Source organism: Sphingomonas sp. 179-I 2A4 NHS (assembly GCF_045369135.1).
Taxonomy (GTDB): Bacteria; Pseudomonadota; Alphaproteobacteria; order Sphingomonadales; family Sphingomonadaceae; genus Sphingomonas.
This window is the reverse complement of record NZ_JBIQFL010000005.1, coordinates 1-224,196: the sequence shown is the minus strand read 5'-3', so window position 1 is coordinate 224,196 and position 224,196 is coordinate 1. Positions and strand designations below refer to the sequence as shown.

Genomic DNA, 224,196 nt, shown 5'->3' with positions numbered 1-224,196 from the left:
ACCAGGCACCGTGGGGATCGATCCAGTATCGCCGCGCCATGCCCGTCCTCGCGGCGGCCGGCTATCGCGTGATCGTACCCGATCTGCCCGGCCATGGCATGTCGGATCCCCCGCGCGAGGCGGCCAGCATCGAAGGCTATGCGGAAACAGTCGCCGCCGTCATCCGCGCGCTCGGTCTGGCGCCGGTCGCCGTCGCCGGCCACCACGGCGGCTCGCTCGTCGCTGCCCGGCTCGCTGCGGTGCATCCGGATCTCGTCGCCGCGCTCGTGACGGACAACATGCCCTATTACACCGCCGAGCAGCGCGCCGAGCGTGCCGCCGGCCTCACGGACCTGCAGGAAATCAAGCCGGACGGCAGCCACTTCACCGATCGCTGGGCCACCGTGCGCCGCATCGCCGATCCGGCCTGGACCGACGAGACGATCCACGTAGGCATCGTCGCCTATTTCGCCAACGGCCCCTGGAAGGAAGACGGCCACCGCGCCGCGCCTGCCTATGATCTGGAAGCCGATCTCGATGCGATCGCCTGCCCGACGCTGATCATCGCCAGCCGCACCGATCGGCTGTTCCCGATGGGGCGCCAGCTCGTCGAGCGCCGCCCGGGCTGGGATTATGCGGAGCTTCCCGGCGGCGCCGGCATGGTTTTCGAACGCGCGCCGGAATGGGCCGCACCGATCCTTTCGTTCCTGGCCGCCCACCATCCGGCGGCCGCTTCAGTCCAGGAGAATGTGGTACAGTGAGCGTCACCATCTACGGCCGCCCCGGTTCGCGCGCGCGTCGCCCCCTCTGGGTGGCGCGTGAACTCGGCGTCGAGGTCACCTCGATCGAGCCCGCGCCGGGCGAGATCAAGCAGGAGGCCTATCTCGCGCTCAATCCGAACGGCAAGGTGCCGACCCTCGTCGAGGGCGATTTCGTCCTGTTCGAATCCTTCGCGCAAAGCCTGTACCTCGCGAAGAAGCACGGCACCGGCACGCTCTATCCCGCCGATGCACAGCGCGAAGCCCTCGCCTGGCAGTGGACGTTCTGGGCCGTCAGCGAGCTTGAGCGTCCGCTCACCACATGCCTGTTCGATCGCGTGATCAAGCCGGAGGATCAGCGTGATGCCGCGGCGGCCGACGCCGCCGAACAGTCGCTCCAGGCGCCGCTCGGCGTTCTTGAAAAGGCGCTTTCCGGCCATGACTGGCTGCTTGGCGACACCTTCACGGTGGCGGACATCAATGTCGCGGCGATCGCCGCGCTCGCGCGTCCCTCGCGTGTCACATTGGAAGCCTATCCTAAGGTCTCGGCGTGGCTGGATCGGGCAACCGGCCGGCCGGCCTACAACGGGTAAAAAGGCCACATCGGCACTGAAATCGCATCCTAACAAGAAAAGCGCGTGACAGCCGCCGATGGTTATGTTCTATCCGTATAACAAATAAATCTAACGAAGTTCGCAGGAATTTGGGCGGGCGTCGAACCAGGCGCCCGCTCAAGAGGACCCGTTTTAGCTGTGGGGGGAGATGGCGCGCGAGCGGCGTGCCGGATCCGGGAATCTGAAGGGGATTGTTGATGACGAGCAAGATCAAGCGCCATCATTTCGCAGGGCTCAGCCTTCTGGCGCTGGCGATCGCAGGGCAGGCACAGGCACAGACGGTTGCACCGGCAGAACCGGCACCGGCTGCAGAAGTCGAGAACCAGGGCGAAGCGCTCGAGGATCTGGTGGTAACCGCGCAGCGCCGTGAAGAACGCCTGCAGGACGTGCCGCTCGCGATTTCGGCCTTCTCGCCGCAGGAACTGCAGTCGCGCCAGATCGCGCGCACGATCGATCTGTTCGCCTATGTGCCGAACCTGATCGCGCACAACAACACGTCGGTCGGCACCGCGAACAGCTATTCGATGCGCGGTCTCAACAACAACGAGACCATCTCGACCTTCGATCTTCCGGTCGGCACCTATGTCGACGACGTCTATATGTCGCGTCAGAGCGCCAACAACTTCTCCTTCTTCGATGTGGAGCGGATCGAGGTTCTGCGCGGTCCGCAAGGCACGCTCTTCGGCCGCAACACGACGGGCGGCGCAATCAACGTCGTCCTGAAGAAGCCGTCGCGTGATCTCGGCGGCTTCGTCGAGGCAGGCTATGGCCGCTTCGATCGCGCCACCGTCCGCGGCTCGATCGATCTTCCGCTCGTCGCCGACAAGATCCTGACGAAGTTCCAGGGCTATTACGTCGACGACAAGGGCTATGTCGAAAACCGCGTCACCGGCCAGCGCCTGAACTCCGAGAACAGCTACGGCTTCCGCGGCGCCGTCCGCGTGCTCGGCGATGGCGTGATCTGGGACATCACCGGCGACTATAATCGCCAGAGCTACGCGAACTTCCCCAACTTCTACGATCGTGAAACCAAGAAGCGCGTCAGCTACACCAAGCTGCGCGAAGGCCAGACCGTCTCCGACGTGTTCGGCGGCCGCAGCTACCTGTCGCCGGAGCTGGCTGACAACACGCTCGGCAACGTCGCGAAGAGCTGGTCGGCGGTGTCGAACCTCGAACTCGAGGCGACCGACAATCTGACGGTGAACATCATCACCGGCTATCGCCACATCTATAACGAATATCTCACCGACAGCGCGATGAGCCTGCTCAGCACCTCGACGGTGTATGAGTATCCGAACGATCTCATCACCCCTGTGCCGGGGCCGACGTCGGTCCTCGCGAACGACAGCTGGCACAAGCAGTTCAGTCAGGAAATCAAGTTCACCGGCAGCGCGCTTGACGACAAGCTGACCTATGTCGGCGGCGTCTTCTACATCCGCGAAGACAACCGCACGAGCTTCGCGAACCTGTCGATCGCGCTCAACGGCACCGGCACGTTGTTTGCTGACCGTACGATGCAGAACAACACCGATGCGATCGCGGGTTACCTGCAGGGCGATTACAAGATCACCCCGAACCTCACCTTCACCGCCGGCATCCGCTACACCGAGGAATATAAGGACATTAAGTTCGGTCCGAATGCCTCGCCGCTGCCGCCGGTGGGCATCAACCAGCCGTTCACCACGATTGACGTGATCAACGCCGGCAACCCGGTGACGCAGGAAGCCAAGGTCTGGACGCCGCGCTTCGCCATCAACTGGAAGATGGCGCCGGACGTCTCGGTCTTCGCGTCGGCGACGAAGGGCTTCAAGTCGGGCGGCTGGGTGTCGCGCGCTTACAACGCCGCCAGCATGTTCGCCTTCGATCGTGAGACGATCTGGTCGTTCGAGGGCGGTCTGCGTTCGGAATTCTTCGATCGTCGCGTCCGCTTCAACCTGACGGGCTTCTACTTCAACGATGCCGACAACCAGCTGCCGGCTGGCCGTGAAAACCCGCTGCTGCCGGGCCAGATCATCTACAACACCGGCAACTTCGCCGATCTACGCAACTACGGCATCGAATCCGAGCTGACCGTCATTCCGTTCCGCGGCGCGACGCTCTCCTGGACGTCGGGCTGGCAGCACGCCCGCTACAAGAACATCGACCAGAGCGTGCTGGATCAGGCGGAGCGCTGCCGCGCCGGCATCGCACCGGGCACGAACTGCAACCAGGGCATCGTCACCCAGAATGGCAGCATCGCGCTCCCGTCGCGTGTCGCGCCGTTCAACTCGACGCTCTACGCCAGCTACACGGCGGATCTCGGCGATTTCCAGCTGATCCCGTCGGGCACCTGGGTGTACAGCGACGGCAGCTACCCGTCGGCGCAGAACGACGTGCGCGGCTATCAGGAGGCGGGCAGCACGTTCAACGCCGGCATCACGCTGCGCAACGTGTCGCAGGGCTGGAGCATCGCGGCGGAGTGCAACAACTGCTTCGATCGCCGCTATGTCGCTTCGTTCCTGATCTTCCCGTATCTGAACGAGCCGGGCCGCTGGTCCATCCGCGTTCGCAAGGACTTCTGATCATCGGATCGGGGCGGGCGGCAACGTCCGCCCCGATCTCATAGGACGATTGCCATGGCTGATCCCCGCCCCCCCGAAAGCGTCACCCTGCCCCGCGTGAGCAAGGGGCCGCGTCCGCATTTCTTTGACGATCCCTCGATCGATCAGATCATGACCTTCTTCTTCGAGCTGATGACCGAAGTGGCGGTGCTGCGCGAACGCACCGACACGATCGAGCGCCTGCTCGATGCCAACGGCACGGTCAGCCGCGCCGATATCGAGGCCTATCGCGCCGATCCGGCGGTGGAGGCAGAGCGCAACGAGTGGCGCAACGCCTATTTTCAGCGCGTCATGCGGATGCACGGCGCATCCTGATCCATCGATGACGGCCTATCCCAATCTCTTCTCCCCGGTCGTCATCGGCGGCCGGACGCTCAAGAACCGTATCGTCCATGCGTCCATGTCGACGCATTTCGCGCAAGGTGGGCGGGTCACGGATCGCCTGATCGACTATTACGCCAATCGCGCGCGCGGCGGCGCGGCGATGCTCGTGAGCGAGCCGATGGGCATGCTGCAATGGCAGCAACTGCCCACCCGCCCCGCGATCCTGTCCGGCATCAACACCGATGCGCTCGCCCGTTGGGCCGATGCGGTCGGCGCACATGACAGCCTGATGCTTGGCCAGGTGCAGGACAATGGCCGCGGCTTCCGCTCCGGCTTCCGCAACCCCAACGCCTATGGCGCCTCCGCGCTTCCTGACGACCTCAGCGGCACCGTGCCGCACGCGCTGTCGATCGACGGCATCGCGACGATGATCGAGGAATTTGCGATCAGCGCCCGCGCGCTCCAGCGCGCCGGGTTCGCGGGCGTCGAGATCTCGGCCGGCCACGGCCACCTCTTCCACCAGTTCCTCGCCGCCCGATCGAACCGGCGCGAGGACCGCTACGGCGGTGATCTCGCCGGCCGCGCCACCTTGCTGATCGAACTGATCGAGACGCTCCGTCAGGCGTGCGGCACCGGCTTCATCATCGGCGCCAAGCTGCCGGCCGAGGACGGCATGGAGAACGGCATCGATCTCGCCCAGGCGGCCGAGATCACCCGCCTCGTCCACGCCACCGGCGCGGTGGATTACATCACCTATTGCTGGGGCGCTCACGGCCACACGCTCTACGAGCATCTGCCCGATCTCCACGGCCCCCGCGCGCCGTATGTCGATACGATCGCGGCGCTCGGCAAGTCGGCCCCCGGCGTGCCGATCGGCGCACTTGGCCTGATCGCCGATCCGAACGAGGGCGAGCGCATCGTGCGCGATGGCCTCGGCGATCTCGTCATGATCGGCCGCCCGCTCGTCACCGATCCCGCCTGGGGCCTGAAGGCGCAGGAGGGGCGCGAGGCGCAGATCCGCTATTGCGTCGCCTGCAACACCTGCTGGCACATGATCAACGTCGGCCGCGGCCTGCATTGCGACAACAACCCGCGCGTCGGCGCGCCCGACGAGGCGGACTGGACGCCCGAGCCCGCCGCGGCCCCCTGCCGCGTCGTCGTGGTCGGTGGCGGCGTCGCCGGCATGGAGGCCGCCTGGGTCGCCGCCGCCCACGGCCACCACGTCACCCTCTTCTCCCGCGGCGACGAGGCCGGCGGCAAGACGCGGCTCCACGCGCTCCTGCCGGGCGGCGAGAATTTGAGCAGTATCTACGATTACCAGCGCCTCGCCGCGGAGCGCGCCGGCGCGGACCTGCGCTGGGGCCAGGAAGCGACTGCCGAGGACATCCTCGCGCTCAACCCCGACAAGGTGATCCTGGCGACCGGCGCCACGCCCGCCACCCCCGATTACCTGCCGGAGGAATATCGCGAATTCTTCCCCGATCTTCGCGCCGTGATGGAGGATCTGACGCGCCGCACCGGCCGCCAGCCCGGCACCGCCGTCATCCATGACGCGGACGGCACGGCCTTCACTTATGCCGCGGCGGAACTGCTCCACGCCCGCTTCGACCGGGTGGTGGTCGTCACCGATCGCGAACGGATCGCCGGCGAGGAAGCGATGGTCACCCGCCAGGGCATCTACGCCCGCTTCCTCAAGAAGGGGATCGAGATCGTCACGCTCGTGGCTCCTGCCGCGGACTCGCGCTTCGAGGAAGGCGAGGTCGCCCTGCGCAACGTCTTCACCGGCGCGCGCACCATCATCCCGGACGTTGCGCTTTTCACCTTCGCCACGCCGCGCGTCCCCGAGGTTTCGCTCGAGGCGCCGCTCCGCGCGGCCGGCATCGTGCCCCAGCTGATCGGCGATTGCTGGGCCCCGCGCACCGTCCTGGCGGCGACATCCGAAGGCTACCGCGCCGCCCTCTCCCTTTGATCTGTCCCCCGTAAACAGGAACTCCCGCATGTACCCCGATCTCAACGGCAAGGTCGCCATCGTCACTGGCGCCGGCCGCCCCGGCGGCCTCGGCGCAGCGATCGCGCGCAAGCTCGCCGAGGACGGCGTCAAGGTGATGCTCCATGATCTGGGCACCACCAAGGGCGCGATGGCGCCGGGCCACGGCATCGGCACCAACGACGATCTCGAAGCCGTCGCGACGGAGCTTCGCGCGCTTCACCCCGATATCGCCACCTACGCCGCCGACATGCGCGTCGAGGCGGAAGTCGAGGCGATGGTCGCCGCCACGGTGGAGCGTTTCGGCCGGCTCGACATCCTCGTGAACAACGCCGGCGTCGGCTATCTCTTCGGCCCCTTCGTCGAACAGACGCAGGAGAAGTGGGACACGGTTCTGGACGTGAACCTGCGCGGCGCCTTCTTTGCGATGAAGCACGCCATCCGCCAGATGCTGACGCAGGACGAGCAGCCCGGCTGGGGCCGTGGCCGCGTGGTCTCGATCGGCAGCCGCGGGTCGAAGTCGGGTTCCGCCCTCACCTCCTCCTACATCGCGTCGAAGCACGGCCTCGTCGGCCTCACCCGCTCGGTCGCGATCGAGATGGGGCCGCAGCAGATCAACGTGAACATGGTCTGCCCGAACCACGTCACCACCGGCCTCGGCGCCTGGCAGAACGAGTACATGGCCTCGATGCGCGGCCAGACGATCGAGGAATATCTCGAGGCGATGCGCGGCCGCATCCCGCTCGGCCGGGTCGGCACGCCGGAGGATACCGCCAACGCCTGCGCGTTCCTCTGCTCGGGCCAGGCCCGCTACATCACCGGCGAGGCGATGAACGTCTCGGGCGGCGAGGAAATGCACTGATCCTGTGCCGGGCCGCCGGGTAGACACCCGGCGGCCCAACAGTTGCTTCAGATGATCGCGTCCAGCGCCGCCTGCGCGATCGTCACGTCCTGCTCCGCATTCCCGCCGGACACGCCCACGCCTCCCAGGCAGTCCTTCTCGTGCCGCACCGGCAGGCCGCCCGGCATCGGCAGGTAATCGGTCAGCCGCAGCAATTCCGGCTCGTCTTTCAGCCGCGCGGTCAGCGCCCCGCTCGGCGCACGCATCAGCGCCGCGGTCCGCGCCTTCGCCAGCGCCACCGCCGCCGTCATTTTTCCGGCTGCCTCTGAGCGGGCCAGTCGAAGCGGGTATCCGCCATCGTCGACGATCGCCACGGATGCCGCAATTCCTAGGGATTTGGCCTTGTCGCGGGCCGCGGCCAGCATCGCATCGAGCGCCAAATCATCGAGTGCAGCTTTGATCAGCATCTATTTTCCTCTTTTCGGCCGGCACGTTGCGCGGCAAGCGGGTGGTTGAAGGGGAGCGCGAATGACAAAGAACAACGACGAGGTCGCACACGTCGATCGCCTGCAAGCGGTGCCGCTCTATCACCAGCTCTTCCTCCAGTTGCGGGAAGAGATCATCAACGGCTCGCGCGCGTTCGGCTCGCGCTTGCCGCCGGAACAGGAACTGGCCGAAACGTTCGGCGTGTCGCGCATCACCGCGCGCCGCGCCCTCGCCGAACTGGCGGATGCCAATCTCGTCGGCCGCAAGCGACGCGTGGGCACGCACGTCACCTATCAGTCGCCGGTCCGCCCGATCGAGGGCAGCATCGAACAGGCGATGGAATCGCTCATCACGTACGGGCGGAAGACGCAGGTCCGGATCCTGGACCTCGACACGGTGCCGGCGAAGATGCCGGTGACGGAGGCGCTGGGCATTGCGGCCGGCACGCCGGTGCTTCGCGTGGCCCGTGTCCGCTTGCTCGAAAACCAGCCGATCAGCCATCTGGTCAGCTATGTGCCGGCGGAGCTGGCGGGCGGGATGGACCGCTCCTCGTTGCGCTCCACGCCGATGCTCACCTTGCTCGAACAGGCCGGGGTTCAGATCGGCGCCGCGACGCAGATCATCACCGCCTCGCTCGCCGACGCATCGCTCGCCAATCTGCTGGAGGTGGAGATCGGGTCGCCGATCCTGCGGGTCAGCCGAACGGTGTCCGATACGAACCGCCGTCCGGTGCAGCACGTGGTCGCGCAATTCCGGCCCGATCTGTACCAGATCAAGCTCGATCTCCACTCCGCCGTGGCCTGAACCATCGCGATTCCGCGTCATGTGGCGCACCCTGCCACATGACACTCATTTGATATAGAATTAAGATCATTCCGTGCTAGGGTCGCGGTATGGGGGTGATCGAATGAGCGACTGGACGTCACACGGGGATCCGCTGCTCACCCGGTTCCGCTTCGCGACCGTGGGCAGCGCGAACGTCGCCACCACGGCGCAGCTCTATCGCGACGTGCTCGACTATCGCACGCGCGAGGCCGGCAACGTCTCGACCGAACTCGCCGAAAGCTGGGGCACCCCTGCCGCCGCCGGCCGCCCCTATTGCCTGCTCAGCACCGAAGGGGCCGAGCGCGATTACATCCGCATCGTCGAGACGCCGGCCGTCCCCGGCTACCGCGCGCTCACCACGTTTGGCTGGGCCGCGATCGAGATCATCGTCGATGACGTGCACGCGGTCCACGATCGGCTGAAAGCGAGCGAATTCCGCATCCTCGCGGCGCCCAAGCCGCTGCAGTTCATGCCCTCGATCGTCGCGATGCAGGTCGAAGGGCCCTCGGGCGAATGCCTGTATTTCACCATGGAAAGCGGCGACCGCGCCGCCTCGATCCTGCCGCAGCCGCGCTCCCTGATCGACCGCCCGTTCATCCTCGTCCTGGCCGGGCGGGATTTTGACGCGATGCGCAACTGGTATTGCGATCTCTTCGATCTGAAGCGCCGTCCGCTGCGCAACAGCCTGATCTCCCTCGTTCAGACGGCACAGGGCCTCCCCGCCGATCACGCCATCCGCATGACGACGGCCGGCCTGCGCGAACACGGCTACCTGTTCGAATTCGACGAATACCCCAGCGGCCCCGGCTTCATCGCAACCGATCGCCCGCAGGCACCCGGCGCGCTTCCGCCCGGCTGCGCGATGGCATCGATCGAGACGCTGGCGTTCGATCGCGTGGTGCCGCTGGCGATCGCCCCGCCCCGGGTCCACTCCGGCCTTGGCTATGACGGGCGCCGCAGCTGCACGGTGCGCGGGCCGGCGGGCGAACTGGTCGAATTCATCGAGGAGAAGGCATCATGAGGGTTCGCGACGTCCAGCATCCCGTCCTGCCGCAGGCCACCGCCGACGAACTGAGCCGCCAGCGCGCGGTCGTCTCGCTGCGCAAGCTGCTCAACATGCGCGTCCGCTCGCAGAACGTGCGCCGCTTCGCCGAGGAAGGCGCGCCCGCCTTTGCCGAGCGTCATGGTCGCCAGCCGCAATCGCCCGAGGACATCGAGGAGGCACTGTTCGCCTCGACTGACTATCGCCTGTGGAGCGCCGCCAACCGCGCCTCGCAGGAGATGATCTGGGTTGCCGTGGGCGAACCGATCTTCCGCGATCGCGCCCGCATGGAGGCCGCCGCCGACGCGCTCGCCACGTCGCCGAACCGCAAGGGCAGCCTGACGCTCGCGCCCGATTACGATCCCTCGCCCGAGATCGCGGGTACGGACGTTCACTTGCAGCCGGGCGGCTATGCGCGTGACGATCATCCCGGCGACGTCGTGGCCGGCGCCTTCTACGAAACCGGTGGCAACGTCTTCTCCTTCGGCCAGGGTGCCGGCAAGGGCGACAGCAAGGCCGGCGTCGTCTTCCGCCTGCTCGATCAGGACTTCCCCGATCTCGCGCCCGGCAAGATCCTCGATCTCGGCTGCTCCGCCGGCGCCGCCTCGGCCGCCTACGCCGATCGCTTCCCCGATGCCGAGGTGCACGCGATCGACATCGGCGCCGGCATGCTGCGCTATGCCCATGCGCGGGCGGAGGCGCTGGGCGTCGCGGTCCACTTCCACCAGATGGACGCCGCCGATCTGCGCTTCGCCGACGACAGCTTCGATCTCGTCGTCTCGCACAACATGCTGCACGAGATCGGGGCCGACAAACGCCGCGCCGCGATGCGCGAGGCGCTTCGCGTCGTCCGCCCCGGCGGCGTCGTGATCTTCCAGGATGTCGACACCCGCTTCGCGCCCAGCGAGGTCCACCGCGTGGAGAAGAACTGGGATACGCGCTTCAACGGCGAACTGTTCTGGAAGATCTATAACGACGCCGATCTTCAGGCCGACATGATCGTCGCCGGCTTCGATGCGGCCGTGGTGCGCGAACATCACGTCGAGGCGGTGAACAACATCAATCGCTGGTACGTGATCAGCGGCCGCAAGCCGGCGGGAGCCGAAGCATGACCAGCGCCGTCGACGCGATTTCCGCCGTCATCGCGGGCGGCAGGGGCCCCCGCCCCGCCAGCCTCGACAATGAAGAGACCGAAAAGGTGCTGGCGATCGCGCTGGCGCTCCTCGTCGAGCTCAGCAACGCGAATGACCGGATCGACCGGCTCGAACGCGAAGTGGCCGATCTGCGCGGCGAGCCCTATGCCAGCTGGAAGGAAGCGCCCCAGCCGGCTGACGCGGAAGAAGCGCGTCGCGCCGCGATCGAGGCCATGCAGCTGCGCGTCATGCGGATCATGGTCGATCCGCGCACATAGACCTGCCACGACGCACCAACGGTGCGCATAACGCACCATCGCTCTCCGCTTGCGCGCCATCGCGCACCGCCGCGGCGCCATGTTGGAGCGGCCCAAACGACAAGGGGGCGACCCGCAGGCCGCCCCCTTTTTACCGCTAATGCTGGCTCAGCGCCCCTTGGCCGCCGCGCCCTTCGCCGCCCGGTCGATCACGTCCGCCACCGCCTTGGGCTGCGTCATGAACACCGCGTGGCTGGCATTCACCTCCACCGTGTCGGCGCCGATCCGCTTGGCCATCGCCTGCAGCATCCGCTGGTCAAACGCCTTGTCCTGCTTGCCGTACACCGCCCAGCTCGGCCGCGTCTTCCACGCCGCATTCTGCAGCTTCACACCGAATGCGGACATGTTGATCGGCACCTGCGTATCGCGCAGGAACGCCGCATCCGCGTCGCTCGCATCCGCCGCAAAACCGACCTTGAACTTCGCCGGATCGACGAAGCCATAGCCGTCCTTGGTCGTCTGGATCACAAATTCCGGCGGCGTGGTGAAGCCTTCATATTGCTGCGCCGTGGTCTCGCCGGCATCGGGCGACAGGGCAGCGACATACACCAGGCCGGAAACCTTTGGGTGGACGCCTGCCTCGGTGATCACCGTGCCGCCCCAGCTGTGCCCGACGAGGATGGCCGGCCCGTCCTGCCGGTCCAGCACCCGCCGGGTGGCCGCGACGTCATCCTCGAGCGACGTCAGCGGGTTCTGCACGACCGACACGCGATACCCGCGCTTTGTCAGATCATTGTACACGTTCCGCCAGCCGGAGCCGTCGGCGAAGGCGCCGTGCACCAGCACGACATTCTTGATGGCGGCCGGGGCGGTCGCCTGGGCCTGCGCGGCACCCGCGACGGCGATGGTGGAAAGGCTCGCGGCGGCGGCTGCTGCGGCGAGTTTCAGGATCATGTGACGCATCTTGGTCTTCCTTTCTCGACTGTCGTGGGTGGTCAGGCAGCAAGCGCGAGGCGGACGTCAGCATTGCCGCGCGCAAGGTGGGAATAGGGGCAGACGTCGTCCGCTTCCTCGACGAGCTCCGCTGCGAGCGTCGGGGCGAGTCCGGGCAGGTCGACCGCCAGCGCAACGTCCAGGCCGAAGCCCGATCCATCGTTGCGCATGCCGATACCGACGGTCGCATGAACCCGCGCATCGGGTGCCAGGGTCACCTTGCGGCGCTTGGCGACGAGGCGGATCGCACCAAGGAAACACGCGGCATAGCCGCAGGCGAACAATTGCTCGGGGTTCGCCCCCTCACCGCCAGCGCCGCCCAGTTCCGGCGGCATCGCCAGCGTCACGTCAAGTGCGCCGTCGTCGGTTGCCGTGCGGCCCGTGCGCCCGCCAATCGCCGAAGCACGCGCTTGGTACAGGATCGTCATATCGCTGCTCCTATGCAATAACCGTTATCGCGATAACAGATATGAGTGATTCGGTGGCTCTTGTAAAGGAAAAAGTTATCGCGATATCTTTACGCGAGAGGATTGCCCCGACAAGGGACCATGATGACCAACCGATCTTCCCCGCCCGTCCCGCTCCAGGATCAGCTGTGCTTCGCCGTTTACTCCGCGGGGATCGCGATCCAGCGGCTCTACAAGCCGATGCTGGATCGGCTGGGCCTCACCTACCCGCAGTATCTCGTGCTGAACGTCCTGTGGCACGCCGACAATCAGACGGTCGGTGGCATTGCCGGCGAGCTCGCCCTTGAATCGAGCACGCTCACCCCGCTGTTGAAGCGGCTGGAAGTGGCCGGTCTCGTCCGGCGCGCGCGTAATCCCGCCAACGAGCGCCAGGTGGTGATCTCCCTCACCGAACGTGGCCGTGCGATCCGAAACGAGGCCGGCTGCCTCGGCGAAAAGCTCCTCACCGCCTCGGGCGAGACGGCGGCGGAACTCGGCGAGCTCAACCGCCGCGTCGCGCAGCTTCGCGATGCCGTCTATCGCCACGTCGAAGACCGCGGCGCGGAGACGGAGACTGCTGAATAGCCGTCACGGCGCCGGCGGCGGCGCTGCCTTTCCCGGCAACGCCGCCGGTCGGCGCTTCGGCAGGCTGCCGGCGCTCTTCTGACGACCCGTCTGACGCTCCAGCCCCCGGAGCCGTATCTCGTCGGACGCGATTGCAGCGAGCGTCCGGATCATCTGCGCGCCCCGCTCGTCAAGCTTGCGCGGCTTGCGATCGATCACGCACAGCGATCCGACGACGAAGCCGTCGGGATCCAGCACCGGCGCGCCGGCATAGAAGCGAAAGCCCGGCTCCCCCGCCACCGCCGGATTGTCCGCAAAGCGTGCGTCGCTCGCCAGATCCTCCACGCTGAACACGTCGCGCTGCAGGATCGTGTGGTTGCAAAATGCCCAGCTGCGCGGCGTCTCCGTCATGTCGAGCCCGACGCGCGATTTGAACCACTGGCGCGACGGGGTCAGCAGCGTCATCAGCGCGATCGGCGCATCGAGCCCTTGTGCCGCCAGCCACGTCAGCCGATCGAAAGCTTCCTCCGGCGCCGTATCGAGCAGACCGGTGCGTTCCAGCGCGATGAGCCGCTGGCCCTCGTTGCGCGCGATCGGGAATGGCGCATCGCCCGGCTGGAATGTCACCGGCTCGTCACCCGCAATCGCCTGCTCGATCACTTCCAAAGCCGCTTCCGGCGTGTCCAGCCGCGTCACCCGCGGCTGGAGCGAGGCGGGCACGCTCGCCGCTGGTCCCACCGCCAGCAGCCGGCTGCCGCCAAGCGCGCGATTGGCCGAAAGACCCCGCAGCAGCTGGGTGCGATCGGGGCCGCCGTCGGGCGCATCGACGATGATCGTGTGGGGCTTCAGCGATCCAACCGCCACCAGGGCGGCAAGCACGTCATCAAACATCTCGACCGTGCACTCGCCGACCGGAGCGAACAACGTGCGATAGAGCGGCAGCCGGTCCGTCGCGCCGATCACCACGACCATGGCGGAGGGGTTGGCCGTCGCCGCCTCTTCCTCGCGGCCGTTGATGATCGCCATCACGTCCGATCGATAGACGCGGCGGTGCCCCCCCGGCGTCTTCCACGACGGGATCGAGCCGCCCTCCACCAGCAGCTGCGCAGTACGCACCGACACGCCGAGCAGCTTTGCCGTCTCCGCGGTGGTGAGGATATCCTTGTCCGTTTTCGCCATCATCGACCCCTAACAGCCCGCGGGCAAAGCGGCCAACGTGCCGTACCGCTTCTTCGTGCCACCCACCCTCGATGAACCCTGAGCGAATGTGATTACTTTCGCGCCCATCCACAGCACAGGCTGCGTTGCCGGCGTAACACGGATCATTGCTCCTGCAGCGCGGATGAAACAGGATGCCGTGATCACTCCGGTGATGCTTCCTGGATGGGCCCGCCGCTGATGGTCACCCGCATCCTCTGCCGCATCTTGCCGGCCCGTCGCCGCGGATGGTCCGCGCTCCGGATTGCGCTCGCCATGTCGCCGTTCGAAGGCGTTGCCATATCCGGGCAGCCCGGGCCGACACACGCCAGCAATGCCGGCACGGCGACACTCGCCCTCCTGATGCCGCTCGCTATCGCCACCTTCGGCCTCAGCCTCGCCGCGGCGCGCCAGCCGCAATCGCCGGACGGATCCTTCGTAACGCCGATCGTCGCTCCACCACTGGGCGCGCAGGAGAAGATCGCTCTCGGGCAGCTGCTGTTCGAAGACAGCCGTCTGTCCCGCTCCCGCGATTACAGCTGCGCCTCCTGCCACGATCTCGCGACCAATGGCGCGTCCGCATCCGCGCGCGACCGCGGCGACAGCGGTCACCCGATGCGCTTCAATACCCCAACCGTCTTCAACGCAGGCGAAAGCTTCCGCCTCGGCTGGGAAGGTCGCAGCCGTAACCTTCGCGCCTTCACGCAGCGAACCCTGGCCGACGTTCACCTGATGGGCGCCGGAGACCTCGCCGCGCGCCGCCTGTCACAGGATCGGGCCGTCGCGGCCCGCTTCCGTGCGATCTACGCCGGGCCACCCAGCGGTGATCATATCGCCGACGCGCTTGCCGCTTACATGGAAACGCTCGTCACGCCTGATGCGCCGTTCGATCGCTGGCGGCGCGGAGACCGCAGTGCGCTCAGCGCCCAGCAGCAACGCGGCCTTGCCCGCTTTCGGGAGCTCGGCTGCGCCAGCTGCCATCAGGGCCGCAATGTCGGTGCAAACCTCATGCAGCGGCGCGGCATCTTCCATCCGCTGGGGCGCAGCGGCCCCGCCCTCCTCCGCGTGCCCAGCCTGCGGAACGTCGCCGTCACCGCGCCTTATTTCCACGATGGCGCCGTCTCCTCGCTTCCCGAGGCGATCCGGCAGATGGGCCGCGCGCAGCTCGATCTCACCATTGCAGAGCAGGACGTCGAGAATATCGCCGCCTTCCTCGGGGCACTCACGGGCACCTATCAGGGACGGTCGCTTACCTCCGCCAAGCCTGCCAAGCCCGCCAAGCCGGTCGCGGCGCGATGAAGCCGCCCCACCTGCTGAAGATTGCGATCCCGTATCTGCTCCTGCTCAGCATCCTGCTCACCGCGGCGGCGGTGCGGGCGATGGACGCGCGCCGGCGCTGGTCAAGCGCTGCCGCAGAAGGCGTCACGCAATTCTCGATGGCACAGCGCGCGCTCCACATCGATCTGCTTAATGCACGCGCGGGCCTCATCCGCACCTATGATCCGGTGAATGCCGACCTCACCGCGACAGACGACGCTCTGTCGCGTCTGCGTGAGCTACCCTCCGACGACGAAGTCCGCCGCGCCGTCGCCGATCTCACCGCCGCGACAGCGCGACAGGAGGCGCTGGTCGAACGGTTCAAGACCAACAACGCGCTGCTGCAGAACTCCCTCGCCCGCTTTGCCGCCAATGGGGCTACTGAAACGCCGGGGCGCGATGTCTTGTCCGCCTGGGTGCTGAAGCTCACGCTCGACACCAGCCCGCCGACCGTCGCCAGTGCCCGCGCCGCGCTCGCCGCGCTGCCACGCGCGGCGAATGGATCACCGCGCGCGCAGCTATCCTCCCACGCGCGTCTGCTGGTGGATGTTCTGCCGGAGGGCGATCGCCTGCTGCGGGCGATCTGGGCGACGGACATCGAGCAGCGCCTCGCTCGGCTCGAAACCGCCCTTGAGGCGAATCTGATCAGCCGCACCTACCGGATGCGCGCGCTGCAATTCTCCGCCGCCTTCGCGCTTGCTCTGCTGGCCGCCGCGGTCGTGATGCTGCTCCTGCTCCAGCGGCTGCAGACCCGCGAACTGGCGGCACAGGCCGCCAATGCCCGGCTCAGCGCCGCGATCGCCATGCCGCTGATCGACACCGGCGGTTCGACGTTCGTGTCACGCGTGCAGGAGGCGGTTGATCACCTGGCGTGTCACATCAACGCGCGACGGCTCCAGCTGCGCATCCCCGAACTGGCCGACCAGTCGATATTCTCCTGGCCGCCCGGCGCTCTTCCTGACGACTGGCTCGCTCCCTTTGCAGAGGCCGCCGAGCAAGACGGGGCGTGGTTCGACAATCGTGTGCTCGCCTACCACCATCGGCTCACCCGTTACCCGGCCATCGCGCACGCAATGCAACAGGCAGGAGTGAGCGATCTCGTTCTTCTTCGCACCACGCACCCTGCGCCGGTGCTGATCGGGTTCGAGCCGGCTGGCCCCGCCTCGGCGCAGCGGCACGATCATCTCGCCGGCACCGCTTCCGCACTCGCTGCGATCGCCCACGGCGCCAATCGCGAATTGCTCAGCATCGAACGACGCAACCTTGATCGCACCCTTGCCTGGGCCCGCCGGATGGAGGCGATCGGCGTGCTCGCCAGCGGCCTCGCGCACAATTTCAACAACATCATCGGCGCCATCGCCGGGTACGGCGAAATGGGTCGCGGGCGAACGCGAAAGGGATCGGCCACGCGCGGCTATTTCGACGAGATCCTGATCGCTGCCCGCCGCGCCAGCGATCTGGTCGACGAAATGCTGGGCTTCGCCAAACACAGCCGCTCGGGAAAGCGCCCGATCGATCTGCGCGACATCCTGGAGGAAACACATCGCCTCCTTGCCGCCGCCAATCAGGACGAGGCGATGTTCCGCCTCGATGTGCCAGATGGGCCCTGCCCCGTCAGCGGCGCGACCGTCGACCTGCAACAGGCCTTTCTCAACATCTGCAACAACGCGGCGCAGGCCGGCCGCGGCGGTCCGGTCGCAATGGTGTGCGATCTCGTCAACCCCACCGAACGGCGACGGCTCAGCCACGGCAGCCTTGCAGCAGGGCGATATTTCACCGTGGCCATCGTGGATTCCGGCCCAGGCGTGCCACCGGGGGTTGCCGCGCGCCTTTTTGAACCGTTCTTCACCACCAAGGCGGCAGGTACGGGCCTAGGCCTCTCCACCGCATGGGAAATCGTGCGGGACCATGGCGGCACGATCGACGTGACGAACCTGGACCACGCGGGTGCCTGCTTCACCGTGTGGCTTCCTGCCGCCGCCGAAGCCGCTACATCGGCGGTCCTGCGCGAAGGCGACCGGATCCTGCTGCTCACCGCATCCGACGCATTGTCGCACGACAGCCGCACGCTCGCCGGGCTCGGCCTCGACACCATCGAACTGCCGCTGTCGACGGGCGCCGAGGCGATGATCGATGCGGTGCGATCGTCTGACGCAGTGCTCGTCTCCGCGCGTGAAGTCCGGACGGTGGGCCGCCTGGTTCACGAAATGCTGCCGACGCTTGGCGCGCGCCCGCTCCTCCTGGCAACGCCCGCCAATCTCACCTTTCCCTGCTCCCGCGTGGTCAATCTCTCTCACCCGATCGACGGCTCGGAGGTGGCGGCGCTGATCCGCGAGCGTGCCGGCACGCTCGCCTGATCGCGCCGCTTCCCCTCACTGCACCTCCACCTCCGCCAGGAAGCGGTATCCCATGCCGCGCTCGGTGCGGATGAAGCGCGGCGACTGGGCATCGTCCTCCAGCTTGCGCCGCAACCGCAGGATCTGCACGTCGATGCTGCGATCATAGACATCCTCGTGGATCCGCGTCGCGCGCAGCAGGTGCTCGCGTGAGAGCGTCCGATTGGGTGCCTGGACGAAGGCGCTCAACAGCGCGAACTCGCTCTTGGTAAGCGTCACCTGCTCGCCCGCAGGTGACGTCAGCTCGCGCTGCCGCTGGTCGAAGCGCCAGCCAGCGAAGGTGAACAGCAGTTCCCGCTGCTTCGGCGGGCGCAGGCGATCCATCGTCCGCCGCCGCAGCGCCGCGCGCACCCGCGCCAGCAACTCGCGCAGCCCGAACGGCTTGGTCACGTAATCGTCCGCGCCAAGCTCAAGCCCGACGACCCGGTCCACCTCCTCGCGGCGGTTGCCGGTGATCAGGATGACGGGCACGACGCTTTTCGCGCGCAGTTCGCGCAGCACGTCCAGCCCGTCATCCTCGCCAAGATGAAGATCCAGGATCACCAGATCCGGCTCACGCACTGCCAGCGTGTGCATCAGGCTCTTGCGCCCCGATACGGCGGTCGCGTTCATGTTGTGATCGTTGAGGTAGCTGACGATCATTCGCTGCATCGCGGGATCATCATCCACCAGCAGGATGCGTGCAGCCTTCGCGTGCGACGATACTTCCGCCGCTTCAATCATCATCATCCAAAGCCTCCTCCTAAAACACCAGCAGCGACAGCGCGGTGCCTTACGGACGGGGCCAAAGGATAAGAACAGTCGCAGTCACGACTGTAACCGTTTACGGCGAGTTTGCGACCAAACCGCCGGATCACGCGGTCAATGAAGCGCGCGCATCGGCAAAGTCTTGTGCACAATCATATCAGAACAACGGCTCCACTTGTGCGTCCAGGCGGTAACCGTAGCCGCGCTCCGTCTTGATCAGCTCCTCGCCGCCCGGCTCGCGAGACAGCTTGCGCCGTACGCGCAGCACCTGCACATCGATGCTGCGGTCGTAGATATCCTCGTGCACGCGCGTGCTGCGCATCAGATGAAGCCGTGACAGCGGCCGGCCCGGCGCCTCGAGCAAGGCGTTGAGCAGCGCATATTCGTTCTTGGTCAGGCTCACCTCGTCACCGCACGGCGAGGTCAGCGTCCGCCCTGCGTGGCGCAGCTCCCAACCGGCAAAGCGATAGCCGCCCCGCAGGGGCTGCGGCGCCAGCCGGCCAAGCTCCTGCCGGCGCAAGATCGCCCGCGCCCGCGCCATCAGCTCCTCGAGGTTCAGCGGGCCGGACAGGAAATCGTCCGCGCCCAATTCCAGCCCCACGATCCGCTCGACCCCTGCGGGCTCGCCATCGGTGCGGAACAGGATGATCGGCACATAGGATCGGCTGCGCACTTCACGCACCAGGTCCAGCGCGTCGCGCGCCCGGAGCCGCGCGCTCATGATCACGAGGCTCAGCTGCTGGTTATGCAGATGCCGCCCGATCTCCTGCGGCGTGCACGCCACCGCCGACCATTCATGATCTTCCAGATAGGTGAGGATCGCGGACCGCGTGCCGGCATCTTCCTCGATGACGAGCACGCGGCCGATATGGCGCGGCCGCGCTGCGATCGGCGGTTGCTGGGCGGCGGGCTGAAGCGAGGCAAAGTGATACATGATCGGCTCCGTGAACTTGCCCTGCCGCGGACGAGCGCGCCGTCTTCGGCTACGCTCGCCCGCGGATCGGGCCCGGGGTGGTCAGGCTGGGGGTCGGTTCAAACCCGATGCGCCTCGCGCAGCATGTCGGCTGCGCGCTCGCCGATGACGGCACAGGGCGCCTGGGTGTTGCCGGTCGAGACGCGCGGCATGATCGAACCGTCGGCGATCCGCAGGCCCTCGATGCCATAGACCTTCAGCGATGCATCCACGACGGAAAGCGCATCGCGCCCCATCTTCGCCGTGCAGGTCTGGTGCCAGTACGTGACGGCCGCGTCGCGGATGTAATCCTCCATCGCGCCGCCGCTGAGGTTACCCGGCATCACCTCGCGCTTCACTAGCGGCCGGAAAGCCTGCGCATTGCCAAGCTCGCGGCACAGTTCGACGCACTTGATCGCTGCCTGGAGGTCGATCGGGTCGGACAGCATGTTCGCGTCGATCTCGAGCGGCGCGTGCGGATCGGCACTGCGCAAGCGCAGCCGCCCCCGGCTCGCCGGGCGCGCCAGCCCGGCGAACATCGTCCAGCCATGCTCCGGCACGCCGAGCGCCGCGGTGCGCTCGCTCGGCACCGGGAACTCGACCTGGCAGAACAGCAGATCCGGTGATTCCAGCTCAGGTCGGCTCTTCCAGTACAGCGTCGCCTCGCTCCCGCTGTTTCGCGGCGCGATCGGCTCGACAAATTCCCAGGTGCAGCCGAACGAGACATGGTCCTGCAGATTGCGGCCGACGCCCGGCAGATGCTGCACCACCGGCAGGCCCACGCGCTTCAGTTCGGCCTCGTCGCCGATGCCGGAATGCATCAGCACCTTGGGGGTCTGGATCGCGCCCAGCGACAGCACGGTTTCGTGCCGCGCGGTGATCGTGTGCCGCCGCCCATCGCGCTCGATCTCGACGCCAGTGGCGCGCTTGCCCGCAATGATGACGCGCAGCACCGTCGCGCCGGTCAGCACCGTCAGGTTCGGGCGGTCCAGCACTGGCTGCACATAAGCGCGGAACAGCGAATGACGCTTCCCGTCGCGCACCAGCATGTCGGAGATCGCGGCGCCGCCGTCGCCATCCATCATGCGCCCGTTGGGGCTGTCGAAGGTGGGGATGCCGAGCTCCCCGGCCGCATCCAGCATGGCGTGCGCCAGCGGACTGGGCTCCTTTGCCGGCTGCACCCACACCGGGCCGCCCGTGCCGCGATAATCGGGATCGGGCGTCCCCTGCCAATTCTCGATCCGGCGATAGGTGTCGAGTGCGGCCTGATAGCCCCAGCGCTCGTCGCCCGCCTCCTTCGCGAAATAATCCCAGTCGCTGCGGTGGCCGCGCGCCCAGACCATCACGTTGATGCTCGATCCGCCGCCAAGCCCCTTGCCCATCGACATGGGAAGCGAGCGGCCGTTGAGATGCAGATTGGGCTCCGCGACGAAGTTCCAGTCACGCTCGCTGCCCAGGTTGGTCGGCCACAGGCCGGGCTCCAGCACGGCGGCCACCTCATCGCTGCCGCCAGCCTCGATCAACAGTACCGATGCAGCGCCATTCTCCGCCAGCCGACGCGCCACCACCGAACCGGACGAACCCGCCCCGCAGACGATGAAGTCGTAGCTGTCGGAAAGATTGCTGGTCAGGCGAGCCTGGTTCTCCGCGGCGCGGCGCGCGAAATCATGATCTTGCTGGGTCGTTCCGGTCGGCATTCCCTTGCTCCCGTCGATGTGCGTTGATCCGAATGACGATCCGCTGACTGCGTTCGTCGCAGGACGGTAAGTATCAATTCTATCAGATTATACAATCCTGCCGATTTGCTGTTGGTAGCCGCTGGACACCGTCACTCCCTCGGAAAGACCCGCGCCACAAACATCATCACATTGAGTTCAGGTCGATTTCCTGAGCCTCGGGACGTTCAGGGACGCCGCGTTACAGATGAAATAAAGCCCGCTCACGCTGTGCGCGGCACAGGGCGCCCATCGCGCTCCTGCACCGCCGCCAGCGCCGCGACTCCGATCAGCCCCCCGATGATGCCGACATGCTCCATCGACACGTGCAGCGCGATCGTCCGGAAAGGCTCGTCGGTAATCGCCCAGAAGCGGTGCACGAGGACGATCGTCAGCGCGGTGAAAACCGTGAGGATCGCTGCTCCCAGCCAGGCGAAGCGGCCAAGCACGATCAGCGCGGATGCGCCCAGCTGCACGATCACCGTCGCGGCGTTGAACACGGCGGCCGGCTCCAGCCCATACGCCGCCATCTCGGCCGCACCCGCATCAAAGGCGAGCAGCTTGGAAAAGCCGCTGCTCCAGAATGGAAAGGTTACGGCAATCCGCGCGACCATGGTCGCGGACGGGCGGCACAGCAGGCGTTTGATCGAAGCGTTCATGGAAAATCTCCAACAGTGGGCCAGCCTCGCGGGCGCGCGGCGCGCTGCAACAGGGCCAGGCGAGTGACCGCGGCGCCGTTCCGTACGCCGCGCGTGAACACGCATCATGAAGCCGACGGACTCTGCGGTCGGGTGCGTTGCGCAGGCACAAAGGGCAAAACTGTCGAGCAGCGCCGACCAGAGTGAGGTCCGGCTAGTGCCGCAATGCTGGTCTTCCTGATGCGTCATGCCGCCTTCACTGCGACGCGCTGGAGACGGGTCGATTACCGCCGCACCGCGCCGCGCTACTGCTGCAATCCACTGCCCGTCGTCGCGCGCAGCCGGTCGGCTGCGCGCCCCTCGGTTACAGGCCTAACGCAGCACCGCGCTTGCGCCACTGACTTGTGACCTTCGCTTCCTAGATGGCCGCCGTCCAATAAGGAGGGACACCCCATGAAGCTCGTCCACAACAGTCCGGCACTGCCGCAGAAGAAGATCGCGTCGGTTTACCCGCGCGTCCAATCCCGCATCATCAGTTCGATCGCGGCCCTGACCATGACCTTCGCCATTCTCTTCGTCGTGACACCGCCAACGGAAGCGCAGACTTCCATGTTTCCGGAGATCGCCGGCGGCTGCACGGACGACTGCCTCTTGGCGATGACGCACCGGCACTTGCTGTACAACCCGGGCAGCCACTTCAGCCGCACCTCATATTACATGGTCAGCTGAGTTGGCGCGGCCCGGACCCAACCCGGTCGCCGCGACGCGGTGGAACAGGCGCTGATCGGCCCTGTCCACCACCGCGTCCGGCGGCCAGGGCTGCGACTAACGCTGCCGGGCGCCTATTGCGCCGCATCGCGCATGAAGACCTCCACCTGTCGTTCACCCTCTTCGCCAGCGCGCCCGAATGTCGCGCGCGCCGTATATCCGGCCACCAGTCGCCGGTAATTGGCCACCTCCCGCGGAAACCGCGCCGCTTCCGCCCGATACCGCGCATAATTGCTCAGGATCAGCACGTCGGCACGGCACCTCGTCAGCGCCGCCTCATCCAGATGGCCGAGGTCCACGATCGCGCGCCCCTCCCGCATCTTGTTGATCCGCCGATGGCTCGGCGCCCCGGCCAACGCTGTCCGCACATCGACACAGCCGGCGCTCCCCAGCGGAAACAGCATCACGCCGGGTCGTCTGAGCAGATCGAAGGCGGCATGCTCCACCAGGATCGATTGCGTCGCCGGCACATGGCGGTTCACCCAGGCGGATCCGGCCTGCCGCGGATCATCGCCTCGCGCATGCTGCCGGGCGAAGGTCGTGCTTGTCATTCCTGCCGACACCGTCGCCAGGATCACACCGCCAACCGCCAACTGGCCCGATCCCTTCGGCACCAGATCCACGATCCGGCACAGTCCAGCGGCCGCCATGATCGCCGCGAGCGGCAGCAACGGCACGATCCACCGCGCCCACACCAGCGGCTGCGCCGCAAGGGCCAAGAGGATGACGGCAAAGGTCGGCAATATCACCAGCCGCCCCGCCCGCCCGCGCGCCAGCGCGGCTGCTCCGATCGCGATGAGCCCCAGCCCGGCCCCACCGAACGTCTGGTACAGCGGATGGCTGACGTACCACCACAGATTACCGATCAGGCCGTGCCCGGTCGCGCCAAGGTGCAGCGGCCGCGCCTCACCGCGCAGGTCATGGACCACCGTCTGCCAGTCGAGCAGCAGATAGGGGGAGACGATGATCAGCGTCACAACCGCAACTGCCGGCGCGAGCAGCGCCAGCCGTCGGTCACGCCCGCCCCCACGATAGCCGAACGAAGCCAGCACTGGCGCGGCAAGGACCAGGAATGCCGGCCATTTCGTCGCACAGGCCAGCCCCGCCGCGATACCGGCGATCACATGGTAGCGCACCCTGCCATGCTTGAGGATGGCCAGTGCCGCCAGCAGGCACCATCCCATCAACAGCGTCACCAGCATGTCGGTACGGATCACCTGCGACAGTTCGACGTGGAGCGCGTTGATCGAGAGAAGCAGCGCGGCGACCAGCCCGGCCGCCGGCCCCGCGATCCGCCGCCCGATCCGCCACGTCATCGCAACGCTGGCCACGCCGAAGCCCGCGATCATCACCCGCATCGGCAGCACGATCGTCGCCGGATCCGCGAACACCGCCGCCACGAAGGCGTCGGTGCTTGCCCATCGGCCAAGCATCAGCCCCGTGCCCGCCACGCCGACGATCACCAGCGCCAGCAGGTAGAACAGCAATGTCGCCGGATGCCCGAACCAGCCGGGGTTCAGCCGCCCCTCACGCAGCATGTCCAGCGCCGTCATGATGAACACCGGCTCGTCCGGATCGTTCAGCGCAGGCAACCCGAAGTCGATGTGCCACAGCCGCACACCCGCCGCGATCAGCAGAATCAGCGCGATCGCTGCGTGCTCGGCGCGGCTCGTCGGCATGCGGGCCGGCCCCGCCGTTTCCGTCTTCCCTGCGACTATCATCTGCGGGAGGACCCATGCGTACCGTGATACTGGCCGGCGGTCTCGGCAGCGATCGGGGCGCAATCAATCGTTCCCGTCACCCAATGCCCCGCATGTAAGGCTCGATCAGATCGCCCATTACGCCGCGCTTTCCGCCGGCACCCGGAACGCAGCCGCCGCCTGATCCGCGTGCGCTAGCGTCAGCATGTTGCCGAGGCGCAGCTTTACCGCGCGCTTCGGCAACGGCAGCCGACCCAGCCGCACGCCCGCCGCCTGCGCCGCCTGCCGCGCCAGGAAATCAACCGGGAAGTGGTTCGCGCTGCGCATCACCGTCACCGTCTCCAGTCCGGCGCGCGCCAGCAGGTTGCGGATCGTTCCCGGATTGTAGAGCTCGGGATGCTGCAGGCAGAACGCAGGCCAGCGCGGCCCAAGCAGCCGCCGCAGCAGCGAGCTTTCGTCATGCGTCACGATCATCAGCGTCCCTGCCGGATGCAGCGTGCGCCTGATCTCCGCCAGCAGCGCGATAGGGTCGAGCAGGTGATCCAGCACATGAACCATCACCGCAAGGCCCACACTCCCGCTCGGCACCGGGGACAGATCGTCCATCCCGAGCAGGATCGTCGCGCTTGGCGCGGCGGCGCGCAGCCGGCCGTGGACTGCCCGGTTCGGCTCGAACAGCCAGAACCGCCCGAACCGCCTCGTCTCGCGCGCCGCCTGCACGATATGGCCGACGTCCGGCCCGATCTCGAGGTAATCGCCGCCCAGCTCCACCCGTGCCACCGCTTCCGCGAAATAGCCGCGCTGCGTGGCGACGATCGCCTCGTCCGGCACCAGATCCATGTTCGGCGGCATCGCGCCATAAAGCTCGGACAGTTGCGCTTCGTCGAAGAAGATGCGGTTGTACAGCAGTCCGCACTCAAGGCAGCGATGATAGGGGAAGAAGCGCCGCTCCTTGTCGATCCCGAACCAATAGGGCCGCAGCGCGTCGAGCGTCTGCCGCTCCACCTCGCCCCCGCTCGTCACCTCAGGCGCAGCATCCCGGCTTCCGCACGACGGGCAGGCGCGCTCGCGCAGCGCCGGCAGCGTCAACGAAGGTTTCATCGCTCGCCCCGAAACGTCACGCGGCTGTGCCAGAACCAGCTGGTCGCGATCAGCACGATCGCAAAGCCAAGCTGCGCAATCACCGGCGGGATGCCGGCAAGCTCCACCAGCAGCGGCAGCGCCGCCCAGTTCGCGGCATAGTTGAACAGGTAAAAGCCCGAGAACGCGCCGAACTCGCGCGCGATATTGCCGCGCGTGCGGAACACGCCCAGCTTGTACGTGGCGAAGGCGAAGCACAGGCTCACCACCTGCGCCGCGCCAAGCGCGATCATGTAATGCATCGCGAACGCCGGCACGCTCCACAGCAGCGCTGGATAGATGGCGAGGCCGAACGCCGTGTTCGCCGCCCCTGCCACCAGGAAGCGCAGCGGCCGGCCGCCGGGCAAGGCCGCCACGGTCATGCCTCTTCCTCGAGCGGGATTGCCATATTCGCCGCCAGTACCTCGCGCGGCAGGAAGGGCGACAGATCCTCCAGCGGCGGCGAGGTGATACGCCCATCGGGATGCACCTTCGCGCTCAGCTTGGGCGCGAAGGCGACATGCTCGTCGACGATGATCTCGCACAGGGCCGGCTCGGGCGCGTCCAGCGTCGCCGCGATCGCGGCGGGCAGATCATTGTGCCCCTCGGCGCGCGCATAAGCGAAGCCGAAGGCATCCGCGATCCGCTTGAAGCTCGGGAAGGTGACGTTGCTCTTCGGCCCGCCGCCAACCTCCACGCCGTTGAAGAAGTTGCGGTGCGTCTGGAAGATCGAGACATAGCCCGAATTGTTGATCAGGAAGACCTTCACCGGCATGCCGTAGCCGGCGATGGTCTGCATCTCCTGCAGGTTCATCATGATGCTGCCGTCGCCCGCGATGCAGATCACGCGCTGCTTGCCGCCGGTCGCCGCCCACACGCCGATCGCCGCCGGCAAGTCATAGCCCATCGTCGCGCAGCCCGAATTGGTCCACAGCCGCTGCCCGCGCTGGATCCGCCCCGCCTGGAAGCTGACGACACACGCCGATCCATTGCCGGTGACGACCACGTCATCGGGCGCCAGCGCCTCGAACAGCGCCTCCATCGCTACATAGGGATGGTTCGCCGGGCCGTGATCGCGATATTCGGGCAGCACCGCCGGGAAAGCGCGCACCCGCTCCTTGGCCCAGCTCAGCCATTCGCGATGCGCCGCGCTCGGCCCGGCATAGTCCGCCGCGCACAGGGCGGGCAGCAGCTCCGCCAGATCCGCCACCACCGGCATGTCCGGCTTCACGGTCGGCTTGCGAAGCTCCACCGGGTCCACGTCGACCCAGATCTTGTACGCCGCCCGCGCGAAGCTCTGCCAGTTGTAGCTCACCTGACGGATGTTCAGTCGGCTGCCCAGCACCAGCAGCAGGTCCGCGCTCTGCGTCACCATGTTGCCGCCGCGATCGCCGACCGTCCCCGGCCGCCCGGCGTGAAGCGGGTGATCGTCCCACAGGGCGTCGTGCGCGTTCCACGCAGTGACGACCGGCACGCCCAGCTTCTCGATCAGGCGAATGAACTCGTCATGCGCTCCGCTCAGTCGCACCCCGCTGCCGACCAGCACAACCGGCCGCTCCGCCACTGCAACCCGGTCAAGGATTGCGCGCGCGGCGGCCGTGCAATCCGTTTCCCGCCACGGCTCATCCAGTTCGCCTGCATCGAAGCCAGCCAGCGCGTCGGGATCGATCATCGCCGCCTGCACATCGAGCGGAATGTCGACCCACACCGGTCCCGGCCGGCCGGTCGTCGCCAGATGCAGCGCCTTCTCCAGATGGTAGCGGATCGTCGCCGGATCCTCGACCATCACCGCATATTTGGTGATCGGCCGCACCAGCTCCTCGATATCGAGCTCCTGGTCGCCCAGCTGGCGCAGCGGCAGCCCGGTTGAGCGCACCGTCGTCTCGCGCTTCACCTGTCCGGACAGCACCAGCATCGGGATCGAGTCGACATAGGCGCCGTACACGCCAGTGATCGCATTCGTGCCGCCGGGGCCGGAGGTGACGTTCACCACCGCCGGCCGGTTGGTCAGCCGGGCATAGGCCTCGCCGGCGATCGCCAGCGCCTGCTCGTGGTGGGTGAAGGTCGTCCTCAGCCGCGGATGCGTGCCGAGCGAATGGTTGAGATGCATCGCACCGCCACCCGTCAGCATGAAGACATGGGCGATGCCGTGATCGGCCAGCCAATCGGCAAGCCAGGCGGAAAGCTTCACTTGGGGCATGATATCCATCCATTGGCGGCGGCAGTGCGCCGGATCGCGTCGTCGAGAGTGACGGTGGTGGTAAGGCCGAGATCGCGGCGGATCGCGGCAGTCGAGGGAACGTAGCGGCCGGGGTTCCAGCCTGGGTCCGGCCGACCGAGCACGTCGACGCCGGGCGCGCCCAGCACCGCCGCCGTCCGCCGAGCGAGTTGCGCGATCGACACCGCTTCTTCCGATCCGACATTGTACGTGCTGCCGGGCGCCGCGCTGATCACCAGCTGCCACATCCACACCGCAAGGTCCGCGGCGTAGAGGTAGGATCGCACCGCCTGCCCGCTGCCCTGCACGATGACCCGCCGCCCGGCGATCGCGTCCCGGATGAAGTTGCCCGCCGCAAAATGCGTGTCGAGCGACAGGCCGGGGCCAAGCAGCGCGAAAATCCGCGCGCTAACCGTCTCGATCCCCAGCTGGCGGTGATAGATCGTCGTCAGCGTCTCAGCCGCCCGCTTCCCCTCGCCATAGGAGGATCGCGGGTCGCGCACGTCCGGCCCGCCGGTCCAGCTCTCGTCGACATGCGACAGCACGGGCGGCTGCACGCCATAGACCGCGCCGGAACTCATCAGCAGAAAGCGTGCGCCATCGCGCCGCGCCACCTCCGCCGCGGCGCTGGTCCCCGCCAGGATCGTGTCGAACATACGCCGCGGATCGTTCGCGGTCAGCGCCGCGCTTGCGTCGGTCGCACCATGTATCACATGGGTGAAGGGCCCCGGCGGCGGCTCGAACTGCAATATGTCGCCCTTCACGCCGGGAAAGCGCGTCGCCAGATGCGGCGCCCGCACCGCATAGCCCGCAGGTTCGCGCGTCAGTACCGTGGCGGAGACGGTGATTGGCGCCCGTGCCAGCGCCTCCAGCATCCACCGGCCGATAAAGCCGGTGCCGCCCGTCACGAACAGGCGCGCGCCGTCCAGCGCCGGCCAGTAGGGCGCCAGCGCGGCATCGATCGCCGCAAGATCAGCTTCCGGTATCATCATGCAAAGCCAAGCACCGGCCGCGCGCTGCGATGCGCCCGCGCGACACGAAGAAGGGAATCGATCGACAGCGCCCAGACGATCAGCACCACCAGCCCGGGCCGTGCGAAATGGCCCAGCGTCAGCCCGAAACTGGGGTTTACCGGCCGGCCGGTCAGCCAGCTCGTCGTGTTGAGTTCCAGCACCGTTGCCAGCGGCCAGTCGCCGACGAGGCACAGCAGATATGCCGCGACGATCGCCGGGATCGCCCCGCCCCGCCCTGGCTCCAGCAGGACGAGGAACAGCAGGAACACCTGCGTGTACCCACCCGGCGACTGGGTCACGAGATACGCGCCAAGCATGATCGCCGCGATCCGCGCTTCGCTCAACGCGCGCGGCTGCAACCAGGCCGCCGCCAGCGTCACCAGAGCCAGCCCCTGCGTCGCCCGGATCACGATCGGCACGACGCCTTCGATCCCCTCCACCAGCCGCGAGGAGACGAAGGTCAGGAGCGGCAGCTGGCTCTCGCGCATCAGCAGGAACGGCGCGTAGCTGGTCGAGTAATTCACCTCGTTCCAGACCTGCCCGGCTACGAAGTTCACCCAGTTCGCGGTGTTCGAAACCAGCTCGCCGGGCGTCCCGGCCCCTACCCAGGCGAGCGTCGCGCAATACAGCAGCACCGTCGCGATGCCGGCCAGTTCCAGCGGCCGCCAGTCACGCCGCACCGCCTGCGCCAGCGCGGGCAGCAGCAGGTAGGGCTTGAAGTTGATCGTAGCCGCTACCGACAGCGCACGCACCGCCCCGTTGCGCGTGACACCACCATAAGCCAGCACGAAGGCGGCGAAGGCGACGAGGATCAGATTGCCCCGCTCCAGCGTGAACAGCAAAGGCAGGCCGATCGCAAAGGCGATCGTGCGCGGCAGCGCGGTGCGCGCGTCCGCCCGGCGAAAAGCGATCGCGACCAGCACGATATCGACGAGGTAGAACGCCAGGATCGTCGCCCGCGCCAGCCAGTCGCAATCGCGCGCGTGGAACGGTGAGCTCAGGTAACAGCCCGGCAGCGTGGTCAGGTCCAGGAACACGAACGACAGCGGCGGATAGATGCTTCGCCACACGTCATAGGCGCCGGGCCGGTTCGCCCAGAAAGCGGTGTTGAACCAGTCCATGAACGTGTCGTTCGTGTCGAACACGAACGGCTGCGGCAGGTAGCCGGTGCGCGCCAGCCACAGCGCAGCCGCGCCAGCGCTCGCCGCCACCGCCAGCATCAGCGCATACTCGGCCCAGGGAAAGGCGCGCCCGGCGCTCATGCCGCGTCGGGGAAGTTGAGCCGCGCCTCCTCGATCACCAGCGGCACGCCGCGCGTCCGCTCGCCGATCAGGCGCACCTGATCCCCGATCAGGCCAAGGAACAGCAGCACCGTCGCGAACATCGCCAGGATCAGCGCCAGCCACAGCAACGCGCCCGCGCCCCCCAGCACGCCGGCGATCGCGGCAAGCAACGCGGCGCCATAGCCCCATAGTGCCAGGATGATCGGCAGGCGAAGCAGCGACTTGGCTGACCCGGCGAGGCCCGACAGCGCGAAGCTGGCAAGGCTCGCGATCCCGTTCTTGGTCTCGCCAGCCGCCCGCGGTGGCCGGTCGAACGGCACCAGCGCGACCGGAAACCCGCTCTCGATCACCATCCCGCGGAAAAACGGCTCGGGCTCCCGCCACGTGCGCAGCGTATCCACCACCGCCCGGTCATAGAGCCCAAAGCCGGTCGCCCCCGGTACCACCGGATAATCGCCGACGCGCGCCAGCACCGCATAACCAAGCCGCCGCACCGCCGTCAGCGCGATCCCGGCGCGTTCACTCCGCCGCTGCGCCAGCACCACCTTTGCGCCCGCGCGCCACAGCGCGACGAACTCGCCGATCATTGCCGGCGGATCCTGGAAATCGGCGCACATGCCGATCACCGACTGACCTCGCGCCTGGTAGATGCCGTGGGTCGGCGAGCGCATCTGGCCGTAATTGCGATTGTTGAAGATCGCCCGCACCCGGTTGTCGCCACGACAGATTTCCGCGATCGCCTCGCGCGTCCCGTCGGTCGAACAATTGTCGATCAGGATGATCTCATGGCTCGCGACGTGCGACACCGCCTCGCGCGAAACCGCCGCCACAATAGCGCGCACGTTCTCGATCTCGTTGAAACACGGGATGACGATCGAAAGCTCGGGCCGGGTCACCGCCGCGACTCCCCGATCAGCGGCAGGCGAATGCCCGTCGCCGGCGCATAGACTTCGGTGAACAGCGCTAGCGCGATCACCATCACCAGCAGCGCGACCGCGGGCACGTTATACTTTCGATCCGCATCCAGCCGCGGCGCCTCGATCACCTGCGCGTCGGACGCGGTCTCCGCCGCCAGCGCCTCGACCGCGATCTCCTCGGATGATCGCGCGTAGACCTCGTACAGCGCCTGCGCGAAGCGATAGTCACGATACAGGTCGAGGTACGCGCCCGACACTTCGGACAGGCCCGCCACGTTCGGTCCCGCCGCGCCAGAGGCCGGATCGGCGGTCCGCGCGATCTGCGCCCGCAGCGCCGCCACTTCCGATTGCACCGCGCGCAGCTGCGGGTTCTCGTCGCCCTGGAACTGGCGCAGCGTCTGCAGTTCCACCTGCTTCGCCTGCAATTGTGCCTGCAACCCCGCGCGCAACGACAGCTCGGCGCCAAGCTGCGCCTCGGGCTCGGCCAGCCGGTTGCGGCGACGGAACGCCTGCAGCGCCGCCTCCGCCTTCACCACCCGCTCGCCCGCCTGACGAAAGCGCGCCCGCACCACCTGCTGCTTGCGTAGTACCCGGTCACGGCTCAGCGCGTTCAGCCGATCGGTGACGGCGGCGACATAAGCGCGAGTGAGCGCCTCCGCCTCCTCCGCGTCGCGGCTGCGCGTCTCGATCTCGATCACGCCGCCGGTCAGCGAATGGACGTCCACCTTCTTCGCCAGCGCCAGTTGCGCCTTGCGCGCTGAGCCATAACGATCCGTCAGCTTCAGCCGCCCGATCACGGCATCCGCCACCTCGCGCCCGCGCGCGATGGTGAGGTAGAGGTCGATCGGCTGCTTCGCCCCGCCGAGCAGCGCGGCAAAGCCGCCCAGCTGCCCGCCAAGCGCGTTCATCGTCGAACCCAGCCCAAGGCTCCCCGGCTCCTGCGGCACCAGCTTCGCCCGCGCCTCATACGGCTGCGGCACCAGGCACAGCACCGCGAGCACGACCGCCAGCGCGGCGTACATGCGCAGCCGCCAGCGCGGACCGCGCACCCATGCGATCACCCGCGCCATCAGTTCACCGCATTCGCGATAGTGGCCGCACCGATCACGCTGCCGAACAGGCTGCCGGTAATATCGCGCAGCCGCGCCCAGAACTCGCCGCGATTGGCGTCGACCGGGACGAAGACGAGATCGCCCGGCAGCGCCGGCTCGCGCAGCGTCCGCTTGCCGCGCGCCAGCACCATGCCGTTGGCGCGCACGACGAAGATTTCCTTCCTGTCGCCGAGCGACTGGATCCCGCCCGAACTGCGCACCGCGTCGCCGATCGTCTGCCCCGGCCGGTAAGCGAAGGACGCCGGGCTCGCGACCGCGCCGAACACGCCGATCGTCGCCGGCCGCGTCGGCACGTGCACGCTGTCGTTATTCTCGACGATGAGGTCGGCCGGCAGCGTCGTCGCCGTCACCGGTACGTCGAACACCAGCCGCCCGGTCGGCTCGCGCTCGCGCATCTTCGCCACCACCTGGTCGATCAGCTGCAGGTTCGCCGCGGAGGCGAGCTGCGCACGATTGGCCGACACCAGCGGCTGCGTGCCGAGCAGAAGCTCCACATCGTCCACCGCCCGCGCGAAGCTCTCGCGCTGCTGCGCCTTCACGGACTCGCGCGTGATGACGCTGGCGAACGGAAAGGCCTGCGGCGTCAGCCCGCCGGCCTTGGTCACGACCTCGGACAGCGGCGTGCCCGGCGGCACATAATAGCGCCCCGGCCGCGCGACCTCGCCGCTCAGCGTCACCAGCACCGGCTGCTGCGCGATCGGCCGCGCCAGACCGGCATCACTCAGCACGCGCACCACGTCGCCGCGCCGTACCGCCCGCGCCGCCGCTTCCGCTGCGGAAAGCTGCCGCCACCCGCCATCGGCCTTGCCGAGCGTATCGAGCACCATCAGCCGCGTGTCGTCCGCCACGGTACTGACGCCGCCGGCATAGGCCACCGCCTGCGCGATCGTCTCGCCGGGCGCGACCTCGAAGATCGCCTCGCGGTTGACGCTGCCCATCACCGCCACCTGCTCGCCGGCTGGTGCGATATGGATCACGTCACCGTTACGCAGCACCGCGTCGCCGGACGTGTCGCCGCGCAGCAGCAGGTCATAAAGATCGAAGTCGGAGACGAGCGTCCCGCCGCGCTTCAGGCTGATCGAGCGGAAGCTGCCGCCTTCCGAAGGCCCGCCCGCCGCCAGCACCGCGTTCACCAGCGTCGCGACGCTGTTGACGGTGTAGGCGCCCGGCGCCCGCGCGAAGCCGGTGACATAGACGGTGATGCCGTGCAGCCGGCCCATGCCGACCTCGAGCGTGAAGCCGCGATACTGCCGCGACACCGCGCGCGAGATCACGCCGTGCAAGTCGCCATAGCGCGCGCCGCCCACCACCACCGCGCCAACCGCGGGCACGAAGATCCGCCCCTCGCGATCCACGGTCAGCGACAGGTTCGACGCCTGCACCGATCCCGAAAGGTCGAGGCGCAGCTGGTCACCCGGATTGAGGCGATAGTCGCTCGGCACCGCCGCCGTGCCCGGCAACGCGAAGTCGCGCGCCCCCGGCGTCACCAGTTCGCTGCCGAAGCGGCGTAGCGGCTTGCCCGCGATGCTCGAGACATAGGCCTCGAACTCGCTTGGCGCGGCAGGCAACTGGGGTGCCGCCGGCGCCGCCGGATGCGGCTCGGGCTCAGCCGGCTCGGGGCGCGCCTCGATCCGCATCGGGGAAAAGGTGGCGGGGGTCGCCGGGGGCACGGCGACACCGGGCGCGGCGCGGGGGGCAGCGCCCACGCCCATACCCGCCGGGCTCGCCCCGCCGATCGGCGAGGCAAGTTGCGCCGCCAACGGGGCAGCACACAGGACGAGCGACATGCCCGCCAGACGACCAGCAGTGATGATCATCATGCGGCAAGCGGCTCGTATCGATCGATCGCGGAAAGCGGGGCGGACAGGACATGCATCGCGCGCCGCCACGCATCCTCGCTGGCAGCCGCGATCAGGCCGGCACGTCCGGATCCGACGCGATAGGGCTCACCATCCCAATGCGTTGCGCGCCCGCCGGCCTCAGCCAGGAACAGGAAGCCAGCGGCATGGTCCCACGGCAGGATGCGCTGGAACACCGCCAGCTGGTTCCGCCCGGTGACGAGCCGCGGATAGCTTTCCGCCGCGCAGCGCGGGATCGGCTCCAGCGCGAACACCCGCGCTGCCGATCGCTCGACACGCAGCCGGTCGCTGCCGGCCATGAACTGGGTCGCCAGCGCCGCCACCGGCCGCCGCCGCTCGTCACGCGGCGCGATCCTAGCAGGCCGATCATCGATCCACGCACCAAGCCCGCGCTCGGCATGGCACATCCGGCCAGATAAAGGATCCAGCATCCAGGATGCGACCGGCTCGCCATCGGCAACCAGCGCGATCATCATGCCGAACGCACCTTCGCCGCGCGCGAAATTCGCCGTCCCGTCCAGCGGATCGATCAGCCAGACGAGGCCGCGGCCGATGCCGTCCAGCAGGCGCGGATCATCGGCGCAGGCTTCCTCGCCGACGATGCGCGCATCGCCTTCCAGCCGCACCAGCCCCTCGCGCAGCCGAAGCTCCGCCTCGCGATCAACCGCCGTGACGATCTCGCCCGGGCTCTTCTCGGCGATGTCGGCGGCCCCCAGCAGGCGATAGCGTGACAGAACTACCTCCTGGGCGACGCCCCGCATCAGCGCGGCAACCTCTCGCGACAGGCCCATGGCTCAGGCCGCCACCAGCTGCGGCTTGGCGCCACGCGCGCGGCGCTCCACCATCATCGCGATCCGCGCGGCATCCTCTTCGGCAATCGCGCGATAATGGTCGCGCTTGTTCTCCAGCCAGGCGAGTTCGAAGGCGACAGCATGGGCGATGCCCGCCTCGAACTCGGCCGTTTCCGCCGCCGCGCCGTCGAACACCACCTTGCGCGTCTCGAACCGGTCGAGGCGGATCGCCCGCATCTCGCGCAGCGGCGCCGCCGCTTCCCCAGACACCGATCCGCCGACGACGAGGTCGATGTCGTGCTGCCGGCATGCCTCGGCCGTGCGCAGCACCGCATCGGTGATCGCCCGCTCGTTCACCGCGCCGCGCGGCAGACCCTGGGAAAGCGTGAAATCGACGCGGCCGAACACCACACCGTCCAGCCGCTCGGCGGCCAGCGGCAGCAGCGCGTCCAGCGCCTCGAGCGCAGTCACCGTCTCCAGGTTGAAGAGAAAGTCGGTATGGTGCGCGCCCGCGCCATACACCTTGTCGCGCGCATCGGCGAACTTGGAGAGCGCGTACGGGGTCTCGATCATCGGCGCGATGATGTAGTCGGTGCCATAGAGGCGCGAGGCGTGGAGGTCGGAGATCGCCTCGCAACCGCCGATCTTCAGCGCCACCTTCAGGTCGGCCCGGCGCGCCAGGTCCAGCAGCCGCAGCAGCTCGTCCGGCCGCGTTCCTTCCGCCTCGAACTCGGCCTTCACGGCCACCACGCCATAATGGTCGCGGCCCTTTTTCAGCATGTCGAGCATGGCGGCTTCGGTTCGGTTCATGTCCTCCCTCCCGGTGGCGATTGCTGGGGTTTCGAAGGGGAAGACGCGGTCGGCGGCGTCGACCCGCAACGAAATTTGCGCTGCGGGTCGGGGCCCACGGTTCCGTCCCGCCGGCATGAAGCTGATCGCCCTGATCGCCCCGGCGCTCCTCGCCCTTGCCTTGCCCAGCGCGCTGCTCGCCAATCCGGCGCGGCTGTCGTCCGGCTTCGGCATCCGGATCGATCCGCTGCACGGTGCACGCGCGGTGCATCGCGGGATCGATCTTGCCGCCCATGCCGGGACGCCGGTGCTCGCCGCCGCCACCGGCGTCGTGCGCGTCGCCGCCCGGCGCGGCAGCTATGGGTTGCTCGTCGAGCTCGAACATCCCGATCGCAGCACGACGCGCTATGCGCATCTGTCGCGAATCCTCGTGCGCCCCGATCAGGAGGTGCGCCAGGGGCAGCCGATCGGCGCGATCGGCAGCACCGGCCGCGCCACCGGCAGCCACCTCCATTTCGAATATCGCGTCGCCGGCACGCCGATTGATCCGCTGCCGCATTTCGGCGCCGCCGCCCCGACCGCTACGACTCCCGTCACAGACGCCCCCGAACAGCGGCATCGCTCCCGCTTCGCCGAGGCGAGCGATGGCGCAACTATGCCACCAACGCGCCTCCCCGGCGGGCGCGAAGCACGGGCGATCCTGGGTCGATGAGCGCGCTCGCCCACCACTCTCGGCGGCCCGACGGGCCACCAGCGAAACCTCTGGGGGTCTTGGCAAGGGCGCCGATGGGTGCTTTCCCACGCGCGATGAGTCCGGATCCCGATCTTGGCGGCCTTGCCCGCGTCCTGGTGGACGAGCGCCCCCGACTGCTCCGGTTCCTCGCCGCGCGTGGTGCCGGTGACGAGGCGGAGGACGTGCTGCAGGATCTCTGGCAGCGGCTGGTCGGCGTGCCGCAGCAGCCGATCGCCGATCCGGTATCGTATCTCTTCCGCGCCGCCGAGAACGTGATGCGCGATCGCCGGCGCAGCGCGGTCAGCCGCGCCCGGCGGCAGCAGGATTGGCACGAAGTCAGCGTCTCGCCAGAAGAGCCGGCGGTCGGCGAACGGGCGCTGATCGCGCGCGAGCGGCTTGCCGCCGCCGATGCCGCGCTCGCCGAGCAGGGCCCGCGCGTCAGCCAGGTGTTCCGCCGCTTCCGGCTCGACGGCGTCAGCCAGAACGAGATCGCGCGCGAGATGGGCGTCAGCCTCAGCTCGATCGAAAAGGATTTGCAGAAGGCCTATCGCGCGCTGGCCCGGCTGAAGGCGAAGTTCGATGCGGAATAGGCGGCACGGCTCCGTCTCGATGGGGAGATGGGCATGAACGGCAAGTCCGAAGACGCGCTGCGCGAGGAAGGTCGCCTTTGGGCGATCCGCCTGCGTGCGCCCGACTTCGCCGATTGGGACGGGTTCACCACCTGGCTGGAGGCCGATCCCGCCCACAACGCAGCTTATGAGGCCGCGCTGGACGAGATGGACGCCGCGGACGAGCTGTTCGACGCGCCGCCGGAGCCGGCCGCCAAGCCCAGGCCCGCTTGGTCGCCCGCACCGGCAGCGTCCCCCGCCCAGCCCGCGCAGCCGCACCGTCGCTCCGGCGCGTGGCGCATGCCGGCGGTGGCAGCCGCAGCGGTGGTGGTCGCGGTCGGCGGCAGCTGGATCGCCTTCCAGCGCAGCGACACGATGGTCTATGCGACGCAGCCCGGCGAGCGGCGCGAGCTCGACCTGGCCGACGGCTCGCACATCATCTTGAACGGCGGCACCCGCCTCACCATCGATCGGGACAATCCCCGGCAGGTGGAGCTTGCCAGCGGCGAGGCGCTGTTCACCGTGCACCACAGCGATACGCGCCCGTTCATCGTCATCACGCCTGACGGCACCCGGCTGACCGACATCGGCACCGTGTTCAACGTCGTCGCGGACAGCGGCGCGCTCGACGTCGCGGTAGCCGAAGGCGCAGTGGTCTATCGCGGCCCCGGCGGCGAGATGCGGCTCGATGCCGGCGAGATGCTGGTCCGCCCCTCGGCCAGCGCCGCCCCTGAGAAGCGCGCCGTGGATACCGCGTCGATCGGCGCCTGGCGCACCGGGTACCTCCAGTTCAACGACGCCACGCTTGGCGATGTCGCGCGCCAGCTCGGCCGCAACATCGGTGCGCCGGTCGCCGTCGCCCCCGATCTCGCGGACCAGCGCTTCACCGGCACGATCATGCTCGATGGCGGCCCGGCTGCCGTGATGGCGCGGGTCGGTCCGCTGGCGGAAGTGACGGTCACCCGCGACGGCCAGGGGTGGCGGATGGCGCCGCGCGATGGTGCGCGCCGCTAGCATCGCCCTTGCGATCGCCGGCACCGCTGCGGCCCTTCCCGCCGCGGCGCAGGAACGTGCGGCCGAGATCGATACCCCCGCCGCCCCCGCGCAGGAGGCGACCCGCCTGCTCGCGCGCCAGGGCCGGATCAGCATCGGCATCCGCGAACCCGCCCTCGCGCGGCTGCCCGTCAAGGCGGTCCGCGGGCGCTACACCCCGGCGCAGGCGCTCGAGCGGATGTTCGCCGGCACCGGCGCCATCGCCCGCCGCGTCGCCACCGCCAGCTTCATCGTCGAACGCGCCCCGCCCCCGCCTCCGCCGCGCTCCACCCCCCGGCCCCAGCCTTCTCTCCCGCCCGCCGCCGAGCCAGCCCCCGCGGACATCATCGTCACTGCCACCAAGCGCGACGTGCCGCTCGCCGATTATCCCGGCGGTGCGCAGGTGATCGCTGGTGAAACTCTGTCGCTGGCGCAGGCCGCGCGCGGCACCGATCTCATCGAAAGCCGCGCCGCCAGTGTCACCTCAACTCACCTCGGCCCCGGCCGCAACAAGCTGTTCATCCGCGGCATCGCGGATTCGAGCTTCGTCGGCCCGACGCAGGCCACCGTCGGCCAGTATTGGGGCAACAGCCGCATCACCTACAGCGCGCCGGACCCGAGCCTTCGCCTCTACGACGTGAAGAGCATCGAGGTGCTGGAAGGCCCGCAAGGCACGCTCTACGGGGCCGGCTCGCTCGGCGGGGTAGTCCGCGTCGTGCCCAATGCGCCCGACGCCGGCGATCGCAGCGCGCAACTATGGGGCGGCGTCCTCGCCACACAGCACGGCAAGCCCGGCGCGGACGGCGGCGCGATCGTCAACCTTCCCCTCGTCGCCGACACGCTCGCCCTGCGCGTGCTCGGCTTCGGCAACATTGAGGGCGGCTATATCGATGATCGCGCGCGTGGCCTGCGCGACGTGAATCGCGTCGGCACGCTCGGGGGCCGCGCCACCTTGCGCTACACGCCGACCAACGACTGGACGATCGATCTCACCGCGCTCGGCCAGCGGATCATCGGCGACGACAGCCAATATGCCGATCGCGTCACCGACGGTCTCAGCCGCGCCAGCACCGTCGCCCAGCCGTTCCGCAACGAATATTGGCTCACCGATCTCGTCGTGCGCAAATCATTGGGCGCGGTCGAATGGACCAATTCGATCGGCTACACCGGCCAGCACGTCTTCGAACAATATGAAGGCCCCACGCTCCCCGATCCGCTGCGCCCGATGCAGGGTCCGCTCGAAGGCGCGGAGCCGACCACCTACACGCAGACCAATCGCATCGGCCTGCTCACCGCCGAGACTCGCCTCGCTCGCCGCGGCGCGAACGGCGCGGGATGGCTGATCGGCGCCAGCCTGCTCCACAATCGCGCCCGCGTCTCGCGCCGCATGGGCGGCCCCTGGTTAGGCTCGGCACTGACGGGCGTGCGCAACAACGTCGATGAGGCGACGCTCTACGGCGACTATGCCGTCTCGCCGCTGGCGCAAGTGACGGTGACGGTGGGCGGCCGGCTCACCCATTCGCGGCTCGGCGGCCAGTCGCGCGACGTACTCGAGGCGATTGCGCTGCGGGTCGATCCCGGCGCGGGTGACAGTCGCTCCGAAACCCGCCTCCTTCCCTCCGCGGCGATCGTCTGGCGCCCCGATCCGCGCGCCAGCCTCTTCGCCCGTTACCAGGAGGGGTTCCGGCCCGGCGGCATCGCCGTGCGGCAGGATTTCATCCAGCGCTTCGCCGGCGATCGTGTCTCGACCACCGAGGTCGGCGGCCGCTGGGACGGCCGCGCGCTAGACGCCAGCGTCACCATCTCGCACACCAGTTGGCGCAACATCCAGGCCGATATCGTCGACGGATTCGGCTTCCCGACGACGGCAAACATCGGCGATGGCCGCATCTGGTCGGTCGGCCTGTCCGCGCGATGGCGCCCGCTCGCCGGGCTGGAGCTCGACGGCGCGATCTACCTCAATGACAGCCGGATCACCGAACCCGCCTTCTCGATCCTGCCGGTCAGCATCGGCGCGATCGACGAAAGCCGCCTGCCGAATGTAGCGCACCGCAGCGGCCGCCTCGGCTTCACCTATACCAGCACGCTCGCCGGCGGCAGCCGCCTCGATCTCAGTGGCTATGCCCGGTACATCGGCCAGTCGACGCTCGGCATTGGTACGATCCTCGGCCGGCTACAGGGCGATTACTTCGACACCGGGCTGGAGGCGCGGATCGGCAACGATCGCCGCGGGCTGACGCTAACCGCCACGAACCTGCTCTCCTCGCGCGGCAACCGCTTCGCGCTCGGCTCGCCGTTCCTGATCCGCGACCAGGATCACATCACCCCGCTGCGCCCGCGCAGCATCCGCATCGGCGTCGATCTCGCTTTCTGATCGCTCCGCGCGCCTCCAGACAGAGGCCGCACCTCACTTGCCGAAGCCGAACACATCCTGGTGGAAGCGCCCGGCGGCGATCATCTCCTCCAGCCACGCCGAGCCTTGCGCATGTTCACCGCCCGCCTGCTGCATCTGGATGCGGATCAGCGTGTCGCGCACCGCCGGCGCCATGAACTTGCCGTCACCGCACAGATAGATGGAGGCACCCGCCTGCAGCGCCGCCCACACTCGCTCCTGTTCGGCCCACAGCGCGTCCTGCACGAACCGCCACGGATGCGTCGGCACCGCGGAGAAGGCGGTGAACAGCTCGGCCACGCCCGCCGCATCCCAGCGCTCCATGTCCTCGCGGCAGAACCAGTCATGCTCGGGATGGCGGCAGCCGAAGAACAACAGGCTCGTCGCCACCTCCGCGCCCGCCGCCTGCTTTGCCTCGCGCTCCTGCAGGAAGCCGCGCAGCGGCGCGAAGCCAGTGCCCGGCCCGATCAGGATCATCGGCACCATCGGGTCGGCCGGCGGCGCGAACGGCGGATTGGGCCGGCGGACATAACCGAACACATGATCGCCCGGCGCCACCGATCCCATGTAGCTGGAGGCAAAGCCGCGATGCTCGCCCAGCCCTGACCATGCCGGCGCCGCCATCGTTCCGACGATCAGGTCCGCCACCTGCGGGTCGACCAGCGGCGAGGACGCGATCGAATAGAAGCGCGGCGCGATCGGCGCGGAAAGCTCGATCAGGCTCTCGAACGACAGCTCCGCCGCGGGATGCGCTTCGAGGAGGTCGATCAGCGTCAGGCGCTTCTCCGCCACCGCCGCATCATAGTCCGCCTCGATCGCCGCCAGCTTGCGCTTGGTATCCGGGCAGCGCGTCTGCGCCGCCACCTGCGCCAGCGCGCGCCTGGGCAAGGGATCGGAAAGCTCGACGAAATCGGTCAGCAGCTGCGCCACCGTCACCGTCTCGCCAAGCGGCAGATGCTTGAAGCGCCCGCCGTTGCCGTCCAGCCGCACCTGCCGCGCGCCGTCCAGCCCCAGCCGGTCGATCGCGCGCATCACCAGTTCGGGGCGGTTGCGGGCATAGACCGCGATATGATCGCCGGTGTGATACACCTGCCCCTCCGGCAGGCGCACCCGGATCAGCCGGGTCGACGGGCGCGGCGGCTCGTGCGAAAAATCCCACAGCCCGTCGGCCGGGCGCACCAGCTCCTCGTTGCTGACGATCGCCAGCCGCTGGGCATGTTCGGGAAGCGCCTGCGCCCGCGTGTCCGCCGCATCAACCAGCGTCAACGAGAGGGAGGCGGCGCTGTCGCTCGGCCCGCTTTGGCTGCCCAGCGCCTTCCACAGGTCACGCACGAAGCCGCTCACCGCGCCGTCGAAGTCGCCCTGCCCGTCTGCCTCCGCGCGCGGCACCAGGATCGTCGCCCCGGCTTTCTCGACCGCCTCCGCGATCCGCTTCGGGAAGAACTGGTAGTTCGGCCATTGGCTGTTGCCGATGCCAAGCACCGCGACACGCGCACCGCTCCAGTCGGCATCATCGAACAGGCCGGCGTCCAGCGCCCGCTCCACCTCCACCGCACTGTCGGGTGCGCGGCCGTTATAGGTCGCGGTGACAATCACGATCACCTTGTCCTGCGGCGCTGCCCCGCCCTTGAAGCTTTCATCCATCGATCGGACGGTCACGTCGAACCCATCCAGCCGCGCGCGCTCGGCGATCTCCTCCGCGATGTCTCGCGCGGTGCCCAGCGACGAACCGTAGAGCACCGCAAACTGCTGTCCCGTCCCCGCGACGGAACCGATCGCGTCGTCGTTCGCCGGTGACGGGGCCGCGCTCGCCAGTTTCAGCCGCTCGTGCGGCTGGCGCAGCCGGATGCGCATCCAGAAATCGTCCGGCTTGATCGACAGCGTTTCCTTGATCGCCAGCTTGTACGAATGCGGATCGCCGATCGCGAAGCGCCGCAGCAGCATCGCCATGGCGATCTTCGCCTCCACCATCGCGAATTGCCGCCCGATACATGCGCGCTCGCCATTGCCGAACGGCTTGTACGCATGCGGATGCCGCGCCGCCTCGTTCTCCGGCAGCCAGCGGTCGATGTCGAAGCTCTCAGGGTCCGGCCAGGCGCCGGGGAAACGATGCAGCCCCGGCACGAACACGTTCACCGGCCGGTCCTTGCGCATCAGCCACTTGCCGCCGATCATCTCGTCCTCGAACGGCGCGACGCTGAAGGCCGGTGCCGTCGGCCACAGCCGCAGCGCCTCCTTCAGGATCCGCTCGATCACCTCCAGCTTGGCGACATGGCTGTAATCCGGCCGCACGTCGCCCGGCATCACCCGGTCCACCTCGGCATAGGCCTGCGCGAGCACCGCCGGATTTCGCAGCAGATAGGCGAAGGCGAACGTCAGCATGCCGCTGGTCGTCTCGTGCCCGGCGATCAGGAAGGTCAGCACCTGGTATCGGATGTTGACGTCGTCCAGCCGCTCGCCCGTCTCCGGGTCGACCGCGGTCAGCATCAGGTTCAGCAGGTCGCGGCCGTCGGTGGGGTTTACCCTCCTGTCGGCGATGATGCCGTCGACCAGCGCGTTCATCTCCTCGATGTCCGCTTCATATTGCGCCTTCGCCTTCTTGGCGAAGCGGTTCTGGATCGGCAGCCGCGTGATCGTCGATAGCGCCTCGGTCAGCGCGCGGCCAAGCGCCAGCAGGAAACTGTCGAGTTCCTCCCGCTCGAACGAGTTGAAGCGGTGGCCGAAGCCGGCGATCGCGATCGAATCCAGCGTCAGCCGGGTCATGTCGTCGGCCACCAACACGTCGGTACCGGCGGCGCGCTCCCACTTGGCGACCAGCTGGTCACACACCTCGACGATCATGTCGAAATAGCCGCGCATCGCACGCTGGCTGAACGCGGGCAGCAGGATGCGGTGCGCCTTGCCCCAATTGGGCTCCTCGCTGAACGCGGTGAACAGCCCGTCGCCGGCGAACTTGCGCACCACGCGCAGGGCCGGCCCCGGCATCTTGCGGAAACGCGTCTCGTCCGAAAGCTCGGCGGCGAGGTCCGGGTTCGTCACGAACAGCGACACGCGGCTGCCGAAGCGCAGCTTGAAGATGCCCTCGGGGAAGTCACGGCCGACTTGCAGCAGGTGGCCGATCAGCCCTGCCCGCGCGATCTGGTGCAGATGCCCCACCACCGGCAGGCCGGGTGGCGCGGGGATCGGGGTCCGCGCCTCTCTGGGCTCGGTCGCGTTCGTCGCCATCGCATTGCTCCTGTGCTGCGGGGCGGCCTCCAATCATAGCTACAACGGCCACGCAAGTTGCCGTGGCGGAAGGCTGGACGCTTCATTTGTCGGCCGCTTTGGCCTAGGGTCGGGCGAAAGGATCACTCCTCTATGCGTGTCGCGCTTGCCTTCGCCTCGCTGCTCCTCGCCGCCCCGCTGGCGGCCCAGACCGACGCCGAGAGCCAGTCTCCGGCCCACACCAACGATCCCGCCACCGACCCCGCCTGCGCCAACGTGCGTGTCGCCTTTCCGCCCGAACTCGCCGGCTGGTCGCAGCAGGTACCGGTCAGCGCCGGGGTGAAGCCCGGCGAGGGCGCGACGATCGCGGTCGGCCAGGGTGCGCTCGTGTCGCTCCACCCGGGCCGCCACCTCGCGCTCTCACCCGCGCCGAAGAACCCCGCTGGCGCCGGCGGCACGCTCGCCTTCGCAGTGGCGACCCCCGGCACCTATCGCATCGCGCTAAGCGGCAAGGCATGGATCGACGTGCTGCACGCCGGCAAGTCGCTAGCGTCCGTCGCGCACGCCCATGGTCCGAAGTGCAGCGGCGTGCGCAAGATGGTCGATTTCAAACTCGCGCCAGGCAATTACACCCTTCAGCTGTCCGGCGCTGAAGCCGACAGCATCACCCTCCTCGTGGCAAGACTCGCATGATCCAGACGCTCACTCTCCTCGGCCTGCTTCTGACCGCTCCCATCGCTGTACAAAGCGATACCAGTGCCGCCCAAACCCCCACCAACGTCGCCCAGTCCGCACCGAAAGCGGACCAGGCAGCCACCACGAATGTACTGATTTCCACGGCTCAGGGGCCGATCGTCCTGGCGATCGAGACCGAAAAGGCGCCCATCACCGCCGCCAATTTCCTGAAATATGTCGATGGCAAACGCCTCGACGGAACGGTCTTTTACCGCACCGTGAAAGTCGCACCGGGCTATGGCTTCATCCAGTTCGGCACCCAGAACGATCCCAAGCGAACGCTCCCACCCATTGCTCATGAGCCGACCTCAAAGACCGGCCTAAGCCACGTAGATGGCGCGATTTCCATGGCAATGGCGGAACCCGGAACGGCGCGCGGCGATTTCTTCATCATCGTCGGCAACACCCCCGCGATGGACGCTGATGGCAGCAACCCGGGCTATGCCGTGTTCGGCCGCGTGATCGAGGGCATGGATGTGGTCCGTCGCATCATGGATTTGCCGACCTCGCCCACCAAGGGAGAAGGAATTATGAAGGGCCAGATGCTCGAACCCACGGTACCGGTAAAAACCGCCCGCCGCGCCCCCGCTCTCGCTTCGGAGACCGCAAAGTGAGAGCAGTCACGCTCACCGCGCCCGGCGGCCTCGACAAGCTCGCGCTCTCGGATCGCCCTGATCCCGGCCAGCCCGGCGCTGGAGAAATCCGTGTAGCCTTGCACGGCAGCTCGCTGAATTTCCACGATTATCTGGTTTGCTCCGGCATGTCGCCGACCGCCGACGGCCGCATCCCGTTGGCCGATGGCGCTGGCGTGGTGGAGGCGATCGGCGACGGCGTCTCCGACTTCGCCGTCGGCGATCATGTCGTGTCCTGCTTCTTCCCGGACTGGCAAGCCGGCCCGCCGCGCGTCGGTGATTTCCGCCGCGTGCCGGGTGACGGCATCGATGGGTTCGCCCGCGAAGTCGCGATCCTTCCCGCCACTGCCTTCACCCGCGCCCCCGCCGGCTGGAGCCACGCCGAAGCCGCGACGATCACCACTGCCGGCCTGACGGCTTGGCGAGCCCTCGTCGTTGACGGCGGGCTGAAGGCCGGCGACACGGTCCTCGTTCTCGGCACGGGCGGCGTGTCGATCTACGCGCTGCAGATCGCGCGTGCGATGGGTTGTGAAGTGATCATCACCTCCTCCTCGGACGAGAAACTGGCCCGCGCCAAGGACTTGGGCGCCACTCATTGCATCAATTATAGCGAGCAGCCGAAATGGGGCCGCGCGGTACGCGACCTCACTGGCGGCCGCGGTGTCGATATCGTCATCGAGGTCGGCGGCCCGGGCACGCTCGCGCAGTCGATCGAGGCGGTGCGGATCGGCGGCCATATCGCGCTGATCGGCGTCCTCACCGGAATCGCGGGCGAAGTCCCTACCGCAGCATTGATGGCAAAGCAGGCCCGGCTCCAGGGCCTCATCGTCGGCAGCCGGCAAGAGCAGGAGGAGTTCGTCCGCGCACTGGAAGCTGCCGCGATCCGCCCCGTCATCGACCGTACCTTCGCACTGGAGGAACTCGCCGACGCCTTCCGCTATGAGGAAAGCGCCGCACATTTCGGCAAGATTGCGGTCTCCTGGTAAGCGAAGGATCGAGCATGAACGCCCCCCTCACACGCACCGACTGGACCGCCGCGGGCGCGGCCGAGCTCGCCGACACGATCGCGCTCCGCCGCGCGATCCATGCCGAGCCGGAAATCGGAAACGACTGCCCGAAGACGACCGCCAAGCTGAAGGCCGCGCTCGCCGGGCTGCCGCTGGAGATCCACGACAGCACGTCGACGACCGGCTTCGTCGCGATCCTGCGCGGCGGGCGCACGGGTGCTGCGGGCAGCAACATGCGCACCGTGCTCCTGCGGGGCGATATGGACGCGCTGCCGATGACGGAGGAAACGGGCCTCGACTTCGCCTCAACGATCCCCGGCGCGATGCACGCCTGCGGTCATGACGCGCACGCCGCCATGCTCGCCGGCGCGGCGCGGGCGCTGTGCGCGCGCAAGGACCAGATCCCCGGCACGATCGTCTTCATGTTCCAGCCCGGCGAAGAGGGGCACCACGGCGCCCGCCACATGATCGAGGACGGCCTGCTCGACATCGCTCGTCCAGAAGCCGCGTTCGCGCTTCACATCTCGCCCAACGCGCCCGCTGGCGTGTTCGTCGGCCGCGAAGGCCCACTGCTCGCCTCGACCGACACGGTTCTGGCGACGATCCGCGGCAAGGGCGGCCACGCCGCCATGCCGCACGATGCCATCGACCCGATCCCGGTAGCCTGCGAGATCGTCACGGCCCTCCAGACCTTCATCGCCCGCCGCGTCCCGGTCGCCGATCCCGCAGTTCTCACGATGACGCAGTTCCACGCCGGCAGCAGTCACAATATCATCCCGGATGAGGTGCAGCTGATGGGGACGCTGCGTACGCTGTCCGAACACACGCGCGAAAAGGCCCGCGCCGCCTTCCGTCAGATCGTCACCGACATCGCGTCGGCCCATGGCTGCACTGCCGATGTCGAGATTGACGAAGGCTATCCCGTCACCTTCTGCGATTCGCGCGCCACCGCGATGATGCGCGACGTCGCCGGTACGATCTCGGGTGAGAATGGCTGGTCGCACATGCCGGCGCCCATGATGGGCGGCGAGGATTTCTCTTACGTCCTGCGAGAAGTCCCCGGCGCGATGGCGTTCGTCGGCGTAGCAGCTGAGGGGAGCGATCCGCGCACCAACCCGCCGCTGCACAACACGCGCATGACAATCGAGGAAGCAGTGATGGCAAAGGGCATTGCCATGCACTGCACCTTGGCCGAACGCTTCCTGGAGCGTGGCTTCGACTAAGCCTGCGAGGCCTCTCCTCTCTCGAGGAGAGTGGCGGCAGGATCAGTAGGTCGGGCGGAGACCGAACCCTCCGCCCGCCATTCAACGACGTCCTTTAAATCACTCAACTGTCACGGATTTTGCCAAATTGCGCGGCTGATCGACGTCCGTTCCCTTGGCAACCGCCACGTGATAGGCGAGCAGCTGCACCGGCACCGCATAGACCAGCGGGGCGATGAGTGGATGCACATTTGGCATCTCGATCGTTGCGATCGTGTTCTCGCCGGCCTGCGCAATACCCTCAGCGTCGGAGATCAGCACGACCTGCGCACCGCGCGCCTGCGCCTCCTGCATGTTGCTGACGGTCTTGTCGAACAGCGGTCCCGAGGGCGCGATCACGATCAGCGGCACCTGATCATCAATCAGCGCGATCGGCCCGTGCTTCATCTCGCCCGACGCGTAACCTTCAGCGTGGATGTAGCTGATTTCCTTCAGCTTCAATGCGCCTTCCAGCGCCAGCGGAAACTCAGGGCCACGGCCAAGATACAGCACGTCGCGCGCCGCCGCGATCTTCGGCGCCATCGCCTCGATCTCCTCGTCGTGCGCGAGTGCGAGGCTCATGGCCTCAGGCACCTGCTGCAGATGCTCGACGACCTCAGCCTCATTGCCGAGCCGCCCCTTCGCCCGCGCGAGGTTCGTCGCCAGCGCCGCCATTACGGCGAGCTGACACGTGAAAGCCTTGGTTGAGGCAACGCCGATCTCCGGTCCGGCATGAGTCGAAAGCAGCAGGTCCACCTCACGCGCCATCGAGCTTGTTGGCACGTTGATGATGCCGGCGGTGGTCACCCCGCCCGCTTTCATGTGGCGAAGCGCTGCCAGCGTGTCGGCCGTCTCGCCCGACTGTGAGATGACGATGCCCAGCGTGTTCGGGAGCAGAACCGGATCGCGATAGCGATACTCGCTCGCCACATCGACCTCGACCGGCAGGCGAGCCATGCTTTCGACCCAATACTTACCGATCATGCCGACATAGCTGGCGGTGCCGCACGCAACGATCACCACGCGCTCAACGGTCGAAAGGTCGAATTCCATGTCAGGCAGCGCGACCTGCGCCTCGAGCGGACGGAGATACGAACGCAGCGTCTGCGCCACCACCACCGGCTGCTCGTAAATCTCCTTCTGCATGAAGTGACGGTGATTGCCCTTGTCGATCAGCTGGCCGGACGCGCCGGAATTCACGATCGGCCGCTCGACCCGCTGGTTGTCACGATCATAGATCTCGACCTCCTCGCGCGTGATCGCGACCCAATCGCCCTCTTCCAGATAGGCGATGCGTTGCGTCAGCGGAGCAAGCGCGAGGGCATCGGATCCAAGAAAATTCTCTCCGTCGCCGTAGCCAACCGTCAGCGGCGCACCGAGGCGCGCGCCCAACAGGAGATCGGGATGGGTGCGCACCATCACGCCCAGCGCAAAGGCGCCATGCAGGCGCGGCAGCACCGCCGCCAGCGCCGCGCGCGGCTCCGCCCCTCGCTCGATCTCGCGCGCGACCAGATGCGCCACGACTTCGGTATCGGTCTGGCTTTTGAACTCGCGCCCTTCGGCGATCAGTTCGTCGCGCAACGGCTTAAAGTTCTCGATGATCCCGTTGTGAACGATCACCACATCGCCCACAATGTGCGGGTGTGCATTGTCTTCGGTGGGCGCGCCATGCGTGGCCCAGCGCGTGTGCGCGATTCCGCTGTCGCCCGGCAGTGGCTCTTCCGCCAGTCGCTGCGCCAGGTTCTTCAGCTTGCCCGGCGCGCGGCGGCGATCGAAGTCACCGTCGTGAACGGTGCAGATGCCGGCAGAATCATAGCCGCGATATTCAAGCCTCTTCAGGCCGTCGAGCAACCGATCCGCAACCGGCTCGCTGCCCATGATCCCGACAATTCCGCACATTAACGTGCATCCTTCCGTGCGCGCATGATTTCCCTGAACTTCTTTGCCCAGCCTGGTTTCGCCGTTTGCGAGGGACGGACGAGCGCCAGCGCATCGGCCTCCACGTCAGACGTCACCGTCGACCCTGCTGCCACGATCGCCCCATCGCCGATCGATACGGGCGCCACCAGCGCGGAGTTCGACCCGATGAAGGCGCCAGCGCCGATCCTCGTCTGATATTTGAAGAAGCCATCATAGTTGCACGTGATCGTGCCAGCACCGATGTTCGCGCCCGCCCCGATCTCCGCGTCACCTAGATAGGTGAGGTGGTTCGCCTTCGCACCCGGGCCGAGCACCGCCTTTTTCATCTCGACGAAATTGCCTACCCGAGAACCGGCTCCCATCACAGCGCCGGGGCGCAGCCTAGCGTACGGACCGACGGATGCTCCCTCGCCAACCTCTGCTCCTTCGAGGTGACTGAAGGCGTGGATCGTGACCTTGTCAGCGACTGTTACACCGGAACCGAACACGACATTGGGCTCGATCGTGACGTCGCGGCCGAGGGTAGTATCATGGCTGAACCAAACGGTGTCCGGCGCGACGAGGGTAACCCCGTCCGCCATCGCCTGGCGGCGGCGGCGTTCCTGCCAGGCCAGTTCCACCTCGGCGAGTTCGCCCCGGCTGTTGATGCCGGCAACTTCATCCGCCCCCGTTTCGATAACCGCGGAAGCACGTCCGTCAGCCGCTGCCAGCATGACGATATCCGGCAAATAATATTCCCCCGCTGCATTGTCGTTGCCGACCCGTTCGAGCAGCGCGAATAGCTCCTCGCCTCGCACGGCCATCAGCCCCGAGTTGCAGAGCGTCACCAAGCGCACTTCTGCGGATGCGTCCTTGAACTCGACCATACGATCGATCCGCCCTGAGGCATCGGCAATCACGCGGCCATAGGCACCTGGATCAGAGGGCCGAAAGCCGAGCACCACGGCTGCCGGAGAATCCGCCGCATGCAGCCGCTCGATCATGCGCCGCATCGTCGCCGCCGTTACCAGCGGTACGTCACCATAGAGGATCAGCACGTCGCCACCGAACCCAGCCAGCGCATGCTTCGCCTGCAGCACGGCATGCCCGGTGCCGAGTTGCTCTGCCTGATGCGCCACTACCACGCCAAGAGGCTTGACCGCAGCTTCCACCTGGTCCCGGCCGGCACCGACCACCACCACATTGTGCGTCGGCTTGAGCGACGCGACGCTGTCGAGCAAATGCAACAGCATGGGACGCCCGGCGAGCGGGTGGAGCACCTTGTGCAAATCGGATTTCATCCGCGTGCCCTTGCCGGCAGCAAGGACGATGGCGGCTAATGGTCGACCCGTCATCACGCGCCTCTGCCACCGGACGCTTGCCAATTCCATAGCAACTCGTCACCGCTCGCCGCGATGCAGCAGTTTCCTTTCGACGTCGTCGGCTTTGACCTCGACGGAACCCTTCTCGACACCAGCGGGGACCTAGCCGCGGCCGTCAATTACGCTCTGGCACAAGACGGCCGGCCCCCGCTCGAGGTGGCAGCAATCAAGCCGATGATCGGTGGCGGTGCCCGAATGATGCTGTCGCACGGACTCGCGGCGACCGGCGGCAGCGATGAGGTGCTACTTGAGCGCCTCCATCGTGTTCTGCTCGACTATTATGCCGAACATCTATCCATCCACACCGTTCCGTTTCCGGGCGCAATAGCGGCCCTTGATGCGATCGAAGCACGCGGCGCGAAGGTTGCGGTGGTTACCAACAAGATTGAAGCGTTCGCCATCGAAGTCCTGCGCGGCGCCGGCCTGCTGGATCGGCTTGCGTGCGTGATTGGCGGCGACACAATGGGACCGGGAAACTCCAAGCCCTCTCCGGTGCCGATCCAGGCGATGGTCGAGCGATCGGGGGGCGGCAGCGCGGCGTTTGTCGGCGACTCGATCTTTGATATCGCCGCCGCTCACGCCGCTGATGTTCCGGCGATCGCCTGCCGCTTCGGCTTCCTTATGCAGCCGGTGGAGGAACTGGGCGCCGAAGCGATCATCGACCACTTCGATGAACTGGTGCCCACGCTGGAGCGGCTCGGAAGCGTATCGAGGGCGCCGAGCCAGTGACGGGCAAAAGGCGCTTGCCATGGCGCATCCTCTTGATCGTGGCTCTCCTCGGAGCGGTGACCATGGCGGTCCTGCCAAACCCACCGTCCGTTCCGATCGATAGCGACAAGTTCCGCCACATGCTGGCGTTCGGCGTGCTCACGATCCTCTCGGTCATGGCCTATCCGGAGGCCGAGCTGCTGCGCATTGGCGAGCGGCTCTCCTTCCTTGGCGCCATGATCGAAGTGGTTCAGTCGATCCCGGCGCTTCACCGTGATTGTGACATCATGGACTGGGTGGCTGACACCGTCGTGATTGTCGGGATGCTGCTCGTCGTCAGGCTGGTCCGGGGCCGCCGCGCCGCCATTTGATCCAAAGGTGACGCGCGAGCAGCGCAGGGGGCATCCGCATCCAGTGCGACCGGACGTAGAAGGCCAGACGCGTCGCTCGACGCGTACTGCGCCCCCAGCCATCCCGCGCCAGCAGCCGGCGAACGAAGATCCGGTCCAGGGCGGTTTGCCTGCGCCACGGGTCCGGCACTGGCGTCGCGAATAGGGCATGGCTCAACCGCGCGGCGCGCGCCACGGGTTGATCCGCTCCATGTTCGGCAGCACGCGCGGCAAGTTTCAGCCAGAAGCTATCCTCAGCTTCGCCAAACTCGCGCAGCAGCCGGTCGATGTCCCACAGGTTGCGCAAGCCCCCGCTCAGGTCGCCGTCGGCCAGCAGGTGAAGCGCAGCGTGCACCACCATATCCTCTGGCGAGAGCATGGCGAAACCGCCGCCGAGCGGCACTGCGTCCTCGATCAGCTTGCCAGCATCGGGTGAGATTCGAGCGGTCAGCGGCAGGATCGTGTGATGCACGTCGATCATCCGGTCCCGTTCCGGATGGATGAGTGGCGGCAGCTCGTGCATCCAGCGCCGGTAATATTCGTCGTCATAGGGGTCCGGCTTCACCCACATCCAGCCATGCGCCAGCAGCGCATCCTCGACTCGTTCCAGCGTCTGTCGCGGCACCAGGATGTCCAGGTCACCGATCGAGCGGCCCTGCCCCGCGTCCAGCCCCGCGGCGACGAAAGCAGTGCCTTTGAGGAGGACAAGTGGCTCAGCGATGCCCGCCAGCGCGCGGCGCGCGACTTCCGCTTCCCACAGCGCCTGGCGGCGCCCCTCCAGCGCGGTCGCGCGCGCCTCTGCCAGGATGCTTGCTACCCGGCCCGGCAGTGAAAGGCCCGACAGACGACAGGCTAGCGAGCCCATCAACTGCTCCGCCCGCGCGACTGCAAGAACACCGGTCCATTCGCGATCGCTGAGCCGCTCCGCTTCGGCTGGCGCAACCAGTAACCTGACGAGTTGGCGGGCCGGGCTCACCACATCGCCTCGATCAATGCAGCCGCAGTGTCCGCATCGGGATAGTCGATCGCCATCCGCGTAACGCCGTTCACCAGCCGCGTGAGTGCCGTGAACCCCGCCTCCCCCAGCCCGACATAGTTGGTCGATGCTTGCGTCAACCGCACGAATGCTTCGCCCGCGCCGACCGGTCGCTGCTCCGCCGGCAGGCCGAAGCGCGGGAAGAGGAGCAGCGCAGGCTCGGCGGCCTCATCCATCGCGGCCAGAGCTGCGTGGTTGGGTACCAGGTGTCGGATGTCCCCCTTTGGCGTGCCGGAAAGCAGCGGGCCGAACCGGGCACCCGGCAGCGCAGCTGCCGCTACCGCGATCGCTGCATTCTTCATGCTGATGGGACGCGGAAAAGGAACGACAAGCCCAGTCGATGGGTCGACCAGCACGAACTCGTCCGCCATCAGCCGCCAGCCGCGCCGCTGCAGCAAGGCGACGAGCGTAGACTTCCCCGCCCCCGACTCTCCCGTCATGATGATCGCGTGGCCGTCGCGCTCTGCCGCCGCGGCGTGCAGCAGCAGGAATTTCCGCTGCCCCAGCGCCATCTGCAGGTTCATCGCCATCTCCGCTGCGAGCAGCCCCTGCGCCAGCGGCAAGGGGGCAGCATCCGGAATGGCATAGTCCCCCGCGATGCTGACGGCAGGCCGCACCCAGCGTCGCCACGGCCGAACAGGCTCAAGTCGCGCGGTAAAATCCGGAACCCCCTCCAACGGAGGGTAGTCGCTATACAACGCGTTCAGCTGTTCGATCGGTGCGCGCCACTCGGATCCGACACGAAAACCGATCGGCCCGACCCGCACGGTGAAGACGTGCCTCATCGCCTTTCGACCAGCCCGGCCGCCGCCAGTTCGTCCAACGCCGCGATCAGACTGCTTCGATCGCCGCCCACAAGCTCGAACTCGGTTTCGAGATCATCAAGCGTGCGCCAGCGATCCGCCAGCGCATCCAGCAATTCTGGCGCGGGAGATGTGACGAGATGAGTGATGCCCGACGCGCGATGGAAGACCGCTACCAGATCATCGAGCGGCACGATCGCAAGGCCGTCGGCCGGCGGCGCGCGATAGCGCGTCGCGTCCACCCACTTACCTCCGCGGCATCTGCAGCGACGCGAAGCAGGTGAAGCCGGTCGATCCGCTGCGCAGGTTCTGAACGTATTTGAGATAGGCCCGGCTGCGCTCATAGTCGACGCCGGGCAAGTTGCCCCCGGTCGCCAATGCGCGTCGCACGTCCTCGCCCTTCAGCGGGCGTGCAGGCGGCGCGTAGGCGCCGGCAGTTCCAGCGGGCACAACCTTGCCGTCGCGATTGATGAAGCCGCCGGTCTGGCGCGGATCGGGCACGGGAATCTCACACGTCAGCACCGAGCCGTAGGCCTGGGCCATCGCCGGCCGGATCGACACCACTGCCACCGCGCCCGCGGCACCAAGGCGCAAGGCGCGGCGCCGCTGCGGCTGGGCCGGCTGATCCGGGTCGATCGGTTCGCTCATCGGACGCTTTTCCACCAAGACGCCCTTCCATAATCCTAACGGGGGAACAAGCGCCGCTCGGAGCGTCGTTTCATCGCGGGACGATGATCTTGCGTGAGGCATAGGGGCAAGTCCCAACTGCCGCTGCTCATGCAACCATGTATCAGCCGAGTAGGAATGCGCTACACCCGCAGGCCGCCTACCGGCGGCAGGGAGGTAACTGACAGGCGACCATGGCTGAGATCATTTCTCCTCGCGGCTGGCTAGCGCTCGGCATCGTGATCCTCACGGCCGGGATCATCGCCGCTATCGGAGCTGGCTTTGATGCTGCCGGACTGACGCTGGTAGGTGGCACCGCAGCTGTACTCGCCACCACAGCGCGCGAAGCCACGGAAGAAAAAGCAGCCCGTGCGCCCGTTGATACGGCATCCGTCGGCGAGCCCGATCTGGTGCTGGATGCACTCGCGGAGCCGGTGCTCGTGCTCGGAGGCCCCCGCATCCTCGCCGCCAACCGCGCTGCGCGCGAACTTCTCGGCGACCATATCATCGGCGAGGATGCGCGTACGGCCATCCGGCATCCCGCAGCCGCCGCGGTACTCGCCGGCACGAGCGACGGTGAGCCCGTTGCGCTCGCGGGGCTCGGGTCGCCCGATCAGCGGTGGGACATGCGCGTCGCCGCGATCGGCGACGGGCGCCGGCTCGTCCATCTTGCCGATCGCAGCGGCAGTCATGCCGCGGAGCGCATGCGGGTCGACTTCGTGGCCAATGCCAGCCATGAACTGCGCACCCCGCTCGCCTCGATCCTCGGCTATGTGGAAACCCTGTCGGACGAGGCCGGGGAGGATCCTGCGCTGCGGGCCCGTTTCCTCAAAATCGTCCTCGACGAAGCCCGCCGCATGGATCGGCTGGTCGATGACCTCATGAGCCTTTCCCGTATCGAGGCGGAGAAGTTCCGAACGCCCGCAGAGGTGATCAATCTCGCGGACCTCGTCGACAAGACCCAGGCGGAACTGGCGGATGCGCACAACGGCCGCGGTCGTGACATCATCCTCGAATATGAGCCGGGGGCCTACGTGCCGGTGCTCGGTGATGCGTCGCAATTATCGCAATTGCTCCACAACCTCATCGGCAACGCGATGAAATATGGCCGCGCGGGCACACCGATCCGTGTCTCGCTCACTCGCGAAGAGGGTACCGTGCGCCTCGTCGTCGCCGACCAAGGGGAAGGGATCCCTCCGGAGCACCTGCCGCGGCTCACGGAGCGCTTCTACCGCGTCGATCCGGGCCGCAGCCGCTCCATCGGCGGAACCGGGCTCGGTCTCGCCATCGTCAAGCACATCGCGGAGCGGCATCGCGGCCGGCTGGAGATATCCAGCCGTCTTGGCGAAGGCACGCGCGTCGCAGTTACCCTACGCGCCCCGGCTGCAGCAGAGACGTTGTCATGAAGCCGTAACGCACGTGTCACACAGGCCGCCCGGTCGCGGCTGGAGCGACGGATTTCGGGATGCCAATGATTCGCGCCGTCATGCCGATCGTGCTGCTCGCACTGGTCGCCGCCTGTCATGATCAGGCGAGCGGCGGGGCGGGCGCACGCGATCAGATCCGGGCGGTTGGCTCCTCCACGGTCTATCCCTTCACCACGATCGTTGCCGAGCAGTTCCTTGCCAATAACCCCGACGCTCGTCCCCCTGTGATCGAATCGACCGGTACAGGCGCCGGGATGAAGCTGTTCTGCGGAGGGATCGGTGCGGCTTATCCGGACATAGAAAATGCCTCGCGCCGGATGAAGCGCAGTGAATTCGATACCTGCGCGCGCAACGGTGCGGGAGACATTCTGGAAATCCAGGTCGGCATCGACGGCGTCGCCTTTGCGGAGGCCAAGAACGGCCCAAAGATGCCGCTCACACCCGCTGATCTCTACCGGGCGCTTGCTGCCAATCCCAACGGCCGCCCCAACACCGCGCGCACTTGGCGCGACGTGAACCCGGCGCTGCCGGCAACGCCGATCCAGGTCTACGGACCGCCTTCAACCAGCGGAACGCGCGATGCCCTGGCGGAACTGATCCTCGCAAAGGGCTGCGAGGAAGTGGATCCCGCAGCAAAGGCGATGAAGGCGCACGACGAGGACGCGTTCAAGAAGCGCTGCCAGCGCGTGCGCGAGGACGGCGCCTATATCGACGCCGGGGAGAACGATAATCTCATCGTTCAGAAGCTGACGGCCAACCCCAACGCGATCGGCATCTTCGGCTATTCGTATCTCGAGGAAAATGCGGGCTCGGTGGTCGGCGTGCCGATCTCGGGCGTCACGCCGAGTGATGCGACCATTGCTGACGGCAGCTACCCCGGCGCCCGCCCGCTCTACCTTTATGTGAAGAAGGCGCATCTCGATGCGGTCCCCGGCTTGCGTCAGTACCTGAAGCAATATGCGAAGCTCTGGGGCGAAGGCGGCCCCCTCGCCCGGCGCGGTCTGATCGCCGCGCCGGCGGCCGTGCAGGCTCATGCGGCCGAGGTCGTTCACAAGGAAATGCCGTTCGACGGACGTGAACTGTCATGAGCGTCGGCGCTCTGTTCTTTGTGGTCGCTGCGTTCGGGTTGATTGCCTGGTTCATGGCGCGTGCCCGCGCGGCCGCCTTCCGAGGCTCGACGTCGGGACGCTTCACGGCCCTGCCCGGCCATTATGGCTGGTACGTCGCGTTGTGGACGATCATCCCCCCGGTGGCGTTCCTCTCCATCTGGTCATTCACCTCGCCGGCGCTGGTGACCGATGCGGTCATCGCAACGCCTGCGGCGGCGGCGCTGCCGGCCCAAGGCTTCGAACGCGCCGCCATCCTGTCGGAAGCGCGGAACCTCGCGCGTGGCCAGGCTTTCGGAGCCTTCCACGATCTCTCTGAAGTGCTGGCCCCCGCCTATGCCGCCGCGCAGGCGCGCTTCAACTGGATCGCGACTGCGCTGGCCGCGACGCTTGCGTTCGCCGGCTTCGCCTTCGCCTATCTTCGCGTACGCCCGCAATTCGCCGCCCGCACCCACGTCGAACGGATCGTGATGATCGCGCTGCTGGCGGCGTCGCTGATCGCGATCCTCACGACTGTCGGTATCGTCGCCAGCCTGGTCTTTGAAAGTGCGCGCTTCTTCTCGATCGTGCCGATTACCGATTTCCTGTTCGGCACCCATTGGTCGCCGCAGGTCATCGACGCGCGCGATCCGGGTGCGAGCCTCGGCGCGCTGCCCCTCTTCTGGGGCACCTTCTTCATCGGCGCGATCATCGCGATGATCGTGGCGATCCCGTTCGGGCTGATGAGCGCCATCTACCTGACGCAATATGCCAAGCCGCGCACCCGCCGCTGGATGAAGCCGCTGCTGGAAATCCTCGCCGGCGTTCCTACGGTGGTCTACGGCTATTTCGCAGCGCTGACGGTGGCGCCGGCAGTTCGCGACTTCGCCGTGGCGATCGGCATCACGTGGGCCAGCAGCGAAAGCGCACTTGCAGCCGGGCTCGTCATGGGCGTGATGATCATTCCCTTCGTCTCCTCCATGGCAGACGATTCGCTCGCCGCCGTGCCCAATGCGATGCGGGATGGCAGTCTGGCGATGGGTGCCACGCCCTCGGAAACGATCCGCAAGGTTCTCGTTCCTGCCGCCCTCCCAGGGATCGTCGGCGGCGTGCTTCTCGCCGTCAGTCGCGCGATCGGCGAGACGATGATCGTCGTGATGGCGGCATCCGGCGTCGCTGCGCTGACGCTCAATCCCTTCGCCAGCACCACGACGGTGACCAAGCAGATCGTCGATCTCCTCACCGGCGAAGCAGAATTCGACAGCGCGAAGACGCTCGCGGCCTTTGCGCTCGGCCTCACGCTGTTCGTCGTCACGCTCCTCCTTAACATCGTCGCGCTGATGGTCGTGAAAAGATATCGGGAAGCTTATGACTGAGCGCGCGCCCACCGATTGGCGCACGGAAGCGATGCGGCGTCGCATCGCGCGCCGATACGCTGCCGAACGACGCTTTCGCCTCCTGGGTCTTGGCGCAATCTTGCTGTCGGCCGGGTTCCTCGCCTTCCTGATCATCACCATGGTGGCGCAGGGCGCGGCAGGCTTCACCGAAACCCGTCTCGCGCTACCGATCGATTTCGCGAGGGCGAACCTCGCCGTCACGCCCGAGCAGTTGCGTGGCGATCGCGCCGATCTGGCTCTGGCCGGTGCGGGCCTTGAATCAGTGGTCGATAGCGCCGCCGGCGCCGCTTACGGGCCGGAAGGCGGTGCGGCGCTCCTGTCTGAGGGTGCATGGCTGAGGGTGCGCGACGCCGTAAAGGCCGATCCCTCGCTGCTCCGCCGCTCCGCCCTGATCGAGGTGCCGGTTTCGACTGAAATCGACATGGCATACAAGGGTGATGGCCCGCCCGCTGCCGAGCGGATTGTCGCCGCGCTGGGCAACCGTCTGTCGCTCGGCCTCAACCGCGGCTTCTTCACCGGCGCGGATTCGACGGATCCGACCCGCGTCGGCATCTGGGGCGCGCTGAAGGGCTCGCTGCTGACGATGTTCGTCACGCTGGCGCTCGCCTTCCCGATCGGCGTCCTATCCGCCCTCTATCTTGAGGAATATGCACCAAAGAACCGCTGGACTGACCTCATCGAGGTCTCGATCAACAATCTTGCAGCAGTGCCCTCGATCATCTTCGGCCTGCTTGGCTTAGCGGTATTTCTTGGCACGCTCGGACTGCCACGCTCGGCGCCGATCGTCGGTGGCCTGACGCTGGCGTTGATGACCATGCCAGTCATCGTCATCGCCGGGCGCAACGCGATCAAGGCAGTGCCGCCGTCGATCCGTGACGCAGCGCTGGGCATCGGCGCGAGCCCAGTCCAGGTCGTCTTCCACCACGTCCTGCCGCTCGCCCTTCCGGGGATCCTCACCGGCACGATCATCGGCATGGCGCGCGCACTCGGCGAGACGGCACCATTGCTGATGATCGGCATGCGCGCGTTCATCGCCGCGCCGCCGAGCGGCCTCACCGATCCAGCCACCGTTCTTCCGGTCCAGATTTTCCTCTGGTCGGACGAAGTCGCCCGCGGCTTCGTAGAAAAGACCTCTGCCGCCATCATCGTGCTGCTCGTCGTGCTGCTCGCGATGAACGGCCTTGCCATCTACCTCCGCAACCGCTTCGAGACCCGCTGGTGACGCAAAAGATCACGGCCCATCACGTCAACGTCTTCTATGGCGAGAAACAAGCCATCAGGGACGTGTCGATCGATATCGATCAGGAGGACGTAACCGCCTTCATTGGCCCGTCCGGCTGCGGCAAGTCGACCTTCCTGCGCACCCTCAATCGCATGAACGACACCGTCGCCAATGCACGCGTGGAGGGCGAGATCCGACTCGATGGCGAGGACATCTACTCAAAGGACATGGACGTCGTTCAGCTGCGCGCGCGCGTGGGCATGGTGTTCCAGAAGCCGAACCCGTTTCCCAAGTCGATCTATGAGAATGTCGCCTACGGGCCGCGCATTCATGGCCTCGCCCGCAACAAGGCGGATCTCGATCAGATCGTGGAGCAGTCGCTCACCCGCGCCGGCCTCTGGGCCGAAGTGAAGGACCGCCTGTCCGACAGTGGCACCGCTTTGTCGGGCGGCCAGCAACAACGGCTCTGCATTGCACGGGCCATCGCGGTTGATCCCGAAGTGATCCTGATGGACGAGCCATGCAGCGCGCTCGATCCGATCGCCACCGCGCGCATCGAGGAGCTGATCCACGATCTGCGCGGCCGCTATGCCATCGTGATCGTCACGCACAACATGCAGCAGGCCGCGCGCGTCAGCCAGAAGACGGCCTTCTTCCACCTGGGCGAACTGGTGGAGTACGGTGACACCAACGACATCTTCACCAACCCGCGCGAGCAGCGCACCACCGACTATATCACGGGCCGCTACGGCTGAGGGGAGAGGATATGCCGACGGGACAGGAACATACCGTCAAGGCGTTCGACGATGACATCCGCCGCCTGCGCGGGATGATCAGCCAGATGGGCGGCCTCGCGGAGGAAGCGATCGAAAGCGCGATGCTCGCGCTCGCGCGCAGCGACCTCGACCTTGCCAAGAAGGTGCGCAAGGCGGATGCCCAGATCGATGCAATCGAGGCGGAGGTGGAGCGGCTTGCGGTTCGCGTCATCGCCTTGCGCGCACCGATGGCGAATGATCTTCGCGAAGTCGTCGCAGCCTTCAAGATCGCGGCCGTGCTCGAGCGTATCGGCGATTATGCCAAGAACATCGCCAAGCGCGTGCCGATGATCGAAAGCGAGCATCGCATCGAGCCGATCTCCGTGATCCAGGCAATGGCCCGGATGGCGGCGGAAATGGTCCACGACGTTCTCAACGCCTTTGCCGCGCGCGATGCACAGGCAGCGGTGGAGATCTGCGAGCGCGACCGGGCGCTTGATGATTTCTACGACGCGATCTTCCGCACGCTCGTCACCCACATGGTTGAGAATCCCAAGACCATCAGCGAAGTCGCCCATCTGCTGTTCGTGGCCAAGAACCTCGAACGCATCGGCGATCACGCCACGAACGTTGCTGAAATGGTCTATTTCGCCGCGACGGGGACGCAACTCGGCGATCGCGAAAAGGGGGAATGATGGCACGCGCCCGCATGCTTCTGGTCGAGGACGATGCGTCCCTCGCGGAACTGCTCGTCTGGCATTTCAAGCGCGAGGATTTTGACGTCGCGCACACCATCGACGGCGAGGAGGCACTGCTGCTCGCCAAGGAGAAGGTGCCGGACATCGTCCTGCTCGACTGGATGGTGGAAGGGCTCTCGGGCATTGAGGTCTGCCGCCGCCTGCGGCGCTCGCCTGAAACGGCGAATGTGCCGATCATCATGCTCACCGCGCGCGGCGAGGAAGAGGATCGCATCCGCGGCCTGGAAACCGGCGCGGACGATTACGTTACCAAGCCGTTCAGCCCGCGCGAACTCGTCGCTCGCGTATCCGCGGTGCTGCGCCGCGTTCGCCCTGGCCTTGCTGGTGAAGCACTGAGCTACGCCGACCTCGAGATGGACACTGTCGGCCACAAGGTCCGCCGCGGTGGCGAAGTGATACCGCTCGGCCCGACCGAGTTCCGCCTGCTCAAGCATTTCCTGGAGCATCCCGGCCACGTCTTCTCCCGCGAGCGCCTGCTCGACAGCGTCTGGGGGCACGACAGCGATATCGAAAGCCGCACCGTCGATGTGCACATTCGGCGCCTTCGCAAGGCGATCAATGAAGGTGGACGGCCAGACATCATTCGAACCGTGCGGTCTGCGGGATATGCGCTGGATGCCGGCCACTAGTCATACTGAAGGATAGGCCCGACTACGTAGATGTCGAATCGCACTCGAAACGAAGGATACTTCAGCCTGTAAGTGCGTTCCTTGTGCTGCGTTTGCACGCAAGTCAGCTTTTTCAGGAGATTTCCTCATGAAGTCGTTCCTTCTCGCCGCGGCGGCGCTCATTGCCGCTCCCGCACTCGCGCAAACCCAACCGGCCCCGGCGTCTGAACAGGCCACGATCGCATCCGAGGAAACGCCGCGTCCGACCGCCCCCGGCTTCGAGGAAGAAGGCGGCCCGGCGATGGGCGGCTATGAGCCTGCCGAGCCGGCTCTGAAGGGTACCCCGCAGCCTGGGGCGCGCGTCGTGTTCCAGCCCGCGCCGCCGCCCTCGGTTGCATTCCCGCCACCCCCGCCCATGAAGAGCTACCCGATCTGCAAAAAGGGTCAGTACAACAACTGCATGCAGCGCGGCGGCAAGTAACACCGCCACTGCGGTGGACCTGACACACCGGGCGGTTGCGCCCGTTTGAATGTCGAGTATGGGAAGGCGCTTCTAATCACGCGAGGGAGCGCCTTTTCCATGTCCATCCGTTTCGATGACAAGGTTGCGATCGTCACTGGTGCCGGCGGCGGGCTCGGCCGGGAATATGCACTGGAACTGGCACGCCGCGGCGCGAAGGTCGTCGTCAACGACCTCGGCGGCGATCGCACCGGCACCGGCGCATCTGATGCCGCCCACAAGGTGGTCGAGGAGATCAAGGCTGCTGGCGGCGAGGCAATGGCCAATGGCGCCAGCGTCACCGAATACGAGCAGATGGTCGAGATGGTTGCCAAGGCCAAGGAAGCCTGGGGCGGCGTCCATGTCCTGATCAACAACGCTGGCGTGCTTCGCGACAAATCGTTTGCGAAGATGGATCCGGCGGACTTCGCCTTCGTCGTGCAGGTTCACCTGCTCGGCTCGGCCTATGCCACCAAGGCGGTGTGGGACACGATGCGCGAGCAGAACTACGGCCGCATCCTGATGACCGCGTCGTCGACCGGTCTGTACGGCAACTTCGGCCAGACGAACTATGGCGCGGCTAAGCTCGGCCTCGCCGGCTTCACCAAATCGCTGTACCTCGAGGGCGCGAAGAACAACATCAAGGTCAACACGCTCGCGCCGGTCGCCGGCACGCGCATGACCGAAGATCTGTTCCCTGAGCAACTGTTCCAGGCATTCTCGCCCGAGAAGGTGGTGCCGGCCGCACTCTATCTCGTCAGCGAGGATGCGCCGACCAACCAGATCGTCGGTGCTGGCGCCGGCGTGTTCCAGGCAGCCTATGTCACGCTGACGCCGGGCGTCGCGCTCAGCGGCGAAGAACTGTCGCCGGAGGGCATCGCGAAGCATTGGTCCGAGATCACCGACCGGACCGGCGAGATCGTGCCGGATTCGGGCGCCGGCCAGTCGATGATGATCGGCAAGAAGCTTCAGGGCGGCTGATCGGCCACGGGGGCTGCTCCAAGCGGCCCCCGCACCTGCTGCGCAAGCGCGGCACCGCGCTCAGACGAACGACTCTACCCCAGGCGTGCGATCGCCCGCGCCAGGTTATCCCGCGCCCGGGCTTCCCAGCGCGCCCGCGCCCAATCAGTGACGTACAGTCGCCCGCGGTTTAGAAAGCGTCGCAGGACCCCTGCCCTTCCCGCGCGATAGGCCGCGGGCTCGACATGGGCGTACTCCGCCGCGATCTGCGCATCATACCGGTCGAAATCGTCAGCTTCGGCACCAAGGATCGCCAGATCGACATCCAGCAGCAACGCGCCGTCCGGACACTTCCCAGCGTCAGGCACCTTGTGGTCTGCGGTCGCGAGGATTGCGGCCACCGCTCGCTCGACGCTAATTGCCGGCGCGGATAGGTCATTGCGGCACAAAGCCGCGCTCAACTCCTCGTTCCTTCCGGCGGCCGCTTGAGGATCGTAGATCGCATCGTGCCACAGAACGAAGGCGGCAGCAGCCGTGGAGTCGTGAATTTGGATACCGTCTCGCTCCGCCGCGACGAGATGGACGATCATCGCTAGAGGGTGACTCCAGTCATGATAATGACGCCACGGTTCGTGGTATCGACAACGAACTGCCGTGCCGGTCGACGTCTCCACTAGGGCAGTGAAGGCGTCGGTGACTGACATCATTCCTCGACGAGCTTCATCAGGCGCCGCTCGACCGGGGCGAGCACCGGCCCAAGCTCGTGGCCGCGCTTCACCACCTGCCCGCCTTCGCCCACAAGCGCCCACATGCCCTGCTTGTTGCGCAGTGCCGGCCGCTTCTCGATGCGGAACTCAGGCCGCTCGGCTGACCGGCGGAAGGCAGTGAAAATCGCCGCGTCTCGGCCAAGATCGATGGCATAATCCTTCCAATGACCTGCTGCGACCATGCGGCCGTACAGATCGAGGATCCGGTTCAGCTCCAGCCGCTCGAACCCGATCTGGCTGGGGCGCCACGGAAGCGGAAATGGCGTAACGACGCCCATCAGGCGCGGTCACGCTCCCGCGGCTGCTCGCCATGTTCCTCCAGCAGGGCGTCGAGCCGCTTCTTCATCGCTTCCAGTTCGCAGCGCAGCAGTTCCACCTTCTGCGTCGCCGGATCGAAGCCGTCGCAGCAAGGCGTGCCATAGGCCATGAACTTGCGTTCCGGCGCCTTTCCACCTTCAACCACCGTTGGACGCGCCGGGATGCCGACCATCACCGCGCCCTCGGGTACGTCGCGCGTCACCACGGCGTTCGCGCCCACGCGCGCGCGCCGGCCGACCGTGATCGGCCCGAGCACCTGCGCGCCCGATCCGATGATCGCGCCGTCAGAGATCGTTGGGTGGCGCTTACCCGCCACGCCGTTGTCCGGGCTCGTGCCCCCCAACGTTACGCATTGGTAGATGGTGACGTCGTCGCCGATCTCGGCCGTTTCCCCGATCACGACGAAGCCGTGATCGATGAAGAAATTGCGCCCGATCGTCGCCCCGGGATGGATGTCGATCGCCGTCATGAAGCGCGAAAAATGATTCACCAGACGGGCAAGGAAGAACAGTCGCGCGCGGTACAGGCGGTTCGCCACGCGGTGCCATCCGAGGGCCCACACGCCCGGATAGGTCAGGATTTCGAGCCGGGAATGCGGCGCGGGATCGCGCGCGCGGATCGAATCGAGATAATCGGCCAATCGCGCCATCACGCTTTCCCCTAGTCGTGACGCGCATCTAGGCCTTCCGAACGCCGTTTTCCAGCACCGCGAAAGCTGAACGCTATTGCTGCAAAGCATAGCGATCTTGTAGGATTTGGCTCGGTGCGCCATCCGGCGGCGACCAATGAACATGCCCCAGGGGACCGGTGTGGATTTTTCGCTGACGACGATCGAGGCCTTGTTGCCGTTCATCCTGGTCGGCTTCGGCGCTCAGATTGTCGACGGTGCGCTCGGCATGGCGTTCGGTGTGATCTGCAATACACTGCTGGTCGCGGTCATCGGCCTGGCCCCCGCGCGGGCGTCGGCGAACGTCCATATCGTCGAAACATTCACCACTGCCGTGTCGGGCATCAGCCATGTGCTCCACGGCAACGTCGATCGCCGCCTGTTCCTGCGGCTATTGATCCCCGGGATGATCGGCGGGATCACCGGCGCGTACCTGCTCACCAATCTGGACGGCGAGACGGTGAAGCCGTACGTTCTTGGCTATCTCGTCGCAGTCGGGATCTACCTTCTCGTGCGCGGCCTGCTGTTCCCGCCCAAGTCAAAGAAGCCCAAGGTCGTCGAGCCGCTCGGTCTCGTCGGCGGCTTTCTCGACGCGGCTGGCGGTGGCGGCTGGGGACCGATCGTTACCTCGAACCTGCTTGTTCAGGGCGTCGAGCCGCGCAAGGTGGTGGGCACCGTGAACTCCGTGGAGTTCTTCCTCACCCTCACCGTCTCGGCCACCTTCATCTTCCATCTGGGGCTGAAGGATTTCGCGACGGCTACGCTCGGCCTGCTCATCGGCGGCGTCATCGCGGCGCCGTTCGGGGCGATCATGGCAAAGAGAATCCCGACCAAGACGATGCTCATCCTGGTCGGGACCGTGCTGGTCATCACCAGCACCTACGGGTTCATCCGCGCCGTTCTGTAAGAGCGACGCGGGTTGAAACAATCAGGAGGTGGCGGCGTGGACCGTGCCGACCGCCTGCATCACCGCAGCGATACGAACGGCGCCCTGAATTACCTCGGCGGTGACGCCTGCCTTCTTCAGCACCGCCTCGTGCGAATCGATGCACATGCCGCAGCCGTTCATCGCGCTGACCGCCAGGCTGAACAGCTCGAAATCGACCTTGTCGATGCCGGGCGCGCCGATCACGTTCATGCGCAGCTTCGCCGGCATGTTGCGATATTCCTGATTCCCCGCGAGGTGCGTGAAGCGGTAATAGACGTTGTTCATCGCCATCACCGCCGCCGCAGCGCGCGCCGCATTGGCAGCTTCGGGCGAAAGCTTGTCGGCGCACTCAGCCTCGGCTGCCTCGACCAGCGGCTTGTGCCCGCTGCCATGCGCACAGGCGAGGAAAGTGCCGTACTTGCGCTGATCGTTGAGGATCGTCTCGTTCAGCAGCGAGCCGACGTTGAGGCGGATATCCTTGGCGAAATCCGGCAGCGTGCCGGCGAAGTCCTTGAGCGACATGGTATCTCTTTCGTCACGCCTCCGCTCCTGCGGAGGATTGGGGAAGCACCCGCGCCGATCGGCGCCAGGCAAAAAGAGAGGGCGCGCCAGCCGACACGCCCTCCTTTTTTCCCCTCCCTCACGCGGGAGGGGACGTGTGGCTTCAGGCCGCGATCTGGAGGACGTCGTCGCCCTTGTTCCAGTTGCACGGGCACAGCTCGTCCGTCTGCAGCGCGTCGAGCACGCGCAGCGTCTCCTGCGGGTTGCGGCCGACGTTAAGGCCGTTGACCTGCACCGCCTGGATCACGTTGTCCGGATCGATGGTGAAGGTCGCGCGGAACGCGACATGCTCGTTCGCATCGAGGATGCCCAGCGCCTCGGCGAGCTTCGCACCGTTATCGGCAAGCCACGGGAAGTCCGCTGCCGCCAGATCCGGGTCCGACTTGCGCCAGGCGAGGTGGACGTGGGCGGTATCGGTCGATGCGCCGATCAACACGGCGTCACGATCCTCGAAGTCGCCCTTCAGCTGGCTGTAACCGACGATCTCGGTCGGGCACACGAAGGTGAAGTCCTTCGGCCAGTAGAACAGAACCTTCCACTTACCCGGGAAGGCGGTCGTCAGGTCGAGCGTCTCGCCCGCGGGAAGCGCATTGGTGCCCTGCTGAACAGGAACGGTGATGGCGGGGAACTTGTCGCCGACGGTGAGCATGAATGGGCCTCCAGGAATAAATTAAGGCCTCGGGCAACCTCTCTTGCCGGGCGGCGATCCGCCTCTCTGGAAGGCGATATAAGGGGTTCTTATAATCGATCAATCACGCTATTCCGCGTGAGTTGATCGATTGAGGCGATTAGTGGCCACTTACCTACCGACTCTGAAACAGCTGCAATATCTGATCGCGTTGAAAGATCAGGGGCATTTCGGCCGGGCCGCAGACAGCTGCTTCGTTACACAGTCCACCTTGTCGGCGGGTATTCGCGAATTGGAGACGCTGATCGGCGTGACGCTGGTCGAGCGAACGCGGCGGGTCGTCCGGTTCACCCCGCTTGGCGAGCGGATCGCGGCCAAGGCACGCCGTGTGCTGCGCGAGGCGGAGGAGCTTGGCGACATGGCGCGCGCAGCCGGCAGGCCACTGTCCGGTGAAATGCGCATGAGCGTCATCCCGACGATCGCGCCCTTCCTGCTCCCGCGCGTCTTGCCGCGGCTCCGTGCGGACTATCCGGATCTGCGCCTGTTCCTGCGCGAGGAGCCGAGCGGCGCCGCCTGCGAGTCGCTCCACAACGGCCGCGCTGACTGCGTACTGCTCGCCCTGCCCTACGCCTGCGGCGAAGTGACCACGCAACCGCTGTTCGACGATCGCCTCTTCCTCGCCTTTCCGGAAGGCGAGCTGGCTGATGGCGTTACGCCTGTCTCGCCGGCCGACATCGATGAAACACGGCTGCTTCTGCTGGAGGACGGTCACTGCCTCAAGGATCATGCACTTGCCGCATGCAATCGGCCGGAGCTGCGCGCCGAGGCGACGATGATGGGCACGTCGCTCCACACCATCGTCCAGATGGTCGATAACGGCCTGGGCGTAACGATGCTGCCGGAGATCGCGCTGAAGGCCGGCATCCTCGATCACACGCACATCTGCGCTCGTCCGCTCGCAGGCGACAATCCGCGGCGGACGATCGCCCTTGCCTGGCGTCGTGCCAGCCCGCGCGAGCGGGATTTCCGGCTGCTTGCCGATATATTGTCCGGAACGATGACACCCCCCGGCCCTGCCAGCTCGAGCTCCGCGCCGAATTAAGGGCTCGCTCGCCGCGACGCTTTCTTGCTACGCGTTCCAAAAATCGATGCGAGGAGAGCGGGCATGAACGATCAACGGCCGGTTGCTGCATGAGCGGGGCGTCTGGCGCACGACTTACCGAGGTCGCAGAGCGGCACCGCTTCGACGAGGCGAAGCTCGCCGCCTGGCTGGATCGCAATGTCGACGGGTTCGGCAATGGAATGCAGGTCCGCCAGTTCGTCGGCGGCGCCTCCAACCCCACGTTCATGCTTTCCACCGACGCCGGCGATTACGTCCTGCGCAAGAAGCCTCCAGGCCAGTTGCTGGCGAGTGCCCACCAGGTGGACCGCGAGTACTGTGTGATGGCGGCGCTGCGCGACACCGATGTTCCCGTGCCGAACATGCGCGCGCTGTGCGAAGATCCCGAGATTATTGGCACCGCCTTCTACGTCATGGATTACCTGGAAGGCCGCATCTTCCGCGATGCTTCCCTCCCCGATCTGTCGCCGGCCGAGCGGGCTGAGGTATATGACCAGCTCAACAAAACGCTGGCCGCGCTTCACTCGGTCGATCACCGCGCGGTCGGCCTGGAAGACTACGGCCGCCCGACCGGCTATTTCGAGCGCCAGGTCGCCCGGTGGACCAAGCAATATCGTGGCGCGGAGACGCAGCCGATCCCGGCGATGGAGGCGCTGATCGCCGACCTCCCCGGCCGTATTCCGAGGGACGAGGCGGTCGGCATCGCACATGGCGACTATCGGTTGGAGAACGTCATGTTCCATCCCACCGAGCCGCGCCTCATCGCGGTGCTCGATTGGGAACTGTCGACCATCGGGCACCCGCTGGCCGATCTCGGTTATAATTGCTTCATGTGGCACTCGACGTCGCCCAGCTGGGGCACGTTGGAAGGGGTGGATTTCACCACCAGCGGGATCCCGACCGAGACAGAGTATGTCGCCGCTTACAGTCGGCGCACGAGACGCGGCGGCGCGATCGAAGACTGGAACTTCTATCTCGCTTTCGCCGTGTTCCGCCTCGCCTCGATCAGCCAGGGCGTCTACGCTCGTGCCCTCGCTGGGGTGACGCCGAATGCTGGCGAGGCGATCAACGGCACCCCGATGCTCGCCGAACAGGCGCTCTCCATCTTGCGACGCGGATAAGATCATGAGCGATGCGATCACGCCCTTCACCCTTGCCGTGCCGCAGGCCGATCTCGATGACCTGCAGCAGCGGCTTTCCCGCACCCGTTGGCCGGAGCGCGAAACCGTCGATGGCTGGCAGCAAGGCGTCCCGCTTGATGCAGCGCGCGCGCTCGTCGATCATTGGCAGCATCGATATGACTGGCGTCGGTGCGAAACCGCGCTGAACGCCATCGGTCAGTTCACCACCGAAATCGATGGATTGCAGCTTCACTTCCTCCACCGGCGCTCGCCTGAGCCCAATGCCCTGCCGATCGTCATCACCCATGGCTGGCCGGGCTCGGTGATTGAATTTTCGAAGGTCATTGGTCCGCTCACGGATCCGGTCGCGCATGGTGGCCGCGCGGAGGACGCCTTCCATGTGGTCTGTCCCTCGCTCCCCGGTTACGGCTTCTCGCAGCGTCCTTCCGAAGGCTGGCCCGTGCCTCGCGTCGCCAAGGCATGGATCGCGCTGATGAAGCGGCTGGGTTATGATCGCTTCGTCGCGCAAGGCGGTGACTGGGGTTCGGCCGTCACCACCGCAATCGGCGCGACGGCTGATCCATCGGTGGCTGGCATTCACCTCAACATGGTGGTGGCGAGACCGACCGCGGAGGACATGGCGACCCTGACCGATCGCGAAAAGACGGCGCTCGAAAGCCTTCAGAACTACATGAAGGACGGCAACGGCTATTCACAGCAGCAGGCCACCCGCCCGCAGACCCTCGGCTACGGGCTGGTGGACTCGCCCGTCGGCCAGGCCATGTGGATCTACGAGAAGTTCCGCGAGTGGACCGATTGCGGCGGCGTGCCCGAAAACGCCCTCACCCGTGACGAGATGCTCGATGATATCATGCTCTATTGGCTGACGGGCACCGGCGCATCTTCCGGGCGGCTCTACTGGGAAAGCTTCGGCAGCTTCTCGAGCGAGACGGTGAATGTCCCGACCGGGTGCAGCATTTTCCCAAAGGAGATCTTCCGGGCCTCGCGCCGCTGGGCGGAACGGCAATTCCCCAACATCATCCACTGGAACGAGCTTGACCGCGGCGGCCACTTCGCCGCTTTCGAGCAACCGGAACTGTTCGTCGACGAAGTGCGCGACGCGTTCCGGACGCTCCGCTGACCGGCCCGTCCATCCTGCCCGGCTAGTACGGGCAGGATGGACGATCTCCTCAACCCAAGGCCTTCTTCAACAGCTCGTTGACCACGCCCGGGTTCGCCTTGCCGCCCATTGCCTTCATCGTCTGGCCGACGAAGAAGCCGAACAGCGCCACCTTGCCGCCGCGATACTGTTCCAGCTGGTTTGGGTTCTTCGCCAGCACCTCGGCGATCACCGCCTCGATCGCGCCGGTATCGCTGGTCTGCTTCAGCCCGCGCTCCTCGACGATCTTGCCGGGCGCGTCGCCCGTCTCCAGCATCACCTCGAACACCTGCTTCGCGAGGCTGCCGGAGAGGGTGCCATCGGCCACCAGCGCCAGCAGCTCGGCTGCCTGGCCTGGCGTCACCGGCGATTCCGTGATATCCTTCCCGATGCGGTTAAGCGCACCGAACAGTTCACCCGTCACCCAGTTCGATGCCGCCACCGGCGCAGCGCCGGCCTCCAGCAGCGCGTCGAACCAGCGCGCGGTCTCCACCTCGGCGGTCAGCACCCCGGCATTGTACGGGGTGATGCCGGCAGCTTCGTAACGCTTGCGCTTGGCATCCGGCAGTTCCGGCAATGAGGCGCGGCATTCCTCCAGGAAGGCGTCGTCCAGTTCCAGCGGCAGCAGGTCGGGATCCGGGAAATAGCGATAGTCGTGCGCATCCTCCTTGGAACGCATCGATCGCGTCGTGCCCGTGTCCGGGTTGAACAGGCGCGTCTCCTGCACGATCCGCCCGCCGCTCTCCAGCACGTCGACCTGGCGGTTCGCCTCATGCTCGATCGCCGCCATCACGAAGCGCACCGAGTTGACGTTCTTCGTCTCGGTCCGTGTACCGAACTCCTCGCCCGGCCGCCGCACGCTGACATTCACGTCAGCGCGCATGGAGCCTTCCTCCATGTTGCCGTCGCAGCTGCCGACATAACGCAGGATCGCGCGAAGCTTGCGCAGATACGCGCCCGCTTCCGCCGGCGAGCGCATGTCCGGCCGGCTGACGATCTCCATCAGCGCCACGCCCGAGCGGTTCAGATCGACATAGGAGCGCGTCGGATGCTGATCGTGCATCAGCTTGCCGGCGTCCTGCTCGACATGGATTCGCTCCACGCCGATCGTCTTGACGGTATCGCCGTCCTCAATCTCGACCGCGCCTTCGCCAACCAGCGGGTGATAGAGCTGCGAGATCTGATAGCCCTGCGGCAGATCGGCGTAGAAGTAGTTCTTGCGGTCGAAGCGTGACCATTTGTTGATCTTCGCGTCGATCGCCATGCCGGTGCGCACCGCCTGGCGGATGCACTCGCGGTTCGGCACGGGCAGCATGCCGGGCATCGCAGCGTCGACCAGGCTCACCTGGGTGTTCGGCTCCGCGCCGAATGCGGTCGCGGCGCCGGAAAAGAGCTTCGCGTTCGACGTCACCTGGGCATGGACTTCGAGGCCGATCACGACCTCCCAATCGCCGGTGGCGCCCTTGATACGGAACGGTGCGGTTGCGTCAGCCATTGGCCTGATCCCCGAATTCAAACATCATTACCACCAGGCCTGCGGACGGGCGGTGAAGCCGGCGCGCTCCTCGATCGCCAGCGCCGCGTTCAGCACGCCTTGCTCGTCCAGCGCCCTGCCGATCACCTGCAGCCCCAGCGGCAGCCCGTTCTTGTCGAGGCCGCCCGGCACGCTCATCGCCGGCAGGCCGGCGAGGCTCGACGGCACGGTAAACACGTCGTTGAGGTACATTGCCAGCGGATCGGCGCTCTTCTCGCCCAGCGCGAACGCCGCCGACGGCGCCGTTGGCGTCAGCAGCACGTCGCAGCTCTCCCACGCGCGCTCGAAATCGCGTGCGATCAGCGTCCGCACCTTCGATGCCTGGGTGAAATAGGCGTCGTAGAAACCGGCCGACAGCACATAGGTGCCGATCAGGATGCGACGCTTCACTTCCTCGCCGAAGCCAGCAGCGCGCGTCGCGGCATACATCGCCTGGAGGTTGGCACCATCCGGCAGGTCGCGCTGGCCGTACCGCACGCCATCATAGCGCGCGAGGTTCGAAGACGCCTCCGCCGGTGCGATGATGTAATAGGCCGGCAGGGCATATTTGGTGTGCGGCAGCGACACTTCCACGACTTCGGCACCGGCATCCTTCACCCACTCGATGCCCCTCTGCCACAGGGCCTCGATCTCCTCGGGCATGTTGTCGACGCGATATTCCTTGGGAATGCCGACGCGCTTGCCCTTAAGGCTCGCATCAAGCTGCTGCTCCCACTGCGGTACGGGCAGGTCCAGCGAGGTTCCGTCCTTGGGATCAAAGCCGCTCATTGCCTCCAGCATGATCGCGCAGTCACGCACGTCACGCGCCATCGGCCCCGCCTGGTCGAGGCTGGACGCAAAAGCGACGACGCCCCAACGCGAGCAGCGGCCGTAGGTCGGCTTGATCCCCGAGATACCGGTGAATGCCGCCGGCTGGCGGATCGAACCGCCCGTGTCGGTGCCGGTCGCGCCCGGGCACAGCCGCGCGGCAACCGCCGCCGAACTGCCCCCCGAGGATCCGCCCGGCGCCAGCGCGGCATTGCCGCCGTCGTTGCGCCGCCACGGCGAGATGACGTTGCCGAACGCGCTGGTCTCATTCGACGAGCCCATCGCGAACTGGTCCATGTTGAGCTTGCCGAGCATCCCGGCGCCAGCGTCCCACAGGCGCTGCGACACGGTCGACTCATACTGCGGCGTAAAGCCTTCCAGGATGTGGCTCGCGGCCGTCGACGGGACACCCTTGGTGCAGAACAGGTCCTTCATCCCGATCGGGACGCCGGCCAGCGGCTTCAGCGCCTCGCCCGAGGCGCGCGCTGTATCGGCGGCGTCGGCTGCGGCAAGCGCATGCTCCGGCGTCTCGACGAGAAAGGCATTCAGCTCCTTCGCGGCGCTGACCGCGCGGGTGAAAGCCTCCGCCACTTCGCGCGCGGAGAAGCTCCCGTCGCGCACGCCGTCGCGGATCTGGCGAATGCCAAGGTCGGTAAGATCAGTCATGGTCGAAACTCGAACGAAGAGTGCAGGCGATCGCAGGCGCGATAGGGGCGAACCAAGCGGTCACTCGATCACCTTGGGCACAGTGAAGAAGCCGTGCTCGGCCTGCGGCGCGTTCGCGAGCACCGCGTCGCGGATCCCGCCGCCGGTCAACGGATCGGCGTTCACAACGTCGTCGCGCAGGCGCAGCTTGTTCGGGATCACTGCCGTCATCGGCTCGACCCCGCTGGTGTCGACTTCGCTCAGTTGCTCGATCCAACCCAGAATGTTGTTGAGTTCGGGCACGAGCCGCTCGGCATGGGCATCGTCGATCGCGATGCGCGCAAGGCTCGCGACCTTCTTCACGGTGGCGGTATCTACGGACATGTCGGCGCGCTACCATTGCTGCGCTGCGCAAGGCAATGGCGCACTGTTGCGCGCGAGGCCCGGCTGGGGCAGGCGCCGGGGCCATGGCCCGCAAGTTCCTTTACGTCATTGCCTTCCTCATCGCGCTCGTCCTCGCCGGCGCCGTCGTGTATCGAATCTGGGGCAACGATCTGATCCGCTGGACCTTCGTTCCCGACCGCCCATTCGAGCCGCAAAAGAAGGTCGCGGAGAATGCCTATGATAGGCCCGGCATGTGGCTCGCCCGCCCTGGCCGTGCAGGCAACCCCGCCCTCTGGGTACCGGAAGGATACAAGCCCCGTGCCGCGCCGGGGGGCGCGGCGGTCTTCTTCATCCACCCGACGTCCTATATCAGCGATGATCACTGGAACGCGCCGCTCGACAATCAGGAGGCCAATGATCGCGCGGCCCTCTTCCTGCGCGGCCAGGCTAGCGCCTTCAACCAAGCGGGCGAGATCTGGGCGCCGCGTTACCGCCAGGCGACCTTCGGCTCGTTCCTGACCGATGCGGCCGACGCGCAGCGCGCCCTGAACCTCGCTTATGGAGACATCCAGGCGGCCTTCGCGGCGTTCCTCCGTCAGATCGGCCCCGATCGGCCGATCATCCTAGCGGGCCATAGCCAGGGTGCGCTTCATCTATCGCACTTGTTGAAGGACAAGGTCTCCGGCACCCCGCTCGCCCGCCGCGTCATCGCCGCCTATGTCGTCGGGTGGCCCGTCAGCCGCAGCAACGATCTTGCCGCCATGGGCCTCCCTGAATGTACCCGCGCCGATCAGCGGGGCTGCATTCTTTCGTGGTCGACGTTCGGAGAGCCGGCCGATCCCTCACTGGTCATCGACACCTATGACAAGACAATCGGCTTCGATGGCAAGCCACGCCGCGGAAGCAAGCTCGTCTGTACGAACCCGCTGACCGGCACGGCGGATGCTGCAGCCCCTGCCAGCGCCAACGTCGGCACGCTGTTCCCGGCCCAAGACCTTGGCAGCGCCCGCATCGAGGCAGGCCGCGTCCCCGCGCGCTGCGCCGATCGCGGCTTCCTCTTGATCGGCGACGGGCCGGACGTGGGGCCTTACGTGCTCCCCGGCAACAACTACCACGTCTACGACTACAGCCTGTTCTGGGCGAACGTGCGCGCCGATGTCGCACGCCGGCTGGCCGCACGATGATCACCCTCGCCGCCGCCGACTTCCGCGAAGCTCTGCCGAGCGGCGGACGCCTGATCGGGCTCGATCTCGGCACCAAGACGATCGGCACCGCGCTGTGCGATGCGGGCTGGACCTTCGCCAGCCCTGCCCCGCTCATCAAGCGGCGCAAGTTCACGCAGGACAAGGCCGCGCTTGCCGATCTGATCGCGGCGCAACAGGTCGCCGGCATCGTCCTTGGCCTTCCGCTCAATCTCGACGGCAGCGAAAGCCCACGCAGCCAATCGACTCGCGCCTTTGCCCGCAACATCGCCGATCTCGGGCCGATCCTTCTGTGGGACGAGCGCTGGTCCACCGTCGCGGTGGAGCGCGTGATGATCGAGCAGGACATGAGTCGCGCAAAGCGGGCAGAGCGGATCGACAGCCTCGCTGCCGCCCACATCCTGCAGGCAGCGATCGATGCGCTGACGCAGGGCTGAGCAGATGGCGATGATCGGGCAGCTTCGCTTGCCTCGCCAGCCTTGCGGCTTTATCGCGCCCGCTCGATGCCAACATCGGACCACCGCCCCGCGTCGCTGATCTCCGGCGGCGCCGTTTTCCCGCACCGGCACCTCACCGGTATCGAGGGTCTGGAGCCGCACGAGATCACCTTCCTGCTTGATGAAGCGGAAGGCTGGATCACCGCCAATCGCGATCGCGCCGCCCCAGACAAGCGGCTCGCCGGTCTCACGCAGATCAACGCCTTTTTCGAAAATTCGACCCGCACGTTGCTCAGCTTCGAGATCGCCGGAAAGCGACTGGGTGCTGACGTCGTGAACATGCACGCGGCGCAGTCCAGCGTGAAGAAGGGCGAAACGCTGATCGACACGGCAATGACGCTCAATGCCATGCGTGCCGACGTCCTCGTCATCCGCCACATGTCGTCGGGCGCGGTTCGGCTCATCGCCGACAAGGTGGATTGCCCCGTCCTCAACGCCGGTGACGGTCGGCATGAGCATCCGACACAGGCGCTGCTGGACGCGCTGACGATCCGCCGGCGGCGGGGAACGATCCACAACCAGCGAGTCGTCATTTGCGGCGACGTGCTGCACAGCCGCGTGGCACGGTCGAACATCCTCGCCCTTACTGCCCTTGCGGCCGATGTGCGCGTCTGCGCCCCGACCACGCTGATGCCGGCCGCGATCGAGCGCATGGGCGTGACGCCGTTCACCGATTTCGACGCGGCGCTGGAGGGGGCGGACGTGGTGATGATGCTCCGGCTCCAGACCGAGCGCATGACCGGTGGTTACATTCCGTCGATGCGCGAGTATCGCCTGCGCTATGGTCTCACGCTGGAGCGGCTCGACCGCGCGAAGCCCGACGCCCTGGTCATGCACCCCGGGCCAATGAACCGCGGAGTCGAGATCGATTCGAACGTCGCAGACCATGATCGCTCCGCCATTACCGAGCAGGTCGAGATGGGCGTGGCGGTCCGCATGGCGTGTCTGGACGTGCTGACGCGAAGAGCGCGCGGCGTGGAGGGTTGGGCATGAGCGCGGCACTGCTTTTCAGGGACGCGCGCATCGTGTGCCCGCTGACTGGCGAACGTCGCGGGGACCTCTTCGTTGCCGACGGCCGGATCGTTGATCCCGCTGACGACGCGGCTGAAAAGGCCACCGTGATCGACTGCCGCGGCAAGCTGCTGATGCCGGCGATCGTCGATCTTGGGGTTGCAACCATCGATCGCGCCGCGTTTCGTGCGGGCGGGATCGTCCGCGTCGGGCTGATGCCGGATCAGTCGCCGGTGCTCGACGAGCCCGGCATCGTCCAGCGATCCGCGCTGATCGGCCGGCCGGATCTGTGGATCCACCCGATCGCGGCCGCCACACGCGGCCTCGCTGGCACCGACCTTGCCGAAATGGCGATCTGCGCCTCGGCGGGCGCACGCGCCGTGGGCACCGGTCGGCGCTGGATCGGGGATTCGGGCGTGATGGCACGGGTCCTCGCTTATGCGCATGATCTTGGTCTGACGGTCATCAGCCATGCCGAGGACGCCGGCATTGTCGGCGAAGCGGTCGCAACCGAAGGGGAGACCGCGACCCGCCTTGGCTTGCCGGCCGCTCCGGCGCTCGCCGAGCCGCTGGCGATCGCCCGCGATCTGATGCTCGCCGAAGCAGCCGACGCGCGCCTTCACGTGCGACAAGTCACCACCGCCGCCGGCTTCGATCTCATCCGTGCCGCCAAGCGGCGCGGCGTCCAAGTCACCTGCGGCATCACGCCGGCCCATCTGCTGCTGGCGGACAACGCGATGAGCGACTTTCGCACCTTCGCGCACCTGTCGCCGCCGCTGCGCTCCCAGGAGGATCGCGAAGCAGCGCTTGCGGCGCTCGCCGACGGCACGATCGACGTCCTCTGTTCCGGCCACGATCCGCGCGGCCCGGAGGAAAAGCGCCTGCCGTTCGCGGATGCCAGCGTCGGCGCGGCAGGTGCAGCCACGCTGCTGCCGCTCGCACTTGGGTTGGTGCGTAACGAACGCGTGACCATCGATCGCCTCGTCGCGCTTCTGTCGCGTAACCCGGCGAGCGTCCTTAGCCTCGACGTGGGCGCACTGACACCGGGTGCCGAGGCGGACCTCATGCTGGTCGATCCGGATGTGCCGTGGCAGATCGATGCTGACACGCTGCCCGGCCAAGCGGGCAACACACCGTTCGACGGCCTTCCCGTGCAGGGCCGTGTTCTCCGGCTCTTCAAAGGCGGCCGGGAACTTTCATAGCCACCTGGCACGAAAAAGGCGTCACCCACTGAGCTGGAGTGACGCCCTTCTCGTTCAACCAATGCAGCCCACGGGCTGCGCTTAGCGCGAAGCCACCTGCACCCCTGCCGGCTTCACCCACTGCGCAACCTGATCACCCGCACCGGTGCGAACGAAACACGCGCCGCCCTTGGCGCGATAACCGCGGCAAAGCGCGTCGGCGTCGGCCTTGGCAAAGCCGCCAACCGACAGGCGGTAGAACGACTTGAACGCCATGCCGGTTGGCGTCTGCTGCTCGAACGCCGGATAGCGGCGCTGTGCGCGGCCCCAGGCGTCCTTCGCCACGGCCGCATTGTCATACGCACCGAGCTGGACGAACCACTTGCCCTTGTTCGGCTGCGCAACCGGCTTCGGCTCAGCGGACGCCGTCGCCAGCTGCGTCTTGACCGTGCGGGGCGCCGCAAACGTCGCTGGCGTACGTGTCGGCAGCGCCTGCACCACCTCCCGCCGCTCGGCGAAGACGATCCTAGCCGCGCCTGACGATGGTGGGGCTTCCACGGCGGCCACTGCTTCCGGTGCTGCCACCGGCTCGCTTGTCGCCACCGGCGCCTCGACCGGCTCTGCTGCCGCCATCGCCGCTACCGGCACGGCTGCGTTCAGCGCCAGCGCCACGGGGCGGCCGGGATCCTTCACCGGCATGACTCCAAGCAGGGCGGCCACCTGGTCAGCCGCGCCAACCGGCTTGGCGAACGCCGCCCATTGCACCATCCGGGCATCCGCGTCCGTCGGCGCCAGATCGATGCCCACGACTTCGCGCGCTTCGACCCAGCGTCCCGCCAGCGCCAGTGCCAGCGCCAGGTTCTGCCGCGTCTTCGCATCGGCGTCGGGCGATCGCGCGGCAGCGGTGAGCAGTTCGACGCCGGTCGCCGGATCACCCGCCAGCGCCACCGCCAAGCCGCGGTCACCTGCAGGAACGACGCTCGCGTGCGCCTCCAGCGTCTGGCGCGCTTCGTCCCACTGCCCCTCCGCGATCATCGCCAAGGCCAGGTTAAGCGCCGCCTTGCCGTTACCGGGTGTCAGCTGAAGCAGATCGGCGTAGGCGGCGTGGGCCGAGGTGAAGCGGCCCGCCTTGAGATAAGCGCCCGCCAGCAGCGAACGATAGTCGGTATTCTGCGGCATCAGCGCCACTGCGGCTTCCGCGAACCCGATTGCCTTGTTCGCATCACCCTTTGCGAGCGCCTTGTTCGCCTTCTCGGCGTTCTTCGCCGCGGTCTTTGCTGCCGCCGAGGCATCACGGCTGCTCGCCGTCGCGATGCCGCCCTGCGAGCAAGCGACCATCGTTCCACCAAGCATCAGGGCCGAAAGGCTGAGACCGGCAATCGCGCGCATGTTCATGATCAATCCTCGAACGAACGAAGTGTCTGGCGGGACGCCGTCGGCACGATCGCCGCTGCGCCCGCGAGGTGGTCGGAAGATCCGGGAAGGAACGCGGCAGCATCCGCCCGACAGCCACGTTCGCCGGATCGGAGTTGCCCGATCCGCCTTGCCGCGCTGTTCGTAGCGAACCGCCCATCAACCTCGCCGAACTCCCGCCCTGTTCATGATCAGGCATGGCACAGGGTTAGATAAGGAATGGTAAAGCGGGCAATTTGAGACGGTCGAAGCAGTTAACGGGCTGATTACCGTACTGGCTCAAACCGCGCTTCTCGGGCATGAAGCCGATGCGGCTTCGTCAGGGATAACCTGCGGTTGATTGGGGTGGTGGGATGAACAAGGCGTATTGGGGATTGTTCGGCGGCATCGTTGCGATCGCGGCGCCCGCCGCGGCTGACGTGAAGCAGGGCGTGGATGCCTGGTCGCGCGGTGATTACAAGGCGGCGGTCGACATCTGGCGCCCGCTCGCTGTCGCGGGCGATGCCGATGCGCAGTTCAACCTGGGACAGGCGTACAAGCTTGGACGAGGCGTCCCCATCGACATGCCAATTGCGACCGAATGGTACCGGAAAGCCGCCATTCAGAACCACGCGCAGGCCATCGATAACTATGGTTTGATCCTTTTTCAGGAAGGGAAGAAGGCCGAAGCGCTCCCCTGGCTCGAAAAATCCGTCGCGCGCGGCGAGAAGCGCACGCAGCTCGTTCTCGGCACGATGCTGTTCAACGGGGATGGGGTCCCCAAGGATTGGGTCCGTGCCTACGCCTTGGTGACGCGTTCCTCGCAGCAGAGTCTGCCCCAAGCCTCGCAGACGCTGGCGCAGATGGATCAATATATCCCCGCCCCGCAGCGACAGCAGGGCCTCGCCCTTGCCCGCAAGTACGAGGCGGATGCCCGCTCGCTCGCCATGGCCGCGCCGCCCGCACCCCTCCCCGGCCGGACGGCACCGGTACCTGCAACCGCCCCGGCCACGACGCCCGCCCGCCAGGGCGCGGTTGCGGCCGCACCTTCTGCGAAGCCGACCCCGGCGCCCGCCATCGCACAGCGCCCCGCCGCAGCGACAAGGCCGGCAGCCACGTCTGCGCCCGGCACCTCAGGCGGCGCATGGCGCATCCAGCTCGGCGCCTTCCGGGACGAGAGCAATGCGCGCGGCCTATGGGCGAAGGTCGGCAGCCGCACGGGCGGCAGCCCCAGCTATGTGAAGGCAGGCGCCGTCACCCGCCTCCAGGCGACCGGCTTTTCCTCCAAGGCAGCGGCGCAGGCAGCGTGCACCAAGGCGGGCGTTGCCTGCGTCGTCGTGGCGCCGTGACCGGCGCCCGCTGATCAGAAAATGCCGCCGCCCAGCATCAGCCGCAGGGCGAAGATCACGATCAGCACGATGTTGAGATTGCGACCGCCGTTGGTGCTCGAAAGCGCGCCCACGGCGGCGCCGACGATCCCGATCGGGATCACCAGCCAGTTGAGCCAGCCCAGTAGCGGCATGAACGCGACAAGCCCCAGGGCCAGGGTAACAAGACCGATCAAAATCGAAACAAGGTTCAGCATTCTCTCCACATGACGCCACCCGACGTGTATTGCAAGAATGATACACCATTAGTGCCCGTACCGTTCTTTAACGCCTGCCGTGCCAAGCTGCCCTTCCGATAGGATCACGCGGGGATGACGATGAAACGCCTGATTGGCCATGGGGCGGCGCTGGCGCTGGCGCTGATTGCAGCCGGGTGCGGCAAAACGCCGACTGAAGAGGCCGCACTTGCCGACCTCGACAACACGCTGGCACAGGCGAACGCCGCCTCAAGTGCCGCCGATCCCGCGCTACAGAGCACGCTCAAGGACCAGATCATGGTCGATCCGGCGCTCGTCCAGCAGGCGAACGCCGATACGGTGCGTCCACCGGCGCAGCCGGTATCGGGTGCAGTCCCGCCAGATGGCATCGCTGACGCCGCAAGAAAGGAAGAGACCGACACCGTCCGCCCTGCCCCGCCCGCTTCGGGTGACTGCAAGCAGTGCGCCGCTGCCCGCCGCGCGCTGACCCTGGGGGCGCTCGCGTCAAGCCAGGGCGCCTCGCCACGCTGCGCCAACAACGTTGCCTACTCGAACGACTGGGCCAACCGCCTGCCCGCCGGCGTGCCGCTCTATCCAGACGCGCGTGTTACCGAGGCTGCCGGGGCAGACGGCGAGGGCTGCGCGCTGCGCGTCGTGAGCTTCACGTCGGCGGCACCGATGCAGCGGCTGCTCGACTGGTATTTCACCCGCACCACGGACGCAGGATATCGCGCCGGCCATCAGGCCGAGGGCAAGGAACATGTCCTTGCCGGCACGAAGCGCGGCGCAGCTTTCATGGTGATCATGAATCCCGGCAAGAATGGCGGTACGCAAGTGGACTTGATGGCCGACGGCAGCTGATCGTCCCTTCCGCCCCGCGGCCGTTCCCTCTAGGGAGACGCGGATGAATTCCTTGTTTCTCGTGATGGCCGGCGGCGCGGTCGGCGCCGGACTGCGCCATCTGGTCGGGCGCGCAGCGCTTGCTGCGCTTGGTCCGGCGTGGCCCTGGGGCACGCTGACGGTCAATATCGTCGGCGGGCTCGTCATGGGTGTCCTCGCCGGCTCGCTGTCACGCGTTAGCGATGGCGAGGCTTGGCGCCTGCTGCTCGGCGTTGGCGTACTCGGCGGCTTCACGACCTTCTCCGCCTTCTCGCTCGACGCGGTGCTGATGATCCAGCGCGGCGAGATCGCCGCCATGCTGGCCTACGTCATCCTCTCCGTATTTGGTGCGATTGGCGCATTGGCGCTTGGCCTGGGTCTGACGAGGGGCTTTGCATGAGCGACACCGTCCGCCAGTTCACCGTCGCGCCGGATGACGATGGCATCCGCGTTGATCGCTGGTGCAAGCGCCATCTGCCCGACACGAGCTTCACCACCGTCGCCAAATGGGCGCGCACGGGGCAGCTGCGGCTCGACGGCGCACGCGTCGGTCCAGGCGACCGGGTCGTCGCGGGTCAGACGTTGCGATTGCCGCCAGAGGAAGCGCCACGCGCCGATGCGCGGCCAAAGCGCGTGCGTCCCCCGCTCAGCGAGGATGAGGTGGCGTTCGCGCGTGAACTGGTCATCCACCAGGATCCCGCCGCCTTCGTGCTGAACAAGCCGCCGGGGCTCGCGACACAGGGCGGCACCAAGACAACGCAACACGTCGACGGGCTACTCGACGCGCTTCAGTTCGAGGCCGAAGGGCGGCCGAAGCTTGTCCACCGGCTCGACAAGGATACGTCAGGCGCGCTGCTGGTCGCCCGCACCAGCCGTGCCGCCGCCTTCTTTGCCAAGGCATTCTCCGGGCGATCCGCAAAGAAGGTCTATTGGGCGCTGGTCGTCGGCGTGCCCTCGATCGACGACGGCGTGGTCGATCTGCCGATCGCCAAGCAGCCGGGCACTGGCGGCGAGAAGATGCACGTCGACGAGGAGAATGGCGCTCCGTCGCGCAGCCGCTACCGCGTGATCGAACGCGCCGGCAACCGCGCGGCCTGGGTGGAGCTACAGCCCTTCACCGGGCGCACCCATCAGCTGCGCGTCCATATGGCGGCCATCGGACACCCGATTGTGGGTGATGGCAAATATGGCGGCCCCGCTGCATTCCTGACGGGCGGGATTAGCCGCAAGTTGCATCTCCACGCCCGGCGCATCCGCGTCGATCATCCCGACGGCGGCGCAATTGACGTGACGGCATCGCTGCCAACGCATTTCCGCGATAGCCTGGCTGGTCTGGGCTTCGAAGAGTCGCTGGGGGATCAGTTGCCCGACGACAGCCGCCCGGCGCCGACGCGGGAGGACCGCAAAGCGAAAGCCCGCGCCCACGCAAAGCAGGTCCGCAAGGCCCGGCGCGGCGAACGCCGCGGGCGCGGAGCCAAGGAATAAGTCATCACCCGCGGCGCGAGCCGCGGGGATCGACATCAATCAGCTATGAACGCCCGCTGGCCATGCCAGCCAGGCGTCAGATGGTCAGCGGCAGCAGTGGCATGCCCATCGAATCGCCGATTGCGTGGCACATCAGCACCACCGACGCCCCTGCCGTAATCCCGCAGAGCACATACCCGACATATTGCATCACCGGCGGGTTGGGACGACGGAGCTTTGCGTTGCGCGAGGCGCGCGAAAAAACAAAGCTCATCAGCAAACCGTAAACAAACACCGCCGCGCCGACCATCGCCGTCCCGTTCCTCATCACCGCTGGTTCGAGGCTGCCCCCCCGGGCCCGCTCTCGCTACATGTGGAATTAAACCATAATGTCCGTTTGTAACCAAGAGGTTGCCAGGCAGCTGGTCGGATTTCCGCGCCAGCTTGTCGCGGCTGGAAAGCCGCAGGCGGATCGGCCATAGCAGCGCCGATGACAACCGACCCCGCCCGATCACGCTGGCTCGTGCTGGTGCTCGTCCGCCTGGTGACGGCAATGGCTGCCGTCCTCGGCGTGCTGCTGCTCGCGCATGGCGAGGAGCTGGGACGCAAGTTGCTTGGCGGCGGGATCGTGATCGCGGCATTGTGGACGATGGCGATCGTGCCGCGCGCGCTCGCCCGCCGCTGGCGGAGCCCCCGGCCGTGAAGCGGTTCTGGAAGTCGGTAAGCGTCGATTCAGACAACGTGGTTCGGCTCGATGAACGGCCCGTCCGCACACCGGGACGGAGCCCGCTCGCCCTGCCAACCGATGCGCTCGCCCAGGCCATCGCCTCGGAATGGGACGCAGTCGAAGAGACGATCGATCCGCGCGCGATGCCGCTCACCGGCCTTGCCAACGCGGCCATCGATCGTGTGGCGCCTGATCCCGCCGCCTTCGCTGCCGGCCTTGCCGCTTATGCGGAAAGTGACTTGCTCTACTACCGCGCCGACTCGCCTGCGGAACTGATCGCGCGGGAAGCAGCAGCATGGAATCCGCTGCTCGATTGGGCGCGCGATCGCTACGATGTTCATTTCGAGTTGGTGAGCGGCGTCATGCATCGTCCGCAGCCCGCCGCGACCATCGCGCGCCTTTCGGAAGCTGTGGCGAGCCGCCCGCCCTTCCGGCTGGTCGCGCTTCAGCCCCTCGTCACGATCAGCGGCACCTTGGTCGGCACGCTTGCGCTCGCTGAGGGCGCAATCGATGTCGAGGCACTCTGGAACGCCGCCCTGGTGGACGAGATGTGGCAGGTCGACCAATGGGGCGAAGATGTGCTCGCCGCGGAAGCGCGCGATGCACGGCATCGTGACTTTGCCGCCGCGGCGCGATTTCTCGCATTGGTATCCTGATTCCGCGCTGCGCTCGAGCGGGCGCGCGGATCAGCCGCTCTTCAGCAGGCTGCGAATAAATCCAATGATCCCCGTCTGCCGCGATCGCTTGAGCCGTTCCGCGGCCAGGATCGTGCGGACATGCTCGAAACATTGTTCGAGATCGTCGTTCACCAGCACATAGTCATAGCCGTCCCAGTGGCTGACCTCGTTGGCGGCGCGCGCCATCCGCGCATCGATCACGTCCTGGCTATCCGTCGCGCGCTTCTCCAGTCGATCGCGCAGGATCGCCATGGACGGCGGCAGGATGAACACGCGCACCACGTCTCCGCCGGCCAGTTGATGAAGCTGCTGCGCGCCCTGCCAGTCGATGTCGAACAGGATGTCCTGCCCCTCGCTTAGCGTATGGAACACATCCGCCTTCGGCGTGCCGTAGCGATTGTCGAACACGTGCGCCCACTCCAGGAACTCGTGGTCCGACACCATCTCTCGAAACTTCTCAAGCGAGACGAAGTGATAATCCTTTCCGTCCACCTCCCCGGGCCGCGGCGCGCGGGTCGTATAGGATACCGACATCGACAGTTCTGGCTCCGCCGCCAGCAGCTTGCGGGCGATGGTGGATTTTCCAGCGCCCGACGGGGAGGAAAGCACGAAGAGTACCCCACGGCGACGCATGCCATGGGGATCGGACTGGTTGGAGGCGGCCATGCGCGCTAGTGCCGCGGCGATGGGGCTAGCGTCAAGGCAGGTCGCGGCAGCTGCCGTGACGATCATCGGGTTGGCAACCCTGACCCTCTATGTGATGGGGCGATCGCCGATTTGCCCGTGCGGCACGATCAGGCTGTGGCACGGCCTGGTTCAATCGGACGAGAACAGCCAGCAGATCGCCGACTGGTATTCACTCAGCCACATCGTCCACGGCCTGATCTTCTACTCGCTCGGCTGGCTGCTGCTCCGTCGCCAGCCCATCGGCACGCGCTTCCTGCTGGCCCTGATCATCGAAGCTGGCTGGGAAGTGCTGGAAAACTCGCCCCTCATCATCGACCGGTACCGCGCGGTGACGATGACCTTCGGCTACTCCGGCGATAGTATCCTGAATTCGGTCAGCGACATGGCGATGATGGCGCTCGGCTTCTGGCTGGCGGCGTGGCTACCCCGCTGGGGCGGGGTCGCGCTGGCCATCCTGCTCGAACTCATTGCGCTGGCTGCGATCCGGGACAATCTGACGCTCAACTTGCTGATGCTGATCGCCCCGAGCGACGCCGTCAGGGCTTGGCAGCAGACCGGCCAGCCGTGACCCGGGAAGCCTTGCGGCGATCGTACATCTTCTTGGCGACATAACCGCCGCCCAGCAGCAGCCCGAAGGGGCCGGTGCGAGTGACGGCACGCGCAGCCAGCGCTCCCATTGCCGCGCCCTTCAGCCCGCCACGGCCGTCCCGCCGATCGAGTTCACTGCCCACAAGCGCGCCGATGATGGTGCGAATCATATAGCTCCCTTCCCTCGTTCCGACGTTCAACAATGATGCCGGTGCTCAGGTTCCAAGCATCGCTTCGGGGCGCACCACCCGGTCGAAGGTCTCCTCGTCGACAAGCTCCAGCGCCAACCCCGCTTCGCGCAGCGTCAGCCCCTCGGCATGAGCATGCTTGGCGATCCTGGCCGCCTGATCATAGCCGATCTCCGGCGCCAGCGCGGTCACCAGCATCAGCGATCGATCCAGCAATTCGGCGATCCGCCGCTCGTCCGCCTCGAGACCCTCGATGCAGCGCTCCGCAAAGCTCTCCATCCCGACGGCCAGCAGATCGATCGATCGAAGCACTGCGGCACCAATCATCGGCTTGAACACGTTGAGCTCGAGATGCCCCTGCATACCGCCTACGGTGATGGCAGCGTGATTGCCGATCACCTGCGCCGCTACCATCGTCAGCATCTCGACCTGCGTCGGGTTCACCTTGCCCGGCATGATCGAACTGCCCGGTTCGTTCGCGGGCAGGACAAGCTCGCCGATGCCGCAACGCGGCCCTGATCCCAGAAGCCTGATATCGTTCGCTATCTTCGTCAGTGCCACGGCCAGCGTGTTGAGCCGTCCCGAGAAGTCCACCAGCGTATCGTTGCTTGCGAGTGCCTCGAATTTGTTCGGCGCTGTCTCGAACGCAAATCCGGTGAGTTCAGACAGTTCCACCGCAACGTCCCTGTCGAAGCCCGGTGGCGCATTCAGTCCGGTTCCTACAGCCGTGCCGCCTTGCGCCAACTGTGAAAGGCCCTGTTCGATCGCCGGAATCAGGCGCGTGCGGGCCAGCCGCAACTGCCTGTGGTAGCCGGAGAATTCATCCCCCAGCGTCAGCGGCGTCGCGTCCTGCAGGTGGGTGCGGCCGATCTTCACGATCCGCTGCCACGCCTCCGCCTTCTCGAGAAGCGCACGTTCCAGCCGCTCCAGCGCCGGGAGCAACCGCTGAGTCGCGCCCAATGCCGCGGCAACGTGGAGCGCGGTAGGAAACGAATCGTTGGAGGATTGCCCCCGATTGACGTCGTCGTTGGGGTGGACCGGGCTTTTGCCGCCACGCGTGCCGGTCAGGATCTCGTTGGCACGGCCAGCGATCACCTCATTGACGTTCATGTTGCTCTGCGTGCCGCTGCCCGTCTGCCAGATGACGAGCGGGAACTGGTCGTCGAGCTTGCCCGCGACGATTTCCGCGGCTGCCTCCTCGATCGCCTTCGCCTTCTCAGGCTCCAGGCCATGGCGGCGGTTCACTCGGGCGGCGGCCTGCTTCACCAGCGCCAGCGCATGGACGATGGCGATCGGCATCCGCTCGGTCGAGGGAAACGGGAAATTCTCGATCGAGCGCTGCGTCTGCGCGCCCCAATAGGCATCGGCCGGCACCTCGATGGGGCCAAGCGAATCGGTTTCGGTGCGTGTGGTCATGATCTCGTCGTTCCCGCGGAAGCCTGATCCTCAAGCTCCCGGCGGGCACTTCGGTTGCACGATGGCACCCGCATCCGACGAGCCAGGTTATTTCTTGCGCTTGAAGTCCACCGCGACGACGTTCGAGCCGTCCTCGGCCGGCACCGGAGGGCCATCGTTCTCGGCCGGATCATGCGGGCCTGGGCCGTCGCCAGGGCCTTCCTGGGCCTGGAAGCGCAGCTCGAAATTGACCGACGGATCGTGGAAGCCCGTGATCGCGGAATAGGGGATGACGAGCTTCGAGGGCACCTGATTGAAGCTCAGGCCGACGGAGAAGCGTGTATCGTCCACCGTCAGATCCCAGTACCGGTTCTGCAGGACGATCGTCATCTCGTCCGGGAAGCGCTCGATCAGCCGCTTCGGGATGTCCACGCCAGCGGCCTGAGTCTTGAAGGTGATGTAGAAATGATGGTCGCCGGGCAGCCCGCCGCCCTCGGCGACCGAGCCGAGCACGCGACCGACGACGGCGCGAAGCGCCTCCTGCACGATCTCGTCGTACGGAATCAGGCTATCGGGAGAATGATCGTCCATTGCCGCCATGGGTAACGGACCACCGCGTACGGTCAAGATTGCATGACGTGGCTGCTCCGCTATGTGCGCGCCCATGCGCACCGCCACGATCCGTCGCGACACCAACGAGACCCGAATCGCGGTCACCGTCAACCTTGACGGTACCGGCATCTACCGGATTTCGACCGGAGTCGGCTTCTTCGATCACATGTTGGAGCAGCTTTCGCGGCACTCGCTGATCGATCTCGACGTCGAAACGAAGGGCGATCTGCACATCGATCAGCACCATACGGTGGAAGATACCGGCATCGCGATCGGCGAAGCCGTTGCCAAGGCGCTTGGCGACAAGCGCGGTATCCGCCGCTACGGCGACGCGCTGTCACCGATGGACGAGACGCTGACCCGCGTCGCGCTCGATATCTCCGGCCGCCCGTGGCTCGTCTGGAAGACGGAGTTCAGCCAGAAGAAGCTCGGCGAGATGGACACCGAACTCTTCAAACACTGGTTTCATAGCTTCGCACAAGCTGCTGGAATCACGCTGCATGTTGAGACACTGCACGGCGAGAACAATCATCACATCGCCGAGAGCGCGTTCAAGGGCCTGGCCCGCGCTCTGCGCAAGGCGATCGAGATCGATCCGCGAAAAGCGGACGCCATCCCCTCCACCAAGGGCGTGTTGTGACACTGGCGCTGGTCGACATCCAGTCGGGCAACCTCCACTCGGTCGAGAATGCGCTCCGGGCTGCGGGAGCGGATAACGTCACGATCACCGCCGATCCCGAGGCGATCCTGCGTGCCGACCGCATCGTTCTGCCCGGCGTTGGCGCGTTCGGCGCGTGCGCGGCGAACCTTCGTGCGATCGACGGCCTGGAAGCGGCGCTGCGGGAGCGCGTGCTTGAGGAGGGCACGCCATTCCTCGGCGTTTGCGTCGGCATGCAACTCCTCGCAGATCGTGGCGAGGAACTGGGACAACATGCTGGACTTGGGTGGATTTCAGGTGCGGTGCGCCGGCTCGATCCGGCCGGTACTGACGCCAAGGTTCCACACATGGGCTGGAACGACGTGATGCCGGTCAGCGACCATCCACTGATCGCGCCGGGCGAGGCCTATTTCCTGCACAGCTATGCCTTCGAGGGCGATGACGTGATCGCCCGCACGGATCACGCGGGGCCGGTCACCGCGGCGATCGGTCGCGACAATATCGTCGGCGTGCAATTCCATCCCGAGAAGAGCCAGCGCTACGGCCTGGCACTGCTCGCCCGTTTTCTGGAGTGGCGGCCGTGAGCCTTATCGTCTTCCCTGCGATCGACCTTAAGGCAGGCCAGGTCGTGCGGCTCGCCGAGGGGGATATGGACCGCGCGACCGTCTATGGGGACGATCCGGCGGCGCAGGCGATGCTGTTCGCCGAGGCCGGTGCCGGGCATCTTCACGTCGTTGATCTGGACGGGGCGTTTGCTGGCGAGAGCCGCAATGGCGACGCGGTACGCTCGATTGTGGCGTGCTTTCCCGGTCATGTTCAGCTCGGCGGTGGCATCCGAACGGCACAAAGTGTGGAAAGATGGTTCGATCTTGGTGTCGCACGGGTGGTGATTGGTACCGCTGCGCTCGAGAATCCGCAGTTCGTTCGCGACATGGCCGCCGCTTTCCCGGGCGGGATCGTGGTTGCGGTGGACGCGCGTGACGGGATGGTTGCGACCAAGGGCTGGGCCGACGTGTCGACCACCAGCGCGGTCGACCTGGCGCGGCAGTTCGAGGATGCTGGCGTTGCGGCGCTGCTGTTCACCGATGTCGGGCGCGACGGGCTGCTGAAGGGCTGCAACGTCGAGGCAACGGTGGATCTGGCGCGGTCGGTGTCGATCCCGGTGATCGCTAGCGGCGGCGTCAAGGGGATCGGCGACATCCATGTGCTTGCCCTGCATACGCGCGACGGCGTCGAAGGGGTGATCACCGGCCGGGCATTGTACGACGGGCGGCTCGACCTTGCCGCAGCGCTGAGCGTGGCGGCGGCGGCATGACGGTCCGCGCGCGCGTGATCCCCTGCCTCGACGTCGCCAATGGGCGCGTCGTGAAGGGGGTGAACTTCGTCGACCTGGTCGACGCAGGTGACCCGGTGGAGCAGGCGCGCGCCTATGATGCGGCGGGCGCGGACGAATTGTGCTTCCTCGACATCACCGCGAGCCACGAAGGACGGGACACGATCCTGGACGTGGTGCGACGCACCGCGGCGGTGTGCTTCATGCCGCTGACCGTCGGCGGCGGCGTGCGCACGGCGGATGACGCGCGCGCGCTTCTGCTGGCAGGGGCGGACAAGGTGGCGGTCAATTCCGCTGCCGTATCCCGGCCGGAAGTGGTGGCCGACATCGCGGAGCGATTCGGCAGCCAGTGCTGCGTTGCCAGTGTCGATGCGCGGCGCAGCGGAGATGGCTGGGAAGTGTTCACCCATGGCGGGCGGCGCGCCACCGGCATCGACGCGGTGGAGCATGCGCTGCGCCTGGCAGAGCTGGGCGCGGGCGAGATCCTGCTGACGTCGATGGATCGCGACGGCACCCGCGACGGCTATGACCTCGACCTGATCCGCGCCGTGTCGGACCGGACGAGCGTTCCCGTCGTGGCATCAGGCGGCGTCGGCAACCTCGATCACCTCGTCGCGGGGGTGACGCAGGGCCACGCATCCGCCGTGCTCGCCGCCTCGATCTTCCATTTCGGCGAAGCGACCATCGCCGACGCGCACGCCGCGCTGGCTGCTGCCGGCGTTCTCGTCCGCTCGCGTTGACGGCTCGATAACCGTGGCGGCCTATGGATCACGCACCATGTGGCTGATCGCGATCCTGTTCCTTGCCGCGCCGGCGGTGGCCGACGGCGGGCGTTCTGCTGTCTCCACGCCGCGCACCGGACCGGAACTGTCCGACGTCGCCCTGTTCGCGGTCGCGGCCGTTGCAGTGTGGTTGGCGCGACGTGCGCTGCGCAAGCGCGCGCGCAAAGGTTGACCTGACCGCCGCCGCGCGGCACCGGCTGATGCATGGCCGAAGACATGCTGGACCGCCTCGAAGCCACGATCCGCGCGCGCAAGGATGCGCCCGCGGTCCGCTCCTATACCGCGAGCCTGTTCTTCCGCGGGCGGCACAAGATCGCCCAGAAGCTGGGCGAGGAAGCGGTGGAAACGGTGATCGCCGCCTGTTCGGGAGACGACAGCGCGATCGTGCCCGAGGCGGCCGACCTGATCTTCCACCTTCTCGTGCTGCTGGCGGATGCCGGACTGAGTCTCAACGACGTGCGCCAGGAACTGGCGCGGCGCGAAGGCCAGTCGGGCCATGACGAGAAGGCCGGCCGCCCCCTCTCCTTCCGACCTGAGTGAGGCCGATCATGCCCGTCGACGCGACTCGCCCCTATGACGACCAGAACATCTTCGCCCGCATCCTGCGCGGCGAGATCCCGGCGAAGAAGGTATATGAGGACGATCACGCGCTGGCGTTCCATGACATCGCGCCATGGGCGCCGACCCACCTGCTGGTGATCCCCAAGGGACCGTACGTAAGCTGGGACGATTTCTCCGCCCGGGCGAGTGATGCCGAGATCGCCGGCTTCGTTCGCGCCGTCGGACTCGTCGCGCGTGAGGCCGGGCTGGTCGAGCCGGGCTACCGCCTGCTCGCCAACGCCGGGCCGCACAGCCACCAGGAAGTGCCGCACCTCCACGTCCATATCCTGGCGGGCCGCCCGCTGGGCCCGATGCTGGCGCAGAACGACAGCGCCAAGTGAATGAATCTTCGGCCGATCCCCCCGCTCGCGCGGTGAGGGATTGCGCGAGGCTCATCTCCCGCTAATTCTGGCCCCTTCACGAAAGCGCGGCCGGCAGAGGGCCGCACCTCCTGGGGGAAGGGCCGCATGATCTTTGGCCGAGTAAAGCCACTCGACGCCATCTTGGCAACTGCCGAGAAGAAGTCGCTTCATCGTACACTGGGCTGGTTCCAGCTAACCTTATTCGGCATCGGCTGCGTCATCGGAACAGGCATATTCGTGCTGACATCCGCCGGCGCCCAGAAGGCGGGACCGGGCCTGATGCTGGCCTTCGCCATCGCCGGCCTGATCTGCATCGTGGCGGCACTTTGCTACGCCGAGATTGCAGCGATGATCCCGGTCGCGGGATCGGCCTACACCTACAGCTACGCCACCATGGGGGAGGTGATCGGCTGGACGGTCGGATGGGCCCTCATCCTTGAATATGCGGTAGCGGCGAGCGCGGTATCGGTCGGCTGGTCAGGTTATTTCACCGGCACCATCCTCAACGAATTCCTCGGCATACACTTACCTCCCTGGTTATCCGGTGCACCGCTGGCACTGGGCGGTGTCGAAGGCGGCTTCATCAACCTTCCGGCCGTTTTCATCGCGCTTCTGATCACCTGGCTGCTGATGATCGGCACCACCGAAAGCGCCCGCGTCAATGCCGTTCTGGTCGCCATCAAGGTGACCGCGCTGACCGCCTTCATCGCCCTGACGCTGCCGTCGGACGCCTTTGACACCGACCGTTTCAACCCGTTCCTGCCGGCCGGCGTCTTCGGCGGCTTTGGCACCGGCGTCGGCGCGGTAGGCGCAGCAGCGACGATCTTCTTTGCTTATGTGGGCTTTGACGCGGTCTCGACCGCGGCCGAGGAGACCAAGAACCCGCAGCGCAACGTGCCGATCGGCCTCGTCGCCTCGCTGCTGTTCTGCACCGTCTTCTACATCCTGGTGGCTGCGGGCGCGATCGGCACCGTGGGCGGCCAGCCGATCATGGGGCCGAACGGCGTTCCCTTCCCGGCCGGTTCGGAAGAACTGGCGCGCCAGTGCGCGACCTATGCCGCCGATCAGCTGCCGCTGGTCTGCTCGAACGAAGCGCTGGCACACGTCCTTCGCCAGATCGGCTGGTCGGGCGTCGGCAACATGCTTGGCATTGCGGCATTCCTCGCGCTGCCTTCGGTGATCCTGATCCTGATGTTCGGCCAGACGCGCATCTTCTTCGTGATGAGCCGTGACGGCCTGCTGCCGGACAAGCTCTCCACCGTACACCCGAAGTGGAAGACGCCGTACATCGTGACTGCCATCACCGGCGGCGCGGTGGCCTTCGCGGCAGCGTTCCTGCCGGTCGGCAAGCTGGCTGATATCGCCAACGCCGGGACGCTCTACGCCTTCATGATGGTGGCGATCGCGGTGATGATCCTGCGCCGCCGCGAGCCGAACCGGAAGCGTGATTTCCGCACGCCGGCGCTGTGGCTGATCGGGCCGATGACCATTGCGGGCTGCATCTTCCTGTTCTTCAACCTGCCGCTGGATGCGATGCTGGTGCTGCCGATCTGGGGCATCATCGGCCTGGTGATCTATTATGCCTATGGCTATCGCGCGTCGCACCTCGGCCGCGGACTCGTCGAAGTTCATGAGGACGAGGCGGTGACCGAACTCGATCCGCCGGTGCCCGGCGTTCGCTGAGGCGAGGTTCAGGCGAGTTCAGGAAGGCCCGGGAGCGATGCTCCCGGGCCTTCTTGCAGGTGCTTGGCGGGAACCGGCGGCTCGCCTAACGAAAGCGCATGCCAGCCCTGCCCACCACCGCCGAAGCTGCCGCCGCTGAGCTCGAGCGGCTCGCCGCCGAGATCGCGCACCACGACCGGCTTTATCATACCGACGACGCACCGGAGATTTCGGACGCGGATTATGACGCGCTGGTCCGGCGCAACAATGAAATCGAGGCGGTCTTCCCGGATCTGGTTCGGGCGGACTCCCCGTCGCGGCAGGTGGGCGCGGCGCCGGCGGGGCATCTGGCGAAGGTCGCCCATGCCAGGCCGATGACCAGCCTCGACAATGCCTTCTCCGATGAGGAGGTGGAGGATTTCGTCGGCCGCGTGCGGCGTTTCCTGCGCCTTGCGGATGATGAAGCGGTGGCGCTGACCGCGGAGCCGAAGATCGACGGCCTGTCCTGCTCGCTGCGCTATGAGGGGCGTCGCCTGGTGCAGGCGCTGACGCGGGGCGATGGCACCACCGGCGAGGATGTGACCGCCAACGTGCGTACGATTGCGGATATTCCGGCAAGCCTTCCGGGCGGTGCGCCCGACGTGTTCGAGGTGCGCGGCGAGGTCTATATGGCGAAGGCCGACTTTGCCGCGCTGAATGCCCGGCTTGCTGCCGAGGCCGCGGAGACGGGGAAGGAAGCGCGGCAGTTCGCCAACCCGCGAAATGCCGCCGCAGGATCGCTGCGGCAGAAGGACGCGTCTGTCACTGCCAGCCGCCCGCTGCGCTTCCTGGCGCACGGCTGGGGCGAAGCGAGTGCCCTCCCCGGCTCGACCCAGTCAGATGTGATCGCGGCCATCAGGGAATGGCACTTCCCCGTCGCTGACGGCTTTACCCGTGTTGATACGGCGGCGGATGCGCTGGCGGTCTATCGGTCGATCGAGGCGGAGCGGGCCGACCTGCCGTTCGACATCGATGGCGTGGTGTACAAGGTCGACCGGCTCGACTGGCAGGAGCGCCTGGGTTTCGTGGCGCGGGCGCCGCGCTGGGCGATCGCGCACAAGTTCCCGGCCGAGCGGGCGCAGACGACGCTCAACCAGATCGACATCCAGGTGGGACGCACCGGAAAGCTGACGCCGGTGGCGAAGCTGGAGCCAGTGACGGTCGGCGGCGTGGTGGTACGCAATGCGACGCTGCACAACGCCGACGAGATCGGCCGGCTCGGCGTGCGGCCCGGAGACCGCGTGGTGCTGCAGCGGGCCGGCGACGTCATTCCGCAGATCGTCGAAAATCTGACCCGCGATACGCCGCGGCCTGAATGGCAATTCCCCACGCACTGCCCCGAATGCGGATCGGAAGCGGTACGCGAGCCGGGCGAAGTCGACTGGCGCTGCTCGGGCGGGCTGGTCTGCCCGGCACAGCAGGTGGAGCGGCTGCGCCACTTCGCCTCGCGCCATGCGCTCGACATCGAGGGGCTGGGCATCACCAACATCGAGAATTTCTTTGCCGACAAGCTGATCGCACGGCCGGCAGACATTTTCCGGCTGACCGAGGCAGACCTGCTGGCGCGCGAACGCTGGGCGGAGGTTTCGGCGCGCAACCTGATCGCGGCGATCGACGCCAAGCGCTCGCCGCCACTCGACCGCTTCCTGTTCGCACTGGGCATCCGGCACATCGGTGAAGTGACCGCCCGCGATCTGGCGCGGCGCTGGACGAGCTGGGCGGCATTCCGCGCGATGGTGCAGAGCGGGATCGAGAAGCGCGACGGCATGCTCCAGGCAATCGGCGAGAGCGACGACAAGCTGCTCGCCCGCACGGCCAAAGAACTGGCGGCGATCGTCGATACCAAGCAGGTGGGCCCCGAAGTCGCCCTCGCACTGATCGATTTCTTCGCCGAAGAGCGGAACGACGAGGCGGTCAATGACCTGCTGACCGAGATCGTGCCCGCCGACGTTGTTCACGAGACGCGCGCGTCCGAAGTCTCCGGGAAGACCGTCGTTTTCACCGGGACGCTGGAGACGATGAGCCGGGACGAGGCCAAGGCACAGGCCGAGTCGCTGGGCGCGCGGGTGGCAGGGTCCGTCTCCGCCAAGACTGACCTTGTAGTGGCGGGGCCGGGCGCCGGATCGAAGGCGAAAAAAGCCGCGGACCTTGGGATACGGGTGATCGACGAGGCCGGCTGGCAGGCGATCGTGGCAGCATCGGCCTGAACCCGGACGCACCTGTCGCCTTTTTGCAACGCAGCAAAAACGAATCCGGTTCCATCACGAATCGCCTAGTCGGTGTCACGGAAGCGAAATATTGCACGGGCAGGGGCGCGACGGACGGTCAAGGTACCGTGCGGTCAGAGCACACGAGCTCTCAAGGGGAACAGATTGATGCGACATAACCTGTATCTGGGCGTGGCTGCGGTCGCGCTCATCGCGCCGGCTGCGGCGTCGGCACAGGAAACGACCTCGGTAATTCGCGGCACGGTGACGGCGGCTGGTGCCCCGGTCCCGGGCGCAACAGTGACGATCGTCAACGTTCCTTCGGGCACGACCTCGACCGTGACGACCAACGCCAACGGCTCGTTCAACGCATCTGGCCTCCGCGTCGGCGGCCCCTTCTCCGTCACCGTCGCAGCCCCGGGCTATCCCCAGGTCACCGTCACCGACATCTTCACCGTCGTGGCGCAGGCCTTCGACCTGCCGATCGAGCTGCAGGCCGAAGCCACCGAAGAAGCCGGCGGCGACATCGTCATCACCGCGTCGCGCGTCGCCAATGCGCGCACCGTCAGCCAGGGCCCGGCCACCGTGCTCTCGGCGGCCGACATTGCGAACGTCGCCTCGGTCAACCGCGACGTGCGCGACCTGATGCGCCGCGATCCGTTCGCGCGCCTCGACGACACGCCCACGGGCGGCCGCGCCGTCTCTTTCGCGGGCCAGAACGCCCGCTTCAACCGCTTCTCGGTCGACGGCGTGCCGGTCACCGACAATTTCGGCCTGAACCCGGATGGCCTGCCCACCCGCCGCTCGCCGGTGCCGTTCGACGCCATCGGCCAGTTCCAGACGAAGGTCGCGCCGTATGACGTCCGCGAAGGCAACTTCCAGGGCGGCGCGATCAACGCGATTCTGAAGTCCGGCACCAACTCGTTCCACGGCACCGGCTTCTACGCTTATTCGGACGCCGGCCTGACCGGCAAGAAGACCAAGGCTGGCCCGGGCGTCCCCACCGGCCGCGTCAACATCCCGGACTTCAAGTACGAGAACTATGGCGCCCAGCTGTCGGGCCCGATCATCAAGGACAAGCTGTTCTTCATGGTCGCCGGTGAGCGCATCCGCGCCAACACCCCGATCCCCGAGGGCACCGCGGGCAACAACGCCGGCACCGTCGTTCCGAACATCACGGACGCTGCGGTCGCCGAGATCCAGCAGATCGCGCAGAGCCGCTACGGTTATGACACCGGCGGCATCCTGAACAACGCGAAGGACCGCGACGACCGCCTCGTCGCGCGCATCGACGCCAACCTGTCGGACACGCAGCGCGCCTCGGTGACGTACCTGTACACCAAGGACTCGATCCAGTTTAACCAGAACACCTTCACCAGCGGCACGCCGGGCCTTGGCCTGGAATCGAACGGCTACATCGGCTCGAACCGCCTGCACACCGGCGTGTTCCAGCTGAACAGCGACTGGACCGACGAGTTCTCGACCGAAGTCCGCGGCTTCTACAAGGACTATAAGCGCGGTCAGGACCCGATCATGGGCCGCGGCTTCGCGCAGATGCAGGTCTGCACCGCGCCGACCTCGGATCGTAGCCTTCCCAGCGCAGTTCCGGGTAACAACGACCTGTCCGGCACCTGCCAGTCCGGCTTCGGCAACGTCTCGTTCGGGCCGGACGTGTCGCGCCAGTCGAACGAGCTGACCAGCCGCACCTATGGCGGCCTGATCCAGGCCCGCCTGACGCGCAACAACCACGACCTGCGCATCTTCGGCGAATTCCAGGATACGAAGATCTTCAACCTGTTCGTGCAGCGCACCGCGGGTGACTATTACTTCGACTCGATCGCCGACTTCCGCGCCGGCAACGCACAGCGCTTCCGCTACGGCAACGCCGTGCCGAGCCTGGATCCGGTGAACGGCGCAGCGCGCTTCCGCTACCAGACGTTCACCTTCGGCATCCAGGACACCTGGACGGTCAGCGACATCCTGACCCTGTCGTACGGCGCACGTTACGACCTGTTCGGCGGCGACAGCCGTCCCGAGCTGAACGGCAGCTTCCTCAGCCGCTACGGCTTCCCGAACACTGCCTACATCTCGGGTCGCGGCGTGTTCCAGCCGCGCGTCGGCTTCGACCTGAAGCCGGTGTCGGACGTGTCGCTGCGCGGCGGCATCGGCATCTTCTCGGGCGGTTCGCCGGACGTCTACGTCTCGAACAGCTTCTCGAACACCGGCTTCCTGACCAACGCCATCGACGTTCGTCAGCTGAACGGCGGCGGGTACACCGTTCCGGGCCTGACCGGCCCGGGTGCGGCGGCGGCTGGTGCGGAGATCCTGACCAACGTCAACGGCACGGTCATCCCGGGGGCCGCCAACGCGGTGCTGACCAACGCATCGGTGAACCAGCTGTCGCCGACCAACGCGCTCGATCCGAAATTCAAGGTGCCTTCGCAGTGGCGCGGCACGCTGTCGGCGGACTGGGATCCGAACTGGGGCGGCACCTTCGGCGACGGCTGGCACTTCGGCGCCGACTTCCTGTGGTCCAAGGTCCGCAACCAGGTGTTCTTCACCGACCTGCGCGCCGTGCCGACCGCGCTTCGCACCCCGGACGGCCGCGTCCGCTACACCTCGGCCGCTGGCGTCACCAACCTGGGCGACACGAACCAGGACCTGTTCCTGACCAACACCACCCGCGGCCGCAGCCTGATCGGCGTTGCGCGCATCGGGAAGGACTTCGACTTCGGTCTGAAGGCGTTCGTGAGCTATGCCTACCAGGACGTGAAGGATCAGGCGCCGGCGACCTCGTCGACCGCTTCGTCGAACTACGGCAACGGCGCGTTCCTTGATGCCAATGGCGCCGCCTACGGCATCTCGAACGACGAAGTTCGCCACAACATCAAGTACAACGTCAGCTTCGACCGCGCCTTCTTCGGCGACTACAAGACCAACATCACGCTGTTCGGTGAGACCCGTATCGGTCGTCCGTTCAGCTACACGATGCAGGACCAGGTCAACAGCGGACGTTCGCCAGTGTTCGGGACGAACGGTGCTGCCGGTCGCTACCTGCTCTATGTGCCGACCTCGACCACGGACGCGCTGGTGTCGTACGACAGCACCGCGACCCGCGACTATCTCGAGAACCTGATCAACTCGACGAACCTGAAGAAGTATCGTGGCAAGATCGCGCCGCGCAACGCCTTCAACTCCAAGTGGTTCACGCGCTTCGATCTCCACTTCGGCCAGGAAATCCCGGCCTTCGTGGGCAACAGCCGCATCGAGCTGTTCGCGGACATCGAGAACGTGACGAACCTGCTCAACAAGAACTGGGGCCAGGTACGCGAATATCAGTTCCCGTACACGATCCCGGCGGTTCGCGTTCAGTGCCTCCAGACGCCGGTTGCGACCGGCACGGCACCGGGCGCGGCGCTGACCGGGAACACCGGCCAGGCGTGCGCACAGTATCGCTACAATGCGCCGTCCGCGACGCCGAGCGACCAGATCTACACGCGTCAGTCGCTTTACTCGATCCGTGTGGGTGCGCGCTTCACCTTCTGATCGCGCGTAACTGATCACGCTTTCGGGGCCGCCGCTCTCCACGAAGGGAGCGGCGGCCCTTTCTTTTGCGCCGGACGCGAGGCCCGCATATAGGGCGGCGTGATGGCGACCACGCTCCCTGCCCCCAGCAATACCACCACCGCTGCGCCGATCCGGCCGAGCAACCTGGCCGTACGCCCGTTCTTCGAGGACAAGGCACGCGGCGCCTTCTGGATCCTGCAGGCGGCCGGGTGGTCCGGCTATCTGGTGCTCCGCACAGTCTCGTCGATCTCGAATGGCTTCACGCTGCAGGGCGTCGTCACCAACATCGTCGAGACGATCGTGGGCTATTGCATCACGCTACTGCTCTCGACGCTTTACGGCCTATATCGCAGCTTCCCGCGCATTCCGGCGATCATCCTGACGGTGCTGACGCTGGGCGCCGCTACCTTCATCTACGCGCTGCTCGACACCTTCTCGTTCAGCTTTATCGCGCGATCGGCGCCCGGCGTGGACGTGAAGTTGCTGATCGGCGCGCTGTTCCTCAATTTCACGGTGCTGGCCGGCTGGTCCGCGCTCTATTTCGGGATCAACTTCTACCTGATCGTCGAAGAGCAGATCGATCAGATGCAGCATCTGGAGACGCAGGCAAGCTCGGCGCAGCTGGCGATGCTGCGCTACCAATTGAACCCGCATTTCCTGTTCAACACGCTGAACTCGATCTCCACCCTCGTGCTGCTGAAGCAGACCGAGCGGGCGAATGCGATGTTGAGCCGGCTGGCGAGCTTCCTGCGCTACACGCTGGCGAACGAGCCGACTGCGGACGTCACGCTGGCGCAGGAAGTCGAGACGCTGAAGCTCTATCTCGAGATCGAGAAGATGCGTTTCGAGGATCGCCTGCGCCCGAAATTCGACATCGATCCTGCCGCGGAGAAGGCACGCCTGCCGTCGCTCCTGCTGCAGCCGCTGGTCGAGAATGCGATCAAATATGCCGTCACGCCCAAGGAGGAAGGGGCGGATATTTCCGTCACCGCGCGGCTGATCGGGGATCGCGTTCGGATCGGCGTATCCGATACCGGACCGGGCTTGCAGCCGAACCGAAACAAGCCGAGCCTTTCAACTGGCGTCGGGATCGCCAATATCAGGGAGCGACTGGCACAATCATTCGGGACGGATCACCGCTTTGAGGTCCGCGCGATGCCGACAGGGGGCTTCGGCGTGGAGATCGAGATACCGTTCCAGCGCGAGTAGGAAGCAGCGAACAGGAAGCAACAGGGGGCAGTTGAGTTCAGATGACCGGCAGGGCGGAACGTCACCACCGGCCGGCATCGCATCGGAGACTATCGACACCATGACCATCCGCACCATTCTCGTCGACGACGAGCCGCTCGCGATCCAGGGGCTTGAGCTCCGATTGCAGCCGCACGACGACGTCGAGATCATCGCCAAGTGCCAGAACGGCCGCGAAGCGATCAGCGCGATCAAGACCCACAAGCCCGATCTCGTCTTCCTCGACATTCAGATGCCCGGCTTTGACGGCTTTTCGGTCGTGCAGGGGCTGATGGACGTGGAGCCCCCGCTGTTCGTGTTCGTCACGGCTTATTCGGATCACGCGCTGCGCGCGTTCGAGGCACAGGCCGTGGACTATCTGATGAAGCCGGTCGAGGAGGCGCGACTTGCCGATACGCTGGAACGCGTGCGGCAGCGGCTGGCCGAGAAATCCAGCGTCGGCGAGGCGGAGAAGCTGAAGGAGGCGCTGGCCGAGCACGCACCGGAAGCAGCGGCCGAGATCGTCGACGGCGGGGTGGAGCCGGCCAACGCCAACCGGTTCGAGAAGCTGATCAACGTCAAGGACCGTGGACAGATTTTCCGCGTCGATGTCGACACGATCGAGATCGTCGAGGCGGCCGGCGACTATATGTGCATCAAGACGGCGGACAACACGCTGATCCTGCGCGAGACGATGAAGGACCTGGAGAAGCGCCTCGATCCGCGGCGCTTCCAGCGCGTTCACCGTTCGACGATCGTGAACCTCGATCAGGTGCGGCAAGTGAAGCCGCACACCAATGGCGAATGCTTCCTGGTGCTCGACTCGGGCGCGCAGGTTAAGGTCAGCCGCAGCTATCGCGACGTGGTGGCGCGCTTCGTTCACTGAAGCGCGGACATCGAAGATATTGGAGGCGGGCCGTTGGCGGGCTGCCTCCATTGCGATGCATTACGCAGGCGCAGCAGATCTGCTAGGGTGCGCTCATGCTTACGATCAACGGTATCACGGTGCGCCTCGGCGGGCGTACGATCCTCGATGGCGCGTCTGCGTCACTCCCGCCGGGTAGCCGTGTCGGCCTGATCGGCCGCAATGGTGCCGGCAAGTCGACGATGGTGAAGGTCATCGCCGGCCAGCTGGAACCGGACGGCGGCTCGATCGACATGCCGCGTGGGGCGCGTATCGGCTATATCGCGCAGGAAGCGCCGGCTGGCGACGCCACCCCGTTCGAGAAGGTGCTGGAGGCGGACACCGAGCGTGCGCAACTGATGGCGCAGAGCGAGACCGAAACGGATCCCGAGAAGCTCGGCGACATTTATGAGCGGCTGATCGCGATCGATGCCTATACCGCGCCAGCGCGCGCCTCGCAGATCCTGCTTGGCCTTGGCTTCGACGAGGAGGCGCAGAACCGGCCGCTCGACAGCTTCTCGGGTGGGTGGAAGATGCGCGTGGCGCTGGCCGCGCTCTTGTTCTCGCAGCCTGACCTGCTGCTGCTCGACGAACCGTCGAACCACCTCGACCTCGAAGCGGTGATGTGGCTCGAGGACTTCCTGCGCTCGTACAAGGCGACGATCGTCGTCGTCAGCCACGAACGCGATTTCCTGAACAATGTGGTCGACCACATCCTTCACCTGTCGGGCGGCAAGACGACGCTCTACCCGGGCGGATACGACGCGTTCGAACGGCAGCGCGCGGAGCGAATGGCGCAGATCGCCGCCGCAAAGGCGAACCAGGAAGCGCAGCGTGCGAAGCTGCAGGATTATATCGCCCGCAACTCTGCCCGCGCCTCGACCGCCAAGCAGGCGCAGAGCCGCGCGAAGATGCTGGCGAAGATGCAGCCGATCGCGGAGCTGGCGAACGATCCGACCCTGTCGTTCGGCTTCCCCGATCCCGAGCCGCTGCGGCCGCCGCTGGTGACGCTCGACCATGCCGCGGTTGGTTATGGCGACACGCCGATCCTGAAGCGGCTGAACCTGCGCATGGATCCGGATGACCGGATCGCGCTGCTCGGCCGCAACGGCAACGGCAAGACCACCTTTGCCCGGCTGATCGCGGCGCAGCTTGCCCCAATGGAGGGCACGATGGCGGCGACGAACCGCATGCGCGTGGGCTATTTCACCCAGTATCAGGTCGAGGAACTGGAGGCGGACGATACGCCGCTGGCGCATATGACGCGGGTGATGAAGGGCGCAACGCCGGCAGCGGTGCGCGCGCAGCTGGGGCGGTTCGGCTTCTCGGGCGACCGCGCGACGGCGACCGTCGGCAAGATGTCCGGCGGCGAGAAGGCGCGCCTGGCGCTGGCGCTGATCACGCGCGAGGCCCCTCACCTCCTGATCCTCGACGAGCCGACCAACCACCTCGACGTCGACGCGCGCGAGGCGCTGGTCCAGGCGCTGAACGACTACAAGGGCGCGGTGCTGATCGTCAGCCACGATCGTCACATGGTGGAGCTGACGGCGGATCGCCTGGTGCTGGTGGACGACGGCACGGCGCGTGAGTTCGACGGCAGCCTCGACGATTATGTCGCCATGGTGCTGACCAAGGAGCCGAAAAGCGAGGGGCGCGCCAAGAAGGACGCGGCCAAGGAGCGCAAGGCCGCGGCGGAGAAGCGCGAAACCGACAAGGCATGGCGCAAGGTGGCCCGCGAGATGGAGGCGGAGATTGCCTCCCTCGGCACCGAGCGATCGGCGATCGAGCGCGCCATGTTCGATCCGGCGGGTGCGGATCCGAAGCTGTCGGGGCTGGCGATGGGCGAATTGATGAAGCGGCGCTCCGCCCTCACCGAGCGGATCGAGGCAGCCGAGGCGCGCTGGCTGGAAGCAAACGAGGCGCTGGAAACGGCGTAAGCGGCGCGCCGGTCAGAACGCGAGGTTCAACCGCTCCAGCATCTGGCGGGCGGGGCTCTGCGCCAGCGCGTCAGGAACTTGCGCCTCGTCGAGCCGGGCGACCCGGCGGTGGAGATCGATGCTGGCGGCGACCAGCGCCTGCGCCGGTTCGGGCAGGCGATCGATGGTCATTGTATCGGTCACCGGCCCCTCGCCCAATCGCCGCGAGGGATCGAGCGCGTCGCTTGCGGCAAGCTCCCCCGTCAGCACCGCGCGCTGCGTCAGCAGCCAGGCGATGACGTGCATCAGTCGCGTTGTGACCTTGAGCGATTCGCAGCTGAAGGTGACGCGTTCGAGCGGCCCCAGCAATTCCCGCTCGATCCGCCCGCCATCGTCAAAGTAACTGCGGGCATCATCCGCCAGCAGCATCGCCTCGACGTACAATGTATCGATGAGACGCCGTTGCACCGGCGATTCGGGCGTGCCTGCTCGCATGGCCGATATGTTGCACCGATCGTGCAGGTCCGCGAGCCGCGGGCCTACCCGCCAAGGCCAGCTGCGTCCCAAACCGGCACTCAGGCGATGATGTCGGGAACCAGCTGATCTTCGAGCGCGGAGATCTCGTCGCGCAGACGCAGCTTGCGCTTCTTCAGCCGCGCCAGCTGCAACTGATCGACGGCGCCACCACCGCTGGCGAGCGCGACGATCGCATCATCGAGATCGCGATGCTCCATGCGCAGCGCGCCGAGTCGCGCGATCATCTGGTTTTCGTCCAACCCTCGACCTCCCGTCCCGGCCAGCGCTCCCCGGCCCAGCCGCCGCCACCGCGGCGGAAAAATCGTTACATCCACGTGACATCGCGCATCAGCTTCGGCCCAGCGCGCGCATCGCAAAAATGATGAGGACTTTTGCCCACACAAGCGTTCTAATCCCGAGTCCCACCAAGCAAAGCAAGGAGGTTCCTGTTATGCAGAACGCGCATCTTTCGGCTCTCGAGGCCAAGCATGCCGTGCTCGATCAGCGCATCGCTCAGGAGACCCTACGTCCCATGCCGGACGCCATCCTGATCGCGGACCTCAAGAAGCAGAAGCTGCGCCTGAAGGAGGTCATTTCCGCGGCGCATTGAGCAACATGACGGCTCGGGACGGGGATCACTCCCCGCCCCGCGCCACTTCAGTGGCCGTTCACCGGCCGATCTGGCGCGCGATCGACTTGCGCGTCGCCGCCCCATAAGGCGGCTTCAGCCCCGCAAGCTTCGCCACATCCACCCGCGCCTGCTGATAGATGCTCTTGGCGTGACTGAACGTCTTGAAGCCATCGAAGCCGTGATAGGCCCCCATGCCCGACGGGCCGACGCCACCAAACGGCAGATCCTCCATCGAGACGTGGAAGATCACGTCATCCACCGTCACGCCGCCGGAGATCGTGCGATCGAGAACGCGGCGACGCTCGGCCGCGTCCTTCCCGAAATAATAAAGGCCGAGCGGGCGATCTCGGCGATTCACCTCGGCGATCGCCGAGTCGATCCCGTCGTAGCGGCGCACCGGAAGGATCGGGCCGAAGATCTCCTCCTGCATCACCGTCATGTCGTCCGTCGCATCACGCACGATGTGGAGCGGCATCTTGCGACTGTTGGTACTGCCGAAATCCTCGTTCGCGGGGTTCACCACCTCGACCGTAGCGCCCTTCGCGCGGGCATCATCGATCCAGTCGTTCAGGCGCTGGAAGTGCCGATCGTTGACGACGCTGGTGTAATCGGGGTTCGACAGAACCGTCGGGTACATGGCGCCGACGGCGCTCTTCAACCCTTCCACCACCGCGCCTTCCTGGTCGGACGGCACGAGCAGGTAATCGGGTGCGAGGCAGATCTGGCCCGCGTTCAGCATCTTGCCGAGCGCGACCCGCTCGGTCGCCTGCTTGAGATCCGCATCCTTGCCGATGATCACCGGCGACTTGCCGCCAAGCTCCAGCGTGACGGGCGTCAGATTGTCGGCCGCGGCATGGAGGATGTGGCGGCCGATGCCGGTGGCGCCGGTGAAGAGAAGATGATCGAACGGCAGCTCGGCAAACGCCTTGCCGATTTCCGGGCCGCCCGACACGAAGGCAAGTTCGGTCGCATCGAAATAGCGGCCGACGATCTCCTCGAACAGCGCGGCGGTGACGGGCGTGTACTCGCTGGTCTTCACCATCGCGCGGTTACCCGCGGCGAAGATGCCGGCGAGCGGCGACATGACGAGGTTCACCGGGAAGTTCCACGGCGCGATCACGCCGATCACGCCCTTGGGCTGATACTCAACGCGGGCGCGGGCGCCGAACAGGCCGAGCGGGAATTGCACCGAGCGCTTCTCGGTCCGCGCCCACTTCTCGACATTCTTCAGCGCGTGGTTGATCGGGCCGATCGAGCCCGCGATGTCGGTAACCATCGACTGTTCGCGGCTGCGGTGGCCGAAATCCTCGCTCAGCGCATCGCAGAAGCGGTCAGCATGATCGCGGATCATCGCCGCAGCGCGCTTCAGCCGGTCCTTCCGGACGGACATCGGCTCAGGCAGCGCCGCCATGAAGCTTTCGCGCTGCGCGGCAAGTATTTCCTTCATCCTGACCCTCTCCCGTTATGTAGCGCAGCCGATCAACCCGCCGACCGGCAGGACGATCGTGTCCTTGCCGGCACGATCGATACGCAAGGTACCGCTGTCGACAACTGCCCCTTGCGTCAGATCTTTGCGCGACCGCGTCGTCATGTCGAGCGTCGCCGTGACGTCACTGGCGCGATATTCGGTGCTGGTGCCGAAACCGAAGTTGACTGCTCCGCTCGCGGTGGTGCGGCCCAGATCGACCACCCGCCCATCCAGCGACAGGCGCAGCGAGGCGGGCTCTGCCGAGGCCATCGCCACCAGGGCGCGTGTCTGCCCGGCGCTGAACAGATAGGCGGCGCACCCCGTCGCGGGCAGCGACTGGCGCGGCAGGCCGCCGATCGGGAGGCCATCGATGGCGACAGGAGGAGCGGCGGGGGGATCCGCCGCGACGAGCGCAAGGAGAAGCAGCGCGATCATGGCTGGAACCTTATCATGAGGAGAAGGGCGGGATAAGCCGCCAGCGCGAGGTAGGCCCCGAAAGGCAACGCATCATCCGCCGCGACGGCGCGGCCAGTCGCGGCACGCCAAGCCACCACCCCGAGCCCGATCATGGCGGCGAGCAGCAGTACCGGTGGCAACATCCGCCAGCCGAGCCATAGCCCGATCGCGCCGAACAGCTTGGGATCGGCGCCGCCCATCCCCTCCCTGCCTCGCGTCCGACGATACAGCGCCGCGATCAGCCACAACGCGACGAAGCCGACCGCACCACCGATCAGGCGGTCTTCGAGCGGCGGCGGCAGCACCAGTGAGGCGGCGAGCCCCCCGATCGCGAATGCGGCAACGAGCGAATCCGGGATCCAATATTCGGTGGCGTCGAGGACAATGATCAGCACGAGCAGCCATCCGCAGGCGGCAACCGCCAGCCCGAGCGGCCCCGGGATAACGACGCCCGCCGCAACGCCCACCAGCGCAGCAGCTGCCTCGACCTGCCAGTGAAGCGGCGCGATCACGGCCCCGCAGCAGTGGGCCCGGCCGCGAAGGAGCAGAGCGCTCAGCAGCGGGAGCAGATGACGTGGCGGAACAGGCGTGCCGCACCCGTCGCACATCGAACGCCCGGCCAGCGCCGATCCGCCCGCCGGCCAGCGCAGCGCAACCGTCGCAAGGAAGCTGCCGAGGATCGCGCCGAGCACACCAAGCGCGAGCGGCCAGAAGAGATCAGACACTCTTCTTTCGTATCAGATATCGATAGACGCCGAACAGGTTGATCCCGAACAAGACGACGTTCTGCGTGCCGAGCGCCCAGTCGCCCGTCAGCGCCGCGCCGCTGATCCAGCAGATCGACGAGCCGACGAACAGCACGAACCCCCATCCCGTCACCCGGCGACCAAGATCCAGTGATACCATGAACGCAGCGATCATTCCGCTGATCGAGGCTGCCCATTTGAGCACGTCGGTTAGTGAGTCCATCGCGCGCCAACGCAGCGGCGACCCTTTGTATTCCATGCCGCTTCGCCCTAGATCGCATCCAACAGTTTTTTGCGGAGCAGCATAGATATGGCCACGGTTCCCGCCGATCCCGTCGTGATCCTTTCCTACGCCCGGACGCCGATGGGCGGCATGCAGGGCGCGCTTTCCGACGTGTCGGCAACCGATCTTGGCGCGACAGCCGTGAAGGCCGCCGTGGAACGTGCCGGCGTGGACACGAACGAGATCGAGCGGATCTACATGGGCTGCGTGCTCCCCGCAGGGCTTGGCCAGGCGCCGGCGCGCCAGGCGGCGATCAAGGCCGGTCTGCCGAAGTCGGTACAGGCGACTACCGTCAACAAGGTGTGCGGTTCGGGCATGCAGACGGTGATCATGGGTGCCGAGGCGATCGCGGCGGGATCGGCCGACCTGATCGTGGCGGGCGGCATGGAGAGCATGACCAATGCGCCCTATATCCTGAAGAAGCATCGCGGCGGATCGCGCATCGGCCACGACATGGCGTATGACCACATGTTCCTTGACGGGCTCGAGGACGCCTATAAGCACGGCCGTGCGATGGGCACGTTCGCGCAGGAAACCGCCAACGAATATCAGCTGACCCGCGAAGCGCAGGACGATTACTCGATCGAATCGCTTCGCCGCGCGCAGGAAGCGATCAAGACCGGCGCCTTTGCCGAGGAGATCGTTCCGGTGACCGTCGCGACCCGAAAGGGCGAAGTGGTGGTGGACACGGACGAGGCGCCTGGACGCGGGATGCCGGACAAGATCCCGACGCTGAAGCCGGCCTTTGCCAAGGACGGCACGATCACTGCCGCCACCAGTTCCTCAATCTCGGACGGCGCCGCCGCGCTCGTCCTGACACGGGCCAGCGTTGCCGAAGCGAAAGGGCAGAAGCCGGTCGCGCGGATCGTCGCCCATTCGGCGCATGCGCAGGAGCCGGCGGCTTTCACCACCGCCCCGGTCGGCGCGATCGAGAAGCTGCTGAAGAAGGCCGGCTGGACGATCGACGATGTGGATCTGTTCGAGATCAACGAGGCATTTGCCTGTGTCGCCATGTTCGCGATGCGCGATCTCGGCATCCCGCACGAGAAGATCAACGTGCACGGCGGGGCGACCGCACTGGGGCATCCGATCGGCGCATCAGGCGCGCGGATCATCACCACGCTGGTCGCGGCGCTGAAGCATCACGGCAAGAAGCGCGGCGTCGCCAGCCTCTGCATCGGCGGCGGCGAAGCCACTGCGATCGCCGTCGAACTGGTCTGAGACCGGCCATGGCGGACCATGAGCAGGAAGATCACGACCTTCAACTTGCTCTGGTCCGCTACCAGACCTGGACCGCGGAAAGCGGCGCGCGCGCGGTCGTCTTGTTCGAGGGACGCGACACCGCGGGCAAGGATGGTGCGATCCGAACCATCACGCGGCATCTGGGCGTGCGCCAGACGCGCGTTATCGCGCTGCCCAAGCCATCCGAGCGCGAACGCTCGCAATGGTTCTTCCAGCGCTATGCCGCGCATCTGCCGGCGGCTGGCGAACTCGTGATATTCAACCGCAGCTGGTACAACCGCGCTGGCGTAGAGGTCGTGAACGGCTTCTCCACGCCCGAGCAGCAGGCACGCTTCCTGATCGACGTCCCCGGCTTTGAAGCGATGCTGCTTCATGACGGCATCCGGCTGGTGAAGCTGTGGCTTGATATTTCGCGCGAGGAGCAGGCCAGGCGCCTGAAATCGCGACGAGAGGATCCGCTGAAGGCGCTCAAGGTCTCGGCGCTCGATGCCGTCGCGCAGGAGCGCTGGGACGATTACTCGGCGGCGCGCGATACGATGCTGGCGCGCACCAGCACGCCTGACGCACCGTGGATCTGCGTCCACGCGGACCACAAGAAGAAGGCGCGGCGCGCGATCATCCGGCACCTGCTGCGCGAACTCGCGCCCGCGGAGATCGCGCACCACATCACCCCGCCGGACAGCGATCTGCTCTTTCCGTTCGAACCATCAGCGATCGCGGATGGCCGCTTGGCGCGGTAGTGACGCCTGCTGGCGAACGTAACTTTTGTTCCGTAGCGGACTACAACTCTGCTCAGTCGCAAGTCATACTGCGATCCAAAGAACAAAGAGGAGAGGCAGCATGACGTTCGAGTCGCAGGCGGCACATGATCCCGCGTCCGACGGTCTGGCGTTTGACCCGAAGACGCTGAAGGCGAAGTACCTTTCCGAGCGGGACAAGCGCCTGCGTGCCGATGCGAATGAGCAATATCTCGAGATGAAGGGCCGGTTCGCACGGTTTCTCAAGGACCCTTATATCGAGGCCCCCGACAATCGCGCACCGCTGGGCGACGAGAAGGACGTGGTGGTGATCGGCGGCGGCTTCGGCGGGCTGCTGGCCGGCGCGAAGCTGCGCGAGGCGGGTGTCGAGGATCTGCGTATCATCGAGAAGGGCGGCGAGTTCGGCGGCACCTGGTACTGGAACCGCTACCCGGGCGCGGCCTGCGACATCGAGAGCTACGTCTACCTGCCGCTCCTGGAAGAGACCGGCTTCATTCCTGAGCGCAAGTACAGCCAGGGACCGGAAATCCGCGCTTATTCAAGGCGCATCGCCGAACATTTCGACCTTCGCCGCGACGTATTGTTTCAGACCGAAGTGACGGACCTTGCGTGGGACGAGCAGAGCCGCCGATGGACCGTGTCGACCAACCGCGGCGATGCGATCCGCGCCCGCTTCGTAGTGATGGCGAACGGGCCGCTGCATCGCCCCAAGCTGCCCGGCATACCCGGGATCGAGGAATTCGAGGGTCATACGTTTCATACCAGCCGATGGGATTACGAATACACCGGCGGCGACCAGAACGGCGGGCTGGACAAGCTTGGCGACAAGGTGGTGGGGATAATCGGCACCGGCGCGACGGCGGTGCAATGCGTGCCGCACCTCGGCGAGACGGCCAAGCAGCTTTACGTGTTCCAGCGCACGCCATCGTCGATCGACGTCCGCGGCGACCGCCCCACCGATCCGGAATGGGCGCAGTCGCTCACGCCGGGGTGGCACCAGCACCGGATGGAGAATTTCAACACGCTCGTTTCGGGTGGCTGGGCGGATGAGGACCTGGTGAACGACGGCTGGACCGACATCATCCGCAACCTTGGCATGATCGCGCGCATGAAGGCTGCCAAGGAGGGCGTGCAGGACCCGGACGAGCTGGTGCAACTCGCCGATTTTCAGAAGATGGAATCAATCCGTGCCCGCGTGGACAGCGTGGTCACCGACAAGCAAACCGCCGAGGCGCTGAAGCCCTGGTACAACCAGTTCTGCAAGCGCCCCTGCTTCCACGACGATTATCTCGCCACCTTCAACCGGCCGAGCGTGAAGCTGGTCGATACGCAGGGAAAGGGCGTGGAGCGGATCACGCGCGAGGGCGTCGTGGTGGCCGGCAGGGAATACAAGCTCGACTGCCTGATCTTCGCGACCGGCTTTGAAGTCGGCACCAGCTATGCCCGCCGCGCCGGCTATCATGTCCATGGCGTCGCCGGGCGGACGCTGGAGGAGAAATGGGCGACTGGCGGCCGCACGCTTCACGGCATGACGGTGAACGGCTTTCCGAACATGTTCATCTTCTCGGTGATCCAGTCCGGCTTCACCGCGAACTATCCCCACGCCCTACTGGAGCAAGCTGGCCACGCCGCGCACATCATCGGCCATGCGCTTTCCACGCAGAAATCGCGCGTCGAGGCGACAGAGGCGGCGGAAAACGAATGGACGCAGGAGATCCTTGCGTCGGTACTCGACAGGCGCAAGTTCCTGGAGGAATGCACGCCCGGTTATTATAACGGTGAGGGACAATTGAGCCCGCAGGCGGCCAGCTTCTCCAGCTACGGCAAGGGGCCGGTCGCGTTCTTCAAGACGATCAAGGCTTGGCGGGACGAGGGCTCGATGAAGGGCCTGACGCTCGCCTGACCAAACTACGCCTGCCCATTACAAGGAGCATTGCATGACCGACACCCTGCCCGACACGCATCGTCGCCTCGTCTCCACCGTCACCAAGGACGGACAGGCGCGCCTGTCGATCCAGCAAGTGCCGGTGCCGACGCCCGGCGACGACGAAGTGCTCGTCCGGGTGGAGGCGACGCCGATCAACCCCTCGGACCTCGCGGTGCTGCTGGCGCTGGCCGATCCAGCGAGCTTCAAGGCGGAGGACGGCGCTGCCGTGGCGCCGCTGCCGCCCCAGATCCAGCGGGTGCTCGGCGCGCGCGCGGGGGTCGACCTGCCGGTCGGCAACGAGGGCGCTGGCCTGGTCGTCGCTGCGGGCAGCTCGCCCGAGGCGCAGGCGCTGCTCGGCAAGACGGTCGCGCTGGCCGGCGGCGGCTTCTACGCCCAGTATCGCAAGGTGCGGGCCGCCGATTGCATGGTGGTGCCAGAGGGAACGAGCGCCGAAGAGGCAGCATCCTCGTTCGTGAACCCGCTGACCGCGCTCGGCATGGTCGGCACGTTGAAGCGCGAAGGCTATTCCGGCCTCATCCACACGGCCGCGGCATCCAACCTTGGCCAGATGCTGGTGAAGCTGTGCGCGGCGGACGGCGTGCCGCTGGTCAACATCGTGCGCAGCGAAGCGCAGGCGCAGCTGTTGCGCGATCTGGGCGCGGAGCATGTCGTCGACATGACCGCCGCGGATTTCATGCCGCGGCTGATCGATGCGATCGCTGCCACCAACGCCTATCTCGCCTTCGATGCGGTGGGTGGCGGCAAGCTCGCCGGCCAGATCCTGACGGCGATGGAACAGGCGGCGCTTCGCACACAGCGCGCCGATGGACCCTATGGCTCGCGCCAGATGAAGCAGGTGTACGTCTATGGTGGCCTTTCGTCCGAACCGACCGAGTTCAACCGTGGCTTCGGCATGCGTTGGCGGATGGGCGGCTGGCTGCTGACCTATTTCCTGGAAGACGTGGGGGCCGAGGAAGCCAAGGCACTGCGCGATCGCGTGGCGCGTGAGCTGAAGACGACGTTCGCCAGCAAATACACCCAGCGCATCACGCTGGAGCAGGCGCTCGATCCCGCGGTTATCGCCGCATATGGCAAGCGTGCGACCGGCGAGAAGTATCTCATCACGCCGCAGCGCTGACCCGGCACCCCGCCGCTCTGCGCCTTCAGGCGCCGGGCGGCGGCGAGAGGGTGACGGTGCGTGCGCCACGATCGACACGGACGCTCGCACCGCCGGGCACGATCATCGTGAAGCCGTCCGCGTGCTGCCAGTCGCCATCGCGCAACTTGCTACCGTCGAGAGCTAGCCATTCGAGATCGTGGCGCACTACCGGGTCGGCGATTTCGGCGTGCGGGCGCCGCCACTGGGATAGCGCTGCGACAAAGGCCTCCAGTTCCTCATCCCGCCCGCTCCAGTCGAGCCAGGAGAGCTCATTGTCCTGCGCATAGGCATTGTTGTTGCCACGCTGTGAGCGGCCGAATTCGTCGCCGGCGGTGAGCATGATCGTGCCGCGCGAGGCGAAGAGACTGGCGAGCATCGCACGAACATCCCCCCGCCCGTCCCGCCCCAGTGCCTTCGCGCTCCAGCTTACCTCATGTGCATGGCCGTCGCGGTTCTCCTCACCGTTCGCGTGGTTCCGCCGGTCAGCGAAGGAGACGCTATCGGCGAGCGTGAAGCCGTCGTGGGCGGCGACGAAGTTCACCGAACGGGTCCGCTCCTGACCGAACACGTCGGTCGACCCGGCGAGCCTGGTCGCCAGCGCTCCGGCGCTGCCGTCCCCGCGCCAGAATCGGCGCACGTCGTCGCGAAAGCGATCGTTCCACTCCAGCCAGGTCGGCGGAAAATGCCCCAGCTGGTATCCGCCCGGCCCTGTATCCCACGGCTCCGCGATCATGATCCGGTCCTTGAGCACGGGATCGTCGGCGATTGCGGCGAAGATCGGTGCCTCGCGGTCGAAGCCAGGCGCCCGGGCCAGGATCGGCGCGAGATCGAAGCGGAAGCCGTCGACACCTGTCCCCTCAACGAAGTGTCGCAAGGTCGTAAGCGCCAGATCGCGAACCGCCGGGTTCCCGTAATCCAGGGTATTGCCGGTCCCGGCGTCATTGATCAGCGCGCCGTCCGGCGCGCGCGCGTAGACGCCATCATCGAGCCCTCGGAACGACAGCGTTGGGCCGTCGGCATCGCTCTCGGCGGTGTGGTTAAGCACGAGATCAAGGATCGTGCCGATGCCATGGGTGCGCAGCGTATCGACGGTCCGACGCAGCTCCGCCATGCCACCGGGGCACAGGCGCGGATCAAGCGCCATCGGCACCACGGGATTGTAGCCCCAGGCATTGGAGAGCCCGAGCGGCGGCAGGTGACGCTCGTCCAGCCACGCGACGACCGGCATCAGCTCCACCGCATCAACGCCGATCTTGGTGAGGTGCGCCAGGACGGAAGGGTGTGCGAGCGCCGCAACCGTGCCGCGCAGTTCCAGCGGCACTTCCGGATGGCGCATGGTGAACCCGCGCACGTTGACCTCGTAGATAAGCCCACCGGCGCGGAATACCGGCGGCGAGAATGCGAGCGGCGGCAGCGGCCGTGTTACCAGCGCCTTGGGAACGAGATCGGCAGTGTCCTCGCCGGGCACCGCCAGCCGGGGATCAGAGACAAACGGGCGGTCAAGCTGGGTGGCGTTGGGATCGACAAGCAACTTCGCGATGTCGAACGGCGGTGGTCCGTCGGCGCGGAGGCCGTAGCGCTGCCCGGGCGGCAACGCGACCGTGATGACCCAGTTGCTGCCGTCCCGGGCCATCGGCAAACGGGTTTCGTGCTGCTGATCGTCGAAGAGACACAGGAGCACGCTAGTCGCACCGGGGCTGCGTACCTGAAACGTCATTTCGACAGGCGGCGTCATGCGCGCTCGTCCGCTGATCGGCTGTCGATCAGGTGACGACGTCAGGCGCGGTTCGCCCCGTCAGCTTGCGGATTTGGGCGATCTGATCGGCAGCAGCCGCGATCTCGGCGAGCATCTCGGTCGTATCCGCGTCAAGGCGGCCGTCGGCAGGCTCGTAACGTTCGAGATACACGCGCAGCGTTGCGCCGCTGGTCCCCGTACCGGACAGGCGGAATACAACGCGGCTGCCGCCCTGGAACAGCACGCGCACGCCCTGCTGGCTGCTGATCGAACCATCGGTCGGATCTTCATAGGCAAAATCGTCGGCCGCCTCCACCGTCAGCGTGCCGAACGCCTGCCCGGGAAGCTGGGCGAGCCGATCGCGCAACCCGCCCATCAGCGCGTCGGCAGCGTTGCTCTCGACGCCTTCGTAATCGTGTCGAGCGTAATAGTTGCGCCCGAAGCGTGCCCAATGTTCGGTGGCGATCTGCTTCACCGACTTGCCCGTGGCGGCGAGGATGTTGAGCCACAGCAGGACGGCCCAGAGCCCGTCCTTCTCGCGCACGTGATCGGATCCGGTGCCGGCGCTTTCTTCCCCGCAGATGGTCACGCGGCCCGCATCGAGCAGATTGCCGAAGAACTTCCATCCCGTCGGCGTCTCATAGCACGGGATGCCGAGCGCGGCGGCGACGCGATCCGCGGCCGCGCTGGTCGGCATCGACCGCGCAATCCCCTTCAGCCCTTCGGCATAGCCGGGGGCGAGATGCGCATTGGCGGCAAGCATCGCCAAGCTGTCAGACGGGGTGATGAAGATGCCGCGGCCTATAATGAGGTTGCGATCCCCGTCCCCGTCCGAGGCGGCGCCAAAGTCGGGGGCGCCGGGCGACATCATTAAGTCGTAGAGTTCGCGCGCATGAACGAGGTTCGGATCCGGATGATGACCGCCAAAATCCTCCAGCGGCGTGCCATTTCGCACCGTGCCCGGCGCAAAGCCGAGGCGGCGCTCCAGTACTTCAGTTGCGTAAGGCCCCGTCACCGCGCTCATCGCGTCGAACGCCACGGAGAGGCCGGAAGAGCGGATTGCGCCGAAGTCGAACAGCCGTTCCATCAATGCTGCATAGGAGGCGACGGGATCGACGACCTCGACGATCGTGTCCGCCAGCTGGGTTTCACCGAGCGTGTCGATATCGACGTCCGGCGCCTCGAAAATCGCGAAATGATCGATCTCCGTGGTGCGGGCATAGATTGCCGCGGTCACCTTTTCGGGCGCGGGTCCGCCGTTGGCGACATTGTACTTGATCCCGAAATCCTCGTCTGGCCCACCGGGGTTGTGACTGGCGGAAAGGACTAGGCCGCCGATCGCACCGCGTTCGCGGATCAGGTTCGACGCGGCCGGCGTGGAGAGGATCCCGCCCTGGCCGACGATTACGCGGCCGAAGCCCGCCGCCGCCGCCATGCGGATCGCCTTGCCGATCACCTCGCGATTGAGGAAGCGGCCGTCACCGCCGATCACCAGCGTCGCGCCTTCCTTTTCGGGCACAACGTCAAACACGGACTGAATGAAGTTTTCCGCGTAATGCGGTTGCTGGAAGATCTTCACCTTCTTGCGCAGCCCCGAGGTACCGGGCTTCTGGTCCGCAAATGGCCTGGTTGCGACCGCGTGGATCATAGACTGCTCAGTTCCCGATATAGCGCGGCATAGGCGGCCCCGCTGGCTTCCCAAGAAAACCGGGCCTTCATGCCCTGCCGCTGAAGCGATTGCCAAGTCTCGGGCTGGGCATAAAGATCAATCGCCCGGCGGATCGCGAAGAGAAGCGATGCTCGGTCCACGGGATCGAACTGGATGCCGGTGGCGACGCCCGCCCCAAGCGCCGCCGTGTTCGCGTCGATGATCGTATCCGCGAGCCCGCCGGTTCGTGCGACGATCGGCACGCAGCCATAGGCAAGACCGTAGAGCTGGGTCAGACCGCAGGGTTCGAAGCGCGACGGGATCAGGATGGCGTCGGCGCCGCCCTGCAGCAGGTGCGATAGTGGCTCGTCGTAGCCGATGCGAACGCCGATTGCGCCGCTGTGCCGCTCCGCGGCCTCGAGAAAGGCGCGTTCGAGGGACCCATCGCCGGAGCCGAGCAGCGCCAGCCGGCCGCCCATCGCGACGAGCTCATCGAGGCATTCGGCAAGGACGTCCATCCCCTTCTGCCACGTCAGCCGGCTGACGACGGTGAAGATCGGCCCGTCGCCCGATTGCAAACCGAACATACGCTCTACGGCGCGCTTGTTCGTGGCGCGGCGGGCGAGATTACGGCTCGTGTAAGAGGCCGGCAGCGCGCCGTCGCGCGCGGGGGTCCAGACTGCAGGATCGATACCGTTGACGATGCCGCGGATCTTGTCTTCCCGCGCGCGCATCAGACCCTCCAGTCCCATGCCGAACTCGGGTTCCAGAATCTCGCGCGCATAGGTGGGGCTGACCGTGGTGATCACATCGGCGGCTTCGAGCCCCGCCTTCAGGAAGCCGACGCCGCCATAATATTCCACGCCGTCGATCGCCCAGGCAGCAGCGGGGAGCCCCAGCTCCGGGAAGATCGCGGCGTCGAACCGGCCTTGAAAGGCGATGTTGTGGACCGTCATCACCGTGCGCACACGCGTATCGGCGTAGCGCAGATACGTCGGCGCGAGCGCGGCTTGCCAATCATGCGCGTGAAGAATGTCGAACGACAGGCCCTTGACCCCGCCCCGCGCGATTTCCGCCGCCGCACGCGCAAAGGCGGCGAAGCGGCGCCAGTTGTCGGGCCAATCGGCGCCGCTGGCGTCCCCATACGGACCGCCCTCGCGAACGAAGAGATGCGGCGCATCAAGCACGACCAGCGGGTGCTCGCCAAGCTGGCCGCGAAGCAGCCTCGCCTCTCCGCCGAACAGATCACGCCATTTGTGGATTGCGCGGCCGCCGACGGCCTTCAGCGTCGGCGGATAACCTGGGATGAAGGTAGTCGTGTGAACGCCGTGCGGCGCCAGCGCAGCCGGCAGAGCGCCGACCACATCGGCCAGCCCGCCGGTCTTGACGAGCGGATACGCCTCGGACGCAACAGAGAGGACCTTCACGAGCTGGGCCGAAGAAGGCGAGAGATCATAACAGGCGATCAATCATCGGCTTCGTGATCAGGCACACACCATTCTCCGTGCGGCGGAAGCGCTTGCCGTCCAGCACCGGATCATCGCCGACCACGAGTCCATCGGGGATCTCGACCCCGCGATCGATCACCACCTTCCGCAACCGCGCGCCGCGGCCGATCTTTACGTAAGGCAGGACCACCGCTTCATCGAGCATCGCATAGCTGTGCGTGCGGACCCCGGTGAAGAGCAGCGACTTGAACACCGATGAGCCAGAGACAATGCAATCGCCCGACACGAGGCTCGCGACGGCAGATCCGCGCCTGCCCTCGATATCGTGGACGAACTTCGCCGGGGGTGTGAGTTCGGAATAGGTCGAGATCGGCCAGGAGCGATCGTAGAGATCGAGCGCGGGGACCACATCGGTAAGATCGATGTTCGCTTCCCAGTAAGCATCCACCGTGCCGACATCGCGCCAATAGGACGACGCCTCGTTGGAAGAGCGCACGCAGGATGTGCTGAACTCGTGCGCGACGGCCTTGCCGTTCTTCACCAGCCAGGGGATGATGTCCCTGCCGAAATCGCGGTTCGAGCCGGGGGTCTCGGCATCGCGCTGCAACTGGTCGATCAGCAGCGAGGTGTTGAAGACATAGACACCCATCGAGGCGAGTGCGACGTCGGGCTTGCCCGGCATCGCCGGCGGATCGGCCGGCTTTTCAACGAAATCGATGATCCGCCCGGTTTCATCGACATGCATGACGCCAAAACCGACCGCCTCCATCCGCGGCACTTCGAGGCATGCGACCGTAACATCAGCACCGCTGTCGCAATGCTGCTGGAGCATCAGCTCGTAATCCATCTTGTAGATATGGTCGCCCGCCAGGATGACCATGAACTCGGGGCCATAACTCTCGATGATGTCGATGTTCTGATACACCGCGTCTGCGGTGCCTTCGTACCATTGAAACTCGCTGATGCGCTGCGATGCGGGCAGCACGTCGAAGCTTTCGTTGCGTTCCGGGCGAAGAAAGTTCCATCCGCGCTGCAGGTGCCGGATCAGGGAATGCGCCTTGTACTGGGTAGCGACACCAATACGCCGGATGCCGGAATTCAGCGCATTCGACAGGGCGAAATCGATGATGCGGCTCTTGCCGCCGAAGTAGACCGCCGGCTTGGCGCGGGTATCCGTCAACTCCGCCAACCGGCTCCCGCGGCCTCCGGCAAGAACATACGCCATCGCGTCACGTGCGAGTGGCTGTCCCTTACGATGATCCATCCTCTCGCCCTTATTCTTCGATGTTATTGATCAAATTCTAGCATGATCGTCGCGAGCGGTGGCAGCGTGACCATGGCCTCGCCGCCGCTCGCCACCACCCCGCCGAGATTGCCGAGGCCCGAGCCCCAGTAATCATGCGCGTCGGAATTCAGGATCTCGCGCCAGCGACCGTCATGCGGCAGCGGGATGCGATAGGGCGCGCGCGCTACCGGCGTCATGTTGCAGATGACGGCTACCGGCGCAGCGCCCGGCGCCTTGCGCAGCCAGACGAAGACCGAGTTATCAGCGTCATCAGCGACGAGCCACTCGAAACCTTCGGGCTCGCAATCGCGGGCGTGGAGTGCAGGTCGTGCGCGGTAAAGATTGTTGAGATCGCGCACGAGCTTGCGCACGCCCTCATGTGCGGTGGCGTGCCGCAGATGCCAGTCGAGTGCGCGTTCCTCGCTCCATTCGCGCCGCTGGGCAAACTCCTGCCCCATGAACAGCAGCTTCTTGCCCGGATAGCCCCACATCATCGCGTAATATGCGCGCAGGTTGGCGAACTGCTGCCAATCGTCACCACACATCTTGGTGAGGAGCGATCCCTTGCCGTGGACAACCTCGTCATGGCTGAGCGGCAGCACGTAATTCTCGCTGAATGCATACATCAGCCCGAAGGTGATATCCTTGTGGTGATGGCGACGATGGATCGGCTCGCGTGACATGTACTTCAGCGTGTCGTGCATGAAGCCCATGTTCCACTTGAAGCCGAAGCCGAGACCTCCGTCATAGGCGGGATGGGTAACCCCCGGCCACGCCGTCGATTCCTCAGCGACGGTGAAGATGCCCGGGTGCTCGCCGTAGACCGCCTTGTTCATCGACTGGAGGAAGGAGGCTGCTTCCCAATTCTCCCGGCCGCCTTCGGCATTAGGGATCCATTCGCCCGGCTTGCGGCTGTAATCGCGGTACAGCATCGAGGCGACCGCATCCACGCGCAGCCCGTCGATATGGTAACGCTCCGCCCAGAAGAGCGCATTGTTGACGAGGAAGGCGCTTACCTCCCGTCGCCCGAAATTGTAGATCGCGGTGTTCCAGTCCGGGTGGTAGCCGAGCCGCGGATCCTCATGCTCGTAGAGCGCGGTGCCGTCGAAGCGGGCGAGGCCATGCGCATCCGTCGGGAAGTGCGCCGGCACCCAATCGAGCAGCACGCCGATGCCGGCACGATGCGCACCGTCGACGAAGCGGGCGAAGCCCTCCACGTCGCCGAAGCGCGCGGACGGGGCGTAGAGGCCGGTCGTCTGGTAGCCCCACGACGGATCGTACGGGTGCTCGGAGATCGGCAGGAACTCGATATGGGTGAAGCCCAGTTCCACCACATAAGGGATCAGCCGTTCGGCGAGGGCATCCCAGGTCAGGAACCAGCCGTTCTCGTCCCGGTCCCAGGATCCCGCATGCACCTCATAGATGCTGATCGGCACCCGGCGCGGGTCGGTCCGTTTCCAATGCTCCTGGTGATCCTGATCGCCCCAAACGTGGGTCGGCGCGCCAGTGGTAATCGACGCGGTGCTGGGCCGCAGCTCACTGGCGAAGGCGAACGGATCGGCCTTCAGCGGCTGCAGATCGCCCTCAGGCCCGATGATCTCGTATTTGTAGCAGCGACCGGCACCAATGTCGGGAATGAAGATCTCCCACACCCCCACGTCACCGCGCCGGCGCATGATGTGGCGGCGGCCGTCCCAATCGTTGAAATCGCCGACGACCGAGACGCGGCGGGCGTTCGGCGCCCACACCGCGAAGTGTACCCCGTCGGCGCCCTCGTGCCGGATCAGGTGCGCGCCGAGTTTGTCGTGCAGGCGGAAGTGATTGCCCTGCGCCATCAGCAGATCATCGACCGGGCCGAGCACCGGGCCGAAGCTGTACGGATCGGTGATCCACCACTCCACGTCGCCACGGCTGGCGCGGTATCGCACCGGCTGCGGATCGCCGCTCACTTCGCCTTCGAACAATCCCCGTTCGTCGATGAGGGCGAGCAACCCCAAGGTGTCGCCGGCGAGGCTGTGCACCTCCAGCGCTTCCGCCCCCGGCACGAGTGCGCGAATGAACGTGCCCTCCGGCCCGGCGTGCGGGCCGAGCAGCGAGAACGGATCATCATGACGGCCCTCCAGCAGGGCAGAGATCGCGCCCTGCGGCGGCTTCACATCACGCCCCAGATGTTGCGCGCATAATCGGCGATCGTGCGGTCGGACGAGAACCAGCCCATGTTCGCGACGTTGCGGATCGCCGCGGCGCGCCAGCCGGCCTGATCGCACCACCGCGCATCCACCTGGCGCTGGGCGGCGGCATAACTGTCAAAATCAGCGGCGACCATGAACCAATCATGATCATAGAGCCCGTCCATCAGCCCCTTGAAGCGATCCGGATCGTCGGGCGAGAAGACGCCCGACGCGATCGCGTTTACCGCCTGCTTCAGCTCCGCGCTCGCTTCGATCACCTCGCGCGGGCGATAGCCGTCGACCCGCCTGGCCGCGACTTCATCCGCGGTGAGGCCGAAGATGATGATGTTGTCGTCACCCACATGATCCTTGATCTCGACGTTGGCACCATCAAGGGTTCCGATCGTCAGTGCGCCGTTCAACGCGAGCTTCATGTTGCCGGTGCCGGACGCTTCGAGACCGGCGGTGGAGATCTGTTCCGATAGATCAGCGGCCGGAATGATCCGCTCGGCGAGACTGACATTGTAATTGGGAAGGAAAGCGACCCTCAGCAGGCCGCCGACAGAAGGATCGTTATTGATCCGCCGCGCCACATCATTGGCGAGTTTGATGATGAGTTTTGCATTGTGATAGCTCGACGCGGCCTTGCCAGCGAAGATCTTCACCCGCGGCGTCCAGTCCCGTTCCGGATGACTGCGGATCTGATCGTATAGCGCCACCGTCTCGATGATGTTGAGCAGTTGGCGCTTGTATTCGTGGATCCGCTTGATCTGCACGTCGAACAACGCATCGGGATCTAACCGCAGCCCGATATTCCCCCTGATGTAGTCCGCCAGTGCCACCTTGTTCGAACGCTTGACCTCGGCGAAACGCTCCCGGAACGATGCATCTTCCGCAAAAGATTCCAGCGCCTTGAGCTCAGCCGCATCATCGCAGAAGCCGGGGCCGATCGCATCGCGGACCAGCGCCGTAAGCCCGGGATTGCACTCCATCAGCCAGCGCCGCGGGGTGATGCCGTTGGTCTTGTTGTTGATCCGATCCGGATACAAGCGGTGCAAATCGGCAAACACCGTCTGCTTCATCAGCGTGGTGTGAAGCGCAGCCACGCCGTTGACGCTGTGGCTGCCCATGAAGGCGAGGTTCGCCATTCTCACGCGCCGCTCGCCCGCCTCGTCGATCAGGCTGATGGCGCTGATCGCCTCGTCGCCCAAGCCCGCGCGATGGCGCGCATCACGCAGCACCTTGGCGTTGACCGCGTAGACGATCTGCATGTGCCGCGGCAGCAGCCGCTCGAACAAGGGGAGCGGCCAGCTTTCCAGCGCCTCCGGCAGCAACGTGTGGTTGGTATAGCCAAAGGTGCGCTGCGAAAGATCCCACGCCTCGTCGAACGAGAGGTGGTGAAAATCGATCAGCAGCCGCATCAACTCGGCGACGGCCACCGCCGGGTGCGTGTCGTTGAGCTGGATCGCCGCCTTGTCCGGCAGGCTTTTGATGTCGCCGAAATATTGGACGTGACGGCGCACGATGTCCTGGATCGAGGCGGAGGAGAAGAAATACTCCTGCCGCAGCCGAAGCTCCTGGCCGGACGGGTTCGAGTCCGCGGGATAAAGCACCCGTACCAGGCTTTCGGCGCGTGCCTGGCCCGCGAGCGCACCGATGTGGTCACCGGCGTTGAACGCGTCGAGCCGGATCGGGTCCAGCGCACGGGCGCTCCAGAGGCGGAGGGTATTCACCCGCTTGCCGCGCCAGCCGACGACGGGGGTGTCATAGGCAACGGCCTGGACGCCTTCCGCGGGATTCCAGCGGGTGACGCCGCTGTCGGTGCCGGTCACCTCGCCGCCGAATCCGATGAAATAGGCGCTTTCGCGGCGTTCGAATTCCCATGGATTGCCATGGGCAAGCCAGTTTTCGGGAAGCTCCACCTGCCAGCCATCGTCGATGCGCTGGCGGAACATACCGTTCACATAGCGGATGCCATAGCCGTAGGCGGGCAGATCCAGCGTCGCCAGGCTCTCCATGAAGCAGGCGGCGAGCCGGCCAAGGCCGCCGTTGCCAAGGGCAGCGTCCGCCTCGATCTCCTCGATTTCGTCCAGATCGACGCCAAGCGCGGCGAGCGCTTTTCCCACCTCGGCATTGCGGCCGAGATTCTGCAGGGCGTCGCGCAGCAAGCGGCCAATGAGAAACTCGAGGCTGAGGTAGTAAACCCGCTTCGCGCCCGCAGCATGCGCCGCGCGGGTAGAGGCCATCCACTTGTCGATGATCTCGTCACGCAGCGTGAGGATCGTGGCTTCGAGCCAATCGTGCTTGCGCGCCGCGCTTTCGTCCTTGCCGATACGGTGGATCAGCGTGTCGACGATCCGTGCCGCGAGGGGTGAGCGATCAGCGGCGAGGGCGGCGGGAGCAGATCCTGTCATGGCCGGCGAGCTTAACGCGTGATCCCGGAGAGTCACGCCTCGTGCTGCACCGCAACCGACCGTTTGGTACCGTGATCAGACGGTGAAGCTCTCACCGCAGCCGCAGGCGCCCTTCGCATTCGGATTGTTGAAGACGAAACCGGCGGTGAAATCGTCCTCCACCCAATCCATCGTCGATCCGATGAGGTACAGGATCGAGCCGCCATCGACGAAGAGCGTACCGCCCTCCGTCTCGATCTTCTCGTCGAACGGCTTGGCCTCCGTCACATAGTCGACGGAGTAGGCGAGGCCCGAACAGCCGCGCCGCGGCGTCGAGAGCTTCACCCCGATGGCGCCCTCCGGCGCCGTCGCCATCAGCGCGGCGATGCGGGCCTTGGCCGTGTCGGTGAGGATCAGCGCCGCGGGCCGCTCACGAACAGTCGTCGCCATCACAACATCCCCAGTTCGAGCCGAGCCTCGTCGGACATCTTGGCCGGATCCCACGGCGGATCCCACACGAGGTTCACATCGACGATCGCGATCCCCGGCACCGATCCGACGCGAAGCTCAACCTCAGCCGGCATGGATTCGGCGACCGGGCAGTGCGGCGTCGTCAGCGTCATGGTGACCACGGCGTGACCGTCGTCCGTCACTTCGACATTATAGATGAGGCCCAGTTCGTAGATGTTCACCGGGATTTCGGGATCGTAGATCTCCTTCAGCGCATCGATCACCGCCTCGTAGAGCGCGCCGCCCGGCTCATGCGCCCGCTCACCTCCCGGCTTCTGCGCCAGAAAGCCTTCGAGGTAGTCGCGCTTGCGAGCGAAGGTCTCAGTGACGCTCTCGGCGGGCGTTTCCACCGCATCCTCCACGCGGGCGCGGGGCGGCTTGGTTTCCGCCTCGACTTCCTCAACCCGGATCGGTTCGCTGCTCATCCGAAGATCCTCGTCACTCGTTCAATACCTTTTGCCAACGCCTCGACATCGGCCGGCCCGTTATAGACGCCGAAGCTCGCGCGAGCGGTCGCCTCGACGCCCAGCGTCTCCATCAGCGGCTGCGCGCAATGATGGCCGGCGCGGATCGCGACCTTCGCCTCGTCCAAGATGGTGCCGATGTCGTGCGGATGCACCCCCTCGATGGAGAAGGAGACGATCCCGGCGCTGTCCTCCGGCCCAAACAGGCGCACGGAGTTGATCGCGGACAGTGCCTCGCGCGCCTGGCGGACCAGCGCTGTCTCATGTGCATGGATGCGGTCGAGACCGATGCCCTCGACATAATCGATCGCTGCACGGAGGCCGAGCGCGCCGACGATATGCGGCGTTCCCGCCTCGAAGCGCGTCGGGGCCGGGGCGTAGGTCGTCTTCGCGAAGGTCACGCGGTCGATCATCGATCCGCCCCCCTGATAGGGGGGCATCGCATCGAGCAGTTCCGCCCGGCCCCACAGCACGCCAAGGCCTGTCGGGCCGTACAGCTTGTGCGCGGAAAAGACGTAGAAGTCGCAATCGAGATCGACGACGTCGACCGGCATGCGCGGCACGGCCTGGCAGCCATCGATCAGGATTTTCGCACCGACGCCGTGCGCAAGCGCGGCCGCGCGTTTCGCGTCCAGCACCGATCCCAACACGTTCGACACATGAGCCAGCGCGACCAGCTTGTGCGCCGGCGTCAGCATCGCGGCCATGGCATCGAGATCGATGCGATGATCGGCGGTCAGCGGCACGACGTCGATCGCGGCGCCGACACGCTCGGCGACCATCTGCCACGGGACGATGTTCGAATGATGCTCCAGTGCCGACAGGAGGATCCGGTCGCCCGACTTCAGCTGGGTCTCCGCCCAGCATTGCGCGACGAGGTTGATCCCCTCCGTGGCGCCGCGAACGAAGACGATCTCGCCTTCGTCCCCGCCGATGAAGCCGGCGACGCGGCGACGCGCGGCCTCATAGGCCAGCGTCATGTCCGCCGACCGCTGGTACACGCCGCGATGGACGGTGGCATAGGTGGTGTCATAGCCGCGCGTGATCGCGTCGATCACGGGGCGCGGCTTCTGCGCCGTCGCGGCGGTATCGAGATAGGCCCAACCCGCGGGAATCGCCGGAAAATCGGCAAGCACATCGAGTGGGCGGGCAGTGGCGAGAACGGTCATGCGACCTCGCGAATGTTGAGGAAGTTGAGGCGCTGGCGCGTTTTTCTCAACATTGGGGATGCGACGAACATAGGGGGACGCTGACAGATGAAGCGCGCGTAGGACAGGCCCGGGACGAGACCGGCACCCACCGCGTTCCTTCCCAGCATCGTCGTGGAACGTGCGGCCAGCGATGCGCCCGCGGCCGCCCCCTCGACCGCGCTCGGGACGAACGGGGTGAGCGATTGGTCCATCAATCCAGCGCCGCCTCGAGCCAGGCATCGGCGTCCGCCTCGAACGCCGCGCGCACCGTCTCGTCGCCGATCCGCTCCAGCGCGTCGGCGACGAACGCCCGCGTCAGGATTGCCTCGGCACGCGCCCGCGGGATGCCGCGGCTCTGCATGTAGAACATCGCGCGCTGGTCGAGCTCGCCAACCGTCGCGCCATGCGCGCACTTCACGTCATCGGCAAAGATCTCCAGCTCGGGCTTCAGGTTTACCGTCGCGGTGCGATCGAGCAGCAAGCCGCGCAGGCTCTGCTCGCCGTCGGTCTTCTGCGCATGGCGCGCCACCTCGACCGCCGCTGCCAGGCTGACCTGCGAGCGATCCGCCGCGACCGCGCGCCACACCTGCCGCGAGGAACCATTGGGATGCGCATGGTTCACGCGCACCGCACATTCCTGCTTCTGGTCAGCCGACGTCAGCAGCGCGCCGCCATATTCAGCAAAGGCGCCGTCGCCCGCCATGGTCAGCTGCGCGTCGATCCGGCTCCCCTGCCCACCGGCACCCAGGAACACAGAGACGAGGCTCGCCGCCTCCCCGATCTCCGCCGCCTCGCGCAAGGACACGAACCCGGCGGGCTGGAGCAGCCGCACCGAGCGCATCAGCCGCGCGCCCTTGCCCAGCCGCGTGCGGGTAAAGCGGTTCTGCCACCCCGCACCAACGAACGTCTCCACCACCTCGGCCGCGGCATCGTCGGCCAGGATGATCTCGGCCGGCACGTGGTTCTGCTGCCCGGTGGCGACATGGACGATCTGCACCGGATCGGCAGCCGCCTGCGCATCGAGCTGGAGCGACCAACCGGTGCCGCCGGCGCGGCGGCCGAGCGGGTGATCGTCCGCACCAAGCGCGCCGATCGTCACCCGGTGAAGGTCGCTGCGGGCTTCATCAAGCACGCCGTCGATGAACAGCAGCTTCGCACCCGGCAGGTCGAGGAAATCGGCCTCAGGCGCCGCGATCGGCGCGAGCGCCGCTGCCGCCGCCAGCCCGCCGAGATCGGCCCAGCGCCAGGCCTCCTCTCGGGCCGAGGGAAGATCAAGCACGGCGTCGCTCACGCCGCGACCTCCGCATAGCCCTCACGCTCGAGCTGATGCGCGAGCTCCGCGCCGCCCGACCGGGTGATGCGGCCATCGGCCAGGACATGAACGAAGTCCGGCTTCACGTAATCCAGCAGGCGCTGGTAGTGGGTGATCAGCAGCACGGCCTTTTCGGGCTTGCGCATGATGCGGTTGATGCCGTCGCCCACGATGCGCAGCGCGTCGATGTCGAGGCCGCTGTCGGTCTCGTCGAGGATCGCGAACTTGGGATCGATGATCCCCATCTGCACCATCTCGTTGCGCTTCTTCTCGCCGCCGGAAAAACCGACGTTGACCGGGCGCTTCAGCATGTCCTGATCGAGGCCGAGCGCATCGGCCTGCGCCCGCGCCAGCTTCAGGAACTCGCCGCCCGACAGCGGCTTCTCACCACGGCCCGCGCGCTGCGCGTTCAGGCTCTCGCGCAGGAACTGGACGTTCGACACGCCCGGAATCTCGACCGGGTACTGGAAGCCGAGGAACACGCCGGCAGCGGCACGCTCATGCGGTTCCAGCTCGAGCAGGTCGATCCCGTCAAAGGTCACGCTGCCCTCGGTCACTTCATAGCCGGGGCGACCGCCCAGAACATAGCCGAGCGTCGACTTACCGGCACCATTTGGCCCCATGATCGCGTGGATCTCACCCGCATTCACGGAGAGGTTGAGGCCCTTGAGGATCGGCTTGCCGTCAATCTCGGCGTGGAGGTTTTCAATCTTGAGCATGGTCATTCCGAACAGAGCAAGTTGCGGTCGGAGCGGCCGACCCGAAAAGGTGAGTGACGGAAGCGCCGATCATCCGACGGAGCCCTCAAGGCTGATGCCGAGCAGCTTCTGCGCCTCGACGGCGAATTCCATCGGCAACTGCTGCAGCACCTCACGGGCGAAGCCGTTGACAATCAGCGCCACGGCGGCTTCCTGATCGAGGCCGCGGCTCATCGCATAGAACAGCTGGTCCTCGCTGATCTTCGACGTCGTCGCCTCATGCTCGATCTGCGCGCTAGGGTTGCGCACCTCGATATAAGGCACGGTGTGCGCGCCGCACTGGTCGCCCAGCAGCAGGCTGTCGCACTGGGTGAAGTTGCGCACGCCCTCAGCGGTCGGCGCGACGCGCACCAGCCCGCGATAGGTGTTGTCCGAACGCCCCGCGCTGATCCCCTTCGACACGATGGTCGACCGGGTGTTCTTGCCGAGGTGGATCATCTTGGTGCCGGTGTCCGCCTGCTGGCGATTGTTGGTCACCGCGACCGAGTAGAACTCGCCGACGCTGCCATCGCCCAGCAGCACGCAGCTCGGATACTTCCAGGTGACCGCGCTTCCGGTCTCGACCTGGGTCCAGCTTACCTTGCTGTTCTTGCCCTGGCACAGCGCGCGCTTGGTGACGAAATTGTAGATGCCGCCCAGCCCGTTCTCGTCGCCCGGATACCAGTTCTGCACCGTCGAATATTTGATTTCGGCATCGTCCAGCGCGACCAGTTCGACCACCGCGGCGTGAAGCTGGTTCTCGTCGCGCATTGGGGCCGTGCAGCCCTCGAGGTACGACACGTAGGCACCCTTGTCGGCGACGATCAGCGTGCGCTCGAACTGGCCGGTATTCTCGGCATTGATGCGGAAATAGGTGCTGAGCTCCATCGGGCAGCGCACGCCCTCCGGAATGTACACGAACGTCCCGTCGGAAAAGACCGCGCTGTTCAGCGTCGCGAAGTAATTGTCGTGCTGCGGCACGACCTTGCCCAGCCACTTCTTCACCAGCTCCGGATACTCGCGGATCGCTTCCGAGATCGACAGGAAGATGACGCCCGCCGCCTTCAGCTCCTCGCGGAACGTCGTCGCGACGGAGACGCTGTCAAACACCGCGTCGACCGCGACCTTGCGCGCGCCCTCGACGCCGGCGAGCACTTCCTGCTCGGCGATCGGGATGCCCAGCTTTTCATAGGTACGGCGGATTTCCGGATCGAGCTCGTCCAAAGACGCGATCGTCTTCTTCTGCTTGGGCTCCGCGTAATAATAGGCGTCCTGATAGTCGATCGGCGGGATGTTGAGCTTTGCCCAATCCGGCGATTCCATCGTCAGCCATTTGCGGAACGCCTTCAGCCGCCAGTGGAGCATCCACTCGGGCTCGCCCTTCTTGGCGGAGATATAGCGAACGGTGTCTTCGTTCAGCCCCTTGGGCGCGAAGTCCTGCTCCACCTCGGTGGCGAAGCCCCATTCGTACTTCTTGGATACCGCGGCGAGCGCCTCGGCGTTCTTGGTGGCCATGTCAGGCGTCCACTTTCATTTCGGTCATGGCGCGTCCCTCGGCGGGGACGAGCGGCGTGGTGGCGGCGAGTTGGGTGAGCGTGATGCCGGCAAGCGCGCCGCGCACCGCATTGTTCACAACCGCCCAATGCGGCTTCACGCGGCAACTGCCGTCGAGCACGCAATCATGCTGCGCCGTATCAACGCAGGTGGTGAGCGCGATCGGCCCCTCCACCGCCTCGATGATATCCGCCAGCGTGATCGTCGCCGGGGGCCTCGACAGGCGGAAGCCGCCCCCCGTGCCGCGCGTGCTTTCGATCAGTCCGGCGGAGGACAGCCGGCTCACCAGCTTCTGCGCGGTCGGCAGCGGCACGCCCGTCTCCTGCGCAAGGCTGGTCGCATTGACGCGCGCCAGCCCGCCGCAATGGCGCGCCGCAGCCGTCATCATGACGACGGCATAATCGGCAAGGCTGGACAGACGCATATTGCGAGCGGTTCTCAAATCGGACTAATTCGTTCTGATTGCCAAATGGGCGTGCGCGCGGCGGAAATCAACCGCCTTGATGCGCGCAGTTCAGGTGTCCGAGATGATCGGATGGACCTGGCCATGCAGCGCGTTGCGCTGGCTGATCGTCAGCTGGGCGAGCAGCCCCGGCTGGTCGCGCATCTGCCGCGGCGTCATGCCGGTGAAGCGCTTCACCTCGCGGATAAGGTGGGGCTGATCGTAGAAGCCGTCGGCGAGGAGCTCATCGAGTGTCGCGCTGCCGCTGTTGAGCGCGGAGGCGGCACGGAGCGCGCGGTACTTGCGGGCGAGCACCTTGGGCGGCGCGCCGTAGAGCGCATTGCAGCGTCTTTCCACTTGCCGGCGCGACAGGCCGGTCGCGGCGACCAGCTCATCGAGATCGGGCGATGGGCTGCCGGCGAGCCACGCATCGACCTGACGCGCGAAGGCGAGCCAGCGCGAGCCTGCGGCGGTGATGGACTGGCGCACGAACGACGCGGCGATGGCGACGCGCGCATCGACGTCCGCCGCGGCGCGCATCTGGTCAGCGGCTTCTACGATCGCCGGCCCGAAAGCCGCGACGCCATCGAGCGCGCGGTTGAGCATCGTCGAGGCGTCAAGCCCGAGCAGCGCGGCCCATCCGGCGGGCTGAAGCCCCATGCCGACGACCAGCAGCGGCCCTTCCGCGCGCGTGCGAATCGCGCCCGTCGTGGCACCGACGACATGAAGCGCGGGCGCATCCTGCCGCGAGCCATCGGGGAAGTCGTAGGTAGCTGTCCCGGGGGACAGCCGGAAGCGAAGTTGCGCATGATCCGCGCGCTCGACATCCTCGAACATCGGCACGTCTGCGCAAAAATGATAGAAAAGCGTGACGTAAGGCTGAAGGTCTTCGGGCGGCACCCGATAGTCCAACGCAACATCCGTCATGATACGTGCCCTACGTCAACAGGACGAAGGTACCTGTATCATTACGAAAAGAAAAGCGGCTCGGTCGCCGAAGCGGCCGAGCCTTAGTGGAGAACCCCCACCACGGGGGCCCTTCGGGTCGCACATCGGTTAGAACCTGAATTGGCGGCGGCGTATTGTACGGATGCGACATGACCCTGAACGAATGCGCCAGCGACGGTGAGCGCTTGATTCGGCAGGCGCTTTGCGGGCACCGCGCGCAGCCATGAGCTTTCCACTTCGCGCCGCCCTCTTCGCCCTGGACGCCGAGCGCGCGCACCGGCTGACGATCCGCGGCCTTGCCGCCTGGGGACGCGCCGGAGCGCCGGGCGGCAGGACAGTCGACGATCCGATCCTGCGGACGAGTGTGGCGGGGATCGACTTCGCGAACCCGCTGGGCCTCGCGGCGGGTGTGGACAAGGATGGTGAAGCGGTGACCGGCCTTCACGCGCTTGGCTTCGGCGCGGTCGAGGTGGGGACGCTTACCCCCCTGCCCCAGCCGGGCAATCCGAAGCCGCGGTTGTTCCGCCTGGTGCCGGAGCATGCCGTGATCAACCGCATGGGCTTCAACAATGGCGGCCTCGCTGCGGCGATCGAGCGCCTGCCGGCCCCGGCCAAGCGGCGCGGCGTGCTTGGCCTGAACGTAGGCGCGAACAAGGACGCCAAGGATCGCGTCGCCGATTACGTCGCGGGCGTAGCGGCGGCGTCGAAGGTCGCCGATTACGTGACCATCAACGTGAGTTCCCCCAACACACCGGGGCTGCGCGACCTGCAGCATGGCGCGGCGCTGCGCGATCTGCTGAGCGCGACGCGACTGGCGGCCGGCACAAGGCCGCTGTTCCTGAAAGTGGCGCCGGACCTGGAACCGAGCGCGATCGACGACATTGCGCGCGCGGTGATCGAGCACCGGCTGGATGCGCTGATAATCGGCAACACCACCGTCTCGCGCCCGCCGCTCGGCTCGCAGCATGCCGGCGAGGCCGGAGGCCTTTCCGGCCGGCCGCTCGCCCCGCTTGCGCGCCAGCGACTGGCGGATTTCCGCAGCGCGACCGGCGGCGCGATCCCGCTGATCGCAGTCGGGGGGATCGACAGCGGCGCGGAAGCCTATGCCCGGATCCGCGCAGGGGCGAGCCTGGTGCAGATCTACAGTGCGATGGTCTATGCCGGACCCGGGCTGCCGGTGCGTATCCTCAAGGATCTGGCCGCGCTGCTCCGGCGCGATGGTTTCGCTTCGGTGAGCGAGGCAGTGGGCTTAGGTTGACGTTCAGCAAGCCCCCGATAGGGTTCCGCCGCATGAAGAGATTGCTGGCGCTTGCTGCGCTGATCACCCCGCTTCCGGCCCTCGCGCAGGGCATGGTTACCTCTGCTGACCCGCGTGCCACTGCTGCCGGGCAGGAAATCCTGCGCGCCGGCGGATCCGCGGCGGATGCCGCCATGGCGATGATGCTGGCGCTGACCGTTGTCGAGCCGCAGTCGAGCGGCATCGGTGGCGGCGGCTTCCTGCTGCATCAAAGCGCGACCGGCCCGCTGGAGACGATCGACGGGCGCGAGACGGCGCCGATGGCGGCGACGCCGGAACTCTTCCTGGGGCCAGATGGCAAGCCAGTGCCCCACATCCAGGCGTTCCCGGGTGGAAAGTCAGTCGGCGTGCCGGGCAACATCCGCCTGATGGCGCTGGCGACCAAGAAGTGGGGCAAGCTGCCGTGGAAGACGCTGTTCGCGCCCGCCATCCGGCTTGCCGAGAACGGCTATAGCGTAACCCGCCCAATGGCGGCGGCGAGCACCAATCTTGCCCCGTTGTGGGCTGGCGGCACCACGGCGGTGGCCGGGCCGGAGGGCGGCGCATCGACGGGGACCGGCTCGGCCGGCGGGCGCTTCCCGCAAGTCGCCGCACTTTACTCCCAGAACGGCAAGCCGCTGGTCGAAGGCGCGACGGTGAAGAACCCGGCGCTCGGCAAGCTGCTGCGCCGGTTGGCCAAGGAAGGACCGGACGCTTTCTATACGGGCGAGAACGCCAAGGCGATCATCAGCGCAGTGACCACCACGTCGGTGGCGCCGAGCAAGATGACCACGGCCGACCTTGCTGCCTATCAGGCCAAGGAGCGCGCACCCGTTTGCGGCACATACCGCACGTACAAGGTGTGCGGCATGGGGCCGCCGTCGTCGGGCGCAACCACTGTGCTGCAGATTCTGGGTATGCTCGAGCGGTTCGACCTTCAGAAGCTGGGCAAGGATTCGCCGGAAAGCTGGCACCTGATCGCCGAGGCGATGCAGCTCGCTTATGCCGATCGCGAAAAGTATCTGGGTGACCCCGACTTTGTCGACGTGCCGGTCGCCGGGCTGATCGACCGCGGTTACATCGCCGAGCGATCCGGCCTTATCTCGCAAACGCGCGCACTCGGCACCTATGAGGCCGGCACGCCCCCTGGCGCTCAGCACCGAACCGCGGCCGAGCAGCGTGAAGTGCCGAGCACCACGCACTTCATCGCGATCGATCGCGCGGGCGACATCGCGACCATGACCTCCACGGTCGAGGGGCCGTTCGGCAGCCAGCTGATCGCCAACGGCTTTGTGCTCAACAACGAGCTGACGGACTTCACGCTGGCGCCGGAGAGGGACGGCGCGCCGGTGGCGAACCGGGTGGAGCCGGGCAAGCGCCCGCTGTCGTCGATGGCGCCGACGATCGTCTATGACGCGAGCGGCGCGCCGGTGTTCACCGTTGGCGCGGCCGGGGGCAAGACAATCATCATGCAGGTGGCAAAGGCGATCATCGCCCATGTCGACTGGAAGCTGCCGGCGCGCGAGGCGCTGGGCCTCGGCCTCATCTTCTTCAACCGCGACGGCGTGGTGCTGGAGCAGGGCACGAGCCTAGCCGCGATGAAGCCGGCGCTGAAGGCGATGGGCCACAAGGTGACGGTCGGGCGGCTCGGGCTGAAGGCCAATGCGGCGGAAAAGACGCCGGCTGGCTGGGTCGGCGCTGCCGATCCACGCGGCGTCGGCAATGCGGTGCGCGAATAGAATAAGAAGCTTCCCGAAACAGCTGCGCGAGCGAAACGCGCGAGCCGGCGGGAGGACCAGAGGGGATTGAGATGCGCAGGCTCGAACATTTTCCGAACCTCGTCACGATGTTCTTCACCCGCGCCGCGGAGCAGCGTGACGAGCCTTTCCTGTGGGCGAAGAAGGGCGGCGAGTGGCAGCCGACCACCTGGGGCGAAGCGGCGCGCCAGGTGGCGAGCCTTGCCACGGCGCTGAAGGCACAGGGGCTTCAGCCGGGCGATCGGGTGATGCTGGTGAGCGAGAACCGGCCGGAATGGTGCCTGAGCGACCTCGCCATCATGGCGGCTGGCTGCATCACCGTGCCGACCTACACCACCAACACCGAGCGCGATCACGCCCATATCATCGAGAATTCGGGTGCGCGTGCTGTCATCGTCTCGACACAGAAGCTGGCAGACGTGCTGCTGAAGGCGGTGCTGCGCACGACGCATATCGAAACGGTCATCGCGATCGAGCACCTGCGGCCGCGTCCGCTGGGCGTGCGCAGCTGCCACTGGCAGGGGCTGATCGACGATCATCCCGCCGAGCCCGAGCTGATCGCAGCGCAGGCGACCTTCGCCCGGTCCGACACCGCCTGCATCATCTATACCTCCGGCACCGGCGGTGCGCCGCGCGGCGTGATGCAGCACCATGGCGCGATCCTGCACAATGTCGCAGGCTGCGCGGATGTGATTTCCGAGGACCTGGGCTGGGGCGAGGAAGTGTTCCTGTCGTTCCTGCCGCTCAGCCACGCCTACGAGCACACCGGAGGGCAGTTCCTGCCGATCGGCATGGGCGGACAGATATATTACGCCGAAAGCCTGGAGAAACTGGCGGCGAACATGGAGGAGGCCCAGCCCACGATCATGTTCGTCGTGCCGCGCTTGTTCGAGGTGCTTCGGGCGCGGATCAGCAAGGGGATCGCCAAGCAGGGCGGCATGGCGCAGCGGCTGCTGGGCGCCGCGCTCGACATCGGGGAGAAGCGGGCGGAGGGACGGCTGCGGCTGATCGACCGGCCAAAGGCGCTGATGGTGGATACCGTCTTCAAGCCCAAGATCGCCAAGCGCTTCGGCGGACGGATGAAGGCGCTGGTTTCCGGGGGCGCGCCGCTGACCCCCGAGGTCGGCCTGTTCTTCCAGTCGCTCGGGATCATGTTCCTGCAGGGCTATGGCCAGACCGAGGCCGGGCCGGTGATTTCGTGCAACCGGCCGAAGGCGGGCGTGACGGTCGACAGTGTCGGCCCGCCCCTTCCCCATACCGAGGTGCAGATCGCGGAGGATGGCGAGATCCTGGTGCGCGGCGAGCTCGTCATGCACGGCTATTGGCGCAACCCGTCCGAATCCGCGCGCGTGCTGCGCGACGGCTGGCTGCATACCGGCGATATCGGGATTTTCGACGAGGCGGGCCGGCTCAAGATCACCGATCGGAAGAAGGACCTCATCATCAACGACAAGGGCGACAATATCGCCCCGCAGAAGGTGGAAGGGATGCTGACCCTTCAGCCCGAGATCATGCAGGCGATGATCGCCGGTGATCGCCGGCCGCACATGGTGGCAGTGATCGTGCCCGATCCCGAGTGGACCCAGGAATTCTGCGCCGCCACTGGCACAAAGTGCGACTTTCGGACGCTAGCCGAGGATCCGGACTATCGCGCCGCGATCAGCCACGCGGTCGAGCGGACCAACAAGGAGCTTTCGGTGATCGAGCGGGTGCGGCGCTTCATTCTCGCCGACGGGCCGTTCACGATCGAGAATGAACAGATGACGCCGAGCCTAAAGATCCGCCGCCACGTCTTGAGGGATGTGTACGGCGAACGGCTCGACGCGCTCTACAAGGGCTGAAGCGTCAGCGATCCCACCAGGGATAGCCGGCGGGCATGTCAGTCGCGATCCGGCCGGGGAACGCGGGCGCGCGCTTCTCGAGGAAGGCGGCGACGCCTTCACGCACGTCCGGCCCGGCGCCAAGCGCCATGGCAAAGCCGCCGTCGACCTTCAGCGCGCCGGCAGGCGACGGCTCGCTGGCGAAGCGCCACAGCATCTGGCGGGTGAGTGCGATCGAGACCGGCGAAGTATTCTCCGCGATCTCGCGTGCGATTTCATGCGCGCGGGCAAGGAGCGCGTCGGACGGGACGACCTCGCTGACCAACCCTCCCTTCAGCGCCTCGTCGGCATTGAAGATCGCGCCCGACAGGCACCAGCGCAGCGCCTGCGGCAGGCCCACGATTTGCGGCAAAAACCAGGCGCTGCCCGCCTCGGGCACCAGGCCGCGGCGAGCGAAGACGAAGCCGAAGCGGGCGCTGTCGGCGGCGATGCGGACGTCGCACGGCAGGGTCAGCGTCGCGCCAACGCCGACCGCGGCGCCGTTGATCGCCGCTATCGTCGGCTTGGTGCTTTCGAACAGGGCACCGACGAACCCGCCACCTTCCTCGCGCGGGCGGTCAGCCGCGGCGAAGTTCGGCCCGCCACTGCCGAAGCTGTCCGCGCCGCCGGAGATGTCGGCGCCTGCGCAGAAGCCCCGGCCCTCACCGGTCAGCACGATCACGCGGACGTCATCGTCCTCACCCGCCTGACGGATCGCGGCAGCAAGCTCAATGCCCATGATGGCGGTGTAGGCGTTCAGCTTGTCGGGCCTGGCGAGGGTGATCGTCGCGACGGGACCATCGGTGGTGTAGCGGATCTGTTCAAAGGTCATCGGCTCTCCTCGTGCGGATCAAGGCGTCCGCTTGTCGCGATCGGCATAACCCGCTGTTCCGCTATGCGCCATCTGGTGGCGAACCTTCGCCAAACCGGCTTCCGCCGCGCCGCGGCTGCGCCTAACTGGTCCGTATGTGGCAGCTTTACCAATTCCCCTTGTGTCCCTTCACGCGCAAGGTGCGCATCCTGCTGGGCGAAAAGGACGTCGGCTACGAGCTGATCCGTGAGATGCCCTGGGCGCGCCGCGACGAGTTCGTCGACCTGAACCCTGCCGCCCAGACGCCGGTGATGGTGGACGCCGAGCGCGGCACGGTGCTGATCGATTCGATGGCGATCTGCGAATATTTCGAAGAGACGGTCGAACGCTCCGCGATGATCAACGGATCGGCCGCCAATCGCGCCGAGATCCGCCGGCTCGTCACCTGGTTCGATTCGCAATTCTATCGCGATGTCAGCGGGCCGTTGCTGGAAGAGCGGATGGTGAAGCGGCTGGTGCATCGCCAGTCGCCCAATGCCGCGCGGCTGCGCGAGGCGATGAAATCCGCCATCGGCCACTTGGATTACATCGATTTCCTGCTGGACCATCGCAAGTGGATGGCCGGCGCGACGATCAGCCTCGCCGACCTTGCAGCCGCCGCGCATATCTCGGTCGCCGATTATCTGGGCGGAATCGACTGGTCGAGCCATACCCATGCCAAGGCGTGGTACTCAGCGTTCAAGAGCCGCCGCAGCTTCCGCCCGCTGCTGGCCGAACGGATGAGCGGGATCGAGCCGCCGGAATATTACGAGAACCCGGATTTCTGATGCACGCCAACCATGATGCCGCGGCGCCGGCCGCCGAGACGATCAGCTTCGACGATTTCCTGAAGGTCGACATCCGCGTCGGCACGGTCGTGGTGGCCGAGCCGTTTCCGGAAGCGCGCAAACCAGCGCTGAAGCTGATGATCGACTTCGGCCCGGTGATCGGCCGCAAGCGCTCCTCGGCCCAGATCACGGAGAACCATTCGGCCGAGGACCTGGTCGGCAAGCAAGTGGCCGCCGTGGTCAACTTCCCGCCGCGCCAGATCGGGCCGATGATGAGCGAGGTACTGACGCTCGGCTTTCCGGATGCGGACGGCAAGGTGGTGCTGACGGCGCCCAGCCTGCCGGTGCCGAACGGCGGCCGGCTGTTCTGAGCCGCACCGCCTGAGGGGCCGGGATCGACCCGCCCCGTTCCGGCTTACTTCGCTGCCGCCTTTGGCAGGACTACCAGCGTCCAGTCCTTTTCCGGCCGCAGATACTTCGCGGCGGTCGCCTGCAGCGTTGCCGGAGTGATCGACATATAGTCCTGCACCAGCGTGCGCGCGCCGGCGAGCCGCTTGTCGTCATAGGCGCCGCCGCTCGTCTGGATCAGCCAGAACTGGTTCCCGGAGGATGCCCGGGCGAGGTACTGCATCATCGGCCCGATTGCGCGGCGCAGCTCATCCTCGTCCACCGGCTTGGCCACGAGCTCGGCCGCGATTTCCCGGCTGAGCTTGTAGAACAGCTCGACGTTGTCAGGCGCAACCTGGCCGATGGCGATGAAGCGACCGCCGGACTGGAGGCCGAGCGGCCACTGGCTCACCGCGCTGGGGCTGTAGCTGGCGCCGGCGACCGAGCGCAGGCGATCGAACAGCCGGTCACCGAAGATCGCCGCCAGGATGTCGAGACGGCGGCTTTCCGCGATGCCGTCGGTGCCACCGCCCGTCGGCCAGGCGATGACCGCCGCCGCCTGCGTGTCGGCGCCCTGGTGAGTCAGCACGACTGGACGATCGACATGCGCCGGGAAGGCAGCGCCCGGTGCCACCACCGGCGCCTCGGTGCGCGGCTTGAGCGCGCCGAAGGTGCGTGCAACCGCGGCAATCGCCTCATCGGGCTTCACGTCACCGAACACGTCGACTTCGATCGGGCCAGTGGCGAGCAGCGGCTCCCAGGTGGCGCGGAAGTTCTCGGGCGTTAGCGCCTCGATTTCGGCACGCGTCGGCGGACCCCAGCGCGTGTCTCCATCGCGCAGCTTGCGCTCCAGATCACGCGACAGAACGCCGTCGGGCGAGGAATCGAAGCCGGCGTAGCCTGCGAGCGCACCAGCCTTGGCGCGCAGAACCGGCGCCGGATCCCAGCGCGGCGCGGCAAGCTTTGCGGCCATGAGCGCGAGGTTGTCGGCATAGTCGCCCGGCGTCGTCTGCGCGTTCATGGTGAAAGCGTCGTCGGTGACGTCGAAATCGAGCCCCATGCGCCGGCCGGTGGTGAGCGCGTCGAGATCACCCTGGTTCCACTTGCCGATGCCGCTCTGCACCAGCGCGGCATCCGCAGCCCAGGCGCTGCTCGGCTTGTCCGCCGGCAGCGCGGCATAGCCGCGGCCGAAGCGCACCCGCAGATACACGCGCCCCGTTTCCGAGTTGTTGGGATACATTAGCATCCGCACCCCGTTCGAGAAGACGATCTTCTCGACACCGGGATCGGCGATCGATTCGCGCGAGGTGACGGTGCCGGGCTTGCCGAGCTTCGGCAGGTCCTTGAAGTTCACCGCATTCTGCCGCGCCCGCTGGCCAGCGAGTTTCGACACATCGGCCGTCAGTGCCGCGGCAAGCTTCGCCGCGGCGCCCGGGTCGGCGACGCGGGTGTTGAGCAAGGCGTGCTGGGCATCGCCCTTGAACACGCGCTGGGTGGATTCGAGCACGGCAGCCGGCGAGAACATTCCCTTCTGCCGCGCATCGAGGAAGATGCGATAGGATTCCTGCGGGCCCGCGACCGTCTCGCGTATGTCGAGCGCCTGGACCATATCTTCGGCCTGCTTCGCACCGGCCTCGACCCGCGCCGTCTCGACGTCATTGCGCATCGCGCCGTCGAACTCGGCCACTTCGCGATCCACCTCCGCCTGGGTGGGCGGGGACACCATGGCATCCGCAATCACGGCGCGTACTTCCTTCACCGCCGCTTCCCAATCGTCACCGACCGGCAGGATGCTGGTGAACGTGCCGTTGGCAGAGCGGGCGACATCTTCCAGGCTGACGCTTGCCTGCAGGAAGCTGCCGCCGGCGCGCGCGCGCGTTTCAAGGCGCCGGTTGATCACGCGCATCGCGATCAGATCGACAAGCCGCTTCTGATTGAAGATGACCGTATCGTCGCGATAGACCCACGGGCGAAGCACCGCCGAGATGACGAGCGGCGGCAGCGAGGGTTCGACGATAGTCGCAGTCGGCGCCGACTTGGGATCGGGCTTGCCGAAATCAGGATCGGCAGGCTCCGGCCCGACGCCCTGCCAACCACCGAAGTTCTTGACGATGAGGCGGGCCGACACGGCCGGATCGATGTCTCCGGAGATGATCACCACGGCTTTGGACGGGCGATACCAGCGCTGGTGGAACGCCTTCACGCTCGCGGCGGTGGCCGCTTCCAGCGTCTTGACGTTGCCGATCGGGGAGCGATCCGCCAGCGGCTGGCCTGCGAAGAACAGGGAATTGCGCGCGTCAGCCAGGCGGACCTGTGGGCCCGGCGCCTCGCGCTGCTCGGCCAGGACGGCCGGGCGCTCGGCAGCGAGGCCCTGGTCGTTGATGCCGGGCTCTGACATCATGCCGGCGAAGATCTTCAGGCTCTCGTCCAGATTCGCCTCGGTCGCGGCTGGCAGATCGAGCTTGTAGACGGTCTGTGTCGGCGTCGTCTGCGCGTTCGAATCCGACCCGAATGTGGCGCCGAAGCGCTGCCACACACGCTTCGCCTCGCCATCGGGAACATAGCGCGACCCACGGAACGACAAATGCTCGATGAGGTGGGCGTAGCCGCGCTCGTCATCGGTTTCGTTCAGCGAACCGGCGTCGATCCGCACGCGAACCGCAACCTGCCCAGGCGGCACACCATTGCGGCGAACGGCGTAGCGCAGGCCGTTCGGAAGCGTGCCGAAGTTCCACGCCGGATCGGGCGGAATGTCCGATCCCTTGAACAGCCACGGCGACGTATCGACCTTGATCGATGCGGGATCGACGATCGTGGATGTTCCTGCCGGCGCAACGGCCGTCGCCGGGGCGGCGGCCGCGGCGGGTTTGCGCGCGGCCTGCTGGCCGATCGCGGGAACGGCAGCCGAGCCGAGGAGGGAGAGGAGAGCGAGCGGCGCAGCAAACGCGCGCAAAGATACGATCATGGCATGCTTGTACCCGCGTGCGCGGTACGCCGCCACACCCCAGCGACGATCTTTCGATCACCCAGCAATCGCCATCTTTCCGTCTCGAATCGCGCCTAGCACCCATATCCCAGCAGACGGCCGCCAGGGCCGCAGGCGAAATGGGCCAGGGACGTGAGCACGACCAGCGAAAAGCGGCGGCAAATGCGGCAGGAATTCGGCCCCGGCGGGACGATGGCGATGGCGACCGGCATCCCGGCGCCGGCCAAGGCCGCGCCGGATCCGGAGCTTCGCGCAGAGCCGGGACGTCCGCTAATCATCCGCATCGGCAAACATCTTCGCGGCCTGTTCGATCGCATGATCGCCTCATCGTCGCTGGTGCCGAACGATCCGGTGCTGGACGTGCGCAACTTCGCCTGGACCCAGGTGCTGCGCGACAATTGGCAGACGATCCGTGACGAGGCGGTGGCCGTTGCGCTGCAGGGCGACGCCAGCCCCAGCCTGGCGACGATCTCCCCGGATCACCGCTCGATCGCGAAGATCAACATGTGGCGATCGTTCTTCCTGTGGGGCTACAGCTACCGCATCGACGAGAATGCGGCGCGGTGCCCGAAGACAACGGCACTGGTGGAGCAGATCCCCGGCCTCAACAGCGCCTTTTTCTCCATCCTGGCACCGGGGACGCATATCCCGGCGCACCGCGGCGTCACCAAGGGGCTGATCACCTGCCATCTTGGCCTGGTCGTGCCACGCGACGGCGACGTGCGGATGCGGGTCGACAACCGCTTCGTGCGCTGGTCCGAGGGCGAGACATTGGTGTTCGACGACACCTATGATCACGAGGTGTGGAACGAGACCAGTGGCACCCGCGTGGTGCTTCTGATTCAATTCGCGCGCCCGCTGCGCAACCCGGGCAAGTGGATCGCTGACTTCTTCCTCGGCTTCGTGCGCCGCTCCGCCTTCGTGCAGGAAGCGCGCAACAACATTGCGTCGTGGAATGCGGCGGTGAAGCAGCTGGACGTCTGACCGGCAGCGCCGTCAGGGCTGCGGCCGGCTGATCACCGAATCGAGGCCGAGCCAGCCGGCCATCAGTTCCAGCTCCGCGCCCAGCCGCTCGGACGTATCGGGCGGGGCGCCAGGCTCCAGATGACAGGATTGCACCTGCAGGCGCCGGCGCTGGCGATCGGCCTTCAGATCCACGCGCGCGACGAGTTCGCCGTCGAGCAGGAACGGCAGCACGTAGTAGCCGTAGCGACGCTTCGCCGCAGGCACGTAGATCTCGATCCGGTAGTTGAAGCCGAACAAGCGCTCAGTCCGGGTGCGTTCCCAGATCAACGGATCGAACGGGGCAAGCAGCGCCTGCCCCGTGATGCGGCGTGGGCGACGTGCCTGGTGATGGATGTAAGCCTTGGGCCAGCCCGGGATGGTGACAGGGCGGAGCACCCCCTCCTCCACCAGCCGGGCGATCGCGACGGTATTGTCGGCTGGGCTGAGGCGGAAATAGTCGCGCAGTTCGGTGGCCGTCGCGACCCCCAGGGCGCGGGCCGCACGCGCGACGAGCGCAGCCTGCGCGGTCGCTTCGTCAGGGGTCGGCAGATCGAGGATCGCGCGCGGGATCACCCGTTCGGGCACGTCATAGACCCGCTCGAAGCCGCGCCGGCGCGTCGCAGTGGTGACGTGGCCCGCGTAGAACAGCCACTCGAGCGCGAGCTTGGCGTCGCTCCACATCCACCAGCCGGTGCGGCTCGATTCGATGTCGGATGCGGCGAGCGGTCCTTCGGTGCGGATACGGTGGAGGAGGGCCATCGCCTCGCCGCGGCGCTCTCCCGCGAACGCGCGCATGCCGGCGGAGCGCATCATCCCGCGATCCGCTCGGTCCATCCGCCAGCGCAGCAGCGGGTGAAGTTCGAGCGGCAGGAGCGAGGCTTCGTGCGCCCAATATTCGAACATCCGCCGCTGGCCGCGCGTGCCCCAGGCGGCGCGATCGACCAGCGTGGTGTCGTAGGAGCCCAGACGCGAGAAAGCGGGCATGTAATGCGCGCGGGTGAGCACGTTCACACTGTCGATCTGATGCAGCGCCAGACGATCCAGCGTGCGGCGAAGATGAGCCCCCGTGACCCGCGCCGGGCGCGCGGCCCCGAACCCTTGTGCCGCCAGCGCGATACGGCGCGCCAAGGCGGGAGTGATACGTTCCGTCATTGGGCGCCATGCTAGCGGCGACAGCCGGGCTGTGCGAACGGAAACCAATCCTTTCCGGTACGGCGCTTGATCCCCCTGCCCGCGCACGCCACATGGCAATCATGCTGATCGAAACCGAACCGACCCCCAATCCGGCGACGCTGAAGTTCCTGCCAGGGCGCATTGTGATGGAGGCAGGGACGCGCGACTTCGCAACGCCGGAGGAGGCGGAAGCTTCCCCGCTCGCGACGGCGCTGTTCGATCTGGGCGACGTGACGGGCGTGTTCTTTGGCCGTGACTTCATCTCGGTGACGATCGCGCCAGGCGCTGAGTGGCGCGACGTGAAGCCGGATGTGCTTGGCATCGTGATGGACCACTTCACTGCGCAGATGCCACTGTTCCGCAGCGGAGGCGCCGGCTTCTCCGTTCCGCCGGCAGAGGAAGCGTTCACGGACGATCCTGCCGACGCGGAGATCGTTGAGCAGATCAAGGACCTGATCGAGACTCGGGTGCGCCCGGCTGTGGCGAACGACGGCGGCGACATCATCTATCGCGGGTTCGACAAGGGTAAGGTTTATCTGCGGATGCAGGGCGCGTGCGCCGGCTGCCCTTCCTCCACCGCGACGCTGAAGAACGGCATCGAGCAGCTGCTGCGCTATTACGTGCCCGAAGTGACCGAGGTTCGCGCGGTCTGACCGGCCGCTGCGCCTCCCGCCACTTCGTGACGGCGGGATCGCGGATGTGATTCGTCCTTCTTTCCTGATCCCATGACGGAGTTCCCGATGTCCGCTCGCCTCGATGATGCCGCGCTCGACCAGCTGTTTCGCACGGCGCGGACCTATAATGGCTTCACCGACGAGCCGGTTACCGAGGACGAGCTGCGCGCGATCTGGGACCTCATGAAGATGGGGCCGACCAGCGCGAACCAACTTCCCGCACGCCTCGTCTGGTGCGTCACGCCGGAGGCGAAGGAGAAGCTCGCGGCCTGCGCCAGCGACAGCAATGCCGACAAGATCCGCAAGGCGCCCGTGTCGGTGGTGATCGGCATGGATGTAAACTTTCACGAGCATCTGCCCGAGCTGTTTCCGCACACCGACGCGAAGAGCTGGTTCGACGGCAATGCGGAGCTGCGTGAGGCCTCGGCGTTCCGCAACTCGACGCTTCAGGGGGGCTATTTCATCTTGGCGGCGCGGGCGCTTGGCCTCGACACCGGACCGATGAGCGGCTTCGATGCGGGCGAGGTGGACAAGGCGTTCTTCGCCGATCAGCCCGGGGTGCGGACGAACTTCATCTCCACGCTTGGTCATGGCGATCCGTCGACGATCTTCGAGCGCAGCCCGCGGCCGGCGTTCGAAAAGTTCAACCGGCTCGCCTGATCGGGGTTGAGCCGCCGCGCACGGCGGGTGAAAGGGCGGGATGCCTCGAACGCTCGTTATCGATACGGCCACCGCCGCCTGCTCCGTCGCGCTGATTGAAGACGGAGCGGTCGTCGCGTCGCGGCATGAGGTGGTCGGGCGCGGCCATGCCGAGCGGCTGGTGCCGATGATCGCCGAACTGCCCGGAGGCGGACGCGCGGACGCGATCTTGGTCGACGTTGGCCCCGGCAGCTTCACCGGCATTCGCGTCGGGATCGCGGCCGCGCGTGGGCTGGGGCTTGGCTGGTCGGTGCCGGTGCATGGTTATTCGTCCACCGCGATCGTTGCCGCGGCGGCTTTCGCGCGCGGCATAGGGGAACCACTTGCCGTGGTGCTGGAGGGCGGGCACGGTGAGGTGTTCATGCAGGGATATCGTGCCTCGCCGCTGACACCGGAAGATACGCTGGTTTCACTGCGCCCGGATGCGGCAATGGCGGCGCTCAATGGTCGCCCCGCGGTCGGCAATGGTGTGCGTTGGCTCGCAACTGTCGACGGATGTGCACAGACGCACGACGCTTTACCGAATGCCGCCGACGCGTACCTGCTGCCGGCCGAACTCACCTCGTTGCCGCCGAGCCCAATCTACGGTCGGGCGCCCGATGCGAAGGTGCCGGCATGAGCGCCACGAGCCTCCGCATGGTCGAACTGCTGACCGGCACCGCGGCTGACATCGACGCGGTGGACAGCGTGATGGCCGAGGCGTTCGAGCCGCGCTTCGGCGAGGCATGGACGCGCAGCCAGTGCCTCGGCATCCTCGGCATGCCGGGCGTGTGGCTGACGCTGGCGCGGGTGGAGGGCGAAATCGCCGGCTTCGCCCTGGCGCGCGCGATCCTCGACGAGGCCGAGTTGCTGCTTCTCGCCACTTCCCCCCGCTTTCGCCGGCGCGGCATCGGCGCCGCCCTGCTGCGCAGCGTGCTGGCAGAGGCGCGCGGGCGCGGCGTCAAGCGCGTCCACCTGGAGGTGCGCGCCGGCAATGGCGCCATCGCGCTGTATGAGGCACAGGGGTTCGGCAAGACCGGGGAGCGGCGCGATTACTATCGCGGGCGAACCGGGCAGACATTCGACGCCCACAGCTACGCGCTTTCGCTAGACTGACCATCCTGCGAGTCGCTCGCGCTTTTCGCTGCGCGCACTCCGCACTACATGAGATACCATGCCACGTAAGATCGACCTCGAAGCCCTCTGCCAGGAAAAGGGCCTACGCATCACCGAACAGCGCCGCGTGATCGCACGCGTTCTATCCGAGGCGGACGATCATCCCGACGTGGAGAAGGTGTATGAGCGTGCCTCTGCCGTCGATCCGGGAATTTCGATCGCGACTGTCTATCGCACCGTGCGGCTGTTCGAAGAGGCCGGCATCCTCGACCGACACGATTTCGGCGATGGCCGCGCGCGCTACGAGCCCTCGCCCGAGGCGCATCACGATCATCTGATCGATGTGGAGAGCGGGCGCGTGATCGAGTTCGTCGATCCGGAACTGGAGCTGCTTCAGAAGCAGATCGCCGAGCGCCTTGGCTTCCGTCTGGTCGACCACCGGATGGAGCTCTACGGCGTTCGGCTGAACCGCCAGGACTGAGCGGCCGCTCCGAGAACAAGAAGGCGGGTGCCGAGGCACCCGCCTTTTTCATGTCAGGACGCCTGGAACACGCCGCAGGCGATGCGGCCGCCGCTGTTGCCCGAGGGATCGGTCTTCAGATCATCCGGGCCGGCATGGATCACGAACGCCGCGCCGTCCGCATCGAGCAGGCCGGCTAGCGTCGCGCCGGGGATGGTGGCGGCGACGGTGCCGCGACCGCCCGAATCGATGATGATGTTGGGCATGTCGCCGTAATGCGGACCCTGCGGGTTCATCGTCCCGTGCTTCATGCTGGTGGGATTCCAGTGCGGGCCCGCCGTTTCGAAGGTGGGCGCGTCACAGCGGCCGACGGTGTGCGCGTGCGCGCCGTGCGTGCCGGCCGGCAGATCCTTGACGTCGACGGTGACGCGCAGCCCGCCCGCGGCGTCCGTCGCCGTGGCACGGCCGACATCGGCTCCGTCAGCGGTGCGCAGCATCGCAACCGCGCTGGGCGCGCCCGGCAGCGGCGTGCCCGTTTCAAGCTTGTCTTCATTGCACCCGGCGAGCGCGAGCGCACAGGCGCCAAGGCCAGCAGCAACCGTCAGACGAATCATGATCTTCTCCCGTTTCGACGACGAAACGAGCGTCGCCATAACCTGTTCCCCGTCAGGCGGGCTTGGCCATCATCAGCGCAGCGCGCGTGGTACGGCAGACGATCTCGTCGCGCTGGTTTAGGCCGATATGTTCGAAGGTGACGATCCCCTGCCCCGGCCGCGACGCGGAGGGGCGAAGCGCCTTCACTTCCGTCTCGACCCGGATCGTGTCTCCGGCGAACACAGGCTTTGGAAAGACCGTCTCGCTCATGCCGAGATTGGCGATCGTCGTGCCGAAGGTGGTGTCCTGCACGCTGAGCCCGATGACGAGACCGAGCGTGAAGAGCGAGTTTATCAGCGGCTTTCCGAACTCGGTGGTGGCGGCATAAGCGTGATCGATGTGCAGCGCGGCCGGATTATAGGTGAGCGCCGAGAAAAGCATGTTGTCTGATTCCAGCACGGTGCGCCGGATCTCATGGACGAAGCGCTGGCCTACCTCGAACTCCTCGAACCAAAGCCCTGCCATCAGTCATGCCCCCGCGCGATCAGAGAAACGAGTCGGCGGCACTGCGCATGCTGGCGCAGCACGCCGGCCACCAAAACGACGTTGAGGATCGTTGCCTCGACGATGAAGAACCACAAGGGGCTGCCCGCGAGCATGCTGACGCCGAGCATGATCGTGCGCGGGTTGGCGCCGAGCACTGCCGGGATGGCGAGGAAGCCGGGCCCCGATTCGCGCGCCAGCCGGGCGATCCGCTGCCGCTCCGCCGGATCGACCTCCGCGCTGGCGACGAGCGTGTTCACCCGGGCAGTCGCCCCGTTCAGGAGGCTGGCTGCCGCAAGATAGAGCCTGGCGAGTGCGCCGCCGGCGCCGGTCGCGGCGTTCTTGTTCTGCTGGATCCAAGGCACGCCATAGGCCCACCATTGATAGGTGCGCCGCGAGCTTTCCGCGAAGACGGACTGGACGGCGCGCGACACGCCGGCCGAGACCGCCAGCACCCAGGCGATCGCGCCAATGCTGTCGTCCAGCGCGCTCGCCAACATCAGGTAAAGCGCTGTATGGCCGAGATAATCGCACATTCCGTCAACGACTTCGCCGCGCGGGCTGGCCCGTCCGCTCATGCGCGCGAGATCCCCGTCGGCGCCGTCCACGACGTGCCACAGCAGGTGCAGCGCGAAGCCGATCGCGATCGCCAGCGGCGTGCCGACCCAGGCGTAGAGAATGCCCGCCGTGACCACCATCGCAGCCCCGAAAACGGACACCATGTTCGGCGTAACCGGCGTCGGAACCAGCATGGTGGCCAGCCGGCGGGCCGCTGGATGATAGATCGTCCGGTTGAGAAAACCCTGCAATTCGCGAGGCTTTCCCGTCACAGTCGGTCGCAATTCGATCGTCGCCACTTTTCGCGTCCCCTTGCACCGCCCCTAGCACCGGCACGCGTCGCTTGACAGGCGTCGCGCATCTGTCACGACGCTGCAATCCTTTTGTCTTCGCCGGGGGGAACCGGCGTTTTAGGAATCAGAAAAAGATGGCGACGATTAAAGTTGCGGTAATTGGCGTCGGCAATTGCGCGTCGAGCCTGGTGCAGGGCAAGTATCACTATGCCGCCAGCAACACCGCGCACGGCCTGATCCACGAAGAGATTGGCGGCTATCGCGTGTCGGACCTCGAGTTCGTCGCCGCGTTCGACGTCGATTCGCGCAAGGTTGGCCAGGACCTGGGCAAGGCGATCTTCGCCAAGCCGAACTGCACCAAGGTGTTCCACGCCGACGTGCCAGAGACGGGCACGATCGTGAAGATGGGCGCGAAGCTCGACGGTGTCGCCACCCACATGCTGTCGGCAGCCAACGACCGCGGTTTCGAGATCGACGATACGCGCGATGCCTCCAAGGCCGAGATCGTCGCCGAACTGAAGGCATCGGGCGCGGAGATCCTGGTGAACTTCCTGCCGGTCGGCAGCCAGGAAGCGACCGAATTCTACATGGAATGCGCGCTCGAAGCGGGCGTTGGCGTCGTCAACTGCATGCCGGTTTTCATCGCCAGCCGTCCCGAGTGGGAAAAGAAGTTCGCCGACGCTGGCCTGCCGATCATCGGGGACGACGTGAAGGCCCAGGTCGGCGCGACGATCGTTCACCGCGTGCTTTCGAACCTGTTCCGTCAGCGCGGCGTGACGATCGATCACACCTACCAGCTGAACACCGGCGGCAACACCGACTTCATGAACATGCTCGACCGCAACCGCCTGTCGAGCAAGAAGGAATCGAAGACCGAAGCAGTTCAGGCCGTGCTGGCCGAGCGCCTGGCGGACGAGAACATCCACGTCGGCCCTTCGGACTACATTCCGTGGCTGCACGACAACAAGCTGTGCTTCCTGCGCCTTGAGGGCAATCTGTTCGGCGACGTGCCGATGAATCTCGAGCTTCGCCTTTCGGTGGAGGATTCGCCAAACTCGGCGGCCGTGGTGGTCGATGCCATCCGCTGCGTGAAGGTGGCGCTGGAGCGCGGGACTGCAGGTGCGCTGACCGGGCCGTCGTCGTTCTTCTGCAAGCACCCGCCGGAGCAGTTCACCGACGACGTCGCCGCGCAGATGACCGACGATTTCATCCACGCCGACGCGCGGATTGCCGCGGAGTAAGCGACCTACCGGTCGGAGCGCGCCGCCATGCAGGCACTGATCGTCGCAGCCGGCTTCGGCAGCCGGCTGCGCGCGGTTTCCCCGTCCAAGCCGCTGACGCTGGTCGCCGGCACGCCGCTGATCGCGCGTGTCATCGCGGCGGCGCGGGCCGGCGGGGCGACGGGCTTCGTCGTGGTGACGGGGCATGAGGGTGATCGGCTGCGCGCCTTCCTCAACCGGCTCGATCCGGGCATCCGGTGCGTCGAGACTGCCGACTGGAACCTGGCCAACGGACATTCGGTGCTGACCGGCGCCAACGTGCTCGGGCCGGCGCCGCATTTGCTGATGATGGCGGATCACCTGTTCGATCCCGCCATCGTCGCGCGCACCATCGCGGCGCCGCCCGCCGCGCTGACGCTGGCGATCGACCGGCGGCTCGACAATCCGCTGGTCGACATGGACGACGTAACCCGCGTGCGCACTGAGGGTGACCGGATCGTGGCGATCGGCAAGCACCTGCCAGGCTATGACGCGTTCGACTGCGGCGTGTTCGCCGTCGACGGCCGCTTCCATGCCGCGCTGCGCCGCTCGATCGCGGAGGGTGGCACCGGATCGATCTCGGCCGGCGTCGAGGCGCTGGCGGCCACCGGCGACGCACGCGTCATCGACATTGGCGACGCGTGGTGGCTCGACGTGGACGATCCGCGCGCGCTGGCGCAGGCAGAGGACGCCTTCGCCGCCGCCGCCTGATCTGCGGCCAATTTACACCGCTGTAAGTCGCGCTATGCTCCCCTGAAAAGATACAGGGGAGAGTCGGATGCGCAATTTCGCCGCGACCGCCATGCTGATCGCGCTTGCCGCGACGCCGGCCGCCGCCCGCACCATCAGCGTCAGCCCCAGCGGCAATGCGCAGGAGGCGCTGCAGGAAGCGCTGCTCGACGCGAAGCCGGGCGACGTGGTGGCGATTGCCGCCGGGCGCTACGACCTGACCGACGGCCTCAGCCTGGACGTGAGCGGCGTCACCGTACGCGGCGCGGGGCCGGACAAGACGGTGCTTAGCTTCAAAGGACAGCAGGGCGCCGGTGAAGGCCTGCTCGTTACGTCCGACGACGTGGTGCTGCGCGGCTTCGCCATCGAGGACAGCAAGGGCGACGGCATCAAATCCAAGGGCGCGGACCGGATCGTGTACAAGGACATTCGCGTCGAATGGACCGGCGGGCCGAAGGAAACCAATGGTGCCTACGGCATCTATCCGGTCGAGAGCAAAAGCGTGCTGGTCGACGGCGGGATCGTGCGCGGCGCATCCGATGCCGGCATCTATGTCGGCCAGAGCGAGGACATCATCGTCCGCAACTCGATCGTCGAGCAGAATGTCGCGGGGATCGAGATAGAGAACAGCCGTCACGCGGACGTCTATGGCAATACCGCGACCCGCAACACCGGCGGCATCCTGGTGTTCGACCTGCCCAACCTGCCGCACGGCAATGGCGGCGACGTGCGGGTCTATGGCAACACGGTGGTTGACAATGACACGCCGAACTTCGCGCCCAAGGGCAACATCGTGGCGCAGGTGCCCAAGGGCACGGGCGTGCTGGTGATGGCCAATGACGGCGTGTTCATCACCGACAATGCGCTGGCGAAGAACGCCACCGCGAACGTGATGATCGTGAGCTATCGCAACCCCTATCAGGACGCGAAGTACAACCCGCTGCCGCGCAACGTGGTGGTGGCGAAGAATACACATGGGCCAGCGGGCTTCGCACCGGGGCTGCCGGGCGGCGAGCAGCTGGCCGCGGCGATGGGCGGCGCGATCCCCGCGGTGCTGTGGGACGGGACGGGTGACGCGAACTCGCTGACGGTGAGCGACAGCAAGGTACTGAGCCTGGGGCTGAAGGCGGGCGAGGCGCCGACCAACGCGCGGCCGACACCGGTCGATCTGCAGCGCACGCCGGCGGCGCTTCGGGCGCCAGTGGTGCTACCGGCGGCGATGGAGGCGGCGGCGAAGTGAAGGGGGTCGCGGCGCTCCTCGCGGCTGCCGCGCTCTTCGCTTCCGCAGCGATCGGGGGGCAGCCCGGCGACAGCGTGAACGACGCGGCGATCGTGGCGGACGGCTATCCCCCTGCCCTGTCGGCTTTCCGCTTCTTCCGCGATCTGAAGGCCCGCACCCCGGCGACACGGGTGACCGACTATCATCTCAACACGCCGCTGTTCTCCGATTACGCCGAGAAGCAGCGGTACATCTACGTTCCCGCCGGGCAGCCGGCGCGGTACGATGCGCAAGGCGTGCTCGCGTTCCCAATCGGCGCCGCGCTGATCAAGACGTTCGGCTATGGCGCCGGCGCCGCCTTTCGCCCGATCGAGACGCGGGTGCTGCTGCATCGCGCCGGCGGCTGGGTGGCGCTGCCCTATGTCTGGAACGATGACCTAAGCGACGCGGTGCTGAAGCGCGCCGGAACGCGGATGCCGGTGATGTTCACCGATCCATCAGGCGAGGCGCGGACGATCAGCTACCAGGTGCCGAACCAGAACCAGTGCAAGGAATGCCATGCGCTGAGCGGCGCCATCACCCCGATCGGGCCGACCGCGCGCAACCTCAATGATGGGCGGCAGTTGCAGGCGCTGGTTGCCGCGGGCGTGCTCGATCGCGCGCCAGGCGACGCGCCGCGGCTCGCGCGGTGGGACGATGCGAGCGCGCCGATTGGGGACCGGGGGCGTGCCTATCTCGAAGCGAATTGTGCGCATTGCCACCGGCGAGAGGGGGCCGCGTCCAACTCCGGCCTGTTCCTGCTGACGAGCGAAAGCGATCCCGTGGCGCAGGGCCTCCTGAAGCGGCCGGTGGCGGCGGGGCGTGGATCGGGCGCACGGGATTTTGCGATCGCGCCGGGGCATCCGGAGAATTCGATCCTGCTCTATCGCATGGAATCGACCGAGCCCGGCATCGCCATGCCGGAGATCGGTCGCGCGACGGCGCACAAGGAGGCGATCGCGCTGCTGCGTGACTGGATCGCCGCGATGCCGGCTGAAAACGGATCGCAACAGCAACCCGGGGGCCATTGACCTGTTCTGCCGCATGACGCGGAGGAGACCGGACGATGACCCAGGCGCAAATCTATCGTGACTTGAAGGCCGATCACGACAAGCAGCGCGAGATGCTGAAGGAGCTGGCCGAGCTGCGCGGCGATACCAAGAAGCGCCAGAAGCTGTTCGAAGCGTTTCGGCTCGAGCTGCAGAGCCATGCCGCCGCGGAGGAGGAATCGCTCTACGCCGTGATGCTGGGCAACCCCGAGCTTCGCGACGATGCGCGTCATTCTGTGTCCGAGCATAAGGAGGTCGATGATCTGCTGGGCGAGCTGATGGATCTCGATTTCGGATCTGACGAATGGGAGTCCAAGTTCTTCCACATGCGCCACCGCTACGAACACCACATCGACGAGGAAGAGGAGGAGATGTTCCCGGCCGCCGACGAGGAGCTGGATGACGCGACGGAGAAGAAGATGGCGGCGACCTATGAGGAGCGGAAGCCCAAGGAACTGGAGATCGCGCGCGACAATCCGCCAGGCAGCGACGAGCGCGAGTGATCGCCGCCCGCTAGATGCGCCTTATCACCCTTCCCGCGCCGGACGATTTCGACGCCTGGCGCGATGCGGCGCGCGGGCTGCTGGCGGACGACGTGCCGGCGGGGGACGTGGTTTGGCAGGTGGGCGGGCAAGCGACGGACCTGTTCGCGACTGCGGCTGAACCAAGTGCCGCGACGGCGGCACCGGCGTTCAAGGTGCCGCGCGCGTTCCTCGATCTGGCGCGCAACGCGATCCTGAACCGCGATCCCGAGCGGTTCTCGCTGCTCTACCGGCTGCTCACCCGATTGCGGCGCGAGACGGGGCTGATCGAGGATCATGCCGACCCGCTGGTGCGGCGGCTGGAGGGGCTGGCCAAGCATGTGCGGCGCGACATCCACAAGATGCGCGCCTTCCTGCGTTTCCGCGAAGTGACGGAGGACGATGGCGCCGGCCGCTATGTCGCCTGGTTCGAGCCCGAGCATCATATCGTGCGCGCCAACGCGGCCTTCTTCGTCAATCGCTTCGCCAGCATGCGCTGGTCGATTCTGACGCCGGAGGTGTCGCTTCACTGGGATGGCGCGGCGCTGAGCGAGGGCCCCGGTGCCACCAAGGCGGATGCGCCCGAGGGCGATCCCATCGAGGAGGTGTGGAAGACCTATTATGCATCGATCTTCAATCCCGCGCGGGTGAAGGTGGGCGCGATGCTGAAGGAGATGCCGCGCAAATACTGGAAAAACATGCCGGAAACCGCGTTGGTCCCGGAACTGCTGGCGACGGCGCAGGCACGGGAGAGCGGGATGATCGCAAAGGCACGGACGGCGGCGAGGACGGACCTCGGCGGCAACAGCCAGATCGCCTGGGACGCACTGCGCGAGGAGGCGATGGGCTGCACGCGCTGCCACCTGTACAAGAATGCGACCCAAACCGTGTTCGGCGAAGGGCCGGTAAGCGCCAGCATCATGTTCGTCGGCGAACAGCCGGGCGACCAGGAGGATCTGGCAGGACATCCCTTCGTGGGCCCGGCAGGGCAAGTGTTCGACCGGGCGTTGGGGGAAGCGGGGATCGACCGCGCCGCTACCTATGTCACCAATGCCGTGAAGCACTTCAAGTTCGAGCCCCGCGGCAAACGGCGGATCCACGCCAAGCCCGATGGCGGCGAGATCGAGGCCTGCCGCTGGTGGATCGAGCAGGAACAGATGCTGGTACGCCCCAAGGTGACGGTGGCGCTGGGTGCGACCGCTGCGCGATCGCTGTTCGGCAAGGTGATGACGATCAGCCGCGAACGCGGGCGGGCTCTTGCCCTTCCCGGCGATGGCGGCGAGGCGTGGATCACCGTCCACCCGAGTTATCTGCTGCGGCTTCCAGACGAGGCGGCGCGCACGAGCGAGTTTGCGCGGTTCGTGGAAGACCTGAAGCTGGCAAAGGCGGCGGCAGGCTGAACTTCAGCGCTTCCGGCTTCGGATAAGTATCTGTTGCGCTGCCGCATCGCCGATTGACCGGCCGATGCCCTTCCCGCACATCCGCCGCCATGTTCGAAAAGATCATTGCTGCGCTCGCGATCTTCACCGTGGGCGTCATTCGTGCTGGGGGTTACTGGGGCATCGTGCTGCTTATGGCGATCGAGAGCGCCTGCATCCCGCTGCCGTCCGAGATCATCATGCCCTTTGCGGGTTACCTCGTGTCGACGGGGGAGATGAACATCTATCTGGCTGCCACCGCTGGCGCGCTCGGCTGCAACCTCGGCTCGATCGTGGCCTATGAGGTGGGGCGTCGCGGCGGGCGTCCGATGGCGGAGAAATGGGGGAGATACGTCCTGATCGGGCCGGGTGAGCTCGACATGGCCGACCGCTTCTTCAACCGTTGGGGCGCGGCGGCGATCCTGATCGGCCGCATGCTGCCGATCATTCGCACCTTCATCGCCTTCCCCGCCGGGGTGGCGCGGATGAAGCTGATCCCGTTCCACGTCTATACCTTCGTGGGCTCCTGGCCGTTCTGCTACCTCCTGGCGTGGATTGGCGCGCAGCTTGGCACGGCGTGGAACAGCGATCCGCGGCTGAAGGCCTTCTTCCACCAAGCGGACCTCGCGATCGGCCTCGTGCTGCTCGCGGCCGGCGGCTTCTACCTGTGGCACAAGCTCCACGGGCTGAAGAAGAAGCACTGACCATAAAGAGAGCGCCACCCCGGCCCGAACCGGGGTGGCGCTGAAAGGCTGACCTGTAGTGAGCGGCGCCGCCGTGGCGTGGCTCAGCGCGGGAGCATGGTGCTTCGCGCGATCTTTGCCACCAGCCCCGGCATGCCGGCGTAGCTGGCCTTGTGGTAGGGCGAATCCACGTCCAGCGCCGCGCTGATGCGACGGTGCGCTTCGCCCAGCGAATGATAGGGCAGGCCCGGCAGCAAGTGATGCAGCGCATGATAGCGCAGGCCAACCGGCGCCCAGAGCGCGGGCAGCGTGGCCGGCGGCGGCACGTTGACCGTATCGAGATACTGCGCCGTCACCGTCATCGCCTCGCCGTCATTCTCCCACAGGTGCGCCACCAGCGTGCGCAACTGGTTCACCACCGCGACGCCAGACGCGATGACGAGGATGATGGCAAAGGTGCGCCACGACATGGTGCCCGTCGCCACCAGCGCGATCAGCGTCATGGCCCAGATGGCGCAGGCTGCCTCGATCCGGTTCCACTGTGCGGCGAACGCACCTTCCGGCATGCGGCGGCGGAAATCGGGATTGATGGCGAGCGCGGAGAACCGCTCCACCACCACCCGGCGCAGCGGCGGGATCACCAGCGACAGCGGCGACAGCACGCCATAGCGGAAGATAAGCGCGATCGGCGCGAGGGCGGCGATGACGACGAAGACGGGCAGCGACCACGGCTTCATCAGCGCGAGCGGCAGATACTCCGGATCCTCCGACGTGCCGTAACGCGTGCGAGCGTGATGCAGATTGTGGACGCCTTCGTACATGAAGGACGGCACCAGCATCGGCACGCCGATCAGGGCATTGTAGCCTGCGCGGAAGCCCGGCAGCGACGCATGCTTCACGTGCGTCAGCTCGTGGATGAAGCTCATGCCGCGATACAGCGCGAGCATCGCGACCACACCGGCGACGATCGTCAGCCACAGCGGACCCGCCATGATCGCCACGGCCAGTGCGCCATAGCCGATCACCGCCGAGGCAAGGAAATCGGCCCAATAGATCGCCGGGCGCGCCGCCGTGAGATCCCGGGTGAGATCGGCCGCAGCCTTCAGCATCGCGCGGTCGTCGGCGATCGGCACCCGGGCCGCCGGCTTTCCGGCGCCGGCTCGATCAAGAGTGATGGTGTTCATGGCGGTTGGCATTGCCAGAAGATAGTGGCGAGACGGTGGCTACAACAGGCTGCATCAGCAATGGAAAGGTCACTCGCCATGATCGTTCCGGGCGATTAGATGACGACCATGGCTTCACCCGTCACCATCCGCCCGGTTGTCAGCAAGCGCGATCGCCGGACCTTCGTCGATCTTCCCTTCCGCCTTTATCACGACGATCCCAATTGGGTGCCGCCGCTGAAGGGGGAAGCCCTGGGCCTCATCACGCCCGAGAAGAACGGGTGGTACAGCCATGCAAAGGCCCAGCTTTTCCTTGCTGAGCGCAGCGGCCAAGTTGTCGGGCGAATCTCCGCCCATATCGACACGCTGGCGCAGGAGATGCCCGTCGAGCGCGGCTTTGGCCCCGGCAGCGGCCAATGGGGACTGATGGAGGCAGAGGACGAGGAGGTGTTCCGCACGCTCCTCGCCAGCGCCGAGGAGTGGCTGCGCAGCCAGGGCGTGACACGCGCGATCGGCCCGATCTCCCAGTCGATCTGGGAAGAGCCCGGGCTGCTGATCGAGGGCTTCGACCATCCACCAACGGTGATGATGGGCCATGCGAAGCCGGCATATCGCGGCTGGATCGAGGCGGCGGGCTATCAGCCGGTGAAACAGTTGATGACCTATGAGCTCGACATCACGCAGGAATTTCCGCCGATCGTGCAGCGGATCATCAAATCGGGTGAGAAAAATTCGCGGATTGTCGTGCGCGAAGTGGACAAGACTCGCTTCGACGAGGAAGCGGCGATCATCCTGTCGATCCTGAACGACGCGTGGAGCGACAATTGGGGCTTCGTTCCGCTCACCCCGCCCGAGATCAAGGACGTCGGCGTCAAGCTGAAGCCGATCGTGTTCAACGACCTGATCCGGATCGCCGAACTCGATGGCCGGCCAGTGGCGTTCATGATCACCCTGCCCGACCTGAACGAGCCGCTGGCCGGTCTGAACGGTTCGCTGCTGCCGTTCGGCTGGGCGAAGATGCTGCTGTGGCTGCGGCGCCCGAAGGCGCGCACGATGCGCGTGCCGCTGATGGGGGTGGTTAAGGAGCTGCAGTCATCGCGCATTGCGAGCCAGCTCGCCTTCATGATGATCGAGTACATCCGCCGCGCGGCCGTGACGCATTATGGGGCGACGCGGGGCGAGATCGGCTGGATCCTCGACGACAATCAGGGGATGCGCTCGATCGCCGAGACGATCCAGAGCCGCGTGAACAAGGTGTATCAGGTGTACGAGAAGACCCTCTAGAAGCCCGGTGGCCGGCGCCCTCGCACGCCGGCCGGCAGACCTCAGCCAGCAATCACTGCCGGCTGGGTGATGCTCTCGTAGAAGCCGGGCCGATTGGTGGATGCCCGGCTTTTCGGCGCTGCGTCCGACGCCAGGGTGCGGTGCGGCCGGGGCCGTCCGGCGCCCATGCCATCGGCATGGACCACCGGGCCGGCAACCGCCGTCGCCACCATCGCGAACTCTAGCGCCTTCATTCTACCCTCTCCTTCAGGGCGTGCGGATCCTTGCGGGCTCCGAGCTGGTCGACTTACTGCTTGGCGAGCGGGTCAACGCCCTCGGCGATCCACTGCGCGCGGGTGCGGCAAACCTTGCTAGCAATGCGGGTGCCGGTGAACGTATCGACCACGCAGATGCGGCGGGTATCGTCGCGCGGCGCGACGCTGATGCGCGAGCTGTCCTGAGCGGCGGTCGGAGCGACGGGCGCGGGCGGCGCCGGGGTCGGCTCCGGAGCGGCGGCGAACAGGGCGGCGGCGATGGCGAAGATGGTCATGGTGGGCTTCCTCTCAGTTCAGGCAGCGCCCCAAGCGCTACCTGCCTGACCCATTGCATCCCGCGTGCCAGTTTCTCGTCGCACGTGATTTCAATGACTTGCCAGATTAGCCCGTCCGGCCACCTCCCGATCTTCGGCGAAATTCACCAACCCGCGGCGGATCAGGCCAAGAAGCTGGTGTGCATTACCGGACAGTGCACGCAGCGGCGTCCGCACCCGAACGACATTTTTCTGCAACGGAAGGATGTGCGCGCGGGGCCTTTAGCGCAGGCGGACCCAGGTGGGGGCGTGGTCGCTGGCCTTTTCCCGGCCGCGATATTCCTTGTCGACCCCCGCTTCGACGAGCCGATCGGCGACAGCGGGAGAGAGCAGCAGATGATCGATGCGGAAGCCGGCATCCCGCTGCCACGCGCCGGCCTGGTAATCCCAGAACGTCCAGACACCGCCGTTCGGCTGGCGAACGCGAAGCGCATCAGTCCAGCCTTGCGCCAGCAGGCGGCGGTAGCCGGCGCGGCTTTCCGGCTGCATCAGCGCGTCGCTGGCCATGGCGCGCACCGAGAAGGTGTCGTCGTCGTTCGGGATGACGTTATAATCGCCGGCGAGCACCGCGGGCTCCTCTGCCCGCAACAGTTCGGCCGCACGCGCGGACAGACGCTCGATCCAGCGCAGCTTGTAATCGAACTTCGGGCCGGGCTGCGGATTGCCGTTGGGCAGATAGATCGATGCGACGGTGAGCCCGTCCACCTCGCACTCGAGGTAGCGGCTGTGATCATCCTCCGGCTCGCCCCCGAGGCCACGTTGCCGCTCGACCGGGTCGGCGCCCTTGGCGAGCACCGCGACGCCGTTGAATCCCTTCTGACCATGCCACACCGCGCCATAGCCGGCATCGCGGATCTCCTGTTCCGGAAAGGTCTCGTCGCTGGACTTCAGCTCCTGCAGGCAGACGATATCGGGCTGCTGCTCGGCGAGATACTCCATCAGGCGCGGCAGGCGCGCCTTGATGCCGTTGACGTTGTAAGTGACGATTTTCACGGCCCGGTGATTACACCGAGAAGCTGGTCCCGCAACCGCATCCGGACGCTGCGACCGGATTGTCGACCTTGAACGCCGCACCGCCGAGCGATTCGACGTAATCGACCGAGGCCCCGCGGACCAGATCGAGACTGACGTCGTCCACCACCAGCCGTACGCCATCGGTTTCGACGACCACGTCGCCACTCTCCGGCGCGTCGGCAAAGCCAAATTTGTACTGGAAGCCCGAACAGCCGCCGCCCTCGACCGACAGGCGGAGGATCGCGGGCCGATTCTGCTTGGCCGCGATGGCGGCGACCCGCGCTGCGGCCGAACTGGTGAGGGCGATGTCGTTCGCGAGCGTTGCCATGACTTGAGAGATAGGCGCCCGCGGCCCTGCCCGCAACAGGACCCGGGCGCCGATCAATGCTTCAGGATCAGAGGCCGTCCTGCGCAGCCGGGCCGGTGCTCGACACCGGGATCTGGCCGACCGAGCGATCCTGCGCGGCGAGGAGATAATCCGCCGTGGTGAGGAACGGCACCGGGTTCACCGCGCGGCCATCGATCCGCACTTCATAATGGAGGTGCGGGCCCGTCGAACGACCGGTCGAGCCCATCAGGCCGATGATCTGACCGCGGCGCACGCGGGCATTATCGCTGACGATGATCTTCGAGAGGTGACCATAGCGGGTCGCGATGCCCTTGCCGTGGTTGATCTCGATCATGTTGCCATAGCCGCCCTGGCGCGCAGCGTGGCTGATGATGCCGTCAGCCGTGGCGTAGATCGGCGTGCCCGTGGGCCCGGGAATGTCGACGCCGGCGTGCATCGCGGCCGACCCCCGGAACGGATCGCTGCGGATGCCGAAATTGCTGGTGAAGGTGAGGTGCTGGACCGGCTGAACCGACGGGATCGAGATCACGCCCTGCTCAAGCGTGTCGAGCTTCTTCCAGGTCATGAACAGCGAGCGGAACTGCGCATCGGCCGTCAGATCGGCGGTCGCCTCGGCGCTTGCCGCCGGGATCAGCGGGCCACCCATCGCGGTAGACTTCTTGTTCTTGGCGATCCGCTCAAGACGGACACCGCGTTCGCGCAGCTCACGGGTGGCAAGATCGTAGCGCTCGCGCAGCTGCTCGGTCGCGGCTTGTGCCAGCATCGCCTGGTGACGCTCGACCTTGGCGAACGGCGCGACGGCATAGGCAGCGAGGCGATCGCCCGCCGGATCGATCTTGAGCGTGGCAAGCGCCAGCTTCTTCTCGTCGCCCTCGCCCGTCAGTGCCGCGGCGAGCAGCGCCTGGCGCTGCTCAAGCCGGCTCGCATGCTGCTCAGCGGTTTCACGGATCGTCTGAACACGCGTCTGCATACTGGCGAGCTTGCGCTCCATCGTCGCAACGCGCTGTTCGTGCTGCGCCGGCTCCGAAATGCCCGCAGCGATCGCGGCATGGCTGGTCGCCGTCGCGGCACCATAGCCGGCGAAGGCGACGACAACCGCGGCAACGCTGGCCGCAACGCCCTGCGACGTGCCGCGGAGGCGGACACGGCGGACAGTCTGGCCATCATGGAAGATCACGTTGCGCGGCGAAAAGAGGAAGCGTGCACCAGCAGCGATGCGAGTGGCCGGTGCGGTTAGAATCTTGGTCATCGAACCCCGAACAAGTCGTTGAAACGAGTGACGTCGAGGCGACCCGACGCGCATTGGTTGTTCACTTGTCTGGAAGCGGCCCCCCGCACCCGGACGGATGCTACTGACCCGGTCGGGAACAATTACGCAAGCGCGGCGTAGTAATCCCGCGTCAAGCCGGCAGAGTTGCGCGCCGAGTCGTTGAACGGACCTTTAATGACGCCCCTGAAATGCGCCGCGATGAGGCCGCGCCAATGCTCCGCGGGGGCAAGGTGGGATTCGGCGCACGCATGCTGGAACCATGTCGTGCCGTACCGCACGTGGCGAATTTCATCGTTATAGATTCGCTGCAGAATCCGAGCACTTGCATGATCGCCGGCCGCTTCGAAGCGCTCGACCGTCACCGGCGTAACGTCCAGGCCGCGGGCCTCCAGCGCCATTGGTACCACAGCGAGCCGCGCGACGGCATCCTCGGCAGTAGCGCTCGCGGCTTCCCACAGACCGGCGTGCGCGGGCAGCGCGCCATACTCGCTGCCGAGCGAACGCAGCCGGCGGTCGAGCAGCGCAAAATGCATCGCCTCGTCTGCGCCGACCGAGATCCAGTCATCAACGAAGCTGCGCGGGAATTGCGCGCCGAAGCGGCCTGCCATGTCGAACGCGAGATCGATCGCGACGAACTCGATATGCGCCAGCGCGTGGAGCAGCGCGAGGCGACCGCGTTCCGAGCCGCCTTTGCCGCGCTTGGGCATCCGGTTGGGCGGCAGAAGCTCCGGCCGCGCGGGCCGCGCCGGCTCATCCGGCATCGCCACGTCGAAGCGGTGGGCAAGGCGCCCCGCCCGCCAGTCGCGCGCCGCCTGCCGTGCTGCCTTTACCTTGGCCATGGGCTCGCCCGCGAGGAGCACCGCCCGCGCCGCCTGCGCGATGCTCGCGTGAAGCTCCGTCACAATGCGCGCGCCGCCTCAAGCACGGCGGCCGCGTGACCGGGGACCTTCACCTTGCGCCATTCTTGCACGAGCGCCCCATCCTTGCCGAACAGGAAGGTCGCGCGCTCGATGCCCATGTAGGTGCGGCCGTACATCGACTTCTCGACCCAGGTGCCGAATGCCTCACACGCGCTGCCATCCTCGTCGCTGGCGAGCGCCACCGTGAGATCGTATTTGGCGATGAACTTCTCGTGCTTCTTCGGCGGATCCTTGGATACGCCGATCACGTGCACGCCGATGGCGGCGAAGTCGGCGGAGAGCGCCGAAAAGTCCTGCGCTTCATGCGTGCAGCCGGTCGTATCGTCCTTGGGATAGAAATAGACGACGAGCGGCAGGGGCAGACCGCGCAGTCGGAGCGGTGCGCCGTCAGATCCCGTCAGCGTCAGATCGGGCAGCTTGTCCATGCGTCACTCCATCCCATGCGGCGCGCACCTCCTGCCGCGCGGCATCGAAAGCCGCAACCACCCCTTCCCAGTTCCCCTGCCCCAGCGCGCGGGCGACGAGCGCGCGGGTCGCGGGTGCCTCGGGCTCGGCCGCGTCGGGCGCAACGAGCCGCGTAGTGACGAGGAGCCGGGTCAACAGATCGTGCGCTTCCCGCAGCGGTGCCGGCAGGCCGAGAAATTCGATTGCGCGGCCAAGATCGGGGTCGAAGCCCGTGCGGCGCGTGAGTTGCGCCACGTGCACGGTAAATTCCAGATCGACGAGCCCGCCGGGCAGCAGCTTCGCATCGAGCGGCCCCTGCGGCGGTTTGTGCGCGGCCATCTCTGCGCGCATCCTGATCGCATCGGCGACGACGTCCCGCTCCGGCCTGTCCCCGGCAAGCACGCCGCCGATGATCTCATCGAGCGCGGCACGGGCGGCTGGCGAACCAAACACCGGGCGGGCCCGGGTGAGCGCCATATGCTCCCATGTCCAGGCGTCCTCGCGTTGGTAGCGCGCAAACGAATCCACGTTCACCACGAGCGGGCCCTGCGTGCCGGAGGGGCGTAGGCGCGTGTCGATCGAGTAGAGCGGGCCGGCGGCGGTCGGCACCGACAGAGCGGCCGTCACGCGCTGTGCGAGGCGGTTGTAGTAGAGTGTCGCACCGAGCGGTTTGGGACCATCGGACTCGGCCGAAAAGTCGCCTGTGAACAGGTAGATAAGATCCAGATCCGAGGCATGGGTGAGCGCGCCGCCGCCCAGCCGGCCGAGCGCCAGGATCACGAATTCGCTGTCGGGCACGCGGCCGTGAGCACGCGAGAATTCGGCGATCGTGGCGCTGGTGAGCACTTCCACCGCCGCCTCGGCGACGCGCGAGTAGCCGGACGCGACGGCCAGCGGATCGGCGGCGCCGGCGATGATCTGGGTGCCGAGCGCGAAGCGGCGGTCGCCGACGACGCGGCGGACGTGCTCGAGGCGGACTTGGTAATCCGCGCCGCGCTCGCGGGTCTGCATTTCGGCGGCTAGTTCCTCGACCGACGGGACCGGATCGAAGGCGGAGGCGTCGATCAGGCCGTCCAGCAGATCAGGGCGGCGGGCCAGTTCATCGGCCAGGGTGGGCGCGTGGCTGAGCAGTTGCGCGAGCAGCGCGGTAAGCGCCGGACGCGCCTCCAGCAGGCGGAAGATGTTGATTGCGCTGGGCAATCTTTCGAGCAGCCGATCGAGCCGTAGCAGCGCCGCCTGCGGCACGGGAGCGTCCGCGAGTGCACCGACGAGGCTGGGCAAGACCGCTTCGAGCGCCGCCTGGGCCGCGGCGCTGCGCAGCGATGGATAGCGGCCGGCGCGCCAGGCGGCGATGCGAGCGGCGGCAGTGTCCGGATCGTCGAAGCGGGCGGCGGCGAGCTGGTCGTTCAACTTGACCGGATCGGCCGACAAGGAGGGCGCGGCAGGCGCGGCAAGCCGATCAAAAATGGCGGCGACATGGTCGACATGCGGTCGCAGATGATCAAGCATGGCGGCGCATTGGGCACGTCCGTCCAGCTTTGCGACGCGATCGAGCGCTTCTGCACCGGGCAATTCATGGGTCTGCCGATCGTCGATCATCTGCACGCGGTGCTCGGCGGTGCGCAGCGCAACGTAAGCGTCGCTGAGCAGCGCCGCCTCCCCCGCGTCGATCCGCCCGGCAGCGGCAAGCGCGGCCAGCGCCTCGCGCGTGTCCGGCACGCGCAAGGCTGGATCGCGGCCACCGTGGATCAGCTGATGGATCTGCGCGAAGAATTCGATCTCGCGGATGCCGCCACGGCCGCGCTTCAGATCGTAGCCGGGGCCGAACGCCTGGCCTTGCGAATAATGATCGCGGATCCGCTGGGTGATGGCGACGATCTCGCCGATTGCACCGAAATCGAGGCTGCGGCGCCAGACGAACGGGCGGATCGCATCGAGAAAGCGGTTGCCGAGCGCGATGTCGCCCGCCGCGGCGCGCGAGCGGATGAAGGCCGCGCGCTCCCACGGCAACGCCTGCGATTCATAATATGTGATCGCGGCATCGATCGGCAGCGCGATCGGTGTCGCCTCGGGCGTCGGGCGAAGACGAAGATCGACGCGAAGGACATAGCCTTCGCCGTCGCGGGCCTGCAGCAGCTCGACGACACGCTTGCCGATGCGCACCGCGGCTTCCACCGGCTCCTCGTTACGGCGGGTCGGCAGCGTGGCCGGATCGAACAGGAAGATCGGATCGATATCGGAGGAGTAATTGAGTTCGCGGCTGCCCTGCTTGCCGAGCGCGATCGCGGCGAAACCGCGCGGCTCGGCATCGGGATAGCGCTCCACCAATGCCGTTTGGATCGCGAGATCAAGCGCCTTGTCGGCAAAATCCGAAAGCCGGTGTGTAACTTCCGTCAGGTCGAAGATGCCGGCGAGATCACCGATCGCGACGCTGAGCGCCACCCGGCGACGGGCACGACGAAGCGCCACGGCGGGCGGCAGCGACGCATCCACGTCGACGGGCGATGACAGCGACGCGAGCGAGAATTCCGGATCGCGCTGGAGCAGCATCGCCAGAAAGGGTGCGAAATCCCGCGCCCGGCCGACGGCATCGTCAAAGGCCGAAGCTTGCATTTTTTCGCTTGACAAGGCGCTCATTTCGCGTCTGCGCGCAACTTACCGATCATTTGGCCGTTTTAGTCGGCATGATGGGTATTGAACAGCGAGACGATCAGCGCGGCGGAGATGCCTATTTCGTGCCGCGCCCCCGTGCAACCGATGCGCTGGGAGAGTCCCTGCGCTGCGCCTTCAACGGCGGGCGCCGTCTTCCAGATGATCTGAGCAAGGCGTTGGACGCGCTCGACCGGATCACCTGGTCACACTGACGCGAGGAAATGGACGCTCAGCGATCGCGGCTGAGCTCGTCCACCTCGTCCATGATCTCGTCCAGCGTCGGCTTTTCGCGGATGAGGCCCTGCGCCGTACGGGTCGTCATGTCATTGCCCGCCATCAGCGCCTCAAGCGCGACACGGCCGCGGGCGACACGGCTCTTGATCGTGCCGACCGCGACGCCGCAGATCTCTGCCGCCTCTTCGTAAGCGAAGCCGCCTGCCCCAACGAGGATCAGCGCCTCGCGCTGCGGCTGCGGAAGGTGGAGGAGCGCACGCTGCATATCGGCCAGCTCGACGTGCTTGTCCTGGCTGGCCGGTGCGGCGAGCAACCGATCGGCGACCAGATCGTCCCACTCACCCTTGAAGCGCGCGCGACGCATCTGCGACAGATAGAGGTTGCGCAGGATGATGAACGTCCAGGCACGCATGTTCGTGCCTGCCTGGAAGCGTTTGCGCGCGGCCCAAGCCTTCAGCAGCGTCTCCTGGACAAGATCGTCCGCGAGATCACGGTTTCCCGACAGCGAGCGCCCGAAGGCGCGAAGATGCGGGATCACCTGACCCAGCTGCTGCTTGAATTCCGGATCGGATAGAGAAACGTGCTCAACCGGGCCGTCTTCGGCCGCGACTTCGTCGCGCGGTTCAGTTTCGGCCATAGTCTGTCGATCAATCCCCGCGCCGGTAGCACCCGGCGTTCCTCCGGCAAGATAGGTGGTGCCGGCGTGCTTTGCCAGCTGTTCAGTCAGCATTGCGCCTGATTACTGCCTGGAAAGAAGGATAATCGCGAAGATCACGATCACCAACACAAGCGATATCGGCAGAATGTAGCGCGTCATATGGGGGGTCGCACCCGCACGCGCTTCGGTTCCGGTAACCTCGACCCGTTCGTTTTCATCAGCCATGGCTGTTCAACCCCCGAAGACTGTTTTGGGTCCGTATCGAATTTACGAAACCGGCGCGGTCGACTGATCGAAGAACAAAGCCTGGCTGATCGCGGCCTTCACCGTCGAACGCTGGAACGGCTTGGTGATGAGGAAAGTCGGCTCCGGCCGTTCGCCCGTCAGCAGACGTTCCGGGAACGCGGTGATGAAGATCACCGGCACCTGGAATTCGGCGAGGATGTCCTTCACCGCATCGATGCCCGAGGAATCGTCGGCGAGCTGGATGTCCGCCAGGACCAGACCAGGGCGATCCTCCATCGCCAGCGCCACCGCTTCGTCGCGCGTGACGGCCACGCCGGTCACTTCGTGGCCGAGATCGCGCACGATCGTCTCCACGTCCATCGCGATGATCGGTTCGTCCTCGATGATCAGCACGCGGGCACGCGTCTGCTTCTCGATTTCGCCCAGCGCCTCGGCGACGAGCGCTTCGACTTCCGACGGGGTGACGTCGATCAGATAGGCCGCGTCCTCGGTCGAGAAACCTTCCATCGCGGTGAGCAGCAACGCCTGGCGCGACAGCGGCGTCATCCGCGCGAGACGTGCGCGAGCGACCGCTTCCTGATCGTCGACGAGGCCCGGATCGGCTTCCTCATCGCTGTTGGTGGAATTCCAGATCGCCTGGAAGGTGCGATAGAGGCCGAGACGCGGATCCACGTCGCGCGGGAATTCCTCCGGTGCGGCAACGATCGCCTCGAGCGTTGCACGCACATATTTGTCGCCCTGCGACTGGCTGCCGGTAAGCGCGCGCCCATAACGACGAAGGAACGGCAGGTGCGGGGCGAGCTGTTGTCCAAGCGACATGAGGCGGAACGACTCCATAGAAAAAGAGCATGGCTTTGGGCGCCATGCCCGGATTGATCAACTTCGTCGTTCCCCCCCGGGGGCGACACGACGCCCGGCAACGTATTTCGTTACCGGGTGATGGAACCAACGAACGGCTCTTTGGTTTCACGAACGCCAGCACGCTATTCAGTGGCTGGCGCTGCGGCCCGTATCCGGCCATTGGCAGACATCATTTTCACGGAACGGGTGTTCTCGGGGGGTTAGTGTTGGTTTCGGACAAGGAAGCGCCAGTCAAACCGGTGAAGAAGGGGGAGGCCAAGCCCCAGTCCAAGGACCGGGACATGGGAGCCGCCCTGCGATCGATCTATCAGAAGACCGTCGACGAGGCCGTCCCCGACGAGTTCATTTCACTGCTCGGAAAGCTCGGCTAGAGCCCCAACCATGACAGACGCGGCGGATGATTCGCGCGTTGGCGCGACGCCGCCGACCTTCATGATGCGCTGGCCGACCGGCGCGAAACTCCTGTTCATTCTCTCGATCGCGCTGCTTCCACTCGCGATCATTGCCGTCTTCGCGACGCTGCGGATCACCCAGATCGCCGATACCGAGGCCCGCGCCGGCCTGCGGGTTGCCGCGGCCGAGAGCAGCCGCGCGCTGGCGATCGAGCTCGTCGGTGACATGACCGCGCTGCGCGTTGCGGTCGACGCCATGGAAAGCGATGCGCGTGACGCGCCAAGCTGCGCCCGGGTCCAGGGTGTCTTCGCGCAACAGGCAGCGAATGGCGCCCGCTTCGTCATCTTCGACCGGCGCGGTGCGGTTCTATGCGGTGCCGGCTTCCAGGGGGCACACGAGACGGCCCGCAAGGCGCGTGACAGCGCGGTCGCAGCACAGATCTTGCCTGATCGTGGACTGTTGCTGGGGGTCGCCGGCGAAAAGCGCCAGGTGACGGCAGCGGCCTTCTTCCCGACCGATTTCCTAGCGGACCTGAGCCGCCCGAGCGGCTTCACCCCCGCCTATGCGGCGACATTGGTACGCGATGGGCAGGCGCTGGTGCTTCGCCCGATGCCGCGCGAATCGGCGCTTGAGCGGCGCGAGGCGAGCCGGACCGAGCTGGGCATCGGCGAGCTGGCGCTGGAGATGGAGGTGCGCTCAGCCCCCATAACATCCCCGCTGGTCATCGCGCTGCTGCTGCCGCTGATCATGTGGGCGGCGGCGGCGGGCATCGCCTGGTTCGTGGTGGACCATCTGTTGATCCGGCCGCTGCGGCGGCTACGCCGGCATGTCGCTGCCTTCACGCCGGGAGACGAGCCGGACGAGACGATGGTTCGATCCCTGCCCGCGCAGGAACTGCGCGAGCTTGGCGACACGTTCCGCGCGCTGACCCATACGGTGGCCGTCCACGAAGCCGGGCTTGCCGAGGGCCTGGTGCGCCAGACGAAGCTTACCCGCGAGGTGCACCATCGGGTGAAGAACAACCTTCAGGTGATTTCCAGCCTAATCAACTTCCACGCGCGCGGCGCGAAATCGCCCGAGGCGACCGAGGCCTATTCCTCGATCCAGCGTCGCGTGGATGCGCTGGCAGTGGTGCACCGCAATCACTTCGCCGAGCTGGAGGAAAACCGCGGGCTGGGCCTACGCCCCATGCTGGGCGAGCTGGCGTCCAACATTCGCGCGACCTCGCCCGAGGGAACGCAGCTGCGCATCCAACTCGACATCGATCCCTATCTCGTCACGCAGGACGTGGCGGTGGCGGTGGCCTTCATCGTCACCGAGCTGATCGAGCTTGCGGTGCTGTGCGATCTTTCCGCCCAGCTGCGCGTGTCGTTGAAGGAGTCGTCGGAACCCGGGCGCGCGACGCTGCGCGTCTCGTCCCGCGCGCTGGTCGAGAGCCCGGCGCTGCGCGAGGGACTGGCGACCCGTTTCGGCCGGGTGATCGAGGGGCTGTCACGCCAGTTGCGCGCGCCGCTGCACCACGATCCGCTGGCCGGCGCCTACGAGATCACGATCGCGGTTCTGGGCCGCGACTGAGCGGTTTCGCCAGGCGCGAAAGTTTTTTCGCAGCACGCCGAATTCTGCGGAACCGCCCTTCGAAAGCGACGTTTTGTACCTCGGATAGCGACCTTATGCCCCCCCGCTCTCGCTATCCGCGACATAGGCCCGGAAGCGTCAACCCTCCCCCCCCCGGTGACGCTTCCGGGCCTTATTATTTCGGGGCTTCTCCACATCATTGATGCAGCGGAACGAAGCGCGGCGTGACGCATTTGCGCTTTCGGCAGCACGCCGCGTCCAGGAGGAATCTTATGAAGAAGATGATCGGAATGATTGTGGTGGCCGGTGCGCTGATGGTGTCGGCATGCAACACCGTCAGGGGCGCAGGCGAGGACGTGTCCTCGGCGGGCGACGCGATCGCGAACACCGCCAAGTAACCTCGAGACACAAGGAATTCGCGACGGCGGGCGCGGCCAAGGGGGCCGCGCCCGCCGTTCGCTTATTCGGCGGCGGCGGGCTTTTCCGCGGTGCGCGCGCGGCGGCGCTCGGTGAACCAGATGCCGATCAGCGCCAGTTCGTAGAGGAAGCACAAGGGGATCGCGAGCAGCAGCTGCGATCCGACGTCCGGCGGCGTGAGCACCGCAGCGATCGCGAAGGCGCCGACGATGGCGTAGCGGCGCGCGGAGACCAGCTGTTGCCGCGTGACGACCCCTGCCCGCTCCAGCAGCATCAACAGCACCGGCAGCAGGAAGGCGATGCCGAAGCCGAACAGGAACTGCATGATGAAGGAGAGGTAATTGCCGATCGCCGGCAGCGCCTCCTGGTTCACGCCGCCGACATCGCCCTGGAACCCCAGGAGGAAGTGGAGCGCCATCGGCACCGCAATGTAATAAGCCATCGAGGCGCCGGCGAGGAACAGAACCGGGGTCGCCAGCAGGAACGGCAGCAGCGCGCGCTTCTCGCTCTTGTAGAGGCCGGGCGCGACGAACTGCCACAACTGGTTCGCGATGACCGGGAAGGAGACCATCATCGCCGCGAAGAAGGCGACCTTGATCTGGACGAAGAAGGCCTCGAAGATCTCGGTGTAGATCAGCTTGGTCTGGCCGGCGGAGAGCAGCGGCTGGACCAGGAAGGAGAAGATGTCTTCCGCGAAATAATAGCTGATCGCGAAGGCGACCACGATCGCGGCGATGCAATAGAGCAAGCGGCGGCGAAGCTCGATCAGGTGATCGAGCAGCGGCGCGCGGGTTTCGTCGAGCTCGTCGGACATCAGGACGCGGCCCTGCCCTCGGCTGCGGCGGGACGCTCAGCTGGCGGGGGCGTCGGCACGCCGGGCCCCGCCGGAGCGCCGTCCTGGGCCTCCGGCGCAGGCTCGATCAACGGCTTCTCGACCATCACCGGCGGCTCATCCTCGCCCGCGGTCCACTGTGCTGCGGCCTGAGCTTCGGACGGAGCCGGCGTCGCCGTGATCATCGGATGCTCGCGCATGATCCGCTCGTTCTCGGCCTGCCACTTCTTCTCCATCTCGGCGAGTTCGGCTTCCCGCACCATCTCGTCGAAACCGGCTCGGAACTGGCGCGCGACGCCGCGGGCCTTGCCGACCCAATAGCCCGCGACGCGCAGCGCCTTGGGCAGATCCTTGGGGCCGATGACGACCAGCGCCACGACGGCGACGACCGCCATCTCGGAGAAGTTGAAATCAAGCATGCGAGAACCCGGCGCGACGGATCGTCAGATCAGCGCGCCACCTTGTCCTCATGCACCGTCGTCTCGGCGGCCGGGCGGGCTGCCGACTGCGCCTCGATACGCTGCGCCGGCTTGGCGGACACCTCGTCCTCCTCGTCGGCCATGCCCTTCTTGAAGTTCTTCACGCCCTTGGCGACGTCACCCATCATGCTCGAGAAGCGGCCGCCGCCGAGCAGCAGGATGGCAACGATTGCAAGAACAAGAATGTGCGGGAGGCTGAAGCTACCCATGGGAATTCTCCTGAAGTCCCGCCCATCTAGTCCTGATCGTCGCTCTTTTCCACCGCGAGTTGATCGAAGGCGAGATCGATCGGGTCGAGCAGGCCAGCCGCCCGCAGATCCTCGATACCCGGGAGGTCGCGGCGCGACTGAAGGCCGAAATGGGCGAGGAATTCCGGCGTGGTGACGAAGGTGAGCGGGCGGCCGGGCACTTCGCGGCGGCCGGCGGGGCGGACCCAGCCCGCCTCCATGAGCACGTCGAGCGTGCCCTTGGAGATCTGAACCCCGCGGATTGCCTCGATTTCCGCGCGAGTCACGGGTTCGTGATAGGCGATGATCGCGAGTGTCTCGATACCGGCGCGGCTGAGCTTGCGTGCCTCCTCGCGGTGCCGGCGCAAGAGGTGCGCCATGTCGCCCGCGGTCTGGAACAGCCAGCGATCGCCGCGCCGGACGAGATTGATGCCGCGGCCGGCATAGTCCTGCGCCAGCCGATCTAGAGAGGCGCGCACGTCCCCCTCGCCGACGTGGGCGCGGATCGAATCGAGCGTCAGCGGCTCGGCCGCGGCGAAGAGGACCGCCTCCACCGCGCGGGTGAGTTCATCGGGCGGGGTCATGCCGGGGTACGCAGGTACAAGGGTGCGAATGGGGATGCCTGGCGCAGTTCGACCCGGCCCTGGCGCGCAAGCTCCAGCGCGGCAAGGAAGCTCGAGGCGAGCGCGGAGCGACGGAAACCTTCACTCGCGGCGGGCGGCAGGAACTCCTCAATCACCGTCCAGTCGATCTCGGTACCGAGCAGCTCCGACACGCGGGCGATCGCCGCCTCAAGCGTCATCACCTGGCGATCCTGCACGACGTGCATCACGGGGCGGGTACGCGCACTGATCCGGCCATAAGCGGCGATGAGATCGTAGATCTCGGCCGACCAGCGCGCCTTGCGGATCGTGCGCAGCCCCTCGGGTGCCTTGCGGCCGAAGACGTCACGTCCCAGCCGGTCCCGCGCCATCAGCCGGGCGCCCGCCTCGCGCATCGCGGCCAGCCGTTCGAGCCGCAGCTGGAGGCGAAGCGCCATTTCCTCCGGGCTGGGCTCCACCTCCGGGTCGCGCGGCAGAAGGAGTGCGGATTTGAGGTACGCGAGCCACGCCGCCATGACGAGATAGTCGGCGGCAAGCTCCAGCTTCAGCGTGCGGGCGCGCTCGACGTACAGAAGATATTGCTCGACCAGCGCGAGGATCGAGATCTGCTTGAGATCGACCTTCTGGGCACGCGCGAGGTTGAGCAGAAGGTCAAGCGGCCCTTCCCAGCCGTCGAGATCGAGCGTCAGCTGCTCCCCGATCACGCCGCCGCCACGGCAAGCAACGCGTCGCGCTTCGCGATCAGCGCCGCGAAATCTCCAGCGGCAGGGGGCACGCTGGCCATCGCCGCATCGAGCCGTTCGCGCGAGCGGGGGGCGATTTCGCCCAGGCGGCCGGCGATCTCGATCATTTCCGGCATGCGCGCCCAGCAATCGAGCACGAGATCGCAACCGGCAGCGATCGCGCCGGCGGCCTTCTCTCCCGGCGTGCCGGACAACGCCTTCATGTCGATATCATCGGTCATGAGCAGGCCGTCGAAGCCGATGCGGCGACGGATCACGTCCTCGATCACGATCGGCGAGAGGGTAGCGGGGCGCTCCTTGTCCCACGCCTCGAAGATGATGTGGCTGGTCATCCCCATTGGCGCGCCGGCGAGCGCGCGAAACGGCGCAAGGTCGTCCTCCAGCTCCGCCTCGGACGCGGTGACGGTGGGCAGGTGATAATGGGTGTCGACGATCGCGCGGCCGTGGCCGGGCATGTGCTTCACCACGCCGACGACGCCGCCGGCCGCCAGCCCTTCCAGCGTCGCGCGGCCCATCGCAGCGACGCGCTTGGGCTCGCTGCCATAGGCACGACTGGTGATTGCCTCGGTAGTCTCGGCGCGAGCAACGTCGAGCAGCGGCAGGCAATCGACGGTGATGCCGACTTCCGAGAGCATCAGGCCAAGGGCCGTCGCGTTCGCGCGCGCCGCCTCGATCGCGGAGATCGGCGCCTTTTCGTATAATGCGTCGAAGGCCGGGCCTGCGGGGAAGGCCGGCCATTCGGGCGGGCCGAGCCGGGCGACGCGGCCGCCCTCCTGATCGACGAGGATGGCGACATCGCTGCGCCCCTCCAGATCGCGCAGGCTGTCGGTGAGCGCGCGAAGCTGTGCGCGATCGACGACGTTGCGCTTGAACAGGATGTAGCCGGCGGGGCGCGCCTCGGCGAAGAAGGCGCGCTCGTCGGGGGTGAGGACCGGGCCGGACAGGCCGAAGATCACTGGCTTCATGGGCGGTGGTTAGCCGGTCCCGCGGAATCCGTCACCCCGCGGGCGCATTGGGCCGTTCGCTTCGTCGGCTCAGCTGGTGACGAAGCACTTTTCGCCGGCGACGGTGAGGCGACCGCAGATGTCAGCGGCGGCACCAGCGCTGCCGGCGTTGACCTTCAGGCGATAGACCTTGCGCCCGTTGACCTCCGCCTGCTGCACCGATTTGCCGAGCGTCGCGACATAGGCAAAGCGCTTGGCGATCGCGCTCCACGCAGCATTGGCCGAGGCTTCGCTGGGGAAGGCGCCGAGCTGGACGAGCGAGCCACCCGAGGCGGCGCCGGGGACCGGGCCCTTCGGCGCCGTCATCGGGGCGGCAGCCTTCAGCTTCTCGACCGCCTGCGGCACCGATGCCACGACCTTGGGCGCGCCATCCTTGGCAGGGGCAGGATCACTGGCGCGGCGGCCGGTGATCGGCGCTTCGGGCACTGCCTTCAGATCGATCGAGGCCTTGGAATCGGCGCCCGCGCTGGCGGCGATGGCGGAATCGCCCTCGCCTTCCACCTTCAGCCCGCCCGGATCCTCCGGCTTGATCTTGTAATCGCCTTCCTGGGCGACGATCAGCTCGCCCTGCCCATCCGGCGCGCTGCCCTGCATCCTGAAGATGCCGAACACGATCGCGGCAAGCAGCGCCAAGCCAAGGAGAACGAGGACGACGACGCGGAAGATGCCCGAGCCTTCCGGCTCGTCAGGCTCAACGGTTTCGAGCCAGGGTAGCCGGTCCTCGTCCCTGAGATCGAATTCGTCGCTCGCCATGCCCTACATCTCCGATACTGCCTCCACCCCCATAATGGAGAGACCGTTACGAATGATTTGCCCGATCCCATCGGCCAAGAAAAGTCGTGCGGCCGTGACGGCGGGATCGTCGGCGAGGACGAAGCGGCGATCGGGGCGATCGTTGCCGACATTCCACAAGGCGTGGAACGCAGCCGCCAAGTCATAGAGATAAAAGGCAATCCGGTGCGGCTCGCGCGCCGCCGCGGCGGTTTCCACGACACGCGGGAATTGCGCAGCCAGCTTCACCAGCGCCAGTTCCTCCGTATCAAGCCGGGACAAGTCCGGCGCGGAAAGTTCGACCTTCGCCTCCGCGGCACGGCGACGGAGCGAGGCGATCCGCGCATGCGCATATTGCACGTAGAAGACGGGATTGTCCTTCGACGCCTCGACCACCTTGGCGAAGTCGAAATCCATCTGCGCGTCAGACCGCCGGGTGAGCATCGTGAAGCGCACCACGTCCTTTCCGACTTCACGCACCACATCAGCAAGCGTCACGAAGTTACCGGAACGCTTGGACATTTTAACCGGCTCACCGGCGCGGAGCAGGCGCACCATCTGCACGAGCTTGACGTCGAACCGGACCTTCCCCTCGGTGAGCGCGGCGACCGCGGCCTGGATGCGCTTCACCGTGCCGGCGTGATCGGCGCCCCAGATGTCGATCAGTTCGTCAGCGGTCTGCGCCTTCTGGAAGTGATAGGCGAGATCGGCGCCGAAATAGGTCCACTGGCCGTTCGACTTCTTGATCGGGCGATCCTGATCGTCGCCAAATTGCGTAGAGCGGAACAGCGGAAGCTCGACCGGCTCCCAGTCCTCCGGCGTCTCGCCCTTGGGAGCTTCGAGCGTGCCGTCATACACCAGGTCGCGCGCACGCAGCCACGCTTCGGCCGCCTCCGGCTTGCCCGCAGCCTGCAGCTCCGCTTCGGACGAGAAGATCTCGTGATGGATGCCGAGCAGCGCGAGATCCGCCTTGATCAGGCGCAGCATGGCAGCGACGGCTTCCTTGCGGAACAGCGCCAGCCACTCGGCCTCGGGTGCGTCGACGTACCGATCGCCATAGGTCTGGGCGAGGTGCTCACCGACCGGGACCAGATAGTCACCCGGGTACAGGCCCTCCGGAATGGTGCCGATGTCGGCGCCCAGTGCCTCGCGATACCGCAGGTGTGCGGAGCGGGCGAGCACGTCGACCTGGCCGCCGGCGTCGTTGACGTAATATTCGCGGATCACCTTGTGCCCGGCGAATTCCAGCAACGAGGCAAGCGCATCGCCGACCACGGCGCCGCGACAGTGGCCCATGTGCATCGGGCCGGTGGGGTTGGCCGAGACATATTCGATGTTGACCGTCGTCCCCTGCCCGCGAGTCGAGCGGCCGTAATCCGCGCCGGCGGTGGCGATGGCGGCCAGTTCGGCGCGCCAGCTTTCGTCCGTCAGGCGCAGGTTGATGAAGCCTGGTCCGGCGACTTCGACGGCGGTGACATCCTCGAGCTTGCCGAGTTCCGCCGCGATCTTCTCGGCCAGCGCGCGCGGGTTCTGCTTGGCGGGCTTCGCCAGCACCATGGCTGCATTGGTAGCAAGATCGCCGTGTGCGGGATCGCGCGGCGGCTCCACCGTCAGGTTGCGGCGATCGACCGACGCATCCAGCGCGCCGGCGGCAACGAGGGCGTCGAGCGCAGCGTCAACATGCGCGGCGAAACGGGGATAAAGCGTCATGACTACCGTTCTGTCCGTGAAGCCGCGCCCGATAGACCAACCGGAGCGATGCGACAAACGGTGAGCAGCGCGTGCAGAAACTGCAACCGGATCGGCACACTTTGCCATCGCCATGTTGCAGCGCAGCACATACGCTGCATTGCAGAAGATCAAGGAGGGGTGCCGGGTTTTCCACTCAGGAGATATCCGATGCGTAAGCTGATCACCACCGCCGCTTTCCTGACCGTCCTGGCCCCCGTTGCAGCGCATGCCGACGATCAGAAGACCTTCACGCACGAGCGTGACACCTATGTCTACGAGACCGCGAACAACGCCGATGGCAGCACCGTAATCACGGGTCGCCGCATCGGTGGTGAGCGTTTCCGCCTGATCCTGAAGGGTCAGCGCGTCACGGGCAACGTCGGCAACACGCCGGTCGCGTTCCGCGCGCCGCCGGCCGGCGGCACCGCGATCGTCACCGCCGCCAACTGAGCTGAAGACGGGCGGGCTACAGCGCCCGCCCGGGTTCAGGCCACGAGGCCTGAGAGCGGCGCGCCCTTTCCGATCGCCGGGAACAGCGCCGCGCCAGTACGCGCGGGATCGAGCGCGAAATGGCCGGCGAGCGCGCCGGCGATCAGATCGTCGAGCCGCATGGTCGGCTTCAGATCGCGCCCTTCGTAGAGTGCCGCCGGGGCGAGCCCCGGCCAGTCGGCCAGCACGCGGCCGCCCTTCACACTCCCACCCAGCAGCATCGCCGCGGCGCCCGTGCCGTGATCCGTCCCGCCAGTGCCGTTCACCGCGACGGTGCGGCCGAATTCGGTGGCGACCAGCACCAAGGTGTCGTTCCACACCGGGCCGAGCCCCTGTTCGAGCGCGGCGATCATCGCGTCCAGCCCCTTGAGCTGCGCGGCGAGCCGGCCCTTCTGGCCACTGTGCGTATCCCACCCGCCGGTCTCGATCATCGCGATTCGCGCGCCATCCGTCGGCAACAGCAGGCGCGCCGCGAGTGCACCGGTCTGCGCAGCGTTCTGGCCGTTGTTCCGGGTGAGATCGCCGGCGAGCTCGCGCGTGCCGAGCGCCTCGCTCCAAAGCGCGTGAAGCTGCGCATCGCCCTGGTAGAGCATCGAGACGCGCTGGAGCAGGTCGTCCGACGCATCGGGCAGCGCTGACGGGGCGTAGCTCGCCACCTTGTTGTCGCCGCGAAGCGCGATCGGCACGGTGGAGGAAACCGCAATCGCGCGCGCGCCGTCCTGCGGCAGCAGGCCGAGTAGGCGATTCATCCATCCATCGCGCGACTGGTAGGCGGCGGCGCCCCCGGTCTCGAGCACGTTCTGGCCGTCGAAATGCGAGCGATCACGATAGGGTGAGGCAATCGCCTGGACGAACAGGGCCTGACGCTGGCGGTACAGCTGTGCCGCGTTCGTCATCGACGGGTGAAGCGCGAACATCCCGTCGAGCTTCGTCGCGGCGGCGGCATCCTCCGCAAAGGCACCGCGCAGGCCGGCGAAGGCGGGGTCGCCGACCGGCATCACGGTGGCGAGGCCATCGGCGGCGCCGCGCTGGATGATGAAGACGAAGCGGCGCTCGGTGGCGGCACGGGCGAAGGCCATGCGCGGGGCGAGGCCGGCGGCGAGCGTCGTCAGCGCGCCGCCGATGAGGAAGGAACGGCGATCGTACATGGCGTTACCTCCGCATCATTTCGGGCGTGACGAGCAGCAGCGCGAGCGCCAGCCCCGAGCTTTCCGCGCGGCGCAGCGCCTCCGCGCTTGCGGGAGACAGGGCATCGGGGAAGAGCCGGGTGGCGAGCGCGCGGGCGTCCACATCGCTGCTGCGCTGGGCCAGCCGCTCGGCCGCTTCGACCCGGCGCATCAGCGCGTCGGAGCTCGACCAGGTTGTTGATATGTCGTCGAAACCGCTCGGCTGACCGGGCTTCCAGACGGGCTGGCCAAGCTGGTTCAGGAGGCCTGCGCCGGAGCCGGCAGCGACCGCCTCCCTGCCTGTCGCGCGCATCGCGGCGATCGACCATTCCCACGGGCTGCGGAACTTGGCTGGCTGCGGCGACCAGGCTTCGGGGGAGGCGATGATCGCGCGATAGACGGTCGGCAAATCGCCGCCGGAGCCCAGAAAAGCCCGTTCCAGCCGTGCTATCATGGGCTCGGGCGGGGTATCGCTGGTGAAATGACGGGCAAGCTTGGTCGCCAGATGGCGCGCCGTGGCGGGATGATGCGCAAGATCGGACAGCACTGAACGGGCCTGATCCTCCGCGGCTTCGGGATAAGTCTTGCCAAGGATCGTCCGCGGGCCCGGTTCATGCAGATCGGCGGCGAAGGCGAAGCCGCCGGTTACCTCGCGTGCGCCGGTGCGGCGGCCGATTCCCGGCACCGTCCAGCCGGTGAGCGCGCGGGCAAGCTCCGTGACGTCGGCCTGGGAATAGCCGGTGCGCACGCCCATGGTGTGAAGCTCGAGGATCTCGCGCGCGAGATTCTCGTTCAGCCCGCCCTTGCGCGCCATGACGCGGGGACGCTGGCCGAAGCTGCTGCCCGGGCCGATCGATTCGGCCTGGTTGAGATAGAGCAGCATCGCGGGGTGCTGCTCCACCGCCAGCAGCAGATCGGCGAAGCTGCCCATGATGTTCGGCCGGATCGCCTCCATTTCGAAGACGCCGGCGAGCGCGGTGCTTGGCGCATTGTCCGCCGATACGGCGAAATGATTGGCCCAGAAATGCACCAGCCGCTCGGCGAACGGGGTAGGCGTGGTGAGCGCTGCGGCGATCCGCGCGTCGACCGCATCATTATAGTGGAAGCGAAGCGCGCGGCGCGCATCGCGGCGCAGGATCATCGCGGCAGTGACGTCTTCGTCCCCCGCCCCTCCCTGACCGGCGCCGTCGCCCTGATCACGGCCGGCGCGCCTCACCGCGCGGGCCTGCTCCTGATAGTCTGCGATGTCCTGCACCACGGTGGCGGTGGAGGACAGCGACTTGAGCGACGCGGGGCGCGGCTGATATTGTTTCAACTGCCGTTCAAGCCAGCCGCGCGGATCATCCGGCAGCGCATCTTCGGGACGCGCGCCGAGCCCAAAGCGGTTCAGCGCGATCGATCGTTCGCTCATTCTCACAAATCCTCGTGCGCCACCCCATGGAACGAATTTGTCGCACGATTATGTCAAAGAGGCGCGGCGGTACGCGCAAGCGCGGTGATCAGCCCTGCGCGCCGGCTGCGGTGGTCTCGCTGATCGGATGCTTCGGTTCGGGCGAAAGCGTGCGGGCGAGCGTCTCGAACCCGCCATCGGCGATGCGGATCTCGTTGAAGGCGGGCGGCGAGGTGCGCAGCCGCTTCGACAGCGTGCCGGCGCCGATCAGCCGCACCGTCCAGTCGCCGCGCTGATAGGGCACGTCGAAGGGATCGTGGACATGGCCGGTCAGCACCGCATGTGCGCCGGCATCGGCGAGCGCCGCCAGTGCCTCGGCGCCGTTGCGGGTGCGCGCCGTGCCGCGCGTCGGACCTTCGATCAACGGGTGATGCGCCGCAACGAAGATGAGATTGCCCTTCGGCGCCTGGCGGGTGAGATCGAGCGCCCGCTGCAGGGCGCCGTCGCTGACGCGACCCTTGGACCAGTTGAGACGAAGCTGCGCCCGCGCGGTCGTCTTCAGCGGGATGATGGAGACGCCGGGAAGGTCGAGCGGCTGTTCGATCAGGCGTTCGGCCGCGCCGTAGCGCTTGTAGGGGCTGAACAGGCGGCGGATCGGATCGGAATAATAAGGGATGTCGTGATTGCCGACTTCGACGGTGACCGGCACGCCCAGCGAGCGCAGCCATTTGCCGCCAGCGTCAAATTCGTGCGGCTTGGCCCGCATCGTCAGATCGCCGGTCATGATCACCGCGTCCGGCCGTTCTTCGGCGACGCAGCGTTCGAACCAGGCGAGCGCCGCAGGATCCTCCGCACCGAAGTGCACGTCGCTTACGTGAAATAGCTTCATTGGCATGGCCAACGCCCTGCCCGCCTAATGGTTCGCGGGCAATCGCGATGGTTGCAATCACATCATCAGATACGACGATGCTTCCCGCCATATTGCTTGCCGATATAGCCGCCGATGCGCGCCATCTGATCGGCCGCGGCACGGGCCGCTTCGCCGCAGCAGGGCAGCGGATCAACGTCCGCCTGGGTCGCGCGCATCGCGACGCGATCGCACAAGGTTTCGATATCAGCCCGGGTGAGGATGTTCTTTTCACGAAGCAGACACAGCAAGCTCTGCAGGATGACGACGGCTTCCTCGCCCGAGTGCGATTCATGCACCATGGGTTCTCTCCTATTTATAGTACGGGAGAGTAACCATTTGGTTCCGGGGTGCAAGCCGCTCAGTTGAGGCCGCCGCCGAGCGCCCGGTAAAGCTCCACAAGGTTCGTCGCGCGTGCCTGACGGGTCGTCACCAGCTGTTGCTGCGCCGCATAGGACGTGCGCTGCGCATCCAGTGCGACGAGGAATGAATCGACCCCGGCGCGGTAGCGCGCGTCCGAGAGGCGAGCGGCGACCTGTGCCGCCTCTGCCCGCGCGGTCTGCGCTGCAACCTGTTCCTCGATCGTGCCACGCTGCGCCAGCGCATCGGACACTTCGCGGAAGGCGTTCTGGATCGCGCGTTCGTAGGTGGCGACCGCCGCCTGCTGAGACGCGCGGGCATATTCGAGGTTGCCCGCGTTACGACCGCCATCAAATAGCGGCAGCGCAACCTGCGGGCTGCCCGAATAGGTGAAGCTGCCGCTGCCGAAGAGGCCGGACAGCGCGGTGGAGATGGTGCCGATCGCCGCCGTCAGCGATATGCGCGGGAAGAAGGCGGCGCGCGCGGCACCGATGTTGGCGTTCTGCGCGATGAGCTGGTGTTCCGCCTGGAGCACGTCCGGACGGCGCAGCAGCACTTCGGAGGAAAGGTTGCCGGGCAGCGCGTCACGCGTCGGCGTCTCGGCGCCGAGGCCGCCGGGCAGCTGATCGGCCGGAATGGTGGTGCCGGCGAGGAGGTTCAGCGCATTCTGATCCTGCGCCACGCGCGTTTCGAGCACGGCAATGTCGTTGCGGGCGGCCTGATAGTTGGTTTCCGCCTGCCGCGCGGCAAGCTCCGACGCGACGCCGATGCGGAATTGCGCGCGGGTAAGGTCCAGCGACTGCTGGAAAGCCTTCAGCGTTTCACGGCTGATTCGCAGCTGTTCCTGATCCGCCGCCAGCGTGAGCCACGCGGTGGCGATTTCCGCGATCAGGCTGATCCGGGCCGACCGCTGCGCCTCTTCCGAGGCGAAATACTGCTCGAGCGCGGCCTGGCTCAGGTTGCGGACGCGGCCGAACAGATCGAGTTCGAAGGCCGAAAAGCCGAGATTGGCGGTGTAGATGCTGAGATCGGACGAACCGCCGGTCGCCGCGCCAGCGCCCGCCCCTGCGCCGACCCCGCCGCCCACTCCGCCGCCGGCACCAGTGCCGCCGCCAGCGCCGGTGCCGCCACCCGCGCCCGCCCCGGCACCTTGGGCGCCGAAGATGTTGTTGGTGTAGGTCGCGCCGCCCGAGAGCGAGGTGGTGGGCACGAGATCGGATCGCTGGACGCGATATTGCGCGCGCGCCTGAAGCACGTTCGCCGCGGCGACACGCAGATCACGATTGTTGGCGAGGCCGGTCTCGATCACCTGCCGCAGGCGCGGATCGACGAAGAAGTCGCGCCAGCCGACCGCCGTGATGTCGGGCGCGTCGGTCGCGGCGCGCGGATAGACGCCGCCTTCCGGAAGCGTCACCGGCACGGCGCCGACCGGGCGCACGTACTTCGGCGCGAGGTTGCACCCCGACAGGGCAGTCGCGAACGCCAGGGTCGCAAGGAGGGAACGGCGCTTCATCGTAATCATGCTCCCTGCGGCGCCGGACCCTCGTCCTGCTCCCGCAACGGTGGGTAATTGTGCGGCTGCGGATCGTTGCCCTCGGCATCGTCGCCCTTACCGTGGCCGAACAGCCGCGCGATCACGACGAAGAACATCGGGACCAGGAAGATCGCCAGCACGGTGGCGCTGAACATGCCGCCGACGACCGAGCGACCGATCGCATGCTGGCCACCGGCGCCCGCGCCGCTCGACAAGGCAAGCGGGAGCACGCCGAAGATGAATGCAAGGCTGGTCATCAGGATCGGACGCAAGCGCAGCTTGGCTGCCTCCACGGCGGCGTCGAACGGCTTCATGCCTTCGGCAATCCGTTCCTCCGCGAATTCGACGATGAGGATCGCGTTCTTCGCTGACACGCCGATCGTGGTGATGAGACCGACCTGCAGATAGATGTCGTTGTTGAGCCCGGTCATCGCCGCCGCGAGCAGCGCACCGATGACGCCGAGCGGCACCACCATGATGACCGAGATCGGGACCGACCAGCTTTCGTACAGCGCGGCAAGGCAAAGGAACACGATCAGCAGCGACAGGGCATAGAGCGCCGGTGCCTGGCCGCCCGACAGCCGCTCCTCATAGGAAAGGCCGGTCCATTCGAGCTGCGTGCCGGGCGGCAGCTTGGCCTGCATTTCCTGCATCGCTTCCATCGCCGTACCGGTGCTGACGCCGCGCCCGGGCGAACCCTGCAGCTGCATCGCCGGCTGGCCGTTGTAGCGGGTCAGCTGGACCGGCGCGTTGGTCCATTCCAGCTTCGAGAAGGCGTTGAACGGCGCCATCTGTCCATTGTCACCGCGCACGTAGAAGGAGCCGATGTCTTCGGGGCGCATGCGATAGGGCTCGTCCGCCTGGACATAGACGCGCTTCACGCGGCCGCGATCGATGAAGTCGTTGATGTACGAGCCGCCAAGCGCGGTCGCGATCGTCGAGTTGATCTGGCCGAGATCGAGGCCAAGCGCGCGCGCCTTGTCCTCATCGACATCGACCTTGAGGCTGGGCGCGTCCTCCAGGCTGAGCGGGCGGACCTGCGCGACGCGCGGATCCTGCGCGGCCATGCCGAGCAGCATGTTTCGCGCCTGCGTCAGCTTCGCGTGGCCGATGTTGCCGACGTCGACGAGCTGCGCGTCGAAGCCGGTGGCATTGCCGAGCTCCTGCACCGCGGGCGGCACCAGGGCGAAGATCATGCCGTCCTTATACTGCGAGAACGGGCCCATCGCGGCGGCGGCGATTGCCTGGGCGCTGTTCTCGCCACCCTTGCGCTCGTCCCACGGCTTCAGGTTCACGAAGGCAAGGCCGGCATTCTGGCCCTGGCCGGCGAAGCTGAAGCCGTTGACTGTGAACACCGCCTCCACGCCCGGCTGGGACAGGAAGTAGTTGCGGACGAGTTGCAGGCCCTTTTCGGTGCGCGAGGTGGTGGCGCCGGCGGGGCCCTGCACCAGCGCGATCACGGTGCCCTGATCCTCGTCGGGAAGGAAGGCGCTGGGCAGGCGCGCGAAGAGCACGACCATGCCGCCGACGATCAGCAGATAGACGAGCATCGAGCGCTTCCAGTTGCGCGCCGTCTTGCGCACCCCGCGTTCGTATTTCGCCTGGCCGCGATCGAACTTGTCGTTGAACCAGCGGAAGAAGCGGGCGAAGATCCCGTTGCCCTGGTTCTTGTTCGGATCGTGCGGCTTCAGGATCGTCGCGGCGAGCGCCGGGGTCAGGATCAAGGCGACCAGCACCGAGAGCACCATCGCCGAGACGATCGTGATCGAGAACTGGCGATAGATGACGCCGGTGGATCCGCCGAAGAAGGCCATCGGCAGGAACACCGCGGACAGCACCATGCCGATGCCGATGAGCGCGCCGGAGATCTCGTCCATCGACTTTCGCGCGGCGTCCTTGGGACTGAGCCCCTCGTCGACGATCAGGCGCTCGACATTCTCCACCACGACGATCGCGTCGTCGACCAACAGGCCGATGGCGAGCACCATGCCGAACAGGGTGAGCGTGTTGATCGAATAACCCGCGATCGCCATCACCGCGAAGGTGCCGAGCAGCACGACCGGCACCGCGATGGTCGGGATGATCGTCGCCCGCCAGTTCTGCAGGAACAGGAACATGACGAGGAAGACGAGGACCACCGCCTCGATCAGCGTGTGGACGACCTGCTCGACCGACAGGCGGACGAACGGCGTGGTATCGTATGGGTAGACGACCTTGACGTCGGACGGGAAGCTCTTGGCGATCTCCTCCACCCGCGCCTTCACCGCCTCGACGGTGTCGAGCGCGTTGGCGCCGGCAGCGAGGCGGACGCCGAAGCCCGAGGCGGGCTTGCCGTTGTAGCGCGCATCGAAGCCGTAGTTTTCCGCGCCGAGCTCGACCCGGGCGACGTCCCGCAGGCGCACAATCGCGCCGTCCTGCGACGTCTTGATGCGGATCGCGCCGAACTGTTCGGGCGTCTGGAGGCGCGACTGTACCGAGACGGTCGCGTTCAGCATCTGCTCCTTGGGCGCTGGCTGCGCGCCGATCTGGCCCGCCGAAACCTGCGCGTTCTGGGCGCGCACGGCGTTCTGCACGTCCGCGATCGTCAGCTGGTAATTGTTGAGCTTGAGCGGATCGACCCAGATGCGCATCGCATATTGCGCGCCGAACACCTGGAGTTCGCCAACGCCGGTGACGCGGCTGACGGGATCCTGCAGGCGCGAGACGACCATGTCGGCAAGATCGGTCGCGCTGTGCGATTCATCCTGCGAATAGAGGCCGACGATGACGAGGAAACTCGCCGCGGACTTCTGCACCTGAAGCCCCTGCTGCTGCACTTCCTGCGGCAGCAGCGGCGTCGCGGCCTGGATCTTGTTCTGCACCTGCACCTGCGCGATGTCAGGATCGGTGCCCTGCTCGAACGTCAGCGTGATGGTGAGGATGCCGGCCGAGGACGACGAGGAGGAGAAGTAGCGCAGGTTGTCGATGCCGCGCAGCTGCTGCTCGATGATCTGGGTCGTCGTCCGCTCGAGCGTCTCCGCGTCGGCGCCGGGATAGGTCGCGGTGATCGACACCGCGGGCGGCGCGATCTCCGGGAACTGCGCGACCGGGAGCGAGCGGATGGCGATGGCGCCAGCCAGCATCAGGACGATCGCGATCACCCATGCGAAGATGGGGCGATCGATGAAATAGCGTGACATCTGGGGTTACTTCGCCTGCGCCTGGGCCTGGTTGCTGGCCTGACCCTGGGGCTGGCCGCCCTGTTGTTGCTGGGCGCCGCCGGGCGCACCGGGCGCGCCACCGGCGGGCTTTGCGTTGGGGCTCCAGGCGAACGGCTTCACCGGCATGCCGGGGCGGAGCATCATCGCGCCCTCGACGACGACCTTGTCGCCCGGTTTCAGGCCGCTGGTGACCAGCCAGTCCTCCCCGATGGTACGCGAGGTGGAAAGGACGCGCGGCTCGAGCTTGCTGTCCTTGCCGACGACCAGCACCGTGGCGCGGCCCTGCTCGTCACGCGAGACGGCGCGCTGAGGCACGAGGATGCCGTTCTCCTGCGTCCCCTCGATCAGTTCGGCGCGGACGTACATGCCCGGGAGCAGCAGCCCCTGCGGATTATCGAAGATCGCGCGGATCGTCTGCGTGCCCGTGGCCGGATCGACGCTGACGTCGGTGAAGAGCAATCGGCCCTCGATCGGGTAGATCGACCCGTCCTCCAGGCGCAGCCGGACGCGCGCCGCGCCGCCGCCGCGGGCGAGATCGCCCGCCGCGATCTGCTGACGCAGGCGAAGGAGATCGGCGCTGGACTGGGGCACGTCGACATAGATCGGGTTGAGCCGCTGGATCGTGGTCAGCGCGCTGGCCTGACCGGAGGTGACCAAGGCGCCGGTCGTGGCGACGGCAGTGCCGATGCGGCCCGAGATCGGCGCGCGAACGGTAGTGCGCTCCAGATCGATCTGGGCGGAGCGAAGCGCGGCCTGCTGCGCGGCGACATCGGCCTGCGCCTGCTGCGCCGACGTGATCGCGTTCTCGTAATCCTGCCGGGCGATCGCGTTGATCTTGACCAGTTCGCCGTAGCGCCGCTGCAGCGCGCTGCTCGACGCGATCGCCGCGCGGGCACGGGCGAGCGAGGCGCGCGCGCTGGCGACCGCGGTGACATAGGGCTGAGGATCGATGCGGAAGAGCGGCTGGCCGCGCTTCACCATGTCGCCTTCGCGGAACAGGCGTTCGATGATGATGCCGTTGACCTGCGGGCGGACCTCCGACGTCTCGTACGCGGACGTACGACCCGGCAGAACCGTCGTGAGCGTCACCGGCTGGCTGGTAACGGTTACAACGCCAACCTCAGCGGGCCCCTGCTGTTGCTGTTGTTGCGCGTCGTTACCTTGCCCGCACGCCACCAACGGCGCCAGCATCAGCGCCGAAAGCGCGACCCTCTTGAAAGACATGCGATTCTCTGTGATTATTGTGAGTGATCGTTCACTCACGTTTTTTGCTACTGCGAACAGGCGCACGCGTCAAGAAGCGACAAAAGAAGCGACAGAGGAGATTTTGACATCACCGTGTGCTGCCCCTCAACGCAAAATGCGCGCGCCGGGCGTGCCACCGCTCGACGCGAAAAGGTAATCCAAGCGGCGAGAACGGCTTTCAAGGCGAATGGGTTCCATGCCACCGGCATTGCGCAGATCGCGCACGCCTCCGGCGTGGCCGTCGGCCAGATCTATCGCGACTTTGCCAACAAGGAGGCGATCGTCGCCGAGATCGTGACTCGCGATCTGGAGGAGTTCCTGTCCGAGGGCGGCCTGTGCGAAGCGGGCGCAAAGGGCGATGCCGCCGCCGTCCACGACTGGATCACGCGATTCGTCACTTGCGCGGACCCGGAAGGCGGCCGCCTGGTGGCCGAGATCATGGCCGAGGCATCACGCAACCAGCGGATCGCGGAGATCGTCCGCACCCTGCACGACGGCATGCGCGGGAAGCTGACCGCGGCGTTGCGCGTGCTGGCCGGGCCAGCCGCGCCATCGGAGCGGATCGAGCAGGTGGCGGAGATGATCCACACCGTCGCCGCCGGCGTGTTCCAGCGACGGCTGACCGCGGTCGACCAGCCTAGGGTTCAAACCCAATCAGCATCTTGAGGGATGACAGGTTTCCTGATTCATTGGGGTGTGGATCAGGAGAGGTGAGGCATGGCGCTGTTCTGGTTGTCGGATGAAGCGTGGGCGGCGATCGAGCCGCATCTGCCCAAGAACCAGCCCGGTGCCCGACGGGTAGACGACCGGCGGGTTATCTCCGGGATCGTGCATGTGCTGAAGATCGGCTGCCGCTGGTGCGACTGCCCAGCCGATTACGGGCCATCCACGACGATCTACAACCGGTTCAACCGCTGGTCGCGCCGTGGCTTCTGGCTCAACCTGCTCGACGCGCTGGTGGATGCCGGCGTGGTCACCAGAAGTACCGCGATCGACAGCACCTACATCAAGGCGCAACGCGCGGCCTTCGGCGCAAAAGGGGGCGCCAGATCCAGGCGATCGGTCGCTCGCGCGGTGGCTGGACGACCAAGATCCACGCGCTCACCGATGTCATCGGCCGCCCCTATGCGCTGATGCTGACGGCCGGCAATGTCAGCGACGTGAAGGCGGCGCCTGCGCTTCTCGAACGGGCTGGCCGCATGCGCTACCTCCTTGCTGACAAGGGCTATGATGCAGACCGGCTGCGCCGCTCGCTCCGCGATGCTGGAGCCGTCCCTGTCATTCCCGGCCGTCGAAACCGCAAACGCACCATCCGCTACGACAAGGACAGATACCGTGGCCGCCACCTGATCGAGAACGCCTTCTGCCGCCTCAAGGACTTCCGCCGTGTCGCCACCCGCTACGACAAACTCGCCGCCAACTTCCTGTCAGGCGTCGCCATTGCAACCGCGCTCGCATTCTGGCTCTGATTGAGTCTCAGCCCTAGTGATGCGGCGATCGATGGGCTGATGCACTGCATCGATGCGACGATCGAGGAGCTTCGCGCGGCACCGTGAGCTGGCTGCGCGTCCCCCACGTGACTATCTGAAGAGAGAAACGGCGTCACCCGGATCGGGCTTGGGGTGACGGACCTCAGCTACGGAAGCGCAGGCCGATCCAAAGCGTGCGTGGCATGGCGCGTTCGATGATGTCGGCGCCGCTGATGCCGGCCTCCACCCGCTCGTCGAAGAGGTTCTCGCCGCGCGCCTCGATCGCCAGCGCACGGGTGATCGGCAGCGCGAGATAGCCGTCGAGCGTGGTGGCCGGCACCAGGCTGCGGCTGTTCTGATCGTCTTCGAACTGGCGCGCCGAATGGCGCACGGTTGCCGACACCGTCAGCGCATCCTGCCGCAAGCCGAGCGTCGCGGAAACCAGATCGCGCGGCGTCTGCGCCGGGCGAAGGCCATCGAGCGGCGCGGCCGCGCCGGACGCCTCGACGCGCGGATCGACATGGCTCCACGACGCGATCGCGAAGACGGGCCCCGACGACCAGTTCGCGTCTAGCTCGAAGCCGGTCGAGCGGATCGCGTCCAGATTCTGCCGCACACGATAGACGCCGCCCGCGCCGACGAAGCCGACGCCCGGGAAATTGCCCGGCCCGCGGCCGGCGGTGACGTTCGATATCGCGCCCTTCAGCCGGTTCCAGAACACGGTGGCGGCGAGCGACACGTTGGCGGCCGGCGTGATCGTCACACCGCCGTCCACCCCGGTCAGCCGTTCAGGCGCGAGCGCGGCATTGGCAGCGACCGCGTCCGCGCCGACACGAAACGGACGATACAGCTCGTTCAAGGTCGGCAGGCGCCAGCCGCGATAGCCGCTCACCCGCAGCGTCACCGCGTCGCTGGCGGCAAAGGCAGCGCCGGCCCGGCCGGTCCATTCGGTCCCCTTGCGATCGGCGTAGCTAACGTCAGTGAGCGGGGCGAGCGTCGCGATCGTATATTCATCGAGGCGGCCATCGGTGATCCGCCAGCGATCGATCCGGCCGCCGAGCGTCAGCGTGAGGGCGCCTGCCTCCGCGCTGGCATCGGCGAAGAGGCCCAAAGTGCGGCTGCTGCCCCCCGCCACGCGGCGGCGGGTCGGCTCGCCAGCGACGAAGGTGTAATTCTCCTGCGTCCGCCCGGTCACGTCGCGGACATCGGCGCCGATGCGCAGCTCCCGCCCCTCGCCCACCGGTGGCACCAGTTCGACGCGGGCGCCGAGGCCGGTGGCGGGCGTGTTGTACTGGTCGAGCGTCTGCGTTGCGGTGGTGCGGCCGGCAGAGAGGCTGGCAAACTGCGAGGCGAAGGCGCGCGTCTGCAGATAGGCGAGCGCCGAGAAGCCCCAGTCGCCGCGGCCGACGAGGCGAAGGCTGGCGTCGGCGCCTTCGCTGCGGTTGCGCGTGAAGTCCGTCCCGCGGTCGCGCGTATCGGTGAATGCGCTGAGGTTTGCCTGCAATTCGGTGTCCGGGGCGACGGCAATGACGCCGCGGATCGCGGCCGACGCCTGTTCGTAGGGCGCCGGGCGATCGGCGGGGCCGCGGTCCTCCGCCACCGTCGGGATGAAGCCGTCGCCGCGGGCGTACGCTGCCGAGACGGTCGCGAAGCCCGGCCCGGAGAAGAAAGTGCCCGAGCCTTGCGCCTCGACCGAATCGCGGCTGCCGTACGCGAGGCTACCCATCAGGGCGGGGCGATCACGCGGATCGGCGCTTTCGAGCTCCACGGTGCCGGCGAGCGCGCCCGGACCGAAATAGCCGCTGCCGCCGCCGCGCGTGACGCGGACCCTGCCGATGCGATCGGTGGCATAGGCCGGGAACGGCACCCAGCCGCCGAACGGATCGGCCTGCGGCACACCGTCCAGCACCAGCAGCGCCCGGCTGGAGGCATTGCCACCGATGCCACGCAGCGAGATGCCCTGGCTCGTCGGGTTGGCGGAGCGCGAATCGGAGCGGCGGAACTGCTGCAAGCCGGCGACATCGGCGAGCACGCTTTCCAGCCGGTCACTGGCGTTGGCCGTGATCCGATCGGCATCGATCGTGACGACGTCCGCCGTGCGATCCCCTGCCCGCTCGTCGAGGCCACGGCCGGTAACGACGATATCCGGCCCGCTTTGCGCCAGCGCGGTGGTGGACAGGAATACGGCGCCGAGCGCGGCGGAGGACAGGCGGATCATCGCCCGCCTATGGGTTGGGTAGGCGGGCCGGCGCAACCCGCATGTCACGGGTTGCTCAGGCGAATTGCTCGGTCGGCTGCACGGCGGCGAGCGCGTTGGTGAAGCGTTTGCGCCACCAGATCACGTCATGATCGCGGACATTCTCGAACATCGGCTGCCAGCGTTCGATCCGCTCCTCGCGGGACATGGAAAGCGCACGCGCGATCGCGTCGGCGATCTCGTCCGGGCTGTAGGGGTTCACCAGCAGCGCGCCCTCCAGCTGGGCGGCGGCGCCGGCAAAGCGGGACAGGATCAGCACGCCGGGATCCTCCGGATCCTGCGCGGCGACGAATTCCTTGGCGACGAGGTTCATCCCGTCGCGAAGCGGCGTGACGAGGCCGATGCGCGCGGCGCGGTAAACGCCGGCGAGGACGTCGCGCGGCAAGCCGCGGTTGACGTAGCGAAGCGGCACCCAGTCGATATCGGCGAAGGCACCGTTGATGCGCCCGGACAGGGCATCGAGCGTGTTGCGGATATCCTGATAGGTCTGCACCGTGGCGCGGGACGGCGGCGCGATCTGCAGGAGCGTCACTTTGGTACGCTCCTCGGGCCGGGTTTCGAGGAAGCGCTGGTAGCCGTTGAAGCGTTCTTCGATGCCCTTGGAATAATCCAGCCGGTCGACACCGACGAGCAGCGCGCGCCCGTCCGCGCTCTGCATCATCCGCTCATAGGTGGCGGTGGCCGCGTCGCCGCGCGCGGCAGAGATGAACTCGCGCGCGTCGATGCCGATCGGGCAGGCGATCGCGCGGATCGTCCGCCCGCCAACGGTGACGAGATCGTCCGGCCCGACCGAGCCGCCCATCTCGCGCACCACATAGTCATGAAAGGTTTCCAGCCACTCGCGCGTGTGGAAGCCGATCACGTCATAGGCGAACAGCGCCTCCACCATGCGGCGATGATCAGGCAGGGCGACGAGGAGATCGGTCGGCGGCCAGGGGATGTGGAGGAAGAAGCCCAGCCGGTTCGACACCCCGCGCTGACGCATCAGCCAGCCAAGCGGGATCATGTGGTAATCGTGGACCCAGATGAGGTCTTCGGGCTCGACATGCGGGCTGATCACGTCCGCGAACAGCTGGTTCACCCGTTCGTAGCCGCCCTGGAAATCGCGTTCGAACTCGGTGAGGCCGAGGCGATAGTGGAACAGCGGCCAGAGGGTGCGGTTCGCATAGCCCTCGTAATATTCCTCCACGTCCTGCTCCGGCAGGTCGATCGTGGCGGAGGTGACGCCGGCGTAGGTTTCGAACTTCAGCTCGCCGGTCTCGCCCGTTTCGCCCGACCAGCCGAACCAGATCCCCTCCGCCTCGCGCAACGCGGCGGTCAGCGCGACGGCGAGGCCGCCCTGGGCGGTGGGCTGTTCCTTCGTGGGGGCGGAAACGCGATTGGAGATGACGATCAGGCGGCTCAACGGAAGGCACTCCACGGCTGGCTCAGCAGCACCGCGCAGTTGATCATGCCGACCAGCGAATAGGTTTGCGGGTAATTGCCCCACAATTCGCCGGTCACCGGATCAATATCCTCCGACAACAGGCCGGCGGGGGTACAGCGCGACAGCATCTCCTCGAACAATTCGCGCGCATCCGCGTCTCGCCCGGTGAAATGCAGCGCCTCGATCAACCAGAAGGTGCAGACGTTAAAAGCGGTATGCGGCAGGCCGAAGTCATCCTCGGTCGCGTAGCGCAGCATGTGCGACCCGCGCCGCAGCCCTGCCTCGCAGGCGTCGAGCGTCGAGCGGAAGCGGGGATCGTCCGGCGCGAGGAAGCGCAGGTCGAGCAGCTGAAGCAGGCTGGCGTCGAGATCGTCGCCGCCGAACGTCGCGGACATGCGATCGCTCTCCGCCCGCCATGCCGCTTCCTCGATGCGCACGCGCATGCGATCCGCGCGATCGCGCCAGAACATCTGGCGATCGCCAAGACCAAGCGCGCCGGCAGCGTTCGCGAGCCGGTCACACGCCGCCCAGCACATGGCGGCCGAATAGGTGTGGACATGGCTCTTGGTGCGAAGTTCCCACAAGCCGGCGTCGGGCTGGTCGAACTTCTCCCACGCGCGTTCGCCGACCGGCTCCAGCGCCTTGAAATCGTCGAGCCCGGCGATGCGCAGCAGGCGGTGGTCGAAGAAGGCCTGGGCGTTCGACAGGACGATCTGGCCATAGGCGTCGTGCTGGACCTGCTCATAGGCCTGGTTGCCAACGCGCACCGGGCCCATGCCGCGATAGCCGTTCAGCGCGGGCGCCTCGCGTTCGATCAGCGTCGCTTCGCCGCCGACGCCGTACAGCGGCTGGATATGACCGCCGGTGGCGTTGTCGACGATGTTGCGGAGATACTCGAGATAGCCTTCCAGCACATCGAGCGCGCCCAGGCGGTTCAATGCCTGGACGGTGTAATAAGCGTCGCGCACCCAGCAGTAACGATAATCCCAGTTGCGCTGAGATCCGGCATGTTCGGGGATGGAGGTGGTGAGCGCCGCGACGATCGCGCCGGTTTCCTCATGCTGGCACAGCTTCAGCGTGATCGCCGAGCGGATCACCGCTTCCTGCCATTCCGGCGGCGTGGCGAGGCCGCGTACCCAGTGGCGCCATTCCTCCGTCGTGCGATCGAGCATGTTCTCGAGCGCGGCCGGGATATCCTGCGAAAAGCTTTCGTCCGGCCCGAGGAAGAAGTGCAGCGGGCGTTCGACGCGGAACAGCCGCTCGTCCTCGATCCAGCCGACCGGCGCCGTCGTGGACAGGCGCATGACGCTATCGTCGAGGAGATAGCGGATGTGGTTCGAGCCGCGGGTCGTTTCCGGCCGCGTCTTGCCCCAGTCCACCGCCGGGCGCAGGCGAACGCGGATGCGCGGGCTGCCCGCGACGGGGCGGACGATGCGCACGAACGCGACCGGGCGGTACATCCGGCCGGTCCGATGGAAGCGCGGGCAGAAGTCGGTCACCTCGATCGCATTGCCGTGCACGTCCTCGTGCCGGGTGACGAGGATCGGGGTGTTGCGCTTGTACCGCTGGCTGACCTTGGCAGGCTGATCGATGTCGATCTCCCAGAAGCCATAGGCGTCCTCGCCGGCGGGTGGCTTGTCGTCGAGCAGCGAGCAAAAGGCGGGGTCGCCGTCGACGCGCGGCGTGCAGCCCCACACGAAGCGGCCGGCGCGATCGACCAGCGCGGAGACCTGACAATTGCCGATCGGCCAGAGATCGAGCGTCGCGGTCATGCCGCCTCCCCCAGCCAGCGCCGCACGGCCGCGACGTCATCGAGGCGATAGCGCGCGGCGGTGGGCCGTTCGGCGCCGACCAGCACGCCGATGCCGCCGTGATCGGCGACTGCGACGAACCCTGCCTCGTCCGTCACATCGTCTCCCGCGAAGACGGGCACGTGGCCGGCGAATGGCGGGTGATCGAGCAGCGCGTTGATCCCGCTTCCCTTGTCCTGACCGCCGACGCGCAGCTCGACCATCATCTTGCCGTCCTGCACCACGAGGCCGTCGGCACCGGCATATTCCGTCACCAGATGCCGCGCGGCGGCTTCATGCTGCGGCGCCATCCGGTAATGCGCTGCGACCCCCAGCGATTTCACCTCGATCACTACCCTGTCGTCCCCCCTGAATTCGTCACGCAGCGCCTGCTCCGCATCGACCAGCGCAGCCGGCCGATCCGGCACGATCAGCGCATCGCCGATACGCAGCTCCGCCCCGTGGCTGCCGACCACCGCGATCCCGGGCACCTTTTCCCCTAGGAACGCATCGACCTGCGCGATCGACCGCCCACTGACTAAGGCAATTCGGCCGGCAAAAGTTCCGCGCAGGCGACACAGGAGATCAACCAGCGGGGCATCGACGACGACCCCGTCGGGACGATCGACCAGATCGACGAGCGTGCCGTCGAAATCGAGCAGCAGGCAGTGCCGGGCGGGTTCGAGCGACGGCGGGGGCAGCAGGGCATCAGTCATGCCGCGCCCTTAGGATGGCCGCGGCGGGAGCGAAATGGCCGATCAACCAAGCGCCAGCTTCTCGCGCTCCGCCAGGAAGGGATCGGCGTATGGTTTGGCGGGCAAGGCACTACCGTCATCTTAGCCGGTCGAGCGATGGCGGAGCGGCAAAGGCAACGGCTGCCGTCAAAGCCCTTCGCCGCCGACCCATTGCGCATTCGCCAACCGGCGGGCGAGCGTCCAGTTCTGTTGCCGGATATCGGGCACCGCAACGACTTCCCACAGCCCGCCGCGGGTCATCGGGCCGATGCAGTAGAGCGAGTCCTGGACCGTGCCGTCAGCGGCAATCACCCGTGACTGGGCATCAACCTCCAGCCCGATCCGCAACGGATCGGGGCGGATCGCGCCGGCTGCCAGCAATTGCTTGATCAGCGGCTCGGGCGAGCGAAGAAGATCGCCCTGCGGCCCGGTGCAGTTGACGATACGGCGGGCGAGCGTTTCCTCGATGCGATCGATGCCGCGCGGGCGCCAGCGGAGGCGAACCCCCTCCCCTTCGGCAGCGGCCGAGACGATCTTGCCGGCAGCGAAGCGCAGCCGGCCCGCCGCGCACAAGCCGTCGATCCGCGCCGCGACCGACGGCGCAAGGCGGTGGCGGTGCACATCCCAGAACGGGCGTGCGTGGCGCAGGAAGCGCTGGCGTTCCTCGTCACTGAGCGCCCCCCACAGCATTTGCGTGACGGGACGAAGCTCGTCGACGGCGGTGCGCCAGTCGACCTCCTCGGCGCGCCGGCGCAGGGTAGCGACGAGCGCGGAGAGGCGCGTGCCTGGTCGTTCGCTGAGGCCAGTCACTGGCGGGATGGTGGCATGGGCGCGCGGCACCAGCCCGCGGCGCGACATCGACAGGATGTGGCCCTGAAAGCCGGATGCATCGAGCAGGAGCGCCGCATCGATCGCGGTGAGGCCGCTGCCGACCAGCACGACGGTATCGTCCTTCGACAGGCCCCGCGTAATATCTTCTGCCCAGGGATCGCCGGCATAGGTGCCGGGCGGCAGCGCATCGGGGTCGAGGCCCGGCGGGGTGTGCGGCGGAAGGTTGCCGAGCGCGAGCACCACCGTCTCCGCCTCGATCGTTCGACCATCGGCAAGCCGGACAGTGGAGACGCTTTCGCCGAGGTCCACCGCGATCGCTTCGCCATCCACCAACGTCAGGCGGTCGCCGTGCTCCCGCTTCGCCTCGTCCAGCATGTCGCGCAGATAGGCGCCGTAGACGCGGCGCGGCACGAAGGTGCCCCGGTTGCCAAGGCCGTGGTTTTCCAGCCAGGTGACGAAATGATCCGGCTCGTCAGGAAACGCGCTCATGTTGCCGGCGCGCACGTTCAGCAGATGCTCCTCGCTGGCGGCGCTATAGGCGACGCCGCGGGCAAGCTGCGGCCGGCGCCGCTCGATCAGTGTGGCGCGCGGGCCTTCGTAGCGCATGAGGTTGATCGCGAGCAGCGCGCCTGAAAAGCCCCCACCGACGATCACCACCCGATCGTCCACCATGAACTCGCTCCCTGCTACGCTCGGACCGCGACGCAACAGCCACAAAGCCGGGGCAGGTTCAACTCGTAGCAGGCCGTAGGGAGCGCATGGCCGGCCGCCGAAGCGTCACCGCTGACACGGAGCCGATGGTTAGAGAGCGACGCCGCGGACGCGCTGGCGCAGATCCGCCTTCAATACCTTGCCGGCCTGGTTGCGTGGCAGCTCGGTCATCAGCACCAGCCGCTCGGGGACCATATGCTCGGGCATGCGGGCGGCGGCGAAATGCGCCTGGATGGCAGCCAACGTGGTGGTCCGGCCGGGCTTGGGAACGACGAAGGCGCATACCACTTCCACCACGCCGCGATCGAGCGCGCCGACGACGGCGACCTCCGCGACGTCGGGATGCGCGCGCATATGTTCCTCCACGTCACGACTGGCGATGTGGTGCCAGCCGCGAATGATCACGTCCTTCTTGCGATCCGTGACGATCAGATAGCCGTCCGGATCGAGCCGGCCGATATCGCCGGTGCGAAACCATCCGCCGGGCAGGAACGCCTCCTCGTTCAGCCTCTCATCGTGATAACCAATGAATTGATCCGGGCCGCGCACGGCGATCTCCCCCTCCTCGCCGGCGGGCACGTCCAGCCCGTCCTCGTCGACAAAGCGGATCTCGACGCCGCGCATCGGGCGCCCTTCGGTGGTCAGCCGTTTTTCGAGCGGATCATCGGGATGGCCGATGGTGATCGTCGGATGTTCGCTCGACCCATAACATCGGAAGGTCCGCACGCCATGTGTGGCGCACCGGTCGATCAGCGTCGGTGGCACGGACGCGGCACCGACCAGACATTGTCGCAACGTCGCGAGGCTGCGCCCTTCCCGCTCCACTGCGTCGATCAGTTCGGCAAGATGCAGCGGCGTGAACGAACAGGTAGTGACGCCATATTGCTCGATCAGCCAGGCTGCCTGGGCAGGATCCCAGCGATCCATCATCACCATCGGCGCCGCCAGCACGGCAAAACGCAGCATCGAGAGCGCGCCAGCGACATGGCCAGGCGGCCAGGCGTTGAGCGACAGCGCGCCCGCCTGATCATCCCGTACGGATGCGAGCGCGAGCAATTCCTCCAGCAACGATCGGCCGCTGTGCTTCACCCCCTTGGGGCCTGCGACGGTGCCCGAGGTGTAGATCAGCATCGCCAGATCATCGGGCGAGCGCGGCTCGCTCGGCGTTGCGGCGATCGGCGCGAACATCGCCTCCCACGGGATCGTCCCTTCGGGTGCATCGACGATCACGATCTGCTGCAGCGATGCATCACGCGAACGATTGGGATCGTGCCTGACGGAGACGATCAGGCGGGCGCGGGATTCTTTCAGCATGAAGCTGGTATCCGCCTCGGCACGGCCGGGCACGATCGGAAGCAACACGGCGCCGGCATGAACGACGCCGATGGTGGTGATCAGCCACTCGACGCTGGCCGGCAGCTGTACCGCGACGCAATCACCCGGCTTGATCCCGAGCCGGCTCAGATGCGCACCGAAGCGCAAACCGGCGGCGTGCACCTCATTCAGACGATAGGGACCGGACCGCTCGCCACCGCTGACGACAAGCCGCGCATCGGGGTGACGCGCCGCCGTGACCGCCATTGCATCGGCTAGAGACTGCTCTGCCGTGAACCACATCTGCGCGGCGCTTTGAACGTGCATTGCTCCCAGGCCGATAGTGACTGCGTAATTGATACGGCAGCTTCACGTCAGGCGCCAGTCGGCCAGGACATGGCGGCGAGCGATAACGCGACCAAAATGAGACAAATCCGCCTAGGCGTGAAGCGCCCTTGGACGGTCCGGCCGCAAGTCAATTAGCTAGCAACATTCATGCTATGACAAAATGGAGCTGCTGAATTACTCGGAGCTCCACTCTGGTCTTCTCTCGACTTTGTCGAATATAACAACGACACACAATGATGTAGATTATCCCGCGAAGATTATACCGTGCCTGAACGCCCAGTCAGCGACAAAGGCTTGATTGATCCGTGCGCGGCAAATCCGCGTGGCTCGAAATAAGGTAACGCTTAACGAAATATCACCTCGGGTACATGCCCGAGGTGATATCCACGTTTTACTTGCAGTGCAGCAAATGAGCCGATCGACTTATTTGCCAGTCCAATTTGGCTTGCGCTTTTCGGCGAAGGCCGCGGCGCCTTCGCGTGCATCGGCACTGGTGAATACGGGGCCCATCAGCGCACCCTGACGGCTCCAGCGTTCCTCGACCGGCCAGCTCTTATACTCACTGATGATCTGCTTCGAGACCTGCACGGCGAGCGGGCCATTGGCGCTGATCGTCGCGGCAAGCTGAAGCGCTGCATCAAGCGCGGGGCCATCCGTCAGGCGATTGACGAGGCCAAGGGCATAAGCACGCTCGGCATCGATGAAGTCGCCGGTCAGCGCCAGCTCCATCGCGACGCGCGGCGGGATCTGTTCCGGCAGGCGGATGAGGCCGCCGGCACCGGCAACCAGGCCGCGCTTTGCCTCGGGAATGCCGAACTTGGCCGAGGCGTTTGCGACGACGAGATCGCACGCGATCATCAGTTCGAGCCCGCCGGCGAGCGCATAACCGTCGACCGCGGCGATCAGCGGCTTTTTCGGCGGGGCCTCGGTGAGACCGCCGAAACCGCGGCCCGCAACCGACGGCGTCTCGCCGCGCAGGAAGCCCTTGAGGTCCATGCCCGAGCAGAAGGTGCCGCCCGCACCGGTGATGATCGCCACACGCAGGGAATCCTCACTGTCGAGCCGATCGAGCGCCGCGGCGATGCCCTCCGCCGCCGCCTTGGTCATCGCGTTCTTCGCTTCGGGCCGGTTGATCGTGATGACCAGGATACCGTCCTGGTCGTGCGTCAGCAGTTCTTCGCTCATCACCCTCTCCTTTGATGTCGATCGGATCTTGGCAGCGGCCGTGGCGCTGAACATTCCGGCCGGTCAACTGGCGCGACTGTCAGGCGATCCGGCCAGCTGGTATCAGCCGGGCGCTGCTCAGGCGGCCGCTTCACTACGGCTGATGTGGCGCGCCTCACCCGTGTTGGCGGTGACGCCAAGGCCGAGAAGCTGGAACAGTTCTGGCGAGACCGCGCGCTGCGTTTCGGACGACAGCGCCGCGTTCCAGTTCACCTGCGGGCGTAGAAACGCCTTGCTGTAATAGCCGAAAAGCAGGGCGCGCTCCTCGTCCGCGGTGACGTTCGCGCCGGAGGTGTGCCACAGCCGACCGTCCATTGCGACGATCGACCCTGCCTTGGCCTCGAACGGCCGCAGACGGTCCTTCGCGTCGCCCGGCACGTCATCATGCGTCTGCCAGCGGTGGCTGCCCGGGATGAACAGCGTGGCGCCGTTCTCGAAGCGAACGTCGCTGAGGCACCAGATGATGTTGATCGCCCAGGCATCGTGCCAGGGCGCCGGCACGACGATCGACTGGTCGGAATGAAGCGCCATGGAGCGGGCGCCCGGCCGCGCGATATTGGCGGTGAAGTTCGAGATCATGAAGCCGCGGCCAAGCACCGCCTCGACGATCTCCAGCGCAAGCGGATGGCAGATCAGATCGCGGAAGACCGCATCATGTTCGAGGAGGTAGAAGACGCGCACGTTACTGTCGTTGGGATCGAGCACCGGCATGAAGGTGGAGATGCCGCGCGCCTCGCTCGCCTCCGCCGCGGCATAGAGCCGGTCGAGCGCACGGCGGGTGGTCTCCGCATCGATGACGTCGGGAAGGACGCACCAGCCCTCCTCGCGAAGCTGCTGCCTCTCCGCCGCCATCTCGCCGGCGGGCCGGGCCTGATCGTTCGCTGCGCCATCACCGGCGCGGATCATCGTCGCCATCGTCTCTCTCCCGTCGATCCGGCGATGACTGTGCGCCATCGCCGCGCTTTGTCATCAGGCCCTGAGCGCCAGCCCCTGAAGCTCGCCATTGTTGCGCCAGTCGGCGAGCAGCGCGTTGAAGGCGTTGATGCCGGGCGCATAGGTCTGCCCCGCCTGGCCGCCCTCCAGATCGCCCTCGTTGTTGTAATAGCCGGGCGTACAGCTTTCGAGATAGGCGCGGTTGACCACCGACAGCTTCTTGATCGTGGTGACCCAGGCGTCCTGCGCCTCCGGCGTCGGTTCCACTTCGGTCGCGCCGCGCTTCTTCGCCTCCGCGATGATATAGGCGATGTGCTGCGCCTGATCGTCGAACATCGCGGTCATGTTCACCGACAGGCCGTTCTGCGACACGCCGATGTAGAACCAGTTGGGAAAGCCGGTGGTCGCGAAGCCGTGCAACGTCTTGTACCCGTTGGCCCAGTGATCGTGCAGCAGCACGCCGTCCCGCCCCTTGATGTCGAAGCCGACGCGGCGCTTGAACGAGGTCGTAATCTCGAACCCTGAGGCGTAGATGATGCAATCGACCTCATATTCGCGGCCATTGGCGACGAGCCCCTTGGGCGTGATCCGTTCCACCCCCTTGCTTTCGCTGACGTCGACCAGAGTCACGTTCGGGCGGTTGAAGGTCGGCAGGAATTCGTCGTTGAAGGTCGGCCGCTTGCAGAACTGGCGGTACCAGGGCTTCAGCTTCTCGGCGGTTTCGGGATCCTTCACCACCTCGTCCACGCGCTGACGGATACGGTTCATCTTGCGGAAGTCGGCGACCTCCGCATGGCGGATCGCAGCCTCCGGCCCCATCGTCTTGGCATTGCGGATCACGAAGGACTGAACCTCGCGGAAGATCGAGGTCCAATTGTCGTTGACGAGATCATGTTCGAACGGGCGGCCTTCGATAATGTCGGCGAAATTGTGCCGCCGTGCGCGTTGCCAGCCAGGTTCAAGTGACTGCGCCCATTCGGGATCGGTCGGCTTGTTGCCGCGCGTGTCGACCGATGAGGGCGTGCGCTGGAACACGTAGAGCTGCTTGGCATGGCGGCCGAGCGCGGGGATGCACTGGATCGCAGTGGCGCCGGTGCCGATGATGGCGACGGTCTTGTCCTCCAGCTTCCAAAGGTTTCCGGTCGTGTCGCCGCCGGTATAGCCATAGTCCCAGCGGCTGGTGTGGAAGCTGTGCCCTTCGAAGCTCTCGATGCCGGGGATGCCGGGCAGCTTGGCGCGGCTGGCGGTGCCGAGCGCGGAGACGACGAAGCGCGCGCGGATCGCATCGCCATGATTGGTGCGGATCACCCAGACCTTTTCCGCATCGTCCCAGGCAAGTTCCGACACGCGCGTCTGGAACAGCGTGATCGGGTAAAGATCGTAGTGTTTCCCGATCCGCTGGCAGTGTTCGTAGATTTCGGTGACGTAGGAATATTTCTCCTTGGGGAGGTAATTCAGTTCCTCGAGCAGCGGCAGGTAGCAATAGCTTTCAATGTCGCATTGCGCGCCGGGATAGCGGTTCCAATACCAGGTGCCGCCGAAGTCGCCGCCCGCCTCGATGATGCGCAGGTCAGTGACGCCCTTTTCCTTCAGCCGCGCGGCGGCGAGCATGCCGCTGAACCCGCCGCCGATCACCGCGACCTCTACGAAATCGCTCAAGGGCTCGCGGGTGAAGCCGGGTTCGACATAAGGGTCTTCCTCGGCGTAGCGGGCGTAGTCGCCGGACAATTCCTTGTACTGCCGGTCGGCATCGGTGCGCAGCCGCTTGTCGCGTTCCGCCTTGTAGCGCGCGCGCAGCGCCTCGATGTCGAAATCAGCCTCGAGCGCCGCCTCCTGGGTCTCGCCGTTGCTCATCGTGCCTCTCCAGTTTCTTTGTTTGTGTCGCTGCCCCGTCGCTATTCCTCGGCGTAGGCAAGGAAATCGGGCTCGTAGGCGCGCTCGGGATCAGCGCGGACGCGGCGGTCGAGCCGGGTCACATCCTCACCGACGAGGATTCGCCAGCGATCCGCCTTCACGCCATCGAGGATGATAGTGGCCGCCTGCGCCGCGCTGGTCGGCGCCAGTTCCTCGAACCTTTTGGTGAGTTCGGCTTGCGCCGCCTCCAGCGCGGCATCGTCCATCGCCTCGGCGTTCGGGATACCGACCGCCTTCAGATGCTGGCGCAGCTTGCGCCGGCTCGCGTCGGTGAGGACATCGCCCGACAGGACGCGGCGCGAGTTGCGACCGATCGGGGTGCCGACGCCGCCGGGCATGACGATCGACGCCTTGATGTGCGGGGCATAGTTGCGCAGGTCCGTCACCAGCGCCTCGGTGAAGCCCTTCACCGCGAATTTCGCCGCGCTGTAGGCGGTGTGCGACACGCCCGGCATCAGCGCCGCCCAGAAGCCGTTGGCGCTCGATGTGTTGACGATATGCCCTTCGCTCGCGCGTTCCAGCATCGGGAAGAAGGCGCGGCAGGAATAATAGACGCCGAACCAGCAGATCTGGAACACGCGGTCCCATTCGGCGCGGTCATCGAGCACGAAGCTGCCGCCGCCACCGATGCCGGCATTGTTGAAGAGGAGGTGAATGTGATCGCTCTGGTGATCGCGCGCGACCTCCGCAGCGAAGCGCGTCACCTGATCCTCGTCGCCCACATCAGCAATGTGGCTGGTGATGCGCACGCCTTGGGGCAGCCCGTCAGCCTCGCACAGCGCCATCGTCTCGGCCATCGTTTCGGCGAACAGGTCACACATCGCGACGCTGGCGCCTTGCGCGACGAGCTGGCGCACCAGTTCGCGGCCCATGCCGGTGCCGCCGCCGGTGACCACCGCCAGCTTTCCGCCGAAATCCTTCATCGCGATGCTCTCCTTGTCGTGTTGGCGCGGCGCCGGATCACGCGGCGGACGCCGCGGCCTTGGGGTGGAGGCGCAGGAAGCCGGGCGCGCGCATCGTGTCACCCGGCTTCAGCTTGGTCGCCATGTCGGGGAAGTTGGGCAGCGACTTCGCCGCCTTGGGATCATAGTGCGTGCGCTCACCGAAGAAGCGCAGCGTCAGCGTGCGGCGGCGCTGGCCGGGGCGCGTCGGCGCGCCGCCGTGCATGGTGCGGAAGTGGAAGAAGATGACGTCGCCCGGCTCCACCGCCCAGGAGACGATGCGGTGCCGGTCACGCTCGCCCTCGACGTCGGGCAGGCGCGGGAGCGGCAGGCGATCGTCGATCGGGCGGGTGTCATCCTTCGGATCGAAGGCGGAGGTGTTGTACATCGGGCCAAGATGCGAGCCGGGGATGAATTCCAGGCTGTCCCCGCGCACGAGCGGATCGAAGGTGATCCAGGCGACGGCATTATCCTCGCCATCCATCGGGATGTACGAGCCGTCCTGATGCCAGGGCGTACGCCGCGTATCGCCGCCTTCCTTCAGGAACACCTGTTCGTAGATGAACCAGACGGGGTCGCGGCCCCAGAGCTGCGCGCACGCCGCCGGGATCGGCGAGCTTTCCAGCATCTCGCGATAGCCATCGAGCACATTGGGGTGGAAGGAATCGTTGTAGAACAGCGGCGTGCCGTCGCGCTTCAGCGCGGGGGCGTTGCGCGGCGTGGGGTTGGCGAGGCTCCATTCCCACGCCTTCAGCGTGGCGGCGAGCTGATCGGGATCGAGCAGGCCCGGGACATGGACCACCCCGTCCCGCTTATAGGCAGCACGCTTCTCGGCCCAGTCGACGACCATGGCATCCTCTCCCGTCTTTTCGGGAGAACATATAACACGATCGACTTAGAACCTAATCCCAAATCGCGGAGCTGCCTGGCGGCTCGCCAATCAGATCACCGGCTTGCCGCCCGTCACCGCAATTGTCGCGCCCGAGACGTAGCTCGCCTCGTCGCTTGCCAGCATCACATAGGCAGGGGCGAGTTCGCGTGGCTGCGCCGGCCGGCCGATCGGATAAGCCTGGCCGAACTCCTTCACCTGATCCGGCGGCATGGTGGAGGGGATCAGCGGCGTCCACACTGGACCGGGAGCGACGCAGTTCACGCGAATGCCCTTTTCCGCCAGCAACTGCGCCAAGCCGCCGGTGAAGTTCTGGATCGCGCCCTTGGTGGTGGCATAGGGAAGCAGTGTCTGCTTCGGATTGTCGGCATTCACCGACGTTGTGTTGATGATCGCCCCGCCCTCGCCCATGTGCGGCACCGCGGCCTTCGACAGATAGAACATGGCGTGGATGTTGGTGCGGAACGTCATGTCCCACTCCTCGTCCGGAATGTCCTCCAGCTTCTCGAACGTCATCTGGTGCGCGGCATTGTTGACGAGGATGTCGATGCGGCCGAACGCCTCCACCGCATTGTCGACGATGGTGCGGCAATGCTGCGGCGAGCCGATATCGCCCGGGACGAGCACGGCCTTGCGCCCCGCCTTCTCGATCCAGCGCGCTGTCTCCTGCGCGTCCTCGTCTTCGTTGAGGTAGGAGATCAGCACGTCCGCGCCTTCGCGCGCGAAGGCTATGGCGACCGCGCGACCGATGCCGCTGTCGCCGCCAGTGATGATCGCCTTCTTGCCGGCGAGGCGCCCGTGGCCCTCATAGCTTTCCTCGCCATGATCCGGCCGCGGGTTCATTGCCGCGGTGGTGCCGGGCACGGGTTGCTGCTGATCGGGGAACGGGGGCTTGGGATCGGCCATGTCGATGCTCCTTGTTGCAAGCGCTGCGCTCGTGGCAGCAGGACTGACACGTGCGCGAACACGCTGATGTTCTGGGCTTTCGCTGCGAACCATCGGCGCGCGGGCAGGGTTCCGAGCTGAACCGGCCGTCTTAACGTAAGTAAGTTGGTCAGGCCGGCGGGAGCGAACGGCGGCCCAGCGGCCGTTAGAACTGCTTGCCCGTGCCCAATCGCGCGAACCAGGCCGAGTGCATGCCGTCCCGCCGAAACAGCAGCTGGGCCCGATCGGACAGAGGATGGTGGTGGCGCCGGTCCACCCTCCTCTCGCTTTGACGGGGCCTCATTCGCGCCTCTGCACCCGCCAACGGCTAGGTGGAATTGCGAAGCGCCAACCGGCCGAGATCAGCGTAGCGATGCCGTCAGTTGCAACCCGTTATAGTTCATACGGAACCTGACAGGTGCTCCGGCATGGCTGATGAAGGAGCCGGATCGTTGACCCAGCGCGACCCACCGCAAGCCATGCCCAGCGCCGGTGCTGGCGTCCGCGGAGCCAAGGGCAGCCGCCGGGAGGCGGGGAAGGAAGAGCGTCGCCGGCGCATCATCCAGACGGCGCGCGAGATGATCCGCGAATCCGGCAGCACCGGCCTTTCGATGCGGGCGCTTGCCGCCCGTGCCGGAGTCAGCCTGGCGACACCCTACAACCTGTTCGGATCGCGCGGCGCGGTGATCCTTGGCGTGCTTCAGGACGTGCGCGAGTTCCAGGCGCGGTTCGCGGGCCTGCGCGACGCCGATCCGCTGGAGCAGATCTTCGCCGCGGTCGACCTCGCCGTCGCTTTCTACCTCGCCGATCCGCCGTTCTACAAAACCTTGTGGCGCGAGGTGTTCGCCGCGTCCGGCGAGGTGCGCAAGGCGATCTACAACCCCACGCGCGCCGCCTTCTGGCAGCATCTGGTGGACGAGGCCGCCGCCAACGGATCGATCCGGCCGGAGATCGACCCCGAAATGCTGCTGACACAGCTCGACCATCAGTTCCGCTCCGTGATGCTGGACTGGGTAGCCGGCGATCTCGCGCCAGACGCCCTCGGCCCGACGATCCGTCTCGGCTACGCCCTGCTGCTCGCGGGCGCGGCAAGCGATGCCGCGCGCGACGGCCTGATCGCGCGGGCCGTGCAATGCGAAGCGGAGCTTTCCGCTACAGCGCCGGCAACCTCAGCGCCTCCCGGTTGACGGTGATCGAGACGTAATCGGCACGCGCTGTCGCGAGCCGGTAATCGGCGTCGAGCAGGCGGATGCGGGCATCGGCGGCGGCTTCCTCACGCAGGTTGACGATCAGGAAATCACTTGCCCCCAGGCCGAACCGGCGGCGCTCGGCCTGGGCCATGCGTTCCGCCAGATCGGCTTCCTCGCTGGCCAGCGTCACCAGCCGCGCTGCCGCATCCACCGCAACGACGATGGCATTCACGTCGGCCGTCACCTGATCGACGAGCATCCTGCGCCGGCTCTGCAATGCATCGATTTCCGCCCGCACCTCGGCAACCTTTCCGCGCGCGACGCGGCGTTGCAGCGGCACCGAGAAGCGAACGCCGGCGATCGCGTCGGTCCCCTCACGCGATGGGCCGCCCAGACCAATCGGGCCGAGATCGCGCGCGCCTTCGGCGAAGACGTCCACCTTGGGACGCAGCTCGTTCTCGGCGAGCATCAAGCGATCCTCCGCCTGCCCGATCCGGGCCATGATCGTGTTGAAGTCCGGCCGATCGGGCAGGTCCATGCACCCGCCGTTCGCGGCGCGCGCGGAATTGCCGGCAGGGCGTCCGGAAGCCGGGCAGAATCGGGGACGATCGGCGTGCCGTTCGCGTCGCGGTAATAGAGCGAAAGCGTGTTCGCTGCCGTCGCCAGCTCCAGTTCGGTCCGCACCACCAGGGCACGCCGTCGTACGATATTCTGCTCGTTCTCGGTTTCCAGGATACGCGGCTGTGCGCCCAGCGCCACTTGCCGGCCAATGCTGGAGCGGCGCTGCACGGCAAGATCGAGGAGGCTACGGTAGATCGCGAGCCGCAGCCCGGCGGCGACCCAGGCTTGATAGGCCTGCAGCGCCCTGCTCTGCACGCCGATCGCGACCAGCTCGCCTTCGAACCGGGCGATGTCGACGTCCGCCGCCGCGAGCCCCAGCCGGGCGCGACGCTCGTCGATCAGTCGATCGCGCATGAGGGCGAAGGTCGCCCCGATCTTCACCTCGCCCCGGCGATTGGTGTAGTTGCGATCCTCATAAACCGGGAAGGCGCCGCGTGAGAGGCGATAGGCGCCATAGGCCTCGCCGCCGTTATTGCTGAGCGGGCGCGACAGCCGGCTCTCGACGACGCTCCCGTCATAATAGCCGCTCAGCCGGCTGCGCGCCTCGCCCTGGAACACCGTGTCGAACGCCCCGGCCGCGGAGAGCTCGCGCCCCTCTGCCGAGCGAACCCGCGCCAGCGCCTCGACGATCTGCGGCGAATGCGTGGCGGAGGATCGCAGTACCTCGTCGAGGGACAAGGGCGCGACGCCTGGCTGCGCGATCACTTTGGCGGGCAACAGCAAGGCCGCGGCGAGAAGCAGGAAGCGCCTCATTTCGCCTTCACCTTCACGATCGGCTCGACCTCGCCGGCTGGCTTGGCGTCGCTTGCCGGGCGGCGGAACTCGAGCGGGAAATCATTGAGCTGCCGCCACAGTTCGTAGCCGACCGAGACGGTTTCCATCTGGATCCAGCCGCGTGCCTTGGCGCCGACGCGGGCAAAGTCCTGATCCGGCCATGGCGGAAAGCCGGGACGGGGCTCGACGAGCACCCGGAACAGCCCGGTGGTCTGCGGCGCCGGATCGATCGAGCGCACGCGTCCGTCGAACATACCCCTTGCCACCGACGGCCAGCCGCTGAACTGGATGGCGGGCCAGCCTTCGAACTCCAGCCGCACCGGTTGTCCGCGCTTCACGAGTGGCACGTCGCGCCCGACGACCATCAACTCGACGACGCGGACCGGCGCTTCCGGTGCGAGCGTCGCCAGCAGATCACCCGCGCTGACCAGCGTCGCGCCAGCGGCGGCATTGATCTGCTGAATCCGCCCGTCGCGCGGCGCATAGACGGTCTGCACCGACTGGCGCTTCAGCGAGATGTCGACCCGCGTCAGCTTCGCGCGCGCGTCTGCGATCCGGGCCTGGCGCTCGGCCACGCCAATCTGGCGTGCCTCCAGGTCGCGCTGCGCGATCAACCCTTCCTCCAGCAATTGCCGGGATCGGTCGACGTCGACGCGGGCCACGGCCAGCGCCTGTTCTGCGGCAGCGATCTCCGCCACCACTTGGTCACGCTCGGCCGCCAGGCGGGTGAGCAGATCGGGATCGTTATCGACGATCCGGGCGATCGGATCGCCGCGGCGCACGGCCTGGCCATCCTGCACGTACCAACGCTCCACCCGCCCGGGCACGAGCGCGGTAATCGCCTGCACCCGGTCTCCGGGGTTGAGCGCCGCGACCTGACCGGCGCCTGCAGCGGTCTGAACCCAGGGGACGGCGAACAGCAGCACCGTCACCAGTACCATGCCGATCGCCAGCATCCAGCCGATCGCGGTGAGCGCCCGGGGCGGACGGAGCGACGCCAGCGTCTGGAAGTGCGTAATATGTTCAGCGCGGAAGGGCATCGTTCACCTCCACCCCACCAGTTCGGGCGGCAAGCGCCTCCGGATTCGCCACCCTCTCCTGTCGCTTGCGACCGAGCCACAGATAGCCGTCGAGCGCGATCTCCTCCGGACGGTTGGAGAAGAGCAGCACCGTCGTTTCGCTGGTGCGAAGCTGATCCAGCGCCGCAGTCAGGCACGCCTTGGGCAGCATGTCGTACAGCGGCGAGAGCATCAGCACCCGCGGCCGCCGGAGCAGCGCCGCGGCAAGTTTCAGCGACATCACCTCGTCGATGAGAAGAGGGCTGCCGGACGCGGAGAGCATGGTGTCGAGCCCCTCGGGAAGCTGCGCGATGCGCGTTTCCAGCCCGACCAGCGCGATCACGTCCATCACCGCCGCGGGAGGCGCATCGGGCTGCGCGAGCCGAAGATATTCACGGATCGTAACCTCGACGATGCTCGGCCGATCGAGCACGGTCACGTCCGATCGCAGCAGGTACATGTCGAGCGCCTCAAGATCGGCGCCACCAACGATCACCATGCCCCGATCGGGATGAACATGGCGCTTCAGCAGCAGCGCGACGGCATGATCGGCGCCCGGTTCGGCCACGGCGACCAGCCGCTCCCCGCTATCGAGCTCGAAATCGAACCGGTCTTCGCCGAACGCCACGTTGCGCAGCCGGACCGACCCGTCCCGCGGACGGCGCCCCTCGTGGCCCGCAGAGCGCTCCTGGGGGATCGCGTAGAGCAGCGACAGCTCCTCCAGCGATCCGGCAAGATCGTAGAAGGACTCCACATAGATGCCGAGCTGCGAAATGCCGTAGAAGACGCCCGAAAGGATCAGTTCGGCCGCCACCAGTTGCCCGATCGAAAGCTGGTTCTGGATGATAAGCCAGCCACCAAGCGCCAGCAGCGCCGCGCTTGCCACGGCATAGAGCAGCATGAACGCGATGTTCTGCGTGAAGGTGTAGCGGAAATGATGCCGGTGCGCCGCCACGTAAGCGGCGGTCATCGCGTCTGATCGATCCATCGCGAACGACAGGTGGCGATGCGACTTGTAGAAGCCGTTGGAACTGCCGACGCTTTCCAGCCACCGGGCGGCATCATGCTTGGCATGGCTGAGGCCGACCGCGGTTCGCACCCCGCCGCCGACGCCCAGTTGCCAGATCAGCCAGATGCAGAACATCAGCAGCAGATTGAAGGTGAGGAAGAAGGGGTGATAGAAACTCGTCACCGCAAGGCCGACCGCGGCCTGAAGCAGGATAGCAAAGCCGCCGATCAACAGGCTGGGAATCGCCTTCTGCACGGTGATCAGATCGAAATAGCGATTGAACAGGTCGCCGCGCCGTTCGTCGTTGAAGAACGGGTTTTGCGCTTGAACGGCGCGCAACGTGATCTCGGCCACGACCCGCGCAAATAGCCGGCGTTCAAACAACGCCATCAGGTGAATGCGGCACGCCGATAGTGCGACGAAAATCAACAACAGGATGAGAAGGATCATCGACAGCGTGAACAAGGGCGCAGGAAGGGCCGTGTTCGCAACTGAATTTATCAACAATTGAACAGATATAGGCGTCGCCAAGGATAACAAACTGATTGCGATGCCGTAGATGATCGCCATCCTCATGAAGGATGCGTCCGGCAAAAGGATCTGCGTGATCCACCGCCGAACATCTTTCAATCCTAACAGTTTGTTACTTTCCGTTGCCAAGAGACACGCTCCAGATTTTTTAAGCCTCCCCGAGGTCGCGGGCCCTCAGTCTCTGTTGCTGAATACGTTAACCGAAAACTTGTCGATCTGGCCCATCAGGCATCGACAGACTGCAAACCGGAACGCCGTGTTGATGCGATCAGCGCATGCTGTGGTCTGTTCAGCCTTGTCGAGGCGCGTTTCCGCCGGTTGCACGACGTTCCTGTCGACGTCGCGATCCGCCACGCCACGAGCTGGCGCTGAGATCTCGGGGTGGCGGGCGGGCGCCGAGGCGTTATGAAAAGAGCGCCTCTGATGTCAGCCCGGCACGCTGCGCCCTGTTCCGGATGCTGGAGGTGGCGACAGCGGGAGGCCTGGATGCAACAAAGCCCCGTCCGATGAGGGACGGGGCTGTTGTAATATCGTTGGTTGCGGGGACCGGCATCGATCACAACTTGCAATCGACGCCGGTAAAGATGGTTGCGGGAGGCTGCAACCACCATTACTTGCGACCTACTAACATCCATTTTCCTATCAACGCCAAATCCAACTCGGGGAGAATGGTTGCTAAAAATAGCAGCTTTCATTCCGTCCTATTCCGAACAGCAGCGTGAGTATCGGTTACACTACAATTCAACCGCCACGTCTTCCCGGCGAAAAATCCGGCACTGCGCGCCGAACGCGGTCAGCGCAGGTTCGTTTGTCATCTATCACCTCTGACCGACCTGGAACGGGACGCAGGACATCGCCATGCAACTGCGCCCTCAGTTCCAGCCAACGCGCCTTGAGAACCTGCCAGTTGTGATCGTCGTATGTGCCACTGACGACAACAGGGTGAACCCGAATGCGGGGCGGGAGACCATCACCATGATCCCTCCATTTCCGCCATTCGCGAAGCCAAAGACTGTTCTTGCGATCCACACGCCCAATCTGCTGCTCGACAATGCCGGGATTCCACTCCGCGTGCAGTAGAATCACTGTGCGACAGGCCTCATGCAGATTCAGGCCCTCACGCCCGACGCGGGATTGCGCGAGGAGCACCATCGGCCAACTGGACGACCGGTTGAATGCAGATTGCAGCATACGCCGCGTTTGCGGTGCGGTTGCACCTGACATCATCCTGGCGAAGTTGCCCTCGCGCCCGGAATAATCGTTCAGCCAGGCATCCAGCCGGGCTTTCTGCGTATCGTTGTTCTCTGCTTCATCATCGCCGGCAAGCTCCAGGAGCAGTTTTTCGAACAGCCCGAGCATTTCCCGCCCCGTCCAGGAAGCGCCCGCAACTTCCCGCCTGCCACCAAGTGCCTCGAGCAAAGCCCCGAATTGAAGGTCTTGTTTGCCGTCCTCATGGCGCAGAATCTCTGACAGAAATGCAGCAGCTCCTCCCTCCAGCGCAAGGTCTTCCAACTCCCGATGAAGCCGTGCGAGTTCAGCCCGTCGCTCGCTCGCCCACTCCTGATAGCGGGTTTTCAACATCACATCGATTTCGTCGACCCCACCCGCCACCGCAAGATCAGGATCTCTCATCGCCGCAATGACGGCTGCTATATTGCTTTCCCCGATCCCACTGGCAGGCCAGTGCTGTCCGTCTCGCAAACGACGCAGCATCTCACGCGCGTCCAGCAGTCTGGTCAGCACATTCATCGGCGTCAGGAACCTGCCGAAGACGAGCACTTTCTCGCCGGCCCGTGTATAGGCCTCGATTTGTCTCACTGCCGCCAGGATCGCAGGGTGGCTATAGATGTCGTTGCTCTCAGCGGTAAAAGCTTCCGTCCAAAACCCCGCCGGACCAACGAGGTTTGCATCTGTCATGCCAGAATGGCTGTCTTCCTCATCCTCTCCAAAGCCGAACCCATACCCCTGGGCAACGGCGAGCCTGACCCGTTTCACACGCGGATCATCCTGAGGGAGTAACGACAGCGCCTCAGCCGCACAAAAGCGGCGCAACCAGTCACGGGTAAAACCCTCTGCCTCCGGTGAAACCGGGATATCGGTGACCTCACGATAATCACCATGACTGTCTTTGAAGACGCAGAATTCGGGGTCACTTCGTTTGTCCCGGCGCAGGACGTGTGGTCGCAATGCTGCGTAGAACTGCCGGGCGGAGGTCTCGAATTCCCCGGTCAGCGTCTCGTCCAGTTCTTCGGTTTGAATCCGACGAACAACATCCACATAGCCGGTGATCCATTCCGTCAGCTCTGCGAGCGCAGTAATATCCTGATCATCATCGCGACCATTGAGTCGCTCCAGCGTGTCGATCCACTGGCTGGAGTCCAGCTCGACCGGGGTTGCGGTCATGCCCAGACGAAAAGGATCATCCGCTTCCCAGCTTACCGGGCCGAGAATGCGCGAAAGGCTTGAATCTGCGCCGCGCGCCTTGTGGGCTTCGTCAACGACTATGAGATCAAACTGACCCAGGCCATAGCCGATCAGCGGCAGGATCCTGTTCTTGTAATCGTCCGCCGAAAGCCATTTCTGATCGCCGTTAATGGCATCGCGCGGCAGTTCGTGGTCCAGAATCGTTTGGGCAATGTGCTGCGCCGCACGGCGACTGGCATATACATAGCCCACCTCACCCGAATGGAAATTTTCGCGCATGAAGTTGCGCCGTCGGCCGTCAATCAGGCGGGCGACGTTGGGTAAGAGTTCCCGGCGCCAGCCTCCAGCGGGGCCTTCTCCACGATTGGGAAACTGCATGTTCGCGAAGGAATGAGATATCATTATGATCTCTTCGGCGGCCCAGCCGTTCTCCGGCAACTCACGCTGCTTGCGGCGATCCGAAAGCCACTCCTTATGGCTGTGTAACCGTCTTGCGCTCCCCTCCGCATCGGTATCGTGCAAAAAACCGGAGATGAAACCATCATAGCTGCGCAGCGGCAGCAATGTCTTGTCGTCGGTGTTGAACCGTTTCAGTTCCTGTTGCCATTGTGCCCCAAGGCCCGCGGGCAGAACAATGGCGCTGCGCCCGCCCGCCTCCCGCACCGCTGCGATCAGCGCCGCCGCAATGCGGGTCTTGCCCATACCCACCTCATCAGCCAACAGGGCCGAGCGTTGGCCCGCCCGGATACGGCACGCTAGTTCTGTGACACTCGCCTTCTGGCCATGATCTAGCACGGTATCATCAGACGTCCCTGCGATACGATCCAGAATGCTCGCGACTTCGTTCCAGTCCACCATCACGCGGCCTCCCGTTCCCAGAGCGATGGGTAAGCGCTGAGCTCCCACGCGACGGACACTACCAAAAGCGCATCTCTCAATAGGTCTGGCGAAACCCCTTCCGGGCGCATACGCGGATCTGCCAGAGCAGGCAGAGGATTTGCCCTGGCGTTCCGGAAGAACTCGAGCATCGTTTTTTCGCGAGACGCGATAGCGCAAAGTTTCTGTTGCAACTCCCGACACCACCTTTGCCAGTCCCGCGGGTCCAACCTTGCCTGTGTCTCACAAAGACGCACCAGAAGTTCCATCATCCTGCGAATGGGATAGGCAGCTGGCGGAGCTTCGGTGGTATCTGAGGCGTCGGTGAGCGGCTCTTCGCCTTCCTCACCCTCATCTTCGCTGTCAGCATCACCAGGCTCGGGAAATGAGCCAAGGCTGGCAAGGATATCTTCGACCGACATATCGGAGGGGCGAGCGACAACAAGTGCGCCGGAAGAAATGACAGGCAGCCGCCAGCCGCTCTCCGCGAGGGTCACAATCGCTGGAGCCGGTGCAGGCCATGGACAAGGTGTCTGGGCCTGAGCCGCATCGACACCAATCACCATCACCGATTTGTCTTCGGGGGCCGAGAGCACCCCGTCTTGCCATATAAACCACGCAACTGGCGGCTGGGTTTCTGGCTCATCGGGGCGCACAAAGCCTTCCCCTTGCTGCAGGGCCTCGGGCGTCACCACATCAGTGAACTGGATCGGAAAAACAGCGGCGATACCGTTCCGCGTGTCTCTGCGTCGCGGCCATTTCAGTCCTCCCGGCAGATCGACGATCACACCTGCCTCAAGGTTTCCCCCGGCGCTTGCGGCACGCTCAAACCCGTTCATGCTCAGATTGCCGGATCCAAGATAAGCCCGTCCCGAGGCCTCGGTCTCGCCCGACGCCAGCACCACAAATTTTGCATGCAGGCACCCATCAGTTCCATGCAAGACAGAGCGCGGAGGGCGCAAGTTCCAGCCTGCGTCAATCAAGGCACCGGCCCGGGCAGCAAGCCCCTGACAGGAGGACGGGTTGAGAAACAGGTCGAGAGCCGCTGTTTTCGTCAGGGATTTCTCCTGCACCAATGCGCGGCGCAGTCGCTCTGGCAGGCCAGCAGCACCATCGCCGTCGCTCTCGAAATAGCCAGACCCGAGGATGAGACGGTCGGCCTTCTTTTTGGTACCCAGGCGCTCGACCACCTGAGGAAACAGCGCCTGATTGCGGCTGTCGATGAAGCGGGGACGCGCGGATGACGTGGGCAAGGCTGTGATCGCGGCCTCCAGCAGGGCGTCTGGCCGGTGCCCGTCAAAACTGCGTTCGATCAGGGCGCAATCTGCCCGCTCGCGCAGCCATCCAAACATCTCATGCGCAGCGCGGATATCGGCAATGTCCTGTGCGTCAGGCACAGCAGAGTCCAGATCGATCGACCAGAACAGGTCGATGCTGCGAGTAAGCGGATCCTGTGTCCAGTTCCCCGTGCTGACAGCGAGGCGAATGACATAGCCATCTCCGCCGCGCTTGCGAAAACCCAGAAGCGCCACCTTGGCATGGAGAAGGTTGTAGCCGCGTCCCTCGAGGCGCATCCACATCCAGGCAAGTCCCGGAACGTCCGAGATCGCATTCATGGTTGGATGGATGAAGGCGGCCAGCACCGGGCGCGCCATCTCGCCTGTGAATGTTCGGCGGATCTGCCCCAGGACCTGCCGCGTCGCGGTGAAGCCGCACATAAGACCAAAGTCGCCATAACAATCTTCGGGCGGCATGAAGAGGGAGTAGAGCGTCGTGTTCTGCATCAGACGGCCTCCGATCCCGCGTCACGGCTGCCCGGGTTCACCTTTCCGGACAGCTCTGTCACCAGACAATGAAGATTGTGCAGCCGGAAAAGCTGCGGCGCGAAGGCCTCGTCCTGAGGGGGCCGGTTCTCGTCCTGGGTCTCCGAGCTGCCCCGCAACTCGCTCGCAGCCGGCCCGAGAAAAATGTGGCCTTCGCGCTGACAAATCACGGTAGAATCGCGCTCGGCCAGCCTCTGGATCAGCTGTTGATCGGACAGATGTCGGATTTCCGCGATAAATCTGCGGCTAGTCTCCTCATTGCCCTGATCGACAAGCGCGCCTTTTGCCGAGGCCAGATCTCGCAATTGTTTCAGCGGCTCGGCGGCGACTTCGGCTGCCTCCGCTTCTGACAGGCGCACAGGCTGATTATCGTCGCGAAGCTTCAGCAGGTGCTGTTCCAACTGGTCCAACACCGTCAACGCGGCATCGCGAATATCCATAAAAGCCGCTCCGGCGCGCAGATCCGACCAGTGATCCGGCGCAACCCCCGCCAATGCGGTTTCCTGGTCCAAATGCGTGGAACTGGGGCCCGTGCCGAGGCGCGCCAGCTCCCGGCGCCGGGTCGAGCCGGGATCATTTCCGTCGAGCAATCGGGCAAGGATCAGTTTACGCACCGCTTCCGGGACAGCCCCAACCGGGGAAAGCACTGCTAGGGCCTCCTTCAGGCCATGTGGCTGTCTGCCATGCGCCCAGGCACCAAGCAAACGGCGCGGTTCTTTCATCGCATTCAGCTCCAACAGCTCTCTGCCAGCGCTATGTATGCGGAACGCGCCGTAGCGGCTGCCCTGCACGAACCCGAGTGCGACCAGAGGCTGCACCATCGCCATGCGGATCGGCTGAACCACATAAGTTCCGCGACGCCTGAGATTGTGGAAACTGCTATCCTTCAAGCCCTGCATCTTCCTCGCCCCTCGCACGCGGCGATCCTGCGGGCCCGCGATGACTTCAAGCATGACGCGCGCTTCGACCGCGTTGCCGACAGGCAGTGCCGGCACACCAAGTTCCTCGGCGATAGAGATCGCCAGAACCGACCAAAGGATGGGCATGGGAAACCACATGCCGCCGATTCCGGGGACCGCCCGGTCATTGAAATGACGAACCGCCGCCGCAAGCCCAAGGTTCTGCTGGCGTCGTTGCGAAACCACGGTATCGGGCGCAAGTATTCCCCAGGGCATCAGTTAACTCTGGCCTGTGCGCAAGCTCCCGCTGACGCGCCCTCATCTGCCAGTTCCAGCCAACCGTGATCGACCCAGAACACCGCCACGCCCTGCAGCGGATGCTGCGGGTATAGTCCGGCCAACAGTCCGGCATAGCTGGAAAGCTGTGGCCAATAGGGGCCAAACCCGTCACCGCCGCCGCCGGATTTATGGTCGATCAGCATCGCGCCTGCCGGGCCGATGGCGAGAAGGTCGAGGGCACCGGGGATCTCTGCACCCTCGGGCGTGTGGCCAAGCACCGGAATCTCAGCGCGCAGATCCGTATAGCCCTGATCGGCAAGCCAGGCTTTCAGCGCCGTGGCGCGCTCGGCCACTAGCGCAAGAGTGGCGTCGTCAAGCCCGGTCGCGAGAGGCAAAGCCGGGGCCAGATCGGGCCGGGTCAGGTATGTGCGCAGCGCCAGATGCAGTGCTGTGCCGCGGTAGGCATCGTTCAGTGCCTTTGGCCAGGGTGCTCCGATGTTGATACGGCGGGACACGGGCGGCACCCCCGCACTACGGGTTTGCGAGGGCTGCAGCCGCCAGGGCGTTAGCGGTGTCACGGGCAACGGCGCAGCGGCACCGAATCGCAGCGCTGACGCTGCCGCACCGCCTGCGTACTCGGTAAATCCCGCCTCTTCAGGCAGTTGCGTGATCAGCGCCGGGCAATCCACGCCATTGATGCGCAGGCTGCCCGCCCCGATCTGCGGCGCGCAAGTATCGGACAGGATATGAAACAGGTTCGTAGCCTCGGGCGCGTCTTCTTCGCGGTCCTTCAGAAAACCCGGCCATTCCAGCACCAGCCGGTCACGGGCACGGGTCAGAGCGACATAGAGAAGGTTTTTCGCATTGGCTTCAAAATCGGCGCGACGGTCTTCGATGAAACGGCGGGTCGCCTCGGGCGCGGCAAAGCCGGGCGTTTGGATCAGGCTCGCGGACCCCAGCACCACCGCCATATCGTCGATGCGGTCCAAGGCATCGAAACGGGTCGCAGTGGCCCCCGCACGTTCCTCGATACCATAGTCGAACTCTGCGACGACAGTGATCGGCCATTCCCGCCCTTTGGAGGCATGCCAGGTGACGATCTCCACGGCCTCGGCGCTGTTGGCGGAAGGATCGGGATGACGGTCGAAATCGCGCTCGCCCCCACGGGCGTCGAGCCAGCCGAGAAAGACCTTGGCAGTCTCGCCGTGGAACCCCGAGGCGGATTTGAGATCGCGATGCGCGGCTTCGAACTCACCCGCCTCAGCCTCTAGCCGCAGAAGATCGGCGCGGGACTGGGCGGCATCGGGCTGACGTTCGGCCCAGAGACGCAGGTCGGCGGCATCCAGCACCAGATCAAGCCCCGCCCCCACTGGCGAGCGGGCCAGAATGTCCGAGAGCGCGGCCAGCAGCATCAGCACCGGGTCATCCACCAACCGCCCTTCGATCTGGGCGGATAGCGCCTCCTGCAAGGGCAGCGGGTCCGGGCCAAGCGTGCGCAAGAGCAGCCCGGCATGGATATCCGCCGGATTGGCGGCAAAGGCCAGCGCGGCGCGGGCGGCAACAATCACCGGGCTTTTCGCCCAGCCATCCTCGGCGATCCGCACCGGAACGCCGCGCGCGCGCAATTCCTCGGCATAGCGGGCGGCGGTGGTGTGGCGGCAGACCAAGAGCGCGATATCCGAAGGCCGCGCCGGCCGGACGGCCTTCGTGTGGCGGTCGGTGATGGTCTCAGTATCAGTCAGGATACGGGCGATGCGCTCGGCGATGTGTTCTGGGGGCTGCGAATACTTTTGTGAGCGCCGTCCCTGCGTAGCGTTCAGAACCTCGATCGCGGGAGCTGCGACCGCATCGCGGGTCGGCGCCAGCGGGTTATAGCCCTGCCCAAAGAGGCCAGCCCCCATCGCATTGACGAATTGCATGATGGCTGGGGTCGAGCGCCAGTTGCGGTCCAAAGGCTGGGTCGCATCGGGATTTGCCGCCGCCAGCGCTGTCGATAGGCGCGGATCGGCACCCTGAAACCCCATGATCGACTGTTTGACATCGCCCACCAGCAGTGTGCGCGGCGCGTGCTGGCCCAACTGCCATAAAAGCGCGAATTGCACGGGGTTGGTGTCCTGGAATTCGTCGATGATGACGCAGTCGATCTCGTCCAGCACCGCTTGCCGCACGGCGAGGTCGGTGCGGAGCAGGTGCTCAGCCCCGGTGATCATGTCAGCAAAGTCGATCAGGCCGAGCGCCTTCTTGCGGGTCTCATAGGCCGCCATCACCTCTTGCGCGCAGGCGATCAGGCAGGACAGGTGCAGCTTAGCATCGGCCAGCGGGCCGGGATGGCAGGGCAGCACATCCGCCGCCGCCATGATCGCCGTGGCAAGGTCGTCATATCCCGCAGGCGTCTTGCTGGAGCGGTTAGAGATGAACAGGCTGCGCAGATCGTTCCAGACCTGCCAATCCCAATCCAGAAGATCGGGCGCGCGATCAACACGTTTGAAAAGCGCGAGGTTTTTCTCCAGCTTCTCGACATTGGTTTTGGCGGTGATCCCGGCCATGCCTCCCTCGGGAAAGGCTGCGATCATGACCTGCACGGCCGTCTGCAACGCGGTGGTCGCGGCGATAGGTTCATCCAGAACCGGCCCGTAAACCGCATCCAGCCGCGTCAGTGCCGGAGCGATCAGGCCAGCGTCGCGCCCCTTGTCCCCAAGGCCGCGCAAGAGGTCGATCATCGATAGCACCCGGGCGCGCAAACTGTCTTCGACCGTCTCGCCCTTCACGAAGTTCGGGGCGTAACCGAACCGCTCGGGCGCGGCCTTGATCGGGTCCAGCGCCTTGGCATGTGCCAGTGCCTGACGGATCAGCAGATCCCGCTCGGCATCGCCCAGATGACGCGGCTGCGGCGAGGCGCCAGCCGCCAGAGCATGTTCGGTCAAAAGCCGCAGGCCCAGTCCATGTATGGTCGAGACATAGGCGCGCTCGACCGCCATCGCCTCGGCGACCAGTCCATCGGCCAGAAGGCCGGCACGGATCCTTTCGCGCAACTCGCCAGCCGCGGCCTCGGTAAAGGTGACGGCAAGGATACGTTCGGGCCGGACAATGCCGCGTTTCACCCAATCGGACAGCTGGGTCTTGATGCGGTGGGTCTTGCCCGCGCCGGCACCCGCGGGAACGATGACCAGACCTTGATCTGCATTGACGGGGGCCATGGTCATTCCTCCTCGAGCGTGCGGATGAAGGCGGTGACCAGGGCCGAGCCATCGGTCAGCGCATAGGGGGTGAAGCCGGCTTCTTTCTTGAAGAAGGCCGCATCCTCAGAGGTGTTCAGCACGACCCGGCCTGCACCAAGTTCGGCCAAGCGTTCCGCCAGCTTGGCTACCGCCCCGGCATTCACCGCATCGCCCATGTCGCGAGCGGGCGAGCCCTCGGGCAAGACCAGACCCGAAGTCAGCAGCCCGCCATCATTCATCAGGTGATAGGCGACCGCCACCTTGCGGCCGATCAGCGGGTCCATGCCGTCACCCTCGCGCCGCATGGGCCGCGCTATCATATCGGCGTAAAGCCCTGCCTGCAGATCCCAGCCCGCCTCCATCCGCTGCCGCCGGCCCTTGGTGCCGCTTTTCTTGTGATCGATGATCAAGAGCGCACCATCAGGCAGTTCAAGGATCGCGTCGGCCTTGCCATGCAGATTGATGCCATGCGCCTCACCGGCCAGCCAGATTTCATTGCCGATGATCTTGGCATTGAGCGCCAGCAAGTGGTCGCGCCAGCGCAGGGCCGCCGCCATGATCTCACGCTCCAAACCGCGGCGCTCCATCTCCCATGACGGGCTGCGCAGATAGCCCGCGTGACGGGTGAGCGCGCGGTCATAGGCCTCGGGGATCAGTTCTGCCAGCGCCTCGGTTTCCGGGAACGGCTGATCCTTCAGGAAGACATGCTCAAAGACATCATGGGCGATATTGCCCCTTGCCATCACGTCGAGTTCTTCGGTCGACCAAGACATATCCTCGGCCCCAACCTCGGCCAGAAGCCAGGCGAGCGGGCTGACAAGCAGCGTCTCGAGCCGTGAGGGCGATTGCGGTTTGGCGGTGCCGTCATCGCGCCGACGAAGGGACAGAAGGTGATGCCCCGGGAAAGTAAGCTCCTCAGGCAATTCCGCGGGTTCCGACACCGGCATCAGATGGTGATACGCAATCGGCCATTCCGCAGGGCTCTGACGCGACAGATCGGTGATCAGATCGCTGGCATCCTCAACGCCCGCCACCGCCCGCGCCACCAGCGACAACCCGGCCGAAGGTTGCAAGCGCCCGCCCGCCAGATCGCGCCATGGGATGAGGAAGGTGACGCTGCCGGAAACCGCCTGAAGCTGTTGATCAAGTAACGCGAGGCTTTGCGCCAGCCCCTCGGCCCGACCGCGAAGGTGAACGCCGGTTCCCGCGTGTATCGCAGCGATCTCGCTGTCAAGAAACAGCGGATTGGCACGCGGGCGAGTTGGGTAAAGCCCGTCGGTGAAATCGCTGACGATCAGATGGCGGCATGGGCGCCACGGGCTTTCATGCGCGGACCAGAGGCTGACGCCTTCAAGATTGCGGTCGGGGTCCGCAACCATGGGCGGCGCGATCTGAATGCCACGCAGGATTATCTCCCAATCCGGCGTGCCTTCGCCGGGGGGGACAGTCAGCCGCGCGCGGACCTGATCGCCTTTTCCGATCCGCTCGCAGATCCGGTCCAGCAGGAATCGCAGCTGCGGCAAGCTGCCGGCCGAGGCGCTGATATCGTCCCACAGTTCCTTATGTGCGGGCGTGTCCGTGAGGATGGCGCCTCGGAAATCGCCACCCATGAGGCTTTCGGCAAGATCGCGTCCGGTCTGTGCCGCCCAGGGCATCAAAGGAGAAAGCGCGAGGCTCGCCAAGACCATAGCCGGAGTTGGCGGTCGCTTGGCCAGCGCCAGATGTAGCGCGGTCTCGCCAATGACATCTCGCTCGGGTAATTGGCCCGGAAGGCCCGAGAGCGGCACTCCCTGGGCTGAGAAAGCGCGCGCGATCTGGCGCAGATCATCGCCCGACAGCACGGCGATTTCACGGGCCGAAACGCCGGACTCAATCAGCGCCCGGGCTTGGGCGGCGGCGAAATCGGCGCAGGCAGCGGGATCGCGCAGACCATAGAACGCGAGGCTGTCATCCAGAACCCCGGCCTCGATATCCTGCGCTGAAACACCGCCCTGCAGCGCGTGCAGACGGCTGCCGATTGCGGCCCGGGGCGTATAGGCGCTTGCGGGAACAGTGCCGAACTCGTCCCGCAACCGGGCAAAAAGCGCCTGCAGCGCCGCAGGAGCTAGAGGATCCAGCGAACCTTCAACCACCGGCAACGAGCCCAGGAACGCCCCATGCGGCAGGGCCAGCACATGGGAAATCGGTGCCAGCCCCTCTGGCAGCGCATCCCCCAACCTTTGCCACAACGCGACCAGCGCCAAGAGATGCCGCTTGGCGCGGCTGTCTGGCAGGTGATCGACGTTCGGCACCTTCAGATCCGGCGTTGCCAGCACAAGATCCGTCAGCGCGGCGGTCACCGCCGAGATCGTCTCGACAGGCGCATTGGCAAGACTTTCGGCCCAGACCGGGTCAGGCGCCTCGGCAATGGCACGCCCCGGCGCCCATTCGGCAGAAATGGGGGCAAGGGACAATTCGGCAAGACCGGTATCGGTTAGGCGGTATTGCAGGCCGGAGCGCGGATCAATGACGAGGAAGGGGTAGTGCATGAATGGCCTGCAATCTGCTGATCAGGAAAACTGTAACGAGGATGAGGGCTTGGGCATCGAGGTCGACTTCTCGCTTCCCGCCGAGCGCGTAGCCGGACCTGCCCCGCCAACACGACCGACGAAGCTAAAGGTTCTCGACATAAGTCACGTAGAAACCACGGACCATCCGGTGCTCCTGCATCCGTTCTCCGAGCGAGAAACCGTTCATCTTGCGAGGCGTTGGCTGGAAAATATCCAATCCGCGATCCAGAACCATCTTCCAGCCGTTATCCGTCGTGATGTCGCGTGCATGGAGAGTGCCGCTCCCATCAAAGGCCCATGTGAAATCGACGCCCGTGCCTGTGCAGGCTTCAGCAATCCCGTCCAAGCACTCTCGCTGCTCCTGGATGTTCCCATCGTCCGGAGCCGTGACAAGATGCACAGCGATCTGATCTTCAGGCTGTTTACGCCGGATTAGCATCTCGATCAGTTCCATCACGTTGCGTGCCTGATGGAACTTCCGGATATAGGGGTCTGTGATGATAATCCGCGTCGCACCATCCGTCCAAGGACCAAAGATCTTGTCGAAACTGATGCCCTTGCGGTTTTCTGTGAAAACGACATGTCCGGGAGTTGGGGGTGAGTGCGGGGCAGCGGCAACGGCAGGTGCTGCGGAAGCAGCCACCGTTGAGACCGGTTCTGCCGTTACCAACCCAATCTCTCGTTGATTCACACCTTCACTTCCATCGTCGGTTGATCGACGGTGGTAGAACTGGGGGAACTCCTCTTCCTCCAGCGTGGCGACGGCGCGCTTTGCGCCATCCGACGCGATGTAATGGAAATCTGCTGCCTCAAAGGTGCTGTCGATCCGCAGGAGCTGATCCTTCACCCGCTTTCGGCATTCAATCGCAAAGCGCAGCAGTTCTTCAACTTCGGCTTCAGTCTCGCCTCCATTCGGGAAGATCAGCTTCAGCAGACCTGACATGGTCTTGTTGATCGCCGCACGGTCCCGGATATGGGTCTGAACCGGAATGGTGAAATAGCGATCTGGCCGGTGTGAGAAATCCTCCGCACGCAGATGGCGCAGGATTTCGGCCAGATAGTCGACGATGAACCCATAGCCAGATGTGAACATCTCGCCCCGGATGATATCGACCTCCCATCCGGGCAAATAGGCGTGCAACCGATCGATAAAGGCGCTGTCGTGGAACTGCGGCGGCAGAGCCTCGAACAGGTCCGTATTTTTCAACATCCATGGGACATTATGATCCGTGTTGCCGACGAAGGCGAAGCTGGCCTCGGCACCCATCGGATTTACACCGCGCGAGAACTGCTTGTTCGCCATGTAGTTCTTCATGATATCGACAAGCGCCTTGTTGGCTGTCTTCTCACGGCCTGCAAACTCATCAAAGGCCACGACGTCCCAATAACCCACCAACCCAATCCGCCCATTGGAGTTGTTCACGAAGAGCTTGGGAACCGTAACTTCGCCGCCAGAGATCAGCTGACCATGGGGTGAGAACTCGGAATAGATATGCGATTTGCCCGTACCCTTGGGACCAAGCTCGATGAGGTTGTAGTTCCGCTCGACGAAGGGGACCAGGCGCAGCAACTGCAAAAGTTTTGACCTGCGCCCGAACAGGGACGGATCAAAGCCGATGCTCTGCATCAGCAGATCGATCCATTCCTCGGTGGTGAATTTGTCACGCGTTTCGCGATAGCCGTCATAGTCGACGCGGGCGATCTGGATCGGTTTCAGCGTGTCGATGATCCAGGGAGAAATCCGGCTATCTTCCGAAAATTCGTACTGCACATCGGCGATGCACCAGATACCCGTTACCAACAGTTTCGGGTGCGCCTTGACCGTGGCGCTGTCGATCGCGACGCGCTTGATCCCTAGGTTTTCGAACACCGCCTCATAGGCATCGGTCTTTTCGTTTAGCGCCACGCTGACCTGATCGATGACCTTGTAACGGCCGCTCTCCTTGATCGTCGACTGGACCAGCCCCGCTTCGGAACGATGGACGTAGTGCTTGCGCAGGATGTCCTTGACCGTCTCAATGCCTGTCGCAATCGAGGCTTCGTCGTCGGTCGCGCAATATTGGCCGAGCAGGTATTCGAGCACATAGGTGGGAACAATGGCGTTCCCCTTCACGGCCTTCACCAGGTCCTTGCGAACCACGAAACCGGCAAAATGTTCGTTGATCTTGTCATCAAGGGTCGACATCGGCACCTCAGAAATCGAAATCTGTGCTGATCCCGCGTTTCAGCAGCAGCGGCTGCGATGCGTGATCTTCGAAATGGCTGGTCTTGCCGATGCGCTTACGCAGCTTCAGGAAGACTGTCTGATTGTTATAGGCGTCCGCCGCCTTGGACAGCAGGAAGCTCCGCGATAGCTCGCGCTCACGCGGGTTCTCGGACGCGAAATCGAATTCCAGCTCGGCTTCGTCAGAGATGAGCGTTCCATCGTTGGCAAAGATGGCTGCATGCACCTGCTGGGGCTGCTGCTTCTCGGTCACCGGCTCTGCCTGATAGAAGGTGACCTGGATCTGGCCCGTGGTGATCTGGGCACGGGCTGGCGGAATGATCTGCACCGACACCTGTCCGACATCCTCCTTGCGCTGCTTGCCCACACGCAGGACCGGCAGGACGATCTCCTGCAGGCTTGCTCCGCCATGGACAAAGCGGCTGCCTGATCCTTTCACGCGCAGGCGGTTGATCGAGTTCGGGATCAGGATATCCTGATCGCCTTCTAAGCCAAGTTGGGCAGCTGTGAACTTCTTCATTCCGCCACCGCTGTTGAGGCCCCGGCCGATGACGAAGCGCCGGTTTCGTGTAACGATCTCGCCTTCCGGCTCGCTCAGCGCGAAGCCGCTTTCTTCCAATGCCTTGTGCTGCCACAGAAACCCGTGATCGGCGGTGATCAGGATGTTCGAGAAATTGGCCGAGGTCAGCTTGCGCACCAGCTTCACCAGATCCTCGACGGCGGTCTCTGCCGCCGCGGGAACATTCTCCTCGGTGGCGAGCTTGTCGCCGATCGCGTCAATCTGATTGTGGTAGAGATAGAGGATGTCATGATCCCGAAAGAGGTCCTTGCCCTCCGACGAGCCAAGGTTCATGAAATCCTTCGCCGCCAGAACCTTTACCCGGTCTCCAGCCCTACCAGCAGCCAGCGCCTTTTCACGAGCGGCGGCACCCATGGTGCTCTCGCCGTCCAGAAGCACCAGATCATTGTCATCGCGGATCGCCAGTTGCCGGTGCGGCAAGAGCGCCGCCATGCCGAGCTGGGTATAGCTGGGCAAGGCCCCGATCATCGGCTTCAGATCGGCATCGAACCGGTTGAGCTTGCGGATCTCGCGCAGCGCCTCTTCGGCCACCTCATAGCGCAACGCATCCGAGATGATGACGACGACCTTCTGGTCTTTGCGCCTGAACTCCGCGGCCTGTTCGCGGTAGAAATCCATCTGACGCGGGAAGCCCGGAATCGCCCAATCCGTGAGGCGGGCAACCTGATCCTGCCAGGCGTCGTTCAGTTTCAGCACGAAATTCGTAGTGTAGCGATTCTCGACCGCCTCATAGAGCGCGGACAACAGGCCCGACTGCCCGCTTTTCTGCATGTGATAGATGAACTTGCGATAGAGCTGGTCCAGCCGGAACCAGCTTGCGGAATAGCGCTTCACGCCATCGGACAAGCTGGTCATCGTCAGGTCGGCTTCGGCCAGCGCCTGCTGGAACTCGGTCGCATAGCCGATGGCCTGATAGACATCGGCGTAACGGCTATACCAATGGCTCTGGCGGCGGTCGCGCACCCATTTCAGCACATCTGTCGCCGGCAGGCTCTGCTGGGCCAGCCCCTCAACGATGGCGACAACAATGCGCCGGTCCACTTCCTCGAAATGGTCATGCGGGATCAGGGCGCGAAAATCGCGAGAGGCCAGATCATCCCTGATCTTCAGCACATCCTGATAATCGCCCGACAGCTTCTCGAACGTCTCACCCCACCGGCGTGAGGCGCTCCAGCGACGGAACATCAGCGCGGCATCGGTATTCAGGGACGCAGTCTCTCCCATGGCCCGCGCCCAGGCGCTAGAAAACAGCGTGATGGCAAAATCCTGAAAATCCGGCTCGGAAGCCGCATAGCCATAGCGCGCCGAAACCTCTTTCCAGAAGAACTCCGCCAGCCCGATCCGATCCACCAGCTTCAGCGCGTCATCACGGTCTTCGGCGAGCTCGGCCAGCAACGCCTCGATCACCGTATCGAGATCGCCATCCGCACCAGCGCAGACCGCCAGCATCTTGCGGCGGACATCGTTGGCGCTTTGCGAGGGCCGCTCGCGCTCGATCGTGCGCAGCGCTTCCAGCCTTTTGACTGAACGGTAGAATTCGGCGTGATCGCGCACGGCGGCTTCGTATTTCGCCGGAATGCCGAGATCCGCGACCCAGATAGCTGCCTGATCGGCGCGAAAGATGGCGCTGGCCAGTTGTACATCCAGCAGCCAGTTCTCAGGCATCGGCGGCTCGGGGCCGTCCTTGTAGAGCAGAAACCGCCCCTTTGGTTCCTTCCGCAGCATGCGGTATTTCAGGCCGAATTCGTTGTTGGCGATCTCCACCTTGGTCACGTCGGGCAGGTCCACCGCATCGAACGCCCCGCGGAGATCACGGGCGGCGTCATACCAGAAGACGATGCGGTGCCCCTGATCCTCATAAAGGCGCATCAGGCCGGCGGTGATGCGGTCAGTCATCCGCAGCCTCCAGCCCCTTGATCGGCTTCAGAGCACCGGCGAACAGCGGATAGTTGCGCTTCACCCCGTCATCGAGATCGATGGCGATCTTCTGCTGCGCCATAGGATAGACGACTTCGCGTTCCCATTCGGTCAGCTCGGCGATCTGCTTGATGACCGTGGCCGTTTCCTTCTGCGCCTTTGTTTGTTGGGCGGGCGTAGCGGCAGGATCGACAGCCAGCTTTTCCAGTCGAGCGCGCTCGACTTCAAGCTTATGGATTGTCCGCCGTCAGCACCTATGGCACAGATTTGAGGTTGTGAATTAAGGAGGGTTGGGGCTTCGTCGTAGTGACGAAG

General features: G+C 66.2%; 211 protein-coding genes and 1 pseudogene (1 of these 212 only partly in view). 93 read left to right on the top strand and 119 right to left on the bottom strand.

Annotated features, from left to right (window positions below; all coding sequences use genetic code 11):
* The 6 genes from ACH0CP_RS11355 to ACH0CP_RS11330 all read left to right on the top strand — a co-directional run.
* Positions 1-740, top strand: partial view of an alpha/beta fold hydrolase gene (locus ACH0CP_RS11355; protein WP_294443908.1) — the 3' portion only. 112 nt of this gene lie to the left of the window's left edge; 740 of the gene's 852 nt are visible here — the last part of the coding sequence; its start codon lies off the left edge, out of view; it ends in the stop codon at positions 738-740.
* Complete coding sequence (locus tag ACH0CP_RS11350) at positions 737-1,330, top strand: glutathione S-transferase family protein (protein WP_406888621.1); 594 nt, start codon at positions 737-739, stop codon at positions 1,328-1,330. The genes ACH0CP_RS11355 and ACH0CP_RS11350 overlap by 4 nt, the downstream gene beginning before the upstream one ends.
* Positions 1,331-1,548: 218 nt before the next feature.
* Complete coding sequence (locus tag ACH0CP_RS11345; protein ID WP_406888623.1) at positions 1,549-3,912, top strand: TonB-dependent receptor; 2,364 nt, start codon at positions 1,549-1,551, stop codon at positions 3,910-3,912.
* 54 nt (positions 3,913-3,966) lie between these two features.
* Positions 3,967-4,266 (top strand): hypothetical protein, encoded by a 300-nt coding sequence (locus tag ACH0CP_RS11340; RefSeq protein WP_294443642.1) that lies wholly within the window; start codon positions 3,967-3,969, stop codon positions 4,264-4,266.
* 7 nt (positions 4,267-4,273) lie between these two features.
* Entirely contained in the window at positions 4,274-6,244 is a 1,971-nt protein-coding gene (locus ACH0CP_RS11335; RefSeq protein ID WP_406888624.1) for an FAD-dependent oxidoreductase, read from the top strand.
* 28 nt (positions 6,245-6,272) lie between these two features.
* Positions 6,273-7,124 carry an SDR family NAD(P)-dependent oxidoreductase gene (locus ACH0CP_RS11330; RefSeq protein ID WP_406888627.1) on the top strand — a complete coding sequence of 284 codons (852 nt, stop codon included), beginning with the start codon at positions 6,273-6,275 and terminating at the stop codon, positions 7,122-7,124.
* Between the two features lie 47 nt (positions 7,125-7,171).
* Here ACH0CP_RS11330 and ACH0CP_RS11325 read toward each other — a convergent pair whose 3' ends face one another.
* Positions 7,172-7,570 (bottom strand): GlcG/HbpS family heme-binding protein, encoded by a 399-nt coding sequence (locus tag ACH0CP_RS11325; protein WP_406888629.1) that lies wholly within the window; start codon positions 7,568-7,570, stop codon positions 7,172-7,174.
* A 61-nt stretch (positions 7,571-7,631) separates the two neighbouring features.
* Between ACH0CP_RS11325 and ACH0CP_RS11320 the strand changes: the two genes are divergently transcribed.
* The 4 genes from ACH0CP_RS11320 (at position 7,632) to ACH0CP_RS11305 (ending at position 10,867) form a co-directional block, all read left to right on the top strand.
* The gene (locus ACH0CP_RS11320; RefSeq protein ID WP_406875724.1) at positions 7,632-8,393 is read left to right on the top strand and encodes a GntR family transcriptional regulator; all 762 of its coding nucleotides are present in this window, start codon (positions 7,632-7,634) and stop codon (positions 8,391-8,393) included.
* 103 nt (positions 8,394-8,496) lie between these two features.
* Positions 8,497-9,435 (top strand): VOC family protein, encoded by a 939-nt coding sequence (locus ACH0CP_RS11315; protein ID WP_406888630.1) that lies wholly within the window; start codon positions 8,497-8,499, stop codon positions 9,433-9,435.
* Positions 9,432-10,568, top strand: coding sequence for a class I SAM-dependent methyltransferase (locus tag ACH0CP_RS11310; RefSeq protein WP_406888632.1), 1,137 nt, complete (start codon positions 9,432-9,434; stop codon positions 10,566-10,568). The genes ACH0CP_RS11315 and ACH0CP_RS11310 overlap by 4 nt, the downstream gene beginning before the upstream one ends.
* The gene (locus ACH0CP_RS11305; RefSeq protein WP_294443651.1) at positions 10,565-10,867 is read left to right on the top strand and encodes a hypothetical protein; all 303 of its coding nucleotides are present in this window, start codon (positions 10,565-10,567) and stop codon (positions 10,865-10,867) included. The genes ACH0CP_RS11310 and ACH0CP_RS11305 overlap by 4 nt, the downstream gene beginning before the upstream one ends.
* A gap of 147 nt (positions 10,868-11,014) precedes the next feature.
* Here the strand turns inward: ACH0CP_RS11305 and ACH0CP_RS11300 are convergent, their stop codons facing one another.
* Both ACH0CP_RS11300 and ACH0CP_RS11295 read right to left on the bottom strand, forming a co-directional pair.
* Positions 11,015-11,809: an alpha/beta fold hydrolase gene (locus ACH0CP_RS11300; RefSeq protein WP_294443652.1), complete on the bottom strand. Its 795-nt coding sequence runs from the start codon at positions 11,807-11,809 to the stop codon at positions 11,015-11,017.
* A gap of 32 nt (positions 11,810-11,841) precedes the next feature.
* Positions 11,842-12,267 carry an Ohr family peroxiredoxin gene (locus ACH0CP_RS11295; protein WP_294443653.1) on the bottom strand — a complete coding sequence of 142 codons (426 nt, stop codon included), beginning with the start codon at positions 12,265-12,267 and terminating at the stop codon, positions 11,842-11,844.
* A 123-nt stretch (positions 12,268-12,390) separates the two neighbouring features.
* Between ACH0CP_RS11295 and ACH0CP_RS11290 the strand changes: the two genes are divergently transcribed.
* Positions 12,391-12,870 (top strand): MarR family winged helix-turn-helix transcriptional regulator, encoded by a 480-nt coding sequence (locus ACH0CP_RS11290; RefSeq protein ID WP_294443654.1) that lies wholly within the window; start codon positions 12,391-12,393, stop codon positions 12,868-12,870.
* Positions 12,871-12,873: 3 nt separating this feature from the next.
* On the opposite strand, the gene ACH0CP_RS11285 is transcribed toward ACH0CP_RS11290, so the two are convergent.
* On the bottom strand, positions 12,874-14,028 hold the full coding sequence (locus tag ACH0CP_RS11285; RefSeq protein WP_406888634.1) for a GAF domain-containing protein: 1,155 nt from the start codon (positions 14,026-14,028) through the stop codon (positions 12,874-12,876).
* A gap of 204 nt (positions 14,029-14,232) precedes the next feature.
* Here ACH0CP_RS11285 and ACH0CP_RS11280 point away from each other — a divergent pair, with 204 nt between their 5' ends.
* Both ACH0CP_RS11280 and ACH0CP_RS11275 read left to right on the top strand, forming a co-directional pair.
* Positions 14,233-15,345 carry a cytochrome-c peroxidase gene (locus ACH0CP_RS11280; protein WP_406888636.1) on the top strand — a complete coding sequence of 371 codons (1,113 nt, stop codon included), beginning with the start codon at positions 14,233-14,235 and terminating at the stop codon, positions 15,343-15,345.
* Complete coding sequence (locus ACH0CP_RS11275; RefSeq protein ID WP_406888639.1) at positions 15,342-17,720, top strand: DAHL domain-containing protein; 2,379 nt, start codon at positions 15,342-15,344, stop codon at positions 17,718-17,720. The genes ACH0CP_RS11280 and ACH0CP_RS11275 overlap by 4 nt, the downstream gene beginning before the upstream one ends.
* A 15-nt stretch (positions 17,721-17,735) precedes the next feature.
* On the opposite strand, the gene ACH0CP_RS11270 is transcribed toward ACH0CP_RS11275, so the two are convergent.
* The 4 genes from ACH0CP_RS11270 to ACH0CP_RS11255 form a co-directional block, all read right to left on the bottom strand.
* A complete protein-coding gene (locus ACH0CP_RS11270; protein ID WP_294443658.1) occupies positions 17,736-18,488 on the bottom strand; it encodes a response regulator in 753 nt (250 codons plus the stop codon).
* Between the two features lie 175 nt (positions 18,489-18,663).
* Positions 18,664-19,440 carry a winged helix-turn-helix domain-containing protein gene (locus ACH0CP_RS11265; RefSeq protein ID WP_406888641.1) on the bottom strand — a complete coding sequence of 259 codons (777 nt, stop codon included), beginning with the start codon at positions 19,438-19,440 and terminating at the stop codon, positions 18,664-18,666.
* A 98-nt stretch (positions 19,441-19,538) separates the two neighbouring features.
* Positions 19,539-21,155 carry a GMC family oxidoreductase gene (locus ACH0CP_RS11260; protein ID WP_406888643.1) on the bottom strand — a complete coding sequence of 539 codons (1,617 nt, stop codon included), beginning with the start codon at positions 21,153-21,155 and terminating at the stop codon, positions 19,539-19,541.
* A gap of 242 nt (positions 21,156-21,397) precedes the next feature.
* Positions 21,398-21,832 (bottom strand): DoxX family protein, encoded by a 435-nt coding sequence (locus ACH0CP_RS11255; RefSeq protein ID WP_294443661.1) that lies wholly within the window; start codon positions 21,830-21,832, stop codon positions 21,398-21,400.
* A gap of 432 nt (positions 21,833-22,264) precedes the next feature.
* On the opposite strand from ACH0CP_RS11255, the gene ACH0CP_RS11250 reads away from it, so the two are divergent.
* Positions 22,265-22,540 (top strand): hypothetical protein, encoded by a 276-nt coding sequence (locus ACH0CP_RS11250; protein WP_294443662.1) that lies wholly within the window; start codon positions 22,265-22,267, stop codon positions 22,538-22,540.
* A 113-nt stretch (positions 22,541-22,653) separates the two neighbouring features.
* Here the strand turns inward: ACH0CP_RS11250 and ACH0CP_RS11245 are convergent, their stop codons facing one another.
* The 11 genes from ACH0CP_RS11245 to ACH0CP_RS11195 form a co-directional block, all read right to left on the bottom strand.
* Positions 22,654-24,300: an ArnT family glycosyltransferase gene (locus ACH0CP_RS11245; RefSeq protein WP_406888645.1), complete on the bottom strand. Its 1,647-nt coding sequence runs from the start codon at positions 24,298-24,300 to the stop codon at positions 22,654-22,656.
* A gap of 117 nt (positions 24,301-24,417) precedes the next feature.
* Positions 24,418-25,380: a class I SAM-dependent methyltransferase gene (locus ACH0CP_RS11240; protein WP_406888647.1), complete on the bottom strand. Its 963-nt coding sequence runs from the start codon at positions 25,378-25,380 to the stop codon at positions 24,418-24,420.
* Positions 25,377-25,781 (bottom strand): GtrA family protein, encoded by a 405-nt coding sequence (locus tag ACH0CP_RS11235; RefSeq protein WP_406888649.1) that lies wholly within the window; start codon positions 25,779-25,781, stop codon positions 25,377-25,379. The genes ACH0CP_RS11240 and ACH0CP_RS11235 overlap by 4 nt, the downstream gene beginning before the upstream one ends.
* On the bottom strand, positions 25,778-27,598 hold the full coding sequence (locus ACH0CP_RS11230; protein WP_406888650.1) for a thiamine pyrophosphate-binding protein: 1,821 nt from the start codon (positions 27,596-27,598) through the stop codon (positions 25,778-25,780). Before ACH0CP_RS11230 ends, ACH0CP_RS11235 begins: the two co-directional genes overlap by 4 nt.
* The gene (locus tag ACH0CP_RS11225; RefSeq protein WP_406888652.1) at positions 27,586-28,605 is read right to left on the bottom strand and encodes an NAD-dependent epimerase/dehydratase family protein; all 1,020 of its coding nucleotides are present in this window, start codon (positions 28,603-28,605) and stop codon (positions 27,586-27,588) included. The genes ACH0CP_RS11230 and ACH0CP_RS11225 overlap by 13 nt, the downstream gene beginning before the upstream one ends.
* Entirely contained in the window at positions 28,605-29,891 is a 1,287-nt protein-coding gene (locus ACH0CP_RS11220) for a hypothetical protein (protein WP_406888655.1), read from the bottom strand. Before ACH0CP_RS11220 ends, ACH0CP_RS11225 begins: the two co-directional genes overlap by 1 nt.
* Positions 29,888-30,808: a glycosyltransferase family 2 protein gene (locus tag ACH0CP_RS11215; protein ID WP_406888657.1), complete on the bottom strand. Its 921-nt coding sequence runs from the start codon at positions 30,806-30,808 to the stop codon at positions 29,888-29,890. The genes ACH0CP_RS11220 and ACH0CP_RS11215 overlap by 4 nt, the downstream gene beginning before the upstream one ends.
* On the bottom strand, positions 30,805-31,899 hold the full coding sequence (locus ACH0CP_RS11210) for a capsule biosynthesis protein (protein ID WP_406888660.1): 1,095 nt from the start codon (positions 31,897-31,899) through the stop codon (positions 30,805-30,807). The genes ACH0CP_RS11215 and ACH0CP_RS11210 overlap by 4 nt, the downstream gene beginning before the upstream one ends.
* Entirely contained in the window at positions 31,899-33,761 is a 1,863-nt protein-coding gene (locus ACH0CP_RS11205; protein WP_406888661.1) for an SLBB domain-containing protein, read from the bottom strand. The genes ACH0CP_RS11210 and ACH0CP_RS11205 overlap by 1 nt, the downstream gene beginning before the upstream one ends.
* Positions 33,758-34,591, bottom strand: a complete 834-nt coding sequence (locus ACH0CP_RS11200; RefSeq protein WP_294445174.1) for an inositol monophosphatase family protein — start codon at positions 34,589-34,591, stop codon at positions 33,758-33,760. The genes ACH0CP_RS11205 and ACH0CP_RS11200 overlap by 4 nt, the downstream gene beginning before the upstream one ends.
* A 3-nt stretch (positions 34,592-34,594) precedes the next feature.
* Positions 34,595-35,401: an aldolase/citrate lyase family protein gene (locus tag ACH0CP_RS11195; protein WP_406888663.1), complete on the bottom strand. Its 807-nt coding sequence runs from the start codon at positions 35,399-35,401 to the stop codon at positions 34,595-34,597.
* 115 nt (positions 35,402-35,516) lie between these two features.
* Between ACH0CP_RS11195 and ACH0CP_RS11190 the strand changes: the two genes are divergently transcribed.
* The 4 genes from ACH0CP_RS11190 to ACH0CP_RS11175 all read left to right on the top strand — a co-directional run bounded on the left by ACH0CP_RS11190 (position 35,517) and on the right by ACH0CP_RS11175 (position 40,127).
* Positions 35,517-36,092 carry a M23 family metallopeptidase gene (locus ACH0CP_RS11190; protein WP_406888665.1) on the top strand — a complete coding sequence of 192 codons (576 nt, stop codon included), beginning with the start codon at positions 35,517-35,519 and terminating at the stop codon, positions 36,090-36,092.
* Positions 36,093-36,166: 74 nt separating this feature from the next.
* Complete coding sequence (locus ACH0CP_RS11185; protein ID WP_406888668.1) at positions 36,167-36,703, top strand: RNA polymerase sigma factor; 537 nt, start codon at positions 36,167-36,169, stop codon at positions 36,701-36,703.
* A 33-nt stretch (positions 36,704-36,736) separates the two neighbouring features.
* Entirely contained in the window at positions 36,737-37,735 is a 999-nt protein-coding gene (locus ACH0CP_RS11180) for a FecR family protein (protein WP_406888669.1), read from the top strand.
* Positions 37,719-40,127 carry a TonB-dependent receptor domain-containing protein gene (locus ACH0CP_RS11175; protein ID WP_406888671.1) on the top strand — a complete coding sequence of 803 codons (2,409 nt, stop codon included), beginning with the start codon at positions 37,719-37,721 and terminating at the stop codon, positions 40,125-40,127. Before ACH0CP_RS11180 ends, ACH0CP_RS11175 begins: the two co-directional genes overlap by 17 nt.
* Before the next feature lie 33 nt (positions 40,128-40,160).
* Here the strand turns inward: ACH0CP_RS11175 and ACH0CP_RS11170 are convergent, their stop codons facing one another.
* Positions 40,161-43,370 (bottom strand): bifunctional cytochrome P450/NADPH--P450 reductase, encoded by a 3,210-nt coding sequence (locus ACH0CP_RS11170; protein WP_406888673.1) that lies wholly within the window; start codon positions 43,368-43,370, stop codon positions 40,161-40,163.
* A 132-nt stretch (positions 43,371-43,502) separates the two neighbouring features.
* Between ACH0CP_RS11170 and ACH0CP_RS11165 the strand changes: the two genes are divergently transcribed.
* From ACH0CP_RS11165 to ACH0CP_RS11150, 4 genes are read left to right on the top strand one after another with little or no spacing between them, the layout of a single operon-like run.
* Positions 43,503-44,042 carry a homogentisate 1,2-dioxygenase gene (locus tag ACH0CP_RS11165; RefSeq protein ID WP_406888676.1) on the top strand — a complete coding sequence of 180 codons (540 nt, stop codon included), beginning with the start codon at positions 43,503-43,505 and terminating at the stop codon, positions 44,040-44,042.
* A complete protein-coding gene (locus tag ACH0CP_RS11160; RefSeq protein WP_406888678.1) occupies positions 44,039-44,698 on the top strand; it encodes a peptidylprolyl isomerase in 660 nt (219 codons plus the stop codon). The genes ACH0CP_RS11165 and ACH0CP_RS11160 overlap by 4 nt, the downstream gene beginning before the upstream one ends.
* Positions 44,695-45,702, top strand: coding sequence for an NAD(P)-dependent alcohol dehydrogenase (locus ACH0CP_RS11155; protein ID WP_406888680.1), 1,008 nt, complete (start codon positions 44,695-44,697; stop codon positions 45,700-45,702). Before ACH0CP_RS11160 ends, ACH0CP_RS11155 begins: the two co-directional genes overlap by 4 nt.
* 14 nt (positions 45,703-45,716) lie before the next feature.
* Positions 45,717-46,946, top strand: a complete 1,230-nt coding sequence (locus tag ACH0CP_RS11150; RefSeq protein ID WP_406888682.1) for a M20 family metallopeptidase — start codon at positions 45,717-45,719, stop codon at positions 46,944-46,946.
* A gap of 99 nt (positions 46,947-47,045) precedes the next feature.
* Here the strand turns inward: ACH0CP_RS11150 and glmS are convergent, their stop codons facing one another.
* Both glmS and glmU read right to left on the bottom strand, forming a co-directional pair.
* Positions 47,046-48,863: a glutamine--fructose-6-phosphate transaminase (isomerizing) gene (glmS, locus tag ACH0CP_RS11145; protein ID WP_406888685.1), complete on the bottom strand. Its 1,818-nt coding sequence runs from the start codon at positions 48,861-48,863 to the stop codon at positions 47,046-47,048.
* Positions 48,863-50,218 (bottom strand): bifunctional UDP-N-acetylglucosamine diphosphorylase/glucosamine-1-phosphate N-acetyltransferase GlmU, encoded by a 1,356-nt coding sequence (gene glmU / locus ACH0CP_RS11140; RefSeq protein ID WP_406888687.1) that lies wholly within the window; start codon positions 50,216-50,218, stop codon positions 48,863-48,865. The genes glmS and glmU overlap by 1 nt, the downstream gene beginning before the upstream one ends.
* A gap of 60 nt (positions 50,219-50,278) precedes the next feature.
* Here glmU and ACH0CP_RS11135 point away from each other — a divergent pair, with 60 nt between their 5' ends.
* Entirely contained in the window at positions 50,279-50,974 is a 696-nt protein-coding gene (locus ACH0CP_RS11135) for an HAD hydrolase-like protein (RefSeq protein ID WP_406888689.1), read from the top strand.
* Positions 50,975-51,036: 62 nt separating this feature from the next.
* The gene (locus tag ACH0CP_RS11130; protein ID WP_294444397.1) at positions 51,037-51,324 is read left to right on the top strand and encodes a hypothetical protein; all 288 of its coding nucleotides are present in this window, start codon (positions 51,037-51,039) and stop codon (positions 51,322-51,324) included.
* Here ACH0CP_RS11130 and ACH0CP_RS11125 read toward each other — a convergent pair.
* The 4 genes from ACH0CP_RS11125 to ACH0CP_RS11110 are packed head-to-tail and all read right to left on the bottom strand — an operon-like array spanning position 51,290 to position 53,829.
* Positions 51,290-52,318 carry a nucleotidyltransferase family protein gene (locus ACH0CP_RS11125; RefSeq protein WP_406888691.1) on the bottom strand — a complete coding sequence of 343 codons (1,029 nt, stop codon included), beginning with the start codon at positions 52,316-52,318 and terminating at the stop codon, positions 51,290-51,292. The genes ACH0CP_RS11130 and ACH0CP_RS11125 overlap by 35 nt on opposite strands.
* Positions 52,315-53,163 (bottom strand): HprK-related kinase A, encoded by an 849-nt coding sequence (locus ACH0CP_RS11120; RefSeq protein ID WP_406888692.1) that lies wholly within the window; start codon positions 53,161-53,163, stop codon positions 52,315-52,317. The genes ACH0CP_RS11125 and ACH0CP_RS11120 overlap by 4 nt, the downstream gene beginning before the upstream one ends.
* Complete coding sequence (locus tag ACH0CP_RS11115) at positions 53,160-53,423, bottom strand: HPr-rel-A system PqqD family peptide chaperone (RefSeq protein ID WP_406888694.1); 264 nt, start codon at positions 53,421-53,423, stop codon at positions 53,160-53,162. Before ACH0CP_RS11115 ends, ACH0CP_RS11120 begins: the two co-directional genes overlap by 4 nt.
* 4 nt (positions 53,424-53,427) lie before the next feature.
* Positions 53,428-53,829 carry a hypothetical protein gene (locus ACH0CP_RS11110; RefSeq protein ID WP_294444400.1) on the bottom strand — a complete coding sequence of 134 codons (402 nt, stop codon included), beginning with the start codon at positions 53,827-53,829 and terminating at the stop codon, positions 53,428-53,430.
* Positions 53,830-54,041: 212 nt separating this feature from the next.
* Between ACH0CP_RS11110 and ACH0CP_RS11105 the strand changes: the two genes are divergently transcribed.
* The 9 genes from ACH0CP_RS11105 to ACH0CP_RS11065 all read left to right on the top strand — a co-directional run bounded on the left by ACH0CP_RS11105 (position 54,042) and on the right by ACH0CP_RS11065 (position 62,579).
* The gene (locus ACH0CP_RS11105; RefSeq protein ID WP_406888697.1) at positions 54,042-55,253 is read left to right on the top strand and encodes an ATP-binding protein; all 1,212 of its coding nucleotides are present in this window, start codon (positions 54,042-54,044) and stop codon (positions 55,251-55,253) included.
* A gap of 59 nt (positions 55,254-55,312) precedes the next feature.
* A complete protein-coding gene (locus ACH0CP_RS11100; RefSeq protein ID WP_406888698.1) occupies positions 55,313-56,362 on the top strand; it encodes a substrate-binding domain-containing protein in 1,050 nt (349 codons plus the stop codon).
* Positions 56,359-57,735, top strand: coding sequence for a phosphate ABC transporter permease subunit PstC (gene pstC, locus ACH0CP_RS11095; RefSeq protein ID WP_406875717.1), 1,377 nt, complete (start codon positions 56,359-56,361; stop codon positions 57,733-57,735). Before ACH0CP_RS11100 ends, pstC begins: the two co-directional genes overlap by 4 nt.
* Positions 57,728-58,978, top strand: a complete 1,251-nt coding sequence (gene pstA / locus ACH0CP_RS11090; RefSeq protein ID WP_294441637.1) for a phosphate ABC transporter permease PstA — start codon at positions 57,728-57,730, stop codon at positions 58,976-58,978. The genes pstC and pstA overlap by 8 nt, the downstream gene beginning before the upstream one ends.
* Positions 58,975-59,733, top strand: a complete 759-nt coding sequence (gene pstB, locus ACH0CP_RS11085) for a phosphate ABC transporter ATP-binding protein PstB (RefSeq protein WP_406888700.1) — start codon at positions 58,975-58,977, stop codon at positions 59,731-59,733. The genes pstA and pstB overlap by 4 nt, the downstream gene beginning before the upstream one ends.
* Before the next feature lie 11 nt (positions 59,734-59,744).
* The gene (phoU, locus tag ACH0CP_RS11080; RefSeq protein WP_294441639.1) at positions 59,745-60,428 is read left to right on the top strand and encodes a phosphate signaling complex protein PhoU; all 684 of its coding nucleotides are present in this window, start codon (positions 59,745-59,747) and stop codon (positions 60,426-60,428) included.
* The gene (gene phoB, locus ACH0CP_RS11075) at positions 60,428-61,120 is read left to right on the top strand and encodes a phosphate regulon transcriptional regulator PhoB (RefSeq protein WP_406888702.1); all 693 of its coding nucleotides are present in this window, start codon (positions 60,428-60,430) and stop codon (positions 61,118-61,120) included. The genes phoU and phoB overlap by 1 nt, the downstream gene beginning before the upstream one ends.
* Positions 61,121-61,247: 127 nt before the next feature.
* Positions 61,248-61,580 (top strand): hypothetical protein, encoded by a 333-nt coding sequence (locus ACH0CP_RS11070; RefSeq protein WP_294441641.1) that lies wholly within the window; start codon positions 61,248-61,250, stop codon positions 61,578-61,580.
* Between the two features lie 99 nt (positions 61,581-61,679).
* The gene (locus ACH0CP_RS11065; protein ID WP_294441642.1) at positions 61,680-62,579 is read left to right on the top strand and encodes an SDR family NAD(P)-dependent oxidoreductase; all 900 of its coding nucleotides are present in this window, start codon (positions 61,680-61,682) and stop codon (positions 62,577-62,579) included.
* A gap of 74 nt (positions 62,580-62,653) precedes the next feature.
* On the opposite strand, the gene ACH0CP_RS11060 is transcribed toward ACH0CP_RS11065, so the two are convergent.
* The 3 genes from ACH0CP_RS11060 to epsC form a co-directional block, all read right to left on the bottom strand.
* Complete coding sequence (locus ACH0CP_RS11060) at positions 62,654-63,148, bottom strand: hypothetical protein (RefSeq protein WP_406893914.1); 495 nt, start codon at positions 63,146-63,148, stop codon at positions 62,654-62,656.
* A 113-nt stretch (positions 63,149-63,261) separates the two neighbouring features.
* Entirely contained in the window at positions 63,262-63,603 is a 342-nt protein-coding gene (locus ACH0CP_RS11055; RefSeq protein ID WP_406888706.1) for a DUF2794 domain-containing protein, read from the bottom strand.
* A complete protein-coding gene (gene epsC, locus ACH0CP_RS11050) occupies positions 63,603-64,292 on the bottom strand; it encodes a serine O-acetyltransferase EpsC (protein WP_406888709.1) in 690 nt (229 codons plus the stop codon). Before epsC ends, ACH0CP_RS11055 begins: the two co-directional genes overlap by 1 nt.
* Positions 64,293-64,434: 142 nt before the next feature.
* Here epsC and ACH0CP_RS11045 point away from each other — a divergent pair, with 142 nt between their 5' ends.
* Positions 64,435-65,217, top strand: a complete 783-nt coding sequence (locus tag ACH0CP_RS11045) for a sulfite exporter TauE/SafE family protein (RefSeq protein ID WP_406888902.1) — start codon at positions 64,435-64,437, stop codon at positions 65,215-65,217.
* Between the two features lie 21 nt (positions 65,218-65,238).
* Here ACH0CP_RS11045 and ACH0CP_RS11040 read toward each other — a convergent pair whose 3' ends face one another.
* The gene (locus ACH0CP_RS11040) at positions 65,239-65,760 is read right to left on the bottom strand and encodes a carboxymuconolactone decarboxylase family protein (protein ID WP_406888711.1); all 522 of its coding nucleotides are present in this window, start codon (positions 65,758-65,760) and stop codon (positions 65,239-65,241) included.
* Between the two features lie 142 nt (positions 65,761-65,902).
* The gene (locus ACH0CP_RS11035) at positions 65,903-66,448 is read right to left on the bottom strand and encodes a peroxiredoxin (protein ID WP_294441648.1); all 546 of its coding nucleotides are present in this window, start codon (positions 66,446-66,448) and stop codon (positions 65,903-65,905) included.
* A 142-nt stretch (positions 66,449-66,590) separates the two neighbouring features.
* Here ACH0CP_RS11035 and ACH0CP_RS11030 point away from each other — a divergent pair, with 142 nt between their 5' ends.
* The 3 genes from ACH0CP_RS11030 to ACH0CP_RS11020 all read left to right on the top strand — a co-directional run bounded on the left by ACH0CP_RS11030 (position 66,591) and on the right by ACH0CP_RS11020 (position 69,809).
* The gene (locus ACH0CP_RS11030) at positions 66,591-67,529 is read left to right on the top strand and encodes a hydrogen peroxide-inducible genes activator (protein WP_406875716.1); all 939 of its coding nucleotides are present in this window, start codon (positions 66,591-66,593) and stop codon (positions 67,527-67,529) included.
* A gap of 89 nt (positions 67,530-67,618) precedes the next feature.
* Entirely contained in the window at positions 67,619-68,668 is a 1,050-nt protein-coding gene (locus ACH0CP_RS11025) for a phosphotransferase family protein (RefSeq protein ID WP_406888713.1), read from the top strand.
* Between the two features lie 4 nt (positions 68,669-68,672).
* Complete coding sequence (locus tag ACH0CP_RS11020; protein ID WP_406888715.1) at positions 68,673-69,809, top strand: epoxide hydrolase family protein; 1,137 nt, start codon at positions 68,673-68,675, stop codon at positions 69,807-69,809.
* A gap of 49 nt (positions 69,810-69,858) precedes the next feature.
* On the opposite strand, the gene gatB is transcribed toward ACH0CP_RS11020, so the two are convergent.
* The 3 genes from gatB to gatC are packed head-to-tail and all read right to left on the bottom strand — an operon-like array spanning position 69,859 to position 73,197.
* Positions 69,859-71,322 (bottom strand): Asp-tRNA(Asn)/Glu-tRNA(Gln) amidotransferase subunit GatB, encoded by a 1,464-nt coding sequence (gene gatB, locus ACH0CP_RS11015; protein ID WP_406888717.1) that lies wholly within the window; start codon positions 71,320-71,322, stop codon positions 69,859-69,861.
* Positions 71,323-71,349: 27 nt separating this feature from the next.
* A complete protein-coding gene (gene gatA / locus ACH0CP_RS11010) occupies positions 71,350-72,834 on the bottom strand; it encodes an Asp-tRNA(Asn)/Glu-tRNA(Gln) amidotransferase subunit GatA (RefSeq protein WP_406888719.1) in 1,485 nt (494 codons plus the stop codon).
* A gap of 60 nt (positions 72,835-72,894) precedes the next feature.
* The gene (gene gatC / locus ACH0CP_RS11005) at positions 72,895-73,197 is read right to left on the bottom strand and encodes an Asp-tRNA(Asn)/Glu-tRNA(Gln) amidotransferase subunit GatC (RefSeq protein ID WP_406888722.1); all 303 of its coding nucleotides are present in this window, start codon (positions 73,195-73,197) and stop codon (positions 72,895-72,897) included.
* Between the two features lie 83 nt (positions 73,198-73,280).
* On the opposite strand from gatC, the gene ACH0CP_RS11000 reads away from it, so the two are divergent.
* The 4 genes from ACH0CP_RS11000 to ACH0CP_RS10985 all read left to right on the top strand — a co-directional run bounded on the left by ACH0CP_RS11000 (position 73,281) and on the right by ACH0CP_RS10985 (position 77,109).
* Positions 73,281-74,381, top strand: a complete 1,101-nt coding sequence (locus tag ACH0CP_RS11000) for a DUF3089 domain-containing protein (protein ID WP_406888725.1) — start codon at positions 73,281-73,283, stop codon at positions 74,379-74,381.
* The gene (gene ruvX / locus ACH0CP_RS10995) at positions 74,378-74,836 is read left to right on the top strand and encodes a Holliday junction resolvase RuvX (RefSeq protein ID WP_406888726.1); all 459 of its coding nucleotides are present in this window, start codon (positions 74,378-74,380) and stop codon (positions 74,834-74,836) included. Before ACH0CP_RS11000 ends, ruvX begins: the two co-directional genes overlap by 4 nt.
* 66 nt (positions 74,837-74,902) lie before the next feature.
* Positions 74,903-75,889 (top strand): aspartate carbamoyltransferase catalytic subunit, encoded by a 987-nt coding sequence (locus ACH0CP_RS10990; RefSeq protein WP_406888729.1) that lies wholly within the window; start codon positions 74,903-74,905, stop codon positions 75,887-75,889.
* The gene (locus tag ACH0CP_RS10985) at positions 75,886-77,109 is read left to right on the top strand and encodes a dihydroorotase (RefSeq protein WP_406888731.1); all 1,224 of its coding nucleotides are present in this window, start codon (positions 75,886-75,888) and stop codon (positions 77,107-77,109) included. Before ACH0CP_RS10990 ends, ACH0CP_RS10985 begins: the two co-directional genes overlap by 4 nt.
* Before the next feature lie 81 nt (positions 77,110-77,190).
* Here the strand turns inward: ACH0CP_RS10985 and ACH0CP_RS10980 are convergent, their stop codons facing one another.
* Positions 77,191-78,483 (bottom strand): tetratricopeptide repeat protein, encoded by a 1,293-nt coding sequence (locus ACH0CP_RS10980; protein ID WP_406888733.1) that lies wholly within the window; start codon positions 78,481-78,483, stop codon positions 77,191-77,193.
* Positions 78,484-78,854: 371 nt separating this feature from the next.
* Here ACH0CP_RS10980 and ACH0CP_RS10975 point away from each other — a divergent pair, with 371 nt between their 5' ends.
* Complete coding sequence (locus ACH0CP_RS10975; RefSeq protein ID WP_406888735.1) at positions 78,855-79,829, top strand: SPOR domain-containing protein; 975 nt, start codon at positions 78,855-78,857, stop codon at positions 79,827-79,829.
* Between the two features lie 14 nt (positions 79,830-79,843).
* Here ACH0CP_RS10975 and ACH0CP_RS10970 read toward each other — a convergent pair whose 3' ends face one another.
* A complete protein-coding gene (locus tag ACH0CP_RS10970) occupies positions 79,844-80,065 on the bottom strand; it encodes a hypothetical protein (RefSeq protein ID WP_406888738.1) in 222 nt (73 codons plus the stop codon).
* 114 nt (positions 80,066-80,179) lie between these two features.
* On the opposite strand from ACH0CP_RS10970, the gene ACH0CP_RS10965 reads away from it, so the two are divergent.
* From ACH0CP_RS10965 to ACH0CP_RS10955, 3 genes are read left to right on the top strand one after another with little or no spacing between them, the layout of a single operon-like run.
* Positions 80,180-80,926 (top strand): hypothetical protein, encoded by a 747-nt coding sequence (locus tag ACH0CP_RS10965; RefSeq protein ID WP_406888740.1) that lies wholly within the window; start codon positions 80,180-80,182, stop codon positions 80,924-80,926.
* A gap of 43 nt (positions 80,927-80,969) precedes the next feature.
* The gene (crcB, locus tag ACH0CP_RS10960; RefSeq protein WP_406888741.1) at positions 80,970-81,344 is read left to right on the top strand and encodes a fluoride efflux transporter CrcB; all 375 of its coding nucleotides are present in this window, start codon (positions 80,970-80,972) and stop codon (positions 81,342-81,344) included.
* Complete coding sequence (locus ACH0CP_RS10955) at positions 81,341-82,429, top strand: RluA family pseudouridine synthase (protein ID WP_406888744.1); 1,089 nt, start codon at positions 81,341-81,343, stop codon at positions 82,427-82,429. Before crcB ends, ACH0CP_RS10955 begins: the two co-directional genes overlap by 4 nt.
* 76 nt (positions 82,430-82,505) lie before the next feature.
* Here the strand turns inward: ACH0CP_RS10955 and ACH0CP_RS10950 are convergent, their stop codons facing one another.
* Positions 82,506-82,718 (bottom strand): hypothetical protein, encoded by a 213-nt coding sequence (locus ACH0CP_RS10950; protein ID WP_406888747.1) that lies wholly within the window; start codon positions 82,716-82,718, stop codon positions 82,506-82,508.
* A 180-nt stretch (positions 82,719-82,898) separates the two neighbouring features.
* On the opposite strand from ACH0CP_RS10950, the gene ACH0CP_RS10945 reads away from it, so the two are divergent.
* The gene (locus ACH0CP_RS10945) at positions 82,899-83,111 is read left to right on the top strand and encodes a hypothetical protein (protein WP_406888749.1); all 213 of its coding nucleotides are present in this window, start codon (positions 82,899-82,901) and stop codon (positions 83,109-83,111) included.
* Positions 83,108-83,791: an ATP12 family chaperone protein gene (locus ACH0CP_RS10940; protein ID WP_406888751.1), complete on the top strand. Its 684-nt coding sequence runs from the start codon at positions 83,108-83,110 to the stop codon at positions 83,789-83,791. The genes ACH0CP_RS10945 and ACH0CP_RS10940 overlap by 4 nt, the downstream gene beginning before the upstream one ends.
* Positions 83,792-83,821: 30 nt before the next feature.
* Here ACH0CP_RS10940 and gmk read toward each other — a convergent pair whose 3' ends face one another.
* Entirely contained in the window at positions 83,822-84,478 is a 657-nt protein-coding gene (gene gmk / locus ACH0CP_RS10935) for a guanylate kinase (protein WP_294441668.1), read from the bottom strand.
* On the opposite strand from gmk, the gene ACH0CP_RS10930 reads away from it, so the two are divergent.
* Entirely contained in the window at positions 84,477-85,067 is a 591-nt protein-coding gene (locus tag ACH0CP_RS10930; protein ID WP_406888753.1) for a DUF2585 family protein, read from the top strand. The two genes, gmk and ACH0CP_RS10930, sit on opposite strands and share 2 nt — an antisense overlap.
* On the opposite strand, the gene ACH0CP_RS10925 is transcribed toward ACH0CP_RS10930, so the two are convergent.
* The 3 genes from ACH0CP_RS10925 to ACH0CP_RS10915 form a co-directional block, all read right to left on the bottom strand.
* Complete coding sequence (locus ACH0CP_RS10925) at positions 85,036-85,257, bottom strand: hypothetical protein (RefSeq protein ID WP_294441669.1); 222 nt, start codon at positions 85,255-85,257, stop codon at positions 85,036-85,038. The genes ACH0CP_RS10930 and ACH0CP_RS10925 overlap by 32 nt on opposite strands.
* A 45-nt stretch (positions 85,258-85,302) precedes the next feature.
* A complete protein-coding gene (fumC, locus tag ACH0CP_RS10920) occupies positions 85,303-86,694 on the bottom strand; it encodes a class II fumarate hydratase (RefSeq protein ID WP_406888904.1) in 1,392 nt (463 codons plus the stop codon).
* Between the two features lie 84 nt (positions 86,695-86,778).
* Positions 86,779-87,261: an SspB family protein gene (locus ACH0CP_RS10915; protein ID WP_294441670.1), complete on the bottom strand. Its 483-nt coding sequence runs from the start codon at positions 87,259-87,261 to the stop codon at positions 86,779-86,781.
* 73 nt (positions 87,262-87,334) lie between these two features.
* On the opposite strand from ACH0CP_RS10915, the gene hisB reads away from it, so the two are divergent.
* The 13 genes from hisB (at position 87,335) to ACH0CP_RS10850 (ending at position 102,560) form a co-directional block, all read left to right on the top strand.
* Complete coding sequence (gene hisB, locus ACH0CP_RS10910; protein ID WP_406888754.1) at positions 87,335-87,922, top strand: imidazoleglycerol-phosphate dehydratase HisB; 588 nt, start codon at positions 87,335-87,337, stop codon at positions 87,920-87,922.
* Positions 87,919-88,524, top strand: a complete 606-nt coding sequence (hisH, locus tag ACH0CP_RS10905) for an imidazole glycerol phosphate synthase subunit HisH (RefSeq protein WP_406888756.1) — start codon at positions 87,919-87,921, stop codon at positions 88,522-88,524. Before hisB ends, hisH begins: the two co-directional genes overlap by 4 nt.
* Positions 88,521-89,255: a 1-(5-phosphoribosyl)-5-[(5-phosphoribosylamino)methylideneamino]imidazole-4-carboxamide isomerase gene (gene hisA, locus ACH0CP_RS10900; RefSeq protein ID WP_406888758.1), complete on the top strand. Its 735-nt coding sequence runs from the start codon at positions 88,521-88,523 to the stop codon at positions 89,253-89,255. Before hisH ends, hisA begins: the two co-directional genes overlap by 4 nt.
* Positions 89,252-90,013: an imidazole glycerol phosphate synthase subunit HisF gene (gene hisF / locus ACH0CP_RS10895; protein ID WP_406888761.1), complete on the top strand. Its 762-nt coding sequence runs from the start codon at positions 89,252-89,254 to the stop codon at positions 90,011-90,013. The genes hisA and hisF overlap by 4 nt, the downstream gene beginning before the upstream one ends.
* Positions 90,014-90,050: 37 nt before the next feature.
* Positions 90,051-90,227 (top strand): hypothetical protein, encoded by a 177-nt coding sequence (locus ACH0CP_RS10890; RefSeq protein WP_294441675.1) that lies wholly within the window; start codon positions 90,051-90,053, stop codon positions 90,225-90,227.
* Positions 90,228-90,259: 32 nt separating this feature from the next.
* Positions 90,260-90,595, top strand: a complete 336-nt coding sequence (locus ACH0CP_RS10885; RefSeq protein WP_294441676.1) for a phosphoribosyl-ATP diphosphatase — start codon at positions 90,260-90,262, stop codon at positions 90,593-90,595.
* Positions 90,596-90,603: 8 nt separating this feature from the next.
* A complete protein-coding gene (locus ACH0CP_RS10880) occupies positions 90,604-90,996 on the top strand; it encodes a histidine triad nucleotide-binding protein (RefSeq protein WP_406888763.1) in 393 nt (130 codons plus the stop codon).
* Between the two features lie 126 nt (positions 90,997-91,122).
* Positions 91,123-92,700 (top strand): amino acid permease, encoded by a 1,578-nt coding sequence (locus ACH0CP_RS10875; RefSeq protein WP_294441678.1) that lies wholly within the window; start codon positions 91,123-91,125, stop codon positions 92,698-92,700.
* A gap of 98 nt (positions 92,701-92,798) precedes the next feature.
* A complete protein-coding gene (gene ligA, locus ACH0CP_RS10870) occupies positions 92,799-94,925 on the top strand; it encodes an NAD-dependent DNA ligase LigA (protein ID WP_406888764.1) in 2,127 nt (708 codons plus the stop codon).
* Positions 94,926-95,093: 168 nt separating this feature from the next.
* A complete protein-coding gene (locus tag ACH0CP_RS10865; protein WP_294441680.1) occupies positions 95,094-98,471 on the top strand; it encodes a TonB-dependent receptor in 3,378 nt (1,125 codons plus the stop codon).
* A 102-nt stretch (positions 98,472-98,573) separates the two neighbouring features.
* On the top strand, positions 98,574-99,701 hold the full coding sequence (locus ACH0CP_RS10860) for a sensor histidine kinase (protein ID WP_406888767.1): 1,128 nt from the start codon (positions 98,574-98,576) through the stop codon (positions 99,699-99,701).
* Between the two features lie 100 nt (positions 99,702-99,801).
* Positions 99,802-100,605 (top strand): LytTR family DNA-binding domain-containing protein, encoded by an 804-nt coding sequence (locus ACH0CP_RS10855; RefSeq protein ID WP_294441682.1) that lies wholly within the window; start codon positions 99,802-99,804, stop codon positions 100,603-100,605.
* 95 nt (positions 100,606-100,700) lie between these two features.
* Positions 100,701-102,560, top strand: a complete 1,860-nt coding sequence (locus ACH0CP_RS10850) for an ABC-F family ATP-binding cassette domain-containing protein (RefSeq protein ID WP_406888770.1) — start codon at positions 100,701-100,703, stop codon at positions 102,558-102,560.
* A 12-nt stretch (positions 102,561-102,572) separates the two neighbouring features.
* On the opposite strand, the gene ACH0CP_RS10845 is transcribed toward ACH0CP_RS10850, so the two are convergent.
* Positions 102,573-103,007, bottom strand: coding sequence for a DUF1465 family protein (locus ACH0CP_RS10845; RefSeq protein WP_406875713.1), 435 nt, complete (start codon positions 103,005-103,007; stop codon positions 102,573-102,575).
* A 107-nt stretch (positions 103,008-103,114) separates the two neighbouring features.
* Entirely contained in the window at positions 103,115-103,300 is a 186-nt protein-coding gene (locus ACH0CP_RS10840) for a YdcH family protein (RefSeq protein WP_294441685.1), read from the bottom strand.
* 206 nt (positions 103,301-103,506) lie between these two features.
* Between ACH0CP_RS10840 and ACH0CP_RS10835 the strand changes: the two genes are divergently transcribed.
* Complete coding sequence (locus ACH0CP_RS10835) at positions 103,507-103,665, top strand: YdcH family protein (RefSeq protein ID WP_294441686.1); 159 nt, start codon at positions 103,507-103,509, stop codon at positions 103,663-103,665.
* A 58-nt stretch (positions 103,666-103,723) separates the two neighbouring features.
* On the opposite strand, the gene ACH0CP_RS10830 is transcribed toward ACH0CP_RS10835, so the two are convergent.
* The 4 genes from ACH0CP_RS10830 to ACH0CP_RS10815 are packed head-to-tail and all read right to left on the bottom strand — an operon-like array spanning position 103,724 to position 106,615.
* Entirely contained in the window at positions 103,724-105,133 is a 1,410-nt protein-coding gene (locus tag ACH0CP_RS10830; RefSeq protein WP_406888772.1) for a coniferyl aldehyde dehydrogenase, read from the bottom strand.
* Between the two features lie 15 nt (positions 105,134-105,148).
* Entirely contained in the window at positions 105,149-105,589 is a 441-nt protein-coding gene (locus ACH0CP_RS10825) for a hypothetical protein (RefSeq protein ID WP_406888775.1), read from the bottom strand.
* Positions 105,586-106,335: a prepilin peptidase gene (locus tag ACH0CP_RS10820; protein WP_406888778.1), complete on the bottom strand. Its 750-nt coding sequence runs from the start codon at positions 106,333-106,335 to the stop codon at positions 105,586-105,588. The genes ACH0CP_RS10825 and ACH0CP_RS10820 overlap by 4 nt, the downstream gene beginning before the upstream one ends.
* The gene (locus ACH0CP_RS10815; RefSeq protein ID WP_294441690.1) at positions 106,328-106,615 is read right to left on the bottom strand and encodes a hypothetical protein; all 288 of its coding nucleotides are present in this window, start codon (positions 106,613-106,615) and stop codon (positions 106,328-106,330) included. Before ACH0CP_RS10815 ends, ACH0CP_RS10820 begins: the two co-directional genes overlap by 8 nt.
* 51 nt (positions 106,616-106,666) lie before the next feature.
* Here ACH0CP_RS10815 and ACH0CP_RS10810 point away from each other — a divergent pair, with 51 nt between their 5' ends.
* The 4 genes from ACH0CP_RS10810 (at position 106,667) to ACH0CP_RS10795 (ending at position 111,704) form a co-directional block, all read left to right on the top strand.
* Entirely contained in the window at positions 106,667-107,860 is a 1,194-nt protein-coding gene (locus ACH0CP_RS10810) for an acetyl-CoA C-acyltransferase (RefSeq protein ID WP_406888780.1), read from the top strand.
* An 8-nt stretch (positions 107,861-107,868) separates the two neighbouring features.
* Positions 107,869-108,621 (top strand): polyphosphate kinase 2, encoded by a 753-nt coding sequence (ppk2, locus tag ACH0CP_RS10805; protein WP_406888782.1) that lies wholly within the window; start codon positions 107,869-107,871, stop codon positions 108,619-108,621.
* A 100-nt stretch (positions 108,622-108,721) separates the two neighbouring features.
* Entirely contained in the window at positions 108,722-110,542 is a 1,821-nt protein-coding gene (locus ACH0CP_RS10800; protein ID WP_406888783.1) for a flavin-containing monooxygenase, read from the top strand.
* A 34-nt stretch (positions 110,543-110,576) separates the two neighbouring features.
* Complete coding sequence (locus ACH0CP_RS10795) at positions 110,577-111,704, top strand: zinc-binding dehydrogenase (protein WP_294441694.1); 1,128 nt, start codon at positions 110,577-110,579, stop codon at positions 111,702-111,704.
* A gap of 25 nt (positions 111,705-111,729) precedes the next feature.
* Here the strand turns inward: ACH0CP_RS10795 and ACH0CP_RS10790 are convergent, their stop codons facing one another.
* The 15 genes from ACH0CP_RS10790 to ACH0CP_RS10720 all read right to left on the bottom strand — a co-directional run bounded on the left by ACH0CP_RS10790 (position 111,730) and on the right by ACH0CP_RS10720 (position 129,541).
* Complete coding sequence (locus tag ACH0CP_RS10790; RefSeq protein ID WP_406888785.1) at positions 111,730-113,460, bottom strand: glycogen debranching protein; 1,731 nt, start codon at positions 113,458-113,460, stop codon at positions 111,730-111,732.
* Between the two features lie 28 nt (positions 113,461-113,488).
* Positions 113,489-115,108 (bottom strand): alpha-D-glucose phosphate-specific phosphoglucomutase, encoded by a 1,620-nt coding sequence (locus ACH0CP_RS10785; RefSeq protein ID WP_406888788.1) that lies wholly within the window; start codon positions 115,106-115,108, stop codon positions 113,489-113,491.
* Positions 115,105-116,535 carry a glycogen synthase GlgA gene (gene glgA, locus ACH0CP_RS10780; RefSeq protein WP_406888790.1) on the bottom strand — a complete coding sequence of 477 codons (1,431 nt, stop codon included), beginning with the start codon at positions 116,533-116,535 and terminating at the stop codon, positions 115,105-115,107. The genes ACH0CP_RS10785 and glgA overlap by 4 nt, the downstream gene beginning before the upstream one ends.
* Before the next feature lie 25 nt (positions 116,536-116,560).
* On the bottom strand, positions 116,561-117,820 hold the full coding sequence (gene glgC / locus ACH0CP_RS10775; RefSeq protein WP_294441698.1) for a glucose-1-phosphate adenylyltransferase: 1,260 nt from the start codon (positions 117,818-117,820) through the stop codon (positions 116,561-116,563).
* A 23-nt stretch (positions 117,821-117,843) separates the two neighbouring features.
* Entirely contained in the window at positions 117,844-119,997 is a 2,154-nt protein-coding gene (glgB, locus tag ACH0CP_RS10770) for a 1,4-alpha-glucan branching protein GlgB (RefSeq protein WP_406888792.1), read from the bottom strand.
* Positions 119,994-122,426, bottom strand: a complete 2,433-nt coding sequence (locus ACH0CP_RS10765; protein ID WP_406888793.1) for a glycogen/starch/alpha-glucan phosphorylase — start codon at positions 122,424-122,426, stop codon at positions 119,994-119,996. Before ACH0CP_RS10765 ends, glgB begins: the two co-directional genes overlap by 4 nt.
* 75 nt (positions 122,427-122,501) lie before the next feature.
* Positions 122,502-122,855 carry an iron-sulfur cluster assembly accessory protein gene (locus tag ACH0CP_RS10760; protein WP_294441701.1) on the bottom strand — a complete coding sequence of 118 codons (354 nt, stop codon included), beginning with the start codon at positions 122,853-122,855 and terminating at the stop codon, positions 122,502-122,504.
* Positions 122,855-123,340 (bottom strand): SUF system Fe-S cluster assembly protein, encoded by a 486-nt coding sequence (locus ACH0CP_RS10755; RefSeq protein ID WP_294441702.1) that lies wholly within the window; start codon positions 123,338-123,340, stop codon positions 122,855-122,857. The genes ACH0CP_RS10760 and ACH0CP_RS10755 overlap by 1 nt, the downstream gene beginning before the upstream one ends.
* Positions 123,337-124,548, bottom strand: coding sequence for a cysteine desulfurase (locus tag ACH0CP_RS10750; RefSeq protein ID WP_406888794.1), 1,212 nt, complete (start codon positions 124,546-124,548; stop codon positions 123,337-123,339). Before ACH0CP_RS10750 ends, ACH0CP_RS10755 begins: the two co-directional genes overlap by 4 nt.
* Positions 124,545-124,781 carry a hypothetical protein gene (locus tag ACH0CP_RS10745; protein WP_406888796.1) on the bottom strand — a complete coding sequence of 79 codons (237 nt, stop codon included), beginning with the start codon at positions 124,779-124,781 and terminating at the stop codon, positions 124,545-124,547. Before ACH0CP_RS10745 ends, ACH0CP_RS10750 begins: the two co-directional genes overlap by 4 nt.
* Positions 124,781-125,860 (bottom strand): SufD family Fe-S cluster assembly protein, encoded by a 1,080-nt coding sequence (locus ACH0CP_RS10740; RefSeq protein ID WP_406888798.1) that lies wholly within the window; start codon positions 125,858-125,860, stop codon positions 124,781-124,783. The genes ACH0CP_RS10745 and ACH0CP_RS10740 overlap by 1 nt, the downstream gene beginning before the upstream one ends.
* Positions 125,857-126,600, bottom strand: coding sequence for a Fe-S cluster assembly ATPase SufC (gene sufC, locus ACH0CP_RS10735; protein WP_296219134.1), 744 nt, complete (start codon positions 126,598-126,600; stop codon positions 125,857-125,859). Before sufC ends, ACH0CP_RS10740 begins: the two co-directional genes overlap by 4 nt.
* 69 nt (positions 126,601-126,669) lie before the next feature.
* A complete protein-coding gene (gene sufB / locus ACH0CP_RS10730; protein WP_294441707.1) occupies positions 126,670-128,133 on the bottom strand; it encodes a Fe-S cluster assembly protein SufB in 1,464 nt (487 codons plus the stop codon).
* Between the two features lies 1 nt (position 128,134).
* Entirely contained in the window at positions 128,135-128,596 is a 462-nt protein-coding gene (locus ACH0CP_RS10725; protein ID WP_301090311.1) for an SUF system Fe-S cluster assembly regulator, read from the bottom strand.
* Positions 128,597-128,686: 90 nt separating this feature from the next.
* The gene (locus ACH0CP_RS10720) at positions 128,687-129,541 is read right to left on the bottom strand and encodes an AraC family transcriptional regulator (RefSeq protein ID WP_294441709.1); all 855 of its coding nucleotides are present in this window, start codon (positions 129,539-129,541) and stop codon (positions 128,687-128,689) included.
* A gap of 244 nt (positions 129,542-129,785) precedes the next feature.
* On the opposite strand from ACH0CP_RS10720, the gene ACH0CP_RS10715 reads away from it, so the two are divergent.
* From ACH0CP_RS10715 to ACH0CP_RS10705, 3 genes are all read left to right on the top strand, one after another.
* Positions 129,786-130,820, top strand: a complete 1,035-nt coding sequence (locus ACH0CP_RS10715) for a quinone-dependent dihydroorotate dehydrogenase (RefSeq protein ID WP_406888801.1) — start codon at positions 129,786-129,788, stop codon at positions 130,818-130,820.
* Between the two features lie 32 nt (positions 130,821-130,852).
* Complete coding sequence (locus tag ACH0CP_RS10710; RefSeq protein WP_406888803.1) at positions 130,853-132,577, top strand: gamma-glutamyltransferase family protein; 1,725 nt, start codon at positions 130,853-130,855, stop codon at positions 132,575-132,577.
* 71 nt (positions 132,578-132,648) lie between these two features.
* Entirely contained in the window at positions 132,649-134,436 is a 1,788-nt protein-coding gene (locus ACH0CP_RS10705; RefSeq protein ID WP_406888806.1) for an AMP-dependent synthetase/ligase, read from the top strand.
* A 4-nt stretch (positions 134,437-134,440) separates the two neighbouring features.
* On the opposite strand, the gene ACH0CP_RS10700 is transcribed toward ACH0CP_RS10705, so the two are convergent.
* The gene (locus ACH0CP_RS10700) at positions 134,441-135,286 is read right to left on the bottom strand and encodes an enoyl-CoA hydratase-related protein (protein WP_406888808.1); all 846 of its coding nucleotides are present in this window, start codon (positions 135,284-135,286) and stop codon (positions 134,441-134,443) included.
* A gap of 134 nt (positions 135,287-135,420) precedes the next feature.
* On the opposite strand from ACH0CP_RS10700, the gene ACH0CP_RS10695 reads away from it, so the two are divergent.
* Both ACH0CP_RS10695 and ACH0CP_RS10690 read left to right on the top strand, forming a co-directional pair.
* Positions 135,421-136,092, top strand: a complete 672-nt coding sequence (locus ACH0CP_RS10695) for a glutathione S-transferase family protein (RefSeq protein ID WP_294441714.1) — start codon at positions 135,421-135,423, stop codon at positions 136,090-136,092.
* The gene (locus ACH0CP_RS10690) at positions 136,092-136,463 is read left to right on the top strand and encodes a tRNA-binding protein (RefSeq protein WP_294441715.1); all 372 of its coding nucleotides are present in this window, start codon (positions 136,092-136,094) and stop codon (positions 136,461-136,463) included. The genes ACH0CP_RS10695 and ACH0CP_RS10690 overlap by 1 nt, the downstream gene beginning before the upstream one ends.
* Positions 136,464-136,507: 44 nt before the next feature.
* On the opposite strand, the gene ACH0CP_RS10685 is transcribed toward ACH0CP_RS10690, so the two are convergent.
* Positions 136,508-139,444 (bottom strand): M16 family metallopeptidase, encoded by a 2,937-nt coding sequence (locus ACH0CP_RS10685; RefSeq protein WP_406888810.1) that lies wholly within the window; start codon positions 139,442-139,444, stop codon positions 136,508-136,510.
* Positions 139,445-139,627: 183 nt separating this feature from the next.
* Here ACH0CP_RS10685 and ACH0CP_RS10680 point away from each other — a divergent pair, with 183 nt between their 5' ends.
* Positions 139,628-140,449, top strand: coding sequence for an aspartyl/asparaginyl beta-hydroxylase domain-containing protein (locus ACH0CP_RS10680; protein WP_406893913.1), 822 nt, complete (start codon positions 139,628-139,630; stop codon positions 140,447-140,449).
* Between the two features lie 12 nt (positions 140,450-140,461).
* Here the strand turns inward: ACH0CP_RS10680 and ACH0CP_RS10675 are convergent, their stop codons facing one another.
* On the bottom strand, positions 140,462-141,622 hold the full coding sequence (locus ACH0CP_RS10675; protein WP_406888811.1) for a winged helix-turn-helix domain-containing protein: 1,161 nt from the start codon (positions 141,620-141,622) through the stop codon (positions 140,462-140,464).
* Positions 141,623-141,723: 101 nt separating this feature from the next.
* Between ACH0CP_RS10675 and ACH0CP_RS10670 the strand changes: the two genes are divergently transcribed.
* The 5 genes from ACH0CP_RS10670 to ACH0CP_RS10650 all read left to right on the top strand — a co-directional run bounded on the left by ACH0CP_RS10670 (position 141,724) and on the right by ACH0CP_RS10650 (position 144,592).
* Positions 141,724-142,296, top strand: a complete 573-nt coding sequence (locus ACH0CP_RS10670; protein ID WP_294441750.1) for a NifU family protein — start codon at positions 141,724-141,726, stop codon at positions 142,294-142,296.
* 87 nt (positions 142,297-142,383) lie between these two features.
* On the top strand, positions 142,384-142,977 hold the full coding sequence (locus ACH0CP_RS10665; RefSeq protein ID WP_294441719.1) for a malonic semialdehyde reductase: 594 nt from the start codon (positions 142,384-142,386) through the stop codon (positions 142,975-142,977).
* A 40-nt stretch (positions 142,978-143,017) separates the two neighbouring features.
* A complete protein-coding gene (tsaB, locus tag ACH0CP_RS10660) occupies positions 143,018-143,635 on the top strand; it encodes a tRNA (adenosine(37)-N6)-threonylcarbamoyltransferase complex dimerization subunit type 1 TsaB (RefSeq protein ID WP_406888813.1) in 618 nt (205 codons plus the stop codon).
* The gene (locus tag ACH0CP_RS10655) at positions 143,632-144,111 is read left to right on the top strand and encodes a GNAT family N-acetyltransferase (protein ID WP_294441722.1); all 480 of its coding nucleotides are present in this window, start codon (positions 143,632-143,634) and stop codon (positions 144,109-144,111) included. The genes tsaB and ACH0CP_RS10655 overlap by 4 nt, the downstream gene beginning before the upstream one ends.
* 58 nt (positions 144,112-144,169) lie before the next feature.
* Positions 144,170-144,592: a Fur family transcriptional regulator gene (locus ACH0CP_RS10650; protein WP_294441724.1), complete on the top strand. Its 423-nt coding sequence runs from the start codon at positions 144,170-144,172 to the stop codon at positions 144,590-144,592.
* 53 nt (positions 144,593-144,645) lie between these two features.
* Here the strand turns inward: ACH0CP_RS10650 and ACH0CP_RS10645 are convergent, their stop codons facing one another.
* From ACH0CP_RS10645 to ACH0CP_RS10635, 3 genes are read right to left on the bottom strand one after another with little or no spacing between them, the layout of a single operon-like run.
* Entirely contained in the window at positions 144,646-145,185 is a 540-nt protein-coding gene (locus ACH0CP_RS10645; protein ID WP_294441725.1) for a superoxide dismutase family protein, read from the bottom strand.
* A 52-nt stretch (positions 145,186-145,237) separates the two neighbouring features.
* Entirely contained in the window at positions 145,238-145,690 is a 453-nt protein-coding gene (locus ACH0CP_RS10640) for a MaoC family dehydratase (protein ID WP_294441726.1), read from the bottom strand.
* Positions 145,690-146,538, bottom strand: a complete 849-nt coding sequence (locus tag ACH0CP_RS10635) for a CDP-alcohol phosphatidyltransferase family protein (protein WP_406888815.1) — start codon at positions 146,536-146,538, stop codon at positions 145,690-145,692. The genes ACH0CP_RS10640 and ACH0CP_RS10635 overlap by 1 nt, the downstream gene beginning before the upstream one ends.
* Before the next feature lie 155 nt (positions 146,539-146,693).
* Between ACH0CP_RS10635 and ACH0CP_RS10630 the strand changes: the two genes are divergently transcribed.
* From ACH0CP_RS10630 to ACH0CP_RS10600, 7 genes are all read left to right on the top strand, one after another.
* Complete coding sequence (locus ACH0CP_RS10630; protein ID WP_294441728.1) at positions 146,694-147,800, top strand: inositol-3-phosphate synthase; 1,107 nt, start codon at positions 146,694-146,696, stop codon at positions 147,798-147,800.
* A gap of 27 nt (positions 147,801-147,827) precedes the next feature.
* Positions 147,828-148,529, top strand: a complete 702-nt coding sequence (locus tag ACH0CP_RS10625; protein ID WP_406888817.1) for an NTP transferase domain-containing protein — start codon at positions 147,828-147,830, stop codon at positions 148,527-148,529.
* 67 nt (positions 148,530-148,596) lie between these two features.
* Positions 148,597-149,787, top strand: coding sequence for a parallel beta-helix domain-containing protein (locus ACH0CP_RS10620; RefSeq protein WP_406888820.1), 1,191 nt, complete (start codon positions 148,597-148,599; stop codon positions 149,785-149,787).
* Positions 149,784-150,836 carry an SO2930 family diheme c-type cytochrome gene (locus ACH0CP_RS10615; RefSeq protein WP_406888822.1) on the top strand — a complete coding sequence of 351 codons (1,053 nt, stop codon included), beginning with the start codon at positions 149,784-149,786 and terminating at the stop codon, positions 150,834-150,836. Before ACH0CP_RS10620 ends, ACH0CP_RS10615 begins: the two co-directional genes overlap by 4 nt.
* Positions 150,837-150,871: 35 nt before the next feature.
* On the top strand, positions 150,872-151,357 hold the full coding sequence (locus ACH0CP_RS10610; RefSeq protein ID WP_294441732.1) for a hemerythrin domain-containing protein: 486 nt from the start codon (positions 150,872-150,874) through the stop codon (positions 151,355-151,357).
* A 14-nt stretch (positions 151,358-151,371) separates the two neighbouring features.
* Positions 151,372-152,775: a UdgX family uracil-DNA binding protein gene (locus ACH0CP_RS10605; RefSeq protein WP_406888824.1), complete on the top strand. Its 1,404-nt coding sequence runs from the start codon at positions 151,372-151,374 to the stop codon at positions 152,773-152,775.
* Positions 152,776-152,864: 89 nt separating this feature from the next.
* Entirely contained in the window at positions 152,865-153,497 is a 633-nt protein-coding gene (locus ACH0CP_RS10600) for a DedA family protein (protein ID WP_406888826.1), read from the top strand.
* Positions 153,498-153,580: 83 nt separating this feature from the next.
* Here ACH0CP_RS10600 and ACH0CP_RS10595 read toward each other — a convergent pair whose 3' ends face one another.
* Positions 153,581-154,660, bottom strand: a complete 1,080-nt coding sequence (locus tag ACH0CP_RS10595; RefSeq protein WP_406888827.1) for a fatty acid desaturase family protein — start codon at positions 154,658-154,660, stop codon at positions 153,581-153,583.
* A 108-nt stretch (positions 154,661-154,768) separates the two neighbouring features.
* On the opposite strand from ACH0CP_RS10595, the gene ACH0CP_RS10590 reads away from it, so the two are divergent.
* Positions 154,769-155,923: an N-acetyltransferase gene (locus ACH0CP_RS10590; protein WP_406888906.1), complete on the top strand. Its 1,155-nt coding sequence runs from the start codon at positions 154,769-154,771 to the stop codon at positions 155,921-155,923.
* Positions 155,924-155,964: 41 nt separating this feature from the next.
* Here the strand turns inward: ACH0CP_RS10590 and ACH0CP_RS10585 are convergent, their stop codons facing one another.
* The 8 genes from ACH0CP_RS10585 to ACH0CP_RS10550 all read right to left on the bottom strand — a co-directional run bounded on the left by ACH0CP_RS10585 (position 155,965) and on the right by ACH0CP_RS10550 (position 163,101).
* Positions 155,965-156,156 (bottom strand): hypothetical protein, encoded by a 192-nt coding sequence (locus tag ACH0CP_RS10585; RefSeq protein WP_406888828.1) that lies wholly within the window; start codon positions 156,154-156,156, stop codon positions 155,965-155,967.
* 53 nt (positions 156,157-156,209) lie between these two features.
* Positions 156,210-156,452: a hypothetical protein gene (locus ACH0CP_RS10580; RefSeq protein ID WP_294441737.1), complete on the bottom strand. Its 243-nt coding sequence runs from the start codon at positions 156,450-156,452 to the stop codon at positions 156,210-156,212.
* A 261-nt stretch (positions 156,453-156,713) separates the two neighbouring features.
* Complete coding sequence (gene xth, locus ACH0CP_RS10575; RefSeq protein WP_294441738.1) at positions 156,714-157,484, bottom strand: exodeoxyribonuclease III; 771 nt, start codon at positions 157,482-157,484, stop codon at positions 156,714-156,716.
* A 10-nt stretch (positions 157,485-157,494) separates the two neighbouring features.
* Positions 157,495-157,833: an iron-sulfur cluster insertion protein ErpA gene (gene erpA / locus ACH0CP_RS10570; RefSeq protein WP_406888829.1), complete on the bottom strand. Its 339-nt coding sequence runs from the start codon at positions 157,831-157,833 to the stop codon at positions 157,495-157,497.
* 67 nt (positions 157,834-157,900) lie between these two features.
* Positions 157,901-159,103 carry a M23 family metallopeptidase gene (locus ACH0CP_RS10565; RefSeq protein ID WP_294441740.1) on the bottom strand — a complete coding sequence of 401 codons (1,203 nt, stop codon included), beginning with the start codon at positions 159,101-159,103 and terminating at the stop codon, positions 157,901-157,903.
* A 122-nt stretch (positions 159,104-159,225) separates the two neighbouring features.
* Entirely contained in the window at positions 159,226-159,963 is a 738-nt protein-coding gene (locus ACH0CP_RS10560) for a ferritin-like domain-containing protein (RefSeq protein WP_406888908.1), read from the bottom strand.
* Positions 159,964-160,022: 59 nt separating this feature from the next.
* Complete coding sequence (locus tag ACH0CP_RS10555) at positions 160,023-160,469, bottom strand: peroxiredoxin (protein WP_406888830.1); 447 nt, start codon at positions 160,467-160,469, stop codon at positions 160,023-160,025.
* Positions 160,432-163,101, bottom strand: a complete 2,670-nt coding sequence (locus tag ACH0CP_RS10550; RefSeq protein ID WP_406888831.1) for a bifunctional [glutamine synthetase] adenylyltransferase/[glutamine synthetase]-adenylyl-L-tyrosine phosphorylase — start codon at positions 163,099-163,101, stop codon at positions 160,432-160,434. The genes ACH0CP_RS10555 and ACH0CP_RS10550 overlap by 38 nt, the downstream gene beginning before the upstream one ends.
* Positions 163,102-163,109: 8 nt before the next feature.
* On the opposite strand from ACH0CP_RS10550, the gene ACH0CP_RS10545 reads away from it, so the two are divergent.
* Entirely contained in the window at positions 163,110-163,352 is a 243-nt protein-coding gene (locus tag ACH0CP_RS10545; protein WP_294441743.1) for a hypothetical protein, read from the top strand.
* 17 nt (positions 163,353-163,369) lie between these two features.
* Here the strand turns inward: ACH0CP_RS10545 and ACH0CP_RS10540 are convergent, their stop codons facing one another.
* From ACH0CP_RS10540 to ACH0CP_RS10530, 3 genes are all read right to left on the bottom strand, one after another.
* Positions 163,370-164,011 carry a sigma-70 family RNA polymerase sigma factor gene (locus ACH0CP_RS10540; RefSeq protein WP_294441754.1) on the bottom strand — a complete coding sequence of 214 codons (642 nt, stop codon included), beginning with the start codon at positions 164,009-164,011 and terminating at the stop codon, positions 163,370-163,372.
* Positions 164,012-164,113: 102 nt separating this feature from the next.
* Positions 164,114-164,257 carry a hypothetical protein gene (locus tag ACH0CP_RS10535; protein ID WP_294441744.1) on the bottom strand — a complete coding sequence of 48 codons (144 nt, stop codon included), beginning with the start codon at positions 164,255-164,257 and terminating at the stop codon, positions 164,114-164,116.
* A 42-nt stretch (positions 164,258-164,299) separates the two neighbouring features.
* A complete protein-coding gene (locus tag ACH0CP_RS10530) occupies positions 164,300-165,097 on the bottom strand; it encodes a response regulator (RefSeq protein ID WP_294441745.1) in 798 nt (265 codons plus the stop codon).
* A 29-nt stretch (positions 165,098-165,126) separates the two neighbouring features.
* Between ACH0CP_RS10530 and ACH0CP_RS10525 the strand changes: the two genes are divergently transcribed.
* From ACH0CP_RS10525 to ACH0CP_RS10515, 3 genes are all read left to right on the top strand, one after another.
* Positions 165,127-165,510 carry a NepR family anti-sigma factor gene (locus tag ACH0CP_RS10525; RefSeq protein WP_294441746.1) on the top strand — a complete coding sequence of 128 codons (384 nt, stop codon included), beginning with the start codon at positions 165,127-165,129 and terminating at the stop codon, positions 165,508-165,510.
* Positions 165,511-165,520: 10 nt separating this feature from the next.
* A complete protein-coding gene (locus tag ACH0CP_RS10520; protein ID WP_406888834.1) occupies positions 165,521-167,107 on the top strand; it encodes a sensor histidine kinase in 1,587 nt (528 codons plus the stop codon).
* Positions 167,108-167,379: 272 nt separating this feature from the next.
* On the top strand, positions 167,380-167,505 hold the full coding sequence (locus ACH0CP_RS10515; protein ID WP_406875701.1) for an entericidin A/B family lipoprotein: 126 nt from the start codon (positions 167,380-167,382) through the stop codon (positions 167,503-167,505).
* A gap of 62 nt (positions 167,506-167,567) precedes the next feature.
* Here ACH0CP_RS10515 and tatC read toward each other — a convergent pair whose 3' ends face one another.
* From tatC to argS, 8 genes are all read right to left on the bottom strand, one after another.
* Entirely contained in the window at positions 167,568-168,338 is a 771-nt protein-coding gene (gene tatC, locus ACH0CP_RS10510) for a twin-arginine translocase subunit TatC (protein WP_406888836.1), read from the bottom strand.
* On the bottom strand, positions 168,338-168,775 hold the full coding sequence (gene tatB / locus ACH0CP_RS10505; RefSeq protein ID WP_406888839.1) for a Sec-independent protein translocase protein TatB: 438 nt from the start codon (positions 168,773-168,775) through the stop codon (positions 168,338-168,340). The genes tatC and tatB overlap by 1 nt, the downstream gene beginning before the upstream one ends.
* A 29-nt stretch (positions 168,776-168,804) precedes the next feature.
* Positions 168,805-169,044, bottom strand: a complete 240-nt coding sequence (locus tag ACH0CP_RS10500) for a twin-arginine translocase TatA/TatE family subunit (protein WP_294444460.1) — start codon at positions 169,042-169,044, stop codon at positions 168,805-168,807.
* Between the two features lie 26 nt (positions 169,045-169,070).
* Positions 169,071-169,646, bottom strand: a complete 576-nt coding sequence (scpB, locus tag ACH0CP_RS10495) for an SMC-Scp complex subunit ScpB (protein ID WP_294444459.1) — start codon at positions 169,644-169,646, stop codon at positions 169,071-169,073.
* A complete protein-coding gene (locus ACH0CP_RS10490) occupies positions 169,643-170,368 on the bottom strand; it encodes a segregation and condensation protein A (protein WP_406888843.1) in 726 nt (241 codons plus the stop codon). Before ACH0CP_RS10490 ends, scpB begins: the two co-directional genes overlap by 4 nt.
* The gene (locus tag ACH0CP_RS10485) at positions 170,365-171,372 is read right to left on the bottom strand and encodes a glycoside hydrolase family 3 N-terminal domain-containing protein (protein ID WP_406888845.1); all 1,008 of its coding nucleotides are present in this window, start codon (positions 171,370-171,372) and stop codon (positions 170,365-170,367) included. Before ACH0CP_RS10485 ends, ACH0CP_RS10490 begins: the two co-directional genes overlap by 4 nt.
* 69 nt (positions 171,373-171,441) lie before the next feature.
* Positions 171,442-172,164, bottom strand: coding sequence for an SPOR domain-containing protein (locus ACH0CP_RS10480; protein ID WP_294444456.1), 723 nt, complete (start codon positions 172,162-172,164; stop codon positions 171,442-171,444).
* A 3-nt stretch (positions 172,165-172,167) separates the two neighbouring features.
* Positions 172,168-173,892 carry an arginine--tRNA ligase gene (gene argS / locus ACH0CP_RS10475; protein ID WP_406888847.1) on the bottom strand — a complete coding sequence of 575 codons (1,725 nt, stop codon included), beginning with the start codon at positions 173,890-173,892 and terminating at the stop codon, positions 172,168-172,170.
* Between the two features lie 189 nt (positions 173,893-174,081).
* Here argS and ACH0CP_RS10470 point away from each other — a divergent pair, with 189 nt between their 5' ends.
* Positions 174,082-174,363: a hypothetical protein gene (locus ACH0CP_RS10470; RefSeq protein ID WP_294444453.1), complete on the top strand. Its 282-nt coding sequence runs from the start codon at positions 174,082-174,084 to the stop codon at positions 174,361-174,363.
* Between the two features lie 35 nt (positions 174,364-174,398).
* Here ACH0CP_RS10470 and ACH0CP_RS10465 read toward each other — a convergent pair whose 3' ends face one another.
* The 7 genes from ACH0CP_RS10465 to ACH0CP_RS10435 form a co-directional block, all read right to left on the bottom strand.
* Positions 174,399-175,550, bottom strand: coding sequence for a DUF1501 domain-containing protein (locus ACH0CP_RS10465; RefSeq protein WP_406888848.1), 1,152 nt, complete (start codon positions 175,548-175,550; stop codon positions 174,399-174,401).
* Positions 175,551-175,554: 4 nt separating this feature from the next.
* Entirely contained in the window at positions 175,555-176,979 is a 1,425-nt protein-coding gene (locus ACH0CP_RS10460) for a DUF1800 domain-containing protein (RefSeq protein WP_406888850.1), read from the bottom strand.
* A gap of 88 nt (positions 176,980-177,067) precedes the next feature.
* On the bottom strand, positions 177,068-177,847 hold the full coding sequence (locus ACH0CP_RS10455; protein WP_294444464.1) for a metallophosphoesterase: 780 nt from the start codon (positions 177,845-177,847) through the stop codon (positions 177,068-177,070).
* Between the two features lie 65 nt (positions 177,848-177,912).
* The gene (locus ACH0CP_RS10450; protein ID WP_294444451.1) at positions 177,913-178,167 is read right to left on the bottom strand and encodes a hypothetical protein; all 255 of its coding nucleotides are present in this window, start codon (positions 178,165-178,167) and stop codon (positions 177,913-177,915) included.
* Between the two features lie 59 nt (positions 178,168-178,226).
* Positions 178,227-179,747, bottom strand: coding sequence for an efflux transporter outer membrane subunit (locus ACH0CP_RS10445; RefSeq protein ID WP_406888852.1), 1,521 nt, complete (start codon positions 179,745-179,747; stop codon positions 178,227-178,229).
* Positions 179,744-182,938: an efflux RND transporter permease subunit gene (locus ACH0CP_RS10440; RefSeq protein WP_294444449.1), complete on the bottom strand. Its 3,195-nt coding sequence runs from the start codon at positions 182,936-182,938 to the stop codon at positions 179,744-179,746. Before ACH0CP_RS10440 ends, ACH0CP_RS10445 begins: the two co-directional genes overlap by 4 nt.
* 6 nt (positions 182,939-182,944) lie before the next feature.
* On the bottom strand, positions 182,945-184,183 hold the full coding sequence (locus ACH0CP_RS10435; RefSeq protein ID WP_406875693.1) for an efflux RND transporter periplasmic adaptor subunit: 1,239 nt from the start codon (positions 184,181-184,183) through the stop codon (positions 182,945-182,947).
* Between the two features lie 114 nt (positions 184,184-184,297).
* Between ACH0CP_RS10435 and ACH0CP_RS10430 the strand changes: the two genes are divergently transcribed.
* Both ACH0CP_RS10430 and ACH0CP_RS10425 read left to right on the top strand, forming a co-directional pair.
* Positions 184,298-184,870 carry a TetR/AcrR family transcriptional regulator gene (locus ACH0CP_RS10430; protein WP_406888854.1) on the top strand — a complete coding sequence of 191 codons (573 nt, stop codon included), beginning with the start codon at positions 184,298-184,300 and terminating at the stop codon, positions 184,868-184,870.
* A 51-nt stretch (positions 184,871-184,921) separates the two neighbouring features.
* Positions 184,922-185,673, top strand: a pseudogene (locus ACH0CP_RS10425) (IS5 family transposase).
* Between the two features lie 163 nt (positions 185,674-185,836).
* Here ACH0CP_RS10425 and ACH0CP_RS10420 read toward each other — a convergent pair.
* The 12 genes from ACH0CP_RS10420 to ACH0CP_RS10365 form a co-directional block, all read right to left on the bottom strand.
* The gene (locus ACH0CP_RS10420; protein WP_406888856.1) at positions 185,837-187,891 is read right to left on the bottom strand and encodes a TonB-dependent receptor; all 2,055 of its coding nucleotides are present in this window, start codon (positions 187,889-187,891) and stop codon (positions 185,837-185,839) included.
* Between the two features lie 55 nt (positions 187,892-187,946).
* A complete protein-coding gene (locus ACH0CP_RS10415) occupies positions 187,947-189,335 on the bottom strand; it encodes a trehalose-6-phosphate synthase (protein WP_406888858.1) in 1,389 nt (462 codons plus the stop codon).
* On the bottom strand, positions 189,332-191,128 hold the full coding sequence (locus ACH0CP_RS10410) for a glycoside hydrolase family 15 protein (protein ID WP_406888860.1): 1,797 nt from the start codon (positions 191,126-191,128) through the stop codon (positions 189,332-189,334). Before ACH0CP_RS10410 ends, ACH0CP_RS10415 begins: the two co-directional genes overlap by 4 nt.
* Positions 191,125-191,862, bottom strand: a complete 738-nt coding sequence (otsB, locus tag ACH0CP_RS10405; protein WP_406888861.1) for a trehalose-phosphatase — start codon at positions 191,860-191,862, stop codon at positions 191,125-191,127. Before otsB ends, ACH0CP_RS10410 begins: the two co-directional genes overlap by 4 nt.
* Before the next feature lie 165 nt (positions 191,863-192,027).
* Positions 192,028-193,383, bottom strand: a complete 1,356-nt coding sequence (locus tag ACH0CP_RS10400; protein WP_406888862.1) for an FAD/NAD(P)-binding protein — start codon at positions 193,381-193,383, stop codon at positions 192,028-192,030.
* A gap of 129 nt (positions 193,384-193,512) precedes the next feature.
* Positions 193,513-195,039 (bottom strand): class I adenylate-forming enzyme family protein, encoded by a 1,527-nt coding sequence (locus tag ACH0CP_RS10395; RefSeq protein WP_406888864.1) that lies wholly within the window; start codon positions 195,037-195,039, stop codon positions 193,513-193,515.
* A gap of 468 nt (positions 195,040-195,507) precedes the next feature.
* A complete protein-coding gene (locus ACH0CP_RS10390) occupies positions 195,508-196,269 on the bottom strand; it encodes a crotonase/enoyl-CoA hydratase family protein (RefSeq protein ID WP_294444587.1) in 762 nt (253 codons plus the stop codon).
* Between the two features lie 117 nt (positions 196,270-196,386).
* The gene (locus ACH0CP_RS10385) at positions 196,387-197,262 is read right to left on the bottom strand and encodes a phytanoyl-CoA dioxygenase family protein (RefSeq protein WP_406888866.1); all 876 of its coding nucleotides are present in this window, start codon (positions 197,260-197,262) and stop codon (positions 196,387-196,389) included.
* A 15-nt stretch (positions 197,263-197,277) separates the two neighbouring features.
* Positions 197,278-199,095 carry a flavin-containing monooxygenase gene (locus ACH0CP_RS10380; protein WP_406888867.1) on the bottom strand — a complete coding sequence of 606 codons (1,818 nt, stop codon included), beginning with the start codon at positions 199,093-199,095 and terminating at the stop codon, positions 197,278-197,280.
* Positions 199,096-199,136: 41 nt separating this feature from the next.
* Entirely contained in the window at positions 199,137-200,078 is a 942-nt protein-coding gene (locus ACH0CP_RS10375) for an SDR family NAD(P)-dependent oxidoreductase (protein ID WP_406888870.1), read from the bottom strand.
* A 37-nt stretch (positions 200,079-200,115) separates the two neighbouring features.
* The gene (locus ACH0CP_RS10370; protein WP_406888872.1) at positions 200,116-200,946 is read right to left on the bottom strand and encodes a phytanoyl-CoA dioxygenase family protein; all 831 of its coding nucleotides are present in this window, start codon (positions 200,944-200,946) and stop codon (positions 200,116-200,118) included.
* A gap of 90 nt (positions 200,947-201,036) precedes the next feature.
* Complete coding sequence (locus tag ACH0CP_RS10365) at positions 201,037-201,891, bottom strand: SDR family oxidoreductase (RefSeq protein ID WP_406888874.1); 855 nt, start codon at positions 201,889-201,891, stop codon at positions 201,037-201,039.
* Between the two features lie 470 nt (positions 201,892-202,361).
* Here ACH0CP_RS10365 and ACH0CP_RS10360 point away from each other — a divergent pair, with 470 nt between their 5' ends.
* A complete protein-coding gene (locus ACH0CP_RS10360; protein ID WP_406893912.1) occupies positions 202,362-203,096 on the top strand; it encodes a TetR/AcrR family transcriptional regulator in 735 nt (244 codons plus the stop codon).
* On the opposite strand, the gene ACH0CP_RS10355 is transcribed toward ACH0CP_RS10360, so the two are convergent.
* The 12 genes from ACH0CP_RS10355 to pglZ form a co-directional block, all read right to left on the bottom strand.
* Positions 203,062-203,637: a TolC family protein gene (locus ACH0CP_RS10355; RefSeq protein ID WP_406888878.1), complete on the bottom strand. Its 576-nt coding sequence runs from the start codon at positions 203,635-203,637 to the stop codon at positions 203,062-203,064. The genes ACH0CP_RS10360 and ACH0CP_RS10355 overlap by 35 nt on opposite strands.
* Positions 203,568-204,473, bottom strand: a complete 906-nt coding sequence (locus tag ACH0CP_RS10350; protein WP_406888880.1) for a TolC family protein — start codon at positions 204,471-204,473, stop codon at positions 203,568-203,570. Before ACH0CP_RS10350 ends, ACH0CP_RS10355 begins: the two co-directional genes overlap by 70 nt.
* A complete protein-coding gene (locus ACH0CP_RS10345; protein ID WP_294444578.1) occupies positions 204,470-205,534 on the bottom strand; it encodes an efflux RND transporter periplasmic adaptor subunit in 1,065 nt (354 codons plus the stop codon). Before ACH0CP_RS10345 ends, ACH0CP_RS10350 begins: the two co-directional genes overlap by 4 nt.
* Complete coding sequence (locus ACH0CP_RS10340) at positions 205,518-206,951, bottom strand: ABC transporter ATP-binding protein (protein ID WP_406888882.1); 1,434 nt, start codon at positions 206,949-206,951, stop codon at positions 205,518-205,520. The genes ACH0CP_RS10345 and ACH0CP_RS10340 overlap by 17 nt, the downstream gene beginning before the upstream one ends.
* Positions 206,938-207,174, bottom strand: a complete 237-nt coding sequence (locus ACH0CP_RS10335) for a hypothetical protein (protein ID WP_406888884.1) — start codon at positions 207,172-207,174, stop codon at positions 206,938-206,940. The genes ACH0CP_RS10340 and ACH0CP_RS10335 overlap by 14 nt, the downstream gene beginning before the upstream one ends.
* A 659-nt stretch (positions 207,175-207,833) precedes the next feature.
* Entirely contained in the window at positions 207,834-210,374 is a 2,541-nt protein-coding gene (locus ACH0CP_RS10330) for a DEAD/DEAH box helicase family protein (protein WP_406888887.1), read from the bottom strand.
* Positions 210,374-212,176 carry a hypothetical protein gene (locus ACH0CP_RS10325; protein WP_406888889.1) on the bottom strand — a complete coding sequence of 601 codons (1,803 nt, stop codon included), beginning with the start codon at positions 212,174-212,176 and terminating at the stop codon, positions 210,374-210,376. The genes ACH0CP_RS10330 and ACH0CP_RS10325 overlap by 1 nt, the downstream gene beginning before the upstream one ends.
* Entirely contained in the window at positions 212,176-213,390 is a 1,215-nt protein-coding gene (locus tag ACH0CP_RS10320) for a hypothetical protein (protein WP_069709534.1), read from the bottom strand. The genes ACH0CP_RS10325 and ACH0CP_RS10320 overlap by 1 nt, the downstream gene beginning before the upstream one ends.
* A complete protein-coding gene (locus ACH0CP_RS10315) occupies positions 213,390-216,590 on the bottom strand; it encodes a UvrD-helicase domain-containing protein (RefSeq protein WP_406888891.1) in 3,201 nt (1,066 codons plus the stop codon). Before ACH0CP_RS10315 ends, ACH0CP_RS10320 begins: the two co-directional genes overlap by 1 nt.
* A gap of 2 nt (positions 216,591-216,592) precedes the next feature.
* On the bottom strand, positions 216,593-219,139 hold the full coding sequence (locus tag ACH0CP_RS10310; RefSeq protein WP_406888893.1) for a PD-(D/E)XK nuclease family protein: 2,547 nt from the start codon (positions 219,137-219,139) through the stop codon (positions 216,593-216,595).
* A gap of 124 nt (positions 219,140-219,263) precedes the next feature.
* Positions 219,264-221,345, bottom strand: a complete 2,082-nt coding sequence (brxL, locus tag ACH0CP_RS10305; protein ID WP_406888895.1) for a BREX system Lon protease-like protein BrxL — start codon at positions 221,343-221,345, stop codon at positions 219,264-219,266.
* A gap of 7 nt (positions 221,346-221,352) precedes the next feature.
* Positions 221,353-223,860, bottom strand: coding sequence for a BREX-1 system phosphatase PglZ type A (gene pglZ / locus ACH0CP_RS10300; protein ID WP_406888896.1), 2,508 nt, complete (start codon positions 223,858-223,860; stop codon positions 221,353-221,355).
* Positions 223,861-224,196: the final 336 nt, after the last annotated feature.

Bases quoted from the DNA above. Each gene is read 5' to 3' on its own strand.
- ACH0CP_RS11345 (WP_406888623.1), top strand. From the start codon at position 1,549: ATGACGAGCAAGATCAAGCGCCATCATTTCGCAGGGCTCAGCCTTCTG.
- ACH0CP_RS11340 (WP_294443642.1), top strand. From the start codon at position 3,967: ATGGCTGATCCCCGCCCCCCCGAAAGCGTCACCCTGCCCCGCGTGAGC.
- ACH0CP_RS11335 (WP_406888624.1), top strand. From the start codon at position 4,274: ATGACGGCCTATCCCAATCTCTTCTCCCCGGTCGTCATCGGCGGCCGG.
- ACH0CP_RS11330 (WP_406888627.1), top strand. From the start codon at position 6,273: ATGTACCCCGATCTCAACGGCAAGGTCGCCATCGTCACTGGCGCCGGC.
- ACH0CP_RS11325 (WP_406888629.1), bottom strand. From the start codon at position 7,570: ATGCTGATCAAAGCTGCACTCGATGATTTGGCGCTCGATGCGATGCTG.
- ACH0CP_RS11320 (WP_406875724.1), top strand. From the start codon at position 7,632: ATGACAAAGAACAACGACGAGGTCGCACACGTCGATCGCCTGCAAGCG.
- ACH0CP_RS11315 (WP_406888630.1), top strand. From the start codon at position 8,497: ATGAGCGACTGGACGTCACACGGGGATCCGCTGCTCACCCGGTTCCGC.
- ACH0CP_RS11310 (WP_406888632.1), top strand. From the start codon at position 9,432: ATGAGGGTTCGCGACGTCCAGCATCCCGTCCTGCCGCAGGCCACCGCC.
- ACH0CP_RS11305 (WP_294443651.1), top strand. From the start codon at position 10,565: ATGACCAGCGCCGTCGACGCGATTTCCGCCGTCATCGCGGGCGGCAGG.
- ACH0CP_RS11300 (WP_294443652.1), bottom strand. From the start codon at position 11,809: ATGCGTCACATGATCCTGAAACTCGCCGCAGCAGCCGCCGCCGCGAGC.
- ACH0CP_RS11295 (WP_294443653.1), bottom strand. From the start codon at position 12,267: ATGACGATCCTGTACCAAGCGCGTGCTTCGGCGATTGGCGGGCGCACG.
- ACH0CP_RS11290 (WP_294443654.1), top strand. From the start codon at position 12,391: ATGACCAACCGATCTTCCCCGCCCGTCCCGCTCCAGGATCAGCTGTGC.
- ACH0CP_RS11285 (WP_406888634.1), bottom strand. From the start codon at position 14,028: ATGGCGAAAACGGACAAGGATATCCTCACCACCGCGGAGACGGCAAAG.
- ACH0CP_RS11280 (WP_406888636.1), top strand. From the start codon at position 14,233: ATGGGCCCGCCGCTGATGGTCACCCGCATCCTCTGCCGCATCTTGCCG.
- ACH0CP_RS11275 (WP_406888639.1), top strand. From the start codon at position 15,342: ATGAAGCCGCCCCACCTGCTGAAGATTGCGATCCCGTATCTGCTCCTG.
- ACH0CP_RS11270 (WP_294443658.1), bottom strand. From the start codon at position 18,488: ATGATGATGATTGAAGCGGCGGAAGTATCGTCGCACGCGAAGGCTGCA.
- ACH0CP_RS11265 (WP_406888641.1), bottom strand. From the start codon at position 19,440: ATGTATCACTTTGCCTCGCTTCAGCCCGCCGCCCAGCAACCGCCGATC.
- ACH0CP_RS11260 (WP_406888643.1), bottom strand. From the start codon at position 21,155: ATGCCGACCGGAACGACCCAGCAAGATCATGATTTCGCGCGCCGCGCC.
- ACH0CP_RS11255 (WP_294443661.1), bottom strand. From the start codon at position 21,832: ATGAACGCTTCGATCAAACGCCTGCTGTGCCGCCCGTCCGCGACCATG.
- ACH0CP_RS11250 (WP_294443662.1), top strand. From the start codon at position 22,265: ATGAAGCTCGTCCACAACAGTCCGGCACTGCCGCAGAAGAAGATCGCG.
- ACH0CP_RS11245 (WP_406888645.1), bottom strand. From the start codon at position 24,300: ATGATAGTCGCAGGGAAGACGGAAACGGCGGGGCCGGCCCGCATGCCG.
- ACH0CP_RS11240 (WP_406888647.1), bottom strand. From the start codon at position 25,380: ATGAAACCTTCGTTGACGCTGCCGGCGCTGCGCGAGCGCGCCTGCCCG.
- ACH0CP_RS11235 (WP_406888649.1), bottom strand. From the start codon at position 25,781: ATGACCGTGGCGGCCTTGCCCGGCGGCCGGCCGCTGCGCTTCCTGGTG.
- ACH0CP_RS11230 (WP_406888650.1), bottom strand. From the start codon at position 27,598: ATGCCCCAAGTGAAGCTTTCCGCCTGGCTTGCCGATTGGCTGGCCGAT.
- ACH0CP_RS11225 (WP_406888652.1), bottom strand. From the start codon at position 28,605: ATGATACCGGAAGCTGATCTTGCGGCGATCGATGCCGCGCTGGCGCCC.
- ACH0CP_RS11220 (WP_406888655.1), bottom strand. From the start codon at position 29,891: ATGAGCGCCGGGCGCGCCTTTCCCTGGGCCGAGTATGCGCTGATGCTG.
- ACH0CP_RS11210 (WP_406888660.1), bottom strand. From the start codon at position 31,899: ATGGCGCGGGTGATCGCATGGGTGCGCGGTCCGCGCTGGCGGCTGCGC.
- ACH0CP_RS11205 (WP_406888661.1), bottom strand. From the start codon at position 33,761: ATGATGATCATCACTGCTGGTCGTCTGGCGGGCATGTCGCTCGTCCTG.
- ACH0CP_RS11200 (WP_294445174.1), bottom strand. From the start codon at position 34,591: ATGGGCCTGTCGCGAGAGGTTGCCGCGCTGATGCGGGGCGTCGCCCAG.
- ACH0CP_RS11195 (WP_406888663.1), bottom strand. From the start codon at position 35,401: ATGAACCGAACCGAAGCCGCCATGCTCGACATGCTGAAAAAGGGCCGC.
- ACH0CP_RS11190 (WP_406888665.1), top strand. From the start codon at position 35,517: ATGAAGCTGATCGCCCTGATCGCCCCGGCGCTCCTCGCCCTTGCCTTG.
- ACH0CP_RS11185 (WP_406888668.1), top strand. From the start codon at position 36,167: ATGGGTGCTTTCCCACGCGCGATGAGTCCGGATCCCGATCTTGGCGGC.
- ACH0CP_RS11180 (WP_406888669.1), top strand. From the start codon at position 36,737: ATGAACGGCAAGTCCGAAGACGCGCTGCGCGAGGAAGGTCGCCTTTGG.
- ACH0CP_RS11175 (WP_406888671.1), top strand. From the start codon at position 37,719: ATGGTGCGCGCCGCTAGCATCGCCCTTGCGATCGCCGGCACCGCTGCG.
- ACH0CP_RS11170 (WP_406888673.1), bottom strand. From the start codon at position 43,370: ATGGCGACGAACGCGACCGAGCCCAGAGAGGCGCGGACCCCGATCCCC.
- ACH0CP_RS11165 (WP_406888676.1), top strand. From the start codon at position 43,503: ATGCGTGTCGCGCTTGCCTTCGCCTCGCTGCTCCTCGCCGCCCCGCTG.
- ACH0CP_RS11160 (WP_406888678.1), top strand. From the start codon at position 44,039: ATGATCCAGACGCTCACTCTCCTCGGCCTGCTTCTGACCGCTCCCATC.
- ACH0CP_RS11150 (WP_406888682.1), top strand. From the start codon at position 45,717: ATGAACGCCCCCCTCACACGCACCGACTGGACCGCCGCGGGCGCGGCC.
- glmS (WP_406888685.1), bottom strand. From the start codon at position 48,863: ATGTGCGGAATTGTCGGGATCATGGGCAGCGAGCCGGTTGCGGATCGG.
- glmU (WP_406888687.1), bottom strand. From the start codon at position 50,218: ATGACGGGTCGACCATTAGCCGCCATCGTCCTTGCTGCCGGCAAGGGC.
- ACH0CP_RS11135 (WP_406888689.1), top strand. From the start codon at position 50,279: ATGCAGCAGTTTCCTTTCGACGTCGTCGGCTTTGACCTCGACGGAACC.
- ACH0CP_RS11130 (WP_294444397.1), top strand. From the start codon at position 51,037: ATGGCGGTCCTGCCAAACCCACCGTCCGTTCCGATCGATAGCGACAAG.
- ACH0CP_RS11120 (WP_406888692.1), bottom strand. From the start codon at position 53,163: ATGAGGCACGTCTTCACCGTGCGGGTCGGGCCGATCGGTTTTCGTGTC.
- ACH0CP_RS11110 (WP_294444400.1), bottom strand. From the start codon at position 53,829: ATGAGCGAACCGATCGACCCGGATCAGCCGGCCCAGCCGCAGCGGCGC.
- ACH0CP_RS11105 (WP_406888697.1), top strand. From the start codon at position 54,042: ATGGCTGAGATCATTTCTCCTCGCGGCTGGCTAGCGCTCGGCATCGTG.
- ACH0CP_RS11100 (WP_406888698.1), top strand. From the start codon at position 55,313: ATGCCAATGATTCGCGCCGTCATGCCGATCGTGCTGCTCGCACTGGTC.
- pstC (WP_406875717.1), top strand. From the start codon at position 56,359: ATGAGCGTCGGCGCTCTGTTCTTTGTGGTCGCTGCGTTCGGGTTGATT.
- pstA (WP_294441637.1), top strand. From the start codon at position 57,728: ATGACTGAGCGCGCGCCCACCGATTGGCGCACGGAAGCGATGCGGCGT.
- phoU (WP_294441639.1), top strand. From the start codon at position 59,745: ATGCCGACGGGACAGGAACATACCGTCAAGGCGTTCGACGATGACATC.
- phoB (WP_406888702.1), top strand. From the start codon at position 60,428: ATGGCACGCGCCCGCATGCTTCTGGTCGAGGACGATGCGTCCCTCGCG.
- ACH0CP_RS11070 (WP_294441641.1), top strand. From the start codon at position 61,248: ATGAAGTCGTTCCTTCTCGCCGCGGCGGCGCTCATTGCCGCTCCCGCA.
- ACH0CP_RS11065 (WP_294441642.1), top strand. From the start codon at position 61,680: ATGTCCATCCGTTTCGATGACAAGGTTGCGATCGTCACTGGTGCCGGC.
- ACH0CP_RS11060 (WP_406893914.1), bottom strand. From the start codon at position 63,148: ATGATCGTCCATCTCGTCGCGGCGGAGCGAGACGGTATCCAAATTCAC.
- ACH0CP_RS11055 (WP_406888706.1), bottom strand. From the start codon at position 63,603: ATGGGCGTCGTTACGCCATTTCCGCTTCCGTGGCGCCCCAGCCAGATC.
- epsC (WP_406888709.1), bottom strand. From the start codon at position 64,292: ATGGCGCGATTGGCCGATTATCTCGATTCGATCCGCGCGCGCGATCCC.
- ACH0CP_RS11045 (WP_406888902.1), top strand. From the start codon at position 64,435: ATGCCCCAGGGGACCGGTGTGGATTTTTCGCTGACGACGATCGAGGCC.
- ACH0CP_RS11040 (WP_406888711.1), bottom strand. From the start codon at position 65,760: ATGTCGCTCAAGGACTTCGCCGGCACGCTGCCGGATTTCGCCAAGGAT.
- ACH0CP_RS11035 (WP_294441648.1), bottom strand. From the start codon at position 66,448: ATGCTCACCGTCGGCGACAAGTTCCCCGCCATCACCGTTCCTGTTCAG.
- ACH0CP_RS11025 (WP_406888713.1), top strand. From the start codon at position 67,619: ATGAGCGGGGCGTCTGGCGCACGACTTACCGAGGTCGCAGAGCGGCAC.
- ACH0CP_RS11020 (WP_406888715.1), top strand. From the start codon at position 68,673: ATGAGCGATGCGATCACGCCCTTCACCCTTGCCGTGCCGCAGGCCGAT.
- gatB (WP_406888717.1), bottom strand. From the start codon at position 71,322: ATGGCTGACGCAACCGCACCGTTCCGTATCAAGGGCGCCACCGGCGAT.
- gatA (WP_406888719.1), bottom strand. From the start codon at position 72,834: ATGACTGATCTTACCGACCTTGGCATTCGCCAGATCCGCGACGGCGTG.
- gatC (WP_406888722.1), bottom strand. From the start codon at position 73,197: ATGTCCGTAGATACCGCCACCGTGAAGAAGGTCGCGAGCCTTGCGCGC.
- ACH0CP_RS11000 (WP_406888725.1), top strand. From the start codon at position 73,281: ATGGCCCGCAAGTTCCTTTACGTCATTGCCTTCCTCATCGCGCTCGTC.
- ruvX (WP_406888726.1), top strand. From the start codon at position 74,378: ATGATCACCCTCGCCGCCGCCGACTTCCGCGAAGCTCTGCCGAGCGGC.
- ACH0CP_RS10990 (WP_406888729.1), top strand. From the start codon at position 74,903: ATGCCAACATCGGACCACCGCCCCGCGTCGCTGATCTCCGGCGGCGCC.
- ACH0CP_RS10985 (WP_406888731.1), top strand. From the start codon at position 75,886: ATGAGCGCGGCACTGCTTTTCAGGGACGCGCGCATCGTGTGCCCGCTG.
- ACH0CP_RS10980 (WP_406888733.1), bottom strand. From the start codon at position 78,483: ATGAACATGCGCGCGATTGCCGGTCTCAGCCTTTCGGCCCTGATGCTT.
- ACH0CP_RS10975 (WP_406888735.1), top strand. From the start codon at position 78,855: ATGAACAAGGCGTATTGGGGATTGTTCGGCGGCATCGTTGCGATCGCG.
- ACH0CP_RS10970 (WP_406888738.1), bottom strand. From the start codon at position 80,065: ATGCTGAACCTTGTTTCGATTTTGATCGGTCTTGTTACCCTGGCCCTG.
- ACH0CP_RS10965 (WP_406888740.1), top strand. From the start codon at position 80,180: ATGACGATGAAACGCCTGATTGGCCATGGGGCGGCGCTGGCGCTGGCG.
- crcB (WP_406888741.1), top strand. From the start codon at position 80,970: ATGAATTCCTTGTTTCTCGTGATGGCCGGCGGCGCGGTCGGCGCCGGA.
- ACH0CP_RS10955 (WP_406888744.1), top strand. From the start codon at position 81,341: ATGAGCGACACCGTCCGCCAGTTCACCGTCGCGCCGGATGACGATGGC.
- ACH0CP_RS10950 (WP_406888747.1), bottom strand. From the start codon at position 82,718: ATGGTCGGCGCGGCGGTGTTTGTTTACGGTTTGCTGATGAGCTTTGTT.
- ACH0CP_RS10945 (WP_406888749.1), top strand. From the start codon at position 82,899: ATGACAACCGACCCCGCCCGATCACGCTGGCTCGTGCTGGTGCTCGTC.
- ACH0CP_RS10930 (WP_406888753.1), top strand. From the start codon at position 84,477: ATGCGCGCTAGTGCCGCGGCGATGGGGCTAGCGTCAAGGCAGGTCGCG.
- gmk (WP_294441668.1), bottom strand. From the start codon at position 84,478: ATGGCCGCCTCCAACCAGTCCGATCCCCATGGCATGCGTCGCCGTGGG.
- ACH0CP_RS10925 (WP_294441669.1), bottom strand. From the start codon at position 85,257: ATGATTCGCACCATCATCGGCGCGCTTGTGGGCAGTGAACTCGATCGG.
- ACH0CP_RS10915 (WP_294441670.1), bottom strand. From the start codon at position 87,261: ATGGACGATCATTCTCCCGATAGCCTGATTCCGTACGACGAGATCGTG.
- hisB (WP_406888754.1), top strand. From the start codon at position 87,335: ATGCGCACCGCCACGATCCGTCGCGACACCAACGAGACCCGAATCGCG.
- hisF (WP_406888761.1), top strand. From the start codon at position 89,252: ATGACGGTCCGCGCGCGCGTGATCCCCTGCCTCGACGTCGCCAATGGG.
- ACH0CP_RS10890 (WP_294441675.1), top strand. From the start codon at position 90,051: ATGTGGCTGATCGCGATCCTGTTCCTTGCCGCGCCGGCGGTGGCCGAC.
- ACH0CP_RS10885 (WP_294441676.1), top strand. From the start codon at position 90,260: ATGGCCGAAGACATGCTGGACCGCCTCGAAGCCACGATCCGCGCGCGC.
- ACH0CP_RS10880 (WP_406888763.1), top strand. From the start codon at position 90,604: ATGCCCGTCGACGCGACTCGCCCCTATGACGACCAGAACATCTTCGCC.
- ACH0CP_RS10875 (WP_294441678.1), top strand. From the start codon at position 91,123: ATGATCTTTGGCCGAGTAAAGCCACTCGACGCCATCTTGGCAACTGCC.
- ligA (WP_406888764.1), top strand. From the start codon at position 92,799: ATGCCAGCCCTGCCCACCACCGCCGAAGCTGCCGCCGCTGAGCTCGAG.
- ACH0CP_RS10865 (WP_294441680.1), top strand. From the start codon at position 95,094: ATGCGACATAACCTGTATCTGGGCGTGGCTGCGGTCGCGCTCATCGCG.
- ACH0CP_RS10860 (WP_406888767.1), top strand. From the start codon at position 98,574: ATGGCGACCACGCTCCCTGCCCCCAGCAATACCACCACCGCTGCGCCG.
- ACH0CP_RS10855 (WP_294441682.1), top strand. From the start codon at position 99,802: ATGACCATCCGCACCATTCTCGTCGACGACGAGCCGCTCGCGATCCAG.
- ACH0CP_RS10850 (WP_406888770.1), top strand. From the start codon at position 100,701: ATGCTTACGATCAACGGTATCACGGTGCGCCTCGGCGGGCGTACGATC.
- ACH0CP_RS10840 (WP_294441685.1), bottom strand. From the start codon at position 103,300: ATGATCGCGCGACTCGGCGCGCTGCGCATGGAGCATCGCGATCTCGAT.
- ACH0CP_RS10835 (WP_294441686.1), top strand. From the start codon at position 103,507: ATGCAGAACGCGCATCTTTCGGCTCTCGAGGCCAAGCATGCCGTGCTC.
- ACH0CP_RS10830 (WP_406888772.1), bottom strand. From the start codon at position 105,133: ATGAAGGAAATACTTGCCGCGCAGCGCGAAAGCTTCATGGCGGCGCTG.
- ACH0CP_RS10825 (WP_406888775.1), bottom strand. From the start codon at position 105,589: ATGATCGCGCTGCTTCTCCTTGCGCTCGTCGCGGCGGATCCCCCCGCC.
- ACH0CP_RS10815 (WP_294441690.1), bottom strand. From the start codon at position 106,615: ATGGAATACAAAGGGTCGCCGCTGCGTTGGCGCGCGATGGACTCACTA.
- ACH0CP_RS10810 (WP_406888780.1), top strand. From the start codon at position 106,667: ATGGCCACGGTTCCCGCCGATCCCGTCGTGATCCTTTCCTACGCCCGG.
- ppk2 (WP_406888782.1), top strand. From the start codon at position 107,869: ATGGCGGACCATGAGCAGGAAGATCACGACCTTCAACTTGCTCTGGTC.
- ACH0CP_RS10800 (WP_406888783.1), top strand. From the start codon at position 108,722: ATGACGTTCGAGTCGCAGGCGGCACATGATCCCGCGTCCGACGGTCTG.
- ACH0CP_RS10795 (WP_294441694.1), top strand. From the start codon at position 110,577: ATGACCGACACCCTGCCCGACACGCATCGTCGCCTCGTCTCCACCGTC.
- ACH0CP_RS10790 (WP_406888785.1), bottom strand. From the start codon at position 113,460: ATGACGCCGCCTGTCGAAATGACGTTTCAGGTACGCAGCCCCGGTGCG.
- ACH0CP_RS10785 (WP_406888788.1), bottom strand. From the start codon at position 115,108: ATGATCCACGCGGTCGCAACCAGGCCATTTGCGGACCAGAAGCCCGGT.
- glgC (WP_294441698.1), bottom strand. From the start codon at position 117,820: ATGGATCATCGTAAGGGACAGCCACTCGCACGTGACGCGATGGCGTAT.
- ACH0CP_RS10765 (WP_406888793.1), bottom strand. From the start codon at position 122,426: ATGACAGGATCTGCTCCCGCCGCCCTCGCCGCTGATCGCTCACCCCTC.
- ACH0CP_RS10760 (WP_294441701.1), bottom strand. From the start codon at position 122,855: ATGGCGACGACTGTTCGTGAGCGGCCCGCGGCGCTGATCCTCACCGAC.
- ACH0CP_RS10755 (WP_294441702.1), bottom strand. From the start codon at position 123,340: ATGAGCAGCGAACCGATCCGGGTTGAGGAAGTCGAGGCGGAAACCAAG.
- ACH0CP_RS10750 (WP_406888794.1), bottom strand. From the start codon at position 124,548: ATGACCGTTCTCGCCACTGCCCGCCCACTCGATGTGCTTGCCGATTTT.
- ACH0CP_RS10745 (WP_406888796.1), bottom strand. From the start codon at position 124,781: ATGGACCAATCGCTCACCCCGTTCGTCCCGAGCGCGGTCGAGGGGGCG.
- sufC (WP_296219134.1), bottom strand. From the start codon at position 126,600: ATGCTCAAGATTGAAAACCTCCACGCCGAGATTGACGGCAAGCCGATC.
- sufB (WP_294441707.1), bottom strand. From the start codon at position 128,133: ATGGCCACCAAGAACGCCGAGGCGCTCGCCGCGGTATCCAAGAAGTAC.
- ACH0CP_RS10725 (WP_301090311.1), bottom strand. From the start codon at position 128,596: ATGCGTCTGTCCAGCCTTGCCGATTATGCCGTCGTCATGATGACGGCT.
- ACH0CP_RS10720 (WP_294441709.1), bottom strand. From the start codon at position 129,541: ATGACGGATGTTGCGTTGGACTATCGGGTGCCGCCCGAAGACCTTCAG.
- ACH0CP_RS10715 (WP_406888801.1), top strand. From the start codon at position 129,786: ATGAGCTTTCCACTTCGCGCCGCCCTCTTCGCCCTGGACGCCGAGCGC.
- ACH0CP_RS10710 (WP_406888803.1), top strand. From the start codon at position 130,853: ATGAAGAGATTGCTGGCGCTTGCTGCGCTGATCACCCCGCTTCCGGCC.
- ACH0CP_RS10705 (WP_406888806.1), top strand. From the start codon at position 132,649: ATGCGCAGGCTCGAACATTTTCCGAACCTCGTCACGATGTTCTTCACC.
- ACH0CP_RS10700 (WP_406888808.1), bottom strand. From the start codon at position 135,286: ATGACCTTTGAACAGATCCGCTACACCACCGATGGTCCCGTCGCGACG.
- ACH0CP_RS10695 (WP_294441714.1), top strand. From the start codon at position 135,421: ATGTGGCAGCTTTACCAATTCCCCTTGTGTCCCTTCACGCGCAAGGTG.
- ACH0CP_RS10690 (WP_294441715.1), top strand. From the start codon at position 136,092: ATGCACGCCAACCATGATGCCGCGGCGCCGGCCGCCGAGACGATCAGC.
- ACH0CP_RS10685 (WP_406888810.1), bottom strand. From the start codon at position 139,444: ATGATCGTATCTTTGCGCGCGTTTGCTGCGCCGCTCGCTCTCCTCTCC.
- ACH0CP_RS10680 (WP_406893913.1), top strand. From the start codon at position 139,628: ATGCGGCAGGAATTCGGCCCCGGCGGGACGATGGCGATGGCGACCGGC.
- ACH0CP_RS10675 (WP_406888811.1), bottom strand. From the start codon at position 141,622: ATGACGGAACGTATCACTCCCGCCTTGGCGCGCCGTATCGCGCTGGCG.
- ACH0CP_RS10670 (WP_294441750.1), top strand. From the start codon at position 141,724: ATGCTGATCGAAACCGAACCGACCCCCAATCCGGCGACGCTGAAGTTC.
- ACH0CP_RS10665 (WP_294441719.1), top strand. From the start codon at position 142,384: ATGTCCGCTCGCCTCGATGATGCCGCGCTCGACCAGCTGTTTCGCACG.
- tsaB (WP_406888813.1), top strand. From the start codon at position 143,018: ATGCCTCGAACGCTCGTTATCGATACGGCCACCGCCGCCTGCTCCGTC.
- ACH0CP_RS10655 (WP_294441722.1), top strand. From the start codon at position 143,632: ATGAGCGCCACGAGCCTCCGCATGGTCGAACTGCTGACCGGCACCGCG.
- ACH0CP_RS10650 (WP_294441724.1), top strand. From the start codon at position 144,170: ATGCCACGTAAGATCGACCTCGAAGCCCTCTGCCAGGAAAAGGGCCTA.
- ACH0CP_RS10645 (WP_294441725.1), bottom strand. From the start codon at position 145,185: ATGATTCGTCTGACGGTTGCTGCTGGCCTTGGCGCCTGTGCGCTCGCG.
- ACH0CP_RS10640 (WP_294441726.1), bottom strand. From the start codon at position 145,690: ATGGCAGGGCTTTGGTTCGAGGAGTTCGAGGTAGGCCAGCGCTTCGTC.
- ACH0CP_RS10630 (WP_294441728.1), top strand. From the start codon at position 146,694: ATGGCGACGATTAAAGTTGCGGTAATTGGCGTCGGCAATTGCGCGTCG.
- ACH0CP_RS10625 (WP_406888817.1), top strand. From the start codon at position 147,828: ATGCAGGCACTGATCGTCGCAGCCGGCTTCGGCAGCCGGCTGCGCGCG.
- ACH0CP_RS10620 (WP_406888820.1), top strand. From the start codon at position 148,597: ATGCGCAATTTCGCCGCGACCGCCATGCTGATCGCGCTTGCCGCGACG.
- ACH0CP_RS10610 (WP_294441732.1), top strand. From the start codon at position 150,872: ATGACCCAGGCGCAAATCTATCGTGACTTGAAGGCCGATCACGACAAG.
- ACH0CP_RS10605 (WP_406888824.1), top strand. From the start codon at position 151,372: ATGCGCCTTATCACCCTTCCCGCGCCGGACGATTTCGACGCCTGGCGC.
- ACH0CP_RS10600 (WP_406888826.1), top strand. From the start codon at position 152,865: ATGTTCGAAAAGATCATTGCTGCGCTCGCGATCTTCACCGTGGGCGTC.
- ACH0CP_RS10595 (WP_406888827.1), bottom strand. From the start codon at position 154,660: ATGAACACCATCACTCTTGATCGAGCCGGCGCCGGAAAGCCGGCGGCC.
- ACH0CP_RS10590 (WP_406888906.1), top strand. From the start codon at position 154,769: ATGGCTTCACCCGTCACCATCCGCCCGGTTGTCAGCAAGCGCGATCGC.
- ACH0CP_RS10585 (WP_406888828.1), bottom strand. From the start codon at position 156,156: ATGAAGGCGCTAGAGTTCGCGATGGTGGCGACGGCGGTTGCCGGCCCG.
- ACH0CP_RS10580 (WP_294441737.1), bottom strand. From the start codon at position 156,452: ATGACCATCTTCGCCATCGCCGCCGCCCTGTTCGCCGCCGCTCCGGAG.
- erpA (WP_406888829.1), bottom strand. From the start codon at position 157,833: ATGGCAACGCTCGCGAACGACATCGCCCTCACCAGTTCGGCCGCAGCG.
- ACH0CP_RS10565 (WP_294441740.1), bottom strand. From the start codon at position 159,103: ATGACCAAGATTCTAACCGCACCGGCCACTCGCATCGCTGCTGGTGCA.
- ACH0CP_RS10560 (WP_406888908.1), bottom strand. From the start codon at position 159,963: ATGGCCAAGGTAAAGGCAGCACGGCAGGCGGCGCGCGACTGGCGGGCG.
- ACH0CP_RS10555 (WP_406888830.1), bottom strand. From the start codon at position 160,469: ATGGACAAGCTGCCCGATCTGACGCTGACGGGATCTGACGGCGCACCG.
- ACH0CP_RS10550 (WP_406888831.1), bottom strand. From the start codon at position 163,101: ATGCAAGCTTCGGCCTTTGACGATGCCGTCGGCCGGGCGCGGGATTTC.
- ACH0CP_RS10540 (WP_294441754.1), bottom strand. From the start codon at position 164,011: ATGGCCGAAACTGAACCGCGCGACGAAGTCGCGGCCGAAGACGGCCCG.
- ACH0CP_RS10535 (WP_294441744.1), bottom strand. From the start codon at position 164,257: ATGGCTGATGAAAACGAACGGGTCGAGGTTACCGGAACCGAAGCGCGT.
- ACH0CP_RS10530 (WP_294441745.1), bottom strand. From the start codon at position 165,097: ATGTCGCTTGGACAACAGCTCGCCCCGCACCTGCCGTTCCTTCGTCGT.
- ACH0CP_RS10525 (WP_294441746.1), top strand. From the start codon at position 165,127: ATGGCTTTGGGCGCCATGCCCGGATTGATCAACTTCGTCGTTCCCCCC.
- ACH0CP_RS10520 (WP_406888834.1), top strand. From the start codon at position 165,521: ATGACAGACGCGGCGGATGATTCGCGCGTTGGCGCGACGCCGCCGACC.
- ACH0CP_RS10515 (WP_406875701.1), top strand. From the start codon at position 167,380: ATGAAGAAGATGATCGGAATGATTGTGGTGGCCGGTGCGCTGATGGTG.
- tatC (WP_406888836.1), bottom strand. From the start codon at position 168,338: ATGTCCGACGAGCTCGACGAAACCCGCGCGCCGCTGCTCGATCACCTG.
- tatB (WP_406888839.1), bottom strand. From the start codon at position 168,775: ATGCTTGATTTCAACTTCTCCGAGATGGCGGTCGTCGCCGTCGTGGCG.
- ACH0CP_RS10500 (WP_294444460.1), bottom strand. From the start codon at position 169,044: ATGGGTAGCTTCAGCCTCCCGCACATTCTTGTTCTTGCAATCGTTGCC.
- scpB (WP_294444459.1), bottom strand. From the start codon at position 169,646: ATGACCCCGCCCGATGAACTCACCCGCGCGGTGGAGGCGGTCCTCTTC.
- ACH0CP_RS10485 (WP_406888845.1), bottom strand. From the start codon at position 171,372: ATGAAGCCAGTGATCTTCGGCCTGTCCGGCCCGGTCCTCACCCCCGAC.
- ACH0CP_RS10480 (WP_294444456.1), bottom strand. From the start codon at position 172,164: ATGGCGAGCGACGAATTCGATCTCAGGGACGAGGACCGGCTACCCTGG.
- argS (WP_406888847.1), bottom strand. From the start codon at position 173,892: ATGACGCTTTATCCCCGTTTCGCCGCGCATGTTGACGCTGCGCTCGAC.
- ACH0CP_RS10470 (WP_294444453.1), top strand. From the start codon at position 174,082: ATGCGTAAGCTGATCACCACCGCCGCTTTCCTGACCGTCCTGGCCCCC.
- ACH0CP_RS10465 (WP_406888848.1), bottom strand. From the start codon at position 175,550: ATGTACGATCGCCGTTCCTTCCTCATCGGCGGCGCGCTGACGACGCTC.
- ACH0CP_RS10460 (WP_406888850.1), bottom strand. From the start codon at position 176,979: ATGAGCGAACGATCGATCGCGCTGAACCGCTTTGGGCTCGGCGCGCGT.
- ACH0CP_RS10455 (WP_294444464.1), bottom strand. From the start codon at position 177,847: ATGAAGCTATTTCACGTAAGCGACGTGCACTTCGGTGCGGAGGATCCT.
- ACH0CP_RS10450 (WP_294444451.1), bottom strand. From the start codon at position 178,167: ATGGTGCATGAATCGCACTCGGGCGAGGAAGCCGTCGTCATCCTGCAG.
- ACH0CP_RS10445 (WP_406888852.1), bottom strand. From the start codon at position 179,747: ATGATTACGATGAAGCGCCGTTCCCTCCTTGCGACCCTGGCGTTCGCG.
- ACH0CP_RS10440 (WP_294444449.1), bottom strand. From the start codon at position 182,938: ATGTCACGCTATTTCATCGATCGCCCCATCTTCGCATGGGTGATCGCG.
- ACH0CP_RS10435 (WP_406875693.1), bottom strand. From the start codon at position 184,183: ATGTCTTTCAAGAGGGTCGCGCTTTCGGCGCTGATGCTGGCGCCGTTG.
- ACH0CP_RS10420 (WP_406888856.1), bottom strand. From the start codon at position 187,891: ATGATCCGCCTGTCCTCCGCCGCGCTCGGCGCCGTATTCCTGTCCACC.
- ACH0CP_RS10410 (WP_406888860.1), bottom strand. From the start codon at position 191,128: ATGACCGCGACGCTCGATCTCTGGCCGATCGGCAATTGTCAGGTCTCC.
- otsB (WP_406888861.1), bottom strand. From the start codon at position 191,862: ATGACTGATGCCCTGCTGCCCCCGCCGTCGCTCGAACCCGCCCGGCAC.
- ACH0CP_RS10400 (WP_406888862.1), bottom strand. From the start codon at position 193,383: ATGGTGGACGATCGGGTGGTGATCGTCGGTGGGGGCTTTTCAGGCGCG.
- ACH0CP_RS10395 (WP_406888864.1), bottom strand. From the start codon at position 195,039: ATGTGGTTCACGGCAGAGCAGTCTCTAGCCGATGCAATGGCGGTCACG.
- ACH0CP_RS10390 (WP_294444587.1), bottom strand. From the start codon at position 196,269: ATGAGCGAAGAACTGCTGACGCACGACCAGGACGGTATCCTGGTCATC.
- ACH0CP_RS10385 (WP_406888866.1), bottom strand. From the start codon at position 197,262: ATGGCGCACAGTCATCGCCGGATCGACGGGAGAGAGACGATGGCGACG.
- ACH0CP_RS10380 (WP_406888867.1), bottom strand. From the start codon at position 199,095: ATGAGCAACGGCGAGACCCAGGAGGCGGCGCTCGAGGCTGATTTCGAC.
- ACH0CP_RS10375 (WP_406888870.1), bottom strand. From the start codon at position 200,078: ATGAAGGATTTCGGCGGAAAGCTGGCGGTGGTCACCGGCGGCGGCACC.
- ACH0CP_RS10370 (WP_406888872.1), bottom strand. From the start codon at position 200,946: ATGGTCGTCGACTGGGCCGAGAAGCGTGCTGCCTATAAGCGGGACGGG.
- ACH0CP_RS10365 (WP_406888874.1), bottom strand. From the start codon at position 201,891: ATGGCCGATCCCAAGCCCCCGTTCCCCGATCAGCAGCAACCCGTGCCC.
- ACH0CP_RS10355 (WP_406888878.1), bottom strand. From the start codon at position 203,637: ATGGACCTGCCCGATCGGCCGGACTTCAACACGATCATGGCCCGGATC.
- ACH0CP_RS10350 (WP_406888880.1), bottom strand. From the start codon at position 204,473: ATGAGGCGCTTCCTGCTTCTCGCCGCGGCCTTGCTGTTGCCCGCCAAA.
- ACH0CP_RS10345 (WP_294444578.1), bottom strand. From the start codon at position 205,534: ATGCCCTTCCGCGCTGAACATATTACGCACTTCCAGACGCTGGCGTCG.
- ACH0CP_RS10340 (WP_406888882.1), bottom strand. From the start codon at position 206,951: ATGGCGTTGTTTGAACGCCGGCTATTTGCGCGGGTCGTGGCCGAGATC.
- ACH0CP_RS10330 (WP_406888887.1), bottom strand. From the start codon at position 210,374: ATGGTGGACTGGAACGAAGTCGCGAGCATTCTGGATCGTATCGCAGGG.
- ACH0CP_RS10325 (WP_406888889.1), bottom strand. From the start codon at position 212,176: ATGCAGAACACGACGCTCTACTCCCTCTTCATGCCGCCCGAAGATTGT.
- ACH0CP_RS10320 (WP_069709534.1), bottom strand. From the start codon at position 213,390: ATGCCCTGGGGAATACTTGCGCCCGATACCGTGGTTTCGCAACGACGC.
- ACH0CP_RS10315 (WP_406888891.1), bottom strand. From the start codon at position 216,590: ATGGCCCCCGTCAATGCAGATCAAGGTCTGGTCATCGTTCCCGCGGGT.
- ACH0CP_RS10310 (WP_406888893.1), bottom strand. From the start codon at position 219,139: ATGCACTACCCCTTCCTCGTCATTGATCCGCGCTCCGGCCTGCAATAC.
- brxL (WP_406888895.1), bottom strand. From the start codon at position 221,345: ATGTCGACCCTTGATGACAAGATCAACGAACATTTTGCCGGTTTCGTG.
- pglZ (WP_406888896.1), bottom strand. From the start codon at position 223,860: ATGACTGACCGCATCACCGCCGGCCTGATGCGCCTTTATGAGGATCAG.